We start from the raw sequence: 230686 nt of genomic DNA, 5'->3' as shown, positions 1-230686 counted from the left end.
ATGATGTCGAGGACCTGGAAGACCTGCTCGCGCAGCGCCTTGGGCAGGTGCCGGTTGGCCGCGTCCGCGTCGAAGACGTCGCGCATCACCTCTTCGGGTGAATTGCCCACGCGCAGCTGTCGGATCGCGGCAGGCATGACCTCCTTGGTGAGCCGCACCGTCTCGGCGTCGTGCGAGTGAATGCGGTGTTCCAGGTAGGCGATGCGCTGTTCGTACTCGGCCCGCTGGACGCTCATCGCGCGTCGGCGGCGGTTCAGCGCGACGGCGAGCGCGGAGACCACGATGGTGGCGATCGCGCCGCACACGGCGACTGGTATCCGCGCGATCTCGGTCACCAGCGCCGCACCGGCGGCAGTGGCGCCGGCGAGCAGCACCACGGGCAACAGGACTACGCGGACAACGGGAATTTCTCGGTCGGTCGGCGGTGATTCAACACGGACCATCTAAACCCTCTGGCGGTTGATTCCGGGATGTATGCATGCGTGTGCGGATACTGCGGATACTCATGAACAAGTGCTCGAATTCGTATCAACTCGACTTCACTGCGCGTGAGCTTAGCCAGATCAGAACAGTGCTTCGGCATATTCACCCAACCCTCTGCGCGAGGACTCCGGCAGTAATACACTCACCAGTTTTTGCACTCTGCGCCGTCGCACGTGCGCAGGGAGTGACGACAGGGGGGAGGTGGCCGAAATTTACCCCGCCCGTACCGCACAGAAGGACAGCAGCGGCATGCTGATGCCGATTCAGGTCCAGGAGACCCATCACGTACCGCAGAGCAGGACAGGGGCACATGTGAGCGAACCGGATCGAAAGGAGCAGATTAGTGACCGCCGGAAGGGTGGACGTCAAAATGTCCGTGGTGACGAACCGCTCGGTCGCCCGTGCGGGCCGCCGGTCACGGCCGGACGAGGACGACGCACGGGGCCGCGAACTCGCGTGCCCACAACGGCCCGAGCCCGCGTCGCACACGGGCCGGCCGCACGTACGGGGCGAACGGGAGCGGCATGACGGCGGCACGCGACTACACCATCGAATCGCTGGACACGGGTCTGCGGCTGATGCGGCTGTTCCTCACCCATGACACCCTCACCGTCACCGGGGCCGCCGAACGGCTGGGCGTCGGCAGGTCCACCGCGCACCGGGTGCTCAGCACCCTGGAAGGCCGGGGTTTCGCCGTCCGGGACACCTCGGGCCGCGGCTACTCGGCGGGCCCGGAGCTGGTGCGGCTCGGCCGCCCCGCGGGCTTCGGCGCGGCGGTCCGGGAGCAGCTCGCGGCCGTGCTGGAGGACGCGGCACGACGGACCGGTGAGACGGTACAGAGCGTCGCGCTGATGGGTGACCAGATCATCGTCACCGACGGCAGGGAGTCCTCCCACCCGGTGCGGGTGATGCTGGAGAGGGGACGCACCCACCCCGCGCACGCCACCTCCGGCGGCAGGATGCTGCTCTCCCGGATGACGACGGATCAGGTGTGCGCCCTGTATCCGTACGAGGAGTTGGAGCGGGCCGCCCCGCACACCCCGGCCTCCCGCACGGCTCTGCTGGCCGAGTTGGACGAGATCCGTGCGGCCGGGCACGCGCTGAGCCGGAGTGAGCCGGTCCCGGGGATGTACACCGTCGCGGTGCCACTGGCCGGGTCCAGCTGGCGCGACCGCCTCGCCCTGGTGGCATCGGCCCCCGCCGACCGTTCCGGGGACAGCGCCCTGGCCGAACGGGCGGGGCTGCTGCGGCAGTCGGCCGCGCTGCTGAGATCCGGGCACGGCCTCTGACCCCGGGAGCAGGGCGATGGCCGGGGCACCCGGCCGGGCGCCCCGCTGTCAGCGCCGGGCTCCGCCGATACGTCCCTCCAACTGCACCAGCAACTCACCGAGCTGGGTGCTGAGCAGGCCCCGGGTCCGGTCGTCGAGGCCGGAGAGCACCGCGCGTTCGTACGCGAGCTGCTCGGGCAGCAGCCGGTCGACCAGACCGAGGCCCTCCTCGGTGAGACGGACATGGGCGACCCTGCGGTCGCGGTCGTCGCCCCGGCGGTCGATGAGTCCGCGCTCCTGGAGGGCCCGGAGCCGTTTGGTGACGGCGGCGCCGGAGGAGAAGGTCTCACGGGCCAGTTCACCGGGGGTCAACTCCCGGTCGTTGCGGCGTACGGCTCCGAGCAGGTCGAACTCGGCGCGGGTCAGTCCGGCGGCGCGCAGCGGGGCGTCCTCCGCCTGCTGGAGGAGCGCGGCGCAGCGGTTGATGCGGCCGATGACTTCCATCGGTCCGGTGTCGAGCTCGGGGTTGACGGCCTGCCACTGCCGTACCACCGAGGCAACGATGTCGTCGGTCACACCGCTCCGTTCTCCGGGGCGAGGGCGATCAGCCCCCGCCGTTGTGCTGTCGCGGCGAGCGTACGGTGTCCGGCCCGCTCGGCCGCGAGGAGCTCCTGCTCGGGCAGCGCGCGCTGCCACCACTCGCCGGCCGCGGTGTCCCCGGCCTCGCGGAGTTCGACGAGTGACCCGGTCAGGCGGCGGCGCGCCCGGTCCAGGGAGGCGGGGCCGGAAGCGGGGTCGGCGAGGGCGCGTACGGCGTGGGCGCGGGCGGTGCCGGTGGCGGCGAGAGCCTTCTCGACGCGCCCGGCGGCCCGTCGGTTGGTGACGAGCATCGCGGCGAGGAAGCCCACGGAGGCGCCGACGAGGGTGTCCAGTACCCGGTCGCCGATGAGTTCTCCGGCCGGGTGGGTGCCGCCGAACTCCAGGACCAGCAGGGCCATCGGGGTGACGGCGACGGAGCCGAGCCAGTAGTTGCGGGTGATCAGGGCTTCCGCGGCGAAGCTGAAGAACAGGACACAGGCGATGAGGGCGAGCGGACCGGTCCGGGTGAGGGGGAGGACCGCGGCGAAGACCAGTACGCCGAGGAGGTTGCCGAGGGTGCGCTGGAGGGTCCGGTTCCAGGACAGGGTGACATTGGCCTGGTAGAGGGAGGCGGCGGTGACGATCGCCCAGTAGGGGCGTCCGACGCCGAGGGCGGCGCAGAGATATCCGGCGAGCGCGCAGCCGATCAGCGTACGGGCGGCGACGGGCAGCAGCGGGGAGCCGGGGGCGAGGGCGCGCAGCAGGGTGCGACGGGCGTCCCGGCGGCTGCCGGCGCGCCGCAGCTCGGCCCGTTCCGCCTCGATCCCGAAGAGTTCGTCCGCGGTGCCGGGGGCGGTCGGCGGGGTGGGGACCGGGCCGCGGGCGCGGGTCGCGGCGGCCCAGGCGCGCAGCCGCTCGGGCGGGGCGGCGCCGGTGCCGCCGGTGAGTCCCGAGCCGGCGAGGGCCGCTTCGGCGTGCACGACGAGCCGCTCCAGGGCCTGTCGTACGGGGGTGGGGCGGCCCGTGGTGAGCAGGGACTGCCAGGCCATGTGCACGGCGGCGGCCGCGGCGTGCCGGGTACGGGGGCCGGGGTCGGCGGCACAGGCCGCCGCCGCGTCGAGCGCACGGGCGGTGGCCCGGCGCTCGGGGCCCTCGCGGCGGATCAGCGCGGGTCCGACGGAGACCAGCCAGGAGACGGCACCCGCGGCCAGGGTCAGGGCGAGGTGACCGGGGATCTGTCCGAGGTGCTGCGGTGCGAACAGCGCGGCGGAGGTGACGAAGGTGAAGATGACATGGCCGGGCGGGCCGATCCGGGTCGCGTCGCAGAGCGTCTTCTGGGCAGCGGCCAGGAGTGCGGCGACCGCGATCAGGACGGCGGTCGAGCCGGTGAGCGAGGCGGTGAGCAGCGATATCGCGAGGCCGGCGAGCATGCCGAGCACGACGCGCGCCACGGTTCCGGCACGCCGGGCGTACGGCAGGCTGTGGCCGTACAGCGCGCACAGCGAACCGGCCATCGTGTACATCACGAGGTCCAGCCGGTCGACGGCGAAGAGCAGCAGGTTCGGTACGGCGGAGGCGACGACGACGCTCAGCGCCGGCTTGAACCAGGTGTCCGAGGGGCGGGCGAGGCGGAGCGCACCGGCCAGCGGGAGTCTGCGGACGGAGGGCTGCCGGGATCGCACAGGTGTATCACTCACCCATATACGTTAACAGGTATTACACCTGTAAAAGATATGCCGAGCCCTCCTCCCGGCCACCCCGGCGGTCAGTCACCCCGGCGGTCAGCCGCCCTGCCGCTCAGCCGCCCTGTTCATCGGTCGCCTGGACATGGTCGGCGATGCCGACGACGAGGACCCGGGTGTCCGGGGCGATGGGCCGCCACCGGTGGACGAGGCCGCCCGCGCAGTAGAGCGTGTCGCCCCGTTCCAGCCGGTAGAAGTTGCCGTCCGCCTCGACCTCCGCGGCACCGTCGGCGACGTACAGGATCTCGTCGTTACGGTGCCGGAACTCGCGGCCCCAGTCGTGGGCGCCGGTGAACTCCAGCGCGTGCAGGCGCTGATGCCCCCGGACGAGCGGGCGCATCCGGCCGTCGGCCTCGCCCTCGGCACCCGCCTCCCGCACCGAGGCGGAGGCGCCGCGCACGACGTCGACGGGGCGCGGCGCCTCCGCCGTCGACAGCAGCTGTACCGCCGTGGTGTCGAGAGCGTCGGCGATCCGCTGCAGGGAAGCCATGCTCGGCCGGGAGCGGCCGTTCTCGATCTGGCTGAGGAAGGGCACCGACAGTCCGGCCCGCCGGGCGACCTCCGCGAGGGTCAGCTCCAGGGCACGGCGCCGTCGGCGGATTCCGGGGCCGACCTGTGGGGTGTCCGCCTCGCTCATGTCACTACTCACTCCGTGTCCCGCGTGCCGCACACCACAGCCGGCGGGGCGGAAATCAGCCTACCGGGCCGGTTAACATTTTAAGCACCACCTAAAAAAGTTAACCGGAGGATCGATCCATGCCCCTCGTGGACCAGAATCAGCGTCGGCGCCGCGGTACCGGGCTCATAGCCCTGGACGAAGAGGCCAGCTCCGGCGGCTACACCCTGTTCGCCCCGCTGACCGGCAGCGGCGAGGTCTACCTCATCGACCTGCGCGGCGAGGTGGTCCACCAGTGGAACCTCCCCTACCGTCCGGGGCGGCACGCCCGGATCCTGCCCAACGGCAACCTCGCCTACAGCGGGGTCCTGCCCGACGAGCCGGCGCTCTTCCCGATGTGGCACAAGTACCGCGGCGGGATCATGCAGGAGATCACCCCGGACGGCACCGTGGTCCGCGAGCACCGTGACCGCTACCAGCACCACGACGCGTACCACTACGGCGACGGCCGGCTCCTGTACAGCGCCCTGGAACCGCTGACCGGTGCGGCGGCCGACTCCGTACGGGGCGGCGTGACCGGCTCCGAACCGGACGGCACGGTGTGGGCGGACACCATCGTCGAGGTGGACGCCGAGGGCCGCACGGTGTGGGAGTGGAAGGTCTCCGAGCACCTGGACCGCGAAGAGTTCCCGCTGCACCCGGACTACTCCCGCGAGCACTACCCGCTGATCAACAGCGTGCTGCCGACCAGCGACGGCAACATCCTGGCCAGCTTCCGCTCCGTCTCGGCCGTCGTGGTCATCAGCCGGGAGACCGGCGAGATCATCTGGCGCAGCGAGCCCGGAACCGTATCGCAGCAGCACTGCCCGACGGAGCTGGAGAACGGCAACTTCCTGGTCTTCGACAACGGCGTCTTCCGGCCCCGGTGGGACGTGCCGTTCAGCCGGGTCATCGAGATCGAGCGGGCCAGTGGCACCATTGTCTGGGAGTACCACGACCCGGCGCGCGAGTCGTTCTTCGCCCCGTTCATGGGCAGTGCCCAGCGCCTGCCCAACGGCAACACGCTCGTGACGGACTCCCCCGCGGGCCGCCTCTTCGAGGTGACCCCGGACGGCTATCTGTGCTGGGAGTACATCGTGCCGTTCTTCGGCGGCTACCAGGAAGAAGAAGTGCGCAAGCTGTTCCCCTCCGAGCCCAACGCCGTGTTCCGCTCCTACCGCTACTCGGCCCAGGAGCTCCCCTGGCTCGACGTCCCGAAGGGCTGAGCCCGGACCATGGCTTCCCCCGTCCCCGAAACCGGCACCGCGGCGCGTGCCGCCGACGACGGCTCCCCCGCCGCCGATGCCGTCGTGCCCACCGCCGAAGCCGTTTCCCCCGTCGCCCCGGTCGACGAGCGGCTTCCCCTGCCGAGGCTGGCACCGCTGGCCTTCCAGCATCTGCTCGCCGGGGTCGCCGCCCCGGTCTCCTCGGTGATCCTGATCGCCACCACCCTGTCGCTGTCCGCCTCCCAGACCGCGTCCCTGCTCAGCGCGACGCTGGTGCTGTGCGGCATCGGCGCGCTGCTCCAGTCGCTGGGGGTCAAGGCGCTGCGGATCGGCGCCCGGCTGCCGTTCCTGATGCTGCCGGGCGGTGCGGCGGTGGCGATCTTCCTCCAGGTGGCCAAGGAGCACGGTCCCGCCACCGCGTCGGGCTCGGTACTGATCGCCTCGGTCTTCCTGCTGCTCGTGCTGCCGTTCTACGGGCGCCTGGTGCGGTACTTCCCGCCCCTGGTGATGGGGACGACCGTGGTCCTGATCGGGATCAACATGATCAAGATCACCTCGCCGATGATCGCGTCGGGGCCGGGGCTCGGCTTCGCCACGCTGGGCATCACCGCGCTGTTCTTCCTGCTGATGCGGGGTGTCTGGCGGCAGATGTCGGTGCTGTTCGGGCTCGTGGGCGGCACGGTCGTCGCGGCCGTCAGCGGCACGACGTTCCACATGGCGCAGGGCGCCGCCTTCGCGCTCCCGGACCCGTTCCCGTACGGCACACCGCACTTCGATCTGCTGGCCGCCGTCCCGCTGCTGGTCTTCGCCCTCGCCTCGCTGGCGGAGGCGACCGGGCAGACGGTGCTGAACAGTGAGGCCGTGGGGCGTACGCCGGACGCGGCACGCGACGTACCGCGCATCTCCCGCGCCGACGCGGTGGCCTCGCTGGGTGCCGGAGTCTTCGGTACGTCGCTGATGGTGACGAGCGCCGAGAACATCGGCATCGTTCAGCTGACCCGGGTGCGCAGCAGGTTCGTCACGGCGGGCGCCGGGGTGCTGCTGATCGCGTGCGGGCTGATCACTCCGCTCACCCGGCTGCTGGCCGCCATCCCCGAGCCGGTGGTCGGGGCCGCGGGCCTGATCATCTACGCGGTGATCGCGACGATGGGGTTCGGGATGCTCAGCCGCGAGAACCTCTCGCACGGGACCAACGGCATCGTGGTGGCGCTGGCGCTCTGCGTCGGACTGCTGCCGGTCTTCGCGCCCGAGATGTACGCCGGGCTGCCGGTGTGGGCCCGCACGGTCTTCGGCAGCGGGGTCGCCGCCGGGGCGCTGGCCGCGGTGATCCTGGCAGCGGTGTTCAGCAGACTGGGCCCGCCGCAGGACAAGGGCGACGCGGCCTGAGGCCGGGTACGGCCCGGCGGTGCCCCCGGACGCGGACGGTCCGGGGGCACTGCCAGGTCCGCGGCCGCGGGTCAGCCGAGGCCGCGGGAGTCCTGCTTGAGTGCGGTGTCCACGGTCAGGGCCGTCGCGACGACGAGACTCAGGAGCGGCTCGGGCAGCTGGTAGTGGATCTGCAGCACGTAGTTGTCCGCCGTGGTGAACATGGTCTTCGCGAGACCTTCCCAGGTCTTCGTGATCCGGGCGATCTCGGCGTCGTTGTGGTCGACGATCGCGAAGTTCCAGGCACGCCAGTTCTCCGCCTTGATCGCACCGACCTTCCGGCCGTCGGCCATCATCGCAAAGTTGATCTTGCCGATGGCGTTCTGCTGGACGATCTCGCCGACCGGCTGTCCGTCGGGACGCTGGACGACCACCCGCGACTTGATGAACTTCGCGGGGCGGGTCAGCAGCAGCTGCGGCACTCCGTAAGCGTCACGGATCTCCAGCCGGTGCGTCAGGTACTGGTCGATGCTGGAGACGAACCGGAGCACCTTGCGCAGGGCGCTCTGCCCGACCTGTACGACCGAGCCGATGGTGGTGCCGTGCTGGTCGAAGACGCTGTACTCGTTCGTGACCTCGATCAGCTTGGCCTTCTGGTTCACCACCAGGACCTGCTGGGTGAACAACGAACCGGCACCGGGCGCGGTCTGCTGCTGCGGTGCGTGGGCCTGCTGGGGCACGTGGGCCGACTGAGCCGCTTGAGCCTGCTGCGGCGCATGGGCCGGCTGGGCCGGCTGCGGCGCGTGGACCGGCTGGGCCTGCTGGGCTGCTTGAGCCTGCTGGACCGGCCGGGACGGAGACTGGGCGGGAGCCGCGGCCTGCTGGCCCTCGGCCGGGTGCGTGTGCTCGGTCCACTGCGAGCCGTCCCAGTAACGCAGCAACTGGGGCGCGCCGTGGGGATCCGGAAACCAGCCCGCAGGTATGTTCGATTGCATGGTCACCGGGGCACACTATCCCGCGAACCTGTGACCCACACTCCTTGAACCTTCATATACCTACTACGATGGCGGCGATGAACAGGCTGAGCGTGCGGACCGACCGGAGACCGGGCGGCGTACGCGTGCCCGCCTCGCTGGGCTGGGTGTTCGTCCTCCTGGCGATGTTCTTCTGCTGCTCGCTCACCGCCCCGGCCGCCGCCGCGCCTTCGACGGGCGCCCACGGCACGGCCGCAGCCCACGCGATGACTCCGACGCCCGAGGCGGAGGCCGCCCGCGTGGTCGCGGACGCCCCCGCCGACCGCGGCATGGGAACCTCCTGCCACGGCGCGTCGGACCACTCCAGGGCCGTGGTGCTGCCGGGGCCTTCCGCTCCCGTCGCGCTGCCCTCCCCCGTGGCCGTCGTCCCGGTCGCCCCGCTCACCGGCGCGGCCGCCATCCGCGGCCCCGCGAACGACGGTGTGCGCGCCGTCGACCACCTGCGTCTTCAGGTCCAACGGATCTAGAGGTCCGGGTCCGTCCCCCCTTCCACCGCGTTCCGGGCAACCGCCGGAGCACCGGGGACGGCCGCCCGCATGCCCTCTTCCCTCCATGCATCACCACGTATGCATCCCGTTCGAACCCGAGGACCCTCCATGGCTTCCGCCAAGAACACGTCTTCCCCCAAGAGCCAGAACAGCTCCACCGCCGCCCGCCGCGCCAAGCTCGAAGAGGCGCGCCGCAAGGAACGGGCCCGCGAGCGCCGCAACCGGATCATCACCATCGGCGCCTCCGTGGCCGTGGTCGCCGCACTCGTCGCCGGGGGCGGTTATCTGATGGCGCAGGCCGACGAGCAGGACAAGGCCGAGGAGCAGGCCAAGTCCTCCCCCGTGACGGGCGAGCGCAGCTGGGACAAGCTGACCCAGAACCATGTGGACAAGCCGGTCTCGTACCCGATGAACCCGCCCGTCGGCGGTGACCACAACCAGGTCTGGATGAACTGCAACGCCGACGTCTACACCGAGGCGATACCGAAGGAGAACGCCGTCCACTCCCTGGAGCACGGCGCCGTCTGGGTCACGTACAACGAGAAGGCGAAGCCCGCCGACATCAAGGCTCTCGGCGAACGCGTCTCGTCCACCCCGTACTCGCTGATGAGCCCCATCAATGACCAGGACGCCCCGCTGATGCTCAGCGCCTGGGGCAAGCAGGTCACGGTGAAGAGCGCCTCGGACGCCCGCGTCGCGCAGTTCTTCACCAAGTACGTCCAGGGCCCGCAGACGCCGGAGCCGGGCGCCGCCTGCACCGGTGGGCTCGCCAAGTGACCGCCGACGCGCGCTCGGGCGGCTCGGTCCGCATGGTCGTGGCGGGAGCCGCGGTGCTGCTGGTGGCCCTGGGGCTGGTGGCGCTGATCGTGGTACGGCCGTCCGCCGCGTCCCCGTCGGATGCCTCGTCCTCCCCGGGCTCGTCCTCGCGGTCGGCGCCCGCCGAGAGCTCCGTCGACGCGGGATTCGCCCGGGACATGTCGATCCACCATCAGCAGGCCGTCGAGATGTCGTTCATCGTCCGGGACCGCACCGACGACGAGGACGTCCGCCGTCTCGCGTACGACATCATCAACACGCAGGCCAATCAGCGCGGCATGATGCTGGGCTGGCTGGAGCTGTGGGACCTGCCGAAGAGCGCGTCCGGACCCCCCATGAAGTGGATGGGGCACACCGTCACGCCCCGGGGTGACGGCTCGCTGATGCCGGGCATGGCCACCGACGCGGAGCTGGACGCGCTGCGGTCGGCCGAGGGCCGGAAGGCGGAGGTGCTGTTCCTCCGGCTGATGACCGTTCACCACCGTGCGGGCGCCGACATGGCACAGGCGGCGGCCGGTTCCGCGGAGACGGAAGCGATCAGGAATCTGGCGGCCGGCATGGTGCGCGGCCAGGAGTCGGAGATCGGGCTCATGGCGGACATGCTCAAGGCGCGCGGCGCGAAGGCCTGAGCGTCGGCCGGGGCCAACAGCACACCCGGCCGGGGACGGACCGCGTTCCGGGCCGGGGCGGGAGGGCGGGCGGCGTGGCGGAGGCCGGCCGCCCTCCGGCCCGTGAGGAGCCCGCTCTCCCCCGCCGGGCATCACATAGGCTCGGCGACGACATGAAGAGCAACCTCACACCGCTGGGTCCCAAGGCCGACAAGGACACCGTGCGCCGGAACAATCTGAGCCTGGTGCTGCGCGCCGTCCGGGACGAGGGCGTGGCCGGCGAGGCGACCAGGGCGGGTGTGGCCGCCCGCGTCGGACTGACCCGGGCCGCGGTCTCCTCGCTGGTCGAGCAGCTGATCGACAGCGGCTTCCTCACGGAGTCGGGCAAGACCTTCAGCGGGCAGGCCGGGCGCCCCGGTACGGCGTTGAAGGTGGCGCGCACCGGTCCCGCCGGGCTCGGCGTGGAGATCAACATCGACTATGTGTCGGTCTGTGTCGTGGACCTGGCGGGCACCGGACGGGTCCGGCAGACCGAACACCTCGACAACCGGGGCGCCCCGCCCGGTGAGGTCCTGGCGCGGGCCGCGCGGATCGCTGCCCGGACCCTGGAGTCGGCGCGCGAGCAGGAACTGCGCCCGGTCGGCGTGGCACTCGCGCTGCCGGGGCTCGTCTCCGGCGGTTCGGTGCGCCAGGCGCCCAACCTGGGCTGGAACCGGGTTCCGGCCGAGGAGCTGTTCGCGCGCGCCCTCGCCGAGCTGCGCCCCGACGGCGCCGTGCTGCCGGTGAGTTCGGAGAACGAGGCCAATCTGGCGGCGCTGGCCGAGCTGTGGTTCGGCGGGCTCGGCGAGGTCCGGAGCTTTCTGTATCTGACCGGTGAGATCGGCGTCGGCGGTGCGCTGGTGATCGACGGGGAGCTGCTGCGCGGCGCGCACGGCTTCGCCGGGGAGATCGGGCATGTGGTGGTGGACCCGGCGGGTCCGGAGTGCCGGTGCGGATCGCGGGGCTGTCTGGAGCAGTACGCGGGTCAGACGGCGCTGTTGCGGGCGGCCGGGATCGAAGGCGCCGGGGGTGGTGCCGGGGTGGTGGAACTGGAACGGCGCGCGCAGGCCGGGGACGCGCGTGCGGTGGCGGCGGTCGCCGAGGCGGGCCGGATGCTGGGGCAGGTGCTGTCGGGTGCGGTGAATCTGGTCGACCCGGACGCGGTGGTGCTCGGCGGGATCTACCGCGGTCTGATGCCGTGGCTGTCGCCGCCCGCCGACGAGGAGCTGACCGGCCGTGTGGTCTCCGGCCTCTGGTCCCGGGGCGGTGGCCGGCTGCGCGCGTCGTCCGTCGCGGGGGACGCGGCCCGGGGCGCGGCGGCGCTGGTGGTGCAGAACGTACTGGCGGATCCGGTGGCGTACGCACGGTGAACCCGCCCGGCGATCGGGTGCGGGGCGGCGGGTACCGGAGTGCGGTGCGGGACGTCCGCCGGAGCGGGGTGCGGGCCCGCCGCCGGAGTGCGGGGCGGACCCGCCGCCCGGCGGGATCGGGGGGCTCTAGATGCCCAGCAGGTGGTCCATGGCCAGTTGGTCCAGGGCCTCGAAGGCCATACCGCGTTCGGCGGCGGCCGTGACGTCGAAGTCCTCGTACGCCGAGCGGTCGGCGAGCAGTCCGGTGACGCCGTCCTCGGCGGTGGGCCGGGCCAGTTCGTCCAGGCGGGAGGCGCGCAGGGCTTCCTGTACGGCGGGGTCGGCCCGGAAGGCGGCCGCCCGCTCCTTGAGGATGAGGTAGTTGCGCATGCAGCCGGCGGCCGAGGCCCAGACACCGTCGTAGTCCTCGGTCCGCGGCGGCTTGAAGTCGAAGTGGCGCGGGCCCTCGTAGCCGCCCGTCGACTCCAGCAGGTCGACCAGCCAGAACGCCTGGCGCAGGTCACCGGCGCCGAAGCGGAGGTCCTGGTCGTACTTGATGCCGGACTGGCCGTTGAGGTCGATGTGGAAGAGCTTGCCCGCCCACATGGCCTGGGCGATGCCGTGCGGGAAGTTCAGCCCGGCCATCTGCTCGTGACCGGTCTCCGGGTTGACGCCGACCAGTCCGGGCCGCTCCAGGCGTTCGATGAAGGCGAGGGCGTGGCCGATCGTGGGCAGCAGGATGTCGCCGCGCGGCTCGTTCGGCTTGGGTTCGATGGCGAAGCGCAGGTCGTAGCCCTGCTCGGTGACGTAGTCGCCCAGCAGGTCGAAGGCTTCCTTCATCCGGTCCAGCGCGACCCGGATGTCCTTGGCGGCACCGGATTCGGAGCCCTCGCGGCCGCCCCAGGCGACATAGGTGGTGGCGCCGAGTTCGACGGCGAGATCGATGTTGCGCAGCGTCTTGCGCAGCGCGTACCGGCGGACGTCCCGGTCGTTGGCGGTGAACGCGCCGTCCTTGAACACCGGGTGGGTGAAGAGGTTCGTCGTCGCCATGGGCACGACGAGCCCGGTGGCGTCCAGCGCCTGCCGGAACCGCTTGACGATTCCTTCACGCTCGGTGTCCGTCGAGCCGAACGGGATCAGGTCGTCGTCGTGGAAGGTCACTCCGTAGGCGCCCAGTTCGGCGAGCCGCCGCACGGAGTCGACCGGGTCGATCGGGGCCCGGGTCGCGTCGCCGAAGGGGTCGCGACCCTGCCAGCCCACCGTCCACAGACCGAAGCTGAACTTGTCCGCCGGAGTGGGAGTGAAGCGTTCCGTCATCGCCTGGCCGCCTTCGGGTACCGTCGGTCCGCCGACGGGCACACCGGCCGGACCTTATTTGTTCAGTGTCATGACTAATCATGCACGGAACACCTCCACGACAAAACCCCCCGACCAGCTGTTGATCGGAGTCAACCCTGTTCCGTGAGGGCCCCTTCACGTAATTTGTTTGCCACACAACCAAATTCCAGAGCGAGAATGAGGTAGCCCATGCCGCCGCGTACCGTCGTCATCGGGGTGGACAGCTCCACGCAGTCCACCAAGGCGGCCGTCATCGACGCCGTGACCGGTGAGCTGCTCGCCGTCGGCCGCGCCCCGCACCGGGTCGACGGGGACGCCGGAGCCCGCGAGAGCGACCCCGAGGTCTGGTGGCGGGCGCTGTGCGAGGCCGTGGCCACCGGGGTGAAGGAGTCCGGAGTCCCCGCCTCCGCCGTCAGCGGCATCGCGGTGGCCGGTCAGCAGCACGGGCTCGTCGTACTGGACCGGTCGGGCCGGCCGCTGCGCCCCGCGCTCCTGTGGAACGACACCCGCTCCGCCCCGCAGGCCGCCGCCCTCACCGCCGCGCTCGGCGGCCCCGACGCGTGGACCGCGCGCACCGGTTCGGTGCCGGTGGCGTCCCTCACCGCGTCGAAGTGGCAGTGGCTGCGCGAGAACGACCCCGCGAACGCCGCGGCGGCCGAGGCCGTACGCCTCCCCCACGACTTCCTCACCGAACGGCTCGCGGGCACCGCCGCCACCGACCCCGGCGACGCCTCGGGCACCGGCTGGTACAGCACCGCCACCGGCACCTACGACCCGGAACTCCTGGAACTCCTCGGGCTGGACGCCGCCCTGCTCCCCGAGGTCGCCCCCACCGGAGCGGCCCGCGTCGGCTCCCTGACCCCGGCCGCCGCCGAAGCCCTGGGACTGCCCGGAGGCATCGCCGTCGCCGCAGGGACCGGCGACAACATGAGCGCCGCCGTCGGTCTCGGACTCGGCGGCGCCGGGCTGCTCGACCACCCGGTCCTGAGCCTCGGCACGTCCGGCACCGTCTTCGCGGCGTCCCGCACCCGGCCCACGTCGACGGCCCTGTCCGGCTTCGCCGCCGCGGACGGCACGTACCTCCCCCTGGCCTGCACGCTGAACTGCACGCTCGCCGTCGACAAGGTCGCCGCCCTGCTCGGCCTGAACCGCGAGGACGCGGCCCCCGGGGGCGCGGCCGTGCTGCTCCCCTACCTGGACGGCGAGCGCACTCCCGATCTCCCCGCCGCCTCCGGACTGCTCACCGGGCTGCGCCACGACACGACCCCGCAGCAACTGCTCGGCGCCGCCTACGAGGGCGCGGCCGTCACCGTCCTGCGGGCGATGGACGAACTGCTGCGGGCCTGCGGTCTCGACCCGGACGCGCCCGAGGTGGCCGCCCGGCCGCTGCGGCTGATCGGCGGCGGCGCCCGGGGGCGGGCCTGGGTGGAGACCGTACGCCGGCTCTCCGGCCGTCCCCTGATCGTCCCCGGCAGCGGCGAACTGGTCGCCGTCGGCGCGGCCGCACTCGCCGCCTCGGCGGCCGGTGGCGGCGATCCGGTGGCCCTGGCGGCCTCCTGGAACGAACGGACGGCCGAAACGTCGGACCGTCAACTCCCTTGTGTCGAAAGGGATGTGGAGACCTGGCAACGGGTCACCTCGGTACTGGAACAGGCTGCCGCGCCACTGCTGGGCGGCTGAGCGCCGGCCGGGCACCGGATCGACCCGCATCCGTTTGGGGATGCGAACCGATCTTCAATAGGATCCGGCGATGATCATAAGAAAACGGCTGACGGCCGGGGTGTGCATCGTGCTCGCCACCCTGACCGCCGGACTGGGCACCGCGCTCCCGGCCGCCGCCGACGAACCCCCCTCCTCCGCATCGCCCAAGGTCGAACTGGTCCTCGACGTCAGCGGTTCCATGCGCACCCGCGACATCGACGGCAAGTCCCGGATGACCGCGGCCAAGCAGGCGTTCAACGACGTCCTGGACGCGGTGCCCGAGCAGGTGCAGCTCGGCATCCGGACCCTGGGCGCCGACTACCCCGGCGACGACCGGAAGGTCGGCTGCAAGGACACCAAGCAGCTCTACCCGGTCGGCCCGCTCGACCGCACCGAGGCGAAGACCGCGGTCGCCACCCTGGCGCCCACCGGCTGGACCCCGATCGGTCCCGCCCTGCTGGGCGCCGCCGACGACCTCGAAGGCGGCGAATCGACCCGGCGCATCGTCCTCATCACGGACGGCGAGGACACCTGCGGGCCGCTCGACCCCTGTGAGGTGGCCCGGGACATCGCCGCGCGCGGGGTCCACCTGGTCATCGACACACTGGGCCTCGTACCCAACGCCAAGATCCGCCAGCAGCTGACCTGCATCGCGGAGGCCACCGGCGGTACGTACACCGCCGTCCAGCACACCGAGGAACTCTCCGACCGGGTCACGCAGTTGGTGGACCGGGCCGCCGCACCCGTCATCACCCCGGTGGCGACCGAGGGCGCCGACAGCTGCTCGGCGGCACCACAGCTCAAGGCCGGTCTCTACACCGACCGCGAGAAGTTCGGCCAGCACCGCTGGTACCGGGTGGACGTGCTGCCCGGTCAGGAGCTGCGCGCCTCGGTGAGCGTGGCGGCGGACCGCGCCGTCGACAACGACTACGGCGTACTGCTGCGGGCGGTGACGAAGCACGGACGCGAGATCGTACGGGGCTCGGAGTCCGGCACCGGCCGTACGGACGTGATCTCGTCCGGGCTGCGTTACCCCAAGCCGGAGCAGGACGACAGCGAGGACGAGAAGCCGGCCGCCGAGGCCGTCTGCCTCCAGCTCAGCAACTCCTTCTCGGCCGCCGCCTCGGTGAAGACCTCCCCCGGACTGCCGGTCGAACTGACCGTGGACCTGGTGGACGGCCCCGACAACGCCGCCGACCCGGCCGCGTTCGGCCTCGGCCGGGGCTGGTGGCTGCTGGGCGTCCTGGTCCTCACCGGCCTGGTCGCCGGTCTGCTGACCGGCTGGATCTCGCGCTGGCGCGTCGCCGTATGGAGGACCAACTGATGCGTAGGACCCACCACCGCGCCAACGGTGTCACACACACGAACGGAGTCTGGCGCGCCTTCGCCGGAGCGCTGCTCGCCGGGCTCACCCTGCTCACCTCGGCGGGGGCCGCCGTCGCCGACGGCCCGTCCGCGACCGCGAGCCCCGGCGGGGACGACACCGAGAAGTCCGGCCCCACCGAGGCCGGCACCACCTTCCGTACCGCGACCTCGCTCCAGCAGGGACAGCGCGGCACCGCCGAAGCCTCGGCGGGCGACTACCTGTACTGGGTCTTCCCCGCCGACGCGGGGCAGCGCGCCACCGTCGAGGCCACGGTCAGGCTGCCGGAGAGTGCCACCCGGCACGGCGCGTCCACCTGGCAGATCGATGTCTACGACGGGCTGCGGCGCCGCCAGGCCTGTATGTACGGCCACCAGACCCGGAAGGCGGCGGCCGACGCGGCGACCGTCGAGCTGTCGTGCGTGCTGCGCACCGTGCGCGCCTGGTCCGAGCCCTGGGCCGACGACCCGCTGCCCGGCAGCTACTACGTGCGGCTGACCGTCCTGGATCTGCCCGCCACGGACCTCGGCCTGCCGGTCGGGGCCGAGATGACGGTCACCTCGTCCGACCGGGGAGGCGCCCACGACGTCGACGGGGCGCTCGCCGAGCCGCTGGTGCCCGGCGCGTCCTCCGTCGACCAGGCGTCCGACGACGCCTCGTCGGACAGTGACCCGGCGGACGGTGACGCGCGGCGGGTGTCGCTGGGCAGCGAACCGGACGACGGCTGGAGCTCCGGCTGGTGGACGGACCGCTGGCTGTGGACCGTGGGCGGCGGGGTGCTCGCCGCACTCGCGGCCGTCTTCGGCTACTCCCTCACACGGGGCGGCGGCCGTCCGTCCCGGGTCCCGCCGGGCGTCTGACCGGCCGTCCGACGGCGCCCCGGACCCGCGAACGGGGCCGGGGCGCCGCGGCGGGCCGAGTGGCGGACCGCTCCCTCCTCGAAGACCCTGGGCCGCGACAGGAGCTCCAGCACTTCGCTACGGGGAGGCACACCAGGTGTGGCAGTTCTTCGCGGACAATCCGTGGGTGGCCGTGTTCACCGTGATCACGCTCGGTGCGCTGCTCGGCATGGTGAGGTTCGGCCCGGTGAAGCTCGGCGCGGCCGGAGTGCTGTTCGTCGGCCTGTTCGTCGGGGCGCTCGACAAGGACATCGCCGCGGCCGTGCCCGCCGGGGTCTCCGCGCTGGGGCTCGCCCTGTACGTGTACACGGTCGGGCTGGAGTCGGGCCCCGCGTTCTTCCGTGAACTGCGCGGCCAGCTCGCGGTGATGGCCGGAGCGGTCGTGGCCCTCGCCCTCACCGCCGTCGTCGTCGGCTTCGTCGGCCACCGGGGCTTCGGCATCAGCGGACCGTTCCTCGCCGGTGGGTACGCGGGCATCGGAACCACCACCCCCGGCCTGGCCGCCGCGCAGGCCGCCTCGCAGGACCCCACGCAGCCCGCCGTGGGCTACGCCATCGGCTACCCGCTCGCCGTCGTCATCACCATCATGTTCGTCTCCGCGCTCGCCGTCCGCCGCAGCTGGGTCGCCCGCCGCGACCCCGACTCCGGGCTGCCGTCCACCCTCGTCACCCGTACGGTCCAAGTGACCCGCGACCGCGTCTGGGCCGATGTGCCCGGAGTCGCCACGCACCGCGTGCTGGCCAGCGAGTACCGCCCCGTCGGGGGTGACACCGGGGTCGCCGGGAGGCTGGAGCGGCTGCGCCCCGGTGACCTGGTGGTGCTGGTCGGCGGCGAGGAGGACGTACGGGCCGCGACCGAGGCCCTCGGCGCCCTGGCCCCGTTCCATCTGCTGGACGACCGCAGTGCCGTGGACTACCGGCGGATCCTGCTCACCAACCCCGACCTCGCCGGCCGCACGGTCGCCGAGCTCGGTCTGGGCGAGCGGTACGGCGCCGCCGTGAGCCGGGTGCGCCGCGGGGACTTCGACATGCTCGCCCACGACGGACTGGTGCTTCAGCTGGACGACCGGGTCCGGGTGGTCATGCCGCGCGAGCGGACCACGGAGGTCACCACGTATCTCGGCGACACGGAGGCCAAGGTCAGCGAGGTGAGCGCGGTCAGCCTGGGCCTCGGGCTCGCCCTCGGCTTCCTCATCGGCATCCCCTCGCTGACCCTGGGCTCCACCACCCTGGCACTCGGCACCGGGGCCGGGCCGCTGGTGATGGGCATGATCCTCGGCTGGCGGCGGCGCACCGGGCCGCTCGTGTGGACCCTGCCCACCCGGGCCAACCTGACCCTGCGCCAGATCGGTCTGCTGCTCTTCCTCGCCATCGTGGGACTCACCTCCGGCTACTCGTTCCGGGAGAACGCCTTCTCCCTGTTCGGGCTGAAGCTCGTGGCGGTCCTGGCGATCGGCGCGGTGGTCAGCTACGCGCTGATGGTGCTCGTCGCGAGGGTCCTGGGGCAGAGCCGGGAGCGGACCATGGGCCTGCTGTCCGGCTATGTGGGCAACCCCGCGATCGTGGCGTACGCCAACAGCAGGGTGAGCGACAGCCGGATCAACAACGGCTACTCGACGCTGTTCGCGCTCGCCATCCTGGTCAAGATCGTCTGCATTCAGCTCATCGTCGGCCTGTGACACCGACCGCCCAGGTGGACCGGCGCCCCTACCCTGGAGCCTTCACTCACCGACGCGGAGGGAGAGGGCTCTTGAGCGAGGCGCCGTACGTGAGGTTCCAGGGCACCGAGCGCAGCCCTCGGGGACACTTCCCCGGGGTGTTCGCCCTGGCCAACGGTCTGGCCCGGGAGGGCAGGCTGAGCGAGGAGCAGCACCGGTTCTGGCGCGCGGGGAACGACTGGTACGACAGCAGCTTCACCAATCCGTCCGATGTCGATCCATCCGTCTACGATCCCGCGGTGAACCCGGGAGCGGTGGCCTGGTTCAAGGTGACGGCCGTGGAACTCATCGCGCGGGTCGACGGCTATCTGACGCTGCTGGCCGCGCACCGGGTGCCGTGCGAACGGGTCGAGTCCGCCGATCCCGGCACGATCGTGTACGAGGACGCCGACCAGGTCGTGGTCGTGCCCCATCCCCGTTCGAACGAGTCCGCCACTGCGACTACCCTCGACAACTCGCGTACCCCACAGGGCTGATGGCGGATACCGGCCATGACCCCGCCAGGTGCTGGTGGAGTGCCGGCCCCGTCCTGTTCGATGGGGAGCGAGTCACCGCGCGACGGCCGCGGTGCGCCACCAGTGAGCGGAGTTCTCCGATGTCCACGCAGACCGGCACGGCACTCGAAGCCGAGCGGCGCGGCCACACACTCGTACCGGGCCCCAAGGGGCTGCCGTTCCTGGGGAGCATGCCGCAGTTCGCGAAGAACCCGCTCGCCTTCTTCGAGCGTCTTCGCGGTCACGGGGACATGGTGCGCTGGCGTTTCGGCCGGAACCGGTGCGTGTTCATATCCGACCCGGACTGCATAGGCGAACTGCTCACCGAGACGGAACGCTCCTTCGACCAGCCCACGCTGGGCATCGCCTTCCGTACGGTGATGGGCAACGGCGTGGTCGTGGCGCAGGGTGCGGACTGGCGGCGGAAGCGGTCGCTGGTCCAGCCATCGGTGCGGCCGAAGCAGGTGAAGTCGTACGCGTCGACCATGGCCGACAGCACGGTGGAGCTGGCGGACACCTGGAAGGGCGGCGAACGCGTCGACATCAAGCGGGAGATGGCCGCCCTGACCCAGCGGATCGCGGTCCGCACCATCTTCGGCGTGGACACTCCGGCGGACGCCGAGTCGATGGGCCGGGCGATGGATGTCGCACAGCGCGAGATCGGCAAGGAGTTCAGCGGCATCGGGGCACTGCTCCCGGACTGGGTGCCGACGCCGGGCCGGGCCAGGATCAAGAAGGCCGCCGCGGTCATCGACGCCGAGGTGGGCCGGGTCGTGGCCCGCCACCGCGACGGGGACGGGGAGCGCCCCGACCTGCTGAGCCGGCTGCTGACCGCGGTGGACGAGACCGGCGCGCACCTGACCGACCAGGAGATCCGCGACGAGACGGTCACCCTGTACATCGGGGGCCACGAGACGACCAGTTCCACCCTGGTGTGGGCCTGGTATCTGCTGTCCCGCAATCCGCGCGCGCGGGCCGCCCTAGCCGAGGAGCTGGACCGGGTACTCGGCGACCGCGAGCCCACGTTCGACGACTACACGCGCCTCACGTACGCCCAGTCGGTGGTGAAGGAGACCCTGCGCCTGTACCCCACGATCTGGCTGATCACCGGTGTGGCGAAGGAGGACGCGCACATCGGCGGCGTACCCATTCCCCAGGGGACCAGGGTGTGGAGCAGCCAGTGGGCCACGCAGCGCGACGCGCGGTGGTTCCCGGAGCCCGAGGAGTTCCGGCCCGAGCGGTGGGACGCCGAGCAGGGCGACGAGATCGCGGAGTACGCGTGGTTCCCGTTCGGCGGCGGCCCCAGGGTCTGTCTCGGTACGCGCTTCGCGATGGTCGAGGCGGTCCTGATCCTGGCCGTGCTGGCCCGGCGTTTCGAGCTGGACGTGGACCCGGGCACGGTCCGTCCCGTACCGACCCTGACGCTTCAGCCGGACCGGGACATCATGGCTACGGTGCGGGCGCGTCAGTCGTAGCGCGTCATCGTCAGCACAGCGGCCAGCAGCCACAGCGCGAGCGCCCACTTCGCGCCGCCCGGCATGACGGGCGCCGTGCCCTCGTCACGGAACCGGCGGCGCCGGTGCAGCCAGATCCCGAGCACCGACCCGCCGACCACGAGGTGGCCCAGGCGCAGCGCAAGCGTGATCCACAGCGGGGCGCCGGGCAGTTCGGGCGTTCCGGTGAGCGCGGAACCGAGGAAGAAGACCACGGGAACGAGCCACAGCTTCCCCGGCGGCGGGCCCGCGGCCGGGGAACCCGGTGCGGAGGCCGGTGCGGAGGCCGGTGCTGGGCCGGGTACGGAGGCTGGTGCTGGGGCCGGGGCCGGGGCGGGTGCGGAGGCCGGTGCCGGGGCCCAGGGGACACCCGGCGGCGTGATGCCCGGTGCGGTGCGCGCCGTGGTGCCGTCGTGCGGTGCGGACCGGGCGCGCTGCCGGGGGATCGGCGCGAGGGGGTCCGTACGCCGTGCACCCGATCCGGTGCGCCGCAGCCTCGCCCCGAGGCCACCGTGCGCGGCGTCCAGGGCGTCGAGTTCGGCCTCCAGGCGCAGGAGTTCCTCGGCCAGCGCGTCGTAGCGGGCCCGCCGCGCCCGCGCCTCGGCATCGGCGCCGCGGGCGGCGTCGGCGAGCTGGGCCAGGGTCTGCGCACGGTGCCGGTCCGCCTCCGCGCACGCCTGGTCCGCGGTGACCCCCGCGGCGGCGGACATCGCCGTGAGTTCGGCCCGCCGCCGGGCCGCCAGCTCTTCGACGCGGCGCCGGTCGGCGGCCGTGATGCGTTTCGGCGCGCGTTCCTCGGCACGGCGCAGATGCGACTGCCGCCACTGGACGAGCGCCTTCGCCCGGTGCTCGCCGATGCCGTTGACCCGGACCTTGGCACCGCCGGCCAGATGGATCCAGATGACCTCGCCGCCCTTGCCGTTCGGCGCGGTCCCCCGGCTGGTGTGGGTGAAGTCGGCCGCGGTGCGGACGCCTCGGACGGCGAGGTCGTTGATCAGGCCCGCGCCCAGCCCATTGAGTTCCTTGACGTTCAGCGGGGCGCGGCGGAGGGCGGCGTCGATGTAGGCGCTGCGCAGGAGCTGAAGCTCCCGGGCCTCGGAGTTCTGCCGGTCGTCGTCCAGGGCGCGCAGCCGGCCGGCGACGAGCTGCTCCGTGCGCTGCCGTTCGTTCGCGGCCCGCTCCCGTACGGCCGTGTGCGCCCGGACGGCGGTGTCCCGGGCCGCCGACTCCTGGAAGACCCGGCGGGCGTCGGCCCGTTCGAAAGCCCTGCGGCCCTTCAGCAGCGAGCGCTTGGCGCGGATGGCCTCCCGCAGCCTGCGGCGCTCGGCGCGCAGCACGGCGCGGGCGGGAGGAGGGGAGGCAGGGGGCGCGGACGGCATTTTGTCATCTTATTGTGCGGCGCGGGGGCGGAGACGCCTGCCTCCGCCCCGCCCCGGCCTCTGCCCCTGCCCCGCCGTGCGGCCGCCCCGGCTATCGGGGAAGCCACTTCTTCCATACGTCCGGGTTCGCCGCGATCCAGCGATCGGCGGCTTCCTCCGGGGTGAGCTTCTGCGAGGCGATCAGCTCCGACACCTCGTTCTGCGCGTCCTCGGACCACCTGAACCTCTTCAGGAACGCGGCCGCCTCGCCACCGCGCCCGGCGAAGTCGGCGTTGAGGTACTTCTGGAGCGGTGTCCTCGGATAGGCGCAGTCGATGTCCTCGGGGTCCTTCGCCCCGCACGCCTCGGTGTACTCCGGGAGTTCCACCTCCACCATCGGCACCTCGTTGAACAGCCACTGCGGCTGGTACCAGTAGCTGAGGAAGGGCTTCTTCTCCTTGGCGAACTGCTGGATCTGCGTGATCTGGGCGGCCTCGGAGCCGGCGAAGACCACCTTGTAGTCCAGGTCGAGGTTCTTCACCAGCGCCGTGTCATTGGTGACGTAGGACGGTGAACCGTCCATCAGCTGGCCCTTGTCGCCGCTCTCCGCGGTGCGCAGTTCGTCCGCGTACGCGTTCAGGTTCTTCCAGTCGGTGACGTCGGGGTGCTGGTCCGCCCAGTACTTCGGTACGTACCAGCCGATGTGCCCGGTGACACCGAGGTCCCCGCCGCGCACGATGGTCTTCTTCTCGTCGACGTACAGCTTCTCCTGGTCCGGGTGGCCCCAGTCCTCCAGGATCGCGTCGACGCGGCCCTGGCTGAGGGCGTCCCAGGCGGGGACCTCGTCCGTCTGGACCAGATCGACCCGGTAGCCGAGCTCGTCCTCCAGGAGTTGCCGGGCGACCGCCACATTGGCCTGGGCGCCGACCCACGACTGTACGGAGAGGGTGACGGTCCTGATCCCGGCGGGCGCCGCGAACGGCGACGTCTGCCGGGTCATGTCGGCGGCGCCGCAGCCGGTGACCGCCAGCAGGGCCGCGGCCGAGGAAACGGCCGCGGCCATACGCGTACGGACACGGGTGCGGCCGCCGGTACGAGGACGGGTGCCGTGACGGCGCCGGGCACCGCCGGGGGCGGGGGCAGGGGTGCGCGTCATCTCAGCTCTCCTGTCGCTGGCGGCGGATGGTGGGCTGGGTGACCCGGTCGAGCATCAGGCCGAGGCAGACGATCGCGGCTCCCGCGACGAGCCCGGTGGCCAGGTCGCCCTGACCGAGGCCGAGCACCACCTGGTAGCCGAGCGCGCCCGATCCGACGAGGCCGCCGATGATGACCACCGCGAGGACCAGCACGACGCCCTGGTTGACGGCGAGCAGCAGTGCGGGCCGGGCCAGGGGCAGTTGGACCTGGCGCAGCTGCTGGCCGCTCGTCGCGCCGAGCGAGCGGGCGCACTCCATCGCGGCGGGGTCGACGCCCCGCAGCCCCTGGGTGGTGATGCGGACGACGGCGGGCAGCGCGTAGACGACGGCCGCCGCGGCGGCGGGGGCGCGGCCGACGCCGAACAGCGCGACGACGGGGATCAGGTACACGAACTGCGGCATCGTCTGGAAGACGTCCAGGACCGGTCGCAGCAGCCGCTCCAGGCGCTCGCTCCGGGCCGCCGCGACGGCGATCGCGAAGCCCAGCACGAGGGTGACCGCCACGGCGGCGATGACCTGGCTGAGCGTGTCCATCGACGGTTCCCAGACACCGAGGACGCCGATGGCCGCCATGGCCAGTACGGCGGTGGCCGCCGTGCGCCAGGTGCCGATGGTCCAGGCGAGGGCCGCGACGATCAGCAGCACCGACCACCAGGGCAGGCCCTGGAGCCCGTCGCGCAGCGGGTTGAGTATCCCGTCGGTGAAGTGGGCGGCCCAGTCGGCGGTGCCGCCGACGACGGGCACACCGGTGTAGAGGTGGTCGACCATCCAGTCCTTGGCGGTGTTGACCGGTTGGGCGATGGCCACGGTCGCGCTCTCGGGCCAGACCCGGCCGCCGGCCGACCGGCCCGCCGCGGCGGCGGCCGCCGCGATCACGGCGGCCAGGGCCCAGCCGCGCCGGCCCCGCAGGGCGGCGGGGCCGGCGGGCGAGCCGCCGATCCGCCGTCCGGCCGCCTCGGTCGTACGGTCCAGGACGACGGCCAGCAGCACGATCGGGATGCCCGCCGCGAGGGCGGCTCCCACATCGACCGAGGACAGCGCCTGGTAGACACGGTCGCCGAGACCCCCGGCACCGATGACGGAGGCGATGACGGCCATGGACAGGGCCATCATGATCGTCTGGTTGAGGCCGAGCAGGAGTTCCTTGCGGGCCAACGGCAGCCGGGCGGTCAGCAGGCGCTGTCGGCCGGTCGCGCCGAGCGAGGCCACCGCTTCCATGACCCCCCGGTCGGCACCGCGCAGCCCGAGCGCGGTGAGCCGGGCCATCGGCGGAGCCGCGTACACGACGGTGGCGAGGACGGCTCCGGGCACACCGATGCCGAAGACGAGCACCACGGGCAGCAGATAGGCGAAGGCGGGCAGCACCTGCATCGTGTCGAGTACGGGGCGCAGCACCCGGAACGTGCGGTCCGAGAGCCCGGCGGCGAGCCCGAGGAGCAGGCCGAGCGCGACGGAGGCGAGAACCGCGACGACCATCAGCGCGAGCGTCTGCATGGTCGGCACCCACATGCCCAGCAGCCCGCACACGAGGAACGACACCGCCGCCGTCAGCGCGAGCCGGACACCGGCCGCGCGCCACGCGACAACGGCGGCGAGGGCGGTGACGCCCGCCCAGCCGAGGGCCAGCAGGAGGAGGTAGACGGCGCGCACGGAGATGACGACCGCGTTGCTGATGTGGCCGAAGAAGTAGAGGAACAGCGGATGGCTGTCGCGGTTGGCCACGATCCACGCGGTCACGTCGCCGAGCGGCGCCGACAGGTCGACGGTCAGCGCCTGGGGCCACATTCCCCCGCCCCAGCGGGCGTGGACGACCGGGACGGCGACGGCGGCGATCACCGCGAGCAGCAGGAGCTTGACGAGGGCGGGCCGGCCGCGCAGCGCGGCCACCGGCCCCCGGCGCGGACTGCCGGACGCCGGGCCGGAGGTGGGCGTGGAGACGGCTCGGGCGGTGGCCATCAGGCGGTCACCCCGTGCGGCCCGTCCTCGGCTCCCCCGCGGGACCCGGTCCCCGCGACGACGTCGAGCAGGCACGCGTGGTCGACGATGCCGACCAGTCGGCCCCTGTCCATGACACGGGCCGCCGGGTCGCCGGAGCGGGCCACCGCTTCGATGGCCTGGGAGACGGTGGCGTCGGGGCGCAGGGCCGGGCCGCGTTCGCTCTCTCCGGCGGCCGGGGGCCGCATGGCGGTGGCGACGGTGAGGACCTGCTCGCGCGGCACATCGCGGACGAACGCGCGCACATAGTCGTCGGCGGGCGATCCGACGATCTCCTCGGGGGTGCCGAGCTGCACGATGCCGCCGTCGCGCATCAGGGCGATCCGGGTCCCCAGGCGCAGCGCCTCGCCGAGGTCATGGGTGATGAACACCATCGTGCGGCCCTCCTCGCGGTGGAGCCTGACCACTTCGTCCTGCATCTCGCGGCGGATCAGCGGGTCGAGCGCGCTGAACGGTTCGTCGAAGAGGAGGACGGACGGGTCGACGGCGAGCGCCCGTGCCAGCCCGACGCGCTGCTGCTGGCCGCCGGAGAGCTGTGCGGGACGGCGGTCCTCCAGCCCGGCCAGCCCGACCTTCGCGACGAGTTCCGCCGCCCTGGCCCGGCGTTCGGCCCGGCCCAGGCCCTGGATCTCCAGTCCGTAGGCGACATTGTCGAGGACCGTGCGGTGCGGCAGCAGTCCGAAGTGCTGGAAGACCATCGCGGCCCGGTGGCGGCGCAGTTCGCGCAGCCGGGCGCGGTCCATCGCGAGGACGTCCTCGCCGTCGATGGCGACCGTGCCGCCGGTGGGCTCGATCAGCCGGGTGAGGCAGCGTACGAGGGTCGACTTGCCGGAGCCCGACAGGCCCATCACGACGAAGACCTCTCCCTTGCGGACGTCGAAGGAGACGTCGCGCACGGCGGCGGTGCAGCCGGTGCGCTCGCGCAGTTCGGCGGCGGGCAGGTCGGCGTACGCGCCGCCGGGGATCCGTTCGGCCCCGGGGCCGAACACCTTCCACAGGTTCCGGACGGCGAAGACGGGGGTATCGGCTCCGGTCATCGGCCCTCGCCTCCGGCCGGGACCTCGGCCGTGAGCAGTTCGGCGCACTTCTCGCCCACCATCAGGACTCCGATCATCGGGTTCACCGCGGGCATGGTCGGGAAGACGGAGGCATCCGCGATCCGGATGCCGTCGAGTCCCCGGACGCGCAGCTGGGGATCGACAACGGCCGCCGGGTCCCCGGGGGCACCCATCCGGCAGGTGCCCGCCGGGTGGTAGACGGTGTGCGCGACCTTTCGGGCGTACGCGCTGATGTCCTCGTCCGACGTGATGTCCGGACCGGGGCACACCTCGCGCTTGAGCCAGTGCGCGAGCGGTTCGGTCCTCGCTATCTCGCGGGCCAGCTTGATGCCGTCGACCAGGGTGCGGCCGTCGTGGTCGTCCTCGTCGGTGAAGTAGCGGAAGTCCAGGGCGGGTTTGACCTCGGGATCGGGGCTGGTGAGGTAGAGGCGGCCGCGGCTGCGCGGTTTGGGGACGTTCGGGGTCATCGACACACCGTGCTCGGGCTTCTCGTAGCCGATCCGCTCCGGGTTGTCGGTGAACGGGATCTGGTAGAAGTGGAACATCAGGTCCGGGCCCCGGGATTCGGGGGCGCGGCGGACGAAGAGCCCCGCGTCCGAGTCCATCGCGGAGTTCTCGGGGATGGGACCGTCGGTCTCCCAGACGATGACCGACTCGGGGTGGTCGAGCAGGTTCTCGCCGACGCCGGGCAGGTCGTGGACGACGGGAATGCCGAGCCGTTCCAGGTCCTCGCGCGGCCCGATCCCGGAGTGCAGCAGCAGCCGCGGGGTGTCCACCGCGCCCGCGCAGACCAGGACTTCGCGCGTGGCGCGCAGCAGGACCTCCTCGCCGTCCTTCGTCCGGACGTGCACTCCCGTGGCGCGCGTGCCGTCGAATTCCAGGCGGTACGCCCAGGTCTCCAGCAGGATCGAGAGGTTGGGGCGGTCACCGGCCTCGATGTGCGGGTGGAGGTAGGCGACGGAGGCGGAGGAGCGCTTGTTGTCCTCCGGGTGGTAGGCCAGGTCGAAGAAGCCGACGCCCTCGTGGAACGGCTCGCGGTTGAAGCTGTCGACGCGCGGGACTCCGGCCGCGGTCCGCGCCGCGTCGACGAAGTCGCGGGCGATGGCGTTACGGTCCTTCTCGTCGACGGGCACGATGTTGTTGCGCAGTCTGGCGAAGTACGGGTCCATCGCGGCCGCGTCCCAGCCGTCGGCGCCCGCCTCGGCCCACTCGTCCCAGTCGCCGGGCAGCGGTCTGAAGCTGATCAGCGTGTTGTGGGAGGAGCAGCCGCCGAGCACCCGGGCCCGGCTGTGGCGTATGTGGGAGTTGCCGCGCGGCTGTTCGGTGGTGGGGTAGTCGTAGTCGAGGTCGCCGCCGAGGAGGCCGAGCCAGCGGCGCAGCGTGAGCACGTCGTCGCGGCCGATGTCCGTGGGGCCGCCCTCGATGACCGTGACGGTGACGCCGGGGTCCTCGGTGAGGCGGGAGGCGATGACCGAACCGGCGGTGCCGCCGCCGACGATCACGTAGTCGACAGGTTCGGGGAGTGCGGTGCGGTGGGGGGACGGGGGCATCGGCTTCACTGCTCCTTCTGCAAAGTGCGTACGTGAACGTGCGTGCGAGCGAGAGGGCGAGCGGACGTGAACGTGCGAGCGGGCGCGGCCACGCGTACGAGCGTGAGCGCGCGGGCGTACTGCTCCTGCGGCTTCTCTGTTGCGGCTTCTCTGTTGCGGCTTCTGCTTCTGCTTCTGCTCCGAGCAGGCGGGCGGAATCAGCCGGCGAACCAGCGCTGCGGACGCGGGTTGAGGTTCTGGTAGATGTGCTTGGACTCCCGGTACTCCGCGAGACCGGTGGGGCCCAGCTCGCGCCCCGTACCGGACTTGCCGAAGCCGCCCCATTCGGCCTGCGGGAGATAGGGGTGGTAGTCGTTGATCCATACGGTGCCGTGGCGCAGCCGCCCCGCCACGCGACGGGCGCGGCCCCCGTCCGTGGTCCAGACGGCGCCGGCGAGGCCGTAGTCCGTGTCGTTGGCCAGGGTGACGGCCTCCTCCTCGGTACGGAACGTCTCGACCGTGAGGATCGGGCCGAAGGTCTCCTCGCGGACGACCCGCATCTCCCGGTGGCAGCCGTCCAGCACGGTCGGGCGGTAGAAGTAGCCGCCGGCCGGCCGCTGCGCGGAGGGCTCGGGGCGGGCGCCGCCGGAGCGGACGACCGCGCCCTCCGCACGGGCGGAGGCGACGTACGCCTCGACCTTGGCGAGCTGCTGCGCGGAGACGAGCGGGCCGCACTCGACACCCGCCTCGGTGCCCCGGCCGAGCCGGATCGCGTCGGCGCGGCGGGCCAGTTCGGTGACGAAGCGCTCGCTGACGGACTCCTCGACGATGAGCCGGGCCCCGGCCGAGCAGACCTGCCCGCTGTGGAAGAACGCGGCGTTCAGGGCCTGGTCGACGGCGGTGTCGAAGCCGTCCTCGGTGGCGCAGGCGTCGGCGAACACCACGTTGGGGTTCTTGCCGCCGAGCTCCAGGGCGACCTTCTTCACGGTGGGCGCGGCGGCCTGCGCGACCTTGGTGCCGCTGGCCAGGCCGCCGGTGAAGGAGACCAGGTCCACGTCCGGATGCTCCGAGAGCCGGGCCCCGACCGGGTCGCCCGCACCGGTGACGAGATTGGCCGCGCCGTCGGGCAGCCCGGCCTCGGAGAGCAGCCGGATCAGGTGGACGGTGGAGAGCGGCGTGACCTCGCTGGGCTTGAGCACGAAGGTGTTGCCCGCGGCGAGCGCCGGGGCGATCTTCCAGCTGGCCTGGAGGAGCGGGTAGTTCCAGGGGGCGATCAGGGCGCAGACACCGACCGGCTCGTGCACGACGATGCTGTGGACGTCGGGGTCGCCCGCGTCGACGACCCGGCCGCCGCTCTCGTTCATGACGAGGTCGGCGAAGTAACGGAAGGCGTTGGTCACGTCGTCGACGTCGACGCGGCCCTCTTCGAGGGTCTTGCCGGTGTCGCGGCTCTCGGTGAGCGCGATCTCCTCGCGGTCGCGCTGGAGCAGGCCGGCGACGCGGCGGAGCAGCCCGGCACGCTCGGCGACGGGCCTGTGCGGCCACGGGCCGTCGTCGAAGGCGCGGCGCGCGGCGGCGACGGCGGCGTCGGTGTCCGTGACGTCGCCCTCGGCGACGACCGCGAGGACGGTGGCGTCGGCGGGGTCGAGGATCTCGCGGGTCGCGCCGGACCCGGCGGCCCGCCAGACGCCGTCGATGTGGATGGTGCTGAGCGCCGACATGTCGTGTTCTGCCTTCCGTGCCCGAAATGCCCCCGCCGGTTCGGCCGGGAGCGTTCTGCGCGGTGGACCGGAGTGCGGCCGCACCAGCAGCCTGGACCCCTCCCCGGTACGGCGGAATGTATGCCCGGATCTTCACCCTGGGTGACATGCCTCACTTCGGGCAACCGGACGGCGCCGGACCTCATCGCCGGCCCGCCACTGCGGCCCCGGACACGGCCCCGGCCCCGGACACGGACATCGGCCCGCCCCGCTCCCCGGTGCGGACACGGACATCGGCCCCGCCCCCGCCCCCCGGTGGGGAGGCGGCGGCGGGCCGGGTCGGGCGGCGGCCGGCGCCCGACGGCCGGGCGGGGCCTCAGCCGACGCGGATCGTCCCGGAACCCGCCCCCTCGCCCGTCGCGCCCGTGTCCTCCACGATCACGCGGTACGGCAGTTCCGTCCCCTCCGCGCTCACGCGTACGTGGTCCCCTTCGCGCACGACGCGGTAGACGGCTGCCGGACTGCCCGTCAGATCCAGGACGGTGAGCGCCCTTTCACCGGCAGGGGCCTCGGAACCGGGACCCCGCCCGTCTCCGTACACCCGCAGGGTGATCCCGTCCGGCCAGTCCCCGTCCGGGCGTTGACCGTCCGCGCCCCAGGGCAGGACGGCTCCCGGCCTGACCAGCAGGGGCAGGCTGTCGAAGCCATGGGTCTCGTGGCGCCAGACCGGTCCGGTGATCCGCTCACCGGTCAGCAGCGAGGTCCAGGTCCCTTCGGGGACGTAGTACTCCACCTCGCCGTCCGCCGAGAAGACCGGGGCGACCAGCAGATCGGGGCCCAGCATGTACTGGCGGTCCAGGGTGCGGGCCGTCGGGTCCTCGGGGAATTCGAGCAGCATCGGGCGCATCACGGGGATGCCGGTGCGGTGGGCCTCGGCCGCCGCACCGTACAGATAGGGCATGAGCCGGTGCTTGAGCACGGTGAACTGCCGTGCCACGTCGACCGCTTCCTCGCCGAACGCCCACGGCACCCGGTAGGACACATTGCCGTGCAGGCGGCTGTGCGAGGACAACAGACCGAAGGCGAGCCACCGTTTGAAGACCGCCGGGTCGGGGGTGCCCTCGAAGCCGCCGATGTCATGGCTCCAGAAGCCGAAGCCGGACAGCCCGAGCGACAGGCCGCCGCGCAGTGATTCCGCCATCGCGGTGAAGGAGGCGAAGCAGTCGCCGCCCCAGTGCACCGGGAACTGCTGGCCGCCGGCCGTCGCCGACCGGGCGAAGAGCACCGCCTCTCCGCTGCCGCGCTCCTTCTCCAGGAGCTCGAAGACCGTGCGGTTGTAGAGCTGCGCGTAGTAGTTGTGCATCCGCTCCGGATCGGAGCCGTCGTGCCACACCACGTCCGTGGGCACCCGTTCGCCGAAGTCCGTCTTGAAGCAGTCCACTCCCTGCTCCAGCAGCACCCGGAGCTTGTCGTTGTACCAGGAGCGGGCGGCGGGGCTGGTGAAGTCGACCAGTGCCATGCCGGGCTGCCACAGGTCCCACTGCCAGATGTCTCCGTCCGGCCGTCGCACCAGGTGGCCGAGTGCCGCCGCCTCCGCGAACAGGGCGGACTTCTGGGCGATGTAGGGGTTGATCCACATACTGATGCGCAGTCCGCGCTCCTTGAGCCGGGCCAGCATCCCCTGGGGGTCGGGGAACACCTCCGGGTCCCACGCGAAGTCCGACCACTGGTACTCGCGCATCCAGAAGCAGTCGAAGTGGAAGACGGTGAGGGGGATGCCGCGCTCGGCCATGCCGTCGACGAACGAGGTGACGGTCTCCTCGTCGTACGAGGTGCAGAACGAGGTGGTCAGCCAGAGCCCGAACGACCAGGCCGGCGGCAGGGCGGGCCGGCCGGTGAGTGCGGTGTAGCGGGCGAGGACGTCCTTGGGGGTCGGCCCGGCGACGACGTAGTACTCCAGTGTCTGGTCCTCGACGCTGAACTGCACCTGCCCGACCGACTCGGAGCCGATCTCGAAGGAGACCTTTCCGGGGTGGTTGACGAAGACGCCGTAGCCGCGCGAGGAGAGATAGAACGGGACGTTCTTGTAGGCCTGTTCACTGCTGGTGCCGCCGTCCGCCTGCCAGATGTCCACGGTCTGGCCGTTCTTGACGAACGGGGTGAAGCGCTCACCGAGCCCGTAGACGTTCTCACCTACGCCCAGGGCGAGTTGGGCGAGCATGTGATGGGCGCCGTCGGGGGTGGTCGCGAAGGCCGTGCCCAGGGCGTCGGCGCCGGTGAGGCGGCGCCCATCGCCGTCGAGGAACGTCATGCCCCACGGCCCGTCGCCGTCCATCCGCAGCGTCAGGGGCCCGCTGGTCAGTTCGGTGACCGTGCCGTCCACACGGGTGCGCGCGGTGCGGGAGAGGTCCGGACGCACGTCGAACTCCGGTCCGCGCCGCCTCTTTCCCGCGTGATGAGTGGCGCGTACGCCGATGACGCCCTCGGCCGGGGAGAAGCATTCGACGGTGATCAGCGGGGTGTTGAGGGTGTCGCCGCGCCGGGCGACCCGTTTGACCGCGGCGTACGCGGTGAACCGGTCGGCTTCGAGGCGCAGATCACGGATCTCGGTGGCGTAGGAGGCGCGGACGCCCTCACGCATGAGCCAGAAGCCGTCGGTGAACTTCATCAGGACTCCTTGCCGGGGACGGCGGTGAGCGGGGTGAAGGCGAGCCGGGCCAGGCGCACCCGGCCGTGCAGGGCGACCCGGAGGTCCCGTACCCCGTCGGCCCTCAGTGGCGCCTCGACGGTGCGGTAGTCGTAGCGCCCTTCGGTGGCCGGGACGTCGACGGACACGGCGGACTCGCCCTCCACGAGCAGTTCCACGGCCCCGGCACCGGATGCCGACACGGTCACCGTGCCCACACCCGCCCCGAAGTCGCACTGCCGGTAGAGGAGTCGGCCGTGATCCGCGTCGGGGGTGACCGCGTCGCCGTCCGTCCTTGCGCGGTCGGTGATCCGGGTGGACCCCTGCTCGTCGTAGTCGGCCGCTTCGAGTCCGCGGCGCAGGACGGGCCGGGGCCCGGACGGTTCGCCGTCGATGACGATGGCGGCGGTCAGCCTGATGTCCGCGCTGGAGGCCCCGGCCAGGAGTTCGTACGCTCCCGGCTCGACGCTCCAGCGGCCGTGCGCCACGTCCCAGTGTCCGAGCTCGGCCACGGGTACGAGGAATTCGACGCGGGTCCGCGCACCGGGCGTGAGGTGCAGCCTGCGGTGGCCGACCAGCTTGCGCAGCGGCAGCGGCAGCGGCACGGCGGACGGCTCCGCGCGCCGTACGTAGAGCTGGGCGACCTCGTCGGAGGCGACCGGGCCGGTGTTGGTGACGGTCAGCCCCACCCGCAGCCCGTCGTCCTCGACCACGGCGGCCAGGTCGGTGTAGCCGAACGCGGTGTACGAGAGCCCGTGGCCGAACGGGTGGAGCGGGGTGCCGTCGAAGTAGAGGTAGGTCTGCCGTGAGCCGATGATGTCGTAGTCCAGCAGTGCGGGGAGGTCGGCGTCCCGTGCGTACCACGTCTGCGGGAGCCGCCCGGCCGGGGAGACGTCCCCGGCGAGGGTCCGGGCGAGTGCGGTACCGGCCGCCTGGCCGCCGTGCGCGGTCCACAGCATGGCGGGCAGGGCGGCCACCGCGTCGGGGACGGCGTACGGGTAGGCGGAGGTCAGGACGAGGACCGTGCGCGGGTTCGCCGCGTGGGCCGCGCGCCAGAGCCGGTCCTGCTGGGGCGGCAGGGCGAGCGTGGTGCGGTCCTCGGTCTCGCGGCCGTTGATGTGCGGGTCGTTCCCGGCGACGACGATCACCGTGTCGGCCGCCGCCGCGACCCGGGCGACGGCGTCCTCGCCGCGCTCGACGGTCTCGACCGCGAAGACCGTGCCCCGGCGGGCCGGAACTGTCTCCCCTTCTTCGGCAACCTTCGCGCCGTCGGCGGCGACAGACACGTACCCACCTGTCCCGATATGCAGAAGGCGATGACCTCCGTCGTGCCCCGCAGCCGCCCCGCCTCCTCCGAATCCTCCGGCCGCCCCGGCCGCCTCGACCGCCTCCACCGCCTCCACCGCCTCCACCGCCTCCAGCCGGAAGGTCTCCTGGACGACCCACCCGCCGGGTTCGTCCGCCGACGCACGTACGAACCCGTCCTCGGCGACCGACAGATACCGTCCACCGGCCGTCCGCAGGGTGAGGACGCCGTCGCCCCAGTCGACGAGCGCCAGCTCCGTGCCCGTATCGCCGCGGGTCAGCGGTGGCAGGTCGGTGCGGCCCGCCGACAGTGCGGGATCGAGGGCGCCTTCGGCGGCGGGCAGCGGGCCGTCGCGGCCAGGAGCTCCGAGGGTTTCGGGGGTTTCGGGGACCTGGAGATAGCCTCCGGCGCACTTCAGCAGGACCCGGTCGGCGCCTTCCGCGTACCGGACGCTGTCCGCTCCGTAGCGCTCCCGCAGCGCGTCGAGCGGGGTCGAGCGGTGCATGAGCGTGCCGCTGTACCAGTCGAGCTTGCAGGCGTCGGCGAGGAGGCCGACGACCGCGACGGTCCGTCCGGCCGCCGGGGCGAGGGGCAGCAGGCCGTCGTTCCTGAGCAGCACGACGGCCTGTTCGGCGGCCTCCCGGGCCAGGGCCCGGTGCGCGGGCGTGTCCAGCGGGGCGCCTTCGGCGTACGGGTCCAGGCCGGGGTCGAACTCGCCGAGCGAGAAGCGCAGGGCGAGCAGCCGGCGTACCGCCGTGTCGATGTCGCCCGGGTCGATCAAGCCCTCGGCGAGCGCGTCGCGGAGGCGTCCGGTGATGACCGTCGGGTCCTGTCCGTGGTCGGTGAAGCTGTCGACCCCGGCCCTGAGCGAGGCGGCGGTGGCTTCCTCGTGGGTGTCGAAGTAGTGCTCGGAGTCGACCAGGTTGGAGGGCGCACCGGCGTCCGAGCAGACGACGAGCGGCCGGTCGGTCCAGCGGCGCAGCTGCTGGGAGAGGAGCGGGGAGACGTGGTTGGGGCGGCCGTTGACGAGGTTGTACGCGGGCATGATCCCGGCCACCGCTCCGGCCCGCACGGTGTCGCGGAACGCCCGCAGGTCGTACTCGTGCAGGACGCGCGGGCGGACCGAGGAGGAGGCCGTGTCGCGGTCGGTCTCGTTGTTGTGGGCGAGCCAGTGCTTGAGAACCGGGGCCGTCCGCCAGTACGTGGGGTCATCGCCGCGCAGTCCGCGGGTGTAGGCGATGGCGATGGCGGAGGTGAGGGCGGGGTCCTCGGAGTAGCCCTCCTCGCCGCGGCCCCACAGGGGATGGCGCAACAGATTCACCGTCGGGGCCCAGACGTTGAGGCCGACCCTGTCGTCCTGGGCCCGCTTGGCCCGCACCTCGTTTCCGACGGCTTCGCCGATGCGGCGGACCAGTTCGCCGTTCCAGGTCGCGCCGAGGCCGACGGCCTGCGGGAAGACGGTGGCGGCGCCCATCCAGGCGACTCCGTGCAGCGCCTCCTGTCCGGTGCGGAACGCCGCGAGGCCCAGCCGCTCGACCGCGGGGGCGAACTGGTGCAGCATCGCGATCCGCTCCTCGGGCGTGAGCCGCCCGAGGAGATCGTCGACGCGCAGGTCGAAGGGCAGCCGCGGATCGCGAAAGGGCAGCAAATGGTCCGTCACGTGCGGGTCCCCTTGGAGAGGTGGGAGGTCTGGGCACTCCGCCGAACCGCGGAGTCACGAGAAAAGGCTTCGAAGCGCTTCGATGCTCCGTTCCCGACCTGGCGGGTGTCAAGGGCGCGACATGCCATGCCTGCGGGGAACCCGGCTCGCACTCTTCGTGAACGGCTCCCGCCGCCAAGGCGGCTTGCACGCACGGTTCCTGACACCCGGGCGGGTGGCGCGGAACAGCTCCGAGGAATCTGCGAACCGGCTCTTGTGCGGCCGGACCCCTTCACTTAACCTCGCTGCAACATCGAAGCGCTTCGACAGTGCGTCGCACCCGCTTCGGCGAAGCTCGACAGCGCCTCGGAAGTGCCTTGGAGGGGGTGTCCCGCACTCTCGGTCCACCCCGGTCCACCTCGGTCCACCCCGGTCCTTCTTGATCCGCCCCGTGATCCGCCCTCTTGATCGCTCTTTTGATCGCTCTTTTGATCGCTCTTTTGATCCACGCTCAGTTCTCCGCAGCCGGCGGCAGATTGTGCCACCGCCTTGTCGAACCGCTGCGCCTCGGCGGGTTCGACCAGTTACGCCCCACCTCAGACACAGGAGCCGATCGGCGGTCGCCCGCCGGGTGTCGTCCTGGTGCGCCATGAAGGGTTGACGCAATGACGCCGAATTCCTCCCCCGGAGCCCCCGGAGCCCCTGTGGCCCCCGCGGCCTCGGCCGCTCCCGGATCACCCGCCCCGAGCCGGCGGCGTTTCCTCGCATCGGGCGCCGTCGCCGCGGTCGCCGCGGCGGGCGGCGTGCCGCTGCTCGCCGCCTGCGGCGGATCCGGTGCGGGCTCCGGGAACAAGGAGGGGACGACGACGGGCAGGGCGCTCAGGAAGATCCTGCCGAGCTACGTCCCGTCGAACCTGGTCCAGCCCGACGTGGCGGGCGTGAACGGCTCCAGCCCCGGCTTCACCAGGCTTCCCGACCCGCTGGTGAGGTCGGTGCCGTCGGTCCCCGGCAAGGGCTCGCGGTTCCGCGTCATGACCCCGCTGTGGGGCTCGGTCCCGAAGAAGGACAACGCGTACTACACGGCCGTGAACAAGGCGGTCGGCGCGACGCTGAGCTTCGACCCGCAGGACGGCAACACCTATCAGGACAAGATCGGCGCGGTCCTCGCCGGTTCGGACATCCCCGACGCCATGACCATCCCCGGCTGGAACATGCAGGGCCAGATCCGCAACGCGATCACCGCGAAGTTCGCCGACCTGAGCCCGTATCTGGCGGGCGACGCCATCAAGAAGTACCCGAACCTGGCGAACATCCCCACCGGCGCCTGGCAGTACTCCGTGTTCGGCGGCAAGGTACGCGGGCTGCCCATGCCCTCGCCGGTCCTCGGCAACGCGATCTTCTACCGCAAGGACCTGACCGGCTCCGGCGCCCTGCCCGCCGGCGCCGACGAACTGCTGGCCTTCGGCAAGGAGTACACATCCGCCAGGAGCAAGGTCTGGGCCTTCGACGACCTCTGGACCTGCATCCAGAAGATCTTCGGCCTGCTGCCCGACGCCCCGCACTACTGGAGGCTGGAGGGCGGAAAGCTCGTCCACAAGATCGAGACGCCGGAGTACCGGGAGGCACTCGCCTTCGCCCGCAAGCTCCACGACGGCGGATACGTCCACCCGGACGCCGAGGCCAACAAGGACGCCGACGCCAAGATCCGTTTCACCGGCGGCCACACCGTGATGTACAACGACGGCACCGGCGGCTGGAAGGGCATGGTCACCGAACAGGCCACCGCCAACCCGAAGTTCGACATGCGGGCACTCGACTTCTTCGGCCACGACGGCGGGGCGCCCGTGCTGTGGCAGGACGACCCGGCCTCGATCTTCACCTTCCTCAGCAAGAAGCTGCCGAAGGCGAGGATCGAGGAGCTGCTCGCCATCGCCGACTACGCGGCGGCGCCGTACGGCACCCAGGAGTTCATGCTCACCAACTACGGGGTCGCGGGCACCCACCACACCGTCGAGGACGGCGTGCCGACCTTCACCGAACAGGGCATCCAGGAGGCCCAGCCCTCCACGTTCCTGTTTCTCGCGTCGCCTCCGCACACCGTCGCCTTCCCGGACGAGCCGGGGCTGGTGAAGGAGTACGCGGGCTGGATGGCCCGCCAGGCCCCGCACGTGAAGAAGCCGATGTTCTTCGGGATGCAGATCGTCGAACCCCAGCGGTACGCCTCGCTCTACACACCCTTCGACGACCTCCAGAAGGACATCCGGCGCGGGCGCAAGAAGGTCGGCGACCTCGAAGCGGCCGTGACGACCTGGAAGCAGAGCGGCGGCGACAAGCTGCGCGGCTGGTACCAGGACATTCTCGACAAGGACGGCTCCGGCAACTGATCCCGTACGGGCGGCGCGCGACACGTGCGGCAGGCGCGCGACCCGCACGGCAGCGCACACGACCCGCACGGCAGGACGCACCACCCGCACGTACGACGCGTACGGCAGGGCGCACCACCCGCACGCACGAGCCGTACGGGCGCACGCACGACCCGTACGTACGAGAGAGACAGGCCGCCGGGCACGCGGGGCAGCGCGGTGGCCGGGGCGGAGCAGCACGACATGGGGAGCACACGGTGAAGCCACGGGCCGCGGCAGCGACCGACACGGACCGGACGGCCGACGGGCCGGACGGCAGCGGACCGGCACCCGGCGCGGGGCCGCGCCGCGCGCCGGGCGACCCCGCGCCGCCGCCGTCCCCGGCCCCGCCCGCTCCCGCGGCCGGCGGCATCACGCGCGGGCTGCGATTCCGCCGGGACCGCACTCTGATCCTGATGACCGTGCCCGCCCTCGCGCTGCTGCTGGTCTTCACCTACATACCGCTGCTCGGCAATGTCGTGGCCTTCCAGGAATACGACGTCTACGACCTCGGCATCACCGGCAGCCCGTTCGTCGGCTTCGACAACTTCGCCCGGATCTTCGACGACTACCGCTTCTGGCAGGTCCTGCTCAACACCCTGGTCATCTTTCTGACCCAGCTGATCCTCTTCTTCCCCGTCCCGATCGCCGTCGCACTGTTGCTGAACAGCGTGATGAGCGCCCGGGTCCGGGCGTGGGTGCAGGCCATCGTCTATCTGCCGCACTTCTTCTCCTGGGTCCTCGTCGTCACCGTGTTCCAGCAGATGTTCGGCGGCGCGGGGCTGGTCGCCCAGTGGCTGCGCGAGCGCGGCCACGAGGGCTTCGACCTGATGACCGATCCGGGGTTCTTCAAGTTCCTCGTCACCGCGCAGTCGGTGTGGAAGGACGCGGGCTGGGGAGTGATCGTCTTCCTCGCCGCGCTCGCGGCCGTCAACACCGATCTCTACGAGGCCGCCGCGGTCGACGGCGCGGGACGGTGGCGTCGCATGTGGCATGTCACACTTCCCGCGCTGCGGCCCGTCATCGCTCTGCTGCTCGTCCTGCGGGTGGGCAGCGCGCTCAATCTCGACTTCGAACAGATCCTGCTCCAGCGCGACCAGGTCGGTCCCGGCGCCGCCGAGATCCTCGACACCTACATCTGGTGGACGGGCATCAAGACCGGCGACTTCGGCTATGCCGCCGCGGCCGGGATCTTCAAGGGGCTGTTCAGCGTCGTCATGGTGCTGGGCGCCAACAAGGCCGCCCACATGCTGGGTGAGCAGGGGGTGTACTCCAAGAAATGACGAATCTCCTGGAACCGGAAGTGACGGAGCACCGGCAGCCGTCCCCGCCGCGGCGCGGCGACTCCCCCCTCCGGCGCGCGCTGCGCGTCGAGCCGCGCCCCGTGTGGGAGGAGGAACCCACGAAGGCGGGCCTCGCCCTCAAGGGCTTCGGGCTCGTCGCGATCTGCGCGATGGTCCTCGTCCCTCTCTGGGTGGTGGTCGTCACCAGCCTGTCGGACACCCGGGCCGTCAACGAGGCGGGCGGCCTGGTCGTCTGGCCCGAGAGCATCACCTTCGTCGCCTACACGGAGCTGCTGAGCGGCGGCGCGGTCACCCGGGCGGCCCTGGTGAGCATCGGACTGACGGTGGTCGGCACGGCGTTCAGCGTGGTGGTCTCGGTGCTGTGCGCGTACGGGCTGAGCCGGCGGGACTCGTTCGCGCACCGCCCGCTGCTGATGACGCTGATGGCCACGATGTTCTTCGGTGCCGGACTCATCCCCACGTATCTCCTGGTGACCGGTATCGGGCTGAGCGACAGCTACTGGTCGATGATCCTGCCGAGCGCCGTCAGCGTCTTCAACATCCTGGTCCTGCGCGGCTTCTTCATGGACACCGCGCCCGAGCTCATCGACGCGGCCCGGATCGACGGGGCGGGCGAGTGGCGCATCCTGTTCCAGATCGTCATGCCGCTGTCCCGCGCGGTGATCGCGGTGATCTCCCTCTTCTACGCGGTCGGCTACTGGAGCCAGTGGTTCAACGCGATGCTCTACATCCAGGACAGTGAGAAGTACCCGCTCCAGATGATCCTGCGCCAGCTGGTGCTCCAGCACCAGGTGCCGCCGGGCGCGATGGGACAGGCCGTGAGCAGCGGTCGGATCAACAGTCTCGCCGTGCAGATGGCGGTGATGGTGCTCGCCCTGATCCCGGTGGCCGTGCTGTCGCCGTTCGTCCAGAGGCACTTCCAGAAAGGCATGCTCACCGGCGCCGTCAAGGGCTGAGCACCGTCCGGGCCGGCCCTGCCCCCGGCTGTCCGGGAGGGTCCATGTCCCCCTCGCGGCCCACACCGCCTCCCCGCCCTTTCGCACCGTACGACCCCGAAGGCTCCCGCACCGTACGACCCCACCACTCCCCCACCGGAAGGTGCTCGTCATGCGCGCTTCGTCCCTCCCGCAGCCCGACCCGGCCGGACCCGTGCCTGCCGGACCCGTGCCTGCGCCCGGCCGCCGAGCCGTGCTCGCCGGGGCCGCGGCCGTCGCCGCCACGGTCTGCGCGCTGCCCGCCGCCGCACCCGCCGCGGCAGCCCCCCGGCCGCCGGGGGCGCGGGCCGAGGTCCACCGCTGGCGTACGGCGGCGATCGGCGGCACCGGCTTCGTGACCGGCCTCCTGTTCCACCCGGCCGTCCGGCATCTCGCCTACGCCCGTACGGACATCGGGGGCGCCTACCGGTGGGACGACGCCGAGGCCCGCTGGACCGCGCTCACCGATCACCTCGGCTGGGACGACTGGAACCTGCTCGGCATCGAGGCCCTCGCCGTGGACCCGGCCTTCCCGGACCGGCTGTATCTCGCGTGCGGGACCTACGCCCAGTCCTGGGCCGGGCCGGGTGCGGTGCTCCGCTCCGAGGACCGGGGCGCCACCTGGGCGCGTTCGGATCTGACGGTACGGCTCGGTGCCAACGAGGACGGCCGGGGCGCCGGGGAACGGCTCCTGGTCGACCCGCGCGACAGCGAGACGCTGTGGCTCGGCACCCGGCACGACGGGCTGCTGCGCTCCGCCGACCGGGGTGCCACCTGGGCCGCCGCGACCGGCTTCCCGGCCGTCCCCTCGGCGAGCGGTCAGGGCGTCACGCTGCTCGTCGCGGCGGGCCGCACGGTGTACGCGGGCTGGGGCGACGGCGGGAGCGCCCTCTACCGTACGGACTCCTCGGGAGGCTGGGAGGCCGTCCCCGGGCAGCCGTCCAACGGCCCGGCGGCGACGGGGTTCCCCGTCCGGGGCGCCTACGACGCCGGATCGCGGGCGCTGTACGTGACGTACGCGAGCGGCCCCGGACCCAACAACCAGACCGACGGCTCCGTGCACCGCCTCGACACGGTGAACGGCACCTGGACCGACGTCACGCCCGTCACGCCGGGCGGCGGCGACGCCTTCGGCTACGGCGGGGTGGCCGTCGACGCGCGGCTCCCCGGGACGGTCGTCGTCTCCACCAACAACCGCTGGGGTGCCGTCGACACCCTGTTCCGCACGACGGACCACGGGGTGCACTGGACCTCGCTCAAGGACACGGCGGTCGTCGATGTGGCGGAGACCCCGTATCTGCGGTGGGGCGAGGCAGCGGCGAAGTTCGGCTGGTGGATCCAGTCCGTCGCCATCGACCCGTACGACTCCCGGCATCTGGTGTTCGGCACCGGCGCGACCGTCTTCGGGACGCGCGACCTGGTGCGCTGGGCGCCCGAGATCCGTGGTCTCGAGGAGTCCGCGGTACGTCAGCTGATCGCCCCGCCCACCGATTCCGGCGCCGTGCTCCTCAGCGGACTGGGAGACATCGGCGTGATGCGCCACGACTCGCTGACCGCATCCCCGTCGCGCGGCATGGCGTCGAACCCGGTGTTCGGCACCGCGACCGGCCTGGCGCTGGCCACCCTGAAGCCCTCGTACGTCGTACGGACCGGCTGGCCGTCCGGTTCGGGCGGGGCCGGGGCCTTCTCGAACGACGGCGGCGCGAGCTGGCAGCCCTTCGCCGCCCAGCCCTCCCTCGCCGCCTCGGCCCCCGGCCCCGTGGCCGTCGGCGCGGACGGGGCCACCCTGCTCTGGTCGTTCATCCACTGGGACGGGACGAAGTACGCAGCCCACCGCTCCACGGACGGCGGCGCGAGCTGGCACGAGGTCCCGACCTTCCCCAAGGGCGGCACACCGGTCGCCGACCCGCTCGATCCCGATCGCTTCTACGTCTACGACACGGACACGGGCGCGGTGTTCCGTTCCACGGACGCGGGGGCGACCTTCACCAGGGGCGCCTCGCAACTCCCTTCCGGAGACGTTCAGTTCAAGATCGCCGCAGCGCCGGGCCGGAGCGGCGATCTATGGCTGTCGGCCAAGGACGACGGGCTGTTCCGCTCGACGGACGGCGGTGCGGCGTTCACCGCGGTGGCGGGCTGCCAGGCGTCGCACGCACTGGGCTTCGGCAGGGCGGCACCGGCCGCGCGGCGACGGGGGCAGCGGGGACGGCGGACCCCGGCCGGCTATCCGGCGGTGTTCCAGACCGGCAGGGTGGCCGCCACCCACGACGGGGTGGCGGTGCTGCGTTCGGACGACGCGGGAGCGACCTGGGTCCGGATCAACGACGACGCCCACCAATGGGGGTGGACCGGCGAGGTGATCACCGGCGACCCCCGCGTCCACGGCCGCGTCTATCTGGGCACCAACGGCCGCGGCATCCAGTACGCCGACCCCGCGTGAGGAACGAGAAGTCCATGCCGAACCTGCACGACGCCACCCGGGGCCGCGTCCTCTTCGGCGGCGACTACAACCCCGAACAGTGGCCCGAGGAGGTCTGGGCGCAGGACGCCCGGCTGATGGAGGAGGCGGGTGTCAACTCCGTCACGCTCGGCGTATTCTCCTGGGCGAAGATCGAACCACGCCCCGGAGCACGGGAGTTCGGCTGGCTCGACCGGCTGATGCACCTGATGGACACGCACGGCATCACCGTCGTGCTCGCCACCCCGACGGCCTCGCCGCCCCCGTGGCTGGGCGCCCTGTACCCGGAGACCCTGCCGCGGGCCGAGGACGGCTCGGTGGTCTGGTACGGGTCACGGCAGCACTTCTGCCCCAGCTCTCCCGTGTACCGCCGCTACGCCGCCGCGCTCACCGAGGACCTGGCGGCCCGGTACGCGGACCATCCGGCGCTCGGCGTGTGGCACATCAACAACGAGTACTGCACACACTGCTGGTGCGACGCGAGCGCGGCGCACTTCCGGCGGTGGCTGGCCGCCCGGTACGGCACCACGGCCGCCCTCAACGAGGCGTGGGGCACGGCCTTCTGGAGCCAGCGCTACGACAGCTGGGAGGAGATCCTGGCGCCGCGCCGGGCTCAGTACCTGCGCAATCCGGCGCAGCTGCTGGACTTCAAACGGTTCACCTCCGACGCCCTGCTGGAGTGCTACACCGCCGAACGGGACATCGTCGCCCGGCACACTCCGCACATCCCGGTGACCACCAACTTCATGCCTCTGTGGGCCGGGCAGGACGCCTGGGAGTGGTCCCGGCACGAGGACATCGTCTCCGTGGACATCTATCCCGATCCCAAGGACCCGCGGGGCGGCCAGTACAACGCGATGCTCGCCGACATGACACGCTCGCAGGCGGCGGGCCCCTGGATGCTGATGGAACAGGCGGCGGGCCGGGTCAACTGGCGTGGGGTCAACCACCCCAAACCGGCGGGCCTCAACCGGCTGTGGTCGCTCCAGGCCGTGGCCCGGGGTGCGGATGCCGTCTGCTACTTCCAGTGGCGGCAGTCCCGGCAGGGAGCGGAGAAGTTCCACTCCGGGATGCTCACGCACGCGGGTGAACACGGCCGCACCTTCCGGGAGATCACACGCATCGGTGCCGAACTCGCCCTGATCGGCGCCGAGGTGTCGGGCACGGAGCTGTCGGCCGATGTGGCGGTCCTGCACGACTGGGACGCGTGGTGGGCCGGTGGGCAGGAGGGCCGTCCGTCCTCGCTCCTGGAGTACACCGATGTCGTCCGGGCCTGGCACCGGGCGCTCTGGGAGCAGGGCGCCGCCACCGACTTCGCCCACCCCGAGGGGGACCTGAGCGGCTACCGTATGGTCGTCGTGCCGCAGCTCTACCTCCTGACGGACGCGGCGGTCGACAACCTTCTCGCCCATGTGCGCGGCGGCGGAACCCTGGTCTGCGGGTTCTTCACGGGGATCGCCGACGGCGACGACCGGATCAGGCCCGGCGGCATGGACGGCAGGCTGCGGGAGCTGTTCGGTGTGCGTACGGTGCACGAGTGGTGGCCCCTGGAGGCGGACGCGACCGTGGAGTGCGACGGATTCACGGGCGGGCTCTGGTCCGAGGAACTGGAGGCGGACGGCACCGGGGAGGTCCTGGCCACGTACGTGGGCGGTGAACTGGACGGGCTGCCCGCCGTGCTGCGCAAGGGCGGCGCCTGGTACGTGTCGACGCTGCCCGAGCCGCGGGCCCTGCGGGACCTGCTCGGCCGGGCGGCGACGGCCGCGGGTGTACGGCCCGTACGGTCCGGACTGCCCGAGGGGGTGGAGGCGGTACGCCGCGGCACTCTGCTGTTCCTGCTCCACCACGGCCGGGACACGGTGACGGTGGAACTGCCCGGTGCGTACGTCGATCTGCTGACCGGCGCGAAGACCGGGGGCCGGGTGGAGCTGGGCCGCTACGGCGTCGCCGTGCTCAAGGAGACCGGCGCGCCGTGACCGACGGAACGGAACCCGGGGGACGAGCCCCGCAGTGGTCCGTGCGCCCGGCCCCGGGCGGCTTCGTGTGCCCTCACCCGGAGGTCAGGGTGAGGTCCGGCTTGCCGGTGCCGTCCGTGCCAGCCATCGCGCGATCCGGTCCCAGCTTCCGGGGTCGTACTCCCCCGCCACCGCCGCGAACCGCTCCGGCCGGGCGAGCAACCGGCGGTGTCCGGGGCACAGTGCGGCCTGGGCGAGCAGCCAGCCCGCCATCGGGTGCGGGTCGCCCGCGCGGGCGCGCGCCCCGGCCTCGTACCGGTCCCGCGCCGCTGTCGCGTCGCCCGCGGTCAGCAGTTCGTCGGCGGTGGCCGCCGCGCCGGGTGCCGGACGCGGGCGGAGGTAGAGGCTGCCGCGGGTGTCCTGCCAGTACGCGCGGTCCGCGGCCGCCGGAGTGATCAGGGGCGGCTGTCCGGGGACGGACACGGGGACGTCCCCGGAGCCGAACGCCGCGAGCAGCGCGGTGCGTTCGCTCTCCGGGCACCGCAGATTGCGCAGCCGCCACTCGACGCGGTGGCCGGCCGCGGCGGCTCCCGCCCGCTCCGCCGCTCCGCCGTCCACCGGTTCGCGCAGCCAGCCGTCGACGGTGTGCGTAAGCCCCGCGACGAGGCGGCGCCCGGGGCCGGTGAGGCGCGCCCGGGTGGCGAGGGTGCGCAGCACCATACGGGTCTGGAGCCGGCGCAGCGCGAACTGGAAGGGCGCCAGCTCCTCGGGGTCGGCCGCCTTGTCCCCCATCCGGTCCCGCCAGAATCCGGCCACGCCGACGAAGGCGTAGGCGCCGTGGAGCAGTCCCGGCAGATGCCTCGGGTCGGAGCGCCACGGTGCGTAGTACCGCTCGTCGCGGTCGTCGTCGAGCATCGGGAAGAGGTGGAGCAGGGCGCCGAGTTTGCTGTGCTGGAACTCGTGGACGAGGGTCTCGGCGAGCGCCAGTCCGTTCCCGGGCCTGGCCACCACCATCGAGCCGAACGCGTCGCCGGTGGAGGCACTGAGTCCGGCGGCGGGCACGGGGAGCTTTCGGCCGCTGTCCTGCGGGTGCCAGGGGACGATCCTGCTGATCTCCTCGGGGCGCAGCGCTCCGGCTTCCGCGTCGTCGCGGCGCAGGACCGACAGCGCGTCCCGGAAGAGGTCCTGCCAGCGGCTCAGTTCCTCGGGACCGACGCGCGAGGGGGCGATCGGCTCGTCCAGGTCGCGGTACGGGTCGATGTCGTCCAGCTGCACCTGGTGCGGTCCGGTGCCCGCGCGAGGCCCGGCCTGGGCGGGCGGGTGCACCGGGAGCCGGTGCACCGGAAGCCAGTGGGTGGATTCGGGGTCGGTGAGCGGTCGCACGACGACCAAGTCTCCCTGGCGCCCGCCGGTTCCCCCGCTCGTCCCCCCGCCCCTCGTCTCCCCCGTCCCCGCGCTTGTCGCCCGGCCCGTCTTCTCCTGCCGCACCGTGAGCGTGCCCGAGGACACCGAGACGCGCACCGGGTGGAAGGCGTCCGCCGGGGGCCGGGGCAGCCTGATGAGGCCCAGCGTGGGGAGGCTGAGCGTCGCCGCCCGCGCGGGAAGCGTCAGCTCGGCGCCGGTCCCGGCGAGCAGCGCCGCCGTAGCGGCCACCGCGGCGAGCTGTCCGGCGTCCGCCCACAGCGGCGGCCCCGACGCGGTGCCGTGCAGGCGGCGCAGGGTGTGGGCGAGCCAGCTGCCGACCTGGGGGCTGAGCAGCAACCGTTCCACGGGCCGCGGTGCCCGTGCGGCGGCCCTCTCCAGGACGGGCCAGATCTCGGCCGCGTCCAGGGGACCCAGGATGCCGGGATGTTCGTCGAGCCGGTCGAGGAGTTCGCGCAGCAGCAGGAGGCGTCGCGTCCGCTCGCCCTCGACCAGGAACGCGACGGCCTCGCGCGAGCCACCGCCTGCGGCGATCTCGTCGAACAGCGGGCCGGGCATGCGGATCGGGGCGTACACATCGCTCCCTGTCGTAGGCGGTGGCTCCCTGTCCCGGCGTCCTCCTGCTGGGTCCGTCCCGGCTATTCGGCCCGTCCTGGTTCGGAACCGCCGACCATGGCGTTGCCCCGGGCGCGCCGGAGTTCCGCCAGCAGCCGTGGGCCCGGGTCAGGGGCCGGAAGACGACGCAGATCGGCGACGCTCACGGCCGCCAGGTCCAGGACATCGCTCTCGACATGGTCGGTGGTGCGGTCGGCGGATACCGGCTCGTACAAGGCGCGCTCCCCCTTCGCGAGCGGTGGCACACGATGCCACCGTTTACTCCATCATGACGAACGGGACCCCTTCCGGAAACCCGTGTGATCACGCCGGTCGATCATTTTCCTGCCCCCTGGGAGGCGATCAACTCCTGTATGGCATGCCCGAGTTCGGCGGCACGCACCGGATCGACGTCGAACAGGGTCACCGCGTCGAACAGTTCTCCCAGTCTGTCCGGATGCGCCCTGAGCGTCCGTACGATCCCGATGACATCGGTACGCGGCATCGAGTGCCGGGGCATCCGCTCGACGACGCGTGCGGGCAACTCGTTGACCAGAGCCTGCCGTTCGTCGCGGTCGTTCATCAGCGGGTAGGCCAGCAGCGCCTCGATGAGCCGGGCGAGCGACCGGGCGGGCGACTGCGCGGGAGTGGGCGAAGGGGCAGGAGCCGGCGGCGGGACCCGTGGGGCTTCCGGGGTCCGGTCGGGCGCCGGGCCGCTCTCGGTACGGCCGGGCCGGTGGAGCAGGAGCGTCGGCTCCTGGTCGGTGCGGCCCCCCGCCCGGAGGGTTTCCAGCCTGGCCCGTACCGCGTCGAAGAGGACGTCGGGGTCGGGCACCGGATCGTCGTCGGGGAGTTCGCCCAGCACGATGTCCGAGAACACCCCGGTCCGGCGCTCGGGATCGTTGGCCGCCCGCTGCCCCCGGGTGGCCGCGAACATCAGGACCTGCTCGTGGGCCTGGACCCGCTGCCCCGCCGGAAGGCGTTCGTCCGGCAGCGAGTGCGGGAAGTGGTGGCGCTCGTCGAACGTCTGGCAGGCGTCGACCATCCAGGTCTGCCGCCCGAAGCCGGTGACCGCGTCGCTTCTGAGGGTGGTGCGGGCCGACTCGACATCGATGTTGCGCCGGTCGGGCACGGTGGCGTCGGCGGTGTAGAGCCGCAGGTGTTCGTCCTTGTCCAGCACCCCGTGTCCGCCCCACCATACCCACAGCGCGTCACCACCGCGGGCGGGGATGTCGGTGACGAAGGCGCTGCGCAGGGAGTTGTGGTCGGCCGGGCGGTGGGGGACGTCCGGGGTCCCGCCCTCCAGCGGCGCCAGATGCAGCAGGACATTGCCGGGCGGCACGCCGCGGGCCAGCAGCCAGTCGCGGAAGCGCAGGGCGTCCCTGACCGGTCCCGGCAGGTTCCAGCCGTCCCCGGCCGCGTACCGCTCGATGCCGACCACCAGGGCGACGACCCGGTGCGGGGCGATCCGTTCCTGTTTCACGGGAGCCGTTCCCCGATCGCGCGGTAGACGGCGGGATCGGTCCAGTAGGCGCTGTGCGCGACGGGGAAGGGCTGCCGGCTGTCGGTGGCGATGTCGTGGGCGCGGCCGGGGAAGAGCGGTTCGGCCGCGTACCCGAGCAGATCCCTGCGGTCGTAGAGATTCAGCCAGTCGGGAACGTGTGCGGGCAGCGGGTCGGGGTGCGCGAGCGTGGGCAGTGCGCCCGTCTCGTACAGGAACGGTCCCTGCGAGCCCACGGTCACCAGAAGTTCCACACCGGGCAGCGGGCCCGATATCAGCGTGTCCAGGGCGATGATGCCGCCGAGGCTGTGGCCCAGCAGGACCACCGGGGGGTCGGTGGCGGCGACGAGATCGCGCAGCCCCTGGCGCGCCCGCTCGCCCCTGGCCAGGTACATGAGAATGTCTCCGGCGGCCGGGTGGGCGGCGTCGGTGAGCGCCCGGCGCCGCCGGACGGCGTAGCGGGACCCCAGGCGTACGAAGGGCTTGCCGAGCAGGCCGAGCACCGGGCCGCGGCCGGTTCCCGCCGGAGCGGCGCCGAGCCGGACGGCGAGTGCCCCGACGGCGGCGTCCCTGGTGTCCCCGGTGACCTGGAGCGGTTCGTCGGTGTCGACGGCCGCCGCGATGACGGTGGCCGCCAACGAGCGGGCCAGTACCCAGGCCAGCGCCTCGGCATCCAGCGCCTCGGCCGCGGGGGCGAGCAGGGGGCTGCGCGCCAGGTCGGCGGCCGCCCGCGCGAGTCCGGGACCGAGCCGTTCGGCCTGTTCCTCGCCGCGTACGGCCAGGTCGGCGAGCAGGGCTCCGGGGCGCTCGTCGGGGAACGCGGCACCGGGCGGTGTGAGCCTTGCGGTGGCTCCCGCGGCGGCCAGGGCCAGTTCGCAGCGGGGGTCGTCGTACAGCCGGGCCCAGCCGTCGGCCTCGTCGCCCGGTTCACCGGGGCCCTCGGCGCTCCGGCCGGTCCCGGTGCCCGGACCGGACGGGATGCTCGCACCGCCCGCCGCGAGCGTGGCGCCGTACCGGTCGCCCCAGGGGTAGGCGGCCGTGTGCACCCCGGGGGCCACCGCGGCGAGGCCTTCCGTGATCCGGCCGAACAGGCCGGTGAGGTGCGGTTCGCGCACCCCTGTGCCGTGGACGAAGAGCACCGTGGTCATGTGTTCACCCCGTTGGTCATGGTTACCGGAACCGCTCCGTCGGTCATGGTCGCTGCCGGAACCGCTCCGTCGGACGTGGCCGCCGGAACCGGTCCCTTGACCGTGCTCGCCGGAACCGGCCCGCCGACCGTGAGGCCGGCGGGCCGGGCACCGCACTCCGCCGCGACGGGCCGGCCGCGCGGCCGGCCGGTCAGAGCGGCAGTGCGGCGATGTCGCATTCGATCCGCTGGTGCAGCCGGGCCGCCGTCTGCCAGGGGTGGTCGTCCCCCAGCACCCGTGAGAACCCGTCGATCGCGACCGCGTTGAGCCGGTCCGCCTCCGCCGACTGTCCGAGCCCGCGCTGGTCCAGGGCCAGGTTCGCCGTGCAGACGAGGGTCAGCGGGTGATCGGCCCCGGCGCTCTCGGTGAGCCGTGCCAGGACCGCCGCGTCGGCCTCCTTGGCGCGGGCGAAGTCGAGCCGGGCGTAGTGGTTGTTGGCCCGGCTCATGGCGGCGGTGAGCGTATTGAGGTGGCCCTCTCCCAGGGTGCTCTCCAGCAGTTGCCAGGCCTGGATGTCCAGGGCCTCGGCCTTGTCGATGTCGCCCTGCGCCCGCAGGGTCGCCGCCAGGTTGACCTTGGCGAACTGGGTGTGCGGGTGCCGGGCACCGACCACGGTGCGCAGACCGGCGAGCGCCTGCTCGCCGAGCTCCCGGGAGCCCGTGAGGTCGCCGTTGAGCCGCCGCTCGACCATGGTGTGGATGGCGGCCGCCAGGGCGTCCAGGTTGTTGAGGCCGTAGCGGGTGGTGAACCGTTCGAGGTTCTGCTCCGCGAACGCGGCTCCTCCTTCGAGGACTCCGGCCCTGCGCCGGCACACGGCCAGGAGGAGTGCGGCACGGATGGTGGCCGCGTTGCTCTCGCCGAAGTGGGTCACGTACGCCTGGTAGTTGGACTCCTGGAGGGCGCGGGCGCCCAGGTAGTCGCCGTTCTCGCGGAGGTCGATGGCGAGACCGTTCAGCGTGTTGAGCGTGAGGCCGCTCGCGGGTCCGTACAGCAGCTCGCGCTGGCGTGCCGTCTCCTCGTCGATCTCCCTGGCGGCGGCGAAGCGCCCACTGGCCCGCAGGGAGACGCAGTAGTCGTGCGCGGCGCTCAACGTGGCCGGGTCCTCCGGCCCGAACATGTCGCTCGCCCGGGTGAACGCCTCCTCGTCGAGATCGCACGCGGCCTGGAACTCGCCCCGCTGGCGCAGCGCTCCGGCCATCTGCCACATGGAGTCGATGAGTTCCTCGTCCGGGATCTGCGCCCCGCGCGAGATCGCCAGCGCCCGTTCGTTGTGGGCGGCCGCCTCCTCCGAACGGCCGAGCAGCCGGAGGTAGAAGCCCAGCAGCTTGGTCATCCGGATGACGTGCAGGTCCTCGTCGCCGGACTGGGCGCGCCAGGCGTTCCACGCCAGGCTGGCCTGCGCCGCGCCCGACTCGTGGGCGCCCCAGTAGTAGAGGAAGAACACCATGTCGTAGACCAGGTCGCGGACCCAGGCGTCGGAGCTCTCCACCGCTCCGGAGGCGATCACATGGGGCAGGATCGCCTGGTAGGCGGGCCATTGGTCCGGCGAGGCGGGGGCCCCGGGCTTGGCCGTGGTCAGCAGCAGGTGGGCGGCCCGGGTCATCCTGACCCGCTCCTCATCGTCGAGCCTGGCCACGATGACGTTCTGCATCAGCCGGTGCATCTGGAGGGTGCCGGACTTGTGGTCCAGCCGCACCAGGGACAGCTTGCTGAGGTCGCGTGTGGCGCGCGCGAGCAGCAGGGGGTCGCGCAGGACCGGGTCCAGCTCCGGTGTGATCTCGACGTTCCGGCCGCCCCTGAGAATGTTCAGCGGGATGGGCTCGGGCGCCATGCAGGCGCAGATCTCCAGGAGTTGGCGGGCGGCCGGGTTGTCCTGCGACAGGCGTCCCAGCGAGATGTCCCAGACCGCGGCGACCGGCAGCGGGTAGTCGGGGGACGGGTCGAGCTCCAGGATCTCGGGCCGGCGCTGGTCCAGCAGGTCGAGGTACTCGCTCACCGGCATGCCGGTGGCGGCGTGCCACGCGCCCGCCTGCTCGACGGCGAGCGGCAGGTCGCCGAGGGCGGCGGCGAGCCGGTTCGCGTCGTCGGTGCTCATACCGCGGGCCCGGCGCTGCAACAGCGTGATGCTCTCGTCCCGGTCGAACACGTCGACGCTGAGCGGGGTCGCCACCCGTTCCCACTCGCGGTTGCGCGAGGTGACGATGATCTTTCCGGGGCCGCCGTTGGGGAAGTAGGACCGTACGGCCTCGATGTCCTCGGCGTTGTCGAAGACCAGCAGCCAGTTGTCGAACGGCTTGCCGGTACGCAGCGCCTCGCGGACGGCCGGGACCGCGGCGTTGGCCTGGGGGCCCACTTCCAGGCCCAGACCGCGGGCCAGGTCGGCGAGGGCGCCGAGGATCAGGTTCTCCTGCTCCGCCGGGATCCACCAGATGACGTTGAACTCGGCGCTGTGGCGGTACACATACTCGACGGCGATCTGCGACTTGCCGACCCCGCCCATGCCGTGCAGCGCGTGCGGGAGGACGGCGGTGGTCTCGTCCTCCTGCAACTGCCGCTCCACCGCGGCCAGAAGGCTCTCCCGTCCGGTGAAGTTGGGGTTCTTGGGCGGCACATTGCCCATGATCTTCGGCTGGCCGGTGCGGACGAATCGTAGCTCCGGTGCGGTGCCGTCCATGCTCTGCTCGTCCCTCCGGACATCCTTGGCAGCTGTTACGGGTGTCGTGGGCGACACAGATCCTCCTGGTGAAGCGGCCGGATGCGACCGGAGAGCTGGAGCATTCACATCAAATGCCTCTTTATCATCCCTGATCGCCTCCGCTGCAGATCCCGCGCCGTGCAGCAGCCGGTCGGCCAGGCGAGCCGCACGGTGTCTGTACGGCAGACCGCCCAGAGCACGCAGTACGGCCAGTTCGATACGGAGCCAGGAGGGCCCGACTCCGCTGTCCGGGAGCGCCGTTCGCGCCGGGTCCCGCAGGGCCGCCCGCAGCCCGATGCCCTGCGCCCGGCCGGCCCGCGATTCGGCGAGCAGGCCCACGGCCCTGGCGAGCTGGGTGCGGTTGCCGGTCGCCAGCAGCGCCTCGCGCACCCCTTCGGCGAAGTCGGGGCCCCCTTCGCCGTCGCGCTCCCAGTCGATCAGCCCGCCCATCATGATCTCCGCCAGATGGTCGGGCCCGGACTCGGGCAGGGCCCTGTCGCGCAGTTCCTCGATGACGTCGAACCGCATCGGGGCGACCGCCAGCAGCACGGCGAGCTGCCGGGCGAGCGGACTGGCCAGCGAGACGAACCTCCGTACGGCGGCGACCGCCGCACGGGGACCGTCGATCCGGGGGCGGCGCAGGCCCGGCGCCGGTACGCCCTTGGCCATGGCTCCGGCCAGAACGACCGGGAGCGTACGGCGCACACCTCGCTCACCGATGATCAGATCGGCCCACGAACGGAACGATCCGGGACGCAGACTCAGCACGGGCACCGGTACGGAACCGTCGTCCGGGTCGGGCAGCCGGCGCGCCCGCTCCCCTTCGCCGTGCGGTGGACGGCAGTGGAAGTGCCGGTTGAGCGCGCCGAATCCGGCCGCGTCCAGCTCGGCGCGGAACGGGTACAGCGAGGACCTGTGGCGCAGATACGGCGGCAGCAGATGGACCAGCGCGGTGGGCCCGCCGGAGGTGAGCCGCTTCAGCAGTTCGTCGGCGCCCCGGCCCGCCCAGCCCTTCGCCAGACCGTCGGTGACGACGAGGAAGAGCCGTGAGCCGCGTCCGTCGAGCAGTTCGGCGGGGTCCGCGTGCCGGTCGCCCGGCCAGCGCAGCACCGGTGCCCCGTCTCCGGGGAGGGCGACCTCGACCGTACGGACGTCGCGGAAGGCTCCGCTGCGTACCGCCTCATCGGCCAACTGGCGGACGGTGCCGCTCCATACGGGCATGGTGGGGGCGCTGTCGACGAGCAGCATCAGGTCGAAGGCGCGCTCGCGCACCGGCCGGAGGTAGGGGATCCACAGCCCGTCGCTCAGTCCGCACTCCGCGGTGCGCGCCTCGTCCAGCCGGCTCAGGTACCGCGAGGGAACACGCCGTCCCAGCCCGCGCAGGGACTTGGCCAGGCGGAGCGGCGCCAACCGCCGTACGGGGCGCGTCGCCGCGGGAATGGCCTCGTCCGGCCGGGCGGCCCGGGTCTCCTCGACCGAGCGCAGGACGAGCTCGCGCAGCTCCGTGTCGTAGGTGCTCCCGGCGGGCACCACCTCCGGCGACGTGTCGCCCGGCGGCGGCGGTACCGCGTCGGGAAGGACCTCCGGATCACCCGGTAAGGGTGCCGGTGCGCCGGACTCCTGGGGTGAGGTGCGTCCCGCCCGCCGCCAGGCTGCCGCCAGCCAGGCCGCGTCGGCGATGTCCTGCCAGCCGAGGTCGCCGCTCGCCTCACGCGCGGTGGCATCGCCGCCCGCCGTGGACGGCGCGTCCGGAGCACGCTCCCGGGGCAAGCCGTTCATCAGCGGCCTTTCGAGAGGTCGCGGAGCAGCATCTCAATCAGCTTACGCCCGTCCGCCTCGGCCTGGAATCCGTCGGCCGTGGTGAGTTGCACGGCGTTCAGCAGCTGGTCGACCGACTGGGTACCGCCGCCGTGCAGCCGTCGTTCGAACTCGTCCACCAGGGCCGTGATGCCCTCCGGCCGTCGGCGCAGATGGCTGACGACGATGGAGATCAGCTGCTCCCGGCTGGGCGGGCGCATCTCCAGCGGCAGACAGCGGCGCCGGAACGCGGCCGGGAACTCGCGTTCCCCGTTGCTGGTGATCACCACGACGGGGAACTCCGCGCACTCGACACGGCCGGCTTCGATGACGGCGCGGCGCTCGGGGTCGTCGGTGAAGACCGACACCTCGCCCACACTGCTGCGGACCAGCTCCGGAATGTCGTAGCTGCCGTTCTCCAGCACATGGAGCAGGTCGTTCGGCAGGTCGATGTCGCTCTTGTCCAGCTCGTCGACCAGCAGTACCCGCGGGCGCCCGTAGGCGAGCAGGGCGGTCCCCAGGGGTCCCAGGGTCACGAAGTCCCCCAGGTCGGGCGCGCTCGTCGCGTCGGCCGCGGGCGCCGTGATCCCGTTGTCGCCGCCCGCCCGCCAGGCCGCGATGGCCTGGGCCCTGCCGATGGCGTCGTACTCGTACAGGCCGCCGCGCAGCGTCGTGCGGCTGACGATGCTCCACGGCAGCACCCGGCCCAGAGCCAGCTCGTGGGCGATCAGATAGGCGAGGGTCGACTTGCCCACTCCGGGCGGTCCCGTGATGAGCAGCGGGCGGCGCAGCAGGAGCGCCGCGTTGACGGCGTCGATCTCCTCCTCCCGCAGTTGCGGGCCTTCCTGCACGACGCCGAGGCGGCGCCGGGTGGCCTGGGCGTCGTCCGGCGGCGCGGGCTGCAGGGGGCTTCCGGCGAACACCCGCCAGGGCGGCGGTTCGGGAAGCCGGGGAGGCTCCCCGGCGGGTTCCTGCCCGGTCGCGTGGAACACCCTCCAGGAGGGCGGCGTCACCTGCGGTACGGATGTGTCCTGCTCGGTCATGCTGTCAGCTCCTCCTCGCAGTCGACCAGCCGGTTGGGGTCGTCCCAGAAGAATGCGATGTGCCTTCCCAGAAGCAGGCTTCCGCCATCCAATTCCTCAGCGCCTTTACGCAACTGTCGTACTTTTGATGCCAGTTGGGCCGGATTATGTCCCATCAGCACCGTCAGCACCTCACCGGACTGGGCCGGGCTGTCCGGTCGGCGGTCCCATGCGGCGAGGCCCACCCCCTCCGCTATCGCGGCGGTGAGAGCCTCCAGGCCGTGTCCCGGCAGGGCGGGCACGTCGAGGATCACGGCGGTCAGCCGCGGCTCGGATGCCAGCGTGGCTCGCCAGCGGTCGAGCTGTTCGGTCTCTCCGGTGCGCCAGCGGTGGGGCTCGGCGGCTCCGGCCGTTCTCAGCCGCTTCCAACGGGCCCGCCAGCGCCGCAGCTGTGCGGGGTCGCGCGTCCTCATCCGTTCGAGGCTCCGCAGGTTGATGTGGTAGCGAAGGCCGATGGGAAGCGGGTCGAGAGACTCTGTACCCAGTTCGAGACGGGCCATGTCGTGATTGAGCAAGGGGAACGGGAGCACGAACTCGACCTGCACGGGAGGCTCGTTCTCCAGCTCCGGCACATCCGCCCAGCGGGCCTCACCGCTGCCGATCGCCCGGTCGACCGCTCCGGCGAGGGTGTCGAGGGTCGCGCGCTCCACCTCACCCGCCACCGGCTCCCAGTAGCCGGGGGCCGGATTGACCCAGTGCCGTACGAAGACATCGGCCGAGCCGTCATCGGCGGGCTCCACCATCACGACGAGACAGCGCGGCACTTCCGGGTCGGCCCTCGACGGGGCCGCGATCCCGCGCCGCCGCTCCGCCAGCGCCTCCACGGCGTCCGTACCCGCTTCGCGGGCCCAGCGGTCCGACCACTCGCGCAACTTGCCCCCGACCGCCTTGGACTGCTGGGCGATCACCTCGACCAGCACCAGGGCGGGAGGTAACCCGTCGGCCTGTGTGTTGACTTCGCGCAGATAGTCGAAGCGCTGCAGAGGCGACAGGCCGTAGGGGACGTCCACCCCCAGTTCATGGCCGAGCACCGCGTGCAGACGGCCGTCGTCGGAGTCGCGCACCTCGCCGAGCAGCCGCCCGATCTCCCGCAGGGCGCCCTCGCTGAAGACCGGGGCCAGGTCCGCGGTCGCCCCGCCGGGGCCGGAGCTGTCGACCAGTCTGGCCAGCCGCGCCGAGTCCTCGGGTCCCGAGGCGACGCTGACACCGAAGATCAGCGCGTCGAGCCCGCCGTCACGTTTCAGAACGTCCATGACGAGCGACAGCATGTCGACCCGCGGGTTCTTGCGCAGGTAGTTGATCTCGGTCCGGAGCTGGAACGCGACCAGGGCGACGAAATGGATGCACTGCTCCGGATCGCGCACGCAGGCCAGCGCGCACAACTCGTCGACCAGCGCTCCGACCAGAAGCGGATCGGTCTCCCGCGATCCCCTCGGCGCGTGTGCCACCACCGACCCCATCCCCCGCTGCGCCGGTACTTCCTTCCACGATCGATCGCGAAGTTATCACGCCGGATCTACCGCAACCAGGTTCGATTACAGGCTCGTTGGGACCATTCCGCCACTTCGGACGGGTTGCGCCACGTGGATCGGGCACGATGCGAGACGGCGGGGCACCGCGCCGGACCGGACGGCTCACCCGGACGGGTGGAGCGGCCGGGAATCCCAGCCGGGCGACGGCCCCGTACTGGCCCGGACGGTGAGCTCCGGAGCCAGCAGCTCGACCTCGTCGGCGCCTCGTCCGGCCAGCTTCGCCACGACCTGCTCCACGGCCCGGCGGCCCATCTCCTGTGCGGGTATGGCGACCGAGGTGAGCCGCACCGACGCCTGGGACGCCACCTGATCGGGGCAGACGGCGAGAACCGACACATCCTCGGGGACGGCGCGCCCCTGCTGCTGGAGCAGATTGAGCAGCGGTTCGACGGCGGCCTCGTTCTGGACGATGAATCCGGTGGTGCCCGGCCGCTCGTCGAAGATCCGCGCCAGGGTCCGCGCCATCGAGGCGTACCCGCCCTCGCACGGCCGGTGCAGCACGCGTACGCCGGCCTCCCGGGCCGCCGCCCGGACCCCGTCGACCGTCCGCTCGGCGAAACCGGTGTGCCGCTCGTACACGGCCTCCGCCTCCCCGATCAGGGCGAGTTCGCGGTGTCCGAGACCGACGAGATGCTGTACGCACAGGGCTCCGGTCGCCTCGAAGTCGAGGTCCACGCAGGTCAGCCCGGCGGTGTCGGCGGGCAGCCCGATGAGTACCGCGGCCCGGTCGGTCTCCCGGATCAGCGGCAGCCGCTCGTCGTGCAGTTCGACGTCCATCAGGATCATCGCGTCGGCGAGTGAGCTCCCCGCGATCCGCCGCACAGCCTCGGGCCCCTCCTCGCCGGTGAGCAGCAGGACGTCGTAGCCGTGGGTGCGGGCGGTGGTGGCGACGGCGATGGCGATCTCCATCATCACCGGCACATACATGTCGGTACGCAGGGGCACCATGAGGGCGATGATGTTGGAGCGGCTGCTGGCGAGGGCGCGCGCACCCGCGTTGGGGTGGTAGCCGAGCTGTTGAATGCTGAGTTCCACGCGCTCCCGGGTGGAGGCGGAGATGGACCGCTTGCCGCTGAGGACATAGCTCACCGTGCTCGCTGACACTCCGGCGTGCCGGGCGACCTCGGCAAGGGTGACCATTCAGCTCTCCATTACGGGTTGACGGGCGCGCGGGTCGACGGGCGTCATGGGTTCACGGGACGTGACGAGTTCACCGAACCGGGAGACGCCGGGTGGTATCGCGAAGCGCTTCGACGCACCTCACCCACCACCCTCCCCGCTGATCCGACGGGCACAGACATCCGGAGACTAGACGGGACGCCCCCGCACTGTCCAGGGCGTCATCGAAGCGCTTCGACAACCTGGGCAGTGCGCGGGCCTGTGCCCATCCGCTCACCCCAGCAGCACGGGGAAGGACTCCATGTCGTTCTGTGTCATCACCGGCAGCTTGCGGAGCTCGTCGTCCGGGACGGCGAGGCGCAGTCCGGGGAACCTTCCGAACAGGGCGGGCAGCGCGATGGCCGCCTCCACCCGTGAGAGGGCGGCTCCCGGGCAGATGTGCGGACCGTGGCCGAACGTCATGTGCCGGATGGGCGCGGGCCGGGTGATGTCGAAGGCGTCGGCGTCGGCGCCGTGCTGCTCGGTGTCCCGCCCGATGGCCCGGTAGGAGATGACGACCCCCTCGCCCTCCTTGATCACGTCGTCGCCGACCGGGATGTCCTCGGTGGCGAACCGCATCAGCAGATGGGTGGTGGGGGTGTCCCAGCGCAGCGTCTCCTCGATCACCGCCTCCCACCCGATGTGCCCGTCCAGGACCATCCGCAACTGGTCGGGGTGGGCGAGCAGAGCGCGTACGGCGTTGAGCACGAGCCCGATGGTGGTCTCGTGACCGGCGGCCACCATCGCCTTCAGGTTGCCCACCACCTCCTCCTCGGTGAGCGGCTCCCCGCCCTCCTCGGCCAGGATCAGTGCGCTGGTGAGGTCGTCGCCCGGCCGCGCGGTCCGCTCCCGCACCAGGGCGTAGTAGAAGACGTCCAGCTCGTCGAGCAGTGCCAGCCGTTCCTCCTGCGGGGTGAGCATCGAGAAGAACGCCTTGTAGCGCTTCATCAGCATCGGGTGCTGCTCCTCGTCCACCCCCATCAGCATGCCGACGACCCGCATCGGCAGTGGCTGGGCGAACACGGCCTTGAGGTCGACGACCCCGTCCCTGCCCTGTTCCGCGAGGGAGTCGAGCAGTTCCCCGGTGAACTTCTCGATGTCCGGACGCAGCGCTTCGAGCCGGCGCGGGGTGAGGGCCTGGGAGGTCTTGGTGCGCAGCCGCCGGTGTTCGGCTCCGTCCACCGTGAACATCGAACGCCCCGCGTCGATCATTCCGATCAGCGGCCAGGCCCGGGTCACCGCCCCGCTGCGCCAGAGCCCCCAGGCGTCGATGTCCTTCACCAGCCTTGGATCGACGAGGAGTTGACGGGCCTCCGCGTGCCGGGTGACGGTCCAGGCCGGGACGCCGAGCAGCTCGATCCGGGCGAGCGCCCCGGCGTCCCGCAGCCGGGCGGTCTCGCCGTCCAGATCCTGGACCATCGGGTCGACGACCACGGTCCCGGCACCCGGTTCGGCGCCATGGGCGGCAGCGTGAGGGCAGTTCACGACGGGTCTCCTGTCGTACGTACGGGAGTGAAGCGGACGGGAAGCGCGGTCATCCCGCGCAGGAACGCGGACGGCCGGCGGACCAGTTCCGCGGCGGGGACGGCCAGTTCGAGGTCGGGCAGCCGGTCCAGCAGGACCTCGATACCGGTGCGGGCGATGGTCTCGGCGATCTCCTGGGCGGGGAACGGGCAGCGGTACTCGCCGTGGCTGAACGCGAGATGCGCGCTGTTGCCGCCCTGCCCCGAACCGGTTCCGGGGGAGGCGAGCTGCTGGCGGATGTGCGGATCGGCGTTGGCCGCGCCGAGACCGAGCAGCAGCATGTCGCCGCTCCGGATGTTGCGGCCGCCCAGATGCGTGTCGCGGGCCGCCCAGCGTCCGGCGAGGATCTGGGTCGGACCGTCCTCCCACAGGACCTCGTTCATGGCTTCGGCGACGCTGTGCCGCCCGCCGGAGAGGGAGGCGGCGAACTGGTCCTCCGTGAGCATCAGGCGCATGGAGTTGCCGATCCAGTCGGCGGTGGTCAGGTGCCCGGCCGCGGTGATGGCCATGAGGTCGAGCGCGTACTCCTCGTCGGTGAACGCCTCGGGGTGCGCGAGCATCCGGGAGGTCACGTCGTCCCCGGGTGCCGACCGCTTGGTCTCCACCAGCCGCCGCATGTGCTCGCCGAAGCGGGCATGGGCCTCCTGGGCTCCCGCCCCGCCGTCGGCCAGGTCCTTGAGCACCCGGGCGATGTCCGCGCCTTCGGCGTCGGGGAAGCCGACCAGCCGGGCGAGCACCAGGACGGGGAGCGGTACGGCGAACTCGGCGACGAGGTCGGCCGTGCCCCGGCTGCACACGCCGTCGACGAGCCGGTCGGCGAGCTGTTCGCAGTGCGACCGGATCTCGAACGGGTCCGCGCCTTCGAGGGCGGGCCCCACCATCCGGGCGTGCCGCAGGTGCTCGGCCCCCGCGGTGAAGTAGATGGACGGCATGGGCCGGCCGACCATCGGCAGCAGCGGCCAGTCCTCGGGGATGTGCCCCCACTGATTCCACAGCGCGACGTCCCGGGGGAAGAGTTCCCCGTCGCTGGTGACCTGGTGGAGTTCGCGGTAGCCGATGACCAGCCAGGCGGGTACCCCGCCGGGCAGTTCGACGGGCACGACGGGCCCGTGCTCGCTCCGCATGGCGCGGTAGAGCACCTGGGGCTCGGTGGTGAAGTCGGCTCCCCCCAGGGGCACGGCGCCCGGAGCGCGGCCTAACGGGCAGCCACCACCGGCACTTGTCGTGGAAGCGGACGCGGCGGGCAGGGGGTTCGTCATCGTACGGACTCCAATGGCGACGGCTTCGCGCGTTGCGACCATACGATCAACGCGGCACCACTATAAGGAGGTTCCGTGAAGCCCAGAGGGTCTCACAGGCCCTTTTCTGGCCCTTTCCGATCATGCGCGCCCGACATCTGCGCATGATTGATCACAAGATCGGCAGGGGGGGTAGCTGGCTACCAGGCCCCTCTGGGGGATAACCCTCAGTGAAGTCGGGGTCTATTCGGGTCGCCCGGAGGACGCCCGGCCCATAGATTCTGAGGTGGAATCAACGCACCGCTTGCCATCCCCTACGGAGGAACCCCCGTGACCGCCCCCTCGCACCGTCCGCACCGGCAGCCGCTCGCGGCCCACCCGCTTGTCGCGGCCTTCGTGCGCTTCGTCGTCTGCGGCGGCGGGGTCGGGGTCGCCTCCAGCGGCGTGCTGATGCTGCTGGACGGACGGCTGCCGCTGGTGGTGGCCAACGCCCTGGTCACGGTCGTCTCCACGGTGATCGCGACGGAACTGCACCGCCGCATATCCTTCCGGAGCGGGCGCGGGGGCTGGGGTGTTCACCTCCAGTCCGGCCTGACCGCCGCCGTGAGCTACGCGTTCACCACCGGCGCGCTGCTCGCCCTGTACGCCATCGACCCGTCGCCGTCCGCGCTCCTCGCGCAGACCGTCTATCTGTCGGCATCCGCGCTGGCCGGGGTCGGCCGTTTCGCGCTGCTGCGGATCGTGGTCTTCGCCGAGCGGCCGAGCAGGGCGAAGACCGCCGTTCTCGGCAAGTCCGCCGTGACGATGGCCGCGTAACGCCTCCGGCGGACCGGATCGCCGCCCACGCTCCGCAGGACAGCGCCGCGCCCCGGCACGTCTCCGCCTCCGGCCGGGCGGCGGCTCACGCCCTCGCACCGCCGGGATCCGCCGCCGGTTCCGCCTGAGCCCGTCCGGGCCGTGTTTCGCACTCGCATACGATCGGCCGTGTGTGTGCAAACGTCATAGTCGCCGAAGACGACGAGAAGCAGGCCGAACTCGTACGCCGCTACCTCGAACGGGAGGGGCACACCGTACGGGTCGTGGGCGACGGGCTCGCCGCGCTCGAAGAGGTGCGGCACCGGGAGCCGGACCTGCTCCTGCTCGATGTGATGATGCCGCGGGCCGACGGCCTGGACGTGGTACGGGTGCTGCGGGCCGAGTGCCGGGAGCTGCCCGTGCTGATGCTGACGGCCCGCACCACGGAGGACGATCTGCTGCTCGGGCTCGATCTCGGGGCGGACGACTACATGACCAAGCCGTACAGCCCGCGCGAGCTGATGGCACGGGTCCGTACGCTGCTGCGCCGCACCCGTCGTACGGGACCGGAGGCGCCCGCGGTGTCCCAGGTGCTGCGGGTGGGGACGCTGACGGTGGATCCCGAACGGCACGAGGTGTCGGTGGGGGGTGAGCACAAGGAGTGCACACCGGGTGAGTTCAGGATCCTGGCCGCGATGGCCGCCGAGCCCGACCGGGTCTTCAGCCGTCAGCGGCTCCTGGAGGAGCTGCACGGTTTCGACCGCTACATCGGGGACCGGACGGTCGATGTGCACGTGATGAACCTGCGCAAGAAGATCGAGCCGGCCCCGCGCCGCCCGGTCAGACTGCTGACGGTCTTCGGTGTCGGCTACAAACTGACGGACCCGGCCAAGGGACTCCCGCGTGCCTAGGGTCCCCCGCGCGCCCGGCGGCTCCCGCCCGGACAACGCCGATGAGGCCCGAGCCGGAGCGCACGAGCCCGGTCCGACGGGCCCGGAGGGCACCGCGGGGACGGCCCGGACCCGCCTGCCCCTGCGCAAGAGCCTGTTCGGGCGGCTGCTCGGCGTGTCCGCGCTGGTGGCGGCCTGTTCGGTGGCGGCGACCGCCTGGCTGGCCGTGCAGACCACCTCCGGGGCGATCAAGCAGGAGCAGGGGCAGAACCTCACCGCCGACGCCCGGATCTACGACACCCTGCTGGGTTACGCGGCCCGCAACTCCACCTGGGACGGTGTCGAGGCGACCGTGGCGGAACTGGCCCGGCAGTCCGGACGCAGGGTCGCGCTGACCACCCAGAGCCGTCAGCCCCTCGCCGACTCCGCCACCCAGCAGACCCCGCCCGCACTGCCCCCACAGGCGTCCGCGGTCGTCGACCCGCTGTCCGTGGACACCGTCCTGGCCTCCGCGAACGCCGACCGCGCCGGGGCGGCCGACGGCCGGGTCGACGCGCGTGCGGTCGGCCCGTTCCGGCTGTCGGCCGCGGAGCGTACGAGGTTGCGGCAGGCCGCCGACCGGAACGTGGCGTGCCTGAGCCGGGCGGGGATCGCCTCGGACGTGGTCGTGGAACCGAGCGGTCGGCCCCGTATCCAGATCGTGGGCAACGATCCCGAGCGGGCACTGGGCACCAGGTGCGACACCGAGGCGCTGAACGGTCCCACCCGCACCGAGAAGAAGGCGCTGGCCGCGCTCAACGAGCTGGCCGACGCCTGCCTCGAACGCCAGGACCGCGGCGCCGTGCGGCTCAACCAGGATCTCTCCTGGGGGCAGGCGGCCACGCCCATGCCCATGCCGGCCAGGGGCCCGGTGAAGCTCCCCGCCCCGACCGACAGGCCCGCGGTACAGACCGGTGAGGGCGACCGGGCCATCGCCTCGTGTGTGGGCACGGCGCGCCGCGAGCAGCTCAGCTCCTACGTGGCCTCCCCCGCCCTGCTGTTCATCGGTGACGAGGGCGGCACCACCGTGCCCGGTTTCGCTCTCTCTCCGGCGAACACCGCCAAGATCGCCGGTGTCGCGGCTCTCGTGCTGGCGCTCACCGTGGGTGCCTCGGTGCTCGCGGGCGCCCGGCTGGTGCGCCCGCTGCATGCGCTGACCGGCGCCGCACAGCGTATGCGCGACGGCGAGGAACCGGCCTCGGTCCCCGTCACGTCCGACAATGAGATCGGCCGGCTGGCCACCGCGTTCAACGACATGTCGGCACACCGGGCGCGCCTGGAGGCGCAGCGCAAGGCGATGGTCAGCGATGTCGCCCATGAGCTGCGGACCCCGCTGAGCAATATCCGGGGCTGGCTGGAGGCGGCCCAGGACGGTCTGGCCGATCCCGATCCGGCGTTCGTCTCCTCGCTGCTGGAGGAGGCGGTGCAGTTGCAGCACATCATCGACGACCTCCAGGACCTGTCCGCTGCCGACGCGGGTGTGCTGCGGCTGCACCCCGAGCGGGTACGGATGGAGGAGCTGCTGGCCCAGGTCGCCGCCGCGCACCAGGGCCGGGCGGAGACCGCGGGCGTGACGCTGACGGTGGACGCCGCACCCGGCCCCGCGGGCGCGGCACATCCCGTGTTGGAAGCGGACCCCGTGCGGCTGCGGCAGGCCATCGGCAATCTCGTCTCCAACGCGCTGCGCCACACCCCGGCGGGCGGCCGGGTGACGCTGCGTGCGTACGGCTCCGGGTCCGGGGAGCACATCGTCGTCGAGGTGGTGGACACGGGCAACGGCATCTCGGCCGAGGACCTCCCCCATGTCTTCGACCGCTTCTGGCGCGCGGAGAAGTCCCGCAGCCGCCGCACGGGCGGCAGTGGCCTCGGTCTCTCCATCGTCCGCAAGCTCACCGAGGCCCACGGCGGTACGGCCGGTGCGGCCAGCACCGAGGGCGCCGGATCGGTCTTCACGCTCCGGCTGCCCACGACGTCCCGTGCCGCGGCGGAGGGGCCTGGAGCGAGGGCCTGAGGGCGGGTGGGCAGGGGCCCGGCGCGAGGGCTGATGGGATGACCACAGCGTCCTGACAGCTTCTTCATAACTTCACGCCAGCCTGGCCCCATGCCCCGTACCCGGTGCGAACCACCTCCGGGTCCGACACGGGGCCGAGCTGGAATGGAGCCATCTGTATGACCGCTCGTCTCACACTGCGTACCGTCGTGCTCGCCGCCGTCGCGGCAGGTGCGGTGCTCGCCCCGTCGGCCGCGGCCTTCGCCGACAGCACGCCCAAGCCGGCGACCCCGCGCGTCGAGAAGACCCCTTCACCGGTCGCCGAGCAGCCGACGGCCAGGCCCGCTGACAGCGGTGCGGGCGACCGCCCCGCACCGGCCGTCAAGCCCCGCGGTGGCGTTGCCGCCGGCGACCGCCCGGCACCGGCCGTCAAGACCCGTGGCGACGCGGGCGCCGGCGAAAGCGCTGCACCGGCCGTCAAGCCCCGCGGCGGTGTCGCCGCCGGTGAACGTCCCGCCGGTGACGGGGACAGCACCACCGCACTCGTCGGATCGGCCGCCGGCGCGATGCTGCTGGCGGGCGCGGGCACCATCGTGCTGCGTCGCCGTTCCGCGGCCCACCGCAACGGCTGACCTGCCGTCAACACCCACCAGTGACCGTGGCGCCGTCCCACCGGACGGCGCCACGGTCGGTCGTCGTCCCGTCCGGCTGGAGCCTGCCCGTGTCCCGTACGTACCACCCGTTCCGGCGCGCTGCCGCACTACTGCCCGCCATCGCCGCCTGCGTCGCCCTGGCGGGGTGTTCCTCCACGGCGTCGGACACCCCACCGTCCGCCGCCGGGTCCGCGTCCGCCACGCGCTCCGGCCCGGAGTCGCCCGGCACCGGGTCCACCGGGTCCACCGCGCCTCCGCGGGCGGGGAAGACCGAACCGGTGAGTCCGGCCTCGGTCTCCATCCCGTCCGTCGGCGTGGACAGCACCCTCATGCGGCTCGGCCTCAACGCGGACGGCACCGTCGAGGTCCCGCCCGCCGAACAGGGCATGACCGTGGGCTGGTACACCGGCGGAGCCGTACCGGGGCAGCCCGGTGCCGCGGTGCTCATAGGCCACAACGACACCCGGTTCGGCAGGGCCGTCTTCCACGACCTGAAGAAGATCCGCGAGGGCGCCGACATCTCGGTGCGCGACAAGGCCGGAAAGACCGTCCACTTCACGGTCACCGGCACGGAGACCGTCGACAAGAAGGCGTTCCCCACCGACAAGGTCTACGGATCCACCGACGGCAGCACGTTGCGGCTCATCACCTGTGACGGTGCCTTCGACGCGGACGGACATCCCGTGGACAACCTCATCGTGTACGCCGCGCTGCGCTGAATCCGGATGGCAGCCGACCGTAAAGATTGCGGGCATCCCATGTCTACCGGCGGGTAACTGCCGCTGCTTTGATGGGTGGCACGGTCCACCCCTCTCAGCAGAAGCAGGAGACCCCGTGCCCCACACCGCACTCCGCCGCCTTTCCGGCGTGACGCTTTCCGCCGCGCTCACCGCCGTCACGCTGGCCGTCAGCACCCCGCAGGCGACGGCAGCCGAAACGCCGTCGCTACGGGTACTGACGTACAACGCGTTCATCTTCAGCAAGAATCTCTACCCCAACTGGGGCCAGGACCACCGGGCGTCGGAGATACCCAAGACGTCGTTCTTCCGGGGCAACGACGTGGTCGTGCTCCAGGAGGCGTTCGACAACTCGGCCTCCGACGCACTGCTGCGCAACGCGTCCGCCCAGTACCCGCACCAGACCCCGGTAGTGGGCCGGAGCAAGAGCGGATGGGACGCCACCGGCGGCTCCTACTCGGCCACGACTCCTGAGGACGGCGGGGTGTCCGTGCTGAGCAAGTGGCCGATCGTCCGCAAGGAACAGTACGTCTTCAAGGACGCCTGCGGCGGCGACTGGTGGTCCAACAAGGGTTTCGCCTATGCCCAGTTGAACGTGAACGGCACCCCGGTACACATCGTCGGCACCCACACCCAGTCGACGGACCCCGGATGTTCGGCGGGCGAGGCGGCCCAGATGCGCAGCCGTCAGTTCAAGGCGATCGACGCCTTCCTCGACGCCAAGAAGATCCCCGCCTCCGAACAGGTCATCGTGGCGGGTGACTTCAACGTCGACTTCCACTCCGCCGAATTCGCGTCCCTGCTCACCGACGCGGACCTGACCGCCGCCGACGCGCGGACCGGCCACCCGTACTCCTTCGACACCCGGGACAACTCGATCGCCGCCGAGCGCTACCCCGACGACCCCCGCGAGGACCTCGACCACGTCCTGCACCGCGCGGGCCACGCGAAACCGTCCGGGTGGACGAACGATGTGGTCAAGGAGGAGAGCGCACCCTGGACGGTCTCCAGCTGGGGCACGGGCTACACGTACACCAACCTCTCCGACCACTACCCGGTGATCGCCTCGGGGCGCTAGCCCTTCCGGGACCACGTGGGAACGTCGCGGAGCGAGCGAGGTGCTCCGCGACGTCAGAACAGTGAGCTTTTTCAGCGTTGCCGCTCCAGGGTGAGGACCGCAGCCGCGATCGACGACATTCGATGTGGGCTGAAGCGCGCGTGGTGGAAGATCCGCCAGGACTTCAGGCGGGCCACGCCTCGTTCGACTGGTGCCCGTGTTGCCGACAGCGCGCGGTTGACTGTGTGCTGGGTCGTTGACAGGTCACGACCGGGTGGGCGTCCGGCCGGTGTCGTCACCCAGGGGCCGGCTCCAAGGTAGGCGCGGTCGGCGAGGATCGGGACGCCCTGGCGTTCGCAGATCCGGATGATCCGGTGGGTGCGGGCCGCGGTCAGGTCGTGGTTCCGGCCCGGCAGGGCGGGTGAAAACCGCAGAACCCGGCCGACCGGGTCGGTCACGACCTGGACGTTCACCCCGTGGCGTCGGTACTTGGCGGAGTAGTCGTTCCGGCCATCGCCCAGGCGGCCGCATGCGGCGAGGGTGCCGTCGGGCAGGACGAAGTCCGGGTCGGCTTCGCGCGGGACTTCGAGCAGGCCGGGTGCCCGCACGGCGAGCAGGTCGACCACGGTGCTGGTGCAGGTGTGGGTGGTGCCCACCGAGATGCCGAAGCCGACGGCGGTCTGCGTGAGGGTGTCGTGTTTGCGCAGGTACGCCAAGGCGACCAGCGCGCGCTGGTGCGGTGGGAGCGTGCAGCGGCGGTCGCCCTCACGGGTGACGATGGGCATGGTGACCCACTCGACCAGGGCGTGCGGCAGGGCGGTTGCGGCAGGTTGGGGAACCAACGTGGCCCCTGCGCCGACGGGTTGGGACTTCGAACACCCCTCCAACGGCACAGGAGCTTCGCGCGCTGCGGGTCCCGCCGCGGTGAGGCGAACGGGCTTGTCGCACACCCTGACGCGGCGGCACTTCTGCCACCGACGGCGGAGGTGTGTGACAGGCCCGGTAGCTCACTGGATCAGGTCGGTGTGCGGATGCTCGGGGGAGGTCGGACAAACGTAGATCTGCATGTTGTCGGCGCTGCCGACTTCGACCTTGGTCGGCTGCGAGGGGCTCTGGCCACAGCAACGCCCGACGGTGTTGTCGGCGTAGGCGGCGGCCTGTTCTTCGCGAGGCGCCCAGCTGTGTCCCTCACCGCCGTCCCATTCGAATGAGGCGATCGTCAGCAGCGGGACCATCCGCACATCACAGACAGTGCAGTATCGGGGATGGGGATCGGTGCGGCCCCACGGAGGCCAGCCGCCGACCTTCCATCCAGGCGCGCCTGCGAGACTGACGTCATAGAAGTCCCGCGGGCAGTCCGCGTAGGAGCTGTCCACGTCGGTGCCGGCTGCCTGCCATCTGTGCCAGTCCTCCATCATCCGCAGCATCTGCGGGCTCAGATCGAGGCTGTTGGGGTACTCAGTGATCGCTTCCGGTGCGAGCACGCACGGCTCCGGCAGATAGCCGTCCGCGTTCACCTCGTACGGTTCGGGCGGTGTGGCGAGGATGTCGACGACCGCGGCGGCGGACCGCCAGAACAGTGCGGTTGACGGCTTGTGATGCGGATCGTGGTCGTAGGGGCACCACAGAACCTGGAGCAGATCGGCCTGTCCGGGCGGACGCAACAGGGGTATGTCGCGCAGATACAGCTGGGCCACGGGCAGCATGGGGACCGGGCAGTCTGCGGGCGGAGGGCCGACAGCGAATCGCTCCGCGAGCATCGCGGCGTTCTGCTCCTTGGCCGCCGCCTCCTCGGGCGTTGTCCCACGGCCATGGTGATCACGGTGCCACCGGGCCTGCATGCGTCTCTTGAGCCGCACGTCCGCCGGCGATTGGCGGAACCCGCTGTCCACGTGCAGGTGCGAGGCTTCACAGTGCGGCCACGGGTCCTCGGCCGGCCACAGCAACGGCCCCCCGACCGAGCTCTCCCCGACCGAAGGCGACCCGGGACGAGGGTGCAACCGCATCACAGGCCGCGCCAACGGCGCCAGCTCGGGAAAGACCGCGGTCACATCCACGGGCCGCGGCGGAGTAGTACGTACGAAAACCATGCCGGTGATCCTGCCACCAGCCACTGACAATCCCTGGCCGCCTCAACCAGCTTCCGTGGCATGAGTGTTCAGCTGATCAAGTCCAACGCACGCAGCCCCGGCCACTGCAAGTCCGCCTGCGTGACAACCAGCGTGCTTCGGCTCAGCCATCACTCGATCAGTGGCCACTCCGAAAAGCCCAATCACTTTCACCTGCACGGACAGCGACTGGCCGCGCCCGTCGGAGTTCCCGGGCGTTCACCTGAACCTCACGGCCGCCGGCTGCACGGAAGCCGCACAGCCATAGCCACACGATCCTCGCCTCTCGGGCCCACACGGAAAGCGCGGGCCCGGGGTACGAAGGCGCCGCAGCCGGCCGGCGGCTGACCACAGCGCTGGAGTGAATGTGTGCCCTGTGCCGTTGTCCTCTGCCTCCCGAGGCGGAGTAACCCGGTCCAGGACGACTCACCGGGGTGATGGCGATCGACTCCACCGACTACGAGACCTGGGCGCGGCGTCGCGCCTGGACCTCGCAGTCCGACGTCGCCCCGAACCGCGCGCCACCCAGCACCCGCACCACGAGCCGCTCCAGCATGCGCCCACGCACGGGCAACCACGCATCAAAAGCCCGAGGCGAACCGACCGTCCCACCAACACCAATCGGATGAACCGGCCGGACGTCACCGTCCAGGCCCCTCAGCCGCCCCTCACCGAACAAGATCCCGAACACAAAAAACTCCCAGCCCGGACGAATCCGTGCTGGGAGTTATGTAAAGCCAACCTGGGCAGTTGTGTGAACCACCCCTGGTGCTGGTGTCCGAGGGGGGACTTGAACCCCCACGCCCGATAAAGGGCACTAGCACCTCAAGCTAGCGCGTCTGCCATTCCGCCACCCGGACAAGGTGTCTGCCGTTCGCGGTGCGTTTCCCCGCGGCGACAAAGAAAACAATACCAGGGGTTCAGAGCGGCTCTCACCTGTATATCCGGTGGTCAGTGCGGTGCGGCGGGTCCTGGTGACCCGGTCGGGCCGCACCACCGGCGGGTGTTCACCCGGTGTCGTCGACCGCGCACACAGCGTGCGGCTTGCCGGGTGTCCGGCGATGTCCACGGTCCTCGGGGTCCGCGGCGTTACCTTCGCGTGCATGAGTGATCGCGGCTATCGGCGGCCCCGTGCGCTGTCCCCCCTGCGCGAGCATCTGCGCGACACGTTCTGGTTCGCGCCGACCCTGGGGTGCGTGTGTGTCTTCGTGCTGTGGTGGATCACCTCCACGCTGGACACGGAGATCGTCACGTACCTCCAGGACGAACGGGCGTACGAGGAACTCGGCGACCTGATCTCGTTCGCCCAGGACGCGAAGACGATCGTCACCACGATCAGCTCGGCGATGATGACCTTCATCGGTGTCGTGTTCAGCATCTCGCTGGTGGCGGTGCAGATGGCGAGCGGGCAGCTCACGCCGCGGGTGGTGCGGATCTTCGTCAGGAGCCGGATCAGCAAGCTCACGCTGACGGTGTTCCTGGCGACGTTCCTGTTCTCGCTGCTGGTCCTGACCTCGTACGAGAGTGAGGCCGACCCGCGCCGGGTCACCTCCGTACCGCTGGTGCAGAGCATGCTGACGCTGGGGCTGGTCGGCCTGAGTCTGCTGCTGTTCATCGCCTATGTCAGCGCCACCCTGCGGCTCATGCAGGTGGGACCGGTCGTCGACCGCATCACACGTGAGTCGTTGAGGGTGCTCGGGCGGATGCCCGGTGGGGCGCTGTCCCAGGAGCCTCTCGCGCCCGAGACCGGCCGGCTCATGCATACGGGGCGGGCCGGGGTTCTGCGGGACGTGAATGTGGCGCGGCTGGTACGAGCCGCGCGGCGGCAGGACGTCGTGCTGCGGCTGATCCCGCGGATCGGTGATTTCGTGGTGCCCGGGACGCCGGTCCTGGCCGTCCACGGCGGGGCCGCCCCGCCCCGGCACGCGCTGACGTACACGGTGTCGGTCGGGGTCGAACGCGCGCTGCACCAGGATCTTGGCTTCGGACTGCGCCAGCTCTCGGACATCGCGTTGCGGGCCCTGTCCGCGGCGGTGAACGACCCGACCACCGCCGTGCAGTGCCTGGACCGGATCGTGCAGTTCCTCGCGGCGGTGGTGCGGCTGCCGCTCGGCGCGGTGCACCACCGGGACAAGACCGGCCGGGTGAGGCTCGTCCAGGACGTGCCCGGGTGGACGGATCTGGTGGATCTCGCCTTCGAGGAGATCCGCGGGTGCTCGGCGGGGACTCCGCAGGTCACCCGGCGCCTGCTGGCCGGGATCGACGATCTGCTGCTGCTCGCTCCCGAGGAACGGCGAAGGCCCCTGCTCCGGCACCGTGCGCTGCTGGTGCAGGCGGTGGAGCGCACGGTGCCGGAGGCGGCGGAGCGGGAGTTCGCGCTGTCCCCCGACCATCAGGGGATCGGCTGAGCGGGCCGTCAGTCCCCGCAGCGGCCCTCGCGCAGCGAGTGCAGGTGCTCGCTGGACTTGCGGGCGAAGGCCATGGAGTCGACCGGGTTGTCGTGCTCGGTCTGCCAGTGGTGGTACGTGCGGCCGCGATGGGTCCGGTGGGTCACCTTGGACAGGAACGTCTTGTAGTCGATGTCCCCGTCACCGACGTCCGACATGCGGTAGCCGTCGCGGGCGGTGTCGTCGCGGACGCCGTCCTTGACATGGAACAGGGGGTAGCGGTCGGGGTGCTTGAGCACGTACTTGAGCGGGTCCAGGGGCGCCGGGGTGCCGTCCGCCCTCCTGGAGAAGCGGAACTGCGCGCAGTAGGCCCAGTAGATGTCCAGCTCCAGATAGACCAGGTCGGGATCGGTCTCGGCGAGCAGGACATCGTAGAGGCGTACGTCCGGCCTGTCGGTCGCGAAGGAGAACTCCTCGGCGTGGTTGTGCTGGTAGAACTTCATGCCGCGTTTGCGGGCGGCGGCACCGTAGGTGTTGAACTCCTCGGCGACCCGCTTCCAGCCGTCGACCGTGGAGCCGTAGCGGAACGGTCCGGAGGGCGTGCCTATGTGCTTGAGGCCGAGGGCCTCGGCGTCGTCCAGGACCTTGGTGAGGTTCTGGGCGAAGGTGTACGCCCCCGGGTTGTTGTCGTCGGAGTGGCCGACATGGCTGCCGATGGGGTTCAGCCCGTGGTCCCGGGCCAGCCTCTTGAGCTGGGCGAGGGTGAGGGCGCCGGCCGAGCCCTGGGTGTATCCGGCGAACTCGATCTCGTCGTAGCCGTACTCCTCCAGCTCGGCGAAGACGGCGGCGAAGCCGAGGGTGGAGATCTTGTCGCGGAGGCTGTAGAGCTGGATGCCCAGGCGGCCGGGGGGCAGGACGGCGCGGCCCTTGCCGTGGCCCTCGTGCTGGTGGCCGTGGCCGTGACCCTTGCCGTGGGCGCCCTCCCGGTCGCGGCTGTCGGCACTGGCGGTGGCGGCGCCGACGATGGAGGCCGCGGTGGCTCCGGCGGCGACGCCCAGGATGTTGCGGCGGCTGAGTCTGCGCGCGAGTTCGGAGTCCTTCGGGGTGCGGCTCATGATCACGTAACTCCCTTGATGAGACCTGATGGGTGAGCGGGTCCGGCAGGGCTGTCAGTGCAGTCCGGCAAGCTGGAGGAGCAGGGACTTCACTTCGGTGGCCCGGACCCGTCCGGGGAAGGCGTGGGGGGTGGAGCAGAGGATGAGCGGACCTTCGTCGTCGCTCGTGGGGAGGCGGCCGTGGCTGCCGCGGATAGGTGACGGGTCGAGAGGGACGACCGCCATGCGATAGCGCATGCCCAGCTTCTTGCGGGCGACCGCCGTGACGGCCTTGACCCGGACGTAGGGGTCCTGAGGGTCCATGAAGAGCTCGACGGGGTCGTAGCCGGGTTTGCGGTGGATCTCGACGAGCTGTGCGAAGTCGGGGGCGCGGGCGTCGTCGAGCCAGTAGTAGTACGTGAACCAGGCGTCCTTCTCCGCCACGGCGACGAGTTCGCCGGAGCGGGGGTGGTCCAGGTGGTGGGCCTTCTTGCCCTCGTCGTCCAGGAGTTGGTCGATGCCGGGCAGGTCCGCGAGGGCTTCGCGGGTGGCTTCGAGGTCCTCGGGACGGCGTACGTAGATATGGGCGATCTGGTGGTCGGCGACGGCGAAGGCACGGGAGGCCATCGGGTCGAGGTATTCCATGCCGTCCTGGGTGTGCACCTCCAGCAGGCCCGCCCGGCGCAGCGCCCGGTTGATGTCGACGGGCCGCTCGACGCGGGTGATCCCGTATTCGGAGAGCGCGACGACGGTACGGCCTTCGGCGCGGGCGTCGGCGAGCAGCGGGGCGACGGCCCGGTCGAGATCGGCGGCCGCCCGGTGGGAGCGGGGGTCGTCGGGGCCGTAGCGCTGGAGGTCGTAGTCGAGGTGGGGCAGGTAGCACAGGGCCAGGTCGGGGGTGCGGGTGGCGAGGATGTGCCGGGTGGCGTCGATGATCCACTGGGAGGAGACGAGGTCGGCTCCGGGGCCCCAGAAGTGGAAGAGGGGGAAGGTGCCGAGCTTGTCGGTGAGCTCGTCGTGCAGGGCCGGGGGCCTGGTGTAGCAGTCGGGCTCCTTGCGGCCGTCGGCGTAGTAGACGGGGCGCGGGGTCACGGTGTAGTCGGTGTCGGCGCCCATCGCGTACCACCAGCAGATGTTGGCGACGGTGTAGCCGGGGTGGGCGCGGCGGGCCGCGTCCCAGAGCCTGTCGCCCTCGACGAGTCCGTTGTGCTGGCGCCACAGCAGGACGTCGCCGAGTTCGCGGAAGTACCAGCCGTTGGCGACGATGCCGTGCTCGGCGGGCGTGGTTCCGGTGAGGAAGGTGGACTGGGCGGCACAGGTGACGGCGGGCAGGACGGTGGAGAGCGGTGCCTGGGCGCCCGACGCGGCCATGGCCCGGAGGTTGGGCATATGGGCGAGGAGCTGGGGGGTGAGGCCGACGACGTCCAGGACGAGGAGGGGGGTGGGGGCGCTGTCCTTCACGGGGGTGCTCATGGGAGCTCCTTGAGGCCGAGGTCGACCAGGAGGTCGCGGGCGAGGGTGAGTTCGGCGGCGATCCCGTCGGCCAGCTGGGTGCGGTTGCGGGGCCGCAGCTCGGCCGGGAGTGCCTGCCAGGTGTACGTCTCGACCTCCAGGTGCCGGGTCAGGGGCAGCGCGCCGCCGACGAGCCGGGCGAGCGTGTCGCGGAGCACGGGGAGGGTGGAGGTGAGCGGGGGCGCCGGTGGTGCGTGCAGCGGTACGTGGAAGTGGGAGCGCCACGGGCCGCTGTCCGGTAACGCCCGTCCGGCCAGTGCCTCGTCGAGGTCGTCGGTTCCGAGCAGCCCGGTGGCGGTACGGGTGCGGGTCTGGTGCAGGAAGCGGGGCTCGGCGAAGGCGGCGAGCGCGGTGCGCACCTCGGGCCGATGGGGGTGTTCGGCGTGCAGGGCGGCGGAGAGCTGGGACTTGACGACGGGCACACCGGCGGCGGCCAGGGCGTCCAGCGCGGTGCCGGGGTCCTCGAAGGAGGTGGCGAGGTGGCAGGTGTCGACGCAGATACCGATGCGGTCGTGCCCCACCCCGGTGAGCGGGGTGATGGCGTCGGCGGTGGTCTCCACGGTGCAGCCGGGTTCCGGTTCGAGGCCGATGCGGATCGACTTGCCGGTCAGCTCGGCGAGGACGTCGAGGCGCTGGGCCAGGGTGATGAGGGCCTTGCGCGCGGCGCGGGCGGCCTCGGCGTCCCCGGAGTACGGGGTGCGCCAGGCGATCGGCAGGGTGGAGATGGTGCCTTCGCCGACATCGTCGGGCAGCAGGGCGGCGAGGAGGCGGGCGAGGTCGGTGGTGTGGGAGAGCCGTTCGGGGTCGGTCCAGTCCGGTTTGTAGACGCGGTACTTGACCTCCTCGGCGCCGAAGCCCTCGTAGGGGAAGCCGTTGAGGGTGACCACTTCGAGACCGCGGCGGTCCAGCTCGGCGCGGAGCGACCGCAGTTCGGCGGGGTCGTTGATCAGGGCGTGTGCGGCGTCCTTGGCGAGCCAGAGGCCGATGCCCAGGCGGTCGCGTCCGAGGCGTCTGCGTACCGGTTCGCAGTGGTCGCGCAGTTGGGCGCGGACTCCGTCGAGGCTCTCGGCGGGATGCACGTTGGTGCAGTAGGAGAGGTGGACGGTGGAGCCGTCCGGATGGCGGAAGCGCATCGCCTCACTCCCCGCCGCGCAGGATGGAGTTGCCTTCGTGGAGCGGGTCGGGGGCGGCGATGTCGAGCTGGAGGCGGCCGCTCTGCCCGTAGAAGGCGACGGGGTTGCGCCAGAGCACCTGGTCGACGTCGTCCTCGGTGAACCCGGCCTTCAGCATGGCGTCGGCGACCTTGCGGGTCTTCAGCGGGTCGCTCCTTCCCCAGTCGGCGGCGGAGTTGACGAGGATCTTCTCGGTGCCGTGGTCCTTGAGGATCGCGACCATCCGGTCCTCGTCCATCTTGGTGTCGGGGTAGATGGAGAAGCCGGCCCAGCAGCCGCTGTCGGTGGCGGCCTTCACGGTCGTCTCGTTGAGGTGATCGAGCAGCACGTGCTCCGGGGGGAGGTGCGATTCGCGGATGACGTCGATGGTGCGGTGCAGACCGGCGAGCTTGTCGCGGTGCGGGGTGTGGACGAGGGCGGGCAGCCCGTGGTCGGCGGCGAGCTGGAGCTGGGCGGCGAGGGCGACGTCCTCGGCGGGGGTCATGGAGTCGTAGCCGATCTCACCGACGGCGACGACGGAGTCCTTGACGAGGTAGCGGGGCAGCGCGTCCAGGACCGGGGTGCAACGGGGGTCGTTCGCCTCTTTGGGGTTGAGGGCGAGCGTGCAGTGGTGGGCGATGCCGTACTGGGAGGCGCGGAAGGGTTCCCAGCCGAGCAGGGCGTCGAAGTAGTCGAAGAAGCTGGCGGGCGAGGTGCGGGGCTGGCCGAGCCAGAAGGAGGGTTCGACGAGCGCCCGGACCCCGGCGTCGTACATCGCCCGGTAGTCGTCGGTGGTACGGGAGGTCATATGGATGTGGGGGTCGAAGATGCGCATCAGGACTCCTCCGTGGGGGCGGCGGGTGCGGGGGCCGGGGCAGCGGCTGCGGTGGCTTCCGTGAGGGCGAGGACCGTGCGCAGACCGGCGGGGACGGTACGGCCGGCGGCGGTGCGCTCGGCGGCGAAGTCCCCGAGCATGCGCGCGAGTTCGGTATCCCCCTGAGCACGGCGGGCGAGCTCGGCGACGGCTTCGACGGGGACCTCGGTGAACAGGCACTTGAGGACGGCGTGCCGCCAGCCGTGCGCGTCGAGGTGGGCGGCCGCGTAGGGTCCGACGGCCGCGGCGACCAGCCGGGTGTCGTTGGTGCGCAGGGCGTCCTCGACGAGCGGGAGTGCCGAGGGGCCGAGAGCCAGCCGGTGCAGGGTGAGCAGGACGGCGCGGCGTTCGGCGGCGGTGCCCCGTTCGTAGAGCCGGGTCACGGAGGGCAGGGCGGCACGGGCCTCGACGAGGAGGAGGCAGCGTACGGAGTCGGCGTGTTCGAGTCCGCAGTGCCGGCCCGCCGCGGCGTACCGCAGCTCCCACGGCGGCGCGGCGTACGGGCTGTCCGCCGCGGGGCCGGACCGGGTGCGGGCGGCGTCGTGCGCGGCTTCGGCGAGCGCTTCGTCGAGCCAGGCCCTGGCGGCTCCGCCGAGCTCGCCGTCGAGTTCCTCGCGGGACTTCAGCACGGGAGGGCTCCCTTCGTCGTGACCTCGCGCAGGAATTCGATCGACCGGCGGGCGAGTTCGGGTCCCGCGTGGGAGTGGCGGGGCAGTTCGACGACGGTGAGGCCCTGGTAGTCCGACTCGGCGAGTGCGGCGAGCACCGGCGGGAAGTCGATCTCGCCGTCGCCGAAGGGGAGGTGTTCATGGACGCCGCGCCGCATGTCCTCGATCTGGACATGGCGGAGCCAGGGCGCGGACTCCCGGACGCAGTCCACGGGCGAGGCCGTCTCCAGGCACTGGCAGTGGCCGATGTCGAGGGTGAGCCCGAGGGGGGCGGGGTCCCCGAGGAGTGCGCGCAGATGGTGGAAGTCGGCGAGTGTGGCGAGCAGATGACCGGGTTCGGGCTCGATGGCGAGGGGGATGCCCGCGCGGTCGGCGGCGTCGAGCACGGGGGTGAGCCCGTCGGCCAGCCGCTTCCAGGCGGTGTCCGAGGCGGTGTCCGGTATCGATCCCCGTGCGGCGTCCGGTGCCGCATGCGCTGCCGAATCCGGTGCGGTGTCCGGCGTCGCGCCCGGAGAGAGGTTCGCGGAGACGTCCGGAGAGAGGTCCGCGGAGAGGTCGGGTGGTGTGATTCCGCTGAAGCAGTGCACGGCGTGGGCGCCGAGGTCGGCGGCCACATCGACGGCCCGGACGAGCAGCCGGGTACGGGCGGCGCGGGCCTCCGGGTCCGGGTCGAGGAGGGAGGGGCCGTGCTTGCGGCGGGGGTCGAGGACATAGCGGGCGCCGGTCTCCACGGTGACGCCCAGCCCCAGGGCGTCGAGCCTGCGGCGCACCTGGCGGGTGCGCTCGGCGAGGTCCGGGGCGAGGGGGTCGAGGTGCATGTGGTCGAGGGTCAGGCCGACCCCCTCGTACCCGAGGTCGGCGAGGAGCCCGAGGGCGTCGTCGAGGCGGAGGTCGGTGAGCCCGTTGGTGCCGTAGCCGAGGTGGAGGGTCATGTGGGGCTCACCTTCCGTGCGAGTTTCCGGGCGAGGGGGACGAGGCTCATGACGACGAGCCCGGCACCGGGTGCCCCGGCTCGGGCGGCCAGCGCGGCCTGGAGCGGGATCATGGCCCGGATACCGCCGCCCACCGCGCGCTGGGTGAGGTCCGGGGACGGGTTGAGGGCGGCGTGCAGGAGGGGTGGCCCGGCGGTACGGAGGTAGACGGCGGCGAGCGCGGTGAGCAGGAGCCGGTCCGGTGTCGAGGCGAACGCGGAGGCCCGGAGCGCGGTGGCGCGCGGTGGCCCGGCGAGGTGCTCCCCCGCACCGGCGCCGCCCTGGACCGGGGGCGGCCCCCCGCCCCCGTGGCGCCCGCCCGCCACGGCGATGCCGAACACCGCCGTGGCACCGAGCGCGGCGAGCGGCGCCACGGTGGACCCGCCCTGCGCCTCGTGCCGCGAGACGGCGGTGACGGCGTAGGTGTGCGCTCCCAGCAGGGCGGCGGCGGGGACCGCTGCGCGGGCGGCGGCGAAGGGGCGCGGCGCGACGGCGCCCACGACGGTGCGAGCGCCTGCGGGGACCGGCGGCACGCCGGTTCGCGGCGGGGCGGTGACGGCCGGGCCCCGTCCCGGGCGGGTGGTGGCGACGGCGGCAGCCGCCGTCGGTGCGGGGGCGGTGCGCCGCGCCGGAGCAGCGGCATCGCCGGGAGCCCCTGCCGTCGCCGTCGCGCCCAGCAGCAGGTCGAGTCCGCGCGCCGCGGCCATCGCCGCCGGGCCCGCCTTCGTGTGCTTGAGACGCAGGTCGTACGCCCAGACCGTGGCCGCGAGACCCGAGGCCGCCAGCAGCGCGGGGCGGCCCGCGCGGGCCGCCAGGGCGAGGCCCGCGACCGTCAGCGCTCCGGCCGCGCCCAGCGCGGCGGCCGGGGCGATCCGGCCCGAGGGAATCGGGCGGTGCGGGCGGTCGACGGCGTCCTCGTCCCGGTCCGCCCAGTCGTTGAGGGCCATCCCCGCCTCGTACAGGCAGAGCGAGGCGCCCACGGCGAGCGCGGTGCGGCGGTTGGGGCGCAGGCCCGCCGCCGCCGCTCCGGCGAGCGCGTCGCCGGGCACCGTGAACAGTGCGGACACCCGAAGGAGTTCCGCCCACGCACGGGCCCGGCCGCCTCGCGGCGTCGTGCGCCTGTCCGGTGCGGGCGCAGTCCCGCCCGCACCGGACAGGCTGTCGGTGGGCACCGCGGCGGCGGCCGGACCCGCGGGCGCGGCGGGCGCGGCGGCCGGACGTGACGGCGTGGCGGCTCCGGCCGCCGTGGCCTGCCGTGTCCCGGTCACGGTGCTCAGCAGGGCCGCCGGCAGACGCCACCTCACTGCTGCCCCCGCAGCCGCTCGGCGAAGGCCACCAGGGCCGCGTACTGCTCGGACAGCGCGGCCGGGGCGCCGCCGTCCGGGTCCTTGAAGTAGAAGCCCAGCTCCGGCAGGGGGCCCGTCAGACCGGCCTCGTGGGCGCGGGCCAGCAGCCGGGCCAGGTCCAGGACCAGGGGGGCCGCCAGCGCGGAGTCGCAGCCCTGCCAGATCGTCTGGAGGATCATCCGGGAGCCGAGGAAGCCGTCGAAGGCGATGTGGTCCCAGGCCGTCTTCCAGTCCCCCATCGCCGGGACGTCGTCGATGTGCACCTCGCCCTCGGGGGCGGTGCCGAAGGTGTCGGCCAGGACGCGTTCCTTGCCCGCGTTCTTGGCCGCCGCCGCGGCCGGGTCGGCCAGCGCGGCCCCGTCCCCGCCACCGAGCAGGTTCGTGCCGGACCAGGCCCGGACGGGCAGGGCGCGTTGCAGGAACATCGGGGCGAGGACGGAACGGAGCAGTGTCTGGCCGGTCTTGCCGTCGCGGCCCGCGTGGGGAAGCGCACAGGTGGCGAGGGTGTCCTGAAGGGCCGGGCTGCGCAGGCCCGTTGAGGGGGTGAAGTTGACGTAGGGACAGCCGGCCCGGAGCGCGGCGGCGGCGTAGAGGGAGCTGGCGGGCAGCCGGGGGTCGTCAGGGCCGGGGGCGGGTTCGGTCGAGGAGACATTGATGACGACGGTGCGCGCCAGTTCGTTGCGGCGGGCGAAGTCGGTGAGGTCGGCGGTGAACGCCGTGATGAGTTCCTCGTCGGTGCGGGTGTCGCCGGGGAGCGGTCCGCCGATCCGTATCTCCGCGTCGGCCGTGGTGAGTTCGGCGCGTACGGCGGAGGGCAGGCCGTGCGGGAGGACCTCTCCGGCGGCCAGCGCCTCGGCCCGTTTGGGCAGCGGGCAGTCGATGGTGTCGTGACCGCCGAAGACCAGGGAGGCCAGGGGTGGCAGTCCGACGTCGGCGAAGGGGGGTGTCTCGGTGACCATGCCGGTCGCCGGGTGGAGCCCCGCCGCGATGGCGGCGCAGCCGGTGGTGGCGGTGGTGGCGACGGAGCCGCGTGCTCCGATGAACCAGACTCCGGTACGAACGGCATGTGCGGTCACGGGGCTGCCTCCCTGGGGGGATGAAGAGGGGTGGAGGACGGCGGGCGGGGGAAGGTGTGTGAGCCTCCCCCGCCCGCCGTCGGCAGAGGTGGCCGCCCTACGTCGAGGGCAGCTCCTTGAGCTGGATGTTGCGGAAGGACACCTGGTCGTCGGCTCCGTGGTTCTGGAGGCCGATGTAGCCGTCCTTCAGGCTGCGGGCCGGATCGGTGTTGGTGAAGTCGTTGATCCTGACTCCGTTGAGGAAGATCTGGAGCCGTTCGCCCTGGACCCGGATCTCGTAGCTGTTCCACTGACCGGGCGGCCGCAGGACCTGGTCACGGGCCTTGATGTTGGCCGACTTGAAGGTGTAGACGGCGCCCGTGGTGCGGTCGACGGCGTCCGTGGCGTCGATCTGGATCTCGTAGCCCTTGTTCACCGCGGACCACGGGTCGTCCGACTCCGGGAAGCCGACGAAGACGCCGGAGTTGTCGTCGCCCGCCATCTTCCAGTCGAGCTTCAGGGAGTACGACTTCAGCTCCTTGGCCTGGTAGGTGAGCAGGCCCATGCCGCCCTCGGAGCGCAGTTCACCGTCCGTGACGTCGAACTTTCCGGGGCCCGCCTGCTTCCACCCTTCGAGCGTCCTGCCGTTGAAGATGGTGCGGTAGCCGGTGTCGGGCTTGCAGTCGGCCTTGACCTGGCCGGCGGCGTAGCGCATGCCGCCCAGCAGGTGTTGGCGGAAGGCCGGTTCGGTGTAGGACTCCTTGGTGTGGCCGAGCCCGGTGTAGAAGGAGCGGCCGCCCTGGTAGGTCTGGCACCAGGAGATCGGGTGATCGCCCTTCATCGTGCCGCCGGTGTAGGTGGTCTCGTCCAGGGTGGCGAGGACGTTGGCCTTGTCGCGCGGGTTGGTGCGGTAGTTGTACCACTCGTCGGTGCGGTCCCAGGCCTCGTCCAGATGGGCGGTGGCCGGGTGGTCGTGGTCCTCGACGCGGACGGTCGCGGGCTGGATCTGCGGGTGCGAGGAGAAGTAGGCGCCGACCAGGCCGCCGTAGAACTCCCAGTCGTACTCGGTGTCGGCGGCGGCGTGGACGCCCATGTAGCCGCCTCCGCCCGCCACGTAGTTCTCGAACGCCTTCTGCTGTTCGGCGTTGAGGACGTCACCGGTGGTGGAGAGGAAGACGACGGCGTCGTAGCGCGCCAGGTTGCTGGTGGTGAACTGGCCGGCCGCCTCGGTGGAGTCGACGGTGATGTTGGTGTCCTTGCCCAGTTCCTTCAGGGCGGTGATGCCGGCCGGGATCGAGTCGTGGCGGAAGCCACCGGTCTTGGAGAAGACCAGGATGCGCTTGGCGGTCCTGTCCACGGGGCTGTTGGAGAGTTCGAAGTCGTCGACGTCGTAGAGCGCGCCGTCACCGCCCTTGAAGACCAGGAAGAGTTCGGTGGCCTTCTTGGGCGCCCCGCGCAGGGGTACGTCGATGTCCTGGAAGGTGTCCCAGCCGCCGGTCACCGGTACGGGTGCGGAGCCGAGGATCTTGCCGGTGGCCGATCCGGCGCGTACCTCCAGGAAGCCTCCCGCGCCGTCGGAGGACACCCGGGCCGTGAGCTTGGTGGACCCGGCGAGGATGTACGGCTTGAAGGAGATCCAGTCGTCGTTGTTGATGTCACCGACGGTCTTGCCGCCGCGGGCGCTCGCCTTGTCGTAGATCTTGACGCCCGACGAGTCGCCGAAGTGCTCGGCCTGACGGTGCTTGGGCTGGAGCTGTGCCTGGTCGCGGCCGGTCAGCGCGGCCTGGCCGCCGCCCCCGCCGTCGGTGTAGGAGGCCGAGATGCCGCCGTAGATGTTGGCGTTGGGGTCGTGCCCGCCCTCCATCGCGGTCTTGATGGTGCCTTCGCAGCCGTGCTCGGTGGTGATGTCATGGCCGTGGCTGTCGTGGCCGAGCGTGAACTTGACCTCGACCTTGGTGCAGTCGATGGCCCCGTCCTCGGGGTCACTGACGTCGACCTTGAACGGCACCGCGTCACCGAACTCGAACTGCTGGCCGTCCGAGGGGAAGACGAGGTCCACGCTCGGCGCGGTGTTGCCGACGGTCACATGGACGCTGGCCGAGCCGGTGCGGCCCGTGGGGTCCTTGGCGGTGAGGGTCGCCGTGTACGTACCGTTCTTCTTGTACGTGTACGAGGGGTTGGCGGCCGTGGACTTTCCGCCGTCGCCGAAGTCCCAGGCGTATGTGAGCGCGTCGCCGTCACCGTCGGCGGTGCCCGCCGAGGAGAACTTCGCCTTCAGCGGTGCGGTGCCCGAGGTCTTGTTCACCGCTGCCTCGGCGACGGGTGAGCGCCCTCCGGTGGCGTTCTCGATGCGGTAGAGCGCGGAGTTCTCGTCGCCGCCGAACCAGGCCAGGCCGTAGTCGAGGACGTACAGCGCACCGTCCGGGCCGAAGGCCATGTCCATGATCTGCGTGCCGGTCCACGGGATGTCGTTGATGGACTGGACGGCGCCTTCCCCGTCCTGCTCGATGCGCTTGATCCACTTCCGGCCGAACTCTCCGGCGAAGAAGTCTCCGTCGTACGCCTCGGGGAACTTCACCGGCGAGTCGAGGGCCGCGTCGTAGCGGTAGACCGGGCCGCCCATCGGGGACTCGGAGCCGGTGCCGAACTCGGGCAGGGAGCCGCCGTCGTACGGAATCCAGGCGGGCTGGGCCGGAGGCAGGTCGACGAGTCCGGTGTTGTGCGCCGACTCGTTCTTCGGAGCGGCGCAGTCGAAGGCCGCACCCGAGGTCTTCGTCCCGAAGTCGTAGTCGACGTAGGGCTTGTTGTCGCCCACGCAGAAGGGCCAGCCGAAGTTCCCGGCCTTCGTCACCCGGGCGAACTCGACCTGTCCGGACGGTCCGCGCTTGGGGTCGGCGGCACCCGCGTCGGGGCCGTAGTCGCCGACGTAGACGATGCCGGTGGGCTTGTCGACGGTGAAGCGGAACGGGTTGCGGAAGCCCATCGCGTAGATCTCGGGGCGGGTCTTCGCGGTGCCCGGGGCGAACAGGTTGCCGTCGGGAACGGTGTACGTCCCGTCGTCGGCGACCTTGATGCGCAGGATCTTGCCGCGCAGGTCGTTGGTGTTGCCGGAGGTGCGGCGGGCGTCGAACGCCGGGTTGCGGTCGGGCCGGTCATCGATCGGCGTGAAGCCGTCGGAGGCGAAGGGGTTGGAGTCGTCACCCGTCGACAGATACAGGTTGCCCTGCGCGTCGAAGTCCATGTCGCCGCCGACGTGGCAGCACATGCCGCGCGAGGTGGGAACGTCGAGGACCTTCTTCTCGCTGGCGGTGTCGAGGGTGCCGTCGGCCTTGAGGACGAACCGGGAGAGCCGGTTCACACCGTCGAACTTGGCGAAGTCCGCGGCGGTCCCGTTCTCCGGGGCGTCGCCGGCGGGGGTGCTGAGCGGGGGCGCGTAGAAGAGGTAGATCGCCCGGTTCTCGGCGAAGTCCGGGTCGACGCCGACCCCCTGGAGCCCTTCCTCGTCGTGCGAGTACACCGGGAGGGTGCCGGATATCCGGGTGTTGCCGGCGCTGTCGGTGATCCGCAGCTCGCCGCTGCGCGAGGTGTGCAGCACGCTGCGGTCCGGGAGGACGGCGAGCGACATGGGCTCGCCGGTCTCGGCGGCCCCCTTGGCGAGGGTGACCTGCTGGAAGTCCTCCGCCGCGGCGTCCTGCGCGGCCTGCGCGGCCGGGTCGGCGATGGCCCCCGGCGCGGAGCTCAGGGTGAGCGTCGCGGCGGCGAGGAGTCCGCCGGTGAACAGGGCGAGGGTTTTGTGTACGCGGAGCCGCTTTCTGGTTCGGTGCACGAATGTCCTCCGGAGAGTGCCGGTTGTACGGGCGGGTGGTGCCTTGCCGTGCCGCGCGGGGACTGCCGCGCGCTCGTCATCCGGAACCTGGCGGGGCCCCGGTGACGCGAGTCATGTGGTGTACACGTTGGGGACGGTAGACCTGTTCTTCCCGGACGGAAAGCCCTTGTGCAGGAGTGAAGTCGACCTTCTTCCCGCGTCAGGACAAAGCGCCGTCCGGGCAGCCCGGACCGACCCGGTGGCGGGTGTGCCGCCGGGTTGTACGGGCAGGGTCCCCCGAGCGCTCCACCCCGTGACCTGCTGGTTCTCGGCGGGGTGGAGCGCTCGGGGACGGGTCAGCCGTTGCCGCCGAACGCCGCGTCGAAGGAGGCCGACGGCGGGTCGAAATCGAACCGCTTCAGTGAGGCAAGCGCTTCCGGCGCACCGGTCAGCCGGTCCATGCCGGCGTCCTCCCACTCGACGGAGACGGGCCCGTCGTAGCCGATGGACCGGAGCATCCGGAAGACGTCCTCCCACGGCACGTCGCCGTGCCCGGCCGAGACGAAGTCCCAGCCGCGCCGGGGATCGCCCCAGGGCAGGTGCGAGCCGAGCCGCCCGTTTCGTCCGTCGAGGCGCTTGCGGGCCTCCTTGCAGTCCACGTGGTAGATCCGGTCCCGGAAGTCGTACAGGAATCCGACCGGGTCGAGGTCCTGCCAGACGAAGTGGCTCGGGTCGAAGTTCAGCCCGAACGCCGGACGGTGGCCGACGGCCTCCAGGGCCCGGTGCGTGGTCCAGTAGTCGTACGCGATCTCGCTGGGGTGCACCTCGTGGGCGAAGCGCACCCCCTCCGCGTCGAAGACGTCGAGGATCGGGTTCCAGCGCTCCGCGAAGTCCTCGTAGCCCCGCTCGATCATGTGCGGCGGGACCGGCGGGAACATGGCGACCAGGTGCCAGATCGAGGAGCCGGTGAAGCCGATGACCGTCCGCACCCCGAACGCCGCCGCCGCTCGCGCGGTGTCCTTGATCTCCTCGGCGGCCCGCCGGCGTACGCCTTCGGGTTCGCCGTCGCCCCAGATGCGGGCGGGCAGGATCGCCTGGTGCCGTTCGTCGATCGGGTTGTCGCAGACCGCCTGCCCGACCAGGTGGTTGGAGATGGCGAAGCAGCTGAGCCCGTACTTGTCGAGCAGCTGCCGCCGCCCGTCCAGGTAGCCGGGCTCGGACAGGGCCCGGTCGACCTCGAAGTGGTCGCCCCAGCAGGCGAGTTCGAGTCCGTCGTAACCGAAGTCCCGGGCGTGCCGGCAGACCTCCTCCAGCGGAAGGTCTGCCCACTGGCCGGTGAAGAGAGTGAAGGGTCGGGGCATGGGGCGCGGAACCTCCTAGAACGGGACGGGAGTGTGTACGGAGTTCTTCTCGGCGCTTTCCTCGACCGCCGCGAGCACCCGTTGCACCTGGAGTCCGTCGGCGAAGGACGGCACCGGGGCCGATCCGGTGGCGATCGTGCGGACCACGTCCCGGGCCTGGTGGACGAAGGTGTGCTCGTAGCCGAGAGCGTGGCCCGGCGGCCACCACGCCTCCAGGTAGGGGTGCTCGGGTTCGGTGACGAGGATGCGCCGGAACCCCGCCGTGGTGGCCGGTTCGGTGTGGTCGTGGAAGGACAGTTCGTTGAGCCGCTCCAGATCGAAGGCGAGCGAGCCCAGTTCCCCGTTGATCTCCAGCCGCAGCGCGTTCTTGCGGCCCGCCGCCATCCGGGTCGCCTCGAAGGAGGCCAGCGCCCCGGAGGCGAGCCTGCCGGTGAACAGCGCCGCGTCGTCCACCGTCACCGCCCCGTGCCCGGCCGTGTCCGCGGCCCCGGAGAGCCCGGAGGGGGCACCGGCGAGCAGCGGCCGCTGCCGTACGAACGTCTCGCTGACGGCCGACACTCCGACCAGCAGCTCCCCCGACAGGTACTGGGCGAGGTCGACGATGTGCGCCCCGAGGTCGCCCAGCGCCCCGGACCCGGCGTGCTCACGCTTGAGCCGCCAGGTGAGCGGCGACTTCGGGTCCACCAGCCAGTCCTGGAGATAGGTGGCCCGCACGTGGCGCAGGGTGCCGAGCCTTCCGTCGGCGATCAGTTTGCGCGCGTAGGTGATCGCGGGCACCTTGCGGTAGTTGAAGCCCACGATCGCCACCTGACCGCGGGCCGCGGCGCGCTCCGCGGCCCGGGTCATCGCCTCCGCCTCCGCGACGGTGTTGGCCAGCGGTTTCTCGCACAGCACGTGCTTGCCGGCTTCGAGGGCGGCGATGGCGATCTCCGCATGGCTGTCGCCGGGGGTGCAGATGTCGACCAGCTGCACATCGTCCCGGGCGATCAGCGCCCGCCAGTCGGTCTCCGCCGCCGCCCAGCCGTGCCGGGCCGCGGCGGCGTCGACCGCCGTACGGTCGCGTCCGCAGATCGCGGCGAGAGCGGGTCTCATCGGCAGGTCGAAGACGTGTCCCGCGGTGCGCCACCCCTGTGAGTGGGCGGCTCCCATGAACGCGTATCCGACCATGCCGACCCCGAGCGTCGGCGGCTGCTGCGGCGGCGCTGCGGCCTCCTGCTCCGTCTCTTCCCTACGGGCCATACGGGCTTCCTCCTCGTCGGTGGTTCGGTGGCGGCGGTGGGGCTCTGTCAGCTGAAGCCCGTCGGCAGGTACTGGTCGACGTTCTCCTTGGTGACGACGGCCGAGTAGAGCGTCAGGGAGGTCGGGATCTCCATCTCGGCCAGTCCCCCGACGCCCTTGCCCTGGCCCAGGGCGCGCGCCAGGTCGATGGCGGACGCGGCCATCGTCGGCGGGTAGAGGACGGTGGCCTTCAGGACGCTGTTGCCGGCCTTGATGGCGTCCATCGCGGACTTGGCCCCGGCGCCGCCGACCATCATGAACTCGTCGCGGCCGGCCTGCTGGATGGCGCGCAGCGCGCCGACGCCCTGGTCGTCGTCGTGGTTCCACAGGGCGTCGAACTGCTTCTGTGCCTGGAGGAGTTGGGCCATCTTGGCCTGACCCGACTCGACGGTGAAGTCGGCGGCCTGACGGGCCACCAGCTTGATGTTGGAGTAGTTCTTCAGGGCGTCGGCGAAGCCCTGGCTGCGCTGCTTGGTGAGCTCCAGGTTGTCGATGCCCGCCAGTTCGACGACCTTGGCGTTCGGCTTGTCCTTGAGCTGTTCGCCGATGTAGTGACCGGCGTTGAGGCCCATGCCGTAGTTGTCGCCGCCGACCCAGCAGCGGTACGCCTGCGGGGAGGCGAAGATGCGGTCCAGGTTGACGACGGGGATGCCCGCCCTCATGGCTTCCAGGCCCACCTGGGTGAGCGCCTTGCCGTCGGCGGGGAGGATGACGAGGACGTCGACCTTCTTGTTGATGAGGGTCTTGACCTGGCCGATCTGGGCGGCGGTGTCGTTGGAGCCCTCGGTGATCTCCAGGGTCACCTCCGAGTACTTCTCCGCACGCGACTTGGCGTTCACGTTGATCGCGTTGAGCCAGCCGTGGTCGGCCTGCGGGCCGGCGTAGCCGATGGTGACGGGCTTGCCCGGCTTGTCGTCGGCGGCCGGCTGGTTGGTCGCGACGGTTTCGCTCTTCTTCGGTTCATTGCTGGTGCAGGCGGTGAGGAGAGCTCCCGCGGATACGGCCGCGGTGCCGAACAGCAGTCCTCTGCGACTGGTTTCTGGCATGGCTGTCAAACCCTTCATCCGGTGCGTGGCATACGGAACAGCAGGGGGAAGCGGGGTGGTGCGGTGCGGTGCGGCGGTGGGCGCCGCCGTGGGAAACGGTGTTCGGCTCAGGTCTCGCCGTGGCGCAGGGTGCGGCGCTGGATGAGGACGGCGGCGACGATGATCGCGCCCTTGGCGATCTGCTGGACGTCGCTCTGGAGGTTGTTGAGCGCGAAGATGTTGGTGATCGTGGTGAAGACGAGGACGCCGAGTACGGAACCGATGATGGTGCCCCGGCCGCCGGTGAGGAGAGTGCCGCCGATGATCGCCGCGGCGATGGCGTCGAGTTCGTAGAGGTTTCCGTTGGTGTTCTGCCCGGAACCGGCCAGGATGATCAGCATGAAGGCGGCGATGCCGCAGCACAGCCCGGAGACCAGATAGAGGTAGAGGCGCTGGCGGCGTACGTCGATTCCGGCGAGCCGGGCCGCCTCCGCGTTGCCGCCGACCGCGACCGTACGGCGTCCGAACGTGGTCCGGTTCAGGACCAGCCAGCCGACGAGGGTGACCGCGGCGAACATCAGGACCAGGGGCGGTATCCCGAGGATGTAGGAGTCGGGCAGACCGAGGTCCAGGACCGAGGGGACGGTGACGATCTGTGTCTTGCCGTCGGTGATCTGGAGCGCGAGCCCGCGGGCCGAGGCGAGCATGGCCAGGGTCGCGATGAACGGCACCATGCCGCCGTACGCGATGAGCACTCCGTTGACGAGTCCGGCGGCGAGCCCGACGATCACGGCGGTGAAGAGGATCCCGGCGAAGCCGAACTCCTGGGTGGCCAGCGTCGTCGCCCAGACGGAGGCGAGCGCGACCATGGCCCCGACCGAGAGGTCGATGCCGCCGCTGGTGATGACGAAGGTCATGCCGACGGTGACCACACCGATGACGGACGCCTGGGTCAGGATCAGCTGAAGGTTCCCGGTGTCCAGGAACGCGTCGGGCTCCGTGAAGCCGCCGACGGCGACGAGGACGACGAGAACACCGAGCAGCGACAGGTTGCGGACATCGAGGCGCAGGCCGAGTCCGCGCGGGCCGCCGCCCGCCTTCGAGGGGGGCGTGGCGGAGGGGCCGGTGGCGGCCCCCCGGTCCGTCCCCTTGTGCTGCGCCGACGGGGCGGGCTGTGTCATGACGTCGGGCTCCCTTCCATCACGAGGTCGAGTACGCGGTGCTCGTCGAGCTCCTGGGCGGGCGCCGTGTGCACGACGCGTCCCTCACGGAGCACCAGCACCCGGTCGGCGAGGCCCAGTACTTCGGGCACTTCGCTGGAGACGAGCAGTACGGCGAGGCCGTCGTCGGCCAGCCGGCGGATCACGGCGTAGAGCTCGGCGCGGGCGCCGACGTCGACGCCGCGGGTGGGTTCGTCCAGCAGCAGGACCCGGCAGCCGCGCAGCAGCCAGCGGGCCAGGACGGCCTTCTGCTGGTTGCCGCCGGAGAGGGTACGGATGAGGGTGTCCGGGTTGTCGGGCCGCAGCGACAGCTCGCGGGTGGCGTTCCGCGCGGCCCGCCGCTCGGCTCCCCGGTCGATCCAGCCGGACCGGGCGAAGCGGGAGAGCGAGGAGACCGAGACATTGCGGGTGACCGATTCGGTCATGAGCAGGGCCTGGGCCTTGCGTTCCTCGGGAGCGAGCCCGATTCCGGCGGCGACGGCCGCGCGGACGCTGCCGGTGCGCAGCGGCTTGCCCGCCACGGTGACGCGCCCGGTGCTGGGCTTGCGGGCGCCGTAGATCGTCTCCAGGATCTCGGAGCGTCCGGAGCCCACGAGTCCGGCGAGCCCGACGATCTCGCCGGGCCGGAGCTCCAGGTCGACGGGGGCGAACTCGCCCTTCCTGGACAGCCCTTCGACCTTCAGCACCGGTTCCGCGAGGGCCGGTGCGGCGGACCCCGCACCGTCCTGGACGGCGGGCCCGGAGCGCTGCGGGAAGACGTACTCGACATTGCGGCCGGTCATCATGGCAACGATGTCGCGCGTGGGGGTGGACTCCGCGGGCAGACCGACGGCGACGGCCCGGCCGTCCTTGAGGACGGTCACCCGGTCCCCGATCCGGCGGATCTCCTCCAGGCGGTGGGAGATGTAGACGACGGCGACGCCGTCCGCGGTGAGGTCGGCGACGATACGGAACAGGTTGTCGACCTCGTCGGGGTCCAGGGCGGCGGACGGCTCGTCCATCACGATGAGCCGCACGTCGTGGGAGAGCGCGCGTGCCATGGAGACGATCTGCTGCTGGGCCGCGGAGAGTTCACCGACCGGGCGGGCGGGGTCGATCTCCGGGTGGCCGAGCCGCTTGAGGAGCGCGGCGGCCGCGGTGCGGCCCTCGCGGGTGCGGACGACGAAGCGGGCGGTGGTCGGTTCATGGCCGAGGAAGACGTTCTCGGCGACCGAGAGCCCTTCGACCAGGTCGAGTTCCTGATAGATGGTGGCGATGCCGAGCCGCATCGCCGTGATCGGCGACTTCAGCGAGGCGGGCTCGCCGCGCCAGGTGATCTCGCCGCCGTCGGGCTGATGGGCTCCGGCCAGCACCTTGATGAGGGTGGACTTGCCGGCGCCGTTCTGGCCGAGGAGGCAGTGGACCTCACCGGGCAGGACTTCCAGGTCCACGCCGTCGAGGGCGCGCACGCCGGGAAATGACTTGGTGATGCCGGACATGGTGAGCAGGGGTGGTGGTGATGCCATGACAAATCCCCTCGGCGGTGCGGCCGGTGAGCGGACAGGGGGCAGGGGAGCAGGGCCGGTGGTGCCGTACTGCCGACGGCACCGCGGACAGCTGCTGACAGAAGGCGCGGGTGAAACGGCTTACGGAAGAGCTGCGGAACGGCTCGTGGAACGGCTCATCGAACGGCTCATCGAACGGCTTGCTGGCAAACAGACGGACGGCTGGACGGACAGGCGGACGGACGGGTCGGGCGGGTCGGGCGGAACGCTTGCCGAGCTGGGTGATTGCGTCATACCGGCCGGCCCGGGATCAGGCCGGTGAGAACAGATGGTCGCTGATGAGCCGGGCCGCGCCGATCACTCCGGCGACGGGTCCCAACTCACCGAGCACGATGGGGAGATTGCCGGTGGCCAGCGGCAGGGACTGCCGGTAGACCTGGGTCCGGACGCTGGCGAGGAGATTGTGGCCGAGGCCGGTCACTCCCCCGCCGATCACCACCAGACCGGGGTTGAAGAAGCTGACGAGTCCGGCGATGACCTGGCCGACGCGGTTCCCGCCCTCACGGATCAGGTCGAGCGCGGTGGCGTCCCCGGCCGCCGCGGCGGCGGCCACATCGGCGGCGGTGAGCCTGCCCGCCTCCGCCAGCCGGGCCGCGAGTTCCGGCGACCGCCCGGCGCACGCCGCGTCCTCGGCGTCGCGGGCGAGCGCGGCACCGCTGAAGTGCGCCTCCAGGCAGCCCCGGTTGCCGCAGGCGCAGGCGCGCCCGTCCGGTTCCACCTGGATGTGCCCGATGTCGCCGGCGCTGCCCGTCGTCCCGCGGTAGACCTGGCCACCGACGACGATGCCGCAGCCGATACCCGTACCGATCTTGACGCAGAGGAAGTCGCCCACGGAGCGTGCGACGCCCGCGTGCTGCTCCCCCATCGCCATGAGGTTCACGTCGTTGTCGACCATGACGGGGCAGCCCAGCTCCTGGCTGAGCGCCTCGCGGACCGGGAAGCCGTCCCAGCCCGGCATGATCGGCGGCGCGACCGGCACGCCTTCGGGGAAGCGGACGGGTCCGGGTACGCCGATGCCCGCGCCGTCGAATCCCTCGGCGAGTCCGGAGGCCCGGAGCTTGGCCGCCAGGGACAGGACCTGCTCGAAGATGGCGACGGGGCCTTCGCGTACGTCCATGGGGTGGTTGAGGTGTCCCAGGACCTCCAACTCGGCGTTGGTGACGGCCACGTCGATGGAGGTGGCACCGATGTCGACACCGAGGAACCGGAGTGCGGGAGCGAGCCGGATGTTGTGCGAGCGACGTCCCCCGCGGGATGCGGCGAGTCCGTCGGCCACCACGAGTCCGGTCTCCAGCAGCCGGTCGACCTCGACGGCGAGCTTGGAGCGGGAGAGATCGACCTGATCCCCCAGCTGTGCCCGTGAGTTGGGGCCACCGTCCCGCAACAGCCGGAGCAGCTGCGCCTGATGCGCGTTCGCGGGTCGTGCTGTCATGCGTCTCACGCGTCCCTCCCCGCCACATCGGCCAGTCCGTCGGGCTTTCGATGGGGAACGTAGCAGCGCTTTGCCGGAGTGGGAAGAAGTTGAGCAGGAATCCGCTCCAACTTTCTCCACACCCAGGACAAAGATGGGCGGGGCGCACTGCCGAGGGGGCGGGAAACGTCCCGAGGGGCGTGAAGCAGCACCCCGCAACAAGGGGAAGGGCCGGGGCACTCGGCCCCGGCCCTTCCCCCACGGCATGCACTGCCGGTTTCCCGCACCCGCCGCGTACGGGCCGTCAGCCGCGTTCGCGCCGGTGGTACGTCTGGCGCGTCTGCTCCGTGTGCGAACGCATGATCTCGGTCGCCCGGCGCTCGTCCCGCGAGGAGATCGCCGCGATGAGCTCGCGGTGCTCGATCCAGGACCGGGTGCCGCGCTGACGGGCGACCGGCGTGTAGTACCAGCGGACGCGGCGGTCCACCTGTCCGGCCAGTTCGGCGAGAACGACGTTCCCGGCCAGCTCCATGACCTTGGCGTGGAAGGCGGCATTGGTCGCGACGGCCAGGTCCACGTCGTCGTCGGCGACGGCCTGCTCGCCCTTGGCGCAGAGCTCTTCGAGGGCGGCGATCCCCGTCTCGCCGGAGTTGGCGGCGGCCAGCCGGGCCGCCTCCGCTTCGAGCAGCGCACGGACCGAGAGCAGTTGGTCGGCCTCCTCCTCGGTGGGCTCGTGCACGAAGGCACCCTGCGCGGGGCGCAGGTCGACCCACCCTTCGGTGTTCAGCCGCTGGAGCGCCTCGCGCACCGGCTGCCTGGACACGCCCAGATGTCCGGCCAGTTCGCTCTCGACCAGGTGCTGACCCGGCCGGAGTGCTCGCGTGGTGATCAGTTCGAGGAGCGTCTCGTAGACGCGCTCGCGCAGCGGACCGGGCCGTTCCAGCTTCGGCACAGCCCCGTGCGGCAGTCCTGTGGACAACATCGCGGTCCCCCTCCGGGCGACGAGCAATTGCTTATCGTCTACAGTCTACCGAGCGCAAGGCCCCTCAGGGACAGCGGATCACCTGGCCCGCGTAGGAGAGATTCCCGCCGAACCCGAACAGCAGGACCGGAGCGCCGCTCTCGACCTCGCCGCGCTCCACCAGCTTGGACAGGGCCATGGGAATCGACGCGGCGGAGGTGTTGCCGGAATCCACCACATCGCGGGCGATGACCGCGTTGATCGCGCCGATCTTCCTGGCGACCGGTTCGATGATCCTCAAGTTGGCCTGGTGCAGCACCACCGCGGCAAGATCCTCCGGCGCGATTCCCGCCTTCTCGCACACCTTGCGGGCGATCGGCGGCAGCTGTGTGGTGGCCCAGCGGTAGACGGACTGCCCCTCCTGCGCGAAACGCGGCGGTGTCCCCTCGATCCGTACCGCGTTGCCCATCTCCGGGACCGAACCCCAGAGCACCGGCCCGATCCCGGGTCCGGCGGCACCGTCCGCACCGTCCGCGGCGGAGGGATCGGCCGTGACGACCGCGGCGCCCGCGCCGTCCCCGAGCAGGACGCAGGTGGTGCGGTCGGTCCAGTCGGCGATGTCCGCCATCTTGTCGGCGCCGATGACCAGGGCGCGGGTGGCCGCACCGGCCCGGATGGCGTGATCGGCGGTGGCCAGGGCGTGGGTGAACCCGGAGCAGACCACGTTGATGTCCATCACCGCGGGCGAGCCCATGCCGAGACGGGCCGCGACCCGGGCCGACATGCTCGGGGAGCGGTCGATCGCGGTGGAGGTGGCGACGAGGACCAGATCGATGTCGGCGGGCTGAAGGCCGGCCGCCGCCAGCGCCTTGGCTCCCGCCTGCGCGGCCATTTCGTCCACCGGCTCGTCGGGGCCGCCCACATGACGGGTCTTGATGCCGACGCGACTGGTGATCCACTCGTCGCTGGTGTCGACCATGGCTGCCAGATCGTCGTTGGTGAGCACCTTGGCGGGCTGATAGTGGCCGAGCGCCACGATACGTGAGCCGGTCATTACGGGTTCCCCTCGCTACGTATGGCAGGAACCATCCAGTCTTGGTCGCTACCGCCCGGTACGAGGGCACGTGATCCCACAGGAATATGGGCCACGGGTTGGAGCCTTGACAACAGCCTCGACCCTCCAAAAGGAATACTGTAGACAACATTCCGCCGAATGACGCCCACTGGCGGCCTCATGATCGGCCGAACCGGTCTGCACAAGAGAATCCGGATCAAACTTCTCAGCGATTTTTCGTGGGATCCGGTCAGTACGCCGTTCCGGCCACCATACGGCCGGGCGTGGGCTGCGGTGTCACCCGCACGTGCCGGACAATGAGATCGAGAACCTCCGCAGCAAGGGCCGCTTCGGCCTCACCCACGTACAGAATCGGGATCATCGGCTATGGGACGGGCCACCGAGCGACGCCGCACGATCCGGATCCGGGACGGGGTGCTCTCCACCCGGCCCGACACGCTCGTCGCCGAGGAACCGCTGGAGATCCGGCTGAACGGCAGGCCGCTCGCCATCACGATGCGCACCCCCGGCGACGACTTCGCGCTCGCGGCAGGCTTCCTGGTGAGCGAGGGCGTGATCGGCCTGGGCTCCGAGGTGCGGTCGATCGTGTACTGCGCCGGGGCGACGGCGGACGGTGCGAACACCTACAACGTGGTGGACGTGCGGCTCGCGCCCGGTGTCGTGGTGCCCGACATCACCCTGGAACGCAATGTCTACACGACCTCGTCCTGCGGCCTGTGCGGCAAGGCCAGTCTGGACGCGGTACGCACCACGACCCGGCACCCGGTCGCCGACGCTCCCCCGGTCCGGGTGACGCCCGCACTGCTCTCGGACCTTCCCGGCCGGCTGCGCGAGTCGCAGCGGCTCTTCGACCGGACCGGAGGGCTGCACGCGGCCGCCCTGTTCTCGGAGGACGGCGAACTGCTGGACATCCGGGAGGACGTGGGCCGGCACAACGCGGTCGACAAGCTGGTGGGCCGGGCGCTGACGGACGACCGGCTGCCGTTGTCGCGGGCCATCCTGCTGGTGTCGGGCCGTGCCTCGTTCGAGCTGGCACAGAAGGCGGTGATGGCGGGAATCCCGATGCTCGCGTCGGTGTCCGCGCCGTCGTCGCTGGCCGTGGACCTGGCGGCCGAGACCGGACTGACCCTGGTCGGGTTCCTGCGGGGCCCCTCGATGAACGTGTACGCGGGCGAGCACCGCATCGTCCTGGAAGCCGAGGCCGACGGGGCCGGGGCACCCGCCCGGAGCGCCGGGGCGGCGGGCGCGTAAGGCCCGCGCCGGACGTGCCCGACGCGCCGGAAGATCCGTACGGCGGGGTCGGGTGCGCCAGGCAGTCACGGCCGTCGGGCACATCGGGCCGCCCGGCCGTCGGATACGTACGCCGGTCAGGCGCGGCCGGTGGCCGGGGAGAGCTCTTCGGCCGGTCCGGGAGCGGTCCCGGGTACCGGGTCCGGTTCGGGGTCGTGCGAGCGGCGCTTCGCGATCACCGCGCAGACCATCAGCTGCATCTGGTGGAAGAGCATCAGCGGCAGCACGGCCGGGCTCGCGTGCGCCCCGAACAGGACGCTCGCCATCGGCAGCCCGGCGGCCAGGCTCTTCTTCGACCCGGCGAACTGGATCGCGATCCGGTCCCCGCGGTCGAACCCGAGCCGCTTCGCCCCGTACCAGGTCAGCGAGAGCATCAGCGCCAGCAGCACCGCTTCGGCGCCGAGCAGCGCGCCGAGACGGGCCGGAGTCACCTGGTGCCAGACACCGGCGACCATGCCCTCACTGAAGGCGGTGTAGACGACCAGCAGTATCGAACCGCGGTCGACATAACCGAGGACCTTCTTGTGCCGGACGAGGAAGCCGCCGATCCAGCGGCGCATCAGCTGTCCGGCGACGAACGGGACCAGCAGCTGGAGCACGATCTTCAGCAGCGAGTCGGCCGAGAACCCCCCGCCGGTGCCGCCGAGCAGGAGGGCGGCGAGGAGCGGGGTGAGGAAGATCCCGGCGATGCTGGAGAAGGACCCCGCGCAGATCGCCGCGGGCACGTTGCCCCGGGCGATCGAGGTGAAGGCGATCGAGGACTGGATGGTGGACGGAACCAGGCAGAGGAAGAGGAATCCGGCCTGGAGCTGCGGGGTCAGCACGTAGGGCACCAGGCCCTTACTGGCCAGCCCCAGCAGCGGGAAAGCGACGAAGGTGCAGATCAGGACCGTGAGGTGGAGCCGCCAGTGCTTCAGGCCGTCGAGCGCCTCCCCGGTCGAGAGACGGGCCCCGTAGAGGAAGAAGAGCAGGGCGACCGCGCCGGTCGACGCCCCGCCGGCCACATCGGCGGCCCGGCCCGACGCGGGCAGCAACGCCGCGAGCACCACGGTGCCGATCAGCGCGAGGATGTACAGGTCGATCGGCAGCCAGGACGGCAGCTTCGGGGTGCGGCGGCTCATGTGCTCCACGTGTCTCTCGTTCAGATCGTGCCCACCCATCCTGCGACGGATCGCCCCCATCGGGAATCCGGCATACCGCTCTGACTGTCATCACGGAACGCGATAGCGTGGGTTCATGTACGACCCCGCTCAGCTGCGCACCTTCCTCGCCGTCGCCCAGACCCTCAGCTTCACCCAGGCCGCCCGCAGGCTCGGCGTCCGGCAGTCCACGGTGAGCCAGCACGTGCGGCGGCTGGAGGAGGCGACGGGGCGGCAGCTGTTCGTCCGCGACACGCACCGGGTCGATCTCACCGAGGACGGCGAGGCGATGCTCGGCTTCGCCCGGACGATCCTTCAGGCGCACGAGCGGGCCGCGACGTTCTTCGCCGGCACCCGGCTGCGTGGCCGGCTGCGGTTCGGCGCCTCCGAGGACTTCGTCCTGACCCGGTTGCCGGAGATCCTGGAGTCCTTCCGCCGCGACCACCCGGAGGTCGAACTGGAGCTGACCGTGGAGCTGTCCGGGACGCTGCACCAGCAGCTGGCGGCGGGGCGCCTGGACCTGGTGCTCGCCAAGCGGCGCACCGGCGACACGCACGGCGAGCTGGTCTGGCAGGACACGCTGACCTGGATCGGCGCCCCGCAGCTGCGGATCGATCCGGAGCGCCCGGTGCCACTGATCGTCTTCCCGCCGCCGGGCATCACCCGGGCCCGCGCGCTGGAGGTCCTGGAGGAGCACGGCAGGTCCTGGCGGATCGCGTGTACGAGCACGAGTCTGAGCGGGCTGATCGCGGCGGCCCGCGCGGGGCTCGGCGTGATGGCCCACACCCGGGGGCTGATCCCGCCGGGACTGGTCCCGGTACCGGCCAGGGCGGGACTGCCCGAGCTCGGCGACGTGGACTTCGTCCTGCGGCACGGCCACCGCCGGGACGCCGCGCAGGAGGCCGCGGACGCGCTGGCGGCGGCGATCCTGGCGGGCGGCGACCGGCTCCACCGCGGAATCAGCGGCCGCGACGGGGCGTGACCCCCGTACGTGAAGGACGCACCCCCCGTAGGTGAAAGACAGGACGGACCGCCCGTACGCGAGGGACAGCACGGACCACGGCGGACGGGGCGGACACGGACGGACTCGCCGGACAGGACGGGCGGGCCGGACACGGCGGACGGACGCGGAACAACTCCCCGTACCGTCGTAGAGCGGGAGTGATCGCAACGTTCAGATTCGGTGGAGATTCCCGCGCGAGCCACTTACTCCGCGGTCAGAAGTGCGCCCGAGCCTTGCCCATCTGGCCGGATTTCGACGGTTGACCTGTGCAGATGGCACGTTTTACGCAGACTTCCACCCCTCCCGCAGGCGCGTTCCGTGGGGTAGCGTCGCGGCGCTGTGCGGAGTGCCGGAGGAGCAGGTCATTTGCGCGAGTTCACTGTCCCACCCATGGCGGCGGCGCCCCTGGTCGGCGGTCTCGCCGACGTGGTGTTCGATTACGCGGAGGACGACCCGCACCGGGTCGCCCTCGGCCGCAAGGACGCGTCCGGACAGTGGCGCGATGTCACCTCCGCGGTCTTCCGCGACGAGGTGCTGGCCCTGGCCAAGGGGCTGATCGCCCACGGCGTCCGGTTCGGTGACCGGGTCGCCCTGATGTCCCGTACGCGGTACGAGTGGACGCTGTTCGACTACGCCCTCTGGTCGATCGGCGCCCAGTCGGTGCCCGTCTATCCCACGTCGTCGGCCGAGCAGGTGCTGTGGATGCTGCACGACGCCGAGGTCGCGGCCGTGATGGTCGAGCACGAGGACCACGCCATGACGGTCGGTTCGGTGATCGACCGGCTGCCGCATCTCAAGCGGCTGTGGCAGCTGGACGCCGACGCGGTAACCGGGCTGATGGCGGCGGGCGCCGAGATCGACGACGAGGTGGTGCACCGGCACCGGCGTGCGGTGACGCCCGAGTCCGTGGCGACCGTGATCTACACCTCCGGGACGACGGGCCGCCCCAAGGGGTGCGTGATCACCCATGCCCACTTCATGTTCGAGACCGACACCATGGTCAGCCGCTGGGAGCCGGTGTTCCACTCCAAGGCGGGCGACGAGGCGTCCACCCTCCTCTTCCTCCCGCTGGCGCACGTCTTCGGCCGCATGGTGGAGATCGCGGCGGTCCGGGGCCGGGTGAAGCTCGGCCATCAGCCGGAGCTGTCGGTGTCCGCGCTGATGCCGGACCTGTTGACGTTCCGGCCGACGTTCATCCTGGCGGTGCCGTACATCTTCGAGAAGGTCTTCAACGGCGCCCGCCGCAGGGCGGAGGCGGAAGGCCGCGCCGGGGCGTTCGGCAAGGCCGTCGAGATCGCGGTGAAGTACGCCGAGGCGCTGGAGGAGCGGGCGTTCGGGAAGGGCCCGGGGCCGTCCGCCGGGCTGCGGATGCAGCACCAGTTCTTCGACAAGGTCGTCTACAGGAAGGTCCGGGACGCCATGGGCGGCCGGGTGCGGCACGCGATGTCGGGCGGCTCGGGCATGGAGCGCGGGCTCGGGCTGTTCTTCGAGGGTGCGGGCGTGACGGTCTTCGAGGGGTACGGGCTCACCGAGTCGACGGCGGCGGCGACGGCCAATCCGCCCGAGCGCACCCGCTACGGCACGGTCGGCCTGCCGATCCCGGGCACCACGGTGCACATCGCCGAGGACGGTGAGGTGTGGGTGCACGGCGCCAACGTCTTCTCCGGCTACCTGGGCGATCCGGAGTCCACCCGCGCCGTACTGAACGACGGCTGGCTCGCCACGGGGGACATCGGCGCACTGGACGAGGACGGCTATCTGACGATCACCGGGCGGAAGAAGGAGATCCTGGTGACGTCGGGCGGCAAGAGCGTGTCCCCGGCCGGTCTGGAGGAGCGGGTGCGGGCGCATCCGCTGGTCGCGCAGTGCATCGTCGTCGGCAACGACCGGCCCTACATCGCGGCGCTGGTGACCTTGGACCAGGAGTCGGTGGACCACTGGCTCGCCATGCGGGGCCGGCCCCCGCTGAGCGGCATCGAACTGGTGCGGGACCCCGACCTGGAGCGGGAGGTGCGCCGGGCGGTGGTGGCCGCCAACACGGCGGTGTCGCAGGCGGAGTCGATCCGTACGTTCCGGATTCTGGCGCACCAGTTCACCGAGGAAGCCGGTCTGCTGACTCCTTCCCTGAAGCTGAAGCGCAAGGCGATCGAGGCGGCGTACGCGGTCGAGGTGGACGCGCTGTACGGCTGACGCCGTCCACCCCGCGGGAGCCGGGACCGGCATCCGTACGGAGGACGCGTGGGTGCCCGCCGGGGGGAACGGTCCGGTGCCCGTCGGGGGAATGCTTCGGCCGAGCTGATCGTTGACCTCAGGAGTACCAACCGACGACGTAAGGATCGACCGCTCGTGAGCCAGGTCCCCTCCATCACCCTCAACAACGGCCTCGAAATGCCGCAGCTCGGTTTCGGTGTCTGGCAGGTGCCGGACGACGAGGCCGCGAAGGCGGTCGCCACGGCCATCGAATCCGGGTACCGGAGCATCGACACCGCCGCGATCTACGAGAACGAGGTGGGCACCGGCAAGGCCATCGCCGCCTCCGGGGTCGCCCGTGACGAGCTCTTCGTCACCACGAAGCTGTGGAACAGCGAGCAGGGTTACGACTCCACGCTGCGCGCCTTCGACGCCTCGCTCGACAAGCTCGGTCTGGACTACGTCGACCTGTACCTGATCCACTGGCCGCTGCCCGCCACCGACCGGTACGTCGACACGTACAAGGCCCTGGAGACGATCTACGCCGACGGCCGCGCCAAGGCCATCGGCGTGTCGAACTTCCTGCCGGAGCACCTCGACCGGCTGCTCGGCGAGACCTCCGTGGTCCCGGTGATCAACCAGATCGAGCTCCACCCGCAGCTCCAGCAGGCGGAGTCCCGCGCGCTGCACGCCGAGCACGGCATCGCCACCGAGGCGTGGTCGCCGCTGGGCCAGGGCAAGGGCCTCCTGGAGGTCCCGACGGTCGTGGCGGTCGCGCAGAAGCACGGCCGCACGCCCGCCCAGGCCGTGCTGCGCTGGCACATCCAGACGGGCAACGTGGTGATCCCGAAGTCCGTGACCCCGTCGCGGATCGTGGAGAACCTCGATGTGTTCGGCTTCGAGCTGGACGCCGACGACCTCGCCGCGTTCGCCGCCCTGGACGAGGGCAAGCGCCTCGGCCCGGACCCGGCCGAGTTCAACTACGGCGCCTGAGCCGCACCCTTCGTTCCGGATTCTCTTCCGGCGCCCCCACCGTGCCGACGGTGGGGGCGCCGTCGTACCCCGCCACCGCCATCCCCCTCCGCCGTCGTATCCCTCCGAAGGAGCACCAGAGCATGAGCAGGGACGCCGCGCCCGTCGTCGAGGCCGGTCTGTACCGTCTGCGCAACGTCGGCAGCGGGCTGCTGCTGGAGGTGTACGGCGCGGCCAAGGGCGGCGGCGCCCCGGTGCTCCAGGGTGAGGAGAGCGGGTCGGCCGCGCAGCTCTGGCAGCTGTCCCCGGTGCACGAGGGTGCCGCGCTCCACCACTTGGTCAACGCGCACAGCGGCAAGCGGCTGGACGTCGCCAACGCCTCCACGGAGAACGGCGCGACCATCCAGCAGTGGCGGGCCAACAACTACGGCGCCCAGGAATGGCTGATCGAACAGCACCTGGAGGCGCCGGGCACGGTGACCCTGGTCAGCTTCGTCAGCGGGCTCGTCCTCGAAGTCGCCGACGGCTCCACGGAGGCCGGGGCCAGGATCCAGCAGTGGGAGGACACCGACTCCCCGTCCCAGTGGTGGCGGTTGGAGGCCGTGGCGGCCTGACCGTCCCGCTCGCCCGGCCCCGGCCCCTGGCTCAGCCGCGCCGGGCCAGCTGGACCGTGCGGGCGGTGAGCAGGTAGGCATCGGACCGGTGGTGCAGTCCGGCCGGGTCCTGGGGATCGAGCAGCCGGTCGAGTACGGCGACGTCATCGGCGTCGAGCCGGTCGCCGAACGCCTCGCGCGCCCGGGTGAAGGTATCCACGATGTACTCACGGGCCTGGGCGGAGAGCGGGGCCGGCAGGTCGAGGAGGAAGCTGCGGGTACCGTTCGGCGTCAGTCCCACCGCGCCGAACAGGGCGTTCCAGTCCTCGGTCTCGTGCTTCGCGTCCGGCAGCTCGACCCGCATCCGCTGGAACCACTCCGTCGAGACCGCGTCCAGCCTGGCCTCCAGACCGGGCCGGCCGATGCCGATGTCCCGGGGCAGCCGCCGCACCGGAAGCCCGCCCTCCACGAGCGCCACCGTTCCGCCGGGCCGCAGGGCCCCGGCGAAGCCGGCCAGAACGGCGCGCTGGTCGCCCATGTGGTGCAGGGAGTTGCCCGCCCAGATCAGGTCGGCCTCACCCAACCGGGAGATATCGTGCGGGAGTTCAGCCTCCAGCGTACGGAAGCGTTCACCCACTCCCAGCCGCCGGGCACGGGCGGCCGCCCGCTCCAGGAGTGCCGGGGTGGCATCCACGGCGACGACCTCCGCCTCGGGGAACACCTCGGCCAGCAGGCAGGCGACCACACCCGGGCCACTGCCGATGTCGAGCACGCGGCGCACGGTCGGGGCGTCGGGCAGCGAGGCGATCCAGCGGGCCGCCTCCTCGTACTGCGGGGCGCTGAGCTCGGCTTCCCGCTCCAGCCGGGGGCCCATCGCGTCCCAGTCGAAGTCCTTGGTGTCATGCGCGTGCGCGTGCGGCCGCGGACCCGGATGCGGCTGCGCGTGCGACTGCTCGTGGTGGCCGTGACCGGCGTGATCGCTCATGGGGCCAGCCTTCCCGAGAATTGCTCTCCCGGCCACTTCTGTTGCCACTTCGGCAAACCGGCACGGGCCTGGTCCCCCGCGACTTTCCCGGCGGGCGTATTGCCGGTGGGCCTCCGGGCCCATAACTTGCCGTTATGGAGCTGGAGTTGCGCCATCTACGGACCGTACGTGCCATCGCCGACACCGGCAGCCTCACCAAGGCGGCCGCAGCGCTCGGGCTCGCGCAGCCCGCCCTGAGCGCTCAGCTGCGGCGGATCGAGAAGGCTCTCGGCGGCGTGCTCTTCGAGCGGGACCACACGGGCGCCCGGCCGACCCCGCTCGGTGAGCTGGTACTCGAACGGGCGCGGGTGGTACTGCCCGCGGTGAGCGAGCTGCAGGCGGAGGCGGTGCGGTTCGCCAATGCGACGGGGGCCATGGACCGGTTCCGGCTCGGCGGGACGCATGGACCGTTGCTCGGCGGTCTCGTCGACCGGCTCGCCACCGCGCACCCCTCCACGCCGGTGTCCACGTACACCTCGTGGTCGGTGGCCGAGATCGCCTCGCTGGTCATCGACGGACGGCTGGACTTCGCTCTGATCGGGGCCTGCGGCGAGAGCCCGCCGCCGATGGCTGAGCGCCTGGTCTGGCAGGTCGTCGGCGTCGACCCGGTGTTCGTGATGCTGCCGGAGAACCATCCGCTGGCGGGCGAGCCCGAACTGGGCCTGGCCGCGCTGTCCGACGAGTGCTGGGCCGATGTGCCGGGCGACGGCTGTTTCGCGGACTGCTTCGCCGGGGCCTGCGCACGGGCGGGCTTCACCCCGGTGTCGGTGTACGAGACGGACACGTCCTCCGTCGTCCACCTGGTGCAGGTGGGGCGGGCGATCGGGCTGTGCCGGGCGACGTTCCCGCCGACGCCCGGCCTGGTGACCCGGCCGATCACCGGTTCACCGCTGAGCTGGCGCCATCTGCTGGGCTGGCACCCCCGCTCTCCCGCCGCGGACGCCGCCGCGGGAGCGGTGAGCGGGCTGACCCGGTCGGCGTACGCGGAGGCGGTGTCGCGCAGCCCGGACTACGCGGCGTGGCTCGCCGCGCATCCGGCGTTCGGCACGGTGGCCTGAGAGCCCGGAACCGAGTTCCGGTCCTACTCCGCGCCGTGCGCCGGAGCCGCTGCCGCCACCCGGGTGGCGAGCGCCAGGTCCTTCTCCGTGATCGCACCGCCCGCGTCATGGGTGTTCACGGACAGGGCGACGGTGTTGTAACCGAGCGTCAGATCGGAGTGGTGCCCGAGCTCCTCCTGGATCTGCGCGACATGGACGGTCAGGGCCGCGGCGGCGAAGTGGGAGGGCAGCCGGTAGGTACGGGTGATCCGGCCCCCTTCCCGCGCCCAGCCGGGCAGCGCGCGCAGCCGGGTCTCGATCTCGGAGGGCAACAGAGGTTCGGCGGGCATGGAACGGCTCCCTGCATCACGAAGTGGATCAACGGACGGTCCGGCAGTGCGGGTGACGTTACGGTCTGCGTATGACAACTGTCGCGCGTGACACGGGAGTGGGGCAGCTGCTGCGGGGCTGGCGGCAGCAGCGGCGGATCAGCCAGTTGGAGCTGGCCCTGCGCGCGGACTCCTCGGCCCGGCACATCTCGTTCATCGAGACGGGCCGCTCCCGGCCCAGCGAGGAGATGGTCCTGCGGCTGGCCGAACACCTCGATGTGCCGGTCCGGGAACGCAACGCCCTGCTCGTGGTGGCCGGATACGCGCCCCGGTACACCGAGACCGCGCTGGACGACCCGTCGATGGGCGCGCTGCGCGAGGGCATGGAGCGGCTGCTCCAGTGCTACGACCCCTATCCGGCCCTCGTCCTGGACGGCATGTACACCGTGGTGGCCGCCAACCGGGCCAGCTCGCTGCTGATGACGGGGGTGGCCGAGCATCTGCTCACCCCTCCGCCGAACGTCATGCGGATCACCCTGCATCCGGAGGGTCTCGCCCCGCGCATCGTGAATCTGCCGGAGTGGCGGGCGGATCTGCTCGCGCAGATGGAACGGCAGATCGCCCTGGTCCGTTCGCCGGAACTGCGGGCCCTGCACGAGGAGGTCGCCGCCTATCCGCCGCCCGAGCGGGGTGCCGGCGGGCGGAGGGGGTACGCGTCCGGCCCGCGGCCGGCCGGGGGCGGGCGGGCGGCGTTCGCGCTGCCGATGCTGGTCGAGCACGAGGGCCGGGTGCTGTCGTTCATCTCCTCCATCGCGACGTTCAACACGCCGATGGATGTGACGGTCGCCGAGCTGGCCATCGAGACGTTCCTGCCCGCCGACCGGGAGACCGCCGCGTATCTGCACTCCCTCACGTCGTGAGCGTCGCGGTCCAGGGGGCGTCGCTGCGGGCCAGAACGGTCGCCACCGTGCTCGCGGCGGCGAGGATCACCACCGTCAGCACCAGGGGCAGTGTCGGCCGGCCGTGCAGGACCGCGGCGGCTCCGGCCATGGCGCCGAGCAGCATCGCGGCGGCGGACGGGATCCGCCGTCCGGCCCGGCTCCCGCCTCCCCCGGCCGGACGGCTGTCCGAGGCGACCCCGGTGAGTGTGCGCGTCAGCACGGTGGTGGTGAGGTCGGGGACCGCGAGCGCGCGGGAGGCCGCGTTCTGCACGCCGAGGCCGAGACCGAGCAGCACGATGAGGGCGAACCTGACCCCTCCCGTGTACGGCGTGCCGGAGACCAGGGTGACACCTGCCGCCGCCGCCACGAAGACGGTCTCGGCCAGGAGCGCGTACTGGAGCATCCGGCCCCGGTGGGTGCGGGCGCGGTGGACGAGCAGGCCGCCCGCCAGTGCCCCGGCGAGGAAGGCGGCCAGCGCCACCAGGGAGGCGGCCAGCGAGAAGCCGGGGGCTCCGGCGAAGGCGAAGCCGGAGAAGACCACGTTGCCGGTCATGTTGGCGACGAAGACCCGGCCCAGGAGCAGATAGCTGACCGCGTCGACGAGTCCGGTGACGAAGGTCAGGGCGAGCATCAGGGGCGGGAGGGGGCCGTGCCGGCCGTTCGGGTCCGGTACGACCATGGACCACGCCTCGCGCAGGACGACAGCCATGGGCACGCTCCGATCACTGGGTGTGGTCCGGATTGTCCGTGCCTGGCCCGCGGTCCGCCGCGACCGACGCGCGCACCGCCCCCGCGGTCGGCGGGGGCGGTGGCCCGGTCGGGAGGCGGTGGGCCGCAGGCGGTGCCGGAGACGGCGGGCCGGCGGTGGGTCAGACCCGGGCGCCGTTGTCCAGCGGGGCGCGGCGTGCCGCCGGGGCCGTGCGGCGGCCCTTCGCGCGGGTCGGGGGCGGAGCCTTGCTGCCCTTCTCCAGTACGAGTGCGCCCGGCACGGCGGTGAGCACCGAGGAGTACGTACCGACGCAGACGCCGATGAGCAGGGCGAGCGCGAAGTCGGCGAGCGAGTCGCCGCCCAGCACCGCGAGCGCGGCCAGGATGAACAGGGCGCCCATCCCGGTGTTCACGGTTCTGGGAACGGTCTGCAGGACGGCCCGTTCGGCGACGGTGGCCAGCGGTGCGCGGGGGCTCCTGGCCCACAGCTCCCGCACCCGGTCGAAGACCACCACCGAGTCGTTGACCGAGTAGCCGATGACCGTGAGCAGCGCGGCCAGGAAGATGCCGTCGACGGTACGTCCCAGCCAGGCGAAGGCGCCGACGAGGATGATCACGTCGTGGACGAGCGCTCCGACCGAGGCGACGGCGAACGTCCAGCGGAACCGGACCGCCAGATAGGCGAGCTGGACGAACACGGCGACCGCGAGGGCGATCAGCGCGTTGCGCCGCAGCTCGTCGCCGAGGCTGGGCCCGATCAGCTCGTCGCGCACCTTCGTGGTCTCACCGCCCTCGGCCGCGAGCGCGGCCCTCAGGGCGTGTTCCCCGTCGTTGTCGAGCTTCCCGGTGCGTACGGAGAGGTCGCCCGCGCCCGCGGTGGTGACCTCGGCGTCACCGAAGCCCGCGGCGGCCAGCGTCGTGCGGGCCGTGTCGACGTCGACGGGGCGGCTGGTGGAGTACTCGACGAGACGGCCACCGGTGAACTCGACGCCGAGGTTGACGCCGCGGACCACGATGCCGAGCACGGCGACGGCGATCAGCGCCGTGGAGAACAGCAGCCAGCGGCGCGGCGAGCGGAACAGCCGCGGATCGCGGCGGGTCAGCCAGGTCCGTACCCGGCCGGGGCGTGCGATGCCGTTGACGCCCCGGTAGTCGCTGACGAACCGTGAGTTCGCCGCGGTCTCGGTGAGCGCGCGGGCGATGACGAGCGCGGAGAACATCGAGGCGATGACGCCGATGGCCAGGGTGACTCCGAAGCCCTTGACCGGCCCCGAACCGAGGAAGAAGAGGAGCCCCGCCGCGATCAGCGTGGTCACGTTGGAGTCGGCGACCGCGCTCCAGGCGTTGCGGAATCCGGCGGTGAGCGCGGAGCGCAGGGAGCCGTTCGGCCGGGCGACGCACTCCTCGCGGGCGCGCTCGAAGACCAGGACGTTCGCGTCGACGGCCATGCCGATGGCGAGCACGAATCCGGCGAGGCCGGGCAGGGTGAGGGTGACGCCGAGCGCGACCAGTGCGGCGTACGAGATCACCCCGTAGGCGGCCAGGGCCACGGCGGCGAGGGCCCCGAAGAGCCGGTAGACGAAGGTGATGAACAGCGCGGTGGCAGCGGCTCCGATGAGTGCCGCCTTGGCGCTGGCGTCGATGGCCTCGGCACCGAGCGTCGGACCCACGGTCCGCTGTTCGACGATCTCGACGGGTACGGGGAGCGCGCCGCCCTTGATGAGCAGGGCCAGGTCGCGGGCCTCGTCGGCGCTGAAGGAGCCGGTGATCCGGGTGGTCCCGGACGGGAGTCCGACGTCACAGCCGATCGACGGGTCGACCTGCGGAGAGGAGATCACCTGCCGGTCGAGAACGATGGCGACCCGGCGCCGGTCGTCCTGGGCGGGGTGGCAGGCGGCCGCACCGGTCAGCCGGGTCCAGTCCCGGCCCGCGTCCTTCTCGAAGTCGAGCGAGACGGTCCACCCGGCGCCCCCCTCGGCGTCGAAGGTGGCGGTGGCGTCCTTGACGCCCGCGCCGGAGAGCTGCACGGGGCCCAGGGCGAGCGGGCGGCCCTGCTCGTCGGGCAGCGTCAGGGGTTCCCCGGCGGTGGGTGCGGAGTCCGGTTCCCCGGCGGGGGTGGTGTCGGTCGTGGCGCCCGGTCCCTGTACGGCGTGGAAGCTCAGCTGGGCGGTTCTGCCGATCACCTCGGCGGCCTGGCGCGGGTCCTGGACGTCCGGGAGTTCGACGATGATCCGGTCCTCGCCGGAACGGGTCAGGGTCGGTTCGGAGACGCCGAGCGAGTCGATGCGCTGGCGCAGCACCTCCAGGGTGCGGTCGGTGCTCTCCCGGTCCGCCCGGGTCGTGGCGGAGTCCTTGGCCTGGAGCACCATACGGGTGCCGCCCTGGAGATCGAGGCCGAGTCTGGGTGACATGGTCAGCGTGATGAACACGGAGACGAGCAGTACGGCGGCAGCCAGAACCGCTCGCACCGCGGTGGCGCGAGTCATGGGAATCCTCCGGTGGGGCGTCTACCGCCCTCACCTCAGCGAGGACGGGACGGCAGGTCTGTGGGACAGGACCGGTGACCGGTGCTCGGACCGGTTGCCGTCCCGGGAGGACCCCGTACACCGGGGAGCCCGGCCGGGCTCCCGTCGGGTACGCGGGAGGCGGCTTCGGCGCGGCGTTGCGTGGCGGCGCGCGGTGCGGGCAGGACCGGCGTGCGGGGCGGCAGCGCGCTGTGGGCGGGCGGCGGCGAGTGGTTCGGCGCCTGGGCCCGGAGGATGCCCGCCCGGGGGTGCGGGGCGGAGGTGACCGCGGCCCGCGGGTGGTCGTGGCCGGTTGCCGCGACGGTCCGGCCGCGACGGGTGTCCTGACCGGAGGTGACGGTGCGGGTGTCGTGGCCGCCGGCCGCCCCGGCGCGGAAGCGGCGGGTGTCATGGATCTGGCCGGCCCGTGCGGTCCGGTCGGTGTGCTGGGCGGGGGCGGGGGCGACGGGCGCGTACGCGGTGACGGGGGCCGGACCCGTGAGGGCGCGGACCGGGAGCGCGGCACCGGTGGCCGCGGGCCCGCCGCCGATCAGGGTGAGGACGGCGAGGAGCAGCGCGGCCAGGGCGTGCCGTGCCCGCCGGGCCGGTGCGTCCGGTCGGCCGCGCCGGGGTGTGTTCCCCCGTGGCGGCTCGGGGAAGGGGGTCACCCCGCCGGGCCGGGCAGGACGGCCGGTGCGGCGGCGTGGCGGAGCACGGAGCTGAGGATCAGCCCGGCGCCGCGTACGACGGTGGTCGACGGGTCGTCGGCGAGACGGACCCGTACCCCGAGACGGAGGGCGAGCCGGTCGGTGATGTCGGGGCGCAGCGCGCCGCCTCCGGCGAGGACCGGGCCCTTGCGCAGGGCTCCCAGGACGGTGCCGTGCCGGTCCTGCCGCCACATGGACATGATCATGTCGAGCACGGTGCGGACGAGGGCCGCGGGCAGCGTGGCCGGGTCCAGGTCGCTGAGCCCCGACTCGGCCTGGCGGGCGTCGGCCACCATGCCGTCCACGAGCAGGGTCACTTCGGTCAGCTCGGCGCCCATGTCGATGACGAGCAGGGGGCCGCTGTCCTGCGGTCCTGCGTACGCCGCGGCGGCACGGGCGCTGTTGAGCACCACGACACCGGTCGGACCGAGCGCGGCGAGCAGTTCGCGTGCCGCGGTACGGTGCTCGGCTCCGGCGAGGACCGGATGGCTCAGCACGATCACGCTGTCACTGCGGTCGGTTCCGAGGGCTGCGTCGGCGATACGGCTGAGCAGTCTGCCGCAGGACTCGGGGTCGACGATACGGCCGCGACGGACGGGCCGGAGGGATCCGTCGTCCGGGAGCGGGTCGGTCATGAGGCCGTGTCCGGGGACCCAGGCACGGGTCCGGGAACTGCCGAGGTCGAGGGCGAGGCCCCGGGTGGCGACGGGCCGGTCGCCGCGTGACGGGTGGTTGCGGGGGGCCCGGATCGCCGGGGTCCCCCGGTGGACGGGCCGGACGTAGCGCTGTCCGTCGCGCAAAGAACTCATCGCTCCTCACCCCCCGGCCTGCCACCACAGCCGTCCGCTCACCAGTGACCCGCTGATAGCGAGGCATGACCGAGCCCTCACTATGCAATACCGGGGCAAGGAAAGCCACTTCCTTGCCCATTCGAAGGCCCCGCTACCGGAGACCGGTCAGCGGACACCCGCCACCGGGCACTCGGCACCGGGTGCCCGCCATATGACGCGCGGCACGGTGCCGCGTCATCTGCGTGCGGCACGAAGACGCGTCATCGGGTGTGCGGCAGGCGCACCCGCGCCCTCATTCCTCCTCGCTCAGGAACGAGGCGATCAGCTCCGCGAATTCGTCCGGTGCCGCGATCCGGACACCCAGGCCCTCCGCCTTGGTCCGCTTCGATCCGGCCTTCTCCCCGGCGACCAGAAGGCTCGTGCGCTTGGAGACGCTGGAGGAGGACTTCCCGCCGGCCCGCTCGATCAGCTCGTTCATCTGGTTGCGGGACAGCTTCTCCAGGCTGCCCGTCATGGCCCCGGTGACCACCACGGTCATCCCGTCCAGCGGCAGGTCCGACGGTGCGACGGCGGCCTGCGTGCCCGCTTCCCCGTCCGCCTCCCCGTCCTGCTCGGTCCCGGGCTCCGGCGGCGGCGTGACGCCGGGCTCCGTCATGTTGACCCCGGCGCTCACCAGCTTCTCGATCAGCGGTGCCAGCTCCGCAAGCTCCGCGACCACGCCCGCCGCCTTCTCCTTGCCGATGCCGTCGACCAGCTGGAGCGTCTCGATGTCGGCGGCGACGATCCGGTCCATGGTCGCGAAGTAGCGGGCGATCCGGCGGGACATGGAACGCCCCGTGCCCCGTACTCCCAGGGCGCAGAAGACGCGGGACAGCGGGCGGGAGCGGGCCGTCGCGATGGCGGCCAGCAGATTGTCGGTGGAGGTCTCGCCCATCCGGTCGAGGGCGAGCAGCTGCTCCCGCTCCAGGGTGAACAGGTCGGCGAAATCGGTGACCAGCCCCGCGTCGACGAGCTGGACGACACGGGTGGCGCCCAGTCCCTCGATGTCGAGCTGGTCGCGCCCGGCGGCATAGGACACGGAGGCGACCAGCCGGCAGTCACGGCCCCGGGTGCAGCGCCAGCGCTGCTCGCTCGTGTCGATCTCGGAGCCGCACTGCGGGCAGCTCGCGGGGAACTCGATCGGCTGCTCGTCACCGGTCCGCAGATGTGCGACGGGCGCTTCGATGCGCGGAATGATGTCGCCCGCCTTGTAGACCATCACCTGGTCCCCGAGCCGCAGATCGCGGCGGGTGATGTCGGCCGGGTTGTGCAGGGTGGCGTAGCTGACGGTCGACCCGTCGATCTCGACGGGCTCCAGCACGGCGCGCGGCGCGATGATGCCGGTGCGGCCCACATTCCACTCGACGGCCAGGAGCCGGGTGACCTTCTCCACCGCCGGAAGCTTGTACGCGATGGCCCAGCGCGGCGCCCGGGTCCCGGAACCGGCCTCGCGCTGGTCGGCGGCGAGGTCCGCCTTGATGACGATGCCGTCGATACCGAACGGCAACGAGGCCCGCAGAGCACCGATCTCCGCCACCCTCGACTGCACCGCCTCGACCGTGGTGACCGTGCGCGGGGCGACGTCCGTGTCCGCCGCCGTGTGCACGCCGAGCCCGGCGACGTACGCCAGGACCTCGCTGTGCGGCAGCTCGGCCAGGGTGTCGGTCAGCTCCCCGGAACCGGGCAGCGCGAGCGCCCCGTACGCGAAGAAGGTCATCTCCACCCGGTAGGGCCGGTCCTTGGCGCGCAGGGTGCCGGCCGCCCCGTTGCGCGGATTGGCGAAGGGGGCTCCGCCGTGTTCCGTGCGCACCGTGTTGGCCTGTTCGAACTGCTCGTCCGTCATGAGGATCTCGCCGCGCACCTCGATGGTGACCGGTGCGCCGAGCCGCTCGGGGAGGCCGAGCACCGTACCGATGGCGTGCGAGACGTCCTCGCCCGCGGTGCCGTCGCCCCGGGTGATCAGCCGGTCGAGCCTTCCCTGCTCGTACCGGGCGGCCACGGCGAGGCCGTCGAGCTTGGGCTCCACGCTCCAGGCGGCCACGGGTCTGCCGATCCGCCGCTCCAGGGAGACGGTCCAGGTGGCGAACTGCTCGGCGGAGAAGACGTTGTCCAAGGACAGCATGGGCACCGTGTGCGGTATGTCGCCGACGGCCGCGCCACCCGCGACCTTGCCCGTCGGCGAGGCTGCCAGCACCTCCCGCGGGTGCGCGTCCTCGTAGGCGGCGATCCCGCGCGCCAGCCGGTCGTACGCGTCGTCGTCGAGCGGGCTCTCGCCCGTGGCGTAGTACGCGGCGGCGGCCTGCGACGCCTGTTCGACAGCGGCGGCGTAGGAGGACGCGTCGGCGAGCACAACAGCTGAGTTCGTCATGGCCACCATCCTGCCGCCCACCACTGACAACACCCGATGGACACAGGCGCGGGACCGGTACGCGGACGGGGCCGCGGGACGCGCCGTCCGCCGCGCGCCCCGCGCGTAACGGCGATGTCGACACGGCGTCCCCTCCCCGAAACACGGCCACGGCAGAGTCACCCGCATCGCGCACGCATCGCGTGCCAGCCCACGAACGGATCGTGGCCGGGGCCGAGGGATCCGCTCCCGGAGCCCGGTGGGAGTGCAGGGGCGGTGACTGCACTCCGTCAGCCGTCGAAGGTGACCTCCGGAACGGAGCACTGCCGCTGTGAACGCACACCCTTCCCCTCCCACTCCGCCGCCCTCGCCCTCGCCCTACGGACTCTCCGAACTCGACAGGGAGAGCCGTATGGGCGGCCGGGGCACCGAGGTGTCCGACCGGGAGATCCGGCGTATCGATCTCTCCGACTTCGACCGGCGCAGGGCCGGCATCACCCAGGAACTGTGGGAGGCGGCGACCGACGTCGGCTTCTTCCAGATCTACCACCACGGCATCGAACAGAGCGATATCGAGGGGGCGTTCGCCGCCGCGCGGGCGTTCTTCGCCCTTCCCGAAGAAGTCAAGGCCAACTACCCGCTGCGGAAGGGAACGAATTCCGGCTGGGAGAGCCGGAGTCAGGTACGCCCTTCGATCGGCACTCCGGACACCAAGGAGTCGTACCAGGTCACCCGCCCGCTCATGACGGGGCTCTGGCCCGACGACGGTGAGATCGCGGGATTCCGGACGACCGTCCTGGCATTCGAGGCGCAGTGCCGGCAGGTCGCCATGCGGGTGCTGTCCTGCTTCGCCGACCGGCTGGGATTCGCCAGGGACTTCTTCGACGCCGCCCACGACCCGACGGCGGATTCGTACCGCAGCACTCTGCGCATGCTCCACTATTTCGCGGTCCCGGCCGGTGCGCGCGGCTCCATGGACACCTGGCGTGCGGGTGCGCACACCGATTTCGACTGTCTCACCCTGCTGTTCCAGCAGGAAGGGCAGGGCGGTCTCCAGGTCTGCCCGGGAAAGGAGGCGGAGGCCGAGGAATGGACGCCCATCGTGCCGTCCGCGGATTCCATCACCTGCAACATCGGCGACATGCTGATGCGCTGGAGCGAGGACCGGCTGCCGTCGAATTTCCACCGGGTGCGGAATCCGGGCCCGGACGAATACCAGGGCGCCCGCTACAGTCTGGCGTTCTTCGCCCAGGCGAACGATGACGTGGTGATCGAGGGCCCCGGCTCCAGCTATCCGGCGATCACCGCCGGGGAGTATCTGCGGCAGCGGATCAGCGCCAACTTCGCGGGCCCGCGCACCGGCTGAACATCGCCCGGTCCGGGCTCGCCTCAGCCGGGACTGCCGGGCACCGCCCCGTCGGAGCCGGAGCCGGAGCCGGATTCCGCACCGGCGTCGGTGCCCGGGAAGGGCTCGTCCGCCCGTGCCGCACCGGTGAAACCCTCCGAACGCAGCGGCACCTGCGGCCCCGAGAGCTCGCTCAGCCAACGGCTCAGTACCCGGTGCACGCTCTCGGCGCCCACCAGGCCGCCCCCGGACGGCGGGGGCGTGCCCCGGGCGGCCTCGGCGGCGACGATGTCCAGCGGGTCCGTCATGGCGCGCGGCCACAGCAGGAAGGGGCGCGACTGCTCACCGCCCAGCCCGCCGTGCGAGCCGATCTGCTCCTCGAAGGCGTGGACGAAGCCGGTGTCGGGGTCGTACATCGAATTGACCATCACATCCGCGACGTGGGGGAAGGTGTCGGTGCGCCGCACCGCGGCCGCCGCACCCGCGCCGAAGACGGCCAGCGGCCCCGCCCCGTCCACCAGCTCCCGCACCGGGACCTCGGCCCCGCCCGGCCCCAGCACCACGGAGCCGTGTTCCTCGCTGCGTACGAGGAGGAAGCCGATCCCCGGATGGTTGGCGAGCGTGCTGAGCAGCGCGGGGTGGCGGCGGTCGAGCTGTTCGCGCGAGGCACGGCCCTCGATGTCCGGGAAGGACAGCAGCCCCAGGTTGCCGGAGGCGAGCACGATCGGGTCGGAGGGCTTGGCGCGGTGTTCGGCCTCCTTCTCCTCCACCGGGCGGTGCAGCGCGATCCGTACCGCGTCGCGCGCCTCCGAAGCGCTGCGGGTGCGCTGCGCCCTGCGCGGCACGGGCAGCCCGCAGCCCGCGCGCACGAGGTCCTTGAGGGTCAGCCCGTACGTTCCGGCGAATGTCTCCCCCGGGCTCTGGCCGTGGTCGGAGAGCAGCACGATCCGGTAGGTCCTCGGGGTGTGATCGGCGACCTTGGCGATGAGGGCGAGGGAGCGGTCGAGCCGTTCGAGGACCTTCTCCGCGTCGCGGCTGTGCGGCCCGGAGTGATGGGCGACCTCGTCGTAGGCGACGAGGTCGGCGTAGACGGCGGTGCGTCCGGCGAACATGTCGCCGATGACGGCGGAGACCACCACATCGCGTTCGACGACGGTCGCGAACGCCCGGATGAAGGGGTAGAGCCCGCCCCGTTTGATCCTGGGCGTGTCCTTGCGCACCCGGGACGCGGTCGACTGGCCGATCTCGCGACAGACCTCGGCGACGAAGGACAGGGCGGTGCGGACGGCGTTGGCGGGGTCGGAGAAGTACGCGAAGTACCCGGCGCGGGAGCGGCGCCCCTTGCCGCGCCGGGCGGCCATCGAGAGGACGAGGGCGAGCTGGTCGGCGCCGCCGCTGAAGAGGTTGCCGCGGCTCGCGCCGTCGACGGTGAGCAGTCCGCCGTCGTGGGTGCGTCTGATGGCCCGGCGCTGCATTTCGAGGGCGCTCGCCGGTCTGCTGGAGACCATGACGGTGCCGGTCTCCTTCTCGTACCAGCGGAAGGCGGGCACATCGTGGTTGCTGCCGTGCAGGATGGCGAGCTGGCTGGCGCCGGTCTGACTGGACCAGTCGGTGCGCCAGGGGGTGAGCCGGTGGCCGGACTCGTCCGCGAGCCAGTCGGCCACGGTCGGCATCAGTCCGTCGGCCGCCGCCCCGGTCAGGACGTCATGGCCGACGCCGTCGAGCTGGAGGAAGACGGTGCCGGGCGGTCCGCCGCGGCCGCCGTCCGCGGTACCGGCCGTGCCGCTGCGGCGGCGGCGCCGGTCGGCGAGCCGGGAGAGCCTGCGCCGGTAGGCGTCGTCGTCCCGGACCGCGAGGGCGGTGGAGGTCGCGGAGGCGACGGCGGACATGACGGCGGCGACGACCACCGCCGTCTCCGGGTCGGCCGCGCCGCGCCCGTCCGGAATGAGCCGCAGGGCGATCAGCAGCAGGGAGCCGTTGAGGAAGAAGACCAGCATCCCGAGGACGAGGGCGGGCACGATGAGCAGCGCCCGGACGAGGACGGGCCAGACCAGCGCGGAGAGCAGGCCGAACGCGCCCGCGCCCCAGGCGGCGGTGAACGCGGTCTTGGTGATGCTGTCGCCGTCGTCGGACTGGAGCTGGAAGTCGGGCAGGATCCCGGCGAGCACCAGCATCGTCAGGGTCGACACCGCCCACACCGCGATCACGCGCATCAGGGCTCTGCCAGCCGTACGCCATCGCCCGTCACCCACGCCGTTCCACCTCACGTCCGGGCCCGGCCGTCGTGGGCCCGGACCCAGCCTTTCACAGCGGTGCCCACGGGCGAGGGTGCGGACGGGGACGGGGACGACGGGCGGCGGCCGGGCTGATCAGCGGCTGTGCCGGCCCCCGCGTGATCCGCAGCCGGAGCGACAGGCCGGATCAACAGCCGTCGTAACCGGCGGTGGGCATGGAGAGCCGTCGGTGGACGCTGGCCTTCGACCGTGAGGTGTACTCCGGTTCGTCCAGACCGGCGAGCTCCAGTCGTACGCCGCGCCGCTCGCACTCCGCGGTGAAGTCACGGACCGAGCTGAGCGCGCGGGCGAGCACCCGGTCGTTGGGCGCCACGAACAGGTCGACCTGGCCGTCCTCGATGTCGTTCCACAGGGCGTGGTGGTCGGGGCGCAGCCCGTAGACCCGGAGCTGCCGGGTGACGACGTAGCCCCGGCCGGCCGCCCAGCGGGCGCACATGGCCTGCTGGCCGCGGGTGTCGACGAGGAACGGATCGCCGTCGAGCTCTTCGAGCGGCGTGAGACTGGCGATGGCCGCCACCCGTACGTCTCCCATGGACGGTCCCCCCCGCACTAGGAATTCTGCGCCCGACCCTACCCCTTCGGTAGCCGTCCGTAACCGGTCGCACCTGTGCGGAACGGGCCGACAAGGCGTGCACCGGCGTGCCACCGGCGCGCGGCGCTTACGCTCGTACCCGGGGACAGGATTCACAGGGGGACGAGCGAGGAGGCGGGGCGTGCCGGTGGAGGTCACCTGGTGGGGTCATGCCACCTGCACGGTCGAGGATTCCGGCGTCCGGCTGCTGACCGATCCGCTGTTCGTACGGCGCTTCGCGCATCTGCGCCGCCGCCGGGGCGAGGTGCCGCCGCCCATGGCGGCGGTGGCCGACGTGGTCCTGATCTCGCATCTGCACTCCGACCATCTGCATCTGCCGTCGCTGGCGCGGCTGGCTCCCGGCAGCCGGCTGATCGTGCCGAGCGGAGCGGTGGCCGCGGTGGCGGGGCTGCGGATGCTGCGCCGGATGCGCGGGCTCCTCATCAGTGAGGTGGCGCCGGGCGATGTGGTGCGGGTCGGCGAGGTACGGGTACGGGCGGTCCCCGCGCTGCACGACGGGCGGCGGCTGCCGGTCGGCCCGCGTCGGGTGCCCGCGCTCGGCTATGTGGTCGAGGGGGAGGCACGGACGTACTTCGCCGGTGACACCGGTCTGTTCGACGGGATGGCCGAAGCGGTGGGTCCGGTGGACGTGGCGCTGTTGCCGGTGGGCGGCTGGGGGCCGAACCTCGGCCACAGCCATCTGAACCCGGCCCGTGCCGCCGAGGCGCTGACCCGGCTGGAGCCGGGTTCGGCGGTGCCGGTGCACTACGGCACGTACTGGCCGATCGGGATGGACGGTGTGCGGCCGCACGAGTTCCACTCACCCGGCGACGAGTTCGTCCGGCAGGCGGCGCTGGTGGCTCCGAAGGTGGCGGTGCACCTGCTGGGGCACGGCGAGCGGGTCCGGCCGGAGGCCGGCCGGTGATCCACGAGATCCAGGGAGTGGTGCGGGAGCTGCCGACCGAGTCGACGCAGCAGGCCGTCGGCTATCCGTCGTTGTTCCTCCTGGTGGCCCTGGGGTCGCTGGTTCCGGTGGTGCCGACGGGTGCGCTGGTGAGTTCGGCGGCGGTGGTGGCGTTCCATCAGACGGCGCCCTTCGCGTTGCTCGTGGTGTTCGTCGTGGCGTCGGCCGCCGCGTTCCTCGGGGACATCTGCCTGTACTGGCTGGGGAAGCGCGGGGTCCGCTCCAGGAACGGTTCGAAGTGGCTCAGGACGATCAGCGACCGGGCCGCCCCGGAGCGGCTGGCCCAGGCGCAGCGGAAGCTCCAGGAGCACGGGGCGATGGTGCTGGTGCTGTCCCGGCTGGTTCCGGCCGGGCGGATTCCGGTGATGCTTGCCTGTCTGCTCGGCCGGATGCCGCTGCGCCGGTTCGCGCGGGGTGATGTACCGGCGTGCCTGGCGTGGGCGGCGACGTATCAGCTGATCGGCATTCTGGGCGGTTCGCTCTTCCCCGAGCCGTGGCAGGGGGTGGTCGCGGCGGTGGGTCTGACGCTGCTGATCAGCGCGGCTCCGGCGGTGTGGCGCAGGCTGCGGACGAAGCTCGGTCACTGACGCCGTCGAGTACGCGCGAGGCGCCGATGGGCAGGTCCCAGAGCTGTTCGCGCGGGTGACCGGCCCGCCGCCAGGCGGTACGGAGCCGGGTGAGCGGTTCGAGCACCGGCTCGGCGGAGAGCAGGAACGTCGCCCAGTGCATCGGTGCCATGGCGCGGGCCCCGAGGTCCTCGTACGCCTGTACGGCCTCTTCGGGGTCGGTGTGCACATCGGCGAGCCACCAGCGTGGTTCGTACGCTCCGATCGGCAGCATCGCCAGATCGAGACCGGGGTGGCGGCGGCCGATCTCCTTGAACCAGTGGCCGTATCCGGTGTCCCCGGCGAAGTAGATCCGCTGCCCGGTGCCCTGCCGGTCGCCGAGCACCCAGCCGCCCCAGAGGGACCGGCAGGTGTCGATGAGCGTGCGTCTGGACCAGTGGTGGGAAGGGACGAAGTCGAAGCGGACACCGTCGAGCTCCGCCGACTCCCACCAGTCGAGTTCGGTGACGCGGGTGAAGCGCCGGCGCCGGAACCAGCGGCCGAGACCCGCGGGGACGAACAACGGGGTCTCCCTCGGCAGCCGGCGCAGGGTGGGGGCGTCGAGGTGGTCGTAGTGGTTGTGGCTGATCACGACCGCGTCCACGGGCGGCAGATCCTCCCAGCGGACGCCCACCGGCGTGATCCTGGCCGGGGTGCCGAGGATGCGCCGGGACCAGACGGGGTCGGTCAGGACCGTGAGCCCGCCGATGCGGACGATCCAGCTGGCGTGTCCGGCCCAGGTGACGGCGACCGTGCCGGTGACGGGAACGGGCAGGGGCGCGGGGGCGTGGGGCAGCCGGTGGATGCCGCGCAGTCCTTCGGCGTCGGGCCGCAGGGAGCGCTCGCGGGCCAGTCGAGTCATGCCCCTGACACCCGGAAGGGGCGCGGTGAGGCGGTCCGCGAAGGTGCGGGGCCAGACTCTGACCTCGCCGGGCGGCCGCACCGCGGTGTCCTCGCCGAGGCGGCCCGGAGCCGGGGTCCGGTCCGTCGCGCCCGCTCCGGTGGGAGCGCGCTCGCCCTGTTCCGTCATCGAGAGGCTCCTGTCGGCAGAGTCCGTTCCCCCGCGCCGGTCATCTCAACCCGTCGTTCAGCCCACCGCGCCGGTCATCTCAGCTCGTCGAAGGCCGCTGCGAAAATACTCAGCGCCGCCGCCACGTGCGGCAATTTCAAGGGCTCCACAGCGGTGAGGGACTCCCCCTGCTGCTCCGGGGTCGCCCCGAGCAGCGGTCCGGTGCCCAGCCGCACGCGCAGCGCGCCCAGTTCGTCCCCGAACCGGTGTCCGCCGGGGGCCGGGGCACCGAGACGGGCCGTCAGGTACTCCTCCAGCTCCATGGAGTCCGTGACGCCCCGGGAGACCAGCCGGGAGCGGAGCGGGCCGAGGTCGGCGTAGAGGTGGCGGCCCGCCTGCGGGGGTCTGGCCAGCGCGCCGGAGCTGAGCACCGCGCGGTGCGCGGCGGAGGCGACCTGGGCGTGGAGCTCCGCGGCCTGCCGGATCCTGGCGGTGACGGACTCCGGCTCCCGCAGCGCGTGGGCTGCGGCCTGCGCGACGGGCCCGGCGACCAGGGCTCCCGACGCGGTGAGGACGTCGAGCGCACGGGCATGGCGCACGGCGGCCCGCTCGGTGTCCGGGAACCGGGCGATCGCCACCGGCCAGGCGGCCGGGGTCAGCGCACCGGCCAGGTCGCTCAGCACCGTGACATCGTCCGGGCACATCTCGGCGGGGCTGAGCAGGACCGTGTCGTGGGGCCGGTGCAGGGTGTCGCGCCAGGTCTCGTCACTGATGATGTGCAGCCCCTCCGCGACCGCGGCCTCGCACGCCTCGCGGACCAGTTCGGGCGGGGCCACGGTGGCGGTCGGGTCGTCCACCACGGAGATCAGCAGCAGCCGGGGCCGGCCGCCCTCGGCCCGCACCCGGCGCACGGTCTCCAGCAGGGCGTACGGATCGGGTACGCCACCGCATTCGGCCGGGGTCGGCACATGGTAGGCGGGCCGGCCGAGCAGCCGGGCCTGCGGTGTCCAGGTGGCGGGGCAGGGGCGCGGCATGAGGACATCGCCGCCGTGCGCGGCGATCAGCGCGAGGAGCAGGGGCTGGGCGCCGGGTGCGGCCGCGACGTGCTGCGGGCCGCCCCGCAGCCCGCGCCGCTCCCAGTAGGAGACGGCCGCCCCGCGCAGGGCGGTTCCGCCGCCGGGCGGTTCGGGAAGGGCACGGGAGGCCGCGGCGGCCAGCACGTCAGCCAGCTCGGGCAGTACGGGCAGGCCGGGGCCGGGGGCGGGCGGCCCGTACCTGACGGGCCCGCGGTCCTCACGCGGATGAGGCGGAGGGGGGCCGCCCCGCCCGCTTCGTCCGGCGTGCCCGTACCGCTCGCCGGTTCGCTCGCCGTCGCCGGTTCCCTCGCCCCGGCCGCGGGTTCCCTCGCGCTGCTCGCCGGTCCGCCCGCTCCGGTCGCCCTGCCCGGTGTCCTCGGTCCGGTGCATCCCGGCCCTCCTCCGCCTCCGCCGACCCGTCCCCGTCCGTCCTCGCCTCGTGCCCACGCGGCTCTCAGGGCCTTTATACGGAGGTTTGGAGCGGGGCGCCCGCCCAACTGTGCGAGTGGGGGACGGCGGCACGCGGGATGCGCGCGCTCCCGGTCAGCCCGCGAACGGCGTGCCCGGCATACCGAGCCCCGCGTCCGGCAGTACCAGCAGTGATCCGGCGAGCGGGTGCGGGGCACCGCCGCCCGTGCGGGCGGAGGTGATGTAGAGGTCACGCAGATCCCGGCCGCCGAACGCGCACGCCGTCGGGCGCCGGACGGGCAGCCCGATGATCCGGTCCAGCCTGCCGTCGGGGGCGTAACGGCGCAGTGCCGAGCCGTTCCAGAGCGCGACCCAGACGCAGCCCTCGGCATCGACCGTCAGTCCGTCGGGGGCGCCCGCACCGGGTTCGATCGTCGCGAACGGCCGGCGGTCGCGCACCCGCTCGCCGTCCACGTCGAAGACGTCGATACGGAGCGTGGGGGTGTCGATGTAGTACATGAGCCGGCCGTCCGGACTCCACCCGGTGCCGTTGCTGCACGCCACCGCGCCCACCATGTCCGTCACCGTGCCGTCGGGCGCGACGCGGCAGAGGCCGCCGCCGGTCTCGGCCTCGTCGTCGCGCATGGTGCCCGCCCACAGCGCCCCGTCCGGCGCCACGGCGGCATCGTTGCCCCGCCGGCCCGCGACCGGGTCGTGGAACAGCCACGAGAAGGCGCCGTCCGCGTCGTAGCGGCCGATGCCCTCGCGCAGGTTGACGACCAGTCCACCGCCGGCCCGCGGCTTCGCCGCTCCGACGTGCTGCCCGGTGGCCATGACGGTGCGGCGGCCGGATTCCGGATCGTAGGTGTGGACGCGGGAGGAGAGGATGTCGACCCAGATCAGGCGCCCGGTGGCCGGGTCCCAGGTGGGCCCCTCGCCGAGCTGCGCCTGTTCGCGCACGGCCACTTCCGGTACGACGTTCATGACTGCTCCAGGTGGTGTCCGGGCCGCACCGTGAACGCCTCCTGTACACGCGTTCGATGCCCCGGTCATCGTACGGATGCCTGACCGGGCCCCCTCTCCCCGGCCCCCCGTTCCCGGCTGTGTGGCAATCGTCTCGGCGCGCCTTCGGCTTCATCGGGGCCGGGCCGGGTATTCGCTGACCCATGTCTACCGCGAGCACCAGACCCTCCATCCCCTTCCCCACCTCCTCTTCCGCCTCCCCCCTCGCCTCCTCCCGGCTGCGCGGCCTGCTGCACAACCGGGACCTCGCCCTGTTCCGCGGTGTCGCCGGCCGGCGCTGGCCGGGCGCCGATCAGGTACTGCCGCGGTTGAGCCGCAGCGCCGATCACGGGCTGCTCTGGTTCGGCGCCGCGGCCGGTATGGCGGCACTGGGCAGCAGCGCGCGGGCACGCCGGGCGGCGTTGCGCGGGGTCGCGTCGCTGGCCGTCGCCTCGGCCGCGATCAACACCGTCGGCAAGCGGGCCGTGCGCCGGGAGCGGCCGATACTGGACCTGGTTCCGGTGGTGCGGCAGCTCAAGCGGCAGCCGTTCACCACGTCCTTCCCCTCCGGGCACGCGGCGTCCGCCGCCGCCTTCGCCACCGGCGTCGCCCTGGAATCGAAGGGCTGGGGCGCGGTCGTCGCCCCGGTCGCGGTGGCGGTGGCCGCCTCCCGGGTCTACACGGGGGTGCACTATCCGGGCGATGTGCTGGCCGGTGCGGCGCTCGGCATAGGGGCGGCGTTCGCGTTGCGCGGGGTCGTACCGACGCGGGGCCAGCTGCCCGCACCGGGCCGTCCTCCGGCGACGGCTCCCGCACTGCCCGCCGGAAAGGACCTGGTCGTCGTGGTGAACCAGGAGTCCGGCACGGCCACCGCGACCGCCTCGCTGGTGCGCGAGGCGCTGCCGCTGGCCGAGGTCGTGGAGTGCGCGCCCGACGAGCTGTCCGGGGCGCTGGCCGACGCGGCGGACCGGGGCCGGGCACTGGGGATCTGCGGGGGTGACGGCACGGTGAATCTGGCGGCGTCCGTCGCGGCGACCCACGGGATGCCGCTCGCCGTCTTTCCCGGGGGAACCCTCAATCACTTCGCGTACGACCTGGGCATCGAGACGGTGCACGACACGGCGGCCGCCCTCACCTCGGGGGACGCGGTCCGGGTGGACCTGGGCAGGTTCCGGCCCGGCCCCGAGGGGCCCGGCGGGGCGGACGGCTACTTCCTCAACGCGTTCAGCCTGGGGGTCTACCCGGAGCTCGTACGGACCCGGGAACACTGGGCGCCCCGTATCGGCGGCTGGCCCGCCGGGGTCCTGGCGGCCTTCGAAGTACTGCGTGGCCGACGACCGCTGGAGGCCGAACTCCAGGGCAAACGGCGGCCGTTGTGGCTCCTGTTCGTGGGCAACGGTCTCTTCCAGCGGGTGGGGCCCGCCCCCGGGCGGCGGCACAACCTGGCGGACGGCCTGCTGGACATCAGGGCGGTCCACGGCGGCCGCACTCCGGGCCTGCGACTGCTGGCGGCGGCGGTGGCCGGTCCACTGACCCGCTCCCCCGTCCATGCGGCGGTACGTCGGCGCCGGGTCCGGATCGCCGGCCTGACGCCCGGGACCCCCTACGCGTACGACGGCGAAGTGGCCCGTTCCGGAACGGAGCTGACGATCGACAAGCTGACGGAAGCACTCACCGTCTACTGCCCCATGCCCGTGTGACAGAACCGGCGTGACCACATCGCAAGACGCATATCTCAATATGCGACATCGCGGCGTACCGTGGCCGTACCGCTTGCGAGAGAACACGTCGAGAGAGGACCAACGGCCATGCCGAAGGAGGCCGCCGTCTACACCCACGGCCACCACGAGTCGGTGCTGCGCTCGCACCGTTGGCGGACCGCCGCCAACTCGGCGGCCTATCTGATCGGCGAGCTCCGCCCCGGCCTGGCGGTGCTGGACGTCGGCTGCGGCCCCGGGACCATCACGGCCGACCTGGCCGCACTGGTCGCGCCCGGCCCGGTGACCGCGGTCGACACCGGCCGCGACATCCTCGACCAGGCCGCCTCGGTCGCCGCCGAACGCGGTCTGGACAACATCACGTTCGCCACCGCCGACGTCCACGCGCTGGACTTCCCGGACGACTCCTTCGATGTCGTCCACGCCCATCAGGTGCTCCAGCACGTGGGCGATCCGGTGCAGGCGCTGCGTGAGATGCGGCGCGTCTGCCGGCCGGGCGGCCTCGTCGCCGTGCGCGACAGCGACTACGCGGCGATGACCTGGTATCCGGAAGTGCCGGGCCTGGACGAGTGGCAGGAGCTGTACGGCCGGGTGGCCCGCGCCAACGGGGGCGAGCCCGACGCCGGCCGGCGGCTGGTCTCCTGGGCCCGGCGGGCCGGCTTCACCGACCTCACCCCGACGGCTGCCGCCTGGTGCTTCGCCACCCCGGAGTCCCGCGACTGGTGGAGCGCGCTGTGGGCCGACCGTACGACCGGATCGGTGTACGCGAAGCTGGCGGTGGAGGGCGGCCACACGGACCCGGAGCGGCTGACGGCGATCGCGGCGGCCTGGCGCGCCTGGGGCGCCGAGGACGACGGCTGGTTCATGGTCCCGCACGGTGAACTGCTGTGCCGCGCCTGACATCCGGCGGCGGCCCCGCCGCCTGAGGAACACGGCGTTCCCACCGCGCCGGGTGGCGGCGGGAACGCCCGGTCGCCCGGCCATCCGGTCGCCCGGAAGCGATCACATGCCCAGGGGTCGCCAACTACCCTCGTACGCATGGAAATCATCGGAACCACGCTGCGCATCTGCGTCGACGACCTGGAGGCCTCGGTGGCCTTCTACGAGAGCCTCACGAGCACTCCGGCGCTGCGCTTCGAGCGCGGCGGGGTCTCGGTCGCCGCGATCGGCTGCTTTCTGCTGATGAGCGGTCCCGAGTCGGAGCTGGAGGTGCTGCGCAAGGTGAGTGCGACGATCGCGGTCAAGGACGTCGACGCGGCCCATGCGGCGCTGACCCGGGTCGGCGCCCACATCGTGGCGGGCCCGGTGCCGACCCCGGCCGGCCGCAATCTCATCGCGCTGCACCCGGACGGCTCGGTCTTCGAGTACGCCGACCGCAACGCACCCGCCTGACCCGGCCGCCCGGGGCGCGTCCTCAGCGCTTCGGGCGCATCCGGTAGTTGTATGCGTCCGGCAACGGCTCCTCGCTGACCGCGGCCCAGAGGTCGCCCAGGATCTCGGCGCCCTCGCGCAGGTCGGCGACCTCGAACCCGGTGTCGAAGAGCGCCCTCGCCGCCGCGGTCTCCCCCTCGGCGACCAGGACGCGGGCATCGAGCAGCCGGAACCGGCCGCGCTCACGGACGTCCGGGTCCAGGGCCGCCAGGACGGTGCGCGCCGCCGCCTGCCGCCCGGCGGCGAGCTGGGCCTCGATCGTCTCGCGGGCGAGGGCCGCGGTCGCGGCGGACCAGCACTCCTCGTCCGCGCGCTCTCCGCAGAGGTCCTCGAACGCCTCGGTGTAGAGATCGGCGGCGCGGGAGACCTGACCGCTGTCCTGGGCGGCGACGGCCAGACAGCGCAGCAGCGGCCAGCGCGACACGGCGAGGGCGAGGCCGCGCTCCCAGCTGCGGACGGCCTGGGCGCGGTCGTCGGCGTGCCACTGGGCGATCCCGAGGTGGTATTCGGTGAGCGGATCGGCGGGCGCGGTCTCCAGCATGTCGCGCCAGTGCGACGAGACCAGCGTGGGTCCGGGCGGGCCCGCCCGGCGCGGCCGGGGCACGGCGCCCTGATGCAGCAACTCCAGCCAGGGACGCTGCTGTTCACCGAGCGTGGACTCGGCGAAGGGAGTGCCCGGCAGCGTGAGACCGGCCCGCTTCACCTCCAGGGCGCCCCAGCCGGAGCCGGTGGCCAGCACCTCCACCGGCTCGGCGTCGGCGAACGGCAGCCAGGCCGCGTACGCCTCCTCGACATCGGTGCGCGACAGGGCCGCGGCGAGCCGCTGTTCGGTCTCGGCGCGGGCGGCGGACCAGTCCGCGCCGTGCACGGTGGCGGGGTCCGCGGAGAGCGGACCGTACGACTCCAGCCAGCTGAACTCGGCACCCGGTTCGAGGGGGACGTGTTCCAGCTGCGTGCGGGCGAGCCCGGCCTGGATCTCGGCGTAGCCCCCGGTGCCCGGCTCGGTCAGCCACTGCTGCCAGCGGCGTCCGCCCGTGCCGCTGCCCCAGAGGAAGAGCTTGCGGCCGCGCAGCAGGTCGGTGGAGGTCTGGACGAGCCCGTGGCCGTCCTCGTCCAGGGCGGCGATCCAGCGGCGGGCGCCGTCGGGTACCTCGTAGAAGTAGTCGGCCGGGTAGGTGCTGCGCAGCGGGTACGTCACGTCGGTGCCGCCGGTCTCCGGGACGGCGACCCGGTCGAGGGTCCGCTCGTACCCGAAGTGCCAGGCTTCCTCGGCGGGGGCCAGGACCCGGGTGCCCTCGCTCTCGGGGACGGCGATGTTGGACCACCAGTAGACGGGCGCGGGATGCTCGTGCGGATTGCGTATCCGTACGCCGACGTGCAGGAAGTCGGAGTCGTCGGGCAGCCACAGATCCACCTGGAAGGGCAGGTCGCGCAGCCGCTCCCACTCCCAGAGCCGGACCATCCGGCCGCCGTCCGGGGCGGGGACCAGGGCGGCGTGGACGGGTGCGCAGGAGAGGGTGGAGTGGCCGGTGGCGCCGATGTTCCATTCGATGCCGCCGGAGAACCAGGCGCCGTTGAGTGCGAAGTCGGCGGGCTGGAGGACGGGGTTGCGGTAGGCGAGTTCACGGCCGGTCGGCTTGTGGTGCAGGGAGTGGACGCGGCCTCCGAGACCGGGCAGCACGGTGACGCGCAGCCGGTCGTTCTCGATGACGATCGCGTCCAGCTCGGTGGGGGTGCGCTCACGTCCGTATCCGTCCAGGACACGTACCGGCAGGACCGTGCGCAGCGGCTCGTGGCCGAGCTGCCGCGCCATCTCCCGGGGCAGATCGGCCCGCTCGCGCTCGTCCACGGCATGCGGCTCGTCGAGCGTCCGCAGGGCGGGCAGCGGGTTCTCCGGTCCCCGTGGTGCTGCGGGCAGAGTCAGTACGGCACGTCGTACGGTCGTGGCCAAGGCAACCTCGCTCCCTCGCACGGGCCGCCACAGGTCCGGGCGCCCCCCGATGACCATGGAACACGTTGGATGCCGCCCCGACCAGGGGCGAAGCCGTCCGACTTCGTCGAAGGGCCGCCGATCGCCCCTCCGCCCGTCGTGCGGCCGCCCCCTCCGCCCGTCGTCCACCCGCCCCTCCGCCCGTCGTCCGCCCGCCCCTCCGGCCGTCTTCCACCCGCCCCTCCGCCGGCCGTCCTCGGCCCTTCGCTCTCCGTCCTCGGCTTTCCGCCGAATATTCCCGGTGCCCCGCGGTCCGGCAGCCGTAGCCTTGCCCCTCGGCTGTTTCGAGCGGAGGGCGGCACCACGATGGGCACGCAGCACACGTACCGGGTGATCGTGCGGGGTACCTGGGAGAGGCTGACGGACGGGGACCGGGCGCGGCTGCTGTCGGAGGTGGAGGAGCACGGTCTGACGGCGATGCGGTTCACCGAGGAGGGCACGCTGGCCTACGACGCCGTGCTCAAGCACTTCAGCTTCCGCTATGTGGTGGTGTCCGACGCGGCGGACGGCGAGGAGATGGCGGCGGCCATCGCCGAGGACCGGGCGCAGAGCGCGCTGAAGGAGCGGGGGTACGCGCACGGCGAGCTGCGCTCCACGGTGACGGACATGGACACGATGAAGGTGAACTACAAGGGACGGCGGGCTCCGGGAGCGGCATGACACCGGGCGACGGCCGCTCCGACTCCCTCCGTGCCGCCTTCACGCCCTTCGGGAGGCGGGCTCAGCGTCGCGTCGCCCGCGCGGAGGTGGCACGGTTCGGCGGGTCGTGGGGGATGTGGCCGCGGATGAGGAACTCCTGGAGCTCGCGGTGGCGGAACTGGTAGGCGATCCCGGCGGTGCGCGTCAGACCCGCGTCGCAGCACCAGTCGAGAAATCGGCCGAGGCGCCAGGGCAGTGGCTGGCCGGACCACCAGCGGCGGGTGCAGAGCAGGAACGCCAGGTAGCGGACGCCCGCGGCGCCGAGGGCCGGGCCGGCGCCGGTCCCGAACAGGGGGCCGAACACCCGCCAGGGCCTGACCAGCGAGTCGAGCGCGCCCCGGTATCCGCATCTGAACAGGCGGTTGTAGAGGAGCGCCAGCGCCCGCCCGCCGCCGAGGCCGAACAGAAGCATGTAGATGATCACTGCCCCGAGCGCGATCACGGGGCCCCCGGCGAACCAGTAGTACGGCACGAACCCCAGGCCGACCACGAGGCCGGTCGCGAACCCGCTCACGAGGTCGTCCCGGACCGTGCCGCGCGGCGACGCGTTTCCGTGTGACCTGCCGAAATCGGGTGCGTCCGAGAGCACGCCCGCCAGCCCGAAACCGACCATCGCTCCACCGGCGAGCCCCACCACCAGGCCGTACACGAGCCCGGCCACCGGCCCGAGGACATTCCCCATGTCGGCCACGACGATGAGCCCTCCCCAGAAGAGCCCTCCCACCAGCCCGTTCACCAGCTGACCTCGTGCCGCCGGTCCTCCGGCGTTCACTCGTTCCAGCCGGGACGGTACGGGCCACGGGGGGATTGCGATGAGAAGACTGCCCACCACCATCAGCGTCACGTTCGCCGCGTACACGTACCAGGAGTCGAGCAGGGCGGCAGGCAGGTCGATGGTGGCCCACACCGCGATGGTCGACAGGACCTGGACGGTGCGGGCGCGGCGGTGGCCGGTGAGCGGCCACAGTTCATGGAGTACGAGATCGGTTCCGGACAGGCGCCGTCCCGCCACGTCGCGGGGGCTGATGGTGTTGGTGTGCAGGTAGCGGGCGAGGACCGTCAGCCAGGTGCGTATCTGCGGCTGGGTGTAGGGCGCTGTGGTGCCGCCTGTCGAGGAAGCGGCGAGGATGAACAGATTCAGCAGGTGGTCCCGGATCTGTTCGGGGGTTCGCGGGGTGAGCGCGAGGAGATCCACGGGATCGCGGACCCAGCCACCGCCGGGGTGACGTTCGTCGTGGACGGCGAGGGCTATGGTCAGCCGCCAGGGTGTGGACAGGCTCTGGGCCAAGGGACTTTCCGGGGCTGCGCGGAGTGCGTCCAGGACGGGTTCCCAGCGGGCCGGTCTGCGGGCGCGGGCGGCGACGAACGCCTCGGTCGCGGCCTGGTCGACGGGGGCGATGTCGATCCGGGAGGCGTCCTCCGCCCACAGTTCCGCACCTTCGAGAGCGGCGTAGGCGCCGCTGCGGCAGGTGAGGACGAGTTGGCCCTTGGTGGTGCCGTGGAGGTAGCTGTTCATGGCCTCCAGAGCGGCAGCGGCACGGGAGTGGTCCCCAAAGACCTCTCCGGCGTCCATTTCGTCGAGGCCGTCGAGCACGGGGAGCATCAGCCGGGCGGTGACGAGGGCGGCTGCCGCGGCGGGGCGTAGCTGGTACGTGCGGGTGAGCTGGTCGGCGAGCCAGTCGTCGAGCTTGTACCGCTCGGGGTCGTAGGTGGACAACGACAGGCGTACGGGAACGGGGGCGCCCGGCGCCCGGTCGGCGAGGAGGAGCAGCATGAGGTGGAGAGCGAGGACGGTCTTGCCGGCTCCGGGTGCGCCGGTGATGACGAGGCGGCCGAGCCGGAGATCGCGGTAGTGGGTGGCGATGTCCTCCAACGTGCCCCGGGGCGCCGCCGCGTCCGTGGCGTGGTGGGCCGGGGAGGGGAGGAAGGCGAACTCGACGTTGATGGTGCGGTCGCTGCCGCCGAGGAGTCTCCGGCGGGCTTCCTCCTCACGTTTCCTGATGTGGTCGGCGAGGCGGTCGGCCAGTCCGGCGGTGTCGGTGTCCTGCGAGGTCGGGGAGAGCGTCGCCTGGTACAGGCCGGCTATCGCCAGCATCAGGCTGACCAGCCCCAACGCCAGCCCGCCCGGGTCCACATCCCCGGTTCCCGCCCGAATGGCGATGGTGACCGCCACTCCCACGGTCACCACACTGAGCGCCACCCATCCCCACAGTGTGCGACGTGCCGTCCTCATGTGCCTGTCCTCACCATCGGCTCCGTCGTCCAGGAAGCCGGACACCGCGACGGTGTTCACCGGGTCCGTCGATACCGGTGCCCCGGCCCCCTCGGGGCACCCGGCCCGGAGCGCCACTCATCGACCCGGCGTCGGGCTGCCCGCCTCGGCGGACCGCACGAGGTGAGCTTCCCGGCGGGCCACCGCAGCACCCGCCCGGCACCTGGATCGGCCCCCGGGGTTTCTCGCGTCCTCGTCCGCGGATGTCAGGGTGCGCCCCGGTCACCTGGCGCGGCGTGAACGGAAGCGGAAAGCGGCGGCCACGGCAAGGGCCCCCAGGACAACGGTTCCCGCGACCACCGGGATCAGACTCATGACGCCCTGGCTGCCAGTCGTAGCCAGGCCGCCGGAGGGGCCGGCCGGGCCTTCGGTGGCCGCACCCGCCCTCGCGCCTTCGCTCGGGTTCTGTGACCCGGTGGTGCCCGAGGTGGCCGCTGCCGGCACCTTGGACGGGGTCGGGGCGGTCGTCGGTCTCGTCCTGGTGATGCCGATCGATGCCACGACGTTGTTCTGCCCGCTGTCCAGCTTGCACGGCACGTCGAGTCGGACCGTCATGCCACCACTCGCGGAGACGTGCGCGACGAGGTCACCGACGGTGATTCTCGCCCTGCCCGGCCGGCTGAAGGTGAGACTCGGCGCGACGCCGGTCGCCTCGACCGAGAACGGTCCGGACTTCGGGACATCGGTTCTGGCCACCTGGAAGGGCACCTTGAGGTTGGTGTCACCCCCCGGCGCTTTCACCAGGACCTTCGCGTCCACCGTGCCCTTGATGACCTGGATACCGGCGCTGCGCAGCCCGTTCGCGTCAGCCCCGCTCACCGGCACCGTCGCACGGATGACGAACTTCGAGGTGGGCCTGCCGACCACCGCCGATGTCGGGACATCCGCGTCGATCTCCACCGTGCCTGCCCGGTCGGGGAGCATCTGGACCGCGCACACGTACCGCAGTTCGAGCGATACCGGGTCCGCGGCCGCGGACCCGGCTCCGAACACCCCCACGCTCGCGCCCGCGACCCCTGCGGCCAGCGTCAGTCCCACGGCTCTGCGGGTCGCCGGACCGCTCGGGACGGCACGGGATGTCCGGTGCCGCCCACGCAGGTTCTGGATCATCCTGTCACTCGCCATCTTGATCCTCAGTCAGGTACCTGGGCCTCTGGACGAGACCCATGGGTTCCTCCCCCGGGTGGGACGGTCGCGGAACCGGCCCACATCGGTCGGGCGGGGACCCGCCCTGCCCTGGTGCACAGCGGATCCTGTGACCGACCGTAGGGCTGGATCTCGCAACGGGAATTGCGCCTGCGCGTAAGAAAGTTGTCACAGTGCGCAACGCTCGATGCGATCAGCGTGAGAACCGGCCGCGGAATGGGCACACTGAAAGAAGGCTGCGGTGAAGGGTGTCTCGGATGGCCTCGGAAACCTACGTCGTGCATGCGTCGACGACCCGGGACGTGGCCTTGCGTGAGCGCACCGACTTCTGGAGCGAGCACGTGACGTCGTGTCAAAGCCGGATGGGCTACGGCTACCCGCGCACCGACGACTTTCACGCGGGGACGATCCGCCAGTTCACGGACACTCATCAGCTCGTCATGTTCTGGTCGGACACGATCACGTACACCCGGACCGCGGGCCAGACACGGCACGCCCCTGACGAGGACTACCGCTTGCTGCTGCCGGTCACCGGGGAAATGGTGATGCGCCAGGGCGACCAGGAGCTGCGGCTGGTGCCGGGGGCCGGGTGCCTGGTCACGTTCGCCACACCGTTCGAGCTCCGGCAGGACGTCTCCGCGCGGGCGCTCATCATGTCGATCGCCGCTCAAGAGGTGAACGGACGGTTGAACCGGTCCTCGCCGCTCACCGCGGCCATCGATCTGGCCTCCGGCCTGGGCCGGGTGGTGGGTGACATGCTGACCGGTCTGCACGAGGAGCGCGACACCCTCACCACGGGCCAGTTCGACGCGGTGTCGGACCGGCTGGTCGAGCTGCTGTGCATGCTCGCCGCAGGAGACGACCGCCCCACCGCCCCGGGCCATCTGACCGATGTGGAGACGATGGTCCGCCGGTACATCCGCGAGCATGCGGCCGACCCCGGGATGACCGGCATCACCGTGGCGCAGGCGCTGGGCTGGTCGCTGCGCCAGGTGCAGCTGGCCCTGCAGCATGCAGGGACGACCCCCCGCGAGCTGATCCGCGAGGAACGGCTGCGGTTGGTACGGGACCGGCTGCCGGCACCCGCGTACCGGCATATGACGATCACCGAGCTGGCGTACGCGTCGGGATTCTCCTCCTCCAGTGCGCTCAGCACGGCATTCCGGCAGCGCTTCGGGGTGTGCCCCCGCGAGGTACGGCACGCGGGCCCCCGGCCCGTCGGCGATACGCGCCCGAGTTGATCGGCAGCGGGCGGCCGAGCGGGGAGTCGGCGCCTTTCAGCGCTGTCGGGGCTCACCGGTCCGCGCACCGGACCGACCGGCGACGTCCCTTCCGACAGAGCCGAAAGCCACTGAACAACTCGGGAACGGCTCTCAGGAGACCCCGCATCCCGTGGTGTCCGGCTGGTTGATGGGGTAGCGCAGGAGCACGTCGTCGGCGACGAAGAGCCCCTGGCCGAGGGCCATCGCCTTCGGTTCGAGATCGGCGACCGACGTCTCGGCGAGGTCGGGGAGCGACCTGACCTGGTCGGGCGTCAGGCGCCCCTCGGCGAGCAGGTCCCCGCTGTGGCCGCTGATCTGACGGAGAGCGAACAGACGGTGCAGAGACCGCAGGATCTCTTGGGCCTCGGAGTCGGGAGTCTCCTCGGCGGCGGCCAGCAGGGCTTCGGCGGCCTGTCGGTGGGCGTGGGCGTCGACCAGCTTGAGGGCGGGAGTGACGGCCACGTTCCAGCGGTTGAGCGGATTGCCGGGCTCGGCGCCCCGCAGACGCGTTCGCGCCCGTTGTTGCCAGATGCGCTCGATGTCCGCCAGGAGCTCCTGGAGGAAGGCCGGATCGGTGAGTTCACGGTCCCCCGGCGGTGTGGAGCCGGCCTCTTCCGGAGTGAAGTGACCGAGGAGCATCTCACCGGCCGCCTTGACCCATATGACCAGGTTGTCGCCCTCCGCGGTGATGGTGCCCTCATTGGCCGCCAGCTGACCGGCGATTCCGTTGGCCAGGAGCAGTCCCTGCGCACCGCAGCGCTCACGGCACTCGGTCATGACAGCGCGCGCCTGCCACGTGATCCAGCCCTTGGCTATGGCGATGAACCGTTCACCGTCTTCGCGTTGGTCCTCCGTTCCCTCCGCCCACCGTCGCAGGGCCGTGCGGTGCAGCAGGGTCGCGGCATAGGTCGTGGCAACGGCATCGAGGAGCGGGGCGTGGTGGCTGCGATGGGCGAACAGGGGGACGGTCCTGCGCGGGGTCACGCTCGCCGTGTGCCTGGTGTGAGCATGACGCAGGGCCACGGCCAGGGCCTGGCGGGCGGTTCCCAGGCTGTAGGCGCTCATGCACAGCTTTCCGGTGGTGACGCGGCCTATGGAGCGCAGGAATCGCATGCGGGGGCTGCCGATGGAGCTGGTGAACACGCCCTCCGGTGTCAGCCGCCCGTGATCGCCCTGGAGGAGTGCGCCGTGGGGCAGGCGGACGTGGGTGAACGAGGTCACGCAGTGGTCCACGGGGCTGCTGGCGGTCTGCGGCAGCCGGTGTATCTCCACTCCCGGCAGCGGGCTCCCGGTGTCGTCGCTGAGCGGCGTGAGGAACAGGAAGACACCCCGGTCCGTGCCGTCCGTGATCAGCCGGGCCGCGACGACCGCGGTCTTGGGCCCTCCCGTCGAGCTGGTGTTCGGCATGAATTTGCGCGCACCGGGTGTCGGCGTGTGCAGCACGAATACGCCGGCCGCCGCGTCGTACACCGCTGTCGTCTCCAGCTGCGAGGCGCTGTTGCCGTGTCCGGCCTCGGTGCACAGGAACGTCCCCGTGCGAGCCATCGCGATGTATTCACGCAGGTCGCGCTCCTGCCCGGGTCCGAGGTCAAGGAGGCTGCCGAGGAACAGGTTGTAGTGGATACTCGCCACGGTCGCCATTGCGGGGTCGGCGGGTCCGGCCCACTCGTGGAACGCGCTGAGACGCTCCACGTCGGTCGCGAGCTCCTCGGGACTGTCCATCGCGTCGTTGACAGCGCGTAACCGTTCATAGGAGAGAGTGGCGCGCTCCTGCGGTGTGAGCCCCTCCCGGAAGCTGAACCGCTCGGCGCGGAAGAGATCGCGCCAAGGCTCGTGCACCTTCTCCAGCCGGTCGCCGAAAAGGGCCCGAACAAGCGCTTCACCTGCGGAAGTGCCCCGGTCATATGAGTTCTGAGTATTCACGCTTCGGCACGCTAGCCCATACGGTCAGTAACGACAGCGTGATGATCAACACGATTAAAACCCGAAAACCCCGTGGTGGCGGCCCGGCCGCCCCGTCGACGGGGCGGGAAGATGCCGGGGCGCGGACACCCGCCCGCGCCCCGGACGTCCGGCCCCGGACGACTCACGCGATCATGAAGTCCTTCGTACGGAGGGCGCGTTCGACGATCCTGACGTCCCCGATCCAGCCGTGCATCAACTGGTCCAGTTTCCCCCCGTACTCGTAGCCGCCGAGCAGCCAGGGCAGTCCGGCCGTGGCCAGCCCGACGGTGCGGGTGGCGGGGTTGCGTGCGACGACGCAGCCGTCGACGTACATCGTCGTGTGCCTGCCGTCGTTGACGAGGGCCACGTGATACCAGCGGTCACGTGTCAGCTCGTGGCTCCAGTGGGTGACGGCCCCGGGCTGGTTGAGCGGCGCGGCCGCCCACTGGAGTCCGGGACCGTCCGACAGGGACAGGGTGGCCACGGGCTCCTCCGGGTCGCCGGCGGTCTTGCCCGCCGCGCGGAGTGTGCCCTGCCGGCCGAGTACACCACCCCAGGCGTGGTGCCCGGCGTCCCAGTCGGCGGGCACGCTCAGGAATGCCTCGACGGTGTAACCGGACTTGAATGTGAGGGTGTTGATCGGTGCGTTGTCCACGGTACGCAGGTACGCGCCCCGCAGCGGTGGCTTCCCGCCGTCGAAGTAGAGGCTGCCGTGGCCCGGCTGGTCCGGGTGGTGCGCGGTCGACCAGCGCAGGGCGTCGGGCCCGCTGCCGGGGACGTCCTGGCGCACCAGGTCGTTGCGGTGGCCGGAGAGGTCGGGGACGCGCAGGGCGGCGTCGGCGGCCGAGCCGTCCCGGCGCCCGCCGTCGAAGCGCCAGTACGCGACCGTGCCGCGCACCAGCATCCGCGCGGCCGGACGGGGGCCGCGTACGGGGACGGGAGCAAAGCCCGCAAACCGCTGCGCGAAGTCGACGGGGACGGAGAACCGGTCCTGGGGGCCGGTCAGCTCGATCTCACCGCGCTCCAGATCATTGAGCTTTTCGCCCGCACGGCCCAGTACCCACGGGGAGATCGTCTCCACGTCGATGGTGTTCCTGGCCAGGTCGAAGCGGTAGAGGCGGATCATCGCGCTGCCGCCGTAGTAGCGGTTCTGGTAGTTGGTGATGTGCAGGTGCACATCATTGCCCGCGGCGTTCTTCCGGGTGGTCCGTCCGGCGGGCCAGTAGTGCCCGTTGAGGGTGAGGAAGATCTGGTCGTGGTCGGCTATCAGCTCGTCCCACAGATGTCTGCCGTGGTCGGAGAACTCCGCCTCGTCGCCGTCCGCGTCGGCGTACACGAGCTCGTGCGTGGTGAGGACGACCGGGGTGTGCGGGTGCCGGGCGATGACGTCGCGCGCCCAGGCCAGCCCGGCCGCCGACGGCCGCCAGTCGAGCGCCAGCACCAGCCATTCGCGACCGGCGGCGCGGAACAGGTGGTAGGTGTTGTAGCCGTCGGGGGTCGCCCCGCCGAACGTCGGCAGGCGCCGCATGCGCTGCGGGCCGAAGGTGTCCAGATACGGGGTGCGGCCGCGCTGGTCGTCGGTGGACGACGCGATGTCGTGGTTGCCCGCGACGACGCTGTAGCCGACCCGCCGCCGGTCGAGCAGCTCGAACGCCTCGCCGATCGCCCCGAATTCGCTCGCCCGACCGCTTTCGGTCAGGTCGCCCAGATGGGACAGGAAGACGATGTTCTCGTCGCGCCCGTTGTCGAGCACATAGCGCAGCGATGCCTCGACCGGCGCCTTGTGGATGCTGGCCCCGTCGAAGAGGTACTGGGTGTCCGGCATGACCACGACGGTGAACCGCGGGTGTTCGGGATCCGGGTGACGGACCGCGCCCGACGCGGTGGACTGCTGCGGAAGAGCGGCGGCGGGACCGGCGGCCAGCAGCCCGGAGGCGGCGGTCGCGGCACCGGTGAGCGCGGTGGCACGCAGGAAGGAACGGCGGCCGGCGGCGGGCAGGACCGGACCGTCGGGCCGGTGGGTCGGGCTACACATGGATCTCTCCGTGGCGGATCGAGCATCGGGGGGCGACTGAAAGCTAGCCACAGGAAGCGGGGAGGAACCGGGCCGTAACGGCGACAGATGGGCGAAGAGTGCATGAAGAGGAGACGTGTGCGCGGGTCGCCCCGCCCGGATGGCGGCGGGCCTGCGCCTGATGTCCGGCCGGCACGGCCGACCTGGGTGAACGAGGCCCGGGTTGCCCGGGCGGCGGTCCGACCCGCCGCCGTACGGCAGTTGGCCCGGCACGGAGGCGGGACGGAGACGGGACGGAGGCGGTCGGAGGCGGTCGGAGGCGGTCGGAGGCAGGTCGGCGACGGATCGGTGGCGGGTCGGTGCACTGTGGCCCGGGGGAAGAGGGTCGGCCCCTCACCGGGCCGTGATCGCCCACCGTTCGTGGTCGCGCCAGGCGCCGTCGACGAAGAGGAAGTCCGGGGAGAGGCCCTCCAGCCGGAACCCGGCCTGCCGGACCAGCGCGATCGAGGGCGCGTTGGCGGGCTGGATGTTGGCCTCCAGGCGGTGCAGGCCGAGCGGCCCGAAGGCGTGGGCGATGACGAGGCCCAGCGCCTCGGACATCAGGCCGCGCCCGGCCGCGTGCGCGAAGGCCCCGTAGCCCAGGGCACCGCAGCAGAATCCGCCGAGGACGATGTTGTTGATGTTGATGAATCCGGCGATGCCGCCGCCCGCGGCGCGTTCGCAGACGAGGAAACCCTCCCGGGCCGGGTCCGTGCGGAGGTGACCGGCGTACTCCCCGTAGGCGCCGGGGTCCTCCGGCGGGAAGAGCCACGGATGGTGGAGGGCGCGGCTCTCCCTCGCGCGGGCGGTGAACTCCTCGGCATCCGCGCGGGTGAAGTGCCGCAGCGCCGTCCTGGGGCCTTCGGCCAGGTACGCGGCGGGCGGGAGGGGATCGGTCGGCTCGGGCATCCGCTCAGCGTACGACGCGGCGCGCCGCCGGACCGCGTGCGCGCCGGTCCGCGTACGTACCGCCGATCCGTGTGCGTACGCCGGGGCGCGCGACGACCGGTCGCCGCCCGGTGCGTTCCGGTGTCGCAGGCCGCTACTTCGTGCGCCGGCGGAACACATAGCCGCCGCAGAGCAGCCCGGCCGCGAACACGCCCAGCAGGGCGAGCCAGAGCGGCATCGAGACCTCGGGGACGATCAGCCGGATGGTGACGTCGTCGGTGTTCACGCAGATGAAGACGAGCGCGAGCACGGCCACGACGGCGACGGCGACGCGTGCCGGGGTGAACAGCCCTGTACTGCCCTTGCCGCCGCTCGATACGTCCTTGGGGCTCATGGTCAGGCCCTTTCGCTGGCTCCTCGTGTCCGGCCCGGCGCCGTACCGCCCTACGGCAGCCGCCCCCGGGTCCCAGGATGTCTCCATCCCCGGACCGGGGGGCGGTGCAGTACGGCCGTTCGGGTGATGCGACGGGGTGGTGGGGCGGCAGCGGGGGCGGCGGTCAGCCTGCGGGGACCACCGGGAGTTCCAGTACTCCCGTGTCCTGCGGGGCGCTCACGACGGTGACCGGCTTGATGCCCCGGTTGCCGAAGTACGCCGAGTCGCTGGCCGCGATCACGAATTCGAGCCGGTGCCCCGCCTCGTACCGGTGGACGATGCCCGGAAGCTCCACGGTGAAGGGCAGGGTGACGTCGGGCACGCGGACGGGCGAGACCAGCCGGTTCACCAGCTTCTTGCTGCCGTCGGGGGCCACGTCGTACACCTTGGCGAACAGGACGAGCTTGTCCGCGGCGTCCCCGCTGTTCTGGACGCGTTCCGTCTTCGGCGAGACGACCTTCAGGGTGGCCCTCGGGGCGCCGACGACATCGACGGGCGAGGCCAGCGGCTCGCTGGTCCAGCCGAGGTAGGTGCCCTTGGTGTCGTACGGCTTCGGGTCGGGCAGGCCGATGACACCGGCGAGCGAGCTCTCGGAGTGGCTGGTCGGCACGAGCCAGTTGGTGTACTGGCGGCTGCCGCGGATCACCTTGGAGCGGTTGTCGACCAGCTTGCCGTCGCCGGAGAGATACATCTTCCGCGACAGGGACGGCACGGCGGCCGCGGTGCCGTATCCGCTCCGCCAGTCGCGGTAGTACGCGAACGCGGGGCCGGTGTCGGTGTCCGTCTTCTTCTGGAGGTAGCGGTCGAACCAGGCGAGGACGCGCTGTCCGACGTAGCTCGTCTCCAGATTGCCCTGCCCCAGGTCGAGTTCCCCGTCCGTCTGGCCGCCGCTGTGGCCCCATGCCTGCCAGATCATCTTCGCCGTGGCGCCCCGGGCCTTGAGGGTCTTGTACGTGGCGGTGGCCTCGTTCAGGTTGAACAGGCTGTCGGCCTGGCCCTGGATGAGCAAGGTGGGGGCCTTGACCTGTCCGAGGTAGGAGACGGGTGAGACGCTGCGCGCGTACGCGAGCATCGCGGCGGCCTCGTCGGCGGGGTAGCGGCCGGAGTTGAGCAGCCGGATGGTCTCGCAGGCGCGGGCGGCGAAGTGCAGGCAGTCCAGGCTGCCGAACCGGGACGGGTCGAGGCTCGGGTTCAGGATGGTCTGCCCCTCCCCGATCAGGTAGAACCCGTTGGTCCACTGCCACTTGAAGACGCCGGGGGTGTCGGAGGAGACCCCGGCGCGCGCACCAGTGTTGTTGGGTGCGAGGGCGTATCCGAGGTCGTTCCAGGTGATCAGCGGGACGAGGGCGTCGACCCGGCGGTCGACGGCGGCGGTGGCCATCTGTACGGCGCCGCCGTACGAGCCGCCGATCATGCCGACGCGCGGGTCGCCCTCGCCGTCCTTGGTGACGAAGTCCGCCTCGGTGCCGTCGTCGGCGGCACGGGTCCCGGCGAGGAAGTCGAGGAGTCCGCTCGCCGCCGCACCGTCGACGGCGGGGTCGTCGAGCGTGATGAGACAGCCGGACTTGCCGAAGCCGAGGCCCGAGTAGACGAGGCCCACGTAGCCGCGGGTGGCGAAGGCCTTGCCGATGGTGCCCGTCGAGCCGTCGGACTTGCTGCCGCCGAAGCCGTTGGTGGCGAGGACCGCGGGGGCCGGGTGGGCGGCGTCGACCCCGGCGGGGCGGTAGAGGTCGGCATCGACGGTGCAGGAGCGGCCACCGGCCTGGACGGTGAACTTCAGCGGGGTGACGGTGTATTGGGCGGCATCGGCCTGTGCCGGCCCGGCGAACGCGAGAGGGGCGACGAGGGCCGCCCCCGCGACGGCGATGAGTGGCTTGCGGAACCGGGAGACAGCACCTGACACGTAGACCTCCACACCGAGGACACCTTACCGACCGGTAAGTATTGGGCCGGGCCCATGGTGTGGCAGGCGTCATCACCGCGTCAACGCCCAGGACGGCGTTCCTTGAAAGATGTTCACGCTCTGCACACACGCCGGGGCCGGGTCCGCGGCGGCCCGCGTCCCGCGCCGCCGGCCCCGCGTTCCGCGGCCCCGATCCGGCCCCGGCCCCGCGGCCTCACAGCAGCGCGGGAACCTCCGCCGTCAGGGTCGGTCGGCCACCGTCGGCCGGGGCGTCCAGCACCGCGGGCAGGCCCAGCGGAATCGTCAGTGCCGACGGCGAGTGCCCGAAACCCAGCTCCTCGACGACGGGTACGCCCAGGCCGCCGAGCCGGTCGGCGAGGACCGCACGCACCTGTTCATAGGGGCCGCACTCCTCCCACGATCCGCACACCACACCGCAGACGCCGTCGAGCGCCCCGGCCCGCAGCAGTCTGGTGAGGATGCCGTCGAGCCGGTAGGGGTCCTCCGTGACGTCCTCGATCGCCAGCAGCCCGCCCCGGGCCGACGTCCGGGCCCCCGGGGTACCCAGGTCGGCGGCGAGCAGGCTGACACAGCCGCCGTACGTGACGCCCCGGACCCGGCCGGGCACCAGCACCGCCGCCGTGTCCAGGCCGAGGGTGCGCACGGACTCGGGAGCGAACAGTGTGGCGCGCAGATGCTCCTGGGTGGGCGCGTCCTTGAGGAACTCCTCGGTCGCGACCATCGGACCGTGCAGCGTGGAGAACCCGGCCCGCAGTGCGAACGCCTCGTGGAGCACGGTGATGTCGCTGTACCCGACGAACACCTTCGGCCCGGCCGCCCGGATCGCCGACCAGTCCAGCAGATCGACCATGCGGTGGGTGCCGTAGCCGCCGCGGGCGCACAGCACGGCATCGACGGACGGGTCGCACCAGGCATCCTGGAGATCGGCGGCACGGTTCTCATCCGTACCGGCGAGGTAGTCCAACTCGGGGTGGACATCAAGGACATGAGGTGCGACGACCGGCTCCAGATCCCAGCCGCGCAGCAGATCGAGGCCCACCGCCAGCCGGTCGGCGGGCACCGGCCCACTGGGCGCCACCACCGCGACCCGCGCACCGGGTCGCAGCCGGGCGGGCCGGGCGAGGGTTTCCAGCGGGGCGCGGGAGTCCCGCGGTTTCGTGGGACCCGCCGGTCCGGGGGTCACTTCCTCAGCTCCAGCCGCGGGACGTCGGGGCGGTCGATGCCGAACGTCTGGGCGTAGAGGGAGAGTTCGGCCTCCAGCGCGCGGACCATGGTGTCCGCGCGCCGGAACCCATGGCTCTCCCCCTCGAAGGCGATGTACGCGTGCGCGATGCCGCGGCCCTCGACGGCCGCGAGGAACCGCTCGCACTGTGCGGGCGGGCAGATCACGTCGTCGAGCCCCTGGAGCAGCAGGAACGGTGTGGTGAGGCGGTCGGTGCGGTGCATCGGCGAACGCTCGCGGTAGCGCTCCGGCACCTCGGCGAACGGTCCGACGAGCGATTCCAGATACCGCGACTCGAAGTCGTGGGTCTCGTCGGTGGCCCAGCCCGCGAGGTCCAGGATGGGGTAGCTGATCGTCCCGCAGGCGTAGAGGCCGGTGGAGGTCAGCGAGGCGGCGGTGGTCCAGCCGCCCGCGCTGCCGCCCCTGATCGCGAGGCGGTCCCGGTCGGCCGAGCCCTCGGCGGCCAGCGCCTCGGCGACGGCGGCGCAGTCCTCCACGTCGACGACGCCCCACTGGCCGCGCAGCCGCTCGCGGTAACGGCGGCCGTAGCCGGTGGAGCCGCCGTAGTTGACCTCGGCGACACCGATGCCGCGCGAGGTGAAGTAGGCGATCTCCAGGTCGAGGACGAGCGGCGCGTGGCCGGTCGGGCCGCCGTGCGCCCAGACCACGTACGGCGGGAGCTCCCCCTCGGGCCCGCCGCGGTCGGGGCTGTGCGGCGGGTAGATGTGGGCGTGGATCTCACGGCCGTCGGGACCGGTGAAGGTGCGGTCGCGGGGTTCGGGGTAGTACGCGGGATCGACCGCGTCGCGGTGGGGTACGCCGATGATCCGGGTGTGTCCGGTCGCGGTGTCCAGCTCCACCACCTCGGCACCGCTGCGCGGGCTCGCGGCGACGCCGATGACCCTGCTGCCCCGTACGGCGAGCGTGTCGGCCCAGGCCGTCCAGGGTCCCGGCACATCGGCGAGTTCCCCGGTCTCCGGGTCGAGCACGCCGAGCCGGGTGGTGCCCCTGCCGTGGATGACGGCGATCAGTCCGTTGTCCAGCGGCCGGAACCAGCGCAGCCCGATCTTCCACAGCGCTCCGCCGAACTCCTCGCCCCGGCCGGAGCAGAGCCGGCTGGTGGGGAGGGCCCCGCCCGCCGGGGCGTCGGGCCGGATGCGCTGGAGTTCCCACCAGTCGCCGAGGTCCGAGACGAACAGCAGGGTGCCGTCCCGGTCCCACTCGATCTGGCAGACGGACTCGTCGATGTCGCCGACGAGCGGGCGTACGCCGGTGAAGGTGCCCTCCTCGCTGACCTCGGCCAGCATCACCACCGTGCCGTCCCAGGGCATCCGCGGGTGGTCCCAGGCGATCCAGGCGGCCCGCCGCCCGTCGTGCGAGAGCCGCGGCCCCGTGACGAACCGGTGCCGGTCGTCGGAGAGTTCGCGTACGGCCGTGCGGTCGTCGGCGGCCGAGCCGTCCAGCGGCACGGCGGCGACGACCCGGCGCACATCGGTCGGTGCCTCGCCGGTGAACTCCTCCAGGACACACCAGACTTCGCCCCGGGCACCCCGGCCGAGGTGCAGCTCCGGGTCCACCCAGCGCAGTCCGCCGCCGATGTCCGACACCGGAGTGAGCGGCCAGGGTTCGTCGGGGCCGTCGGGGGCGTAGGCGTAGAGCCGCTGGTCGGTGAAGTGGACGAAGACGACGAGCGGGCCGCCCTCGGTGCGTTCGGTGCCTGCCCAGGGCTGCCCGCCGTACTCGATGACCCGGCTGCGGGTGTTCCACGGTGCGGGCAGCACGGCTGCGGTGGTGCCGTCCGCGCGCCGGCGCACCAGCGCCCGCCGACCGCCCTCGGCCGGGCGCGGCTCGGTCCACCACACTTCCTCGCCGACGGTGCCGACGTGGTCCGGGCGTCCGTCGTGCGAGGCGGCGAGTGCCGCGTCGATCGGTGAGGGCCAGGTTCCGTACGGCGCTGTGGAAACGTTGGGCGTGGTGGACACGTTCGGCTCTGTGGTCACGGTGGACTGTCCCCCCGGTACGGGTCAGGCGGTGCGCAGATAGTGGTCGAGGACACGGACGCCGAAGTGCAGGGCGTCGACGGGGACGCGCTCGTCGACGCCGTGGAAGAGCGCCTGGTAGTCGAAGCCGACGGGCAGCTTCAGCGGCGAGAAGCCGTATCCGGTGATGCCGAGGCGGGAGAACTGCTTGGCGTCCGTGCCGCCCGACATGCAGTAGGGGACGGCGTGCCCGTCCGGGTCGAAGTGTTCGACGGCGGCGCGCAGTTTGGCGTACGTGGGTGAGTCGACGGGCGCCTGGAGGGCGACCTCACGGTGGTGGAACTCCCACTGGACGGCGGGGCCGGTGAGCCGGTCCATCGTCTCGGTGAACTCGTCCTCGCCGCCCGGCAGCATCCGGCCGTCGATGAAGGCGGTGGCGCGGCCGGGGATCACGTTGACCTTGTATCCGGCGTCCAGCATCGTCGGGTTGCTGCTGTTGCGGACGACGGGTTCGAGGAGGGAGGCGACCGGGCCCAGCTTGCCCAGCAGCTCGTCCACGTCGAAGCCGGGGGCGTCGACATCGACGTCGATGCCGTGCAGCGCGGCGATCTCGGTGAGCGCGGCCCGTACCGTCGGGGTGATCCGCACCGGCCACTCGTGCTCCCCGATCCGGGCGACGGCGGCGGCGAGCGCGCTGACCGCGTTGGCCCGGTTGACCTTGGAGCCATGGCCGGCGGTGCCCTCGGCGGTCAGCTTCAGCCAGCCGGTGCCGCGCTCGCCCGCGGCGATCGGGTACAGCGACAGCCCCTCCCCGGCGTGGAAGGTGAAGGCGCCGGATTCGCTGATGCCCTCCGTACAGCCCTCGAAGAGCCCGGGGTGGTGGTCGGCGAGGAAGCCGGAGCCGTCGTCGGCGCTGGCCTCCTCGTCCGCGGTGTACGCGATGACGATGTCGCGGCGGGGGCGCACACCGGCGCGCGCCCAGCCGCGGACGACGGCGAGCACCATCGCGTCCATGTTCTTCATGTCGACGGCGCCGCGCCCCCACACCACCCCGTCACGCACCTCGCCGGAGAAGGGGTGCACGGTCCAGTCGGCGGCTTCGGCGGGCACCACGTCGAGGTGCCCGTGCACGAGGAGCGCGTCGGCGGACGGGTCGGTGCCCTCGATCCGGGCGACCACGTTGGTGCGTCCCGCGGTGCGCTCCAGCAGGGTGGGTTCCAGGCCGGTGGCGGCCAGGCGCTCGGCGACGTACTCGGCCGCCGGCCTCTCCCGGCAGTCGCCGCCGCCGTGGTTGGTGGTGTCGATCCGGATGAGTTCGGAGGTGAACGTCACCACTTCGTCGAGTGCCTGCTCGTCCACCTGTCCGAGCGGGTCGGGCGCCTCAGCCATATTGTTCCTCCACGGCGGACGACACGATGGTGGTCACCGCCTTGAACGTGCGAATACCTTCGTACATCGTCGCGCTGGTGTACGCGACGCGCCTCTCGCCGCTCGGCGCCACGCCGGGGACCACGGTCGCCGCGGCGGCCAGATGCTCGGCGTCGAACTCCAGCTCCACCGTGAAGGAGCCGCCCGTCACCGGGGTGTGCCGCACGGCGAGCGCCGTCGCGTCCCTGGCCGCGGCCCTGATGTCGGCGGCGGTACGGGCCGGGGTGCGGCACACCGCCGCGTACCGCGAGACGTAGTCCTTGACGGCGACCTTGCGCGCCTCGGGGGCGTATCCCTCGGCGTCCACACAGGTGAGGTCGTCACCGGTGACGAGCACGACCGGGACGCCGTACTCGGCGGCGACATGCGCGTTGAGCAGGCCCTCACTGGCGCGGACGCCGTTCAGCCAGACCCCGGTGATGGAGTTGGCCAGATAGGTGTGGGCGAGAACGCCCTCCGTGCCCGCCCCCGTGTGATAGCCGACGAAGGCGATGGCGTCGACATCGCCGTGCTGGATGCCCTCCACCATGGAGAGGGACTTGTGCCTGCCGGTGAGCATCTGGACCCGGTCGTCGAGGCGCTCCAGCAGGAGGTTGCGCATGGACCAGTGCGCCTCGTTGATCAGCACGTCGTCGGCGCCGCCGTCGTAGAACCCGAGGGCCGCGGCGTTCACGTCGGAGGTGAACATCGAGCGGCAGCGCTCCCACTGCGCGGTGCCGGGCAGCACATCGGCCGGCCAGGTCACTCCGGTGGCGCCCTCCATGTCGGCGCTGATGAGGATCTTCACGCCCCACCGTCCCGCGGTAGGTCATGGGCGGGCGATCCGGCCGTGACGGCGGTCGGTCGGCCATCACTCCGGTGAGCCGCGTCGTCGGCCCGCGGCACAGCGCAACAGATCTTCACGCTGGCTCACGCTACGCGACGGCGATGGGTCGAGCCAGAGCCGGGCGAACGTTCGGGGGGCCCGGAACGCTCTTCCCGTCGGGAGGGGGACCTGACGCGCGGAATGTCCGCGTCCTCGCCGAGAGCGGCGATGGGGCCGGTGGCGAGGACGCGGCACTCGGGGTACGACGGCGGCGGGCTGTCGTGGGCGGGCCCGCGCCCGATGCGCTCAGCCCCGGCCCGTGCCCGTTCCCGTGAGGAGCTGCTCGATCCTGGCCAGCTCCTCCTCGGCGAACTCCAGGTTGCGGACGGTCTCCACGTTGTTCTCCAGCTGGGCGACGCTGCTCGCGCCGACCACGGCGGAGGTGACCCGGCCGCCGCGCAGCACCCAGGCCAGTGCCAGCTGGGCGAGCGACTGGCCGCGCTCCTTCGCCAGGGCGTCGAGCGCGCGCAGCCGGTCCACCAGCTCGGGGGTGACGGCGTCCGGGGTCAGGAAGGGGCTGTCGCCCGCAGCCCGGGAACCGGCCGGGATGCCGTTCAGATAGCGGTCGGTGAGGATGCCCTGCTCCAGCGGGGAGTAGGCGATGGAGCCGGTGCCCAGTTCGTCGAGCGCGCCGAGCAGCCCGTCCTCGGGGCGGCGGTCGAGCATCGAGTAGCGGGGCTGGTGGATGAGCAGGGGCGTGCCGAGGTCCCTGAGGATCGCGGCGGCCTCGCGGGTCTGCTCGGCGGAGTAGTTGGAGAGGCCGACGTAGAGGGCCTTGCCCTGCCGTACGGCGGTGTCGAGGGCGCCCATCGTCTCTTCGAGCGGGGTCTCGGGGTCGAAGCGGTGGGAGTAGAAGATGTCGACGTACTCCAGGCCGAGCCGCCGCAGGCTCTGGTCCAGCGAGGAGCGCAGGTACTTCCGGGAGCCCCACTCGCCGTACGGGCCGTCCCACATGTCGTAGCCCGCCTTGGTGGACACGACGATCTCGTCCCGGAGCCGGGCGAAGTCCGTCTTCAGCGCGCGGCCGAAGGTGAGCTCGGCGGAGCCGGGCGGCGGGCCGTAGTTGTTGGCGAGGTCGAAGTGGGTGATGCCCAGGTCGAAGGCCCTGCGCAGGATGCGGCCCTGCTCCTCGGGGCTCCGGTCGCCTCCGAAGTTGTGCCAGAGGCCGAGCGACAGCGCGGGAAGCAGCAGCCCGCTCCGGCCGGTGCGCCGGTAGGGCATGGCGGTGTAACGGTCGGCGGACGGGAGGTACATGTGTGCTCCGCGGGAGAGTTCCGAGGGAGCGCTCCGGGCTCGGTGCGCAGGGTCCAGGCTGACGGAGAACGATCCAGCAGTCCAACCGGAGATTCCGCTGGGATTCATCGTCTACCTTTCTCAATCATGGAACTGCGTCAGCTGGAGCACTTCGTCGCCGTCGCCGAGGAGCAGCACTTCACCCGCGCCGCCGAGCGCCTCTCCGTCTCGCAGTCGGGTCTCTCGGCGTCCGTCCGGGCGCTGGAGCGGGAGCTGCGCACCCCGTTGTTCAGCCGGACCACGCGTTCGGTGCGCCTCACCGAGGCGGGGCGCGCCCTGCTGGTGGAGGCGGAGCGCACGCTGGCGGGGGCGCGGGCGGCACGGGACGCGGTCGATGCCGTACGGGGGCTGCTGCGCGGCACCCTGACGGTGGGGGTCGAACAATGCGTGGCGGGGGTCAGTCCGGCGCGGCTGCTCGCCGCCTTCCACCGTGCCCATCCGCACATGGAGCTACGGCTCCGGCAGGAGGGCACCACGAGCCTGCTGGACGGGGTGGCCGAGGGCCGGCTCGACATCGCGTTCGCCGCCACGGTCAGTCCGCCGGAGTGGCGCGGCGAGCTGATCCCGCTGGCCCGGGAGCCGATGGTCGTCCTGTGCGCTCCCGGTCACCGGTTCGCCGGGCGGCCCGTGGTGGCGTGGGACGAACTGCGCGGTGAGTCCTTCATCGACTTCCATCCGGACTGGGGGCCGCGGCGGGCGGCGGACGAGGCGTTCGCCTGCGCGCGGGTGCGCCGGAGCGTGGCCCTGGAGGTGAACGACGTGCACAGCCTGCTGGAGCTGGTGCACGAGGGGCTGGGCATCGCGGTGGTGCCGCACCACTTCACCCGTAAGCCCGAGGCCCGGGGCCTGGTCACGGGGGAGCTCGAAGGCCCGGACGCGCCGGTGTACGAGAGTGTGGTGGTGCTTCCTGCGGCGCGGGGCCTGAGCCCGGGTGCGCGGGCGCTGACGCATCTGGTGCGCGAGGACGCCCTGCGCTGAGCGTCACCCCGTCCGGCCCACCACCAGCCAGTTCGAGGGGAGGGCGATACGGATGCCGTCGGCCACGTACTCCGTTGTCAGCAGCGGCAGTTCGCCCCGGGCGAGCACGGAGAGCCCGGCCGTGCGGATGAACTGGGGCAGCGCCGCGTCCCGGACCGTGCCGGTGGCGATGCCGTGGGTGAGGACCGGGCGGAGCTTGGGGGGCGGTCCTGCCGGTCGCTGCGCCAGCACCGTGAGTTCGGCGCTCGCCGCCTCGGCCGGTTCCACGACGAAGGCCCTGCCCCGCTCCCCCACGAGGGTCGCGATGGAGTCGATCAGCGGCTGCCGGTCGGCCGGATCGCACTGGTGGAGCACGCCGCGCATATAGACGTGGGTGTCGCCCAGTTCACCGTGGAGGCGGCGCACCGCGTCCGGGTCCGCCGCGTCGATCTCGCGGAACGGCACCGCCCCGAGCGGGTCGCGGCGCCGGGCGTGGGCCAGCGCCGCCGCGGAGAGGTCGACGCCGGTGACCCGGGGCAGCCGTTCGGCGAGGAAGAACGTCTGTGTGCCGTTGCCGCAGCCGAGGTCGACCAGGGGAAGGTCCGCCGCCATCAGGTGCGGCTCGAAGAGCGCGAGGTGCAGCCCCGAGGTGAGGGCGGGTTCGGCGTCCCAGAAGACGGCGCCGGGGTCGTCGGGAGCTTCGCTCCAGAAGCTCTCCCAGGCACGCTTGTACTGACTCGTCACGCTCATGACCCGCTCCCCAGGGCGATCCGCACAACCTGTCATGACTTTTCGTCAGGGACGGTCTACCGCGCTCCGGTTGCAGCGACAAGCGACCGGCGCATTCTTTCACCGCGCGTTCGATCCGTAGGCGCCCCCCGTGCGCCGCGTACGCCCCCGCGCACGCCGTTATGGCGGGCCCCGCGCACGGCATGGCGAACCCCGCGCACGGCGCCATGGCGACCGTGCGCGGGGTGCCGGGACAGCTCCCGGGGGTCAAGTCCTCTTCCCGGCCGGAGGTCAGTCCTCGACCCGGCCGGAGGTCAGTCCTCGTGTCCGAGCTGGAGGTCGCGCTCGGTGCGCCCGCCGCCCGCGACCTGGAGCACGGTCGCGACCGGCGGATAGCCCGCGGCGATCACGGTGTACTCGCCGGACGACAGGTCGACGAACCGGAACGCTCCGTCCGGCCCGGTGGTGAGGGTGTCCACCACATTGCCCGCCGCGTCGAGCAGGGTGACCCGGGCGTCCTCGACGGGCCGCCCGCCGCTCGCCCGGACGACCCCGCGCAGGACGGCGCCGCCGGCCAGTTCGATGTCCTGGCGGGTCTCCCTGGCGGCCTGCACACTGACCGGCAGCGCGGCGGGCCGGAAGGCCGGGGCGCTGGCGGCGAGGGTGTACTCACCGGCCACCAGCTCGGTGATCACATAGCCGCCCTCACGGCCGCTACGGGTGGTCGACACGACGTCGCCGCGCACATCGGTGAGGGTCACCGCGGCGTCCCGGACCGGGACCCCGTCGGCCGTGACGACCGTACCGGCGAGCCGTCCCGCGCCGCCGAGGACCACGTCGAGTTCGACGGGCCGCTCGCCCACCGTGACGCTGACGGCCTGCGGCTGGTGCCCGCCCGCGGCCGCGATCAGCACATAGGAACCGGCGCCGGGGACACTCAGCGCGTACCGCCCGTCGTCACCGCTCGCGCCGCGCCCGACCTGCTTCCCCTGGACGTCGATCAGGGTGAGGGCCGCCCGGGGGACCTTCGTACCGTCCGGGTGCTGGACGCTCCCGCAGACGGGGACACCGGACAGGTAACCGACGGACGGGGAAGCGGAGTCGGTCCGCGCGGCGGGGATCGGCGAGGGCTCGGTGGCCGTTTCGGGGCTGTGGTGGGACACCAGCGGTTTCTCCTTGAGGAAGAAGGCGAGGAACAGGCCGAGCACGAGCACCGGCACCAGGTAGAGGAAGATGCGCGGCATCGCGTCGGCGTACGCCTGGACATAGGCGTCACGCAGTGCGGGCTCCATCGCGTGGACGAGCTGCGGGGTGATCGACGCGGGATCGGGGAGGTCGGCGCCGGACGGAAGGTGTACGGCGAGGGCGTCGGCGAGCCGCCCCGCGAAGAGGGTGCCGAAGACGGCGGCACCGATACTGCCGCCGATCTGCCGGAAGTAGTTGTTGGCACTGGTGGCGGTGCCGAGGTCGGCGGGCCGTACGGAGTTCTGCACGGCCAGCACGAGAACGGACATGACCAGGCCGATCCCGATGCCGAGGACGGCCTGCGCGAGGCTGTACTCCAGCCGGGAGGTGCCGGTCTCCAGCCGGGAGAGCAGCCACATGCCGACGGCGGAGAGGGCGCAGCCGACGAGTGGGTGGATCCGGTAGCGGCCGGTCCTGGAGATCAGCTGTCCGGAGACGACGGAGGCCACGACGATGCCGCCCATCATCGGCAGCATCAGGAGCCCGGATCCGGTGGCGCTGGCTCCGTCGACCATCTGGAGATACGTCGGCAGATAGCTGGCGGCACCGAAGAGCGCGACACCGACGACGGCACCCACGAGAGAGGTGACGTTGAAGATCGAGTCGCGGAACAGCCGCAGCGGGATGACGGGTTCGGCGGCGCGGTGCTCGACGGCGATGAAGAGCAGGACCGTGCCGAGCGCGCCCGCGGCGAGGCCCAGGATGGTGCGCGAGCCCCAGGCGTACTCGGTCCCGCCCCAGCTGGTGAGCAGCACCAGGAAGGTGGAGGCGGCGGCCAGGAGCAGCGCGCCGAGCACATCGAGCCGGGGGCGGACGGTGGGCTTGGGAAGCTTCAGCACGACGGCGATGACGGCGAGGGTGACCAGGCCGAAGGGCACGTTGATGTAGAAGCACCAGCGCCAGGAGGCGTGGTCGGTGAAGAAGCCGCCGAGCAGCGGGCCCGCGACGGACGCGAGGCCGAAGACGGCACCGATGAGGCCCATGTAGCGGCCTCGCTCGCGGGGCGGGACGATGTCCGCGATGATCGCCTGGACACCGATCATGAGCCCGCCGCCGCCGATGCCCTGGACGGCCCGGAAGGCGATCAGCTCGTCCATGGTGCGCGACCAGCCGGCGAGCGCGGAGCCGATGACGAAGACGACGATGGCGAACTGGAAGACGCCCTTGCGGCCGAAGAGATCGCCGAGCTTCCCATAGATCGGGAGGCCGATGGTGGAGGCGAGCAGATAGGCGGTGACCGCCCACGACATCTTCTCCAGGCCGTGCAGCTCACCGACGATCTTCGGCAGGGCGGTGGCGACGATCATCTGGTCGAGCGCCGCGAGCAGCAGGGTGAGCATCAGCCCGAGGAAGACCATCCGGACCCGGCGCGGGCCGATCCCGTCGGGCGGGGCGACCGCCGCGGCGCCGGGGCCGGGAGTCGTGGGTGGCGGCGGGAGCACGGTCGTGGTGTCGGCGCCCCCTGCCGAGTCGCCCGGCTCGTCCTTCACCAGCGTGATCCCACCCACCACGTAACGCTCCCCTAGTCGCCTCTGCGCCGCCCATTTCTCGCACCGTGCGGCGAGGCAGGGCAAACGCGAAGCGGGGGGCGTACAGCGCGGGCAAAGGGCTTATGCGCCGGTCGGAGCCACTACGGCGCACAACCGGCCACCCCGGAAAAACCACCCGTTCCGGTGAGGCCGGCCGTCAAGCGGGCGGCCGGGCCGAACGTGGTGTCGGCCTGGCCGCGTTCGGTCTACTTCTCGACCGCGGTGGCGAGGTTCTGGAGCAGTTCGTCGTAGATGCGTCCGAGGCCCTTGGGCGCGAAGGTCTTCTCGAAGAATCCACCGATGCCGCCCGCGCCGTTCCAGACGGTCGAGACGACGGCCTTGGACTTGCCCTCACCGGCCGGGGTCACGGTCCAGGTGGTGACCATGGAGGAGTTGCGGTCCTTCTCGACGAGCTGTCCGTCGGTCGGCTCGGAGACCTCCAGCAGGCAGTCGCGGACCCGCTTGCTGGTGGCCTGGAGCTTCCAGTGGACGAGAGTGCCCTCGCCGTCACCGCCCTCGCGCACCTCGTACTCGCTGAAGTGTCCGGTCAGCACCTTGCCCCGGACCTCCTGGTAGTCGGCCAGCGCATCGAACACCGTCTCCGCGTCCGCCGCGATGATCCGCTCTGTCGTGGCCTCGACCTGCGCCATGGCTGTTCCTCCAGCACTCGGTTGTTCGGGGGGGGGTGAGCTGAGCCAACCACCTCGGGTACGGCCCCTCAAAATCGGGGTCCGCGAGCCGCCCCGCACGATCAAGGGAACAAGTGTTCTATTCTGTGCCCAGTTCTACCGAGGAGGCGTCCATGCGCTGGGACAATCTGGTCGAGAACGGCACAATGACCGGGAACAGCGCGCTCTTCGCCGCCGACGCGGTGACCACGCGCACGTTCGACACCCCCGAATTCCGGGGGATCACCTTCCATGAGATCCGGGCCCGCTCGATCGTGAACCGGGTGCCGGGGGCATCCCGGATGCCGTTCGAATGGACCGTGAATCCGTACCGGGGCTGCTCCCACGCCTGTGTGTACTGCTTCGCCCGCAAGACCCACAGCTATCTGGATCTGGACACCGGACTCGGCTTCGACTCCCAGATCGTCGTCAAGATCAACGCGGCGGAGCTGGTACGGCGGCAGCTCGCCTCCCGCCGCTGGCAGGGCGACCACATCGCGATGGGCACGAACGTCGACTGCTACCAGCGCGCCGAGGGCCGCTACCGGCTGATGCCCGGCATCATCGAGGCCCTGCGCGATCGCGCGAACCCGTTCTCGATCCTGACGAAGGGCACGCTGATCCTGCGGGATCTGGAGCTGCTGCGGCAGGCCGCCGAGGTCACCGAGATCGGGGTGTCCGTCTCCGTCGGCTTCACCGACCGTGAGCTGTGGCGCACGGTCGAGCCCGGCACGCCCTCCCCCGAGCGGCGCCTCGACGTGGTGCGCACCCTCACCGACAACGGCATCGGCTGCGCGGTCCTGATGGCCCCCGTCATCCCGTTCCTCGGCGACCGGCCCGACCAGCTGCGCGACACGGTCCGCGCGATCGCCGCGGCAGGGGCGACGTCGGTGACCCCGCTCGTGCTCCATCTGCGGCCCGGCGCCCGGGAGTGGTTCACGCAGTGGCTCGCCCGCCACCACCCGCACCTCGTGCCGCGCTACGAGCGGATGTACGCGGACGGCTCGTACGCGCCGACGTGGTACCAGCGCCGGATCACCCGCCAGGTGCACGAGCTGGCCACCGAGTTCGGGATCGGGCCCCCCGACTGGGGCGCGGCCCGGCGGGTCGCCGCGTCCGGCACACCGGAGCGGGCCGACCCGGCACCGGGGCCGACCCAGCTGACTCTGCTGTGACATCCGCCCCTCCTGTGACAGTGCGGGCGCATCACGGCGTCGGCGTGACCAATCGGGTCAACTCTCGACAGAACGTGTCCGCTTCCGCCTGAATTCGGGGACCATGCCGCGGGGGCTGTGCCACCCACAGCCGCGTTCCCTCCACCACGGGAGGCCGTATGACGAATCGTGCAGGAATTCTGGTCGCCGTCGGCGCGACGGTCGCCGGGCTGGTGAGCGCCGTGCCGGCCTCGGCGACAGCCGACACGGGCGCGCCACGCGCCCCGCAGCTCAAGTGGACCGACTGCGCGACGGAGGACTATCCGACGCTCCAGTGCGCGACGGTCCGCTCCCCGTTGGACCATGACCGCCCCTCGGGCCGCCAGGTGACGCTCGCCCTGTCCCGGATCCCGCACACCGCGAAGACCTCGCAGGGCCCGCTGCTGGTCAACCCGGGCGGTCCCGGCGGCAGCGGACTCTCGATGGCGGGTTTCGTGGCCTCCTCGCTGCCCTCGAAGGTCGCCGCGGCGTACGACGTGATCGGGTTCGATCCCCGCGGGGTGGGCAAGAGCCGCCCGGCTCTGAACTGCGTGCCGAAGTACTTCGATCCGGTGCGCCCCGACTCGGTGCCGACGTCGTACCGGGACGAGCGGGCCAAGCGGGACCGGGCCGCGTCGTTCGCCGCCGCGTGCGGGGAGAAGCACGGCGACCTGCTGCCGTACATGGACACCGTCAGCGCCGCCAAGGACCTCGACGTGATCCGCCGGGCGCTCGGCTCACGGCAGATCAACTACTTCGGCTACTCGTACGGCACCTACCTCGGCGCGGTCTACGCGAAGCTGTACCCCGAGCGGGTGCGACGCCTGGTGCTCGACTCGATCGTCGACCCGGACGGGGTCTGGTACGACGACAACCTCAGCCAGGACTACGCGTTCGACGCCCGTCACCGGGCGTTCACCGCCTGGGTCGCGAAGAACGACGCCACGTACCGGCTCGGCACCGACCCGTCGCGGGTCGAGGCCGCCTGGTACGCGATGCGCGCCGCGGTCAAGGAGCACCCCGCGGGCGGCAAGGTCGGTCCGGGCGAGCTGGAGGACACCTTCATGCCCGGCGGGTACTACAACGGCTACTGGCCCTATCTGGCCGAGGCGTTCGCCGCGTACGTGAACGAGGGCGACCAGGAGGCGCTGGTCGAGAGCTACGAGAACTTCGGCGCGGTCGGGGCCGGCGGCGAGAACGGCTACTCGGTCTACACGGCCGTCCAGTGCCGCGACGCCGCGTGGCCGCAGGACTGGAACACCTGGCGCGACGACACCCGCGCGGTGAACGCCAAGGCGCCCTTCATCACGTGGAACAACACCTGGTACAACGCGCCGTGCGCGTCCTGGCCGGTGGAACCGCTCAATCCGGTACGGGTGACCAACCATGAGCTCCCGCCGGCGCTGCTCTTCCAGGCCACCGACGACGCGGCCACCCCCTACGAGGGCGGTGTCACCATGCACCGCAAGCTCAAGGGCTCCAGCCTGGTCGTGGAGCAGGGCGGCGGCAACCACGGGATCACCCTGAGCGGCAGCAACTGCCTGGACGCGTATCTGGCGGACTACCTCGCCACCGGCACGGTCCCGCGCGGCGACGGCAGCCGCGCCGGGGCGGACGCGGTCTGCCGCGCCCTGCCCGACCCGAAGCCGCTGCCCGCCGAGAAGGCGGCAGCGGGGAGCGCGAACGACAGCAAGGGCAGCCGGCTCCACGGCCTGCTGGGCTTCCGCGGCTGACCGCGCGGCCGGGGGCGTACTCCGGGACGGTCACCGTGCCCCGCGGGACCGGCCGGACGTACGCCCCCAGGTACGCCGGATCAGCCGGCCGGGAGTCTGCTGAGGGCTTCGGCCGCCGCGCCGGCGAGACGCGGGTGGGGCAGCGCCGCCCGCAGGACCGGGCGGGCCCGGTCGTCGCCCAGCCGCCCCAGCCCCTCCACGCAGGCGAGGGCCACCCGCCAGTGCGGCTCCTGCGGGGCCAGCAGCCGCTCCAGCGTGCCGACGAGGGCGGGGACCGACTCGGGTGCGCGCAGGGCGGTGAGCAGCCGCACCGGGTGCAGGGCGTAGGCCGTGCGCAGGGTGTTGGTGGCGAGCGCGGCCGCCGCCCGGGGCGTACGGGGATCGCCCAGGCGCTCCAGGGCGTGGGCCGCGGACACACAGCGTTCGGGGTCGCGGTGGTTGAGCAGCAGGACCAGCGCCTCGAACGCGCGCCGGTCGCCCGCGCAGCCGAGCCGGAAGGCGGCGATCTCGCGCGCCCACAGCGGGCGTCCTGGTTCGACGAGGACCCGGGCAAGCTCCTCGTCGTCGTCGGTGGCGATCAGCCGGTCGTACGCCGCCGACCCGTCCGCCTCGTCCCGCAACCGGTCCATGAGGGACTGGAACTCCTCGTCCATGACGCTCAGCGTATCGGCGGGCACGCTCCGTGTGGACCCCGGTGGCGTACTCCCCGGGGCGTGCGGTGTGGTCCAGTGCACACCGGCGCAGGGCTGGCGCGCTCGTTACTCGCCGGTTAATCTCATGTGAGCGGGACACACCCCCCGCAGGCTCCGGTGGCCTGGTGACGCAGCCATCCGGAGTGCTTGTCGGTTCGGCAGCTTTGTGAGACGTGACTCCGGGACAGAGTCCGTCGCCCCTTCCCGGTCCGGGCGCCCCTCGCGTGTCCGGGCCCTGTGCACCACGACACGCACCTTCCGCACGCCGTACGCCGGTCGATCCTTCCCGGCGCGCCGTGCTCCTCACAGTCGTCACTCACCCTGGAGTCCCGTGATGGACACCCCGCTCAGCACCATTGCCGTCGTCGGCCTCGGCACCATGGGCACCGGCATCGCCGAGGTCCTGGCCCGTGCGGGCCGCGAGGTCATCGGTATCGACACCGACGAGGCGGCCGCCCGCCGGGCCGTCGCCTCCCTCGAAGCCTCCACCGCCCGCGCCGTGCGGCGCGAGCGGATCACCGAGCGGGAGCGGGACGGCATCCTCTCCCGGTTCCGCACCTTCTCCGACCTCCGGGCCGCCGCGGAGGCGGAGCTCGTCATCGAGGTCGTGCCGGAGACGTACGAGCTCAAGCAGCAGGTGTTCCGGGATCTCGACGCGGTCGTCTCCCCCACCGCGATTCTCGCCACGGGCACCAACGCCCTGTCGGTGACCCGGCTGGCCGCCGAGTCGCAGCACCCCGAGCGGGTTCTGGGCCTGCACTTCTTCAACCCGGCGCCCGCGATGAAGCTGGTCGAGGTCGTGTCCTCGGTGCTGACCGCGCCGCCCGCCGTCGAGACCGTCACCCGGCTCGCCCGCGAGCTGGGCAAGGAGCCGGTCGCGGTCGGCGACCGGCCCGGCTTCGTCGCGGACGGCCTGCTGTTCGGCTACCTCAACCAGGCCGCCGCGATGTACGAGGCGAACTACGCCTCCCGTGAGGACATCGACGCGGCGATGAAGCTGGGCTGCGGGCTGCCGATGGGCCCCCTCGCCCTGCTCGACCTGATCGGCATCGACACCGCCCGTACGGTCCTGGAGGCCATGTACTCCGCCTCGCACGACCGGCTGCACGCCCCGGCACCGGTGCTGGGCCAGCTCAGCCAGGCGGGCCTGACCGGCCGCAAGGCGGGCCGCGGCTTCTACACGTACGAGGCCCCGGGCGGCCAGACGGTGGTGCCGGACGCGCTGACACCGGCGGCCGGCGCGGGGGGCACGGCCGGGCGCCCGGTGCGTTCGGTGGGGGTCGCGGGCTCCGGGACGATGGCTTCGGGCATCGCCGAGGTCTTCGCCAAGGCCGGCTACGACGTGGTGCTGGCGGCCCGCGGCCAGGAGAAGGCCGACACGGCGAAGGGCCGGATCGCCGCGTCGCTGGAGCGCTCGGTCGCCAAGGGACGGCTGACCGCCGAGGCACGGGACGGGGCGCTGGCCCGGATCACCGCGGCGGGTTCGCTGGACGCGTTCGCGGACGTGGACCTCGCGGTCGAGGCGGTCGCCGAGGACCTGGAGGTCAAGCGGCAGCTCTTCGCGACCCTGGACAAGGTGTGCAGGCCGGGCGCGGTGCTGGCCACCACGACCTCGTCGCTGCCCGTCGTCGCGATCGCCCGCGCGACCGCACGGCCCGAGGACGTCGTCGGGATGCACTTCTTCAACCCGGCGCCCGCGATGAAGCTCGTCGAGGTGGTCCGTACGGTGCTGACCGCCGACGAGGTGCACGCCACGGTCCGCGAGGTGTGCGCGAAGGTCCGCAAGCACCCGGTGGACTGCGGGGACCGGGCCGGATTCATCGTGAACGCGCTGCTGTTCCCGTATCTCAACAACGCGATCAAGATGGTCGAGGAGCACTACGCGACCCTCGACGACATCGATGCCGCCATGAAGCTGGGCGGCGGTTACCCGATGGGCCCCTTCGAACTGCTGGACGTCGTCGGCCTCGATGTCTCGCTCGCCATCGAGAAGGTCCTGCACAGCGAGTTCCGTGACCCGGGCCTGGCCCCTGCGCCGCTCCTGGAGCATCTGGTCGCCGCGGGCTGCCTGGGCCGCAAGACGGGGCGCGGCTTCCGCGAATATGCCCGTCGCTGAGCCGGGAGCCGAGTGGGGCGGGCTGCTGGGACCTTCGGGCGGCCCGCCCCCGCAGGCGCGCTCTCCAGCACGGATGCAGTACGTTCACACCATGTCCCAGCCCGCCAAGTCACCCCGTGCCTCCGCCGCGCCCGACGCCCCGGAAAGTGCCGCAGGCACGCGCGCCGCCGCCCAACGGCTCAAAATGCGCCGCGAACTGGCCGCCGCGGCGATGGAACTCTTCGCCACGAAGGGGTACGAGGCGACGACCGTCGACGAGATCGCGGGCGCCGCGGGGGTCGCACGGCGGACCTTCTTCCGGCACTTCCGTTCCAAGGAAGAGGCGATCTTCCCCGACCACGACGACACCCTCGTCAGGGCCGAGGCCGTCCTCAACGCGGCCCCCGCGCACGAGCACCCGCTCGACACCGTGTGCCGCGGCATCAAGGAAGTCATGAAGATGTACGCGGCCAAGCCCGCCGTCTCCGTGGCCCGTTACAAACTGACCCGTGAGGTACCCACCCTGCGGGAGGCCGAGATCGCGTCGGTCGCCCGCTACGAGCGGCTGTTCACCCGCTATCTGCTGGGCCACTTCGACGAGCGCGACCATCACGTGGGCAATGACGACCCGCTGCTGGCCGAGGTGGCCGCGTCCGCCGTGGTCACCGCGCACAACCATGTGCTGCGCCGCTGGCTGCGGGCGGGCGGCCAGGGCGATGTGGAGGCCCAGCTCGACCACGCGTTCTCGATCGTCCGCGAGACGTTCGGGACGGGTATCGGAGCCGGGCGGATCGCCGGGACCGAGCCCGCGAAGGCGCCCGCCGCGACGGTGGCGGCCGAGGGCGAGGTGCTGGTCGCCGTGGCGCGGACCGACGCACCGCTCGACGAGGTCATGCGCACGATCCAGCAGGCGCTCAGCAAGGAGCGCTGAGCCACCGGCCGGTGCCGCGGCTCCGGCCGGCCGGTGTCCCCCGCCCACCGGCCGGCGGCAGCCCGCCCACCGCCCGCCGAAACCTGGTTGCCGGGTCCCGCCCCCGGTGCTGAGCTGGGCGGATGGATTCCGACCGCGCCACCCTGCTGGCCCTGTTCGACCGTGAGATGCGGGAGTACGCCCGCCCCGACGGCCCCGGTGTACGGGTCGAACGCGACGGCCCGGTCGTCCGCCAGGTCGGTGCCGCACACGACTGGAACGGCGTCGTCTGGTCCGCCCGGGAGCTGGACGCCGAGGGGGCGGACGCGGCCGTCGCCGCGCAGGTGGCGTACTACACGGGGCTCGGTCACGACGAGTTCGAGTGGAAGCTGTACGCGCACGACCGGCCCGCCGATCTGGGCCGGCGGCTGCGGGCGGCCGGTTTCGTCGCGGAGCCGCCGGAGACCTTGCTGATCGCGCCGGTCGAGTCGCTGCCCACCGCCGTCGAACCGCCCGAGGGCATCTCGCTGCGCAGGGTGACCGACGCCGCGGACGTGGAGCTGATGGCGAAAGCCCATGAGCGGGCGTTCGGCTCGGACTGTCCGGGGCTGCGCCGGCAGGTGGCGGCCCGACTGGCGCAGGACCCGGACGGCTTCGTCGGGGTGCTGGCCATGGCGGGCGACGAGCCGGTGAGCTCGGCCCGGATGGAGCTGTACCCCGGCACGGGCTTCGCGGGGCTCTGGGGCGGTGGGACGGTCGCCCCGTGGCGCGGCAGGGGCGTCTACCGGGCCCTGGTCGCCTTCCGCACCCGTATCGCCGCCGAGCGCGGCTACCGCTACCTCCAGGCCGACGCCACCGACCGGTCCGCACCGATCCTGCGCCGGCTCGGCTTCCTCACCGTGGGCACCACGACGCCGTACGTGTACCGCGTGGCGCCGTAACCACCCGGCAGCAGGACAGAACGGCCCGGAACGCCCATCGTATTGCTCATGCGTGCCCATCAGATGACAAGTGAGAGAAATTGTTGGCACTCGGTGCCTTGTCAGGTGTCACGGAGTGCCATACGTTGAAGGTGTCCGGGCGGCCGGCGTGCTGGGACCTCACGCACGCCGGCTGTCCCCGCCAACCACGTGTCGGCGCGCCCGGACGCCTGCGTCACAGGCACCCTTCTGCTCCACAGAGCAAGCCGAAGCACCACCCGCCGAACCGACGGCAGCACCTCCACACCGCACCGCTCCCCCTGCCCGCAGGGACCTCTCAAGCGTTCCCTCGACGCCAGCTTTGCCGGAGGCAACACCGTGAAGGAAATCCTGGACGCGATCCAATCGCAGGACAGCACCGCCGCGGACTTCGCGGCCCTGTCCATCCCCGAGTCGTACCGCGCGGTGACCGTGCACAAGGACGAGACGGACATGTTCGCCGGGCTCGCCACCCGCGACAAGGACCCCCGCAAGTCGCTGCACCTGGACGAGGTCCCGGTGCCCGAACTGGGCCCCGGCGAGGCGCTGGTCGCCGTCATGGCCAGCTCGGTGAACTACAACTCCGTCTGGACCTCCATCTTCGAGCCGATGTCCACCTTCGGCTTCCTGGAGCGGTACGGAAAGCTCAGTGAGCTCACCAAGCGCCATGACCTCCCGTACCACGTCATCGGCTCCGACCTGGCGGGCGTCGTCCTGCGCACCGGCCCCGGCGTCAACGCCTGGAAGCCGGGCGACGAGGTCGTCGCGCACTGCCTCTCGGTCGAGCTGGAGTCCTCGGACGGCCACAACGACACGATGCTCGACCCCGAGCAGCGCATCTGGGGCTTCGAGACCAACTTCGGCGGTCTCGCGGAGATCGCCCTCGTCAAGTCCAACCAGCTGATGCCCAAGCCGCAGCACCTCAGTTGGGAGGAGGCCGCGGCTCCCGGCCTGGTCAACTCCACCGCGTACCGCCAGCTCGTCTCGCGCAACGGCGCGGGCATGAAGCAGGGCGACAATGTGCTGATCTGGGGTGCCAGCGGCGGCCTCGGCTCCTACGCGACGCAGTTCGCGCTGGCCGGCGGCGCCAATCCGGTCTGTGTCGTCTCCAGCGACCAGAAGGCGGACATCTGCCGACGGATGGGCGCGACCGCCATCATCGACCGCAGCGCCGAGGACTACCGGTTCTGGAAGGACGAGCACCACCAGGACCCGCGCGAGTGGAAGCGGTTCGGCAAGCGCATCCGCGAGCTGACCGGCGGCGAGGACGTGGACATCGTCTTCGAACACCCGGGCCGCGAGACGTTCGGCGCCTCGGTCTACGTGACCCGCAAGGGAGGCACGATCGTCACCTGCGCCTCGACCTCGGGCTACAACCACGAGTACGACAACCGCTATCTGTGGATGTCGCTGAAGCGGATCGTGGGCTCGCACTTCGCCAACTACCGCGAGGCGTGGGAGGCCAACCGGCTGGTCGCCAAGGGGAAGATCCACCCCACGCTCTCCAAGGTCTACACCCTGGAGCAGACCGGCCAGGCCGCCCACGACGTCCACCGCAATCTCCACCAGGGCAAGGTCGGCGTCCTCGCGCTGGCACCCCGCGAGGGTCTGGGCGTGCGGGACGAGGAGCTGCGCGAGCGGCACATCGACGCCATCAACCTGTTCCGGGACGCTCCCGCGGAGCGGACCGTCCGATCCAGCCGGAACGTCTGAGGTTCTCCGATGACTGAGCGTCACAAGGACAGGCCCTGGCTCATGCGGACGTACGCCGGTCACTCGACCGCCGAGGCGTCCAACGAGCTGTACCGGCGCAACCTCGCCAAGGGCCAGACGGGTCTGTCGGTCGCCTTCGACCTGCCGACACAGACCGGCTACGACCCCGATCACATCCTCGCCCGGGGCGAGGTGGGCCGGGTCGGTGTGCCCGTCTCCCACCTCGGCGACATGCGACGGCTGTTCCAGGACATCCCGCTGGAGCAGATGAACACGTCGATGACCATCAACGCGACCGCGATGTGGCTGCTGGCGCTCTATCAGGTGGTCGCGGAGGAGCAGGGCGCGGACCCCGACAAGCTCCAGGGCACCACGCAGAACGACATCGTGAAGGAGTACCTCTCGCGCGGGACCCATGTCTTCCCGCCGGGTCCCTCGCTGCGGCTGACCACCGACATGATCACCTACACGGTCGGCCGCATCCCCAAGTGGAACCCGATCAACATCTGCAGCTACCACCTCCAGGAGGCGGGAGCCACTCCCGTCCAGGAGATCGCCTACGCGATGTCGACCGCCATCGCGGTGCTGGACGCGGTGCGCGACTCCGGACAGGTGCCCGAGGAGAAGTTCGGCGACGTCGTCGCGCGCATCTCCTTCTTCGTGAACGCGGGTGTCCGCTTCATCGAGGAGATGTGCAAGATGCGCGCCTTCGGCCGCATCTGGGACCGTGTCACCCGCGAGCGGTACGGCATCGCCGATCCCCGGCAGCGCCGCTTCCGCTACGGCGTCCAGGTCAACTCCCTCGGCCTGACCGAGGCACAGCCGGAGAACAACGTCCAGCGCATCGTCCTGGAGATGCTGGCCGTCACCCTCTCCAAGGACGCCCGCGCCCGCGCCGTCCAGCTGCCGGCCTGGAACGAGGCGCTGGGGCTCCCGCGCCCCTGGGACCAGCAGTGGTCGCTCCGCATCCAGCAGGTCCTGGCCCATGAGAGCGACCTGCTGGAGTACGAGGACATCTTCGCCGGTTCGCATGTCATCGAGGCCAAGGTGGACTCGCTGGTCACCGAGTCGCTCGCGGAGATCGACCGGATCCAGCGGATGGGCGGCGCGATGGCCGCCGTCGAGTCCGGCTACCTCAAGTCCGAGCTGGTCTCCTCGCACGCCGCGCGGCGGGCCCGGATCGAGGGCGGCGAGGAGAAGATCGTCGGGGTCAACATCTACGAGACGACCGAACCCAACCCGCTCACCGCCGACCTGGACGGCGCGATCATGACGGTGGACCCTGCGAACGAGGCCCGTGTCGTCGCCGCCCTGCACCAGTGGCGCGACAACCGGGACGAGGCCCGCGCCACCGAGGCGCTCGCCGCGCTGAAGAAGGCCGCGGCGGGCACCGCGAACATGATGGAAGCGACCGTGGAGTGCGCCCGCGCGGGGGTCACGACCGGCGAGTGGTCCTGGGCGCTGCGGGACGTCTTCGGCGAGTTCCGGGCACCGACGGGTGTCTCGTCCGCGCCGGTCGCCGTCACCGCCGAGGCGGGCACCCCGCTCGCCCTCGTCCGGGAGAAGGTCACCCGCACTGCGGGCGACCTCGGCGTGGGGCGGCTGCGGCTGCTGGTCGGCAAGCCGGGGCTGGACGGGCACTCCAACGGCGCCGAACAGATCGCCGTACGGGCCCGTGACGCCGGGTTCGAAGTGGTCTACCAGGGGATCAGGCTGACCCCCGAGCAGATCGTCGACGCCGCCCTGGCCGAGGACGTGCACTGCGTCGGCCTGTCCATCCTGTCCGGTTCGCACGCCGAGCTGGTTCCGGATGTGCTCCACCGGCTGCGCGAGGCCGGCGCGACCGACATCCCGGTGATCGCGGGAGGCATCATTCCGCCCGCCGACGCCGCCGCCCTGATCAGCGCCGGTGTCGCCGCCGTCTTCACCCCGAAGGACTTCGGCATCACGGAGATCATCGGCCGTATCGTCGACGAGATCCGGAAAGCGAACAAGCTCGACCCTCTGGAGGTCCCCGCATGACCACGCCCACGACGCCCGTGAACCGTCTGCGTCCGCGCCGTTCCTGTCTCGCCGTGCCGGGCTCGAACCCGCGCTTCCTGGAGAAGGCCCAGGGCCTCCCGGCCGACCAGGTCTTCCTGGACCTGGAGGACGCCTGCGCGCCGCTCGCCAAGGAGGGCGCCCGCCACCACATCGTCGACGCGCTCAACAAGGGTGACTGGACGGGCAAGACCCGGGTCGTGCGGGTCAACGACTGGACGACGCACTGGACGTACCGCGACGTCATCACGGTCGTCGAGGGCGCCGGGCCGAACCTCGACTGCATCATGCTGCCGAAGGTCCAGGACGCCCAGCAGGTCGTGGCCCTGGACCTCCTGCTGACCCAGATCGAGAAGACGATGGGCTTCGAGGTCGGCCGGATCGGCATCGAGGCGCAGATCGAGAACGCCAAGGGCCTGGTGAACATCGACGACATCGCCGCGGCCTCGCCCCGGCTGGAGACACTGATCTTCGGCCCGGCCGACTTCATGGCCTCGATCAACATGAAGACCCTGGTGGTGGGCCAGCAGCCGCCCGGCTACGGCGCGGACGCCTACCACTACATCCTGATGCGCATCCTGATGGCCGCCCGTACCCACGACCTCCAGGCGATCGACGGCCCCTTCCTCCAGATCCGCGACGTGGACGCCTACCGCGAGGTCGCGGGCCGTGCCGCCGCTCTCGGCTTCGACGGCAAGTGGGTACTGCACCCCGGCCAGGTCGACGCGGCCAACGAGGTGTTCTCGCCCTCGCAGGAGGACTACGACCACGCCGAACTGATCCTGGACGCCTACGACTGGTACACCTCCGAGGCCGGCGGCAAGAAGGGCTCGGCGATGCTCGGCGACGAGATGATCGACGAGGCCAGCCGCAAGATGGCGCTCGTCATCGCGGGCAAGGGCCGTGCGGCCGGTATGCCGCGCACCTCGACGTTCGAAGCGCCGGAGGCCTGATCATGCAGTTCGGACGCACTTTTGAGGAGTTCGAGGTCGGTGCCGTCTACAAGCACTGGCCCGGAAAGACGGTCACGGAATACGACGACCACCTCTTCTGCCTGCTGACCATGAATCACCATCCGCTGCACATGGACAGCAACTACGCCGAGAACACGACCGATTTCGGGAAGAACGTCGTCGTCGGCAACTACATCTACTCGCTGCTGCTCGGTATGTCGGTGCCGGACGTCTCCGGAAAGGCCATCGCCAACCTGGAGGTCGAATCGCTCAAGCACATCGCGCCGACCTTCCACGGCGACACGCTCTACGGCGAGACCACGGTCCTGGACAAGACCCCGTCGAAGTCCCGCCCGGACCGCGGAATCGTGTACGTGGAGACCAGGGGATACAAGCAGGACGGCACTGTGGTCTGCGTGTTCCGCCGCAAGGTGATGGTTCCCACCGAGACGTACATCAAGGAGCGCGGCGGCGAGCAGCCCGGCCGCCCGACGCCTTCCAACTAGCCGTGTGAAGCCACAGGAGAAGCAGCCATGACGCGACTCGCCCAGACCGCCGGTCTGAACGACATCCAGCAGGAAATCCTCGCCACGGTCCGGGATTTCGTCGACAAGGAGATCATTCCGGTCGCGACCCGGCTGGAGCACCGCGACGAGTACCCCACCGAGATCGTCGAGGGGCTCAAGGAACTCGGCCTGTTCGGGCTGATGATTCCCGAGGAGTACGGGGGGCTGGGTGAGTCGCTTCTCACCTATGCGCTGTGCGTGGAGGAAATCGCCCGCGGCTGGATGAGTGTGTCGGGAATCATCAACACCCATTTCATCGTGGCGTACATGCTCAAGCAGCACGGCACACAGGAGCAGAAGGACACGTTCCTGCCGCGGATGGCGCTGGGCGAGGTGCGGGGCGCGTTCTCGATGTCCGAGCCGGCGCTCGGCTCGGACGTTTCCGCCATCACGTCCAAGGGCGTCAAGGACGGCGACGAGTACGTCCTGAACGGCCAGAAGATGTGGCTCACGAACGGCGGCACGTCGAATCTGGTGGCCGTGCTGTGCCGGAGTGACGAAGGACACCCCGAGGGGACGGCGCCCCACAAGTCGATGACGACCTTCCTGGTGGAGAAGGAGGCGGGCTTCGGTGAGGTCCGTCCGGGCCTCACCATCCCCGGGAAGATCGACAAGATGGGCTACAAGGGCGTCGACACGACCGAGCTGATCATGGACGGGCTACGTATTCCGGCCAATCGTGTGCTGGGGGGCACCACCGGCCGGGGGTTTTACCAAATGATGGACGGGGTCGAGGTCGGCCGGGTAAATGTGGCGGCGCGTGGCTGCGGCGTCGCACAGCGTGCATTCGAGCTGGGTGTTTCGTACGCCCAGCAGCGCCATACCTTCGGAAAGCCCATCGCTCAGCACCAGGCGATCCAGTTTAAATTGGCCGAAATGGCCACCAAGGTCGAGGCCGCCCATGCAATGATGGTAAACGCGGCCCGCAAAAAGGACTCCGGGGAACGAAACGACCTGGAGGCAGGGATGGCGAAGTACCTCGCCTCCGAGTACTGCAAGGAAGTCGTCGAGGACGCCTTCCGCATCCACGGCGGTTACGGCTTCTCCAAGGAGTACGAGATCGAGCGCCTCTACCGCGAGGCGCCGATGCTGCTGATCGGCGAAGGTACCGCCGAGATCCAGAAAATGATCATTGGTCGCCGCCTCCTGGAGGAGTACCGACTTCAGGGTTGATTGTCCCTTTCGAGGTGATTTAGTCGCGAAGAACATCACACCCTGTCATCCTCGGCCGGTGCCTCTGAGCTGTCCGACTCGGCTGCTGGCTTGCCCAGTTGCGGCTCGCAACCGATAGCATCGCCGGAAAGCCGCCGTCCCCCGTTGCCAGCGCGGCATCATCCGCTACGAAGGTCATTCATGCCCGACAGCCATACCTCCGCATCACGCGGTGGGGTCCGCATCGCACGCGGAGCATCGCCGTGGCTCCTGCCGACCGTCGCCACCGCCGCTCTCAGCCTCGCCCGGGCCCGCAAGTCCGGGCGCTGGGCAGCAGTGGCCGTGCCCACCACCGCGCTCGCGGCGGGCATGCTCTGGTTCTTCCGTGACCCCGAGCGCGAGATCACCGAGGGCCGGGTCATCTCTCCGGCCGACGGTGTGGTGCAGAGCATCATGCCGTGGAAGGACGGGCGCACCCGCGTCGCGATCTTCATGAGCCCTCTGAATGTCCACGTCAACCGGGCGCCGCTGGCCGGCACCGTGACGTCCGTCGAGCACATTCCCGGCGGCTTCGTTCCGGCGTTCAACAAGGAGAGCGAGAACAACGAGCGCGTTGTCTGGCACTTCGACACCGAGCTCGGCGACATCGAGATGGTGCAGATCGCCGGAGCGGTCGCCCGTCGTATCGTGCCGTACCTCCCGCAGGGTACGAAGGTGGAGCAGGGCGAGCGCATCGGTCTGATCCGCTTCGGCTCGCGCGTCGACATCTACCTTCCGGAAGGTATCGATGTCGCGGTCGAGGTCGGCCAGGCCACCACCGCGGGGGTGACTCGAATTGACCGTGATTGATCCAGAGACACAGACAGGCTGGGTGCCGCAGAGCGCCGAGGAGAGCGACTCCGACGGCACGGAGGACATGCCGCTCTCGATGCGGCTGTCGATAGCGGACACCCTCACCCTCGGTAACGCCACGTGCGGATTCATGGCGGTGTACTTCACCACCACGGGCATCCTCATCCCGCACCTCACGGGCAGCGACGAGTCCGGTATGGCCCGGCACTCGGCGGCCACCGCGGTCATCCTCATGCTCATGGCGGCGGTCTTCGACCTGTTCGACGGGCTCGTGGCACGCAAGCTGCGCTCCTCCCCCATGGGCGCCGAGCTGGACAACCTGTCGGACCTGATCAGCTTCGGGCTCGCCCCGGCCTACTTCGTGCTCGTGTACGGAATGGTCGCGGACGACGCCTACCAGCGGGTATCGGCACTGGCGGCGATCGTGGTGCTGCTGGCGGTGGTGCTCAGGCTGGCGAGATTCTCCTGCGTGACGCTGAAGGACGGCATGTTCCAGGGCATGCCGAGCCCCTTCGGAGCGCTGACGGTCGTCTCGATCGTGCTCCTGGAGCTGCCCTTCGTACCGACGCTCCTCGCGATCATCGGTGTGGCGTGGCTGATGGTGAGCCGGGTCGAGTACCCCAAGCCGCGGGGCGTTCTCGCGGTGGCGATGCTCAGCTGGATCGTGGCCGCGATGGGACTGCTCGCCGCTTGGGCCTTCGACGCCCCCGGCGGTCAGCTGCTCCTCCAGACCGGCTGCGCGCTCCAGGTCGTGCTGGGTGCGGTGATCCCGCTCTTCGCGACGGCACGGCGCGTGAACACGTTCCGCGACAACCGGCGCGAGGCACGGGCGGCACAGCTCCCGTAGCCAGAGGACACAGGCACACGTATGAGGGCCCGGATGCTCCCCAGCATCCGGGCCCTCATACGTGTGTCCGCCGTACGCCTGTGTGCTCGCTACCGGGAGGTGTCGGCGGTGGCGAGGGGTTCCAGGCTCCAGATCCGCTCGGTGCGCAGCGGGCCGTTCCGGACCAGGAAGTCGCCATGGCCGGGGACGAGCGCGGCGAGCTGCGAGGCGTGGCACAGGACCGCCTCCCGCTTCGCCGCCCAGCGGTCGTCGTCCAGCCGCAGTTCGTGCCGGACGGTGAGACGGTGGTCGCGCCGCAGCTCCTGGTACGCGAGGCCGTACGCCTCGCTCTCCGCCAGGGCCTCGCACGCCTGCGCGGTGTCCCACTCGGGCAGGTGCCCGGTGTACGGCAGGTCGGCGTACACCCAGGGTGCGGGGGCTCCCGTCTCGGCGAGGACGCGCATGGCGCGCAGCCGTACGGCCCGGTGGTCGCGCTGGTTGGTGCCGAGCGGGGTGAGGACCCGGGTGCCGGGGGCGAGGCTCCTCAGCAGGGTGTCCAGCGCGGTGGGCTGGAGGCCGCCCTCGACGTACGGGCCGTCGGGATGGTCGATCGTCACCTGCTCGACGCCGAGCAGCGCGCAGGCCCGCGCGTCCTCGGCCCGGCGGACCCGGTGGGCCTCCGCGCCGGTGGAGAAGCCGCCGAGGTCGTCCCATCCGGAGGCCGGGACGCCGGCGTCCGGGGCTCCGCCGTGGACGGTGACGACGGCGGTGGGGCCCGGCAGTTCGGGCAGCAGTCCGGCCAGGGACAGCACGGCGTCGTCGAAGTGCGGCGAGAGGATGACGGTGCGCCAGGGGGGTGGTTCGGATATGGGCAGGGAGGACATGTGGTGCTCCGGAAGTGCTGCGGCAGGGGTGGTGGGCGCGAAGGGCCCGGTCGGCCGGACACGGGCCCGGTCGAAATGGAGCTAACCATCACAACCGCGATGAGGTCCAGACCAAACGGCCGACGCATTGCCCCGGGGACGCAACTCCCTCGACGCGTCACACCGGCCCGACGCGTCGCACCGCCCCGACCCGCCGCACCGCTCCGACGCGTCGGCCCGAGAGCCTCGGTCGGCCGCGGCGCACGTCATGAGTCCTTCGATCGGGCGCTGATGGACGTCCGGCTGTTCTCCGTCGCCTCGTCCCACAACGGCGGCATCGCCACTCTGTTCATCGGTCTCGGCGAGTTCGGCATCGTCGCGGTGCTCCCCCGGTGGCTCCAGTTCACGCTCGGAGACAGCGCTCCAGGACTCGCCCTGGTCCCGGTGGCACGAGGACGCCCGAACGGGTCCGGCCGGGGTCGGCCGGGCCCGTTCGGGCGTTCGTCATGGGCTGGGTCCTTCGGCGCCCGATCGGATCGGAGCAGGGCCGGGGCGGGTTCAGCGCGTCAGGGGGTCAGTACGTCAGGGGTGACCGCTTCGACGTGGGTGACCGCTTCGACGTGGGTGACCGCTTCGACCTGGAGGACCCAGCGCGTCACGGCTGCGATACGACGGACCGGCCGGTCACGGCTTCGACGTGAACGACTCGGCGGCCGGGGCCACCGCGGCCGGACGGATCACCTTCAGGCCGCCGGGAGTCCCGGCGTCGGGCTTCATGATGACGCTCTGCCGGGTGGAGGGTGCCGCCGGGTCCGAGAAGTCGTGCGACATCCCGAAGTCCGCCCCGTACCCCTTGATCGTGAGCAGCGCCTTGTCGATTCCCGCGCGGGTGAGGTCCTTGGACTCGCACGCCTTCTTCAGCGCCTCGCCGTAGACGGACGCCGCCGTGTATCCGGCGACGACGCCGTTGTCGAGCCCGTCCTTCGGGTACTGGGCCGCGTAGTCCTTGGCGAGCTTCGACGGGCCGGCGCCCGGGTCACCGATCGGCAGGGTGGAGGCCGCCACGTAGTAGTCCTTGAGCAGGGCGGGACCCGCCTGGGTCTTCAACAGCTGCGGTGCGAAGGCCGAGTTGTTGCCGACGACCGGTACGTCGAACCCGGTGGCGGCCGCCACACCGACGAGCGAGGCGGCCTGGCGCGGGCCCGCGCTCACGACGACCGCCTTCACACCGGCCTGCTTGAGCGCGGCGACCTGGGCGGTCATGTCGTTGTCGGTCGGCTTGATCTTCTGCTCGAACACGCCGAGGCCCAGTTCCTTCGCCGCGTGCTTCGCGCCGGCCAGGGCGTTCTCGCCGTAGTCGCCCTCGAAGTAGACATGGCCGATCCTGTCGCCCTTGGCGATGCGCTTCTCGGTCAGCAGATAGTCGAGCAGGTTGATCGTCTCGATGTCGTACGTGGCGCCGATGACCCGTACGTACTTCGAGCCGAGCAGACTCGCCGACCAGGCCTGCGGCAGGACGAGCCCCTTGTCCTGGCCGTCGATGCGCTGTTCGACGGCGGCGACGAACGGGGAGCCGATGAACTGGGTGAAGCCCAGTACCTCCGGCTCCAGTTCGGTGTAGGCGGCGATGGCCTTCTGCGGGTCGTAGCCGTGGTCACGGACGGTCAGTTCGATCTTCCGGTCACAGATGCCGCCCGCGGCGTTGGTCTCCTTCACCCACAGCTGCTGGGCCTGGGTGACGCTCTTGCCCAGCGAGGCGTACACCCCGGTCATGTCGGTCAGGGCGCCGAGGGAGATCTTCGAGGAGGTGACCCCCTCACCGGTCTTGACCCCGCTCTTGTCCTTCTCGTTGCCGTCCCCCTCGGTGGCCTTCCCGCTGCATCCCACGAGGGTGACGGTGAGGGCCGCGACCACGGCCGTGAGTGCTCTCAGTTTCATTTCTTCTCCCCAGATTTCTTCAGACGCGCGATGCCGCCGGGCAGGAACAGGACCACCGCGACCACCGCGGCGCCGTACAGGTAGCGGGACGCCTCACCCGGTGCGAGTCCGCCCGTACCGGGGGCGGAGACCAGCGGGAGGGAGTCGCTGTAGTGAGTGAGCACCTGCGGGAGCAGGGAGACGAAGGCCGCGCCGACGACCGCCCCCGCGACGCTGCCGAGCCCGCCGATGACGATCATGGCGAGGTATTCGAGCGACAGGATCATGCCGAAGTACTCGGGCACGGTCCGCTGGAAGAGCAGGGCGAGCAGGACGCCCGCCAGGCCCGCGTACATCGAGGACAGGACGAACACCCCGGCCCGGTAGCGGGCCACCGGCACGCCCATCACGCCTGCGGCGATCCGGTGGTCCCGGATGGCGTTCATGGCCCGGCCCGGCCTGCCGCGCAGCACTCCGCGGGCGAACAGGCCACTGACGAGCAGCGCGAGCAGGGCCACGTACCAGAGCTTCTCGGCGGACTGGAACGGTACGGCGGCGATGACGAGCTCACTGTCGTCGAAGGTGAACCCGAACACCGAGAGCGGCGGTACGGCGCGGCCGTTGAAGCCGCCGGTGAGCGAGCCCGCGTTGAACAGCACATGCTGGCCGATGAAGATCAGCGCGAGGGTGGCGATACCGAGGTACGCGCCGCGCAGCCGCCCCGCGATGGGGCTGAAGACCCCGCCCGCGGCTCCCGCGAGCAGCACGGCGAGGATCGCCGCGAGCCAGGTCGGCAGACCGAGACCGCTGAGCGCGTGCCCGTTCTCGGTGCCGCTCTCCCCCGCCAGGATGCAGTAGCTGTACGCGCCCACGGCGAGGAAGAAGGCGTGGCCCATGGAGAGCTGGCCCGTGGCTCCGGTGAGGAGGTTGATGCCGATGGCCCCGATCGCGGCGGCCATCGCGAAGAGCCCGGCCTGGAGCCAGAAGCGGTCCAGGTAGAACGGGAAGGCCAGCAGCAGGACCGAACCGATGAGCAGGAGGTACGTACGGGGGCGGCGCAGCCGGTCGGCGAAGGTTCCCGCGGTCCCGTTCGTGGCCTCGGCCGCGGGCAGGACGGACGTCGCGGTGCTGGGACCGGTGGTGGGTTCGGTGGTGGGTTCGGTGCTGGGACCGGTGGTGGCGTCAGACACGGGCGAGCTCCTTCGTACCGAAGAGTCCCGCGGGCCGGATGAGCAGCACGATCACCATCACCAGGTAGGGCGCGAGATCGCCGATGCCCCGGCCGAGGAAGGAGAGATCGCTCTGGTAGCCGGTGGCGAGCGACTCGGTGACACCGACGATGAGTCCGCCGGCGAGTGCCCCCGTCGTGGAGTCGAGGCCGCCGAGGATCGCGGCGGGGAACGCCTTGAGCGCGGCGAGCGAGGTGGCCCGTTCGAGGCCGGGGGTCGGGAACACGGTGAGGAAGAGCGCGGCGACGGCGGCGAGGGCTCCGGCGACCGCCCACGCGGCGAGCGAGACCCGGCCGAGCTTGATCCCCATCAGCGCCGCGGTCTGCGGGTTCTCGGCGGCGGCCCGCATCGACACACCCCATGAGGTGTAGCGGAAGGCGAGCAGGAACACCGTGATGAGCAGCCCGGCCGCGACGAACGCGGCGATGCGGGTCTGGGCGAGGGTGACCCCGCCGACGGTGACGACCTCGTCGCCCCACGGGTCGCCGAGCGCCAGTACGTCCGTGCCCATGCGGCGGGTGAGTTCGGTGGTCAGCAGGATGTCGACGCCGATGGTGACGATGGCCAGGACGCTGTGGTCGCTGCCCCGGTAGCGGCGCATCACGAAGAACTCGATCGCGGCGCCGACGACCGCGGCACCCGCGATACCGACGCCCAGCGCGGGCCAGAAGCCGATGTCGTCGTGGAGGACCGCGGTGACGTAGCCGCCCGCCAGCAGGAGGGAGGCATGGGCGAAGTTGACGACCTCGGTGGCCTTGAAGATCACGACGAAGCCGAGCGCGATCAGCGCGTAGACCGAACCGATCGACAGCCCGCCGAGGAGGAGTTCGATGAACGTGGTCATTCCGGTGCCCCCAAGTAGGCCTGGACGACGGCCGGGTCGTTCTGGACCTCGGCGGGTGTACCGCCCGCGATCCTGCGTCCGAAGTCGAGTACGGTCACCGCGTCCGCGAGCCGCATCACCACCCCCATGTCGTGCTCGACCAGCACGATCGAGATGCCGAGGCTGTCGCGCACATTCGCCACGACGGCCGCGGTACGGCGCCGTTCGTCGGCGGTCATCCCGGCGATGGGTTCGTCCAGCAGCAGCACCTGTGGCTCCATGCACAGGGCGCGGCCGAACTCGACGAGCTTCTGCTGTCCGTACGGCAGCGCCCCGGCGGGACGCTCCAACTCCTTCTCCAGACCGATGAATTCGGCGATCTCACGGACCCGGTCCAGATGGCGTCGCTCCTCACGGGCGGCGGACGGCAGTCGCAGACCGGTGGCGAGGAACCCGGAGCGGGTGAGGCGGTGGCGGCCGAGCAGCAGGCTGTCGGCGACCGTGGCGTGCGGTGGCAGCGCCAGGTTCTGGAAGGTGCGCGCGACGCCGAGTCCGGCGATCCGGTGCGGCGGGAGGCCGGTCAGCTCGGTGGTGCCCAGGTGGACGCTGCCCGAGGTGGCCCGGTAGACGCCGGAAAGCACGTTGAAGCAGGTGGACTTGCCCGCGCCGTTGGGGCCGATGACGGCGTGCACACTGCCCGGTTCCACGGTGAACGAGACGCCGTCGAGGGCGGTGAGCCCGGCGAAGCGCACGGTCACGTCGCGGACGGTGAGCGCGGTGGGGGCCGGTGCCGCGGTGGCCGCCGGGGTGGCGGAAGGTGCGGTCCTCACGCGGACCACCTGCTCAGGGTGCGCGCGGACCGGCCCGCCGGGTCGGCGTCCTCGGCGGCCGTCTCGTCCACGACGCCGAGATAGCGGCGGCGCACCTCGTCGGACGCCGCGAGTTCGTCGGCCGGTCCGGACAGGGCGACCTCGCCGACGTCCAGGACGTACGCGGTCGAGGCGAGCCGCAGGGCGATGGACGCGTTCTGCTCGACGAGCATGACGGAGGTGCCGGCCGCGTTGATCTCCTGGATGGTCTCGGCGATCCTGGCCGCCATCAGCGGGGCGAGGCCGAGGGACGGCTCGTCCAGCAGGAGCAGCCGGGGCCCGGCCATCAGCGCCCGCCCCATCGCCAGCATCTGCTGCTCGCCGCCGGAGAGCAGCCCGGCCCGCTGGTGCGCGCGTTGGGCGAGCACCGGGAACAGTTCGTGTACGCGGGCCAGCGCGGCGGTCACGTCCTTGCGCCCGCCGCGGGCCCCCAGTGCGCCCGCCCGCAGATTGTCGGCCACCGTCATCCGGGCGAACACCTGTCGCCCTTCCGGCACCTGGACCACTCCCGCGGCCACCACCTGGGCGGGCCGCAGCCCGTCCAGGGGCCGGCCGTCGAAGCGGATGGTGCCCGTGCCCGTTCCGCGGTGGAAGCCGAGGGTCCGCGATACGGCCCGCAGCAGTGTGGTCTTGCCGGCGCCGTTGCCACCGAGTACGGCGGTGATCGCGCCGGCCGGCACGTCGACGGAGACATCGCGCAGGGCCCGTACCGGGCCGTAGCCCACGGACAGCGCGCGGATCTCTAGCGTTGCCATGCGTCCTCCTCCTTCCGCCTTGTCGTGTCGTGTCGTGTTCGAGTGCTGTGGTGCTTGTGTCGCGTCGTGCTGGTGTTGGTGCTGCTGGTGCTCGTGCTGGCGTGATGTTCGTGCGCGGTGCTCGTGCTCGCGTTGTGCTCGTGCGCGGTGCCATGTCACGTGTCGCGTTGCGGGGTGTGCGTCGTGCGGTGCCATGTCACGTGTCGCGTCGTGGGTGCGCTGTGTGTGGTGCGCGATGCGCTGTGCCATGTCAGGTGTCGCGTCGCCGTTGTGTGCGTCGTGTGGTGCCACAGACCAGCACCGGGCGGGCCGGGCGTCCACGGCGCGGGACCGACTCGATGCGGGTGACCAGCGAGCGAAGGGCGTCGTTGTGCACGCGCACAGAGGGCGGTGACACGGGCTGGTGCCCGCTACCGCCGGTGGCATCCTCACCGGGCATGAGCGGCCGCAGAGCCCGCGGAACGGAGCAGAGGATGCAGCGGCGCAGTGACGAGCGGGTCCGGGCACTGCTCGACGCGCTGCTGGAGAGCCGCCCGTCGCCGGGCCTCGCCCGGCGCGCGGCGGCGGGCCTGGGGCTGCCCGAGCGGGGGCGTTACGCGGTGGCCGTCCTGGGCACCGGGCACGGTGGGCCGACCCGGCACGAGCCGGTGCGGTGGGCCCGGGACGCGGACGGCATGCGGTGGTGCTGGCGGACGCGGGCGGACTGTGAGATCGCCGTCGTCGCGCTGGGGGAAGGGAGCCTCACCGGGCCTGCCGCGCTGCTGACGGAGCGGGACGCCGGTCCGGGCGGTATCAGCCCGGTGGTGGACGGCCTGGCCGAACTCGCCCTGGCCCGCAGGCTGGCCGGTTTCGCCCTGCTGACCTGCGCCCCGCGGACGCGGGAGATCGTCCGGCTGGACGAGCGGCTGCCCTCCGCCCTGCTGGTGAGCCGGCCGGAGCTGAGCGCCAGTCTGGTCACCGAGGTGTTCGGACCGCTGCTGGCCCTGGCTCCGGCGGAGCGGGAACTGCTGGTGGGGACGCTGGAGGAGTGGCTGGAGTGCGGTGGGTCGGTGGGACGGACCGCACAACGCCTGCGCTGCCACCGGAACACGGTGTTCAACCGCTTGCGGCGGCTGGAGCGGCTGACGTCGCGCTCGTTGTCGACGCCGCGGGAGCTGATCGAGGTCATGCTGGCGCTGGACGCGTTCCGGCTGCCGCCACCAACGGCACGGCCCGCGGGGCACATAGGGTCCGCGGGGTACGCGGACGGGGGTCCGGGGGCCGGTGACCGCGCCCCCCGACCCCCGTGACCGAACGTGCCGCCCGCCGTCAGCTCAGGAAGTCCCGGGCGATCGAGGCGGCCACCCGCTCCAGCAGCGGCCCGGCCTGGGCCATGGAGACCGCCGGGTCCGGTTCCAGCTCGGTGAGGGCGTAGGCGCGCCGGATGCCCGCGGTGCCCAGCGCCTGTGGCGACAGGGCGAGCCGGCCGCAGACCGCGACGACCTCGATTCCGGCGGCTCGGGCGGCCGCGGCGACGCCCGCCGGGGCCTTGCCGTGCAGGGTCTGCTCGTCCAGCGAGCCCTCGCCGGTGATGACCAGCGTGGCCCGGGCGAGCGCCGGTGCGAAGCCGAGGACGTCCAGCATGACCTCGATGCCCGGCCGGAAGCGGGCGCCGAGGGCGACCAGCGCTCCGTAGCCGATGCCTCCGGCCGCGCCCGCGCCGGGCAGGACGGCGTACTCGGGGCCCAGGACCGAGGCGTAGTGGGTGAGGGCCGCGTCGAGGACCGCGATGTCCTCCTCGGTCGCGCCCTTCTGCCGCCCGTACACCTCGGGGGCGCCCTTCGGCCCGGTCAGCGGGTTGTCCACGTCGCTGGCCAGGATCAGGTCGACGTCCGCGAGGCGCGGGTCGAGCCCCGCCAGATCGGCCTCGGCCAGATCGGCGAGGCCGCCCCCGCCGGGGCCGACGGGCTTGCCGTCCGCGTCCAGGAAGCGGGCGCCGAGCGCGGCCAGCATGCCCGCGCCACCGTCCGTGGTGGCGCTGCCGCCGACCCCGAACACCACGGTCCGGGCGCCCGCGTCGAGCGCGGCCCGCAGCAGTTCGCCGGAGCCGTACGTGGTGGCGGTGAGCGGGGCGAACACCCCTGCGGGGAGGTGCTGGAGGCCCGATGCCTCGGCCATCTCCACCACCGCGGTTCCCTCGCGCAGCGCGTACGCCGCGGTCACCGGCTCCCCGAGCGGACCGGTCACCCGCGCCTCACGGCGTTCGAATCCGGCCGCCACCGCCGCCGCGACCGTGCCGTCGCCACCGTCCGCGACGGGCAGGGTCTCGACCCGTACATCGGGGACGACGGACCGCAGCCCGGCCGTCACCCGCTCCGCGACCTGTACGGCCGTGAGCGATCCCTTGAACTTGTCCGCCGCGACGAGCACGCGCGCGGTCTCCATCTCTGCTCCGTCCGTCACCTTGCATCCCTTGCTTTCGAACAGGCAGTCGCGCCGCCCCGACCCTATCCGCAGGACCCCTGATCTGCCCATGGGCGTCCATAAGCGCACCCGGCCGCCCCACTACGCTGCGTGGGGTGACCACCACTGACTACGCCACGTACATCGCCGGACTCCCCCGGGTCCTGGCAGCCGCTGCCTCGCTGTTCCGGGACGACCGGGGCCGGGTCCTGCTCGTCGAGCCGAACTACCGGGACGGCTGGGCCCTGCCCGGCGGAACGGTCGAGTCCGACACCGGTGAGAGCCCTCGGCAGGGGGCGCGCCGGGAGACGGCCGAGGAGATCGGGCTCGACCTGGAACCGGGCCGGCTGCTCGCCGTCGACTGGACACGCGGCACGGCGCGACCGCCGATCGCCGCGTATCTGTACGACGGAGGGGTGCTGACCGAGGAGCAGTTCGCGGCGATCCGGCTCCAGGAGGAGGAACTCCTGTCCTGGAAGCTGGTGGAGCCCGCCGAACTGGACGACCATCTGCCGGGCACCCTGCGGCTGCGGGTACGGGCGGGGCTGGAGGTGGTGAATTCGGGCGCGGGAACAGTGGAGTTGGAGGACGGCAAGCCGGTCACCTCCTGAACCGGAACCACCTCCGACACGCGCACGCGGCACTCGGACGCAGGACGCCCTCTCGCTTCGATCATCATGCCCATGCCAACCTCCTGGAGTGCCGCCGCGCGCCGGACTCGCTCGTTCACGCGCCATTGGTCCGTCGTGCATCCACGCCCGGCATCATCCGAGCTCCACGACAGCGGAGGGGTCATGCGCAGACTCGAGGGACATTTCGGCGGCCTGTGGAGGACGGCGACAACGGCACTGGCCTGTACGGCGGTTATCGGCACGGCAGGGGGCGCGGCCGCGGCTGCCGCACCCGTCCCCGTACCCGCACGCAACTCCGTATCCGCTCCGGCGCCCGCCCCCTCGACCGCCGCGCGGACCGGCGTACCGGACGGGCAACGGGTGGGCGTTCCGCGCCGGTTGCCGTCGTCGGTCGACGGCGGCGCCTGGCAGTCCGGTCACGTCCAGGGCATGGCCATCGACCGCCGCAAGGGCTTCGTGTACTTCTCGTTCACGAATCTGCTGGTCAAGACCGATCTCAGGGGCAGGCCGGTGGGTTCGGTCACCGGGTTCACCGGCCACCTCGGCGATCTGGACTTCAACGCGCAGGACGGCAGGGTCTACGGCTCGTTGGAGTACAAGGCCGCGAAGTCGTTCTACATCGCGATCCTCGACGGTGACCGCATCAACCGCATGGGCATGGACGCCCAGGCCACGGGTGTCGTCTCGACCGTCTATCTCAAGGAGGTCGTACGGGACTTCACGGCCGACATGAACGGCGACGGGGTCTTCGACGGGGACACCGGCAACACCCCCGACCACCGGTACGGCTGCAGCGGCATCGACGGGGTGGCCTTCGGCCCGGAGTTCGGCAGGAAGCACGGGAAGCAGCGGCTGACCGTCGCGTACGGCGTGTACGCCAACACCGCGCGCACGGACAACGACCACCAGGTCCTGCTCCAGTACGACATCGGACGGTGGAGGACGTACGAGCGCCCGCTGACCGAGGCCGCCCCGCACACCAGCGGCCCCGCCCGGGTCGACGGCAAGTACTTCGCGTACACCGGGAACACCACGTACGGCGTGCAGAATCTGGAGTTCGACGGATACAGCGGCAACTGGCTGCTGGCCGCCTACAAGGGCACCAAGCCGGGCTTCCCCAACTACACGGTCTTCGCTCTCGACGGCTCGAAGAAGCCGGTACGGGGCACCGTCCGCGGGCAGCGGAAGCCCGAGCGCGGGCTGCTGCTCCCGCTGCTGCGCGGGGGCCTGCACGATGCGCCGACCGGGACGTACGGCTGGCCGGCCCCGGGACAGTACGGCCAGTACGGGCTGGTCTCGCTCGACGACGGACGCTTCTACGTGGCGCGCAGCGGCACGGTTCAGGACGGCGGGGTGACCAAGCAGACCGCGACCGCCGTGCTCAACACCTGGACCGGGCGCACCCCGTCGCCGTTCAGCCCTGTTGTCCCTGCGGTCTGACACCCGCACGCGCGGCGACCGGGGCATCGCGGACACGGCCGCGGCCACGGCTCTCGGATACGGGCTAGTGGTCGAGTTCCGCCTGGACGCGGCGCGAGGGCTTGAAGACGTACAGGTCGAGGATCTCCGGAGCGTCCGCGAGCCCCGGCCCGCCCGCCGCCGCCCAGGTCGCGATGTCCGCCACGGCGTCCGGGTCGTTGACCAGACCGAGCCAGACCGGGCGGCCCCCGGCCCGCCGGCCGTCGGACGAGGGCTGGACGACGATGACATTGCCCTGCTCACAGGCGTCCAGGCACTCCACCGCACGCACCGTGGCGGCGGGGCCGAGGGATTCCCGCAACTGGGCGAGCTGCCCGGCATGGTCCACGCCGGGGATCTTCTCCGTCCCGCAGCAGCAGCCCCGGCAGACACTGACGGTGGGCCGGGGCGGGCCCTCGGCGGGGGCGGCCTTGCGGGGGCGTCGGCTCATGCGGGGCACTTCCGGTCGTGACGGGCGCTGATGATCACCGGCGACTCTACCGAGCGCCCTCCGCCTCGAACAGCTACACCCCCGGCGGACCCGGTGGGGTAATGTTGATGGCTGCGAAGGGGAGTAGCCCCGCAAACCGGTCGTCGACACACTGGAGCCCTCGGGTTCCCGGTGGCCGGGCTCGTAGATGCTTACGGGCGGGCGAGACCTTCGGTCAGGTATGACACGCCCGCGCCCTGCGGGCGCTGCCGTCATGCCGGGCCGAGTGGTCCTCCGAAAAGCCCGAACGGCGCTTCGCGAGACCCGGGGCCCGGCTCTCAACAGAAAGCCACCCGGAATGCATCTCGACCCACTGGCGATCCTTACCGCCTTCGGGCTGATCTTCCTCGCGGAGCTCCCCGACAAGACGATGTTCGCCTCGCTGGCCATGGGCACGCGCATGCGTCCGCTCTACGTCTGGTTCGGCACCTCGTCCGCGTTCATCGTGCATGTGGCCATCGCGGTCGGTGCCGGCAGCCTGATCGGGCTGCTGCCCGACTGGATCGTCAAGCTGGTCTCGGCCTCGCTCTTCGCGTTCGGTGCGTTCATGCTGCTGCGCAGCGGGAGCGGCGACGACGAGGAGGACGGCGAGGTCAAGACCGTCACGGGCTTCTGGCCGGTCTACTCGACCGCGTTCATGGCGGTCTTCATCAGCGAATGGGGCGACCTCACCCAGATCACCACCGCCAACCTCGCAGCGAGCAACGGCACCTGGTCCACGGCGATCGGTTCCGCCGCCGCCCTGATGTCCGTCTCCGCGCTGGCACTGCTGGCGGGCCGCTTCATCGCCAAGCGGGTGCCGCTGAAGACCGTTCAGCGCATCGGCGGCTTCTGCATGCTCGGCCTCGCCATCTGGTCGGTCGTGGAGATCTTCACCGCCTGACGCGGCAAGCGTGCGGCGGGAGCCGGGGCCGAGCGGCCCGGCTCCCGCCGCCGGGCCGTCCCGTGGGGGGCTGGTCAGAACAGCGCCGGTACGTCGATCTCCGTACCGTTCTCGAAGGCGAGCAGCCGCTGCTTGCGGTCGAGCCCACCGCCGTATCCGGTGAGGCTGCCCGACGCACCGATGACCCGGTGGCACGGGACGACGATCGAGACCGGATTCTTGCCGTTGGCGAGGCCGACCGCCCGGGAGGCGCCGGGCTTGCCGAGCTGTTCGGCCAGTTCGCCGTAGGAGCGGGTCTCTCCGTACGGGATCTTCAGCAGCTCGGCCCAGACACTCTGCTGGAACGGGGTTCCGGCCAGCCGCAGCGGCAGGTCGAACTCGGTCAGCTCGCCCGCGAAGTACGCGTCCAACTGGCGGATCACCTCGGGGAACGGGCGCGGGTCGGGCTCGCCGAAGGTCTCCTCCGGGGGGCGGTGGCGCTGCCCGGTCATATAGATGGCGGACAGGACACCGTCCGTGGCGACGAGCGTCAGGGGGCCGTACGGGCTGTCGGTGACCGTGTACCGCTTGGTCTCCGCGTGGTCGGCAGACATGGGGTGGGGGTCCTTTCGCGGTCAGGCGGGCAGGTGGTTGATGGGGTGGTCGTCAACGGTCCACAGGTACTGGACCGCGTACGCCCGCCAGGGCCGCCAGTCCGCGGCGCGTGCGGTGAGGGCGGCGGGGGTGGCGGGGAGACCGAGCCGCTCCGCCGCCCTGCGGATGCCGAGATCGGTGGGCAGGAAGGCGTCCGGGTCGCCGAGGGCCCGCATGGCGATCACCTCGACCGTCCAGGGGCCGAAGCCGGGCAGTGCGGTGAGTTCCGCTCGGGACCTGCCCCAGTCGCTGTCGTTGCCCAGGCGCAGCGATCCGTCGGCGAGGGCGGTGACGAGCGTGGTGAGGGTGGTACGGCGGCTGCGGGGCAGGGCGAGCGACTCGGGGTCGAGCCCCGCCAGCGCCTCCGGGGTGGGGAAGAGGTGGGTCAGGCCCCCCTCGGGGTCCTCGACGGGGACACCGTGGGCGGTGACCAGCCGGGCCGCGTGGGTACGGGCGGCGGCGGTGGAGACCTGTTGGCCGAGCACCGCCCGTACGGCGAACTCCGCCGCGTCGACGGTGCGCGGCACACGCCTTCCCGGGGCCTTGTCGACCAGCGGGGCGAGCAGCGGGTCGGTGCGCAGCTGCTCGTCGACGGCGACCGGATCGGCGTCCAGGTCGAGCAGCCAGCGGCAGCGGCTGATGGCGAGCGTGAGATCGCGCGGGTCGGTGAGGGAGAGCCGGCAGGCGATGTGGTCGGACTGCGGGGCCAGGGCGACGATGCCGTGCCCGTACGGGAGGGTGAGCGTGCGGCGGTAGGCGCCGTCGCGCCATTCCTCGACGCCGGGCACGGCGGTCGCGGCGAGGTGCCCGAAGAGGTTGCTGGGGTTGAGCGGGGCCCGGTACGGCAGCCGCAGCGCGATGACGCCGGGGGTGGCGGGCGCCTTGGGCCCCCGGGCGGCCCGGGTGCGCAGTTCGCCGGGGGCGAGGGCGAAGACCTCGCGGACGGTGTCGTTGAAGGTGCGGATGGAGGCGAAACCGGCGGCGAACGCCACCTCGGCCATGGGGAGCGCGGTGGTCTCGATGAGCAGGCGGGCGGTCTGGGCCCGCTGGGCGCGGGCCAGGGCCAGGGGTCCGGCGCCCAGCTCGGCGAGGAGCTGGCGCTCGATCTGCCGGGCGGAGTAGCCGAGCCGGGCCGCGAGACCCGGTACGCCCTCACGGTCGACGACCCCGTCCTGGATGAGTCGCATGGCACGGGCCACCGAGTCGGCGCGGGCGTTCCACTCCGGGGAGCCGGGGCTGGTGTCGGGCCGGCAGCGCTTGCAGGCCCGGAATCCGGCCTGCTGACAGGCGGCGGCGCTGGGGTAGAAGGTCATGTTGCGGACCTTGGGCGGTACGACGGGGCAGCTGGGACGGCAGTAGATCCGGGTGGTGAGGACCGCGGTGAAGAACCAGCCGTCGAAGCGGGCGTCCTTGGACTGGACCGCCCGCACGCAGCGCTCGGTGTCGGTGTGCATGGTTCAAGCATCGGTCACCGGCGAGGGCAGGGCTGGCGGAAATCCGACATCAAGGTTGCGCGGAAATGCGACACGGCGGCTGTGTGGAAGGTGACATAGCAGCTGTCCGAAGGGGGGACACGGCGGCTGTGTGAAGGGTGACATGGCAGGCGTGTGAACGGTGACATGGCAGGCGCCCACGAAAGCGCGGGCGCCTGCCATGTTCTGCTCCGGACGGGGCGGGGCGGGGCGGATGCGGGCCCCCACGCCTCCGGGTGCGGGGCACGAGCCCTCTACGCCTCCGGGTTCAGGGGGGTGCGAGCCCGACGCCTCCGGTGCGAGGCCGCGGGCTCCCTATACCTCCGGGTTCAAGGGGCGCGGGACCCCTACGCCCCGTCGCCGAAGGTCCACACGGCACGGCTTCCCGGGCCGACGACGAGGGTCGACCGGCCGATCCGCTCGGTGTGCCGTTCCGCCACGGGCCGGTTCAACGACAGCTCGACCTTTCGCAGGCCCGCCCGGTCGCGCGCGACGGCGTCGAGGCGGATCTCGGTGCCCCCGCGTACGGCGACGACTCCCCCGTCCGGCTCGGTCCGGACGACGAACCCGCCCGCCCGCAGCAACGGCACCGTGCGGTCCAGGTCCCCTTCCGTGACCGCGAGGCGGATGGACACCACGTCGCGCATCAGATGGCCGCGGTAGTCGTCGGAGAGGTAGCGCTCCCGGCCGACGTCACCGGGGTAGGAGGCCGGCTCGGTGTTGCCGCGCGGGTCGGCGAAGTACTCCGGCAGGTACTCCATCCCCCAGGCCCCGAACGCGTCGTACTGGGCGGAGGTGAAGACGGCGTCGAACCAGGGCACCGGGACACCGTCGCCGAAGTCACGTGTCTGGCGGAACTCGACGGGGTCGGTGATGCCCTGGTCCCGCAGCCGCTGGATCACCGTCGTCAGGTCTCCGGACCGCTCGGTCGAGACGCCCGTCCCGGCCGATCCGAGGGTGCCGTCCTGGCCGGGCAGATCGCCCACTCCGAACAGTTCGAGATACGTCTCACGGCCCATCAGATAGCGGCCGGTCCAGATCTGTCCATCGGCGCCGGTGGTGGTGCGGACCTGGAAGTTGGCGAAGTCCCGGAGGTAGTCGGAGTGTTCGATGGCGTCGGCGGTCTCCCGGTCGAACACCCCGTAGGCGTGGTTGAAGAAGAGCAGTTGCCGGTCGTGCGGTTGTCGGCTTCCCTCGGCGCGCGCGGTCCCCGTACCGTGCTCGATCACGCCGGGAAGGGTCACCGCGAGTGCCACCGCGAGAACCATGGCCATCCGTAACATCTGGCGAAACAGCATGCGTGGATCGTAGGGCGGGCGGTGGACGGCCGCCGATATTTTCGCGGAAGCCCGGAGCGCGTGGCGAGTGGCGCCGGCCGGGCGGCTCCGGGCCGCCGCCGCCCTGCATGCCGACCCGCACGCAACCCCGCCCTGCCCTGCCCCGGTTGCCGCCCCGCCCGGCCGTCGGCCGCCTGCCCGGCCGCCTTGCCCTCCTGGCCGCCGGCCCCCCGGCTGTCGGCCGCCCGCAGCTACGGGAGTGTCTTCCGCATCAACGTGCACATCGTTTCGTAGCGGCGCGGCGATCCGTCCGGGGCGCGCTCCTCCCACGAATCCGGCTGCCGGTCGTAGGCGACGTAGCCCAGTCGCTCGTAGAGCGCCCGTGCGCGGGGGTTGCTCTCCTCCACCGCCAGTTCGCTACGCCGCAGACCGCGTTCCCTGATCCGCAGTTCGGCGGCTTGGACGAGGAACGTACCGATGCCGCACGACTGCAACGCGGGGTGCACAGCGAGCTGCCAGAGCGTCCCGGCGCCCTCCTTGACCAGATAGTCGATGCCGCCCTTCGCCACGGGGATGTCCGATGCCGGGCAGATCGCCAGGTAGTCGACCTCACCCAGCCGGGCACGCTCGATCTGCTTCGCCACGCCGGTCAGATGGTGGGGGGACCCCGACCACCCGCACGACACCAGGTCCGCGTACGTCAGGTCACGTACCAACAGTGCCAGCACGACGCGGCCCGCCGAGGGCCCCACTCCCGCGCTCATCGGGACCGCAGCCGACGCCAGACGGCCTTCGCCGCGTGATGACCCGACATGCCGTGCACGCCGGGGCCCGGCGGAGTGGCCGAGGAGCAGAGGAAGACCGCCGGGCGGGCGGTGGCGTAGGGAACACGGGCGAGCTTGGGGCGGATCAGGGTCTGGAGTCCGGAGAAGGCCCCGCAGGCGATGTCACCGCCGACGTAATTGGCGTTGCGCGCGGCGAGTTGGGGAGGGCCGGAGAGGGCGCGGGCGAGCACCAGATCACGGAACCCCGGGGCGAAACGCTCCAGTTGGCGCTCGATGACCTCGGTGGCGTCGCCCTGCCACCCGGCCGGGACGTGCCCGTACACCCAGAAGACATGGCGGCCCTCGGGAGCTCTGGACGGATCGATGAGGCTCGGCTGTGCGGTGATCAGGAACGGAACGCTCGGGTCCCGGCCCTCCACGGCGGCCCGCAGCGCGGTGTCGATCTCGCCCGCGGTGGGCCCGATATGGACCGTGCCGGCGCGCCGGGCGTCCTCCGCGGTCCAGGGGACAGGGCCCGACAGCGCGTAGTCGATCTTGAAGGCGGAGGCGCCGTAGCGGTAGCCGCGGTACGTGTCGCCGAGCCCGGCGATCCGGGCCAGGGCGGTCGGCGAGGTGTCGAAGACATAGGCGCGGGCGGGCGGGAGTTCGTCCAGGCGCTTGACCTCGATGCCGGTGCGGATGGTGCCGCCCTGTTCGCGGAGGTACGAGGCGAGGGCGTCGGAGATGGCCTGCGAGCCGCCGCGCGGCACCGGCCAGCCGTTCTCGTGGGCGGCGAGCGCGAAGACCAGGGCGATGGCCCCGGTGGCGAATCCGCTGGTCGGCGCTATGGCATGGGCGCCGAGCCCGGCGATGAGACCTCGGGCCCGGTCGCCGCCGAAGCGCCGGGAGAGCCAGGTCGCGGGCTGCAGTCCGAGTGCGCCGAACCGGGCCAGGCGGTACGGGTCCCGGGGCAGCCCGTCCCACGGGGTGCGCAGGAAGTCGGCGGCGAGGGTGTCCCAGTGGCCGAGGAAGGGGGCGACGAGCCGACGGTAGGCCCCGGCGTCCCGCGGCCCGAGCGACATCGCGCTCCTCCCCACCGACCGGGCGAGCACGGCGGCCGTACCGTCGGGGAAGGGGTGGGCGAGCGCCAGTTCGGGCTGGAGCCACTCCAGGCCGTGGCGGGCCAGGGGCATCTGCCGGAACGCGGGTGAGCCGATACCCAGCGGGTGCACGGCGGAGCACGGGTCGTGCCGGAAACCGGGGAGGGTCAGCTCCTCGGTGCGGGCGCCTCCGCCGACGCGGTCCGCCGCCTCGTACACCTCCACGGCGAGGCCCCGGCGGGCCAGTTCGACTGCGGCGGTCAGTCCGTTGGGGCCCGCCCCCACGACGACAGCATCGAGCATCGACGGCACCTTCGGACTCCTTCGTCAGCCGATGGGCAAGGAACCCAGGATATGAGGCCCCTCGGACAGTGGGGCCGGGGGTGGCCCCTCATCGGCCCCGGCATCCGTCCGACGGGGCCGGTCCGGCCGGTTGCTCGTCCCCGGACCGGCACCGTCCTCTGCTCAGGCGCTCGTGCGCAGCGCGTCGAGGATGCGCCGCGCGGTGGCCTCGTCCCTGGCAGCGGTGAAGGGCAGGTCGTTGCCGCCGGCGATACGGAAGGGGGCGCCGGACAGGGTGGCCTGCGTGCCGCCCGCCTCGGTGACCAGGAGCAGGCCCGCCGCGTGGTCCCAGGCGTACTCCCAGTTGAAGGCGACCGCGTCCGACGTACCGCGGGCCACGGCGAGGTACTCCAGGCCGGCCGAACCGCAGGGCCGGGCGTCGATGCCGTCGGTGCGCAGGCCGAGGAGGGCCCGCTTCTGGGCGTCGGTGGTGTAGTCGGGGTGGGACATCGCCACCTTCAGGACGGCACCCGGAGCGGGCGAGCCGGACCGTATCGGCACGCCGTTGAGCGTGGCTCCCCGGCCGCGTACCGCGACGGCCATCTCGTCCAGTGCCGCGGCGTACGTCCAGGAGGCGAGGAGCTCACCGTGGTGCGCGAGCGCGACGAGTGTGCAGAAGCCCGTCTCCCCGCGTACGAACTGGCGGGTGCCGTCGACCGGGTCGACGATCCACACCGGCGCGTCGCCGCCCAGCGCGTCGTACACCGCCGGGTCGGCGTGGACCGCCTCCTCGCCGACGACGACCGAACCGGGCAGCAGCTTGGTCAGGGAGGCGGTGAGGTGCTCCTCGGCGAGCCGGTCGGCGGTGGTGACCAGGTCGTGGGGGCCGTTCTTCTCGATGATCTCGTGCGCGGCGAGCTGCCGGTACCTCGGCATGATCTCGGCGGCGGCCGCGGCGCGGACCGCCGCATCGACCTCGGTCAGCGGCCCGGTGTCCCCGGCGGTCTCGGCCAGAAAGTCATCGATCATGACTCCAGCTAAGCACGCTCCGCCGGGGACTCCTCGGGCGGGCGGTCAGCGGCCGACCGCGTATCCCTGCATCCCGCGCGGATTGGCGGCGGCGGACAGGATGCCGGTCCTCGGGTCCCTGGCGACCGCGCACATCCGGCCCTCCGACCAGGCGCTGCCGACCGTGACGTCATGGCCGCGGCGGCGCAGTTCCCCGATCACCTCCGGGTCCATGCCCTCCTCGACGGTGACGCTTCCCGGGTGCATGCCGCGGGGGAAGAAGGAGCCGGGGAAGCTGTCGTTGTGCCAGTTCGGGGCGTCGATGGCGCCCTGGAGGTCGAGGCCGCCGCGGACCTCGGCGCGCAGGGCGACGGCGAGGAAGAAGTGCACCTGCCACTGGTCCTGCTGGTCGCCGCCGGGCGTGCCGAACGCCATGACGGGGACGCCGTCGCGCAGCGCGAGGGACGGGGTGAGCGTGGTGCGGGGGCGGCGGCCGGGGGTCAGCGAGTTCGGCAGTCCCTCCTCCAGCCAGGCCATCTGGAGCCGGGTGCCGAGCGGGAAGCCCAGCTCGGGCACGACCGGGTTGGACTGGAGCCAGCCGCCGCTGGGGGTGGCCGAGACCATGTTGCCCCAGCGGTCGACGATGTCGACGTGACAGGTGTCGCCGCGGGTGGCGCCGTCCGGGGCGACCACCTGCTCACCGGCGCCCGCGCCGTGCCCGGCAACGGTCGGCTCGCCCACTCCGGCCGTCGGGATGCCCAGGGCGTCGAAGCCGGACTCGCCGGAGGCGACCGCGTGGGCGTGCGCGCTCAGGAGCGGGGTGCGGCCGTCGGGGCTGCCGGGGCGCAGCTCCAGCGACGCGGTGTCGCTGATCAGGGCGCGGCGCTCGGCGTTGTACGGCTCGGAGAGCAGCGCGTCGAGCGGTACGTCGGTGGCGTCGCCGTACCAGGCCTCGCGGTCGGCCATCGCGAGCTTGCAGCCCTCGATCAGCAGGTGGACGTAGTCGGCGGAGCCGTACGCGGGCAGTTCGGCGGGGAGCAGGGCGAGCTGCTGGAGGAAGGCGGGGCCCTGGCTCCAGCCGGCCGCCTTGGCCAGCGTCCAGCCGTTCCAGTCGTACGTGGCCGGCGCCTCGTACGACGCGGACCAGCCCGCCAGGTCGGCGGCGGTGAGGGTGCCGGTGTGGCGGTTTCCGCTGGTGTCCTTGGTGGGGACGGCGGCCTGGCGGACCAGCGCCTCGGCGATGAAGCCCGTACGCCAGATCGCGCGGGCGGCCTCGATCTGCGCGGTGCGGTCCTCGCCGCCGGTCTCCTCGGCCTCCGCTATCAGACGGCGCCAGGTCGCGGCCAGGGCCGGGTTGCGGAACAGCTCGCCGGCCCGGGGTGCCCTGCCACCGGGGAGGTAGACGTCGGCGGAGGTGCGCCACTCGGTCTCGAAGAGCTCCCGGACGGTCTCCACGGTCTGGCCGATGCGCTCCACGGGGGCGTGGCCGTCCTCGGCGTACCCGATCGCGTAGCGCAGGACCTCCGCGACGGTCCGGGTCCCGTGGTCGCGCAGCAGCAGCATCCAGGCGTCGAAGGCACCCGGCACGGCGGCGGCGAGCGGTCCGGTACCGGGGACCAGGTCGAGGCCGAGGGAGCGGTAGTGCGCGACGGTGGCACCCGCGGGGGCGGGGCCCTGGCCGCACAGCACCTGTACGGCGCCGTCCTTGGGCGCCAGGATCATCGGGACCTCACCGGCCGGGCCGTTGAGGTGCGGTTCGACGACGTGCAGGACGAACCCGGCGGCGACGGCCGCGTCGTAGGCGTTGCCGCCCTCCTCCAGGACGGCCATCGCGGACTGCGAGGCGAGCCAGTGGGTGGAGGACACCATGCCGAAGGTGCCCTGAAGGGTCGGCCGGGTGGTGAACACGGATGCGGCTCCTTGCTGCGACGTGCGAGGTTCTGAGGGACGGGATTCGGGGGTGCCCGGGGTGCTCGGGTCGTTGGGGTGCCCGGGTCGTTGGGGTGCTCGGGGCTCTGGAGTGCTCGGGTCGTTGGGGTGCTCGGGTCTACAGGCTGCAGTGCGGATCGTACGTACGCGCCGTCCTGCTGTACGGCCGTCCTGTCTGTACCGCGGGTCGGCTGTCCGGCTGTCCGTGCCCGATGTCAGGCGGTGGCGCCCGGTGCGGTGGCGTCGGGTGCGGTGCCGTCGTCGGTCACGAGGTGGCAGGAGACCTGCCGTCCGCCGGGGATCTCACGCAGTACGGGGATCTCGGTGCAGCACCGGTCGGTGGCGAGCGGGCAGCGGGTGTGGAAGCGGCAGCCGGGCGGCGGGTCGAGCGGGCTGGGCAATTCGCCGTGCAGCACGATGCGTTCGCGGGAGCGCTGGAGAACCGGGTCGGGGACGGGGGCGGCGGAGAGCAGGGCCTGCGTGTACGGGTGCTTGGGGGCGGCGAAGAGCTCGGCGGTCGGGGCCTGTTCGACGATCTGCCCGAGGTACATCACGGCGATCCGGTCGGCGAGGAATTCGACGGCGGCCAGGTCGTGGGTGATGAACAGGCAGCCGAAGCCCCGGTCGCGCTGAAGGTCGGCGAGGAGGTTGAGCACGGATGCCTGGACGGACACGTCGAGCGCCGAGGTCGGTTCGTCGGCGACGAGCAGATCGGGGTCGCAGGAGAGCGCTCGGGCGATCGAGATGCGCTGGCGCTGCCCGCCGGACAGCTCGTGGGGGTGCCGGTCGGCGTGCTCGGGGCGCAGCCCGACCTGGCCGAGCAGTTGCTCGACCCGTTCCCGTACGGCCGCGCCCCGTGCCCTGCGGTGCAGCCTGATGGGTTCGGCGATGATCTGGCCGATGGTCATGCGCGGGTCGAGCGAGGACGAGGGGTCCTGGAAGACCAGGTGGAAGTCCTTGCGCAGGGGCCGCAGGGCGCGGCGGGAGAGGTGGGTGATGTCCGTGCCGTTGATGTGGACGGTTCCGGCGGTGGGTTCGTCCAGGCGTACGGCGCAGCGGCCGACGGTCGACTTGCCGCTGCCGGACTCGCCGACGAGGCCGACGACCTCGCCGCGTCCGATGGTGATCGAGACTCCGTCGACGGCCCGGACGGTGCCGCCGCCGGAGGCCCCGAAGTGCCGTTCCATGGCGTTGATCTCCAGCACCGGGGGGTGCGGGTGAGGGGTGTCCTCGCCTGCTCCGCCGCTTTCGCGCGGTGCGGGGACGGTCTGTGCGGTGGTCACTTTCCGGCCTCCTGGTCGGGTCGCGCGTCATGGGCGGCGGTCACGGCACCCGCAGCTTCGGCGGCGGTCGCCGCTCCCGCGGCCCCGGTGACGGTTACCTCACCCGCGGCCTCGGCGGCAGTCACTCCACCGGCGTCGAGAGTGGTGGTGGTCGCCTCGCCCGCGGCGTACGGGTGCCAGCAGGCCGTCCGGTGCGCGGCGTCCGTTCCGGCCTGTGGGCCGACGGCCCGGAAGCCGGGGCGGCCCCCGGTGCACGTGGCGTCGGCGCGGGCACAGCGCGGGGTGAAGGTGCAGGCGTCGGGCTGGCTGTCGAGGCTCGGCACGAGGCCGGGGATCTCGGGGAGCCGGCGTTTGCCCTCGCCGCCGGGCCGGAGCACGGCGCCGAGCAGGCCGCGGGTGTAGGGGTGGCGGCCGGAGGAGAACAGGTCGTGGACCGGGGCCTGTTCGACGGCGCGGCCCGCGTACATCACGAGCACCCGGTCGGCGGCGTCGGCGACGACACCGAGGTCGTGGGTGACCAGGACGATGGCGGTGCCGAGGCGTTCGCGCAGTGACTGGAGGACTTCGAGGATGCCCGCCTGCACCGTGACGTCGAGCGCGGTCGTCGGCTCGTCGGCGATGAGGACGGACGGGTCGCAGGCCACGGCGATGGCGATCATGACGCGCTGGCGCATGCCGCCGGACAGCTGGTGCGGGTATTCGTCGACGCGGCGGGACGGGGCGGGGATGCCGACCAGTTCGAGGAGGTCCACGGCGCGCGCCTTGGCCTCCCTCTTGCTCAGTCCCTGGTGCCGGCGCAGCACTTCGCCGATCTGCCGGCCGATGGTGAGGACCGGGTTCAGCGAGGTCATCGGTTCCTGGAAGATCATCGCGATGTCCTTGCCGCGGATCCTCTGGAGTTCCCTCTCCGGTGCGCCGACCAGTTCGCGCCCGCCGAGCCTGATCGATCCGCCGACGCGGGCGGTGGGCGGGAGCAGTCCCATGGTCGCCATCGAGGTGACGGACTTGCCGCAGCCCGACTCCCCCACCACGGCGAGGACTTCACCGGGTGCGAGGTCGTAGGAGACCCCGTCGACGGCGTGCACGGTGCGGGTGTCGGAGCGGAAGGAGACCGAGAGGTCGCGCACGCTCAGGACGGGTCCGGGCTGTGGGCTCCGTACGGTCTCGGGAAGGGTCTCGGTCATCGGGTCCCTCCACGGGGGTCGAGGACGTCACGCAGCCCGTCGCCGAGCAGGTTGAAGGCGAGGGTCGCCGCGACGATCGCCAGGCCCGGGAAGACGGCCAGCCAGGGCGCGGGGGCCAGGAAGGACTGGGCCCCGGAGAGCATCACGCCGAGCGAGGGATCGGGCGGCTGGACGCCGAGGCCGAGGAAGCTCAGCAGCGCCTCACCGATGATCGCGGCGGGGATGCCGACCGTGGCCTGGACGATCAGGGCGGAGGTGGCGTTGGGCAGGATGTGCCGGAAGAGCACGGTGGCGTCGCCGCCGCCGTTGACGATGGCCGCGCCCACGTAGTCCACATGCTTGAGCCGCAGGGTCTCGGCCCGGGTGATGCGGATGACGGCGGGGATCTGGGAGATGCCGATGGCGATGGTCGCGTTGGTCAGCGACGGGCCGAGGATCGCGGCGAGTCCGACGGCGAGCACCAGGAACGGGAACGCCAGCATGGTGTCGGTGAGGCGTGACACCGCACTGTCCGCGAACCGGCCGTAGTAGCCGCCGAGCAGTCCCAGCGGTACGCCGACGACGAAGGCCAGCACCACGGCGACCAGGCCGACCTGCATGGAGGCGCGGGCGCCGTGGACGATGCGGGAGAGCTGGTCGCGGCCGAGGTCGTCGGTGCCCAGCCAGTGCGCCCAGCTGGGTTCGGCGAGTACGTTCCCGAAGTCGGGCTGCGCCGGGTCGTACGGGGCGATGAGCGGGGCGAACAGGGCGGCGAGGATGAAGACGGCGGCGATGACCGCGCCGGTGAGGGCGAGCCGGTTGCGCCGCAGGGCGCGGAGTTTGCCGCCGCCCCGCCTCCTGCGCTCGGTGACCGGTGGCGGCGTGGGGAGCGCCGAGGTCTCTGGGGTCGCTGTGGTCACCGGGCACCTCCGAGCCGGATGCGCGGGTCGATGACCGAATAGACCACGTCGACCAGCAGATTGATGAGGATGTACGCGGCGGAGGTGCAGAGCACCACGGCCTGGAGCGTCGCGTAGTCACGGGTGAAGACGGCGTCGATGGTGAGCTTGCCGAAGCCGGGCAGGACGAAGATCTGCTCGGTGACGACGGCGCCGGAGATCAGATGGCCGAGCTGGAGGCCGAGCACGGTCACCACGGTGACGAGCGAGTTGCGCAGCGCGTGTCCGCCGATGACGGAGCGCCTGGACAGACCCTTGGCGCGGGCGGTGCGGACGTAGTCGGCGGAGAGCGAGTCGAGCATCGCGGCGCGGGTCTGCCGCATCACGACCGCGGCGAGCCCTGAGCCGAGCACGATCGCGGGCAGCACCATGCGGCGCAGGTTGTCGATCGGATCGGTGCCGAAGGGGACGTATCCCGAAGCGGCGAACACGGGGACGGCGATGGCGAATCCGAGGACGAGCACGATGCCGAGCCAGAAGGTCGGGATGGAGAGGCCGATCAGCGCGATGGCGTTGGCGACCCACTCCTCCGGCTTCCCGCGCCGTACGGCGGCGACGACTCCGGCGCCGATGCCGACGACGATGGCCAGGAGCAGGGAGAGCGCGGCCAGTTCCAGGGTGACGGGCAGGGCCTGTGCGATGGCGTCGGCGACCGGGAGTCCGGTACGGGAGGAGGTGCCGAGGTCTCCGGTGAGGGCGTGGCCGATGAACCGTCCGTACTGGACCACGACGTTGTCGTTCAGTCCGTAGCTCTCGCGGATCGCGGCGAGCGCCTCGGGGCTGCGCTCCTCCCCGGCCAGGGCGAGCGCCGGGTCGCCGGGCAGCGCCCGGATTCCGGCGAAGACCACGATGCTGACGAGGAAGAGGGTGATGAGGGACTGCCGCAGGCGCGTCAGCAGGTATTTCGTCATCGGGTGTACCCCGCAGTCTTGACCCGGACCAGTCCGTCGCCGTAGACGCGGATGCCCGCGACGTCCTTGGTGGCGACGACGTAGTTCTTCTGCCGGTAGAGGTAGATCATCGCGTGGGCGTCCTGGACGCGACGGGTGAGTTCGTTGTAGATCCCGGTGCGCCGGGCCGGGTCGGCGACGGTGCGCCCCTGGGCGATCAGCCGGTCGATCTCCGGGTCACCGAGTCCGTAGGCGTTCATGGCGCCCGCGGTCTTGAGGAAGTTGGAGACGTTGCCGTCCGGGTCGAGCCGGCCGGACCAGCCGCTGGTGAAGACGTCGTAGTCACCGGCGTCGGTCTCCGCGAGCATGGTGGCGTACTCGGTGGGCCGCAGCGTCAGCTCGAAGCCCGCCTCCTTGACCATGGCCTGGAGGACCTGGCCGACGCGTCCCTGTTCGGGGGTGGTGGAGGTCTTCAGCTCGATCCTGACCGGGGTCTTCACCCCGGCGTCCTTCAGCAGCTTCCTGGCCTTGGCGACATCGCGCCGGGGGCAGTCCTCCGGTTCGATGCCGGGGGCGATGGCGGACTGCGGGGAGATCGGGCCGCAGGCCGGTTCGTACATGCCCTGGAAGACGACCCTGTTGATCAGGTCGCGGTCGATGGCGAGCTCGAAGGCTTCCCTGACGCGGACGTCCCTGGCGAGCGGGGTGTCGAGTTTCCCGGGCTTCTGTCCGAGGCCGTTCACATTGCCGACGTTGAGGCCGATGCCCTGGTAGCCGAGGGAGGGTGAGTTGAACAGCTGGAGCTTCGGCTCGGTCAGCGCGCTCCGTACGTCGACGGGCCCCATCTGGTCGCCGATCTGGAGGTCGCCGGAGCGCAGGTTGGCGAGGCGGACATTGCCGTCGGGGATGGGTTTGTAGACGACGCCGTCCAGGTGGACCTTGCCGGCGTCGTAGTAGTGCGGGTCCTTCTTGAGCACGATCCGGTCGCCGCCGACGCGCTCGACGAAGCGGAAGGGGCCGACGCAGGAGGGGTGGTTGGTGAAGTCCTTCCCGTACTTCTTGAGCGCGGTCGGTGACATCACCATCCCGGCCCGGTCGGCGAGCACACCGGTGAGGGGTACGTAGGGGTGGTCGAGGACCATGCGGACGGTGAGCGGTCCGGTGGCCAGCGCCGTGCGGACCGGGGCCAGCTCGGTACCGCGCGCCGATCCGGGGAGGTCGCGGTGGCGCAGCAGCGAGGTGACGACCGCCTTCGCGTCGAGCCGGGTTCCGTCGCTGAACGTCAGGCCGGGGCGCACCCGCAGGGTGACGGTGCGGCCGTCGGCCGAGACATCGGGCAGCGCGGCGGCGAGCTGCGGCACCACGGTGCCGTCCGCGTCGATGTCGTAGAGCTTCTCGCACATACCGGCGAAGACCGTGCGGCCCACGAGGGTCTGGGCAAGGGTGGGGTCCAGTTTGTCCGGGTCGGAGTTGAGAGCCACGGTGAGTGTCCCGCCGTCGCGTACGGACCGGTCATCGGTCTTCCGTACACCGCCGACCTCGGTCGCCGAGGACTGCAACGACGCGCAGCCCGAGGTGAGGGACACCAACGCAACTGCCACCAGGGCAACCGCTTTTCGGCGCACGAGGGCCTACCTCCCGCCAGGGGTGATCAAGGGAATATCGCAGACCGTATTTCGCATACAGTCCGCAAGGCAAGAGTTCCGCCCACATAGCGGACAGGATTTTCCTGACGATCGGATAACGGAGCCCGCGAATCGGAGCCGTGGACCGGAGCTGCGCGCCGGGGCCGCGGGATCGGAGCCGTGGACCGCGGCTACGGGCCGGAGCGGCGGTGGACCAGCGGGGTTACGGCCGGGGCCACGGTGGACCGGGGCTACGGACCGGGGCCGCAGGGTCGGGGCCGCGGATCACCAGGCGCGGGCGGCTCGCACCAGGTGGTCACGGACGCGGGCGACATCGGGGTTGGCGGTGGAGCCGGGGCGCTGGACCAGGTACGCGGTGTTGAGCGGGGGGTCCGCGGGCTCGTGCAGTGCGACGAGGGCGCCCGAGGCCAGTTCGGCCCGGCAGAGATAGCGGGGCAGCACCGTGAAGCCCGCCCCCGCCGTGACGGCCGACAGAACACCGCGCAGGTCGGGGACGGTAAGAGCGGCCCGACCGCTGAGACGCCCGCCGAAGACATGGCGCCAGTAGCGGCGGGCGATGGGCAGGTCCTCGGCGTACGTGACCAGCGGGACGCCGTGCAGCACGGCGGGGCCTTCGGCGGCGATCCGCGCCGGGCCGCCCGTGCGTGCCGCCCAGACGGGCGCGGCCACCAGCACGAACTCCTCGTCCATCAGCGGCACCGACGCCAGCGCCCGCCCGCGCGGCCGGGCGGTGGCGATGACCAGGTCGTGGCGGCCCGCGCGCAACTCGTCCAGGAGCGGGTCGGTGAGGCCGGTGACCACCCGCAGCCGTACGCCGTCGGCCACCAGGGACGCCAGCGCGGGCAGCACCTGCACGCACATCGCCTCGGCCGGGCCCGCCAGATGTACGGGCTCGGCCGGGAACTCCTCGTCCGTCGAGCCGAGGCCGCCGCCCGCCACCGCGGCGAGGGCGTCGAGCGGGGCGTCGACCCTGGCGGCGAGTTCGTCGGCGAAGGGCGAGGCGGCGACACCGCGCGGCAGCCGCTCGAACAGCTCGCGGCCCAGCTGCCGCTCCAGGGACCGGATCTGTGTGGTGACCGTCGGCTGCGACAGGCCGAGCAGGCGCGCGGCGGCGGTGAACGATCCGGACCGATGGACGGCGAGGAAGGTGCGCAGGAGATTCAGGTCCGCCGGACGGCCGGGTACTGCGGCTGTCCGGCCCAGTCCCGCCAACCCATTGGATTCCTTATTTCTCATAGAGGCAAGCCTATTGGAGACCTATGGGTCGCCCGGCCTACGGTCGGAGGCATCAGCGACCCGACCTTCGGAGACATGTGACATGGCAAAGATCCTTTTCGTGGTGACCGGTGCCGACCACTGGACACTGGCCGACGGAACCAAGCACCCGACCGGCTTCTGGGCCGAGGAAGCCGTCGCTCCGTACGAGGCCTTCAAGGCCGCCGGCCACGAGGTCGTCGTCGCCACCCCCGGCGGGGTCGTCCCGACCGTGGACCGGGGCAGCCTCGCCCCTGAGGTCAATGGCGGCCAGGAGGGGGCCGACCGCGTCGCCGCGGGACTCGACGCGTTCACCGAGCTGCGCAGGCCGATCGCACTGGAGGGTGTGGACCTCGACGCGTACGACGCCGTCTTCTACCCCGGCGGTCACGGGCCCATGGAGGACCTCGCGGTCAACGCCGACTCCGGGAGGCTGCTCACCGAGGCCCTGGCATCCGGCAAGCCGCTCGGTGTCGTCTGCCACGCACCGGCCGCGCTGCTCGCCGCCACCGGGTCCGACGGCGTCAACGCGTTCGCCGGATACCGGCTCACCGGCTTCACCAACGCCGAGGAGCGCCAGGCCGGTCTGGCCGACAAGGCCAAGTGGCTGCTCCAGGACCGCCTCGTGGAGATCGGCGCCGACTTCCAGGAGAGCGAGCCGTGGGCCCCGTTCGTCATCGTCGACCGCAACCTGCTCACGGGACAGAACCCGGCGTCCTCCGCTCCGCTGGCCGCCGAGCTGGTCAAGAAGCTGGCAGCCTGAGGAACGGCCGCCACGCACGACGGGCACCCCGAGCCGGGCGGGGTGGGGCGGACGGGCTCGCTGCCCGGCTGGGCTCGTTGCCCAGCTGGGCTCGGCGCTCGACTGGGCTCGGCGCTCAACTCAGCTGAGCCTCGGCTCGGGCGTCAGGTTCAGGTGTTCTTGAGGCGTCAGGTCCAGGCGTTGAGGACGGGCGGTTCACAGAGCTCGAAGACCACGTCGCCCTCGTCCGGGTCGACTCCGGCCACGGGCCGCACCCGCGCACCGGCCGCCACCAGGTGCGGAGCGACGCCCACGACACGGCAGCGGAACACGAACCCTTCGGAGAACCGCACGAGGGACTCGTTGCGCGCCGCTTCCGTGTAGCGGTGCACCACCGCGCTCCGTACGACGACCCCGTGTCCGGTGCCGCGTTCGGGCTCCAGATCGCTCGACGCGCACACCGGGCACAGCAGCCGCCGGAAGGAGGCGGTGCCGCACCAGCGGCAGCGGTGGTAGGAGAGGCCGCACTCTTCGTGCGCGCTCCGGACGGTGCCAATTCCTGTCTGGGACACGGCTCTACCCCCTGCGCTCGGCTCGGACGCGCCGCACCTCGATGTCGGCGCGTCCGCACCATATGGCACTGAGTGCCGAGAGGTAAAGGCACTGAGTGCCTACTTTTCGGCCGAACCCTGGCCCACGACCGACTCGATCTGCTGCACGACGCGCCACATCGGGGTGCCCTTGGGGGCGACCATGACGATGACCTCGTTGCCGCCGGACGCCACCGCCCGGGCCGGCACGGGACGCTCGACACCACTCCCCCACACATCCCGCACCATGCCCAGGGCGTGGTCCACGGCAGCCTCGGGATCACCCGCACCACCCGAACGCAGCCACAGCCGCAGCCCGTTGTTGTGCGCGGCGACCACCGAAGCGGCGATCACCTCGGCGCGCAGCGCCTCGTCCCCCGTCTCACCGAACCGGCCCCGCAGATGGCCGGCCAGCGCCTGCTCGTAGCGCCGCACCACGGAGAGTTCGTACGTACGCAGACCGGGTACCTCACGGGTGAGCCGGTAACGCTGCACGGAGAACTGGGGGTTGACGGAATACATGCGCAGCACGATCCGGGCGGCGTCGCACACGGCAGCCACCGGGTCACTGTCGTCGACGGTGGCCAGAAAGGCGGTCACCTCGGCGAGACAGCTTTCGTGGTCGGGGAAGACCGCGTCCTCCTTGGAGGGGAAATAGCGGAAGAACGACCGGCGCCCGACCCCGGCCCGCGCCACGATGTCGTCCACCGTGGTCTGCTCGAAACCGCGCTCCAGAAAGAGCTGAAAGGCCGCCTGGGCGAGCACCTCCCGCATGGGGGCCTTCTTCTCTGGTCTGCGCGCCTCGGTCATGCGGCGAAACGTAGCACCGCAAGGACAGCTTTGGCACTAGGTACCTTTACAGAGGGTACTGAGTGCCATAATCTCGTTACTACGAACCACACCCAGGTAGGAGAGCCGGCGTGAGCTTGAGGATCGTTGTCTGTGTGAAGTATGTGCCCGACGCGACCGGTGACCGGCGTTTCGCCGATGACCTGACGGTGGACCGTGAGGATGTCGATGGTCTGTTGTCGGAGCTGGACGAGTATGCGGTCGAGCAGGCGTTGCGGATCGCGGACGGGGTGGACGGGGCTGAGGTGACCGTGCTGACGGTGGGTCCCGAGGACGCGAAGGACGCGTTGCGCAAGGCGTTGTCGATGGGTGCGGACAAGGCTGTGCATGTGGAGGACGAGGGTCTGCACGGTTCGGATGCGATGGGGACGTCGCTGGTGCTGGCGAAGGCGGTCGGGGGTGCCGGGTTCGATCTGGTGATCTGTGGGATGGCGTCGACGGACGGCACGATGGGTGTGCTGCCGGCGTTGCTCGCGGAGCGGCTGGGGGTGGCTCAGGTGTCGTTGCTGTCGGAGGTGTCGGTGGCCGGTGGTGTGGTGACGGGGCGGCGGGACGGTGACACGGCCAGTGAGGTGCTGGAGGCGTCGTTGCCGGCGGTGGTGTCGGTGACGGACCAGTCGGGCGAGGCGCGGTATCCGTCGTTCAAGGGGATCATGGCGGCGAAGAAGAAGCCGGTCGAGTCGCTGGATCTGGATGATCTGGGGATCGATGCGGGTGAGGTCGGTCTGGCGGGTGCGTGGACGGTGGTGGACGCGGTGGCCGAGCGTCCGGCGCGTACGGCGGGCACGATCGTGAAGGACGAGGGCGAGGGCGGCAGGCGGCTGGCCGAGTTCCTCGCGGGCCAGAAGTTCATCTGAGGCCCGCGTTCCGGGTCCGCTGTTCCGTTCAGTTCGTGATTGCCCTTTTCGTTTCGTTTCGCAGGAGATTGAAGTCCCATGGCTGAAGTTCTTGTCTATGTCGATCATGTGGACGGTGCCGTCCGCAAGCCCACGCTGGAGCTGCTGACGCTGGCGCGGCGTCTGGGTGATCCGGTGGCTGTCGCGGTGGGTGCCGGTGCGCGGGAGACGGCCGGTGTGCTGGGTTCGCACGGTGCGGTGCGGGTGCTGGCGGTGGAGGGGCCGGAGTTCGCGGAGTATCTGGTGGTGCCGAAGGTCGATGCGCTGCGGGCGGCGTTCGACGCGGTGTCGCCGGTCGCGGTGCTGCTTCCGTCGTCGGCGGAGACGAAGGAGATCGCGGCGCGTCTGGCGGTGCGGACGGGTTCGGGGATCATCACGGACGCGGTGGATGTGGAGGCGGGTGAGTCGGGTCCCGTCGCGACGCAGTCCGCGTTCGCGGCGTCGTTCACGACGCGGTCGCGGGTGGTGCGGGGTGTCGCGGTGATCACGGTGAAGCCGAACTCGGCGCCGGTGGAGCCGGCCGGGGCCGCGGGTGCCCTGGAGGATCTCGCGGTGGTGTTCTCGGGTACGGAGAACGCGGCGCGGGTCGTGTCGCGTACGCCGCGTGAGTCGACGGGCCGTCCGGAGCTGACCGAGGCCGCGATCGTGGTGTCGGGCGGGCGCGGGGTCAACGGTGCGGAGAACTTCCCGCTGATCGAGGCGCTCGCGGACTCCCTGGGCGCGGCGGTCGGTGCCTCGCGTGCCGCGGTCGACGCCGGGTGGTATCCGCACTCCAGCCAGGTCGGGCAGACCGGCAAGTCGGTCTCCCCTCAGCTGTACATCGCGTCCGGGATCTCCGGCGCGATCCAGCACCGGGCCGGGATGCAGACGTCCAAGACGATCGTCGCGATCAACAAGGACGCCGAGGCCCCGATCTTCGACCTCGTCGACTACGGCGTCGTCGGCGACCTCTTCGACGTCGTCCCCCAGCTCACCGAAGAGATCAACACCCGCAAGAGCTGACCCCCACACAGCACAACACGCAGCGCGCAACACACAGCGCGCGGGCTAGCACCCCGGGGCCGCACGGTGAAACCCACCGCGCGGCCCCGACCCATTACCGGACACCGTGGAGGGACACACGGCGGGCAGGACGGCGGCATCCGCGTTCTCGGCGGCAACCGCGATCTCACCGGTTCCCCTGCTTCGACATGTGCCAACATAGACACATGTCGAATGCGAAGGTGTCGCCGCTGACGGAGTCCGAGGTCGTTCCGTGCTGCCCGCCCCTGACCGAGCGGGCCCTGACCGCCGAGGAGGCCGTACGCACGGCCGCGATGTTCAAGGCGCTGGGCGACCCGGTGCGGCTGCGGCTGTTCTCACTGGTCGCCTCGCACGACGGCGGCGAGGCGTGCGTGTGCGACATCTCCGATGTGGGCGTCTCCCAGCCGACCGTCTCCCACCACCTCAAGAAGCTCAAAGAGGCCGGGCTGCTCTCCTCGGAACGACGCGGCACCTGGGTCTACTACCGCGTCGAGCCGTCCGTGCTCGCCGCCATGGGACAGATGCTGGCGTCACAGCGCTGAGCACTCCCTCCCGCAGGAGAGGCACGTCGCCCTCGTGCGGCTCGTCCCGTTGTCACATTCGGCGGGGCCGTTTCGTCATGTCTGTGTAACCGTCGAAACGGCAAGGAGATCACCATGAACGCCCGTCTCAACCTCCTCGGCAACCCCGTCGCCGCCAGACTCACGAAGCACATCGTCTCGGCGGGCAAGGCCGTGACGGACTCGACGCTGCCGGCCGTGACGCAGGAGCTGGTGAAGATCCGCGCCAGCCAGATCAACGGCTGCGGATTCTGCACCGACATGCACACCAAGGAAGCCACACACGCCGGTGAGAAGTCGGTGCGCCTCAACCTGATCGCGGTCTGGCGGGAGGCCAAGGTCTTCACCGAGGCCGAGCGGGCCGCCCTGGAACTGACCGAGCAGGGCACCCGCATCGCCGACGCCGCCGGTGGAGTCACCGACGAAGCCTGGGCGAACGCCGCCGAGCACTACGACGAGGACCAACTGGCCGCCCTGGTGGCTCTCATCGCCCTCATCAACGCCTTCAACCGGCTGAACGTCATCGTCCAGCAGCCGGCCGGCGACTACCAGCCGGGCCAGTTCGGCTGACCGCGGCTGCGGCGTGGTGGGCCCCTGGGGGCCACGGTGTCAGATCCGTGACCCCCAGGGGCTGCTGGAGGGATGGCCGTGCCACGGCTGTGGCGCGCGTGCTGCGGACGGCGGCCCGGGCGCGTCGGCTCGCGGTCGCGGGGCGCCGCTTCCGGGGCCGGTGCCAGTGTCGCGGGCAGCCTCGTCCGAGGCCGGTGCGGTGCCGGGTCAACCCCTCGATGGGCACGTCCAGTTGGCCGGACCGTTCGGAATCAGGACCGCGGCTTCCTGAAGTGTTCGATCAGACGTGAGTAGCTGTCGTCGGCGTGACCGTCCGCGAGGGCCCGCTCCACGAGGCTGAGCGTGTAGCTGGGGAATACGGTGTCGATGTGCCGCGCCTCGCTTTCGCGGACCAGGTCCTCGACGGAGGGCCGGTGGTGCTGGAGCGAACCGAACTCCGTCGCGTACGTACCGCGATCCACCTCGTCGGCGAGCACCGGGAAGGATGCCAGAAGCGCGGCGACGGACGGCCCGGCATCGTCCAGGAACCGCTTCACCTCGATGCCCTCGCTGGTCAGCAGGGCGGCAGCGTGCAGGAAGCCGTTGAGTGCGCCCCACATGGTGCCGTGCACGGCCATCCCGTACAGCGTCGGTACACCGGCGTCCGCGGAGACCAGGGTGCTCCGGCCGCCGAGCAGCCCGAGCGTCGGCCGCCATTGGTCGAACACGGCGCCGGAGCCACCGTAGAAGATCACCGTGTCCGCGCCTCCGATGCCCGGAGCGATCGTCATGATCTGCCCATGGAGGTACCGCGCGCCCTGACCCTCCACCCACTCCGCCACGGCCCTGGCCTCGTCCGACGTCCCGTCCGTGAGGTTGACCACGGCGCGGCCAGCCAGCGCGTCCCCCGCCGCTTCCAGAACCTCGCGGGCCGCGGCATTGCCCTGCACGCTGACGACCACGAGCGGGCTCGCCGCGACGGCGTCCCGTACGGTCCCGGTACGCACGGCTCCCGCGGCGACCACGGGGTCGGCCTTCTCCGGCGTACGGTTCCACACCGTGGTGCGGTGCCCGCCGGCCAGGAAGGCGCCGGCGAGGGCTGATCCCATCTCACCCAGGCCGATCACGGTCACGTTCGGCCGGGCATCGGTGTCCTGCGAGGCAGTCGTCATCAATTACCCTCTCTCCGGTTGTGGCGGCCCGGCCCCCCGGCCGGTTCCGCCACGGCTTCTGCGGTGGAACAACACGCTAGAAACCCAACCGCAGTTGAGGTCAAGCGGGACTTCGGGCGCCGTTCCGCCGGACCGTCCCGGCACTCACGTGGCCGGCTCCGGCGCGATCTCTCGGATCAGACCCTCGACCATGGCCTTGATCTCGTCACGAATGGGCCGCACGGCCGCGAGGCCCTGCCCGGCCGGGTCCTCCAGCCGCCAGTCGAGGTAGCGCTTGCCGGGAAAGACCGGGCAGGTGTCACCGCACCCCATCGTGACGCAGACGTCCGACTCCTTGACGGCGTCGACGGTGAGGAACTTCGGGATCCCGGCGGAGATGTCGATGCCGACTTCCGCCATGGCCTCGACGGCCGCGGGGTTGACCGCGTCGCCGGGGTCGGATCCGGCGGAGCGCACCTCCACGCGGTCCCCGGCGAGGTGGGACAGCCACGCGGCGGCCATCTGGGAACGGCCGGCGTTGTGGACACAGACGAAGAGCACAGAGGGCTTCTCGGACATCAGGAGGTCTCTCTTGTCTCACGAACGAAACGAACAAACCAGACGAAACAAAGACATCAGGAGCAGGTGATATCAGTACCCAATGGCATCAGTGGTCAGTGATGTGAGAATATCAGCCCATGATGACGTCAGTCGACACTGAACTGATGCGGGTGCTGGGCGATCCACTCCGGCTCCGGATCGTGACCCTGCTCGCCCGCGAGACGCTGTGCACCACCCACCTGGTCGAGGAGACGGGCGCCAGACAGACCAATCTCTCCAACCACCTGAGAGTGCTGCGGGAGGCCGGGGTCGTGGAGACGGAACCGTGCGGCCGCTTCACCTACTACAGGCTCCGCCCCGATGTCATCGCCCGGCTCGCGGGCCAGTTCGCCGAGTTGGCCGATTCCGCCCGTACCGCAGCAGAGAACAGGAGGGCCTGTCCGTGACCGCCGCGCAAGCACCCGCGACCGGCACGGATACACCGGTCGTCCGGAAGCTGTCGACGCTCGACCGTTTCCTCGCCGTCTGGATACTCCTCGCCATGGCCCTCGGCCTCGGCCTGGGACGGCTCGTCCCCGGCCTCGACGACGCACTGGCGAAGGTGGAGATCGGCGGCATCTCCCTGCCCATCGCGGTCGGGCTGCTGATCATGATGTACCCGGTCCTGGCCAAGGTCCGCTACGACAGGCTCGACGCCGTCACCGGCGACCGCAAGCTCATGATCTCCTCGCTGGTCATCAACTGGATCATCGGCCCGGCCGTCATGTTCGCGCTGGCCTGGATCTTCCTTCCCGACCTGCCCGAGTACCGCACGGGCCTGATCATCGTCGGCCTGGCGCGCTGCATCGCGATGGTCATCATCTGGAACGACCTCGCCTGCGGCGACCGTGAGGCCGCCGCCGTCCTCGTCGCCCTCAACTCCGTCTTCCAGGTCATCGCGTTCGGCCTGCTCGGCTGGCTCTACCTCGACCTGCTGCCCGGATGGCTCGGTCTGGGTGACGGACAGCGCCTCGACATCTCGATGTGGAAGATCGCGCTGAACGTCGTCGTCTTCCTCGGTGTGCCCCTGGTCGCCGGCTTCCTCACCCGCCGCATCGGCGAGAAGAGAATGGGCCGCGAACCGTACGAGGCGAGGTTCCTGCCGAAGATCGGGCCCTGGGCGCTCTACGGCCTGCTCTTCACGATCGTCATCCTCTTCGCGCTCCAGGGCAGGACGATCACCTCCCAGCCCCTGGACGTCGCCCGCATCGCGCTGCCGTTGCTCGTGTACTTCGCGATCATGTTCGTCGGCACCTTCTTCCTCGGCAAGGCGATCGGTCTCGCCTACGACCGCACCGCGACGCTCGCGTTCACCGCCGCCGGGAACAACTTCGAACTCGCCATCGCGGTCGCCATCGCCACCTTCGGTGTCACCTCAGGCCAGGCGCTCTCCGGCGTGGTCGGCCCGTTGATCGAGGTCCCGGTCCTGATCGCGCTGGTGTACGTGTCCCTCGCCTGGCGCGAGAAGTTCGCCCCGGCACCCTTGGGTTCATGACACCGCACGCGCGGGTGGTGGTGATCGGCGTCGGCCGACCGGCCCGGGACGCGGCTCGCGGGATCGCCGAGCCGCTGGAGACGTAGAAGGCGTGCGCCCTTCGCGGCAGGGCGCACGCAAAAGGGCATGGGCGCTGCCGGCTATCACGGCAGCCGACGGGTGGGCGACCGCGACCCTGGGGCGTCAACGGCCCCTGGGACCCCAGCGGTTGGCTTCGAATTCGCGTCTCCGGGCCACCGCCCACCCCCATGCCGCCACCAGGACCACGCCGGGCACCGCCGCCAGCGCGACGAGGGCTCCGTGGAACAGGAGGAGCGGACCCGCTACGAGCCCCGCGACAAGGACTCCCAGGACGAACCCGCCCACCCAGCGGTCGTCGTCCTCGGTCCAGCCCTGGACGCGCAGCCCGGCGAGTATCAGCACCATGAGCCAGAACTCGGTGCCGAACAGCCACCCGAACTCCCCTGTGCTCGCCCGGACCATCCGCGCGTCGACGTACGAAACCATCACCGCCGAAGGACCGACGACGGCCGATTTCCCGGCCGCCGCGAGCAACGATGCAGCTGTCGGAACGTGTCCCAGCACGGACCGGCTCCCGGCCTCTCCCGACGGTCCGTCGTCCCTGTCACCCGTCTCCGTCACCTGGCTTCCTCCCCGCGATGGCAGCTCTCCCGGTGTATGTGACGCACCGATCCTGACAGGTGCCTCTGACAGGCGTCCGCGACAGGCGCTCCGACCGTTGCTCCGCAGGTGCTCCGCGTACGGCGCCCGTCCGGTGCCGCGAGTCGGTCCGGTCTCCCTGCCGGGGCACTCGGCAACCGGACGGGGCTTCGCCGACAAGACCGTTTGACCTCGACCACGGTTCACGTATGAGGCTGCTCCTCAGGCGGCGTTGGCCGCCGCCGGAACGGATCATGCCGATCGAGGAGGGCTCGTGATGACCGAGACAGTGACTCAGTGGATCAGGCAGCACGCCCACCCTCTCACCACCCTGGACCCTGAGGCGCCGCTGACCGATCTCTCGCCTCTGGCGGGCCTCATCGGTGACGCCGAGGTCGTCGCCATCGGTGCCTCGACCCGCCAGTCCCACGAACTGTCCGCTCTCGCGCACAGGACCGTCCGGCTCCTCGTCGAGGACCTGGGGTTCCGCTCACTGGCCTTGGAAGGCGACGACGCGGCGAGGGTCGGACTCGCCGAGTACATCGGAAGCGGTACGGGAAACCCGGAGGCATCGCTGTCCGGCGCACGGTCGTTCTGGCGGACCGAGGAGATGCTCGACCTCGTCCGATGGATGCGCTCCTACAACCGACGCAACCCCGACGACCCGGTCCGGTTCACCGAGGACCTCGGCAGCTCCCGGACGCCCCGGCCCGACGACCGCGCCGGAATCGACCGGGAGCTGGCCGAGAGTGTGAGGCGGTGGCACGAACATTCCGGCGACAGGATCGTCTACTTGGGCGGCCTCGCCCACACCGCCAACGGCGACGCGCGCACCACCTGCCCCACGTCGCCGCCGGTGACGCACCGGAACGCGGGCGGTCATATGCGCGAGTACTTCGGATCGGGTTACCTGAGCATCGGCCTGACGTTCCACCACGGCATGGCTCCGTACCCCGTTCCCGCTCCCCCAGCGGAGTTCGCCGACGCCGTCCTGGGCAGCGCCGGCCTGGACACCTATCTCCTGGACCTGCGCGATGACGCCCCCGCCGCGGTACGGGCATGGCTCGACGCTCCGGCGAGGACGCGCGTGATCGGTCCCGTCTACGACCCGGCCGACAACGCCGCCGACCGTCTCTCCGGTGGGTCGTTGGCCGACTGGTTCGACATCCTCCTCCACTCCCGAGTGGTCACCCCCGTGCGCTTCCTCGAACAGGAGCCGTCCCCGGCGGCGCGGCAGATCGGGCAGGGTGCCGTCGGGGGAAAAGGCTCAGTGATCATGGCCGACGGGACCAGAGCCGTGAAATGAGCGGATTAAACCGCACGATGGTGGCGTTATGCCTGATCAGCGCCGATTCGCACCGAGGCGGGTCGGGTGGAACTGGAGGCATGGCTGTGCACGGTGAGTACAAGGTCCCCGGCGGCAAGCTCGTCGTAGTGGATCTGGACGTAGAGGGTGGGGCGCTGCGCAACGTGCGGGTGGCCGGGGACTTCTTCCTGGAACCCGACGAGGCGATCCTCGCCATCGACGCGGCCCTCGAAGGCGCCCCGGCCAACACCGACACCGCCGGTCTCGCCGCCCGGATCGACGCCGCGCTGCCCGCGTCCGCGGTGATGCTCGGGCTGACCACGGAGGGCGTCGCCGTCGCCGTGCGCCGGGCCCTGGCCCAGGCCACCGAGTGGAGCGACTACGACTGGCAGCTCATCCACGAAGCGCCCCAGTCCCCCGCCCTGCACATGGCCCTCGACGAGGTCATCACCGCCGAGGTCGCGGCCGGCCACCGGCCGCCGACGCTCCGGGTCTGGGAATGGGCCTCCCCCGCCGTGATCATCGGCAGCTTCCAGTCCCTGCGCAACGAGGTCGACCGGGAGGCCGCCGCGCGGTACGGCGTCGACATCGTGCGCCGGATCTCGGGCGGGGGCGCCATGTTCGTGGAGCCCGGCAACACCATCACGTACTCGCTCTCCGTGCCGGACTCCCTCGTCTCCGGACTCTCCTTCGCCGACAGTTACGCCTATCTGGACGACTGGGTCCTCGGGGCCCTCGGCGACATGGGTATCCGGGCCTGGTACCAGCCGTTGAACGACATCGCCACGGACGCCGGGAAGATCGCGGGCGCGGCGCAGAAGCGGGTGGTGGGCCGGGAGGGCGCGGTGCTCCACCACGTGACCATGTCCTACGACATCGACGCCGACAAGATGCTCGAAGTGCTCCGGATCGGCAAGGAGAAGCTCTCCGACAAGGGCACCAAGAGCGCCAAGAAGCGCGTCGACCCGTTGCGCCGCCAGACGGGGCTGCCGCGCGAGATCGTCATCGACAACATGATCGACTCCTTCCGCAACCGGCACGGGCTCACCCCCGGCAAGGTGACCGGTGAGGAGATGGCGCGCGCCGAGGAACTCGTACGCACCAAGTTCGGGACGGCGGAGTGGACGGCGCGGGTGCCGTAGCCCCTGCCGTCATCACCTCGCGGCCCTCGTCCCCTGCCCCTCGTCCCTCGCTCTTCGCCCCCGCGTACGGCCGAACGGCGTCTCCCGGCGCGCGCCGGACCCGATTCCGCGTCGTCATGGGAGTCGGGGCCCGCGTTGTGCGGGCCACGTACCGCTGTGGCCATCGCCACCGGGGCGAGGAGACGCCAGGATGAAACGCATGACCGGGAAGGCCGCCTCGGTGGCCGTGGTCGCCTTCTTCGCCACCGCGGCCACCGGCTGCGGTGGCGGGGACAGCGGCGGATCGTCCGCCTCCGCCTCTCCCTCCGCATCGCTGTCCTTCTCTGCCTCCGCCTCCGCTTCCGCTTCGGCGGGGCCGGCTGCCGGGACCGTGGCGACCGCCACCGGTGCGCTGGGCACGTTCCTGGTCGACGGTGACGGCCGCACTCTGTACCTCTTCGAGGCCGACACCTCCGCCAAGTCCACCTGTACGGGCACCTGTGCCGCGGCCTGGCCGCCCGTCACCGTGACCGCCGAACCGGTCGCGGGCAAGGGGGCGAAGGCGGATCTGCTGGGCACCACCGCACGGGGTGACGGCAAGAAGGAAGTCACGTACAACGGTCATCCCCTGTACTACTTCGGGGGCGACACCAAGGCCGGTGACACCAAGGGGCAGGGCTCCACGGCGTTCGGCGCCACGTGGTACGTGATCGATCCGGCCGGCAAGAAGGTCACCGGTCCGGCATCGCCCAGCGGGCAGCCGACCAGCGGCCGGCCGACCGGTGGCGGGTACTGAGCGCCTTGCCGCCCCGGTCGGTCCCTTCGCCCCCGCCGCCTCCTTCGGAGCGGAGTACCGTGGACGCATCGAGGGCATCGTCGCCGTCGGCTGGTGTGCCGCGGCCGTCCTCGACGCTGTGCGGGCCGGAGGCGATGGCCGATGGACTTCATTGGATCTCGATCCCTCGTGAGGGCCCATGAGCACCACTGACGAGTCGTCCCAGAGCCCGGTCGGAGCGGTCGGCCGGGTGACCGTACAGATCCCGCCGGACGGTCCGGGCGAAGTACTCGTGGCCGTACGCGGCGGCTCGGAGACCTACGCGGCCTGGTGCGCATCCGCGACCACGCTCGGCAGGGACGTACGGGTCATCGTCGTCGACTCCCTCTCGGCACGCTCGGTGATCGTCGAGCCGTTGCCGTCCTGAATCACGCACGAACCACGAACCATGAAACACGGCAGGAGTTCTCTCATGCTGTTCTGGCAGGTCCCCGCGCCCAATGAGGCCATGCTCATCTCCGGTACGAAGCGGCAGGCGCAGGAGACACAGTTCCGGATCGTCACCGGCCACGGAAGTTTCGTACTGCCGGTGAAACAGAAGGCCCGCATGCTCTCCCTGGCGCTGCGGGAGGCCGAGATCGCCGAGGACTGCGTCACCCAGCAGGGCATCAGGCTGAGTGTGCGCGCCGTGTGTGTGTTCAAGGTCGGGGACGACGCGGTGTCGATCGCCAACGCGGCGCGGCGCTTCCTCTCGGAACAGGACCGGATGGAGGAACTCGTCGGCCGGATCTTCGCCGGGCACCTCCGCTCCATCGTGGGCGGACTGACCGTCGAGCAGATCATCAGGGAACGCAGCCGGGTCGCCCAGGAAGTGATGGCCGGCAGCCACAGCGAGATGGAGAAGCTCGGCATCGTGGTGGACGCGCTCCAGATCCAGGAGATCGAGGACGCCACCGGGTACATCAACAACCTCGCGGCCCCCCATGCGGCCGCGGTCGCCAGCCAGGCGCGCATCGCGCAGGCGAGGGCCGACCAGGAGGCCAGTGAGCGCGAGCAGCAGGCCGCGGCGCTGAAGGCCGAGTACGAGCGTGACACGGCCATCAAGCGGGCCGGGTTCCTCGCCGAGACGGAGCAGTACAACGCCCGTGCGGCGCAGGCGGGTCCGCTGGCACAGGCCAGGGCGTCCCACGACGTCATCGAGGAGCAGACGGCGCTCGCCGAGCGGCAGGCCCAGCTCGCCGCGCAGCGCCTCGAAGCGGAGGTAAGACGTCCGGCGGATGCGGAGGCGTACCGACAGCGCACGCTGGCCGAGGCCGCCCGTGATCAGGCCAAGTTCGCGGCGGACGGCAGTGCCTACGCCGAACGGACCCTCGCGCAGGCGCAGGCTGATGCCAACACCGCCCGCGCCCTTTCGCTGCGCGACGGGAACCAGGAACTCATCGCGGCCAACCGGGTCGTGGAGAATCTGCCCGCCCTCGCCGACGCCGCGGCGCGCGGCATGGCCGGGGCCCGTCTCACCGTGCTGAACGGGACCGATGGCGTCAACAGCATGGCGGCGGGGCTGGTGGGCCAGGGTCTGGCCATCCTCGACTCGCTGCGCAACACGAAGGATCCGGCGGTGGACGGAAAGCGCAGTCTGCGCGTCCCGGGGAACCCCTGACCGACCGGGCACAGCCACCCGGTCCGCCCCGGTCCCGCATGGCCGCCCCGCCCGACACGACCGCCCCGGCCGGCACAGGGCCGACCGGGGCGGGAGCGTGGAACGGGGAAACCGTTGCCGTGACGGTCAGACCAGGCCGGCGATCGCCTGGTTGAACGTCGCGGACGGGCGCATGACCGCGGCGGCCTTCTCCGGGTCGGGCTGGTAGTAGCTGCCGATGTCGACCGGCGAGCCCTGCACCGCGATCAGCTCGGCGACGATGGTCTCCTCCTGCTCGGCCAGCGTCTTGGCCAGCGGCGCGAACGCCTCGGCGAGCGCGGCGTCGTCGGTCTGGCCCGCCAGCTCCTGGGCCCAGTAGAGCGCCAGGTAGAAGTGGCTGCCCCGGTTGTCGATCCCGCCGAGCTTGCGGCTGGGCGACTTGTCCTCGTTGAGGAAGGTGCCGGTCGCCCGGTCCAGGGTGTCGGCGAGGACCTGGGCGCGTGCGTTGCCCGTGGTCGTGGCCAGGTGCTCGAAGCTGACCGCGAGGGCGAGGAACTCGCCCAGGCTGTCCCAGCGCAGGTAGTTCTCCTTGACGAGCTGCTGGACGTGCTTGGGCGCGGAACCACCGGCACCGGTCTCGAACAGTCCGCCACCGTTCATCAGCGGGACGACGGAGAGCATCTTCGCGCTGGTGCCCAGCTCAAGGATGGGGAACAGGTCGGTGAGGTAGTCGCGCAGCACGTTGCCGGTGACCGAGATGGTGTCCTCGCCGCGGCGGATGCGCTCCAGGGAGTACGCGGTCGCGTCCTCGGGCGTCTTGATGGAGATGTCGAGGCCGTCGGTGTCGTGGTCGGCCAGGTAGGTGGTGACCTTGGCGATGAGGTTGGCGTCGTGCGCGCGGCCCTCGTCCAGCCAGAACACGGCCGGGTTGCCGGTCGCGCGGGCGCGGGTGACGGCGAGCTTGACCCAGTCCTGGATCGGCAGGTCCTTGGTCTGGCACATCCGGAAGATGTCACCGGCGCCGACGGCCTGCTCCAGCACGACGTCGCCGTTGGTGTCGACCACCCGCACCGAACCGGTGGCGGGGATCTCGAAGGTCTTGTCGTGGCTGCCGTACTCCTCGGCCTTCTGCGCCATCAGACCGACGTTCGGTACGGAGCCCATGGTCGACGGGTCGAACGCGCCGTGCGCGCGGCAGTCGTCGATGACGACCTGGTAGACGCCCGCGTAGCTGCTGTCCGGCAGGACCGCGAGGGTGTCTGCCTCGTTGCCGTCCGGGCCCCACATGTGGCCGGAGGTGCGGATCATGGCCGGCATGGAGGCGTCGACGATGACATCGCTGGGGACGTGGAGGTTGGTGATGCCCTTGTCGGAGTCGACCATCGCGAGGGCCGGGCCCTCGGCGAGCTCGGCCTCGAAGGACGCCTTGATCTCGGCGCCCAGGTGGGGCACGGAGTCCAGGCCCTTGAGGATGGCACCGAGGCCGTCGTTCGGGCTGAGTCCGGCGGCGACGAGCGCCTCACCGTACTTGGCGAAGGTGTTCGGGAAGAAGGCGCGGACCACGTGGCCGAAGATGATCGGGTCGGAGACCTTCATCATGGTGGCCTTGAGGTGCACGGAGAACAGCACGCCCTCGGCCTTGGCGCGGGCGACCTGTGCGGTGAAGAACTCGCGCAGCGCGGCGACGCGCATGACGGCCGCGTCCACGACCTCGCCCGCGAGGACGGGGACGGACTCGCGCAGCACGGTGGTGGTGCCGTCGTCGCCCACCAGCTCGATGCGCAGCGAGCCGTCCTCGGCGATGACGGCGGACTTCTCGGTGGAACGGAAGTCGTCGACACCCATGGTCGCGACGTTCGTCCTGGAGTCCGCGGACCAGGCGCCCATGCGGTGCGGGTGCGCCTTGGCGTAGTTCTTGACGGAGGCGGGGGCGCGGCGGTCGGAGTTGCCCTCGCGCAGGACGGGGTTCACCGCGCTGCCCTTGACCTTGTCGTAACGGGCGCGGACGTCCTTGTCCTCGTCGGTCTGCGGGTCGTCCGGGTAGTCCGGAAGCGCGTAGCCCTGCTCCTGGAGCTCGGCGATCGCGGCCTTGAGCTGCGGGATCGAGGCCGAGATGTTCGGCAGCTTGATGATGTTCGCGCCGGGAGTCCTGGCCAGCTCACCGAGCTCGGCGAGTGCGTCATCGATACGCTGTTCGGCCTTGAGGTGCTCCGGGAAGCCGGCGATGATCCGCCCCGCCAGGGAGATGTCGCGGCTCTCCACCGTGACCCCTGCGGTCGAGGCGTAGGCCTCGACGACGGGCAGGAACGAATAGGTCGCCAGGGCAGGGGCCTCGTCGGTGTGCGTATAGATGATGGTCGAGTCAGTCACCGGGTGCTCCGCTCCACGTCTGCAACATTGCTTGACATCAAGATATCCCGTGACCGCTCCTCCCTCCACAAGGCCCCCGCACTCGTTCTCCCCTCCCCGGCCCTTCAGTGGCCGGATTCCTGGGCCCCGCCCGGCCACCGCCGGGGTTCCACCAGTCCGGACTCGTACGCGAAGACCACGAGCTGTGCCCGGTCGCGGGCACCGAGCTTGATCATCGCGCGGCTGATATGGGTCTTGGCGGTGAAGGGGCTGACCACCATGTGGACGGCGATCTCCTCGTTGGTGAGACCGCGGGCGGCCAGCGCGGTGACCTCGCGTTCGCGGCGGGTGAGGGTGTCCAGGCCGACCGCGGTGGTGCGGTCGGGCGGGCGTGCGACGAATTCGCCGATCAGCCGGCGGGTGATGGCAGGGGAGAGAAGGGCGTCACCGCCGGCGGCGACCCTGATCGCCTTCAGGAGCTCGGCGGGTTCGGTGTCCTTGAGCAGGAAGCCCGCGGCGCCTGCCCGCAGGGCGTCGAAGACGTACTCGTCGAGTCCGTAGTTGGTGAGGATGACGACGTGCACGCCGGTCAGCCGGGGGTCGGCGGCGATCTCGCGGGTGGCCTCGATGCCGGTCATCACGGGCATCGTGATGTCGAGGAGGGCGATGTCGGGGGTGTGCGTACGGACCAGTTCCAGGCCCTGGCGTCCGTCGGCGGCCTCACCGACGACCTCGATGCCCTCCTCCGCGTCCAGCAGGGCGCGGAATCCGGCCCTCATGAGCGCCTGGTCGTCGATGATCGCGACCCGCAGGCGGTGGTCGACGCCGCTTCCGATGCCGTGGTCGCTCATCCGGCCGCCGCCGTCCTCGGCAGGGGCAGCTCCGCGTGCACGGCGAAGCCGCCGCCCGCGCGGGGTGCGGCGTCGAGGGTGCCGCCGAGCGCCGCCTGGAGCCGGGACATGCGGGCGGCGCCCCCCTTCCCGGCCCGCGAGGCACCGGAGTTCGTGGGGACCGCGCTGGCGTTCCACTTCATCAACCGGATCACGTCCGCGTTGCCGGACGAGACCGCGCTGTCCGGGGGCGCCGACGTCTCCGAACTCCTCGGCAGCGAGGCGGGCCGTGCGCTGGTCCGCGATGTGGACAGCAGTCCGGTTCCCGGCGAGAGACTGCCGCTGCTCGAAACGGAGGGCGAGGAACCGCTGTGGGCGGCCGGCACGCCCATCGGTACGGCGTTCGGTGCGCTGCGTACGGCGGCGGGGCTGGGGGCGGGGCTGCTCAGCGACGAGGACGCCGCGTTCGTACGGGAGTCGGTGGCGGGCTGGGACGGTGTCACACCCCTGCCGCTGACCGGCGGCGGGCTGCCGGACCGTGCGGACCGGCCCGGCGTCCGGCTGGCCCTGCTCGCGGCCCGCGCTCTGTACCGGATCACCGAGGAGGATGTGCATGCCCGGCGCGTACCACCGTTCACCGATCACTGTCTGGTCCAGCTGATCGCCTTCGGCGCGATCTGCGCGGTCGAGCGCGTCGAGGCGGGGCTGCTCAGCGTTCCCGGACGGGTGTGACGCCGAGGGCCGCGGGGGCGGGCGGCCGGTGCTCGAACCAGCGCCGGTCGTCCTCCAGTTGGGCGGCGAGAGCGATCAGCCGCTCCTCGCTGCGGGAGGGCCCCAGGAGCTGGGCGCCGAGGGGCAGGCCGTCGCGGGTGAACCCGGCCGGGACGTTGATGCCGGGCCAGCCCAGGACGTTCCAGGGCCAGGCGTACGGGCAGGCCGCGGCCATCGTGAGGTCGGTGCGCCAGGCGCTCAGCCGGTCGAAGGTGCCGATGCGGGGCGGCGGGGCGGCGGTGGTCGGGGTGAGCAGTACGTCGAATCCGCGCCCGGACGCGTCGAAGAGGGCGCCGATCCTGCGGTGCTGGCGCACTTCGCGGGCGCGGGCCGCCCGGACGACCCGGCCGCCGAGACGGGTGCCGGTGCGCAGGGCGCTGCGGGTGCGCGGGTCCAGGAGGGCCGGGTCGGGGTGGCGGGCGGCGAATTCGGCGATCCCGGTGGTGGCGCGGGGGACGAAGGCGAGGCCGATCAGCCCGTAGCGGGGACGGGCCTCCTCGACATGGTGGCCCAGGCGGGCGAGGGCCTCGGCGAGTGCGGTGACGGCCCGGCGCACCTCCGGGTGCGGGCCGGCGCCGGTGAGGGTGAGCGGCGGCCGCCAGGCGAGCGCGATGCGCAGGCGGCCGGGGTCGCGGAGGGCGGCGGCCGAGGCACTGACGGCGGGCGGTCGGTGCGGGTCGTCGGGGTGCGGTCCGGCGACCGCGTCGAGGAGGAGGGCGGCATCGGCGACGGTACGGGCCAGGGGGCCGTTGACGGTGAGGCCCTGGAAGGCGTCGCTGTGGGGGTGCGTGGAGATCCTGCCGCGCTGCGGTTTGATGCCGATGAGATGGGTCCACGCGGCGGGGATGCGGACGGAGCCGGCTCCGTCCGAGCCGAGCGCGGCGGGGACGAGTCCGGCGGCCACGGCCGCAGCGGAGCCACCGGACGAACCGCCCGGGGTGTGCCCGGTGTTCCACGGGTTCCGGGTGGCGCCGAAGGCCGCGCCCTCGGTGAACGGCCACTGGCCCAGTTCGCAGGAGTTGGTCTTGCCGACGATGACGGCCCCGGCTGCGCGCAGCCTGCGGACCGCCTCGCTGTCGGAGGCGGCCGGGGGCAGGTCCCCGTCGCAGCCGAAGTGGGTGGGCAGGCCCGCGACATCGGTGTCGTCCTTGACGGCGACCGGTACGCCGAGCAGCGGCAGCCGTTCGCCCGCCGCGAGCCGCCGGTCGGCTTCGGCCGCTTCGGCGAGCGCGGCTTCGGCCCGGAGGTGCCGGAAGGCGTTGAGGGTGCCCTGGGTGGCCTCGATCCGGGCGAGGGCGGCCGCGACGAGGGCGGTGGAGGAGGTGCGGCCGTCGGCCAGTCGCCGTGCGCTGTCGGCCAGTCCGGGCGGTGCGGGTGCCGGTGACGGCTCCGATGCCGCTGCCCGTGCGGGTACCGCTGCCGGTACCGGCGGGGTGCTCGGTCCGGTCCGGTCCGTGGGTTCCGTTGAGGACATGGGCTGCCGCCTCCCTCGTGTCCGCCGGATCCACCGGTCCTCCCGGTTCCGCCCGCACGAACTTACTGGAGGGTAACGAAGCGGGGGTCACCCGCTCAAGCGTTTCGCACGGCGGGCCGCGGGCTGCCGGGACACGGATGCGTCCGGATCTCTCCGGCCCCGAGGCGATACGCCCCGCACCGGGCTCCGGCCTCCGCCGGGACCGTTTCCCGGAGGCCGTTTCCTCCGAGGCCGTTTCCTCCGAGGCCGTAGCAGCCTCCGGAGAGCTCTCCCCCACCGTGCGTGAGCGAAAACCCCACCGGGCTTCACCCTCCGTACACACCGTCGCGCGCTCCTCACCCCGCGGGCGTACGCTCGACATCACGGATCACACGGATCGCGCACCCTGAACGGCCCTCGACGGGCCCTTTCGAAGGAGGCCACGTGACCCGTCACCGCATGGCCGCACGCACGGCCGCAGGTGCGGCAGTCGTCGCACTCACCCTCACCAGCGGCGCCGTGGCGCACGCCGATGACGACATCGGCTCGCTCAGCGCACAGCAGATCGCCGATCGTTCCCGTGACGCGCTTCTCGGGGTGCACTCGCTGCACCTGAACACGCGCGGCGACCTCGGCAGGGCGGACTCGCCGATGACGCTGGATCTCGTCCTCGACCGGGACGGCAACTGCGCGGGCGGCGTCGACCTCGGCGACGACGAAGGCTCGTTGAAGATCGTCAAGCGCGGTGACACGGTATGGCTGAAGCCCGACTCGGCGTTCTGGAAGAACCAGGTGCCGATCGGCGGCTCGGCCTTCGAGGCCATCGTCGCCGGCCGGTACATCAAGGCTTCGGCCACCGACCCGAGGCTGGGCGACGTGACCAGGGCCTGCGATCTCGACACCTTCCGCCGGCTGATCTCCGACAACGCGAAGACCGGATCCGACCGGGGGACGCTGGTCAAGGGCAAGGAGACGCGGCTCGCCGGTTCCCCCGTCATCCCGCTGATCCGGACCAGGAACGGCGACACACTGACGTGGTACGTGGCCACCGAAGGCAAGCCCTATCCGGTGCGGCTCACCGTGAAGGGCCCGTCCGCGGACGCGGTCGTGGGCTTCTCCGCCTTCGACAAGCCGGTGCCCACGGCCACTCCCCCGGCGGACGAGACGGTGGATGTCAACGCACTGCTGGGGCGGACGACCTCGCCCGTCTGACCGTGCCGTTTCACCGGCCCCCGAATCCGGCCGCCGCCCGGTCCCGCCCCGTTCGCCCCTGAGGGCCCCTCACCCCCGTGGGGCGCGGTCCCTCCGGCTGAGCACCGCGTACAGCACGAGCGACGAGGCCAGACCGACCGCCCAGCCGTAGTCGGCGAGCGGTTTCAGGAACGGGATCAGCCCGTCGGACGGGAAGGGGCCCTTGCCGGGGGCCGAGTGGGAGCCGCCCACGGCCAGGACACCGCCGAGGGCGAAGGCGGCGACGGCCCGCCAGTTCCAGCCGTTGGTGTACCAGTAGCGTCCGCCGGGCCGGTAGAGGTCGGCGAGGTCCAGCACGGTGCGGCGGATGATCCAGTAGTCGGCGATCAGAATGCCCGCCACCGTACCGAGGAGTCCGCCGACCAGTCCGAGCCAGGTGAAGATGTACAGCTCGGGGGTCTCGGTGAGCTTCCACGGCATGATGAGGACGCCGACGACGCCCGTGATCAGGGCGCCGGTACGGAAGTTGATGAGCTTCGGCGCGAGGTTCGCCAGGTCGTACGCGGGTGAGACGACGTTCGCCGCGATGTTCACCGAGATCGTCGCGATGAGGACCGTGATCAGCCCGAAGAGCAGCCCGAACACGTTGTCCGTCTTGGCGACGAGCTGGACCGGGTCCCAGACGGCCACCCCGTACACGGCCTGCGAGCCGGAGGTGACGAAGACCGACAGCAGGGCGAAGAAGGTCATGGTGGTCGGCAGGCCGAGCGACTGACCACGGATCTGTGCGCGTTGGCCCGCGGCGAAGCGGGTGAAGTCGGGGATGTTCAGCGAGAGCGTGGCCCAGAAGGCGATCATTCCCATCAGGGACGGGAAGAAGACCGGCCAGAAGTCCTTGCCCCAGCCGAGCGCGGAGGGCTGGTCCAGCAGCGGACCGAATCCGCCCGCCTTGACGGCGACCCACACCAGCAGGACGACGGCGCCGACGAGGACGAACGGAGCCGCCCAGTTCTCGAACCGGCGCAGGGTGTCCATCCCCTGGTGGATGATGGCGAGTTCGAGCGCCCAGAAGAGGACGAAGCAGAGCCACAGCGTCCATGGCTGGCCGCCGATCTCGCCGGCCTCCGCCCAGCCGCCGAAGATCTTGCCGAGCAGGGTGAAGACGCCGACGCCGCCGATCCAGGTCTGGATGCCGAACCATGCGCAGGCGACGGCCGCCCGGATCAGGGCGGGCAGGTTGGCGCCGCGCAGCCCGAAGGAGGCACGGGCCAGCACCGGGAAGGGGATGCCGTACTTGGGTCCGGCGTGCCCGGTGAGCAGCATCGGTGCGAGCACGATCAGGTTGGCCAGTGCGATCGTGAAGACGGCCTGTTTCCAGTCCATGCCGAGCGCCACCAGACCGGAGGCGAGCAGCCAGGACGGGATGTTGTGGGCCATGCCGATCCAGAGGGCCGCGAAGTTGTACGTCGTCCAGGTGCGCCGCTCCAGGGGGACGGGCAGGAGGTCGGCGTTGGCGAAGCGGGGGTCGTCGGGAACGTGGCCGTGGGCGAGTTCGACGCGATCGGACGGGGCGGGTATCGGGTCCTGCGGTGGGGTGGGTGGGACGGTTGCGGTCATGGCGGCTGGACCCTTCGCTCGGGAGCGGTGCCGTGCGGGGCTGGTTCGGGTCTACGCGGGGGCGGGTGACCTGCGCGCGGGGGCGGGGATCGGGTGCGGTGGGTGCGGTGGGGGCGGGGGAAGCGGACGGGTGTGCCGGTCAGGCCGACAGGGCCGGGATGATCTCGGAGCCGTAGGCGTCGATCGTCGCCTCGCGTGCGTCGTGCATGTTGTACACGGCGAACTGGTCGACTCCCAGGTCACGCAGGGCCCGGAGCTTCTCGATGTGCGCTTCGGCGGGGCCCAGCAGACAGAACCGGTCGACGATCTCGTCCGGCACGAACGCCGTGTCCGGGTTGCCGGTGCGGCCGTGGTGGCTGTAGTCGTAGCCGGACCGCCCGGCGATGTACGCGGTGAGGGCCTCGGGGACCAGGCCGGAGTGCTCGCCGTAGCGGGACACCAGGTCGGCGACGTGGTTGCCGACCATGCCGCCGAACCACCGGCACTGCTCGCGGGCGTGGTCGAGGTCGTCGCTCACATAGGCGGGGGCGGCGACGCAGATGGTGACCGAGTCCGGGTCGCGGCCGGCGTCGGCCGCCGCCTGCCGTACCGCCTTGATCATCCACTCGGTGAGGAACGGGTCGGCGAGCTGGAGGATGAACCCGTCGGCCTTCCGGCCGGCCAGGGCCAGCGCCTTGGGACCGTACGCCCCCATCCAGACCGGCAGGCTGCCGTCCTTCACCCACGGGATCTGGATCGGCCGGCCGTCGACGGTGGCCTCCCGGCCCTCCGCCAGATCACGGATGACGTCCATCGCCTCGCCGAGGCGGGCCAGGGTGTTGGGTTTGCGGCCCGCGACGCGCATCGCGGAGTCGCCGCGCCCGATGCCGCAGACGGTGCGGTTGCCGTACATGTCGTTGAGGGTGGCGAAGGTGGAGGCGGTGACCTCCCATGTACGGGTGCCCGGGTTGGTGACCATCGGGCCGACGATCAGCCGCTCGGTGTGTTCCAGGATGCTGCTGTAGATGACGAACGGCTCCTGCCAGAGCACCGCCGAGTCGAAGGTCCAGCCGTAACGGAAGCCGTTGCGTTCGGCACGGCGCATGAGACCGACCACCGTCGAGGCGGGCGGGTCGGTCTGGAGGACGAGTCCGAAGTCCATGCCGGGTTCTCCTAGTCCAGGTGCTGACATGTGGCACGGGCGGTGTGCCTGCCGTGACCGGTACGGCCCGTGAACCACCGCCCGTGGATGACGACTTCACCCCGGGAAGGGGCCGTCCCGGCCGCTCCGGTGAAGCGCGGGTCCGGCAGTCCGTGCGGGGGCGGAAGCGGTGTGCCGTCGTCGTCGCCCAGTGCGCATACCGCCCTCTCCCGTACTCCGGCCTTCAGGTACTCGGGCGCACGCCGGTGAGGCTCCGGGAGCGCGGCCCTTGGGTGATGTGCTCGGGAAGATCCTTCCACATCATGCCGTGCCGAACCTTGCGCGACGACGCTCCGAAAGCGAGTCGCGGGGGGCCGATTCTGGACCGCTTCCAAGGTTTTGGGAAGAGGTCCCCCGCACGTTCCCGCTGATCGCCGGTGAGCCCTCGCGGAGCGACTCGGGCAGCTCCTGCACACCGCGGCGGCCGCCGACGCGTCCGGTCCGACCCGCTTCGGCCGCCCGAGGACGGACTCGGCGGGGTTGGCTCGATATCGACGGTAAGCGGGGAATCCCCCACCGGGGGCTCCGAGAGCGACGGGGCCCGCGCCGGGGTGCTGTCGCACCCTCCTGGATACGGGCGCCGGCCCCGTCGTTCAGGGACGCCGGCGGCGGGCCCACCGCCGACGCCATGTCCATGAACTTGCGGATCTTGGCGGGGTGGGCCTCGCCCAGTGCGCCTCCGATAATCCGGAAGTCGTACGCGTGCACGAAGACCCTACGTCCGAAGACGGTGTCCCAGCCGGTGACCGCAGCGTCGGTAACTTGAGGGAGGGGGCCGGGGCGTGATCACGGGCATGGGGATTCCTCCGTCTCGCTGAGGGCCGGCCGTTTCCGGCGCCTTGAGTGCAGGAGCCCGCCGCACCGGTGCACCGGGCAGCCGGGGCACCCCTGTTCCTTCAGTGCGGGCTTCGCCGCTCCTCCTCGCGTATGTCGCCCTGCTCATCCGGCCAGTGAGCACATCGTGGCGGGCAGAGTCCGGCGTAATGCCCGGAGATGGATCCGAAGGCACCGGCGGTGAAACGCGACAGCACCATGATTCCCGGGTGATTCACGTCTTCCGTTGTCGGCGATATCGCCGGGGCGGGATGTGCCGGACGAGGTCTCCAGGGCTTGGTGCGCATGGTTCTCTCCTGACGTCGACCGGTTCGGGATTCGTGCCATGCCGACGGCACGGCCACTCTGAATTCTGGAGAGACCGATCGAGATTCGGTGGACGTGGCCGAAATAAAGCGGCCCGTTTCCGTCGCACGGCAAGGGAGCGGCGTAGCGCAAACGGCCCATGGGTCAGCGTGCGGACGGACCCCGGCCCGTGAGGACCCGGAAGGCGGCCAAGCCGTCGCTCGCGCCCTTCGGACAGAGGGTTCCCGCCGGGGTACGGCTCAACAGGGAAATCCGGTCGGACCGGCCACCCCGGAGACAGCGGCGTATCCCGCCCGACGCCCATCGGAGCTCGGTCCGATCCGATGCCCCCCGGGACGCGGTCCGTTCGCCGACCGCAAGCCCGTCGACGGAGAGGGGGAAGTGAGCGTGAAGGTGGTGTGACGCTGTCCGCCGCCCCATTCGGGCCGGCGCCGGAGCAGTTCGGAACGGCCGGTGACGATCACGAAGAGGGGAACGGGCACCGGCAGGGAGGCCAGTCCCTCGATGAAGTCCAGCACGTCGTCGTGTGCGCGGTGCACATCGTCGAAGACCAGGACGAGGGGTTCGCGGAGCGCGACGTTGGTGAGGAATCGCTGGCAGCCGTCGAGCGCGTCCACGGTGCCGCACCCGATGCTCTCCTTGCTCTTCAGTCCGAGCACGGCGCCCAGTCTGGCACTCAGCCATCTGCGCTCCGCCTCGAAGTCACTCCATCTGTGCAGGGCCTCCGACAACGTGCCGTGGACCGTGGCCGGGGAGTCCTCCGGCGAGATCCGGCACAGCGTGGACACCATGCTCCTCAGCACCGCCATGGCGTCGTTGCCGACTGACGCGGAGACACGGCTGATCAGCCATTGCGCCCCCTCCCGGTGTGCGGCCGAGCTTCCCCTCAAGTCCTCCAGGAACTGGCTCTTGCCCGCTCCGGGGTCCCCCAGCACGGTGACCAGATGCGTCGCCCGACGGCGCAGTGACCACTCCAGCAGTCCCTGCGCCAGGCCGAGTTCGATGTCATGACAGGTACTGGAGGCGTCACCGTCGGAACGGCCGCTCACGCCCCGTACGCCCTCGACCTGCCAGTCGTCCGGCGATCCGCCGGCCGGCCTATAGACGATCGCGGCATCGGTTGCCCGCCGTGTCCGGTCGCAGACCACGATCTCGCCGCCCATGGCGCTGGAGAGCAGCGTCTGACAGCGCTCCACGAGAGACCCGAAGACGGACAGCGGGTCGCCGCCGTCCCCCTGCGTCCCGCGCACCCTCGCCTCGCCGGTGACGACGGCCAGGCCGAGCACGGGCCTGGGCTCGCGTACGGCGGTGCGACTGGTCTGCACGGCCCAGGCGTCGACGTGATCGCGTACGGCCAGCGCCGCTCGTACGGCCCGCTCCTCGCAGTCCTCGGAGTCCGCCATGCCGAAGGCGGCCAGGGAGAGGGGGCCGATGGCCAGCTCCACCGCACCACCGAAGGACTCGGCCTTGTCCTGGACCGTGCCGGCGACGGCCTTCAGTACGTTGTCGATCTCCGCGGCGTCCAACTGCTCTATCCCGGTGCCGAAGCGGCTGTTGATCAGGACGAGGCTCACACGGCGCCGCTCCGCGTCGCGATGCGGCCGGCCCACCGACGGCGCAACCGGCTCGGACTTCTCGGCCACCGTCGCCCTGCGGGGGCGCGCGGCGGCGTCCGGAGCCTCCGCCCCCGTGGAACGCGGCGGCGTCGCGGCACCGGTGGCCGGGTGCTTCCCGCGCGGTTCGGTGCGTGGCTCGGGGGACTTCGGCAGCCCTTCGGGGAAGAGCGCCGGATCATGGCTCAGAATGGACCGCTGAAGGAACCGCAGTTCGCGGCTGGGTTCAAGGCCCAGGTCACTTGCCAGGAGGGAGCGCAGCACGCTGTACGCGTCCAAGGCCTCGACCTGTCGTCCACAGCGGTACAGAGCCAGCATGAGCTGACCGCACGACCGCTCCCGGAAGGGCTCGCCCGCGACCATCGACGCCAGATCGGCGAGTACGTCGTGATGGCGTCCACAGGCCAGCTGCGCCTCGAAGTAGTCCTCCATGGCATCGAGCTTGGCGCTCTGTACGGCCGCGAGCCCCGGCCAGGCGATGCCGGTCTCGACGAGGTCCGCCAGGGCCGGTCCCCGCCACAGCGCCAGTGCGTCCCCGAGCAGGCGGGCGGCTTCTTCCGGCGGACCGGCCGCGAGCCTGGCCCGGCCTTCCTCGACCTTGCGGTGGAACTGGTGCAGGTCGACCTGTTCGGGCGCGACGCGCAGCATGTATCCGGGGGCCTGGGTCACCACCGCGGCCGACTCCTGCGGGTGGAGCTCGGCGGAGAAGAGGCCCCGCAGCCCCCACACCGCGTTCTGCAGCATCTTCCGCGCCGTGGGCGGTGCCTCGTCGAACGCCCACAGGGCGTCCTGTAATTCGCTGACGGCCACCACGCGGTTGACCCGCAGCAGCAAGAATCCCAGAGTGGCTCGCTGTCTTGCTCCCCCCAGAACCACCGGATGCCCGTTGACCAGGACTTCCAGCGGACCCAACATCCGAAACTGCATGACTCCCCCTATGACCATCCAGAAGATCTCGGCTGACCGCGACAAGGCGTCCCGGCTCTCGGGTTCGCCCCGGCCGCGATCCCACAGAGGAGAACAGAAATGGGCATGCCGAAATTCACGCCCCGACCGGACCGAGAGAAGAATCAGACACGGCAACACTGTTACGCCGGGAAGAAAGGAGCGCTGTTCCGGACCCCGCAGATCCCCGGGGCATGACGGAATCACCCGAGGGACCGGGCGCCGCACACACGTGGGCCCCTGGATTCCCCCGGGAACGGAAGGGCTCCCCGGAGACGATCCGCGTCACAGGTCCCGTACCGGCGCCCTCTGCCCCATTCTTGATCGGACCGGCTTGCGGGCAGCAAGGAGGAGAAGCGGAGGTTGTCCGCTACTTACCCATGCACCTGTCGGGCACGGACAGTCCCCGCGCCATGGGACGGGACGTGATGCGTGAGCGAGTGACCGCACCGGGGGTGCCGCTCCACGCATCCGGTGCCGCATCGCGGTCGTACCCCGGGATACACGCCTGCGCGGCGACGCGCTCGACTTCGGTGCGGGCGGGACAGTGCGGCACCGGAGCTCCGTCCCAAGGGGCACAGCTCATGCCGCGCAGGAACCTTCGGGGCGAGAACGCGCCCGTGGGTCGCACGGTGTGCGACTGGCCTGCCGGCATATGAAGCTCCCCCTGCCATGACGCCTGCTCGATCCACCTCAAGAAAAATACCTTCTAGCACGTCAGTTTTGGTGAAATCACCCGACTACTTTGCCACCTCTTGCCCTGAGCGACGCCAACGCTCCCCCGCCTGCGCCCGACAGGTGAACGACACATGAACCAGGGTTGTGCGGTGCCGATTCGGAGCACTCATACGGTGCCGCACGTACGCGAGGCCCTCCCGGCAGGGCACCCGCACAGGGCACGATCCGGCCAGCCAGCACGTCCGGGGCTGCCAACTGCTCGCCTCCAACGGGCATGGACGGCAACGCCATTACCCCGCCGCACCGCATTTCATGCAGGTGAGAACCACCCATGGGGTACCGGAGGGCCGAGTCGGGCAGCTCATGGACTTCTGCCCGACTCCATGCGGGCGCAGCCAGAAGCAGCCAGATCATCCACCGAGATCCCCATGTGCTTGCCGAACGGCTGAACGGAGGGAAAAATTCTCTCAGGAAGGTTACTGGTGGTGCCACTTCCGGAGTCTCCGGCGAGAGGCCGGGCGATTGCCGCGTGACCGCCCCCCGCCGACTCCGGCCGCCCCGGCCGCCCCCGACCACCTTGACCTACCTGGGCCTACGGCCCCGAACGACCGTATCGGAACGACAACTTGAGAGGCAGGACACCGTGCCGAAGCAGGACCGTGCCAGAAGGACCCACGAGGTCCTCCTGGATGCCGCGGCAGACGAATTCACCCGGCATGGCTACGCGGGGGCCAACCTGGCGCGCATCGCCGTGCAGGTCGGCATGACCAAGGGGGCCGTCTACGCGCACTTCCCGTCGAAGGAAGCCCTGGCCACGGCACTCACCGCGCCCTTCGACCGGGCCTGGCGGGAGATCCTCGGGCAGGCCGCCGACGCGGGCGACGACTCGCTGGAGACGCTTCAGTGCATCACGTTCACCCTGGCGAGCCGCCTGCGCGTCGACATCCGCTTCCGCGCCGGGCTCCAGCTGGTCTCGGAAGGCGCCAGGGCACTCGGTGAGTCCCCTGCGGTCATCAATGATGTGACGCGGATGACCACCCAGTTGGTGCGCGAGGCCCAGCGGCGCGGGGAGGTGAGGTCGACCCACGCGCCCGAGACGCTGAGCGGCCTGGTGGTCGCCTCCACGTTCGGCAGGTACCACACGACGGCGCAGCACCAGTGGGACAGCTTCCCCCATGATGCGCGCCAGTTCTGGCAGTTGCTCTTCCCGGCGCCGGTCACATGCCCCGCGTCGACGGCGCGGGCCCCAGGGCACGACACCGGCTGAGTTCCGCGGCGGAGCGCTCCGTCCCCGTACAGGTCAGGCGCAGGAGCCGGCGAGTGGGGTCCCGACGGAGGCTCCGGAAGGCGTAGGCGGCGGAGGTCATCGTCATGTGGTGGTGCCGGCCCGGGAAGGAGCGGCCTTCGAAGTCCTGGGCCCCGGAGTTCGCCTCCAGGCTGCTCACCGGGCGGCGGGCGGCGCTCACGCTCCGGGCGAGCGCCGGCACCTCCTCCACCCGGCGGTCGGTAGGACCGGCGATCCAGAAGCATGCGCTCTGCCGCCCTCGCGAGGCGGGGGCGTGCCGGAGAGCGGTAGGTGCGGGAGGGGCCGGACGCCTCCTGGGGCCGCAGGCGGACGAACTGCTCGGCACTCACCTCGCACACGAGGTCCGGCCCGCGCCGGGCCAGACCCTCCCTCACCTCGCTCCCGCGGTACGGCGCAGGCCCGGCGTCATGCTCCACAGAGGTCCGAAGAAGGCGCGTGACCGGGGGAGTTACGCCGTGGACCTCCTTCGACGGAGGGTGAAGCATCTCCTTCGCGTCCTCGGCACCCCATCAGCACCCCGGTGCGGTCAGCCCCGAAATAGGTTCCTTCCGGTGCGTCAGTCTTCAGCGGTCCGCCCCGTTGCCTCGCCCTGCGGCGGAAGGTCACTGGGGCAGGATGCCCGCACCGGGTAACGCGGCCAGTAACTCCGGGCTGTGCCCGACGACAACCGGGTAGCCGACCTCGGTGAGCATCGGCAGGTCGGAGAGGTGGTCCCCGTAGCCGTAGCAGTCCTCCGCCCGGATGTGGGGGTAGCCACGGAGGAGATCGCGTACGGCCGCCCGCTTGCCCTCGCCGATGACCGGCGCACCGTCGATCTCCCCGGTGTGCAGACCGTCGCGGACCTCCGGGTGGGTGCCGCACACATGACGTGCGCCGACATCCGCGGCGATGGGGTCGAGCACGGCCGCGAACGAACCCGATACCAGGACGACGGCGGCGCCCTCCTCCTGATGGCGGCTCAGTGCCACCCGGGTGCCGGCGAGGTAGAAGTCGCCGCTTCCGCGGCGCTCGTCGAACCAGCGCGCTCCCCATTCGGCCACGTCCGACGCGGGCTGACCGCGCCATGCCCGGTAGTACGCCTGGTTCGCGTCGCCGCGGCTGGCCCCCGCCGCCTGTAGGGCAGCCAGCCGCTCCCGTGTCGCACGGGCGTGCTTGGCTCCGTCGGTTCCGTAGCGTCCGATGAAGAAGAACTCCAGGAAGTCGAAGAGGCTCTTGGCCCTGATGAGCGTCTCGTCGACGTCCACGAAGACGAGCCGGCGGGGAGGAGACACCAGGATTCCCATCGTCAGACCCCCGCCGGTACCGGGAGCGATCCCGCGAAGGCGGCCGCGGCGGGCTCCAGACGCAACGCCCCGTGCGAGGCAATGGTGAGTACGTCGCGCCAGTGCCGGTGGAAGTCGCTCTGCGTGTCGCGCAGATGGGACCCGTCCGCGCGCAGGAGCAGATCCATCGCGGTGGCGAGCCGGTCGGCACCGACGGCCGCGTCCCGCTGGTTGCGGGCGACCGCGTGCGGTGAGACCTCCTCCGTGTCCGCCCTGCGCACGGCCTCCGTCAGCAGCAGCCCGACGGCGTCGACGTCGGCGGAGGCGCGGGCCAGCCGCTCAGCGGCGGCCGGACGGATCAACGGCCCCACCCCGCCCGGGGAATGCAGTCGCACGGCTCGCTCGGTCCAGGTGGCGACAGCACGGCGGGCGGAGCCGAGCGCCGGTGCGCAGAACAGCGGGCCGCCGACCAGATGCGCCGGCACCCTGTGACAGCGCGCGCCGCCCCGCGGGCCGCCGCCGAGCAGGGCGGTGAGCGGAACGGTCCGGCTGTCGGGCACCAGGGTCTCGGCGAGGACAACGGTGTTGCTGGCGGTTCCGCGCAGACCGGTCCCGTGCCAGGTGTCGAGGACGGTCACGGCGGAACGCGGGACCACGCACACCCGGAACCGGCTCGTGGGCGGCACCGCCGTGCGATGCGGGGCCTCATCGGCCTCGGCGGCGCTCAGCAGCAGCCAGTCCGCGTGATCCGCTCCGCTCGCCATCCTCCACTGCCCCTCGATCAACCACCCGTCGGCAGTGGGCCGGACCGTGCCTGAGGGGGGCATGATGGCTGCCGCGATCCGCACGTCGGGCGATTCCCCCCACAACTCCTGCTGCGCTTCCTCGGGCAGCCGGCCGGCGAATCGGGCGTGCGCCGCCCAGAGCATGGCGCACCAGGCGGCGGACGCACAGCTCTCGGCCAGCTGGGCCGTGGCGAGGAACGCGTCGGTGAACGTTCCCTCCCGACCGCCCCAGCGGCGTGGTACGAAGTGGCGGGCGAACCCGGCGTCGTCCAGGGCCGCCATGGTCCGCTCGTTCAGCCGTCGCTCGCTGTCGGCTTCGCGGGCACCACGCGCGGCGACGGTGGCGGCGTGCAGCAGTACTTCCTGACGGAAGCCGGTTTCGGCCTCATGTGTTGTTTTCGGCATGGATGCGTCTCCTTGTGCCAAGCAGGTGGCACGGCCGGCCCCGAAATCGCAAGCAGATGGCCATGCACCAGCAAAAAAGAGGTTCCAGGGCAGGCCGACTCATTGAATAGATTCGTTCTTGCCGGTATTTGTGGGACAACGGCCTGTACCGCCGGGATCCCGGGATGACCACACATGCCAAGGAAGGGGGAACATGGAGCGAACTGCGGGTCGGCGTCGCACCTCGGTCCCGTCCCCCGTCCGGCTAGGCCCTGCCGTCCGCTGTGCTCAGACGTCGCGGGGGCCGGGCACGCCGGGTTTCGTTCCCCCGGTGCCCCGCCCCACCGGGGCCCAGAGCATCTCGGATGTCATGACGACGGAGTCCTGCTGGACCGCGTCGATGTTGAGCCGTCGCGATCCGGTCCGGTCCTCGGTACCCGAGTCGGCACGGACGACCAGACGCGTCGGCACGTCGAGTTCGGCCCAGGCGAGACACTCCGAGGCCAGTGAGACCAGAGCATGTGCCCCGCGCGGCGGATCCGGGGTGTCGGCCCCGTGAACCAGCAGGTGCCCCAGCTGCCGAAACCCTTCGAACATCACCATCAGCGGCAGATGGTCGGCCGGGTGGTCGAAGAGGATGGCATGGTCGAGGTCGGCCCGCAGCCTCCACTCCCCGCTCCGGTCGTCCCGTTGCAGCACGCTGTCCTTGTCCCGCAGCCGGCCCACCATCCCCCCGGGAACGCGGCCGGGGCCGGCGGCCGGGCCGTGGGCGGGCGCACGGCCCCGGCCGGGCTGACCACGCAGTCGGCGGTAGTAGGTCTCGTCCACCGCGACACCGCTCAGGTGCCCCTGCCCGCAGACCGCGCCCCCGACCATGAGGACGACCTCGATCCGCATCCCCTGACGCCGGGGCGAGTCGTTGCCGACCCGGATCCAGCGGGTCTCCAGAGTCACGGGCAGCGGCTCGGAGCCGACGCGCACGGCGTCCGGGTCGGCGATGGCCAGAGCCATGTCACGACCCACGAATCGGTGCCCCAGCGGGACCCGGTAGTGCTGGTGGGAGAGGTAGACCAGCGTTTGGCGGATGGTCTCCGCGAACAGCAACGGGTCGGTTCTGCCCTCCCCGTCGGGGTGATAGAGCGCATGGTCGCGCGGCCACTGGGCCGCGACCAGGAAGTGGTCCTCCCCGAGGACCACGGAGTCCGTCAGAAACACTTCCGCCACGGCCGCACGGTGTACGAGATACCGCGGAATCGTCTGCTGAAAGGTGAGTTCGGGTGTGCCGCTCACACGGCACCCCTCACGGTGCCGCGCAGAGCCCAGAGCTGTTCCATAGCAACCCCCCGGTTTGAGGAACGGTCCTGACCCAGGCCCGTTCGCTCGTAAATCTACTTTCCAGAAGGTTTCTTTCGAGTCTCCGCCAACATCTATGCGGCGCACGTCACACTAGCGAGTCTGGATCAATCATATGAAAGCATCCTCTAGTTCCTCCCTGGGGCTCCCCATCACGCCGCGGACGGAGCTCAAGCAGGAGCGGGCCATGCGCACGCGGGCGCGCATTCTGGGGGCCGCGGCACAGCTCTTCGCCGACAAGGGGTTCCCCGGCGTCACGATTCTGGATGTGGCGCAATTGTCGGACATCACCAAGGGTGCGGTGTACTTCCACTTCGCGAACAAGGAGGCCTTGGCGATAGCGGTGGCCGACGAGTTCTACCGCCACCTCGACGGGATCGCGCACGCCATCGACGAGACGGACCTCACGCCGGTCGCCTCCGTCGCCAGACTCCTGGTCGATACGGCCAACGCGCTCCGCGACGACGTGGTCATGCAGGCCGGGGCCCGGCTGCAGATCGAGCGGGCCCTGATCGACCGCGACCTGCCCGTCCCCTTCGAGGCGTACATCAGCGTGATCACCTCGTGGCTCGAAATGGGAGCACAGGACGGCACGTTGACCAGCACCACGACGGACCCGCCGACGCTCGCCACGGTGCTGGTCTCCGCCTTCTTCGGCGCGCAGCACATCTCCTGGGTCCTCAACAACCGGTCCGACATCACCCCGCGTACCCTGGCGATCATCCGGACCGTGATCCCGTGCGCGGAGGACTCGTTGTCGTTCTGCTCCTTCCCGCCCGACCGGAGCAGCGCGCAGGAGGGGTGAGAGGCGCGCGGGGGGCCGAACGGCGCCGCACGCGGGCGGCGGCGCCGGTGACGTACACGCACCTGCCGCTCAGGCCGGGCCGGAGAGCGGCGGGTTGGGTTTCGGGGAGGGCGAAGTTGCTTACGGACCAGGTCAGTTCGCCTCCCGGAAGATGCCGCGCGGCACATAGGTCCCGTGGCCCGCGTGCCCCACGTAGTCGCGGTTGTCGACCACCGGAACACCGCGGGAGAGCACCGTCTCCACCCGCCCCGTCACGCGCTTGCCCTCATAGGCCGAGTAGTCGACGTTCATGTGATGCGTCCGGGCCGAGATGACCTGCTCGGCGTGCGGGTCGTAGATGACGATGTCGGCGTCGGCTCCCGGTGCGATCGTGCCCTTCTTCGGATACAGGCCGAACATCCGGGCCGGCGCGGCGCAGGCGATCTCGATCCAGCGCCGACGGCCGATGTGCCCGTCGACAACGGCCTGGTGCAGCAGGTCCATGCGGTTCTCGACACCCGGCATACCGTTCGGGATCTTCGAGAAGTCTCCCCGGCCCATCTCCTTCTGGCCCTTGAAGCAGAACGGGCAGTGGTCCGTGGAGACCACCTGCAGATCATTCGTCCGCAGTCCACGCCACAGGGCCGCCTGGTGCTCCTTCGGGCGCAGCGGTGTGGAGCAGACGTACTTGGCGCCTTCGAATTCGGGCTCCGCCAGGTTGTCGGTCGACAGGAAGAGGTACTGCGGACAGGTCTCACCGAATACGGGAAGGCCCTCGTCCCGGGCCCGTGCCAGCTCGGCCAGCGCTTCCCGCGCCGAGACGTGCACCACGTAGAGGGGAGAGCCCGCCACCTGGCTCAGCTTGATCATCCGATGCGTGGCCTCCGCCTCCAGGAGTGCCTTGCGGACTTCACCGTGGTACCGAGGGTCCCGCTCGCCGCGTGCCAGCGCCTGTTCGACCAGTACGTCGATGGCGAGGCCGTTCTCCGCGTGCGTCATCACCAGAGCGCCGTTCGAGCCCGCGCGCTGCATGGCCCGGAGGATCTGGCCGTCGTCGGAGAGGAACACCCCCGGATACGCGGTGAAGAGCTTGAACGAGGTGACCCCGGCCGAGACGAGCGTGTCCATCTCCTTCAGCGAGGACTCGTTCACATCGGACATGATCATGTGGAACCCGTAGTCGATCGCGCACTTTCCATCGGCTTTCTCATGCCATGCGTCGAGCCCCGCACGGAGGGACCCGCCCTTGGACTGGATCGCGAAATCGATGATGGTCGTCGTGCCGCCCCAGGCCGCGGCCCGCGTGCCGGTCTCGAAGGTGTCGGAGGCGAACGTGCCACCGAACGGCATCTCCATGTGCGTGTGCGCGTCGACCCCGCCCGGGATCACGTACTTGCCCGCGGCGTCGATGACATGGTCGGCCGTCCACCCGTGACTGCCGGGGGTGGCGAGGGCCACGACGCGGCCACCGTCGACGAGCACGTCGACGTGCAGTTCGTCGGAGGCAGTGATGACCAGGCCACCGGTGATCAGAGTGCGTGCCATAGCGTCTGCTCCATTCGCGTCGGATCCGGGGTTTCACTCATGAGCCGCTTCGGTACGTCCGGTGCGCCCGGCGGCGGAATGGGTCTACGCACGTAGACACGTGTGTGATGAAGAACGTAGAAGTGGGTTGCCCACTGTGGCAATACCGCTGCCGTCAACCGATGAAGACGTTTCCGTTTCCCGCCCGGGACACCCCACCGGCCCAATGCCCGACCCGGCCCGGCACGGCACCCGGCGGCGGGCCGTCGCGGCGGCGCTCCCGTATACGTCGGCACATCGGGCACATGGCCCGGGCAGCCGTGGTGGCCTCGACTGCCGTCATGGTCACGGAAATTGATAACGAAATGATGAAGGGTCTGGTCCAAATGTTGGGTACGGTTCATCGGCTGGCCCCGCAACGGGCGTGAGGCGATCACCCCGGGCGGCGAACGTCTGACACGTCGCCGGACGCCCCGAAGTCCGGTGCCTTCCGACCGATCCCGGAGGATCACGTGCGCATATCGCGCTCCGCACGTACCGCACTGGCCGCTGCCACCGTCGCGGCCGTCGCCCTGCCCCTGGTCACCACAGCCGCCCACGCCGAGGGGTACGGGGCCGCGCCCGCCGCCGCCCCGTACGCCGGTCTGCCGTCCGGTACGAAGCAGGCGAAGACCCTCGTCATCGGTGTCGACGGCGCCTCGATCGACACCTTCGCCCGCGCAGCGGTACCCAACCTCGACAAGCTGATGTCGGGCGGGCTGACGGCACGCAGCAACCTCTTCGCCAACCCCATGGCCCCGACCGTCTCCGGCGCGGGCTGGTCCTCGATCGCCACGGGTGTCTGGCCCGACAAGCACAACGTGAAGGACAACAACTTCACCGCGCCCAACTACGGGCAGTACCCCGACTACGCGACCCGTCTGGAGAACGCCGACCCGGCGACGTCCACGCTGGTCGTCGGCACCTGGAACCCGATCCCCGAGATCGTCTTCGGTGCCAGGACCGACCTGCGCCTCGCGGGCGGCAATGACGCGGGCACCACCGCCAAGGCCGAGGACTACCTCGCGCACGGCAATCCCGACTCCACCTTCGTCCACCTCGACGAGGTCGACGGCGCCGGTCACAGCTCGGGGACATCGAGCGACGCGTACCTCAAGGCCCTCGGCGTCGCCGATGCCCAGATCGGCCGGCTGCTGAACGCCGTCACCTCCCGGCCGACGTACGCCAAGGAGGACTGGCTGGTCGTCGTCACCGCCGACCACGGTCACACCCCGACCGGCGGTCACGGCGGCAACTCCCCCGGTGAGCGCGGGACTTTCGTCATCGCCCGGGGCAAGGGCATCCAGCCCGGTTCGGTGCGTCACGACGTCAAGATCACCGACATCGCTCCCACCGTCCTGCGTCACGAGGGCGTCGCGACGGACCCCGCCTGGAACCTGGACGGCACCGCGCTCACCGCGCTGAAGCCGGACGCCTTCGACGCGCTGCGCGGTTCGCTGCGCGCCCCGGTCGACGAGACGAGGCTCCCGGCCGGCACCAGGGGCTGGACGAACACCGCGCCCGAGGGCTGGAGCATCGACAATTCGCGGATGCCGGCCGGCGGCGTCACCGAGTGGCGCGGCTGGTCCTTCGCGACGGACGAGTTCTGGACGAACGCCGAACTCGGACAGGGCCGCGAGACGAACGTCCGGGCCCGCGACGTCTTCGCGGTCGCCGACTCCGACGAGTGGGACGACAAGGCGCACGACGCCGGCCAGTTCGACTCGACCCTGGTCGGTCCCGCGTACCGGCTGAACGGTGCGGCGACGGCGAACGTCTCGTACGCCACGAACTACCGTATCGACGGACCGCAGACCGGCGATGTGTACGTCTCCTACGACGGCGGCGCCCCGCAGCTCGTGAAGTCCTACCGGGCGAACGCCAACACCGTCGAGCGCCTGAAGCTCGACGTCCCGGCCGGTGCGAGCACCGCGCGGCTGAGCTTCCGCTACACCGGCACGAACAGCGCGTTCTGGACCGTCGACCAGGTCGCCTTCGGTCAGCCCAACCCGCCGTCCCAGCTGGCGGTCTCGCGTCTGACGGCGGACACCAAGCTGCTCGGCAGGCCGGGTTCCGCCGCCCCCTGGACGGTCGTCGCCAAGGGTGCGGTCAAGACCGCCGACGGCAGGCCGGTGCGCGGGGCGAAGGTCACGGCGGAGCTGGTCTCCGGCGACAAGGTACGGAAGCTGACCGGCAGCACGGGCAAGGACGGCTCGTTCCGCTTCCGGACCACCGTGGGCCGGGGCCAGGCCGGGGCCACGCTGACGGTCACGAATGTGCGCTCCGGCAAGCTCGCCTACTACG

Annotated in this window: 183 protein-coding genes, 1 tRNA gene and 1 pseudogene (2 of these 185 only partly in view); 74 read left to right on the top strand and 111 right to left on the bottom strand. The window is 71.6% G+C overall.

What is annotated here, in order from left to right:
* A protein-coding gene (locus OG251_RS33750) for an ATP-binding protein (RefSeq protein WP_326680657.1) crosses the window boundary here: on the bottom strand, positions 1-443 show its 5' end (the start). Its footprint begins 1222 nt before the window's first position; the window shows 443 of its 1665 coding nt (coding positions 1-443); its start codon is at positions 441-443; its stop codon lies beyond the left edge, outside the window.
* Positions 444-1007: 564 nt separating this feature from the next.
* On the opposite strand from OG251_RS33750, the gene OG251_RS33745 reads away from it, so the two are divergent.
* The gene (locus tag OG251_RS33745) at positions 1008-1772 is read left to right on the top strand and encodes an IclR family transcriptional regulator (RefSeq protein ID WP_326680656.1); all 765 of its coding nucleotides are present in this window, start codon (positions 1008-1010) and stop codon (positions 1770-1772) included.
* A gap of 48 nt (positions 1773-1820) precedes the next feature.
* Here the strand turns inward: OG251_RS33745 and OG251_RS33740 are convergent, their stop codons facing one another.
* The 3 genes from OG251_RS33740 to OG251_RS33730 form a co-directional block, all read right to left on the bottom strand.
* Entirely contained in the window at positions 1821-2327 is a 507-nt protein-coding gene (locus tag OG251_RS33740; RefSeq protein ID WP_326680655.1) for a MarR family winged helix-turn-helix transcriptional regulator, read from the bottom strand.
* Positions 2324-4027, bottom strand: coding sequence for an FUSC family protein (locus tag OG251_RS33735; protein ID WP_326680654.1), 1704 nt, complete (start codon positions 4025-4027; stop codon positions 2324-2326). Before OG251_RS33735 ends, OG251_RS33740 begins: the two co-directional genes overlap by 4 nt.
* Positions 4028-4127: 100 nt before the next feature.
* The gene (locus OG251_RS33730) at positions 4128-4709 is read right to left on the bottom strand and encodes a helix-turn-helix domain-containing protein (RefSeq protein ID WP_326680653.1); all 582 of its coding nucleotides are present in this window, start codon (positions 4707-4709) and stop codon (positions 4128-4130) included.
* 119 nt (positions 4710-4828) lie between these two features.
* On the opposite strand from OG251_RS33730, the gene OG251_RS33725 reads away from it, so the two are divergent.
* Both OG251_RS33725 and OG251_RS33720 read left to right on the top strand, forming a co-directional pair.
* On the top strand, positions 4829-5953 hold the full coding sequence (locus OG251_RS33725; protein ID WP_326680652.1) for an aryl-sulfate sulfotransferase: 1125 nt from the start codon (positions 4829-4831) through the stop codon (positions 5951-5953).
* A 9-nt stretch (positions 5954-5962) separates the two neighbouring features.
* Positions 5963-7339, top strand: a complete 1377-nt coding sequence (locus OG251_RS33720; protein WP_326680651.1) for a uracil-xanthine permease family protein — start codon at positions 5963-5965, stop codon at positions 7337-7339.
* A gap of 71 nt (positions 7340-7410) precedes the next feature.
* Here OG251_RS33720 and OG251_RS33715 read toward each other — a convergent pair whose 3' ends face one another.
* Positions 7411-8319, bottom strand: coding sequence for a phospholipid scramblase-related protein (locus OG251_RS33715; RefSeq protein WP_326680650.1), 909 nt, complete (start codon positions 8317-8319; stop codon positions 7411-7413).
* 71 nt (positions 8320-8390) lie between these two features.
* Between OG251_RS33715 and OG251_RS33710 the strand changes: the two genes are divergently transcribed.
* The 4 genes from OG251_RS33710 (at position 8391) to OG251_RS33695 (ending at position 11673) form a co-directional block, all read left to right on the top strand.
* Positions 8391-8819, top strand: coding sequence for a hypothetical protein (locus tag OG251_RS33710; RefSeq protein WP_326680649.1), 429 nt, complete (start codon positions 8391-8393; stop codon positions 8817-8819).
* Positions 8820-8948: 129 nt separating this feature from the next.
* Complete coding sequence (locus tag OG251_RS33705; RefSeq protein ID WP_326680648.1) at positions 8949-9617, top strand: DUF3105 domain-containing protein; 669 nt, start codon at positions 8949-8951, stop codon at positions 9615-9617.
* Positions 9618-9649: 32 nt separating this feature from the next.
* Positions 9650-10285: a DUF305 domain-containing protein gene (locus tag OG251_RS33700; protein ID WP_326681511.1), complete on the top strand. Its 636-nt coding sequence runs from the start codon at positions 9650-9652 to the stop codon at positions 10283-10285.
* 152 nt (positions 10286-10437) lie between these two features.
* Positions 10438-11673: an ROK family protein gene (locus OG251_RS33695; RefSeq protein ID WP_326680647.1), complete on the top strand. Its 1236-nt coding sequence runs from the start codon at positions 10438-10440 to the stop codon at positions 11671-11673.
* 126 nt (positions 11674-11799) lie between these two features.
* Here OG251_RS33695 and xylA read toward each other — a convergent pair whose 3' ends face one another.
* Complete coding sequence (gene xylA, locus OG251_RS33690; protein ID WP_326680646.1) at positions 11800-12969, bottom strand: xylose isomerase; 1170 nt, start codon at positions 12967-12969, stop codon at positions 11800-11802.
* A gap of 210 nt (positions 12970-13179) precedes the next feature.
* Between xylA and xylB the strand changes: the two genes are divergently transcribed.
* The 6 genes from xylB (at position 13180) to OG251_RS33660 (ending at position 20639) form a co-directional block, all read left to right on the top strand.
* Positions 13180-14670, top strand: coding sequence for a xylulokinase (gene xylB / locus OG251_RS33685; protein ID WP_326680645.1), 1491 nt, complete (start codon positions 13180-13182; stop codon positions 14668-14670).
* 70 nt (positions 14671-14740) lie between these two features.
* Entirely contained in the window at positions 14741-16015 is a 1275-nt protein-coding gene (locus tag OG251_RS33680) for a VWA domain-containing protein (RefSeq protein WP_326680644.1), read from the top strand.
* Positions 16015-16914, top strand: coding sequence for a hypothetical protein (locus tag OG251_RS33675; RefSeq protein WP_326680643.1), 900 nt, complete (start codon positions 16015-16017; stop codon positions 16912-16914). Before OG251_RS33680 ends, OG251_RS33675 begins: the two co-directional genes overlap by 1 nt.
* A gap of 166 nt (positions 16915-17080) precedes the next feature.
* A complete protein-coding gene (locus OG251_RS33670) occupies positions 17081-18631 on the top strand; it encodes an aspartate:alanine exchanger family transporter (RefSeq protein ID WP_326680642.1) in 1551 nt (516 codons plus the stop codon).
* Positions 18632-18702: 71 nt separating this feature from the next.
* The gene (locus OG251_RS33665) at positions 18703-19146 is read left to right on the top strand and encodes a hypothetical protein (protein ID WP_326680641.1); all 444 of its coding nucleotides are present in this window, start codon (positions 18703-18705) and stop codon (positions 19144-19146) included.
* A gap of 119 nt (positions 19147-19265) precedes the next feature.
* Complete coding sequence (locus OG251_RS33660) at positions 19266-20639, top strand: cytochrome P450 (protein ID WP_326680640.1); 1374 nt, start codon at positions 19266-19268, stop codon at positions 20637-20639.
* On the opposite strand, the gene OG251_RS33655 is transcribed toward OG251_RS33660, so the two are convergent.
* The 8 genes from OG251_RS33655 to OG251_RS33620 all read right to left on the bottom strand — a co-directional run bounded on the left by OG251_RS33655 (position 20630) and on the right by OG251_RS33620 (position 35145).
* Positions 20630-22036 (bottom strand): hypothetical protein, encoded by a 1407-nt coding sequence (locus tag OG251_RS33655; protein WP_326680639.1) that lies wholly within the window; start codon positions 22034-22036, stop codon positions 20630-20632. The genes OG251_RS33660 and OG251_RS33655 overlap by 10 nt on opposite strands.
* A 91-nt stretch (positions 22037-22127) precedes the next feature.
* Complete coding sequence (locus OG251_RS33650) at positions 22128-23078, bottom strand: ABC transporter substrate-binding protein (RefSeq protein WP_326681510.1); 951 nt, start codon at positions 23076-23078, stop codon at positions 22128-22130.
* Between the two features lie 94 nt (positions 23079-23172).
* Complete coding sequence (locus OG251_RS33645; RefSeq protein ID WP_326680638.1) at positions 23173-25167, bottom strand: ABC transporter permease; 1995 nt, start codon at positions 25165-25167, stop codon at positions 23173-23175.
* The gene (locus OG251_RS33640; RefSeq protein ID WP_326680637.1) at positions 25167-26243 is read right to left on the bottom strand and encodes a quaternary amine ABC transporter ATP-binding protein; all 1077 of its coding nucleotides are present in this window, start codon (positions 26241-26243) and stop codon (positions 25167-25169) included. The genes OG251_RS33645 and OG251_RS33640 overlap by 1 nt, the downstream gene beginning before the upstream one ends.
* Positions 26240-27814, bottom strand: coding sequence for a GMC family oxidoreductase (locus OG251_RS33635; protein WP_326680636.1), 1575 nt, complete (start codon positions 27812-27814; stop codon positions 26240-26242). The genes OG251_RS33640 and OG251_RS33635 overlap by 4 nt, the downstream gene beginning before the upstream one ends.
* A gap of 197 nt (positions 27815-28011) precedes the next feature.
* Positions 28012-29514, bottom strand: a complete 1503-nt coding sequence (locus tag OG251_RS33630; protein WP_326680635.1) for an aldehyde dehydrogenase family protein — start codon at positions 29512-29514, stop codon at positions 28012-28014.
* A 355-nt stretch (positions 29515-29869) separates the two neighbouring features.
* On the bottom strand, positions 29870-32161 hold the full coding sequence (gene yicI, locus OG251_RS33625) for an alpha-xylosidase (protein WP_326680634.1): 2292 nt from the start codon (positions 32159-32161) through the stop codon (positions 29870-29872).
* On the bottom strand, positions 32161-35145 hold the full coding sequence (locus tag OG251_RS33620; RefSeq protein WP_326680633.1) for a glycoside hydrolase family 3 C-terminal domain-containing protein: 2985 nt from the start codon (positions 35143-35145) through the stop codon (positions 32161-32163). Before OG251_RS33620 ends, yicI begins: the two co-directional genes overlap by 1 nt.
* Before the next feature lie 644 nt (positions 35146-35789).
* Here OG251_RS33620 and OG251_RS33615 point away from each other — a divergent pair.
* The 5 genes from OG251_RS33615 (at position 35790) to OG251_RS33595 (ending at position 44238) form a co-directional block, all read left to right on the top strand.
* Complete coding sequence (locus OG251_RS33615) at positions 35790-37508, top strand: extracellular solute-binding protein (protein ID WP_326680632.1); 1719 nt, start codon at positions 35790-35792, stop codon at positions 37506-37508.
* A gap of 236 nt (positions 37509-37744) precedes the next feature.
* Positions 37745-38809 (top strand): ABC transporter permease, encoded by a 1065-nt coding sequence (locus OG251_RS33610; protein WP_326680631.1) that lies wholly within the window; start codon positions 37745-37747, stop codon positions 38807-38809.
* Positions 38806-39786 carry a carbohydrate ABC transporter permease gene (locus OG251_RS33605; RefSeq protein ID WP_326680630.1) on the top strand — a complete coding sequence of 327 codons (981 nt, stop codon included), beginning with the start codon at positions 38806-38808 and terminating at the stop codon, positions 39784-39786. The genes OG251_RS33610 and OG251_RS33605 overlap by 4 nt, the downstream gene beginning before the upstream one ends.
* 151 nt (positions 39787-39937) lie before the next feature.
* Positions 39938-42244 carry a 1,4-beta-glucanase gene (locus tag OG251_RS33600; RefSeq protein ID WP_326680629.1) on the top strand — a complete coding sequence of 769 codons (2307 nt, stop codon included), beginning with the start codon at positions 39938-39940 and terminating at the stop codon, positions 42242-42244.
* A 14-nt stretch (positions 42245-42258) separates the two neighbouring features.
* Entirely contained in the window at positions 42259-44238 is a 1980-nt protein-coding gene (locus tag OG251_RS33595; RefSeq protein ID WP_326680628.1) for a beta-galactosidase, read from the top strand.
* Positions 44239-44322: 84 nt separating this feature from the next.
* Here OG251_RS33595 and OG251_RS33590 read toward each other — a convergent pair whose 3' ends face one another.
* The 10 genes from OG251_RS33590 to OG251_RS33545 form a co-directional block, all read right to left on the bottom strand.
* Positions 44323-46215, bottom strand: a complete 1893-nt coding sequence (locus OG251_RS33590; RefSeq protein ID WP_326680627.1) for an HEXXH motif domain-containing protein — start codon at positions 46213-46215, stop codon at positions 44323-44325.
* A 62-nt stretch (positions 46216-46277) separates the two neighbouring features.
* Entirely contained in the window at positions 46278-46469 is a 192-nt protein-coding gene (locus OG251_RS33585) for an aldo/keto reductase (RefSeq protein ID WP_073719853.1), read from the bottom strand.
* Between the two features lie 101 nt (positions 46470-46570).
* Positions 46571-47716 carry an effector-associated domain 2-containing protein gene (locus OG251_RS33580; RefSeq protein ID WP_326680626.1) on the bottom strand — a complete coding sequence of 382 codons (1146 nt, stop codon included), beginning with the start codon at positions 47714-47716 and terminating at the stop codon, positions 46571-46573.
* The gene (locus tag OG251_RS33575) at positions 47713-48882 is read right to left on the bottom strand and encodes a hypothetical protein (protein ID WP_326680625.1); all 1170 of its coding nucleotides are present in this window, start codon (positions 48880-48882) and stop codon (positions 47713-47715) included. The genes OG251_RS33580 and OG251_RS33575 overlap by 4 nt, the downstream gene beginning before the upstream one ends.
* A gap of 190 nt (positions 48883-49072) precedes the next feature.
* A complete protein-coding gene (gene fxsT, locus OG251_RS33570) occupies positions 49073-53395 on the bottom strand; it encodes an FxSxx-COOH system tetratricopeptide repeat protein (protein ID WP_326680624.1) in 4323 nt (1440 codons plus the stop codon).
* Positions 53395-54456, bottom strand: a complete 1062-nt coding sequence (locus OG251_RS33565; protein WP_326680623.1) for an AAA family ATPase — start codon at positions 54454-54456, stop codon at positions 53395-53397. The genes fxsT and OG251_RS33565 overlap by 1 nt, the downstream gene beginning before the upstream one ends.
* On the bottom strand, positions 54453-55943 hold the full coding sequence (locus OG251_RS33560) for a VMAP-C domain-containing protein (protein ID WP_326680622.1): 1491 nt from the start codon (positions 55941-55943) through the stop codon (positions 54453-54455). The genes OG251_RS33565 and OG251_RS33560 overlap by 4 nt, the downstream gene beginning before the upstream one ends.
* Before the next feature lie 186 nt (positions 55944-56129).
* A complete protein-coding gene (locus OG251_RS33555) occupies positions 56130-57167 on the bottom strand; it encodes a LacI family DNA-binding transcriptional regulator (RefSeq protein ID WP_326680621.1) in 1038 nt (345 codons plus the stop codon).
* 252 nt (positions 57168-57419) lie between these two features.
* The gene (locus OG251_RS33550; protein WP_326680620.1) at positions 57420-58670 is read right to left on the bottom strand and encodes a cytochrome P450 family protein; all 1251 of its coding nucleotides are present in this window, start codon (positions 58668-58670) and stop codon (positions 57420-57422) included.
* A complete protein-coding gene (locus OG251_RS33545; RefSeq protein ID WP_326680619.1) occupies positions 58667-59968 on the bottom strand; it encodes a cytochrome P450 in 1302 nt (433 codons plus the stop codon). The genes OG251_RS33550 and OG251_RS33545 overlap by 4 nt, the downstream gene beginning before the upstream one ends.
* A gap of 309 nt (positions 59969-60277) precedes the next feature.
* Between OG251_RS33545 and OG251_RS33540 the strand changes: the two genes are divergently transcribed.
* From OG251_RS33540 to sph, 6 genes are all read left to right on the top strand, one after another.
* A complete protein-coding gene (locus OG251_RS33540; protein WP_326680618.1) occupies positions 60278-60763 on the top strand; it encodes a GtrA family protein in 486 nt (161 codons plus the stop codon).
* Positions 60764-60933: 170 nt separating this feature from the next.
* A complete protein-coding gene (locus OG251_RS33535) occupies positions 60934-61653 on the top strand; it encodes a response regulator transcription factor (protein ID WP_326680617.1) in 720 nt (239 codons plus the stop codon).
* 121 nt (positions 61654-61774) lie between these two features.
* A complete protein-coding gene (locus tag OG251_RS33530; RefSeq protein WP_326681509.1) occupies positions 61775-63682 on the top strand; it encodes an ATP-binding protein in 1908 nt (635 codons plus the stop codon).
* A gap of 158 nt (positions 63683-63840) precedes the next feature.
* Positions 63841-64293 (top strand): hypothetical protein, encoded by a 453-nt coding sequence (locus OG251_RS33525; RefSeq protein WP_326680616.1) that lies wholly within the window; start codon positions 63841-63843, stop codon positions 64291-64293.
* Between the two features lie 83 nt (positions 64294-64376).
* Positions 64377-65033, top strand: a complete 657-nt coding sequence (locus tag OG251_RS33520; RefSeq protein ID WP_326681508.1) for a class F sortase — start codon at positions 64377-64379, stop codon at positions 65031-65033.
* 115 nt (positions 65034-65148) lie between these two features.
* Complete coding sequence (gene sph, locus OG251_RS33515) at positions 65149-66129, top strand: sphingomyelin phosphodiesterase (RefSeq protein WP_326680615.1); 981 nt, start codon at positions 65149-65151, stop codon at positions 66127-66129.
* 71 nt (positions 66130-66200) lie between these two features.
* Here the strand turns inward: sph and OG251_RS33510 are convergent, their stop codons facing one another.
* From OG251_RS33510 to OG251_RS33500, 3 genes are all read right to left on the bottom strand, one after another.
* Entirely contained in the window at positions 66201-66950 is a 750-nt protein-coding gene (locus OG251_RS33510) for a transposase family protein (RefSeq protein WP_326680613.1), read from the bottom strand.
* Between the two features lie 165 nt (positions 66951-67115).
* Positions 67116-68198, bottom strand: a complete 1083-nt coding sequence (locus OG251_RS33505; RefSeq protein ID WP_326680612.1) for a hypothetical protein — start codon at positions 68196-68198, stop codon at positions 67116-67118.
* Between the two features lie 790 nt (positions 68199-68988).
* Positions 68989-69076 (bottom strand) — tRNA-Leu (locus OG251_RS33500).
* A 243-nt stretch (positions 69077-69319) separates the two neighbouring features.
* Here OG251_RS33500 and OG251_RS33495 point away from each other — a divergent pair.
* Positions 69320-70624: a DUF2254 domain-containing protein gene (locus OG251_RS33495; protein ID WP_326680611.1), complete on the top strand. Its 1305-nt coding sequence runs from the start codon at positions 69320-69322 to the stop codon at positions 70622-70624.
* 8 nt (positions 70625-70632) lie between these two features.
* On the opposite strand, the gene OG251_RS33490 is transcribed toward OG251_RS33495, so the two are convergent.
* From OG251_RS33490 to OG251_RS33410, 17 genes are all read right to left on the bottom strand, one after another.
* Positions 70633-71718 (bottom strand): sugar phosphate isomerase/epimerase family protein, encoded by a 1086-nt coding sequence (locus OG251_RS33490; protein ID WP_326680610.1) that lies wholly within the window; start codon positions 71716-71718, stop codon positions 70633-70635.
* Between the two features lie 54 nt (positions 71719-71772).
* Entirely contained in the window at positions 71773-73170 is a 1398-nt protein-coding gene (locus tag OG251_RS33485; RefSeq protein ID WP_326680609.1) for a nucleotide pyrophosphatase/phosphodiesterase family protein, read from the bottom strand.
* Complete coding sequence (eboE, locus tag OG251_RS33480) at positions 73167-74342, bottom strand: metabolite traffic protein EboE (RefSeq protein WP_326680608.1); 1176 nt, start codon at positions 74340-74342, stop codon at positions 73167-73169. Before eboE ends, OG251_RS33485 begins: the two co-directional genes overlap by 4 nt.
* A gap of 4 nt (positions 74343-74346) precedes the next feature.
* Positions 74347-75195 (bottom strand): TatD family hydrolase, encoded by an 849-nt coding sequence (locus OG251_RS33475; RefSeq protein WP_326680607.1) that lies wholly within the window; start codon positions 75193-75195, stop codon positions 74347-74349.
* Positions 75195-75863, bottom strand: a complete 669-nt coding sequence (locus OG251_RS33470; RefSeq protein ID WP_326680606.1) for an EboA domain-containing protein — start codon at positions 75861-75863, stop codon at positions 75195-75197. The genes OG251_RS33475 and OG251_RS33470 overlap by 1 nt, the downstream gene beginning before the upstream one ends.
* A complete protein-coding gene (locus OG251_RS33465; protein ID WP_326680605.1) occupies positions 75857-76834 on the bottom strand; it encodes a sugar phosphate isomerase/epimerase family protein in 978 nt (325 codons plus the stop codon). Before OG251_RS33465 ends, OG251_RS33470 begins: the two co-directional genes overlap by 7 nt.
* Positions 76831-78141 (bottom strand): SCO3242 family prenyltransferase, encoded by a 1311-nt coding sequence (locus OG251_RS33460; RefSeq protein WP_442818395.1) that lies wholly within the window; start codon positions 78139-78141, stop codon positions 76831-76833. Before OG251_RS33460 ends, OG251_RS33465 begins: the two co-directional genes overlap by 4 nt.
* 32 nt (positions 78142-78173) lie before the next feature.
* Positions 78174-79295 carry an inositol-3-phosphate synthase gene (locus OG251_RS33455; RefSeq protein ID WP_326680604.1) on the bottom strand — a complete coding sequence of 374 codons (1122 nt, stop codon included), beginning with the start codon at positions 79293-79295 and terminating at the stop codon, positions 78174-78176.
* Between the two features lie 97 nt (positions 79296-79392).
* Entirely contained in the window at positions 79393-83100 is a 3708-nt protein-coding gene (locus OG251_RS33450; RefSeq protein WP_326680603.1) for a ThuA domain-containing protein, read from the bottom strand.
* Positions 83101-83435: 335 nt separating this feature from the next.
* A complete protein-coding gene (locus tag OG251_RS33445) occupies positions 83436-84440 on the bottom strand; it encodes a sugar phosphate isomerase/epimerase family protein (protein ID WP_326680602.1) in 1005 nt (334 codons plus the stop codon).
* A gap of 15 nt (positions 84441-84455) precedes the next feature.
* The gene (locus OG251_RS33440) at positions 84456-85679 is read right to left on the bottom strand and encodes a Gfo/Idh/MocA family protein (protein ID WP_326680601.1); all 1224 of its coding nucleotides are present in this window, start codon (positions 85677-85679) and stop codon (positions 84456-84458) included.
* A 47-nt stretch (positions 85680-85726) separates the two neighbouring features.
* Complete coding sequence (locus OG251_RS33435; protein ID WP_326680600.1) at positions 85727-86764, bottom strand: substrate-binding domain-containing protein; 1038 nt, start codon at positions 86762-86764, stop codon at positions 85727-85729.
* A gap of 107 nt (positions 86765-86871) precedes the next feature.
* The gene (locus tag OG251_RS33430; protein ID WP_326680599.1) at positions 86872-87924 is read right to left on the bottom strand and encodes an ABC transporter permease; all 1053 of its coding nucleotides are present in this window, start codon (positions 87922-87924) and stop codon (positions 86872-86874) included.
* Complete coding sequence (locus tag OG251_RS33425) at positions 87921-89468, bottom strand: sugar ABC transporter ATP-binding protein (protein WP_326680598.1); 1548 nt, start codon at positions 89466-89468, stop codon at positions 87921-87923. The genes OG251_RS33430 and OG251_RS33425 overlap by 4 nt, the downstream gene beginning before the upstream one ends.
* A gap of 289 nt (positions 89469-89757) precedes the next feature.
* Entirely contained in the window at positions 89758-90939 is a 1182-nt protein-coding gene (locus tag OG251_RS33420; protein ID WP_326680597.1) for an ROK family transcriptional regulator, read from the bottom strand.
* A gap of 283 nt (positions 90940-91222) precedes the next feature.
* Positions 91223-91900 carry a GntR family transcriptional regulator gene (locus tag OG251_RS33415; RefSeq protein ID WP_326680596.1) on the bottom strand — a complete coding sequence of 226 codons (678 nt, stop codon included), beginning with the start codon at positions 91898-91900 and terminating at the stop codon, positions 91223-91225.
* A gap of 64 nt (positions 91901-91964) precedes the next feature.
* Positions 91965-92933 carry a beta-ketoacyl-ACP synthase III gene (locus tag OG251_RS33410; RefSeq protein WP_326680595.1) on the bottom strand — a complete coding sequence of 323 codons (969 nt, stop codon included), beginning with the start codon at positions 92931-92933 and terminating at the stop codon, positions 91965-91967.
* Between the two features lie 387 nt (positions 92934-93320).
* Between OG251_RS33410 and fdhD the strand changes: the two genes are divergently transcribed.
* Positions 93321-94205 carry a formate dehydrogenase accessory sulfurtransferase FdhD gene (gene fdhD, locus OG251_RS33405; protein WP_326680594.1) on the top strand — a complete coding sequence of 295 codons (885 nt, stop codon included), beginning with the start codon at positions 93321-93323 and terminating at the stop codon, positions 94203-94205.
* A 116-nt stretch (positions 94206-94321) separates the two neighbouring features.
* Here fdhD and OG251_RS33400 read toward each other — a convergent pair whose 3' ends face one another.
* A complete protein-coding gene (locus OG251_RS33400) occupies positions 94322-95365 on the bottom strand; it encodes a bile acid:sodium symporter family protein (RefSeq protein WP_326680593.1) in 1044 nt (347 codons plus the stop codon).
* Between the two features lie 115 nt (positions 95366-95480).
* On the opposite strand from OG251_RS33400, the gene OG251_RS33395 reads away from it, so the two are divergent.
* The 4 genes from OG251_RS33395 (at position 95481) to OG251_RS33380 (ending at position 100162) form a co-directional block, all read left to right on the top strand.
* On the top strand, positions 95481-96365 hold the full coding sequence (locus tag OG251_RS33395) for a LysR substrate-binding domain-containing protein (RefSeq protein WP_326680592.1): 885 nt from the start codon (positions 95481-95483) through the stop codon (positions 96363-96365).
* 411 nt (positions 96366-96776) lie between these two features.
* Positions 96777-98576, top strand: coding sequence for an AMP-dependent synthetase/ligase (locus tag OG251_RS33390; protein WP_326680591.1), 1800 nt, complete (start codon positions 96777-96779; stop codon positions 98574-98576).
* Between the two features lie 156 nt (positions 98577-98732).
* Positions 98733-99569, top strand: a complete 837-nt coding sequence (locus OG251_RS33385; RefSeq protein WP_326680590.1) for an aldo/keto reductase — start codon at positions 98733-98735, stop codon at positions 99567-99569.
* Positions 99570-99691: 122 nt separating this feature from the next.
* On the top strand, positions 99692-100162 hold the full coding sequence (locus OG251_RS33380) for an RICIN domain-containing protein (protein WP_326680589.1): 471 nt from the start codon (positions 99692-99694) through the stop codon (positions 100160-100162).
* A 31-nt stretch (positions 100163-100193) separates the two neighbouring features.
* Here the strand turns inward: OG251_RS33380 and OG251_RS33375 are convergent, their stop codons facing one another.
* Positions 100194-101126, bottom strand: a complete 933-nt coding sequence (locus OG251_RS33375) for a class I SAM-dependent methyltransferase (RefSeq protein WP_326680588.1) — start codon at positions 101124-101126, stop codon at positions 100194-100196.
* Between the two features lie 134 nt (positions 101127-101260).
* On the opposite strand from OG251_RS33375, the gene OG251_RS33370 reads away from it, so the two are divergent.
* Entirely contained in the window at positions 101261-102223 is a 963-nt protein-coding gene (locus OG251_RS33370; RefSeq protein ID WP_326680587.1) for a LysR family transcriptional regulator, read from the top strand.
* A 23-nt stretch (positions 102224-102246) separates the two neighbouring features.
* Here the strand turns inward: OG251_RS33370 and OG251_RS33365 are convergent, their stop codons facing one another.
* Positions 102247-102552 (bottom strand): 4a-hydroxytetrahydrobiopterin dehydratase, encoded by a 306-nt coding sequence (locus tag OG251_RS33365; protein WP_326680586.1) that lies wholly within the window; start codon positions 102550-102552, stop codon positions 102247-102249.
* Positions 102553-102623: 71 nt separating this feature from the next.
* Between OG251_RS33365 and OG251_RS33360 the strand changes: the two genes are divergently transcribed.
* Positions 102624-103451, top strand: coding sequence for a helix-turn-helix domain-containing protein (locus OG251_RS33360; RefSeq protein WP_326680585.1), 828 nt, complete (start codon positions 102624-102626; stop codon positions 103449-103451).
* Here OG251_RS33360 and OG251_RS33355 read toward each other — a convergent pair.
* The 5 genes from OG251_RS33355 to ligA all read right to left on the bottom strand — a co-directional run bounded on the left by OG251_RS33355 (position 103441) and on the right by ligA (position 110589).
* On the bottom strand, positions 103441-104181 hold the full coding sequence (locus OG251_RS33355; protein WP_326680584.1) for a YoaK family protein: 741 nt from the start codon (positions 104179-104181) through the stop codon (positions 103441-103443). The two genes, OG251_RS33360 and OG251_RS33355, sit on opposite strands and share 11 nt — an antisense overlap.
* Positions 104182-104341: 160 nt before the next feature.
* On the bottom strand, positions 104342-106666 hold the full coding sequence (gene secD / locus OG251_RS33350; protein WP_326680583.1) for a protein translocase subunit SecD: 2325 nt from the start codon (positions 106664-106666) through the stop codon (positions 104342-104344).
* Between the two features lie 35 nt (positions 106667-106701).
* Positions 106702-107352 (bottom strand): hypothetical protein, encoded by a 651-nt coding sequence (locus OG251_RS33345; RefSeq protein WP_326680582.1) that lies wholly within the window; start codon positions 107350-107352, stop codon positions 106702-106704.
* The gene (locus OG251_RS33340; RefSeq protein ID WP_326680581.1) at positions 107349-108200 is read right to left on the bottom strand and encodes a rod shape-determining protein MreC; all 852 of its coding nucleotides are present in this window, start codon (positions 108198-108200) and stop codon (positions 107349-107351) included. The genes OG251_RS33345 and OG251_RS33340 overlap by 4 nt, the downstream gene beginning before the upstream one ends.
* Positions 108201-108474: 274 nt before the next feature.
* On the bottom strand, positions 108475-110589 hold the full coding sequence (ligA, locus tag OG251_RS33335; RefSeq protein WP_326680580.1) for an NAD-dependent DNA ligase LigA: 2115 nt from the start codon (positions 110587-110589) through the stop codon (positions 108475-108477).
* Between the two features lie 310 nt (positions 110590-110899).
* Here ligA and OG251_RS33330 point away from each other — a divergent pair, with 310 nt between their 5' ends.
* The gene (locus OG251_RS33330) at positions 110900-111934 is read left to right on the top strand and encodes an isopenicillin N synthase family dioxygenase (protein WP_326680578.1); all 1035 of its coding nucleotides are present in this window, start codon (positions 110900-110902) and stop codon (positions 111932-111934) included.
* 23 nt (positions 111935-111957) lie between these two features.
* Here OG251_RS33330 and OG251_RS33325 read toward each other — a convergent pair whose 3' ends face one another.
* Together OG251_RS33325 and OG251_RS33320 are read right to left on the bottom strand one after the other, a co-directional pair.
* Entirely contained in the window at positions 111958-114126 is a 2169-nt protein-coding gene (locus OG251_RS33325; RefSeq protein ID WP_326681506.1) for a phage holin family protein, read from the bottom strand.
* Positions 114127-114334: 208 nt separating this feature from the next.
* Positions 114335-114739 carry a hypothetical protein gene (locus OG251_RS33320; RefSeq protein ID WP_326680577.1) on the bottom strand — a complete coding sequence of 135 codons (405 nt, stop codon included), beginning with the start codon at positions 114737-114739 and terminating at the stop codon, positions 114335-114337.
* A gap of 187 nt (positions 114740-114926) precedes the next feature.
* Between OG251_RS33320 and OG251_RS33315 the strand changes: the two genes are divergently transcribed.
* Together OG251_RS33315 and OG251_RS33310 are read left to right on the top strand one after the other, a co-directional pair.
* Positions 114927-115703 (top strand): MBL fold metallo-hydrolase, encoded by a 777-nt coding sequence (locus OG251_RS33315; RefSeq protein ID WP_326681505.1) that lies wholly within the window; start codon positions 114927-114929, stop codon positions 115701-115703.
* Positions 115700-116329 carry a DedA family protein gene (locus OG251_RS33310; protein ID WP_326680576.1) on the top strand — a complete coding sequence of 210 codons (630 nt, stop codon included), beginning with the start codon at positions 115700-115702 and terminating at the stop codon, positions 116327-116329. Before OG251_RS33315 ends, OG251_RS33310 begins: the two co-directional genes overlap by 4 nt.
* On the opposite strand, the gene OG251_RS33305 is transcribed toward OG251_RS33310, so the two are convergent.
* The 3 genes from OG251_RS33305 to OG251_RS33295 form a co-directional block, all read right to left on the bottom strand.
* Positions 116277-117377, bottom strand: a complete 1101-nt coding sequence (locus tag OG251_RS33305; protein ID WP_326680575.1) for an MBL fold metallo-hydrolase — start codon at positions 117375-117377, stop codon at positions 116277-116279. The two genes, OG251_RS33310 and OG251_RS33305, sit on opposite strands and share 53 nt — an antisense overlap.
* Before the next feature lie 74 nt (positions 117378-117451).
* Complete coding sequence (locus OG251_RS33300) at positions 117452-118822, bottom strand: aminotransferase class I/II-fold pyridoxal phosphate-dependent enzyme (RefSeq protein ID WP_326680574.1); 1371 nt, start codon at positions 118820-118822, stop codon at positions 117452-117454.
* A 153-nt stretch (positions 118823-118975) separates the two neighbouring features.
* The gene (locus tag OG251_RS33295) at positions 118976-119824 is read right to left on the bottom strand and encodes an SMP-30/gluconolactonase/LRE family protein (RefSeq protein ID WP_326680573.1); all 849 of its coding nucleotides are present in this window, start codon (positions 119822-119824) and stop codon (positions 118976-118978) included.
* Between the two features lie 182 nt (positions 119825-120006).
* Here OG251_RS33295 and OG251_RS33290 point away from each other — a divergent pair, with 182 nt between their 5' ends.
* The 3 genes from OG251_RS33290 to OG251_RS33280 all read left to right on the top strand — a co-directional run bounded on the left by OG251_RS33290 (position 120007) and on the right by OG251_RS33280 (position 122952).
* Entirely contained in the window at positions 120007-121542 is a 1536-nt protein-coding gene (locus OG251_RS33290; RefSeq protein WP_326680572.1) for a bifunctional phosphatase PAP2/diacylglycerol kinase family protein, read from the top strand.
* Between the two features lie 108 nt (positions 121543-121650).
* Positions 121651-122460, top strand: a complete 810-nt coding sequence (locus tag OG251_RS33285; protein ID WP_326680571.1) for a class I SAM-dependent methyltransferase — start codon at positions 121651-121653, stop codon at positions 122458-122460.
* 138 nt (positions 122461-122598) lie between these two features.
* Positions 122599-122952 (top strand): VOC family protein, encoded by a 354-nt coding sequence (locus tag OG251_RS33280; protein ID WP_073719900.1) that lies wholly within the window; start codon positions 122599-122601, stop codon positions 122950-122952.
* Positions 122953-122974: 22 nt separating this feature from the next.
* On the opposite strand, the gene OG251_RS33275 is transcribed toward OG251_RS33280, so the two are convergent.
* Entirely contained in the window at positions 122975-124942 is a 1968-nt protein-coding gene (locus OG251_RS33275; RefSeq protein ID WP_326680570.1) for a DUF5107 domain-containing protein, read from the bottom strand.
* 345 nt (positions 124943-125287) lie between these two features.
* On the opposite strand from OG251_RS33275, the gene OG251_RS33270 reads away from it, so the two are divergent.
* Positions 125288-125641, top strand: coding sequence for a DUF6204 family protein (locus tag OG251_RS33270; RefSeq protein WP_326680569.1), 354 nt, complete (start codon positions 125288-125290; stop codon positions 125639-125641).
* A 61-nt stretch (positions 125642-125702) separates the two neighbouring features.
* Here the strand turns inward: OG251_RS33270 and OG251_RS33265 are convergent, their stop codons facing one another.
* Both OG251_RS33265 and OG251_RS33260 read right to left on the bottom strand, forming a co-directional pair.
* Positions 125703-127913 carry an NACHT domain-containing protein gene (locus OG251_RS33265; protein WP_326680568.1) on the bottom strand — a complete coding sequence of 737 codons (2211 nt, stop codon included), beginning with the start codon at positions 127911-127913 and terminating at the stop codon, positions 125703-125705.
* A 261-nt stretch (positions 127914-128174) separates the two neighbouring features.
* Positions 128175-129077 (bottom strand): DUF6801 domain-containing protein, encoded by a 903-nt coding sequence (locus OG251_RS33260; protein ID WP_326680567.1) that lies wholly within the window; start codon positions 129075-129077, stop codon positions 128175-128177.
* A 278-nt stretch (positions 129078-129355) separates the two neighbouring features.
* Between OG251_RS33260 and OG251_RS33255 the strand changes: the two genes are divergently transcribed.
* Entirely contained in the window at positions 129356-130339 is a 984-nt protein-coding gene (locus tag OG251_RS33255; protein ID WP_326680566.1) for an AraC family transcriptional regulator, read from the top strand.
* Between the two features lie 132 nt (positions 130340-130471).
* Here the strand turns inward: OG251_RS33255 and OG251_RS33250 are convergent, their stop codons facing one another.
* The 10 genes from OG251_RS33250 to OG251_RS33205 all read right to left on the bottom strand — a co-directional run bounded on the left by OG251_RS33250 (position 130472) and on the right by OG251_RS33205 (position 144350).
* On the bottom strand, positions 130472-132199 hold the full coding sequence (locus tag OG251_RS33250; protein ID WP_326680565.1) for an acyl-CoA dehydrogenase family protein: 1728 nt from the start codon (positions 132197-132199) through the stop codon (positions 130472-130474).
* 247 nt (positions 132200-132446) lie between these two features.
* Positions 132447-134339: a LamG-like jellyroll fold domain-containing protein gene (locus OG251_RS33245; RefSeq protein WP_326680564.1), complete on the bottom strand. Its 1893-nt coding sequence runs from the start codon at positions 134337-134339 to the stop codon at positions 132447-132449.
* Between the two features lie 372 nt (positions 134340-134711).
* Positions 134712-135266, bottom strand: coding sequence for a GNAT family N-acetyltransferase (locus tag OG251_RS33240; protein ID WP_326680563.1), 555 nt, complete (start codon positions 135264-135266; stop codon positions 134712-134714).
* A gap of 133 nt (positions 135267-135399) precedes the next feature.
* Positions 135400-135639 (bottom strand): LapA family protein, encoded by a 240-nt coding sequence (locus OG251_RS33235; protein WP_326680562.1) that lies wholly within the window; start codon positions 135637-135639, stop codon positions 135400-135402.
* Between the two features lie 163 nt (positions 135640-135802).
* The gene (locus tag OG251_RS33230; protein WP_326680561.1) at positions 135803-137593 is read right to left on the bottom strand and encodes a CocE/NonD family hydrolase; all 1791 of its coding nucleotides are present in this window, start codon (positions 137591-137593) and stop codon (positions 135803-135805) included.
* A 202-nt stretch (positions 137594-137795) separates the two neighbouring features.
* The gene (locus OG251_RS33225) at positions 137796-138785 is read right to left on the bottom strand and encodes a S66 peptidase family protein (RefSeq protein ID WP_442818394.1); all 990 of its coding nucleotides are present in this window, start codon (positions 138783-138785) and stop codon (positions 137796-137798) included.
* On the bottom strand, positions 138782-140824 hold the full coding sequence (locus OG251_RS33220; protein WP_442818393.1) for a S9 family peptidase: 2043 nt from the start codon (positions 140822-140824) through the stop codon (positions 138782-138784). The genes OG251_RS33225 and OG251_RS33220 overlap by 4 nt, the downstream gene beginning before the upstream one ends.
* A gap of 24 nt (positions 140825-140848) precedes the next feature.
* On the bottom strand, positions 140849-142192 hold the full coding sequence (locus tag OG251_RS33215) for a M20/M25/M40 family metallo-hydrolase (RefSeq protein WP_326680560.1): 1344 nt from the start codon (positions 142190-142192) through the stop codon (positions 140849-140851).
* A complete protein-coding gene (locus tag OG251_RS33210; protein WP_326680559.1) occupies positions 142185-143018 on the bottom strand; it encodes a M55 family metallopeptidase in 834 nt (277 codons plus the stop codon). The genes OG251_RS33215 and OG251_RS33210 overlap by 8 nt, the downstream gene beginning before the upstream one ends.
* Positions 143019-143342: 324 nt before the next feature.
* Positions 143343-144350, bottom strand: coding sequence for an aldo/keto reductase (locus OG251_RS33205; RefSeq protein ID WP_326680558.1), 1008 nt, complete (start codon positions 144348-144350; stop codon positions 143343-143345).
* A gap of 126 nt (positions 144351-144476) precedes the next feature.
* Between OG251_RS33205 and OG251_RS33200 the strand changes: the two genes are divergently transcribed.
* Positions 144477-145367, top strand: a complete 891-nt coding sequence (locus OG251_RS33200) for a LysR family transcriptional regulator (RefSeq protein WP_326680557.1) — start codon at positions 144477-144479, stop codon at positions 145365-145367.
* A 3-nt stretch (positions 145368-145370) separates the two neighbouring features.
* On the opposite strand, the gene OG251_RS33195 is transcribed toward OG251_RS33200, so the two are convergent.
* The 3 genes from OG251_RS33195 to OG251_RS33185 all read right to left on the bottom strand — a co-directional run bounded on the left by OG251_RS33195 (position 145371) and on the right by OG251_RS33185 (position 149499).
* Positions 145371-146096 carry a class I SAM-dependent methyltransferase gene (locus tag OG251_RS33195; protein WP_326680556.1) on the bottom strand — a complete coding sequence of 242 codons (726 nt, stop codon included), beginning with the start codon at positions 146094-146096 and terminating at the stop codon, positions 145371-145373.
* 293 nt (positions 146097-146389) lie between these two features.
* Entirely contained in the window at positions 146390-148831 is a 2442-nt protein-coding gene (locus OG251_RS33190) for an MFS transporter (protein ID WP_326680555.1), read from the bottom strand.
* Positions 148832-149055: 224 nt separating this feature from the next.
* On the bottom strand, positions 149056-149499 hold the full coding sequence (locus OG251_RS33185) for an SRPBCC family protein (RefSeq protein WP_073722805.1): 444 nt from the start codon (positions 149497-149499) through the stop codon (positions 149056-149058).
* 152 nt (positions 149500-149651) lie between these two features.
* Here OG251_RS33185 and OG251_RS33180 point away from each other — a divergent pair, with 152 nt between their 5' ends.
* Positions 149652-150692: an Rv2578c family radical SAM protein gene (locus OG251_RS33180; RefSeq protein ID WP_326680554.1), complete on the top strand. Its 1041-nt coding sequence runs from the start codon at positions 149652-149654 to the stop codon at positions 150690-150692.
* A 158-nt stretch (positions 150693-150850) separates the two neighbouring features.
* Complete coding sequence (locus OG251_RS33175; RefSeq protein ID WP_326680553.1) at positions 150851-152443, top strand: alpha/beta hydrolase; 1593 nt, start codon at positions 150851-150853, stop codon at positions 152441-152443.
* An 80-nt stretch (positions 152444-152523) separates the two neighbouring features.
* Here the strand turns inward: OG251_RS33175 and OG251_RS33170 are convergent, their stop codons facing one another.
* Positions 152524-153096: an adenylosuccinate lyase gene (locus OG251_RS33170; protein ID WP_326680552.1), complete on the bottom strand. Its 573-nt coding sequence runs from the start codon at positions 153094-153096 to the stop codon at positions 152524-152526.
* Between the two features lie 373 nt (positions 153097-153469).
* Between OG251_RS33170 and OG251_RS33165 the strand changes: the two genes are divergently transcribed.
* From OG251_RS33165 to pssA, 10 genes are all read left to right on the top strand, one after another.
* Complete coding sequence (locus OG251_RS33165) at positions 153470-155251, top strand: 3-hydroxyacyl-CoA dehydrogenase family protein (RefSeq protein ID WP_326680551.1); 1782 nt, start codon at positions 153470-153472, stop codon at positions 155249-155251.
* 91 nt (positions 155252-155342) lie between these two features.
* Positions 155343-156161: a TetR family transcriptional regulator gene (locus OG251_RS33160; protein WP_073722813.1), complete on the top strand. Its 819-nt coding sequence runs from the start codon at positions 155343-155345 to the stop codon at positions 156159-156161.
* A 122-nt stretch (positions 156162-156283) separates the two neighbouring features.
* Positions 156284-157081 (top strand): GNAT family N-acetyltransferase, encoded by a 798-nt coding sequence (locus OG251_RS33155; RefSeq protein ID WP_326680550.1) that lies wholly within the window; start codon positions 156284-156286, stop codon positions 157079-157081.
* A gap of 357 nt (positions 157082-157438) precedes the next feature.
* Entirely contained in the window at positions 157439-158812 is a 1374-nt protein-coding gene (gene ccrA, locus OG251_RS33150) for a crotonyl-CoA carboxylase/reductase (protein WP_326680549.1), read from the top strand.
* A gap of 9 nt (positions 158813-158821) precedes the next feature.
* Positions 158822-160834, top strand: a complete 2013-nt coding sequence (locus tag OG251_RS33145) for a protein meaA (protein WP_326680548.1) — start codon at positions 158822-158824, stop codon at positions 160832-160834.
* Complete coding sequence (locus OG251_RS33140; protein WP_073722821.1) at positions 160831-161805, top strand: HpcH/HpaI aldolase/citrate lyase family protein; 975 nt, start codon at positions 160831-160833, stop codon at positions 161803-161805. The genes OG251_RS33145 and OG251_RS33140 overlap by 4 nt, the downstream gene beginning before the upstream one ends.
* Before the next feature lie 2 nt (positions 161806-161807).
* Positions 161808-162311 (top strand): MaoC family dehydratase, encoded by a 504-nt coding sequence (locus OG251_RS33135; RefSeq protein ID WP_326680547.1) that lies wholly within the window; start codon positions 161808-161810, stop codon positions 162309-162311.
* Positions 162312-162338: 27 nt separating this feature from the next.
* Positions 162339-163544, top strand: a complete 1206-nt coding sequence (locus tag OG251_RS33130) for an acyl-CoA dehydrogenase family protein (protein ID WP_073722825.1) — start codon at positions 162339-162341, stop codon at positions 163542-163544.
* A 180-nt stretch (positions 163545-163724) separates the two neighbouring features.
* Positions 163725-164372: a phosphatidylserine decarboxylase gene (locus tag OG251_RS33125; RefSeq protein WP_326680546.1), complete on the top strand. Its 648-nt coding sequence runs from the start codon at positions 163725-163727 to the stop codon at positions 164370-164372.
* Complete coding sequence (gene pssA, locus OG251_RS33120; protein WP_385888139.1) at positions 164359-165222, top strand: CDP-diacylglycerol--serine O-phosphatidyltransferase; 864 nt, start codon at positions 164359-164361, stop codon at positions 165220-165222. Before OG251_RS33125 ends, pssA begins: the two co-directional genes overlap by 14 nt.
* Before the next feature lie 89 nt (positions 165223-165311).
* Here pssA and OG251_RS33115 read toward each other — a convergent pair whose 3' ends face one another.
* The 6 genes from OG251_RS33115 to OG251_RS33085 form a co-directional block, all read right to left on the bottom strand.
* Positions 165312-166085: a PIG-L deacetylase family protein gene (locus tag OG251_RS33115; RefSeq protein ID WP_326680544.1), complete on the bottom strand. Its 774-nt coding sequence runs from the start codon at positions 166083-166085 to the stop codon at positions 165312-165314.
* A gap of 663 nt (positions 166086-166748) precedes the next feature.
* A complete protein-coding gene (locus OG251_RS33105; RefSeq protein ID WP_326680543.1) occupies positions 166749-168002 on the bottom strand; it encodes an ABC transporter substrate-binding protein in 1254 nt (417 codons plus the stop codon).
* The gene (locus OG251_RS33100) at positions 167999-169093 is read right to left on the bottom strand and encodes a branched-chain amino acid ABC transporter permease (RefSeq protein WP_326681502.1); all 1095 of its coding nucleotides are present in this window, start codon (positions 169091-169093) and stop codon (positions 167999-168001) included. Before OG251_RS33100 ends, OG251_RS33105 begins: the two co-directional genes overlap by 4 nt.
* A gap of 70 nt (positions 169094-169163) precedes the next feature.
* Positions 169164-170054 (bottom strand): branched-chain amino acid ABC transporter permease, encoded by an 891-nt coding sequence (locus OG251_RS33095; protein ID WP_073722837.1) that lies wholly within the window; start codon positions 170052-170054, stop codon positions 169164-169166.
* Positions 170051-170872 carry an ABC transporter ATP-binding protein gene (locus OG251_RS33090; protein ID WP_442818392.1) on the bottom strand — a complete coding sequence of 274 codons (822 nt, stop codon included), beginning with the start codon at positions 170870-170872 and terminating at the stop codon, positions 170051-170053. Before OG251_RS33090 ends, OG251_RS33095 begins: the two co-directional genes overlap by 4 nt.
* The gene (locus tag OG251_RS33085; protein WP_326680541.1) at positions 170860-171657 is read right to left on the bottom strand and encodes an ABC transporter ATP-binding protein; all 798 of its coding nucleotides are present in this window, start codon (positions 171655-171657) and stop codon (positions 170860-170862) included. The genes OG251_RS33090 and OG251_RS33085 overlap by 13 nt, the downstream gene beginning before the upstream one ends.
* Positions 171658-172130: 473 nt before the next feature.
* On the opposite strand from OG251_RS33085, the gene OG251_RS33080 reads away from it, so the two are divergent.
* Positions 172131-172946, top strand: a complete 816-nt coding sequence (locus tag OG251_RS33080; RefSeq protein WP_326680540.1) for a PucR family transcriptional regulator — start codon at positions 172131-172133, stop codon at positions 172944-172946.
* Between the two features lie 19 nt (positions 172947-172965).
* On the opposite strand, the gene OG251_RS33075 is transcribed toward OG251_RS33080, so the two are convergent.
* Positions 172966-174081 (bottom strand): glycerate kinase, encoded by a 1116-nt coding sequence (locus OG251_RS33075; protein ID WP_326681501.1) that lies wholly within the window; start codon positions 174079-174081, stop codon positions 172966-172968.
* A gap of 134 nt (positions 174082-174215) precedes the next feature.
* Between OG251_RS33075 and OG251_RS33070 the strand changes: the two genes are divergently transcribed.
* Entirely contained in the window at positions 174216-174710 is a 495-nt protein-coding gene (locus OG251_RS33070) for an NUDIX hydrolase (RefSeq protein ID WP_326680539.1), read from the top strand.
* 183 nt (positions 174711-174893) lie between these two features.
* Entirely contained in the window at positions 174894-176171 is a 1278-nt protein-coding gene (locus OG251_RS33065; protein WP_326680538.1) for a hypothetical protein, read from the top strand.
* A 64-nt stretch (positions 176172-176235) separates the two neighbouring features.
* Here OG251_RS33065 and OG251_RS33060 read toward each other — a convergent pair whose 3' ends face one another.
* Positions 176236-176640 carry a (2Fe-2S) ferredoxin domain-containing protein gene (locus OG251_RS33060; RefSeq protein WP_326680537.1) on the bottom strand — a complete coding sequence of 135 codons (405 nt, stop codon included), beginning with the start codon at positions 176638-176640 and terminating at the stop codon, positions 176236-176238.
* 337 nt (positions 176641-176977) lie between these two features.
* Here OG251_RS33060 and OG251_RS33055 point away from each other — a divergent pair, with 337 nt between their 5' ends.
* Positions 176978-177562 carry a TMEM165/GDT1 family protein gene (locus OG251_RS33055; protein WP_073722850.1) on the top strand — a complete coding sequence of 195 codons (585 nt, stop codon included), beginning with the start codon at positions 176978-176980 and terminating at the stop codon, positions 177560-177562.
* A gap of 74 nt (positions 177563-177636) precedes the next feature.
* On the opposite strand, the gene OG251_RS33050 is transcribed toward OG251_RS33055, so the two are convergent.
* From OG251_RS33050 to OG251_RS32990, 13 genes are all read right to left on the bottom strand, one after another.
* Positions 177637-178155 (bottom strand): methylated-DNA--[protein]-cysteine S-methyltransferase, encoded by a 519-nt coding sequence (locus OG251_RS33050; protein WP_326680536.1) that lies wholly within the window; start codon positions 178153-178155, stop codon positions 177637-177639.
* Between the two features lie 21 nt (positions 178156-178176).
* Positions 178177-179649, bottom strand: a complete 1473-nt coding sequence (locus tag OG251_RS33045) for an AlkA N-terminal domain-containing protein (RefSeq protein WP_326680535.1) — start codon at positions 179647-179649, stop codon at positions 178177-178179.
* Positions 179650-180014: 365 nt separating this feature from the next.
* A complete protein-coding gene (locus OG251_RS33040) occupies positions 180015-180941 on the bottom strand; it encodes a DUF5829 family protein (RefSeq protein ID WP_442818440.1) in 927 nt (308 codons plus the stop codon).
* A gap of 254 nt (positions 180942-181195) precedes the next feature.
* A complete protein-coding gene (locus OG251_RS33035; protein WP_326680534.1) occupies positions 181196-181708 on the bottom strand; it encodes a GNAT family N-acetyltransferase in 513 nt (170 codons plus the stop codon).
* Complete coding sequence (locus OG251_RS33030) at positions 181705-183120, bottom strand: phytoene desaturase family protein (protein WP_326680533.1); 1416 nt, start codon at positions 183118-183120, stop codon at positions 181705-181707. Before OG251_RS33030 ends, OG251_RS33035 begins: the two co-directional genes overlap by 4 nt.
* 153 nt (positions 183121-183273) lie before the next feature.
* Positions 183274-184119: an inositol monophosphatase family protein gene (locus OG251_RS33025; RefSeq protein ID WP_326680532.1), complete on the bottom strand. Its 846-nt coding sequence runs from the start codon at positions 184117-184119 to the stop codon at positions 183274-183276.
* A 45-nt stretch (positions 184120-184164) separates the two neighbouring features.
* Positions 184165-186006, bottom strand: coding sequence for a gamma-glutamyltransferase family protein (locus tag OG251_RS33020; RefSeq protein ID WP_326680531.1), 1842 nt, complete (start codon positions 186004-186006; stop codon positions 184165-184167).
* Positions 186007-186242: 236 nt separating this feature from the next.
* On the bottom strand, positions 186243-187214 hold the full coding sequence (locus tag OG251_RS33015; protein ID WP_326681499.1) for an ABC transporter ATP-binding protein: 972 nt from the start codon (positions 187212-187214) through the stop codon (positions 186243-186245).
* A gap of 92 nt (positions 187215-187306) precedes the next feature.
* Positions 187307-188494, bottom strand: a complete 1188-nt coding sequence (locus OG251_RS33010; protein ID WP_326680530.1) for an ABC transporter ATP-binding protein — start codon at positions 188492-188494, stop codon at positions 187307-187309.
* Entirely contained in the window at positions 188491-189303 is an 813-nt protein-coding gene (locus OG251_RS33005) for an ABC transporter permease (RefSeq protein ID WP_326681498.1), read from the bottom strand. The genes OG251_RS33010 and OG251_RS33005 overlap by 4 nt, the downstream gene beginning before the upstream one ends.
* A gap of 86 nt (positions 189304-189389) precedes the next feature.
* The gene (locus OG251_RS33000; protein ID WP_326680529.1) at positions 189390-190343 is read right to left on the bottom strand and encodes an ABC transporter permease; all 954 of its coding nucleotides are present in this window, start codon (positions 190341-190343) and stop codon (positions 189390-189392) included.
* Positions 190340-191923 carry an ABC transporter substrate-binding protein gene (locus OG251_RS32995; RefSeq protein WP_326680528.1) on the bottom strand — a complete coding sequence of 528 codons (1584 nt, stop codon included), beginning with the start codon at positions 191921-191923 and terminating at the stop codon, positions 190340-190342. The genes OG251_RS33000 and OG251_RS32995 overlap by 4 nt, the downstream gene beginning before the upstream one ends.
* A 309-nt stretch (positions 191924-192232) precedes the next feature.
* Positions 192233-193204, bottom strand: a complete 972-nt coding sequence (locus tag OG251_RS32990; RefSeq protein ID WP_326680527.1) for a LysR family transcriptional regulator — start codon at positions 193202-193204, stop codon at positions 192233-192235.
* A gap of 82 nt (positions 193205-193286) precedes the next feature.
* Between OG251_RS32990 and OG251_RS32985 the strand changes: the two genes are divergently transcribed.
* The gene (locus tag OG251_RS32985) at positions 193287-193985 is read left to right on the top strand and encodes a type 1 glutamine amidotransferase domain-containing protein (protein ID WP_326680526.1); all 699 of its coding nucleotides are present in this window, start codon (positions 193287-193289) and stop codon (positions 193983-193985) included.
* 167 nt (positions 193986-194152) lie between these two features.
* On the opposite strand, the gene OG251_RS32980 is transcribed toward OG251_RS32985, so the two are convergent.
* Both OG251_RS32980 and OG251_RS32975 read right to left on the bottom strand, forming a co-directional pair.
* On the bottom strand, positions 194153-194521 hold the full coding sequence (locus OG251_RS32980) for a Zn-ribbon domain-containing OB-fold protein (RefSeq protein WP_326681497.1): 369 nt from the start codon (positions 194519-194521) through the stop codon (positions 194153-194155).
* 114 nt (positions 194522-194635) lie between these two features.
* Entirely contained in the window at positions 194636-195328 is a 693-nt protein-coding gene (locus OG251_RS32975; protein ID WP_326681496.1) for a TetR family transcriptional regulator, read from the bottom strand.
* Positions 195329-195474: 146 nt separating this feature from the next.
* Here OG251_RS32975 and OG251_RS32970 point away from each other — a divergent pair, with 146 nt between their 5' ends.
* From OG251_RS32970 to OG251_RS32955, 4 genes are all read left to right on the top strand, one after another.
* Complete coding sequence (locus OG251_RS32970; RefSeq protein ID WP_326680525.1) at positions 195475-196260, top strand: electron transfer flavoprotein subunit beta/FixA family protein; 786 nt, start codon at positions 195475-195477, stop codon at positions 196258-196260.
* Between the two features lie 78 nt (positions 196261-196338).
* Positions 196339-197301 (top strand): electron transfer flavoprotein subunit alpha/FixB family protein, encoded by a 963-nt coding sequence (locus OG251_RS32965; RefSeq protein ID WP_326675893.1) that lies wholly within the window; start codon positions 196339-196341, stop codon positions 197299-197301.
* Positions 197302-197507: 206 nt separating this feature from the next.
* Positions 197508-197864: an ArsR/SmtB family transcription factor gene (locus OG251_RS32960; protein WP_326680524.1), complete on the top strand. Its 357-nt coding sequence runs from the start codon at positions 197508-197510 to the stop codon at positions 197862-197864.
* Between the two features lie 114 nt (positions 197865-197978).
* Complete coding sequence (locus OG251_RS32955) at positions 197979-198452, top strand: carboxymuconolactone decarboxylase family protein (RefSeq protein WP_326680523.1); 474 nt, start codon at positions 197979-197981, stop codon at positions 198450-198452.
* 251 nt (positions 198453-198703) lie between these two features.
* Here OG251_RS32955 and OG251_RS32950 read toward each other — a convergent pair whose 3' ends face one another.
* Both OG251_RS32950 and OG251_RS32945 read right to left on the bottom strand, forming a co-directional pair.
* On the bottom strand, positions 198704-199603 hold the full coding sequence (locus tag OG251_RS32950) for an NAD(P)-dependent oxidoreductase (RefSeq protein WP_326680522.1): 900 nt from the start codon (positions 199601-199603) through the stop codon (positions 198704-198706).
* Between the two features lie 144 nt (positions 199604-199747).
* Positions 199748-200161: an arsenate reductase ArsC gene (locus tag OG251_RS32945; RefSeq protein WP_326680521.1), complete on the bottom strand. Its 414-nt coding sequence runs from the start codon at positions 200159-200161 to the stop codon at positions 199748-199750.
* 119 nt (positions 200162-200280) lie between these two features.
* Between OG251_RS32945 and OG251_RS32940 the strand changes: the two genes are divergently transcribed.
* A complete protein-coding gene (locus tag OG251_RS32940; RefSeq protein ID WP_326680520.1) occupies positions 200281-200589 on the top strand; it encodes an ArsR/SmtB family transcription factor in 309 nt (102 codons plus the stop codon).
* Complete coding sequence (gene arsB, locus OG251_RS32935; protein ID WP_326680519.1) at positions 200586-201677, top strand: ACR3 family arsenite efflux transporter; 1092 nt, start codon at positions 200586-200588, stop codon at positions 201675-201677. The genes OG251_RS32940 and arsB overlap by 4 nt, the downstream gene beginning before the upstream one ends.
* A 183-nt stretch (positions 201678-201860) precedes the next feature.
* Here arsB and OG251_RS32930 read toward each other — a convergent pair whose 3' ends face one another.
* Positions 201861-202319, bottom strand: a complete 459-nt coding sequence (locus OG251_RS32930; RefSeq protein ID WP_326680518.1) for a hypothetical protein — start codon at positions 202317-202319, stop codon at positions 201861-201863.
* A 295-nt stretch (positions 202320-202614) separates the two neighbouring features.
* Here OG251_RS32930 and OG251_RS32925 point away from each other — a divergent pair, with 295 nt between their 5' ends.
* The 5 genes from OG251_RS32925 (at position 202615) to OG251_RS32905 (ending at position 207199) form a co-directional block, all read left to right on the top strand.
* Positions 202615-203643, top strand: a complete 1029-nt coding sequence (locus OG251_RS32925; RefSeq protein WP_326680517.1) for an erythromycin esterase family protein — start codon at positions 202615-202617, stop codon at positions 203641-203643.
* A gap of 86 nt (positions 203644-203729) precedes the next feature.
* Positions 203730-204785 (top strand): lipoate--protein ligase family protein, encoded by a 1056-nt coding sequence (locus tag OG251_RS32920; protein WP_326681495.1) that lies wholly within the window; start codon positions 203730-203732, stop codon positions 204783-204785.
* Positions 204786-204975: 190 nt separating this feature from the next.
* Entirely contained in the window at positions 204976-205560 is a 585-nt protein-coding gene (locus tag OG251_RS32915; RefSeq protein WP_326680516.1) for a COG4315 family predicted lipoprotein, read from the top strand.
* A gap of 178 nt (positions 205561-205738) precedes the next feature.
* Positions 205739-205966, top strand: a complete 228-nt coding sequence (locus OG251_RS32910; RefSeq protein ID WP_326680515.1) for a hypothetical protein — start codon at positions 205739-205741, stop codon at positions 205964-205966.
* Positions 205967-206011: 45 nt separating this feature from the next.
* A complete protein-coding gene (locus OG251_RS32905) occupies positions 206012-207199 on the top strand; it encodes an SPFH domain-containing protein (RefSeq protein WP_073719315.1) in 1188 nt (395 codons plus the stop codon).
* Positions 207200-207325: 126 nt separating this feature from the next.
* Here the strand turns inward: OG251_RS32905 and OG251_RS32900 are convergent, their stop codons facing one another.
* Both OG251_RS32900 and OG251_RS32895 read right to left on the bottom strand, forming a co-directional pair.
* Positions 207326-209548 (bottom strand): NADP-dependent isocitrate dehydrogenase, encoded by a 2223-nt coding sequence (locus tag OG251_RS32900; protein ID WP_326680513.1) that lies wholly within the window; start codon positions 209546-209548, stop codon positions 207326-207328.
* A gap of 104 nt (positions 209549-209652) precedes the next feature.
* The gene (locus OG251_RS32895; protein WP_326680512.1) at positions 209653-210378 is read right to left on the bottom strand and encodes a response regulator transcription factor; all 726 of its coding nucleotides are present in this window, start codon (positions 210376-210378) and stop codon (positions 209653-209655) included.
* Between the two features lie 108 nt (positions 210379-210486).
* Here OG251_RS32895 and OG251_RS32890 point away from each other — a divergent pair, with 108 nt between their 5' ends.
* Positions 210487-211089, top strand: a complete 603-nt coding sequence (locus OG251_RS32890; protein WP_326680511.1) for a hypothetical protein — start codon at positions 210487-210489, stop codon at positions 211087-211089.
* Here OG251_RS32890 and OG251_RS32885 read toward each other — a convergent pair.
* Positions 211067-212602, bottom strand: a complete 1536-nt coding sequence (locus OG251_RS32885) for an amidase (protein ID WP_326680510.1) — start codon at positions 212600-212602, stop codon at positions 211067-211069. The genes OG251_RS32890 and OG251_RS32885 overlap by 23 nt on opposite strands.
* Before the next feature lie 423 nt (positions 212603-213025).
* Between OG251_RS32885 and OG251_RS32880 the strand changes: the two genes are divergently transcribed.
* Positions 213026-213793, top strand: a complete 768-nt coding sequence (locus OG251_RS32880; RefSeq protein WP_326680509.1) for a hypothetical protein — start codon at positions 213026-213028, stop codon at positions 213791-213793.
* A gap of 69 nt (positions 213794-213862) precedes the next feature.
* On the opposite strand, the gene OG251_RS32875 is transcribed toward OG251_RS32880, so the two are convergent.
* The 4 genes and pseudogenes from OG251_RS32875 to OG251_RS32860 all read right to left on the bottom strand — a co-directional run bounded on the left by OG251_RS32875 (position 213863) and on the right by OG251_RS32860 (position 220249).
* Positions 213863-215389, bottom strand: coding sequence for an NCS1 family nucleobase:cation symporter-1 (locus OG251_RS32875; protein WP_326680508.1), 1527 nt, complete (start codon positions 215387-215389; stop codon positions 213863-213865).
* A 139-nt stretch (positions 215390-215528) separates the two neighbouring features.
* On the bottom strand, positions 215529-216530 hold the full coding sequence (locus OG251_RS32870; protein WP_326680507.1) for a TIGR03842 family LLM class F420-dependent oxidoreductase: 1002 nt from the start codon (positions 216528-216530) through the stop codon (positions 215529-215531).
* Positions 216531-217121: 591 nt separating this feature from the next.
* A pseudogene (locus tag OG251_RS32865) lies at positions 217122-217328 on the bottom strand (carboxyl transferase domain-containing protein); the annotation flags it as partial.
* A gap of 620 nt (positions 217329-217948) precedes the next feature.
* Positions 217949-220249 (bottom strand): BTAD domain-containing putative transcriptional regulator, encoded by a 2301-nt coding sequence (locus OG251_RS32860; RefSeq protein ID WP_326680506.1) that lies wholly within the window; start codon positions 220247-220249, stop codon positions 217949-217951.
* A 1339-nt stretch (positions 220250-221588) separates the two neighbouring features.
* On the opposite strand from OG251_RS32860, the gene OG251_RS32855 reads away from it, so the two are divergent.
* Positions 221589-222212: a TetR/AcrR family transcriptional regulator gene (locus OG251_RS32855; RefSeq protein ID WP_326680505.1), complete on the top strand. Its 624-nt coding sequence runs from the start codon at positions 221589-221591 to the stop codon at positions 222210-222212.
* Between the two features lie 641 nt (positions 222213-222853).
* Here OG251_RS32855 and OG251_RS32850 read toward each other — a convergent pair.
* The 3 genes from OG251_RS32850 to OG251_RS32840 all read right to left on the bottom strand — a co-directional run bounded on the left by OG251_RS32850 (position 222854) and on the right by OG251_RS32840 (position 225972).
* Positions 222854-223522, bottom strand: a complete 669-nt coding sequence (locus OG251_RS32850) for an HAD family hydrolase (protein WP_326680504.1) — start codon at positions 223520-223522, stop codon at positions 222854-222856.
* 14 nt (positions 223523-223536) lie between these two features.
* Positions 223537-224703, bottom strand: coding sequence for an acyl-CoA dehydrogenase family protein (locus OG251_RS32845; RefSeq protein WP_326680503.1), 1167 nt, complete (start codon positions 224701-224703; stop codon positions 223537-223539).
* Positions 224704-224970: 267 nt separating this feature from the next.
* Positions 224971-225972, bottom strand: a complete 1002-nt coding sequence (locus OG251_RS32840; RefSeq protein ID WP_326680502.1) for a ScbA/BarX family gamma-butyrolactone biosynthesis protein — start codon at positions 225970-225972, stop codon at positions 224971-224973.
* A 250-nt stretch (positions 225973-226222) separates the two neighbouring features.
* On the opposite strand from OG251_RS32840, the gene OG251_RS32835 reads away from it, so the two are divergent.
* Complete coding sequence (locus OG251_RS32835; protein ID WP_326680501.1) at positions 226223-226840, top strand: ScbR family autoregulator-binding transcription factor; 618 nt, start codon at positions 226223-226225, stop codon at positions 226838-226840.
* Between the two features lie 132 nt (positions 226841-226972).
* Here the strand turns inward: OG251_RS32835 and hydA are convergent, their stop codons facing one another.
* Positions 226973-228364 carry a dihydropyrimidinase gene (gene hydA, locus OG251_RS32830; protein ID WP_326680500.1) on the bottom strand — a complete coding sequence of 464 codons (1392 nt, stop codon included), beginning with the start codon at positions 228362-228364 and terminating at the stop codon, positions 226973-226975.
* 491 nt (positions 228365-228855) lie between these two features.
* Between hydA and OG251_RS32825 the strand changes: the two genes are divergently transcribed.
* Positions 228856-230686: the 5' portion of an alkaline phosphatase family protein gene (locus OG251_RS32825; protein ID WP_326680499.1), read on the top strand. It continues 59 nt past the right edge of the window; only the first 1831 of its 1890 coding nucleotides appear in the window; its start codon is at positions 228856-228858; its stop codon lies off the right edge, out of view.

The organism is Streptomyces sp. NBC_01237 (assembly GCF_035917275.1).
Taxonomy (GTDB): Bacteria; Actinomycetota; Actinomycetes; order Streptomycetales; family Streptomycetaceae; genus Streptomyces.
The sequence above is the reverse complement of the archived record's forward strand: the minus strand, read 5'-3'. Positions and strand labels throughout refer to the sequence as shown.

Bases quoted from the DNA above. Each gene is read 5' to 3' on its own strand.
- OG251_RS33745 (WP_326680656.1), top strand. From the start codon at position 1,008: ATGACGGCGGCACGCGACTACACCATCGAATCGCTGGACACGGGTCTG.
- OG251_RS33730 (WP_326680653.1), bottom strand. From the start codon at position 4,709: ATGAGCGAGGCGGACACCCCACAGGTCGGCCCCGGAATCCGCCGACGG.
- OG251_RS33725 (WP_326680652.1), top strand. From the start codon at position 4,829: ATGCCCCTCGTGGACCAGAATCAGCGTCGGCGCCGCGGTACCGGGCTC.
- OG251_RS33720 (WP_326680651.1), top strand. From the start codon at position 5,963: ATGGCTTCCCCCGTCCCCGAAACCGGCACCGCGGCGCGTGCCGCCGAC.
- OG251_RS33710 (WP_326680649.1), top strand. From the start codon at position 8,391: ATGAACAGGCTGAGCGTGCGGACCGACCGGAGACCGGGCGGCGTACGC.
- OG251_RS33705 (WP_326680648.1), top strand. From the start codon at position 8,949: ATGGCTTCCGCCAAGAACACGTCTTCCCCCAAGAGCCAGAACAGCTCC.
- OG251_RS33700 (WP_326681511.1), top strand. From the start codon at position 9,650: ATGGTCGTGGCGGGAGCCGCGGTGCTGCTGGTGGCCCTGGGGCTGGTG.
- OG251_RS33695 (WP_326680647.1), top strand. From the start codon at position 10,438: ATGAAGAGCAACCTCACACCGCTGGGTCCCAAGGCCGACAAGGACACC.
- xylA (WP_326680646.1), bottom strand. From the start codon at position 12,969: ATGACGGAACGCTTCACTCCCACTCCGGCGGACAAGTTCAGCTTCGGT.
- xylB (WP_326680645.1), top strand. From the start codon at position 13,180: ATGCCGCCGCGTACCGTCGTCATCGGGGTGGACAGCTCCACGCAGTCC.
- OG251_RS33680 (WP_326680644.1), top strand. From the start codon at position 14,741: ATGATCATAAGAAAACGGCTGACGGCCGGGGTGTGCATCGTGCTCGCC.
- OG251_RS33675 (WP_326680643.1), top strand. From the start codon at position 16,015: ATGCGTAGGACCCACCACCGCGCCAACGGTGTCACACACACGAACGGA.
- OG251_RS33660 (WP_326680640.1), top strand. From the start codon at position 19,266: ATGTCCACGCAGACCGGCACGGCACTCGAAGCCGAGCGGCGCGGCCAC.
- OG251_RS33655 (WP_326680639.1), bottom strand. From the start codon at position 22,036: ATGCCGTCCGCGCCCCCTGCCTCCCCTCCTCCCGCCCGCGCCGTGCTG.
- OG251_RS33650 (WP_326681510.1), bottom strand. From the start codon at position 23,078: ATGGCCGCGGCCGTTTCCTCGGCCGCGGCCCTGCTGGCGGTCACCGGC.
- OG251_RS33645 (WP_326680638.1), bottom strand. From the start codon at position 25,167: ATGGCCACCGCCCGAGCCGTCTCCACGCCCACCTCCGGCCCGGCGTCC.
- OG251_RS33640 (WP_326680637.1), bottom strand. From the start codon at position 26,243: ATGACCGGAGCCGATACCCCCGTCTTCGCCGTCCGGAACCTGTGGAAG.
- OG251_RS33635 (WP_326680636.1), bottom strand. From the start codon at position 27,814: ATGCCCCCGTCCCCCCACCGCACCGCACTCCCCGAACCTGTCGACTAC.
- OG251_RS33630 (WP_326680635.1), bottom strand. From the start codon at position 29,514: ATGTCGGCGCTCAGCACCATCCACATCGACGGCGTCTGGCGGGCCGCC.
- yicI (WP_326680634.1), bottom strand. From the start codon at position 32,161: ATGAAGTTCACCGACGGCTTCTGGCTCATGCGTGAGGGCGTCCGCGCC.
- OG251_RS33615 (WP_326680632.1), top strand. From the start codon at position 35,790: ATGACGCCGAATTCCTCCCCCGGAGCCCCCGGAGCCCCTGTGGCCCCC.
- OG251_RS33605 (WP_326680630.1), top strand. From the start codon at position 38,806: ATGACGAATCTCCTGGAACCGGAAGTGACGGAGCACCGGCAGCCGTCC.
- OG251_RS33600 (WP_326680629.1), top strand. From the start codon at position 39,938: ATGCGCGCTTCGTCCCTCCCGCAGCCCGACCCGGCCGGACCCGTGCCT.
- OG251_RS33595 (WP_326680628.1), top strand. From the start codon at position 42,259: ATGCCGAACCTGCACGACGCCACCCGGGGCCGCGTCCTCTTCGGCGGC.
- OG251_RS33575 (WP_326680625.1), bottom strand. From the start codon at position 48,882: ATGACCACGGTGCTCTTCGTCCACGGCACAGGGGTGCGCGAACCGCAC.
- fxsT (WP_326680624.1), bottom strand. From the start codon at position 53,395: ATGAACGGCTTGCCCCGGGAGCGTGCTCCGGACGCGCCGTCCACGGCG.
- OG251_RS33565 (WP_326680623.1), bottom strand. From the start codon at position 54,456: ATGACCGAGCAGGACACATCCGTACCGCAGGTGACGCCGCCCTCCTGG.
- OG251_RS33555 (WP_326680621.1), bottom strand. From the start codon at position 57,167: ATGGTCACCCTTGCCGAGGTCGCCCGGCACGCCGGAGTGTCAGCGAGC.
- OG251_RS33545 (WP_326680619.1), bottom strand. From the start codon at position 59,968: ATGACGAACCCCCTGCCCGCCGCGTCCGCTTCCACGACAAGTGCCGGT.
- OG251_RS33525 (WP_326680616.1), top strand. From the start codon at position 63,841: ATGACCGCTCGTCTCACACTGCGTACCGTCGTGCTCGCCGCCGTCGCG.
- OG251_RS33505 (WP_326680612.1), bottom strand. From the start codon at position 68,198: ATGGTTTTCGTACGTACTACTCCGCCGCGGCCCGTGGATGTGACCGCG.
- OG251_RS33495 (WP_326680611.1), top strand. From the start codon at position 69,320: ATGAGTGATCGCGGCTATCGGCGGCCCCGTGCGCTGTCCCCCCTGCGC.
- OG251_RS33490 (WP_326680610.1), bottom strand. From the start codon at position 71,718: ATGAGCCGCACCCCGAAGGACTCCGAACTCGCGCGCAGACTCAGCCGC.
- OG251_RS33485 (WP_326680609.1), bottom strand. From the start codon at position 73,170: ATGAGCACCCCCGTGAAGGACAGCGCCCCCACCCCCCTCCTCGTCCTG.
- eboE (WP_326680608.1), bottom strand. From the start codon at position 74,342: ATGCGCTTCCGCCATCCGGACGGCTCCACCGTCCACCTCTCCTACTGC.
- OG251_RS33475 (WP_326680607.1), bottom strand. From the start codon at position 75,195: ATGCGCATCTTCGACCCCCACATCCATATGACCTCCCGTACCACCGAC.
- OG251_RS33465 (WP_326680605.1), bottom strand. From the start codon at position 76,834: ATGACCCTCCACCTCGGCTACGGCACCAACGGGCTCACCGACCTCCGC.
- OG251_RS33445 (WP_326680602.1), bottom strand. From the start codon at position 84,440: ATGCCCCGACCCTTCACTCTCTTCACCGGCCAGTGGGCAGACCTTCCG.
- OG251_RS33440 (WP_326680601.1), bottom strand. From the start codon at position 85,679: ATGGCCCGTAGGGAAGAGACGGAGCAGGAGGCCGCAGCGCCGCCGCAG.
- OG251_RS33435 (WP_326680600.1), bottom strand. From the start codon at position 86,764: ATGCCAGAAACCAGTCGCAGAGGACTGCTGTTCGGCACCGCGGCCGTA.
- OG251_RS33430 (WP_326680599.1), bottom strand. From the start codon at position 87,924: ATGACACAGCCCGCCCCGTCGGCGCAGCACAAGGGGACGGACCGGGGG.
- OG251_RS33425 (WP_326680598.1), bottom strand. From the start codon at position 89,468: ATGGCATCACCACCACCCCTGCTCACCATGTCCGGCATCACCAAGTCA.
- OG251_RS33420 (WP_326680597.1), bottom strand. From the start codon at position 90,939: ATGACAGCACGACCCGCGAACGCGCATCAGGCGCAGCTGCTCCGGCTG.
- OG251_RS33415 (WP_326680596.1), bottom strand. From the start codon at position 91,900: ATGTTGTCCACAGGACTGCCGCACGGGGCTGTGCCGAAGCTGGAACGG.
- OG251_RS33410 (WP_326680595.1), bottom strand. From the start codon at position 92,933: ATGACCGGCTCACGTATCGTGGCGCTCGGCCACTATCAGCCCGCCAAG.
- fdhD (WP_326680594.1), top strand. From the start codon at position 93,321: ATGGGACGGGCCACCGAGCGACGCCGCACGATCCGGATCCGGGACGGG.
- OG251_RS33400 (WP_326680593.1), bottom strand. From the start codon at position 95,365: ATGAGCCGCCGCACCCCGAAGCTGCCGTCCTGGCTGCCGATCGACCTG.
- OG251_RS33395 (WP_326680592.1), top strand. From the start codon at position 95,481: ATGTACGACCCCGCTCAGCTGCGCACCTTCCTCGCCGTCGCCCAGACC.
- OG251_RS33390 (WP_326680591.1), top strand. From the start codon at position 96,777: ATGGCGGCGGCGCCCCTGGTCGGCGGTCTCGCCGACGTGGTGTTCGAT.
- OG251_RS33380 (WP_326680589.1), top strand. From the start codon at position 99,692: ATGAGCAGGGACGCCGCGCCCGTCGTCGAGGCCGGTCTGTACCGTCTG.
- OG251_RS33375 (WP_326680588.1), bottom strand. From the start codon at position 101,126: ATGAGCGATCACGCCGGTCACGGCCACCACGAGCAGTCGCACGCGCAG.
- OG251_RS33370 (WP_326680587.1), top strand. From the start codon at position 101,261: ATGGAGCTGGAGTTGCGCCATCTACGGACCGTACGTGCCATCGCCGAC.
- OG251_RS33365 (WP_326680586.1), bottom strand. From the start codon at position 102,552: ATGCCCGCCGAACCTCTGTTGCCCTCCGAGATCGAGACCCGGCTGCGC.
- OG251_RS33360 (WP_326680585.1), top strand. From the start codon at position 102,624: ATGACAACTGTCGCGCGTGACACGGGAGTGGGGCAGCTGCTGCGGGGC.
- OG251_RS33355 (WP_326680584.1), bottom strand. From the start codon at position 104,181: ATGGCTGTCGTCCTGCGCGAGGCGTGGTCCATGGTCGTACCGGACCCG.
- secD (WP_326680583.1), bottom strand. From the start codon at position 106,666: ATGACTCGCGCCACCGCGGTGCGAGCGGTTCTGGCTGCCGCCGTACTG.
- OG251_RS33340 (WP_326680581.1), bottom strand. From the start codon at position 108,200: ATGAGTTCTTTGCGCGACGGACAGCGCTACGTCCGGCCCGTCCACCGG.
- ligA (WP_326680580.1), bottom strand. From the start codon at position 110,589: ATGACGAACTCAGCTGTTGTGCTCGCCGACGCGTCCTCCTACGCCGCC.
- OG251_RS33325 (WP_326681506.1), bottom strand. From the start codon at position 114,126: ATGCGCGTGATCGCGGTGTGGGCGGTGTCGACCCTGACGATGCTGGTG.
- OG251_RS33320 (WP_326680577.1), bottom strand. From the start codon at position 114,739: ATGGGAGACGTACGGGTGGCGGCCATCGCCAGTCTCACGCCGCTCGAA.
- OG251_RS33305 (WP_326680575.1), bottom strand. From the start codon at position 117,377: ATGACGGAACAGGGCGAGCGCGCTCCCACCGGAGCGGGCGCGACGGAC.
- OG251_RS33300 (WP_326680574.1), bottom strand. From the start codon at position 118,822: ATGCACCGGACCGAGGACACCGGGCAGGGCGACCGGAGCGGGCGGACC.
- OG251_RS33295 (WP_326680573.1), bottom strand. From the start codon at position 119,824: ATGAACGTCGTACCGGAAGTGGCCGTGCGCGAACAGGCGCAGCTCGGC.
- OG251_RS33290 (WP_326680572.1), top strand. From the start codon at position 120,007: ATGTCTACCGCGAGCACCAGACCCTCCATCCCCTTCCCCACCTCCTCT.
- OG251_RS33285 (WP_326680571.1), top strand. From the start codon at position 121,651: ATGCCGAAGGAGGCCGCCGTCTACACCCACGGCCACCACGAGTCGGTG.
- OG251_RS33280 (WP_073719900.1), top strand. From the start codon at position 122,599: ATGGAAATCATCGGAACCACGCTGCGCATCTGCGTCGACGACCTGGAG.
- OG251_RS33270 (WP_326680569.1), top strand. From the start codon at position 125,288: ATGGGCACGCAGCACACGTACCGGGTGATCGTGCGGGGTACCTGGGAG.
- OG251_RS33265 (WP_326680568.1), bottom strand. From the start codon at position 127,913: ATGAGGACGGCACGTCGCACACTGTGGGGATGGGTGGCGCTCAGTGTG.
- OG251_RS33260 (WP_326680567.1), bottom strand. From the start codon at position 129,077: ATGGCGAGTGACAGGATGATCCAGAACCTGCGTGGGCGGCACCGGACA.
- OG251_RS33255 (WP_326680566.1), top strand. From the start codon at position 129,356: ATGGCCTCGGAAACCTACGTCGTGCATGCGTCGACGACCCGGGACGTG.
- OG251_RS33245 (WP_326680564.1), bottom strand. From the start codon at position 134,339: ATGTGTAGCCCGACCCACCGGCCCGACGGTCCGGTCCTGCCCGCCGCC.
- OG251_RS33240 (WP_326680563.1), bottom strand. From the start codon at position 135,266: ATGCCCGAGCCGACCGATCCCCTCCCGCCCGCCGCGTACCTGGCCGAA.
- OG251_RS33235 (WP_326680562.1), bottom strand. From the start codon at position 135,639: ATGAGCCCCAAGGACGTATCGAGCGGCGGCAAGGGCAGTACAGGGCTG.
- OG251_RS33215 (WP_326680560.1), bottom strand. From the start codon at position 142,192: ATGGCTGAGGCGCCCGACCCGCTCGGACAGGTGGACGAGCAGGCACTC.
- OG251_RS33205 (WP_326680558.1), bottom strand. From the start codon at position 144,350: ATGTACCTCCCGTCCGCCGACCGTTACACCGCCATGCCCTACCGGCGC.
- OG251_RS33200 (WP_326680557.1), top strand. From the start codon at position 144,477: ATGGAACTGCGTCAGCTGGAGCACTTCGTCGCCGTCGCCGAGGAGCAG.
- OG251_RS33195 (WP_326680556.1), bottom strand. From the start codon at position 146,096: ATGAGCGTGACGAGTCAGTACAAGCGTGCCTGGGAGAGCTTCTGGAGC.
- OG251_RS33185 (WP_073722805.1), bottom strand. From the start codon at position 149,499: ATGGCGCAGGTCGAGGCCACGACAGAGCGGATCATCGCGGCGGACGCG.
- OG251_RS33180 (WP_326680554.1), top strand. From the start codon at position 149,652: ATGCGCTGGGACAATCTGGTCGAGAACGGCACAATGACCGGGAACAGC.
- OG251_RS33175 (WP_326680553.1), top strand. From the start codon at position 150,851: ATGACGAATCGTGCAGGAATTCTGGTCGCCGTCGGCGCGACGGTCGCC.
- OG251_RS33170 (WP_326680552.1), bottom strand. From the start codon at position 153,096: ATGGACGAGGAGTTCCAGTCCCTCATGGACCGGTTGCGGGACGAGGCG.
- OG251_RS33165 (WP_326680551.1), top strand. From the start codon at position 153,470: ATGGACACCCCGCTCAGCACCATTGCCGTCGTCGGCCTCGGCACCATG.
- OG251_RS33160 (WP_073722813.1), top strand. From the start codon at position 155,343: ATGTCCCAGCCCGCCAAGTCACCCCGTGCCTCCGCCGCGCCCGACGCC.
- OG251_RS33155 (WP_326680550.1), top strand. From the start codon at position 156,284: ATGGATTCCGACCGCGCCACCCTGCTGGCCCTGTTCGACCGTGAGATG.
- OG251_RS33145 (WP_326680548.1), top strand. From the start codon at position 158,822: ATGACTGAGCGTCACAAGGACAGGCCCTGGCTCATGCGGACGTACGCC.
- OG251_RS33140 (WP_073722821.1), top strand. From the start codon at position 160,831: ATGACCACGCCCACGACGCCCGTGAACCGTCTGCGTCCGCGCCGTTCC.
- OG251_RS33135 (WP_326680547.1), top strand. From the start codon at position 161,808: ATGCAGTTCGGACGCACTTTTGAGGAGTTCGAGGTCGGTGCCGTCTAC.
- OG251_RS33130 (WP_073722825.1), top strand. From the start codon at position 162,339: ATGACGCGACTCGCCCAGACCGCCGGTCTGAACGACATCCAGCAGGAA.
- OG251_RS33125 (WP_326680546.1), top strand. From the start codon at position 163,725: ATGCCCGACAGCCATACCTCCGCATCACGCGGTGGGGTCCGCATCGCA.
- OG251_RS33115 (WP_326680544.1), bottom strand. From the start codon at position 166,085: ATGTCCTCCCTGCCCATATCCGAACCACCCCCCTGGCGCACCGTCATC.
- OG251_RS33105 (WP_326680543.1), bottom strand. From the start codon at position 168,002: ATGAAACTGAGAGCACTCACGGCCGTGGTCGCGGCCCTCACCGTCACC.
- OG251_RS33095 (WP_073722837.1), bottom strand. From the start codon at position 170,054: ATGACCACGTTCATCGAACTCCTCCTCGGCGGGCTGTCGATCGGTTCG.
- OG251_RS33085 (WP_326680541.1), bottom strand. From the start codon at position 171,657: ATGGCAACGCTAGAGATCCGCGCGCTGTCCGTGGGCTACGGCCCGGTA.
- OG251_RS33080 (WP_326680540.1), top strand. From the start codon at position 172,131: ATGCAGCGGCGCAGTGACGAGCGGGTCCGGGCACTGCTCGACGCGCTG.
- OG251_RS33075 (WP_326681501.1), bottom strand. From the start codon at position 174,081: ATGGAGACCGCGCGCGTGCTCGTCGCGGCGGACAAGTTCAAGGGATCG.
- OG251_RS33065 (WP_326680538.1), top strand. From the start codon at position 174,894: ATGCGCAGACTCGAGGGACATTTCGGCGGCCTGTGGAGGACGGCGACA.
- OG251_RS33060 (WP_326680537.1), bottom strand. From the start codon at position 176,640: ATGAGCCGACGCCCCCGCAAGGCCGCCCCCGCCGAGGGCCCGCCCCGG.
- OG251_RS33055 (WP_073722850.1), top strand. From the start codon at position 176,978: ATGCATCTCGACCCACTGGCGATCCTTACCGCCTTCGGGCTGATCTTC.
- OG251_RS33050 (WP_326680536.1), bottom strand. From the start codon at position 178,155: ATGTCTGCCGACCACGCGGAGACCAAGCGGTACACGGTCACCGACAGC.
- OG251_RS33045 (WP_326680535.1), bottom strand. From the start codon at position 179,649: ATGCACACCGACACCGAGCGCTGCGTGCGGGCGGTCCAGTCCAAGGAC.
- OG251_RS33040 (WP_442818440.1), bottom strand. From the start codon at position 180,941: ATGGCCATGGTTCTCGCGGTGGCACTCGCGGTGACCCTTCCCGGCGTG.
- OG251_RS33035 (WP_326680534.1), bottom strand. From the start codon at position 181,708: ATGAGCGCGGGAGTGGGGCCCTCGGCGGGCCGCGTCGTGCTGGCACTG.
- OG251_RS33025 (WP_326680532.1), bottom strand. From the start codon at position 184,119: ATGATCGATGACTTTCTGGCCGAGACCGCCGGGGACACCGGGCCGCTG.
- OG251_RS33015 (WP_326681499.1), bottom strand. From the start codon at position 187,214: ATGGAACGGCACTTCGGGGCCTCCGGCGGCGGCACCGTCCGGGCCGTC.
- OG251_RS33010 (WP_326680530.1), bottom strand. From the start codon at position 188,494: ATGACCGAGACCCTTCCCGAGACCGTACGGAGCCCACAGCCCGGACCC.
- OG251_RS33000 (WP_326680529.1), bottom strand. From the start codon at position 190,343: ATGACGAAATACCTGCTGACGCGCCTGCGGCAGTCCCTCATCACCCTC.
- OG251_RS32990 (WP_326680527.1), bottom strand. From the start codon at position 193,204: ATGAGAAATAAGGAATCCAATGGGTTGGCGGGACTGGGCCGGACAGCC.
- OG251_RS32985 (WP_326680526.1), top strand. From the start codon at position 193,287: ATGGCAAAGATCCTTTTCGTGGTGACCGGTGCCGACCACTGGACACTG.
- OG251_RS32975 (WP_326681496.1), bottom strand. From the start codon at position 195,328: ATGCGGGAGGTGCTCGCCCAGGCGGCCTTTCAGCTCTTTCTGGAGCGC.
- OG251_RS32965 (WP_326675893.1), top strand. From the start codon at position 196,339: ATGGCTGAAGTTCTTGTCTATGTCGATCATGTGGACGGTGCCGTCCGC.
- OG251_RS32960 (WP_326680524.1), top strand. From the start codon at position 197,508: ATGTCGAATGCGAAGGTGTCGCCGCTGACGGAGTCCGAGGTCGTTCCG.
- OG251_RS32955 (WP_326680523.1), top strand. From the start codon at position 197,979: ATGAACGCCCGTCTCAACCTCCTCGGCAACCCCGTCGCCGCCAGACTC.
- OG251_RS32950 (WP_326680522.1), bottom strand. From the start codon at position 199,603: ATGACGACTGCCTCGCAGGACACCGATGCCCGGCCGAACGTGACCGTG.
- OG251_RS32945 (WP_326680521.1), bottom strand. From the start codon at position 200,161: ATGTCCGAGAAGCCCTCTGTGCTCTTCGTCTGTGTCCACAACGCCGGC.
- OG251_RS32940 (WP_326680520.1), top strand. From the start codon at position 200,281: ATGATGACGTCAGTCGACACTGAACTGATGCGGGTGCTGGGCGATCCA.
- OG251_RS32925 (WP_326680517.1), top strand. From the start codon at position 202,615: ATGACCGAGACAGTGACTCAGTGGATCAGGCAGCACGCCCACCCTCTC.
- OG251_RS32915 (WP_326680516.1), top strand. From the start codon at position 204,976: ATGAAACGCATGACCGGGAAGGCCGCCTCGGTGGCCGTGGTCGCCTTC.
- OG251_RS32910 (WP_326680515.1), top strand. From the start codon at position 205,739: ATGAGCACCACTGACGAGTCGTCCCAGAGCCCGGTCGGAGCGGTCGGC.
- OG251_RS32905 (WP_073719315.1), top strand. From the start codon at position 206,012: ATGCTGTTCTGGCAGGTCCCCGCGCCCAATGAGGCCATGCTCATCTCC.
- OG251_RS32895 (WP_326680512.1), bottom strand. From the start codon at position 210,378: ATGAGCGACCACGGCATCGGAAGCGGCGTCGACCACCGCCTGCGGGTC.
- OG251_RS32890 (WP_326680511.1), top strand. From the start codon at position 210,487: ATGCGGGCGGCGCCCCCCTTCCCGGCCCGCGAGGCACCGGAGTTCGTG.
- OG251_RS32885 (WP_326680510.1), bottom strand. From the start codon at position 212,602: ATGTCCTCAACGGAACCCACGGACCGGACCGGACCGAGCACCCCGCCG.
- OG251_RS32875 (WP_326680508.1), bottom strand. From the start codon at position 215,389: ATGACCGCAACCGTCCCACCCACCCCACCGCAGGACCCGATACCCGCC.
- OG251_RS32870 (WP_326680507.1), bottom strand. From the start codon at position 216,530: ATGGACTTCGGACTCGTCCTCCAGACCGACCCGCCCGCCTCGACGGTG.
- OG251_RS32860 (WP_326680506.1), bottom strand. From the start codon at position 220,249: ATGCAGTTTCGGATGTTGGGTCCGCTGGAAGTCCTGGTCAACGGGCAT.
- OG251_RS32845 (WP_326680503.1), bottom strand. From the start codon at position 224,703: ATGCCGAAAACAACACATGAGGCCGAAACCGGCTTCCGTCAGGAAGTA.
- OG251_RS32835 (WP_326680501.1), top strand. From the start codon at position 226,223: ATGCGCACGCGGGCGCGCATTCTGGGGGCCGCGGCACAGCTCTTCGCC.
- hydA (WP_326680500.1), bottom strand. From the start codon at position 228,364: ATGGCACGCACTCTGATCACCGGTGGCCTGGTCATCACTGCCTCCGAC.